This window comes from Microlunatus sagamiharensis, from assembly GCF_900105785.1.
Taxonomy (GTDB): domain Bacteria; phylum Actinomycetota; class Actinomycetes; order Propionibacteriales; family Propionibacteriaceae; genus Microlunatus; species Microlunatus sagamiharensis.
On sequence record NZ_LT629799.1, the window covers coordinates 3,315,065 to 3,541,688 of the forward strand.

At 73.5% G+C, this 226,624-nt stretch carries 208 protein-coding genes, 1 tRNA gene, 3 pseudogenes and 2 riboswitches (2 of these 214 cut by a window edge); of the genes and pseudogenes, 95 read left to right on the top strand and 117 right to left on the bottom strand.

The features are described from left to right. From BLU42_RS15300 to purD, 3 genes are all read right to left on the bottom strand, one after another. Positions 1–1,136 carry the 5' portion of an alpha/beta hydrolase family protein gene (locus tag BLU42_RS15300; RefSeq protein WP_091076106.1) on the bottom strand. 25 nt of this gene lie to the left of the window's left edge, so only the first 1,136 of its 1,161 coding nucleotides appear in the window; it begins with the start codon at positions 1,134–1,136; the stop codon falls past the left edge of the window. 109 nt (positions 1,137–1,245) lie between these two features. Next, positions 1,246–2,676, bottom strand: coding sequence for an adenylosuccinate lyase (purB, locus tag BLU42_RS15305; RefSeq protein ID WP_091076109.1), 1,431 nt, complete (start codon positions 2,674–2,676; stop codon positions 1,246–1,248). Beyond that, entirely contained in the window at positions 2,673–3,953 is a 1,281-nt protein-coding gene (gene purD / locus BLU42_RS15310) for a phosphoribosylamine--glycine ligase (RefSeq protein ID WP_091076113.1), read from the bottom strand. The genes purB and purD overlap by 4 nt, the downstream gene beginning before the upstream one ends. Before the next feature lie 82 nt (positions 3,954–4,035). Here purD and BLU42_RS15315 point away from each other — a divergent pair, with 82 nt between their 5' ends. Next, on the top strand, positions 4,036–5,334 hold the full coding sequence (locus tag BLU42_RS15315) for a glycoside hydrolase family 32 protein (RefSeq protein ID WP_091076115.1): 1,299 nt from the start codon (positions 4,036–4,038) through the stop codon (positions 5,332–5,334). 31 nt (positions 5,335–5,365) lie between these two features. Here the strand turns inward: BLU42_RS15315 and BLU42_RS15320 are convergent, their stop codons facing one another. The 8 genes from BLU42_RS15320 to BLU42_RS15355 all read right to left on the bottom strand — a co-directional run bounded on the left by BLU42_RS15320 (position 5,366) and on the right by BLU42_RS15355 (position 12,847). After that, positions 5,366–6,382, bottom strand: coding sequence for a LacI family DNA-binding transcriptional regulator (locus tag BLU42_RS15320; RefSeq protein ID WP_091076118.1), 1,017 nt, complete (start codon positions 6,380–6,382; stop codon positions 5,366–5,368). Between the two features lie 77 nt (positions 6,383–6,459). Beyond that, complete coding sequence (locus tag BLU42_RS15325) at positions 6,460–7,743, bottom strand: adenylosuccinate synthase (protein WP_091076122.1); 1,284 nt, start codon at positions 7,741–7,743, stop codon at positions 6,460–6,462. 145 nt (positions 7,744–7,888) lie between these two features. Next, a complete protein-coding gene (locus tag BLU42_RS15330) occupies positions 7,889–8,341 on the bottom strand; it encodes a DUF3151 domain-containing protein (RefSeq protein WP_091076126.1) in 453 nt (150 codons plus the stop codon). Between the two features lie 32 nt (positions 8,342–8,373). Continuing rightward, positions 8,374–9,399, bottom strand: coding sequence for a magnesium transporter CorA family protein (locus BLU42_RS15335; RefSeq protein WP_091076129.1), 1,026 nt, complete (start codon positions 9,397–9,399; stop codon positions 8,374–8,376). A gap of 202 nt (positions 9,400–9,601) precedes the next feature. Beyond that, positions 9,602–10,627: a class II fructose-bisphosphate aldolase gene (fbaA, locus tag BLU42_RS15340; protein WP_091076133.1), complete on the bottom strand. Its 1,026-nt coding sequence runs from the start codon at positions 10,625–10,627 to the stop codon at positions 9,602–9,604. A 140-nt stretch (positions 10,628–10,767) separates the two neighbouring features. Continuing rightward, entirely contained in the window at positions 10,768–11,337 is a 570-nt protein-coding gene (locus BLU42_RS15345) for a hypothetical protein (protein ID WP_157719999.1), read from the bottom strand. A 35-nt stretch (positions 11,338–11,372) separates the two neighbouring features. After that, entirely contained in the window at positions 11,373–12,137 is a 765-nt protein-coding gene (locus tag BLU42_RS15350; protein WP_091076139.1) for a GntR family transcriptional regulator, read from the bottom strand. A gap of 125 nt (positions 12,138–12,262) precedes the next feature. Next, positions 12,263–12,847 carry a TrmH family RNA methyltransferase gene (locus BLU42_RS15355; RefSeq protein WP_091080687.1) on the bottom strand — a complete coding sequence of 195 codons (585 nt, stop codon included), beginning with the start codon at positions 12,845–12,847 and terminating at the stop codon, positions 12,263–12,265. A gap of 173 nt (positions 12,848–13,020) precedes the next feature. On the opposite strand from BLU42_RS15355, the gene BLU42_RS15360 reads away from it, so the two are divergent. After that, a complete protein-coding gene (locus tag BLU42_RS15360) occupies positions 13,021–13,704 on the top strand; it encodes a DedA family protein (protein WP_091076144.1) in 684 nt (227 codons plus the stop codon). A 123-nt stretch (positions 13,705–13,827) separates the two neighbouring features. On the opposite strand, the gene BLU42_RS15365 is transcribed toward BLU42_RS15360, so the two are convergent. The 5 genes from BLU42_RS15365 to BLU42_RS15385 form a co-directional block, all read right to left on the bottom strand. After that, a complete protein-coding gene (locus tag BLU42_RS15365) occupies positions 13,828–14,790 on the bottom strand; it encodes an aldo/keto reductase (protein WP_331715242.1) in 963 nt (320 codons plus the stop codon). 97 nt (positions 14,791–14,887) lie between these two features. Next, positions 14,888–16,141 carry an NADH:flavin oxidoreductase/NADH oxidase gene (locus BLU42_RS15370; protein WP_091076148.1) on the bottom strand — a complete coding sequence of 418 codons (1,254 nt, stop codon included), beginning with the start codon at positions 16,139–16,141 and terminating at the stop codon, positions 14,888–14,890. Positions 16,142–16,294: 153 nt separating this feature from the next. Next, positions 16,295–17,170, bottom strand: coding sequence for a LemA family protein (locus BLU42_RS15375; protein ID WP_231918187.1), 876 nt, complete (start codon positions 17,168–17,170; stop codon positions 16,295–16,297). A 63-nt stretch (positions 17,171–17,233) separates the two neighbouring features. After that, positions 17,234–17,797 carry an orotate phosphoribosyltransferase gene (gene pyrE, locus BLU42_RS15380; protein WP_091076152.1) on the bottom strand — a complete coding sequence of 188 codons (564 nt, stop codon included), beginning with the start codon at positions 17,795–17,797 and terminating at the stop codon, positions 17,234–17,236. A 138-nt stretch (positions 17,798–17,935) separates the two neighbouring features. Continuing rightward, a complete protein-coding gene (locus BLU42_RS15385) occupies positions 17,936–19,408 on the bottom strand; it encodes an NAD-dependent succinate-semialdehyde dehydrogenase (RefSeq protein ID WP_091076155.1) in 1,473 nt (490 codons plus the stop codon). A gap of 171 nt (positions 19,409–19,579) precedes the next feature. On the opposite strand from BLU42_RS15385, the gene BLU42_RS15390 reads away from it, so the two are divergent. The 3 genes from BLU42_RS15390 to BLU42_RS15395 all read left to right on the top strand — a co-directional run bounded on the left by BLU42_RS15390 (position 19,580) and on the right by BLU42_RS15395 (position 22,965). Next, complete coding sequence (locus tag BLU42_RS15390) at positions 19,580–21,148, top strand: PT domain-containing protein (protein WP_091076159.1); 1,569 nt, start codon at positions 19,580–19,582, stop codon at positions 21,146–21,148. 128 nt (positions 21,149–21,276) lie between these two features. Next, a complete protein-coding gene (locus tag BLU42_RS20660) occupies positions 21,277–21,435 on the top strand; it encodes a hypothetical protein (RefSeq protein ID WP_157720000.1) in 159 nt (52 codons plus the stop codon). Positions 21,436–21,801: 366 nt separating this feature from the next. Continuing rightward, positions 21,802–22,965 carry a pyridoxal phosphate-dependent aminotransferase gene (locus BLU42_RS15395; RefSeq protein ID WP_091076163.1) on the top strand — a complete coding sequence of 388 codons (1,164 nt, stop codon included), beginning with the start codon at positions 21,802–21,804 and terminating at the stop codon, positions 22,963–22,965. Here the strand turns inward: BLU42_RS15395 and BLU42_RS15400 are convergent. After that, a complete protein-coding gene (locus tag BLU42_RS15400; protein ID WP_091076166.1) occupies positions 22,955–23,662 on the bottom strand; it encodes a hypothetical protein in 708 nt (235 codons plus the stop codon). The genes BLU42_RS15395 and BLU42_RS15400 overlap by 11 nt on opposite strands. A 39-nt stretch (positions 23,663–23,701) precedes the next feature. Continuing rightward, positions 23,702–24,553 (bottom strand): spermidine synthase, encoded by an 852-nt coding sequence (locus tag BLU42_RS15405; protein WP_157720001.1) that lies wholly within the window; start codon positions 24,551–24,553, stop codon positions 23,702–23,704. 173 nt (positions 24,554–24,726) lie between these two features. On the opposite strand from BLU42_RS15405, the gene BLU42_RS15410 reads away from it, so the two are divergent. Further along, positions 24,727–25,113: a YchJ family protein gene (locus tag BLU42_RS15410; protein WP_091076169.1), complete on the top strand. Its 387-nt coding sequence runs from the start codon at positions 24,727–24,729 to the stop codon at positions 25,111–25,113. A 130-nt stretch (positions 25,114–25,243) separates the two neighbouring features. Here the strand turns inward: BLU42_RS15410 and clpB are convergent, their stop codons facing one another. After that, a complete protein-coding gene (clpB, locus tag BLU42_RS15415) occupies positions 25,244–27,841 on the bottom strand; it encodes an ATP-dependent chaperone ClpB (protein ID WP_091076173.1) in 2,598 nt (865 codons plus the stop codon). 196 nt (positions 27,842–28,037) lie between these two features. Here clpB and BLU42_RS15420 point away from each other — a divergent pair, with 196 nt between their 5' ends. Further along, positions 28,038–28,259 carry a type II toxin-antitoxin system Phd/YefM family antitoxin gene (locus BLU42_RS15420; RefSeq protein WP_091076176.1) on the top strand — a complete coding sequence of 74 codons (222 nt, stop codon included), beginning with the start codon at positions 28,038–28,040 and terminating at the stop codon, positions 28,257–28,259. Position 28,260: 1 nt separating this feature from the next. Next, entirely contained in the window at positions 28,261–28,656 is a 396-nt protein-coding gene (locus BLU42_RS15425; RefSeq protein WP_091076180.1) for a type II toxin-antitoxin system VapC family toxin, read from the top strand. Between the two features lie 113 nt (positions 28,657–28,769). Here BLU42_RS15425 and BLU42_RS15430 read toward each other — a convergent pair whose 3' ends face one another. The 6 genes and pseudogenes from BLU42_RS15430 to BLU42_RS15450 form a co-directional block, all read right to left on the bottom strand. Further along, complete coding sequence (locus tag BLU42_RS15430; protein WP_091076183.1) at positions 28,770–31,802, bottom strand: alpha-mannosidase; 3,033 nt, start codon at positions 31,800–31,802, stop codon at positions 28,770–28,772. 108 nt (positions 31,803–31,910) lie between these two features. Continuing rightward, positions 31,911–32,825, bottom strand: a complete 915-nt coding sequence (locus BLU42_RS15435; protein ID WP_091076187.1) for a carbohydrate ABC transporter permease — start codon at positions 32,823–32,825, stop codon at positions 31,911–31,913. Beyond that, a complete protein-coding gene (locus BLU42_RS15440) occupies positions 32,822–33,748 on the bottom strand; it encodes a carbohydrate ABC transporter permease (protein ID WP_091076190.1) in 927 nt (308 codons plus the stop codon). Before BLU42_RS15440 ends, BLU42_RS15435 begins: the two co-directional genes overlap by 4 nt. Further along, entirely contained in the window at positions 33,748–33,921 is a 174-nt protein-coding gene (locus BLU42_RS21175) for a hypothetical protein (RefSeq protein ID WP_197680459.1), read from the bottom strand. Before BLU42_RS21175 ends, BLU42_RS15440 begins: the two co-directional genes overlap by 1 nt. A 119-nt stretch (positions 33,922–34,040) precedes the next feature. Beyond that, positions 34,041–35,123: pseudogene (locus BLU42_RS21180) on the bottom strand (extracellular solute-binding protein). Positions 35,124–35,183: 60 nt separating this feature from the next. Further along, positions 35,184–36,416, bottom strand: a complete 1,233-nt coding sequence (locus BLU42_RS15450; RefSeq protein WP_091076194.1) for a glycoside hydrolase family 76 protein — start codon at positions 36,414–36,416, stop codon at positions 35,184–35,186. Between the two features lie 269 nt (positions 36,417–36,685). On the opposite strand from BLU42_RS15450, the gene BLU42_RS15455 reads away from it, so the two are divergent. Then, positions 36,686–37,684 (top strand): LacI family DNA-binding transcriptional regulator, encoded by a 999-nt coding sequence (locus BLU42_RS15455; protein WP_091076198.1) that lies wholly within the window; start codon positions 36,686–36,688, stop codon positions 37,682–37,684. A gap of 11 nt (positions 37,685–37,695) precedes the next feature. Here BLU42_RS15455 and BLU42_RS15460 read toward each other — a convergent pair whose 3' ends face one another. From BLU42_RS15460 to dnaK, 7 genes are all read right to left on the bottom strand, one after another. After that, the gene (locus BLU42_RS15460) at positions 37,696–38,934 is read right to left on the bottom strand and encodes a DUF2786 domain-containing protein (RefSeq protein ID WP_091076202.1); all 1,239 of its coding nucleotides are present in this window, start codon (positions 38,932–38,934) and stop codon (positions 37,696–37,698) included. Positions 38,935–39,048: 114 nt separating this feature from the next. After that, the gene (locus tag BLU42_RS15465; RefSeq protein WP_091076206.1) at positions 39,049–40,068 is read right to left on the bottom strand and encodes an LLM class flavin-dependent oxidoreductase; all 1,020 of its coding nucleotides are present in this window, start codon (positions 40,066–40,068) and stop codon (positions 39,049–39,051) included. 74 nt (positions 40,069–40,142) lie between these two features. Beyond that, on the bottom strand, positions 40,143–41,096 hold the full coding sequence (locus BLU42_RS15470; protein WP_091076209.1) for a DNA polymerase domain-containing protein: 954 nt from the start codon (positions 41,094–41,096) through the stop codon (positions 40,143–40,145). A 220-nt stretch (positions 41,097–41,316) separates the two neighbouring features. Further along, on the bottom strand, positions 41,317–41,760 hold the full coding sequence (locus BLU42_RS15475; protein ID WP_091076212.1) for a heat shock protein transcriptional repressor HspR: 444 nt from the start codon (positions 41,758–41,760) through the stop codon (positions 41,317–41,319). Between the two features lie 71 nt (positions 41,761–41,831). Further along, a complete protein-coding gene (gene dnaJ / locus BLU42_RS15480; protein WP_091076216.1) occupies positions 41,832–43,013 on the bottom strand; it encodes a molecular chaperone DnaJ in 1,182 nt (393 codons plus the stop codon). Between the two features lie 37 nt (positions 43,014–43,050). Further along, positions 43,051–43,755, bottom strand: a complete 705-nt coding sequence (grpE, locus tag BLU42_RS15485; protein WP_091076219.1) for a nucleotide exchange factor GrpE — start codon at positions 43,753–43,755, stop codon at positions 43,051–43,053. Beyond that, the gene (dnaK, locus tag BLU42_RS15490; RefSeq protein ID WP_091076221.1) at positions 43,752–45,632 is read right to left on the bottom strand and encodes a molecular chaperone DnaK; all 1,881 of its coding nucleotides are present in this window, start codon (positions 45,630–45,632) and stop codon (positions 43,752–43,754) included. The genes grpE and dnaK overlap by 4 nt, the downstream gene beginning before the upstream one ends. A 278-nt stretch (positions 45,633–45,910) precedes the next feature. Here dnaK and BLU42_RS15495 point away from each other — a divergent pair, with 278 nt between their 5' ends. Further along, positions 45,911–46,441, top strand: a complete 531-nt coding sequence (locus BLU42_RS15495; protein WP_157720002.1) for a DoxX family membrane protein — start codon at positions 45,911–45,913, stop codon at positions 46,439–46,441. A gap of 16 nt (positions 46,442–46,457) precedes the next feature. Here the strand turns inward: BLU42_RS15495 and BLU42_RS15500 are convergent, their stop codons facing one another. Next, entirely contained in the window at positions 46,458–46,955 is a 498-nt protein-coding gene (locus BLU42_RS15500) for an RNA polymerase sigma factor (RefSeq protein ID WP_231918189.1), read from the bottom strand. A gap of 297 nt (positions 46,956–47,252) precedes the next feature. Here BLU42_RS15500 and BLU42_RS15505 point away from each other — a divergent pair, with 297 nt between their 5' ends. After that, on the top strand, positions 47,253–47,987 hold the full coding sequence (locus tag BLU42_RS15505) for a response regulator transcription factor (protein ID WP_091076227.1): 735 nt from the start codon (positions 47,253–47,255) through the stop codon (positions 47,985–47,987). A gap of 83 nt (positions 47,988–48,070) precedes the next feature. Beyond that, positions 48,071–49,648, top strand: coding sequence for a sensor histidine kinase (locus BLU42_RS15510; protein WP_231918191.1), 1,578 nt, complete (start codon positions 48,071–48,073; stop codon positions 49,646–49,648). A gap of 22 nt (positions 49,649–49,670) precedes the next feature. Here the strand turns inward: BLU42_RS15510 and BLU42_RS15515 are convergent, their stop codons facing one another. Then, complete coding sequence (locus BLU42_RS15515; RefSeq protein ID WP_091076234.1) at positions 49,671–51,578, bottom strand: ABC transporter ATP-binding protein; 1,908 nt, start codon at positions 51,576–51,578, stop codon at positions 49,671–49,673. A gap of 141 nt (positions 51,579–51,719) precedes the next feature. On the opposite strand from BLU42_RS15515, the gene BLU42_RS15520 reads away from it, so the two are divergent. From BLU42_RS15520 to BLU42_RS15545, 6 genes are all read left to right on the top strand, one after another. Further along, positions 51,720–53,804, top strand: coding sequence for a mannosyltransferase YkcB-related protein (locus tag BLU42_RS15520; RefSeq protein WP_091076237.1), 2,085 nt, complete (start codon positions 51,720–51,722; stop codon positions 53,802–53,804). Between the two features lie 40 nt (positions 53,805–53,844). Next, positions 53,845–55,092 carry a glycosyltransferase gene (locus tag BLU42_RS15525; protein ID WP_091076241.1) on the top strand — a complete coding sequence of 416 codons (1,248 nt, stop codon included), beginning with the start codon at positions 53,845–53,847 and terminating at the stop codon, positions 55,090–55,092. An 87-nt stretch (positions 55,093–55,179) separates the two neighbouring features. Then, the gene (locus tag BLU42_RS15530; protein WP_231918192.1) at positions 55,180–55,599 is read left to right on the top strand and encodes a GtrA family protein; all 420 of its coding nucleotides are present in this window, start codon (positions 55,180–55,182) and stop codon (positions 55,597–55,599) included. A gap of 22 nt (positions 55,600–55,621) precedes the next feature. Continuing rightward, positions 55,622–56,569: a non-homologous end-joining DNA ligase gene (gene ligD, locus BLU42_RS15535; RefSeq protein WP_091076247.1), complete on the top strand. Its 948-nt coding sequence runs from the start codon at positions 55,622–55,624 to the stop codon at positions 56,567–56,569. 48 nt (positions 56,570–56,617) lie between these two features. After that, positions 56,618–57,379 carry an SDR family NAD(P)-dependent oxidoreductase gene (locus BLU42_RS15540; RefSeq protein WP_091076251.1) on the top strand — a complete coding sequence of 254 codons (762 nt, stop codon included), beginning with the start codon at positions 56,618–56,620 and terminating at the stop codon, positions 57,377–57,379. 30 nt (positions 57,380–57,409) lie between these two features. Then, a complete protein-coding gene (locus tag BLU42_RS15545) occupies positions 57,410–58,351 on the top strand; it encodes a LysR family transcriptional regulator (protein ID WP_091076254.1) in 942 nt (313 codons plus the stop codon). Positions 58,352–58,613: 262 nt separating this feature from the next. Here BLU42_RS15545 and BLU42_RS15550 read toward each other — a convergent pair whose 3' ends face one another. Further along, positions 58,614–59,201 carry a DUF6197 family protein gene (locus tag BLU42_RS15550; protein WP_091076257.1) on the bottom strand — a complete coding sequence of 196 codons (588 nt, stop codon included), beginning with the start codon at positions 59,199–59,201 and terminating at the stop codon, positions 58,614–58,616. A gap of 129 nt (positions 59,202–59,330) precedes the next feature. Here BLU42_RS15550 and BLU42_RS15555 point away from each other — a divergent pair, with 129 nt between their 5' ends. Continuing rightward, positions 59,331–60,995 (top strand): HAD family acid phosphatase, encoded by a 1,665-nt coding sequence (locus tag BLU42_RS15555; RefSeq protein WP_197680462.1) that lies wholly within the window; start codon positions 59,331–59,333, stop codon positions 60,993–60,995. Positions 60,996–61,054: 59 nt separating this feature from the next. Then, a complete protein-coding gene (locus tag BLU42_RS15560; protein WP_197680463.1) occupies positions 61,055–61,534 on the top strand; it encodes a 2'-5' RNA ligase family protein in 480 nt (159 codons plus the stop codon). Positions 61,535–61,661: 127 nt separating this feature from the next. Here BLU42_RS15560 and BLU42_RS15565 read toward each other — a convergent pair whose 3' ends face one another. Genes BLU42_RS15565 through BLU42_RS15580 form a run of 4 tightly spaced genes read right to left on the bottom strand, consistent with a single transcriptional unit; the run spans position 61,662 to position 65,504 of the window. After that, positions 61,662–62,594, bottom strand: coding sequence for an ABC transporter substrate-binding protein (locus BLU42_RS15565; protein ID WP_197680464.1), 933 nt, complete (start codon positions 62,592–62,594; stop codon positions 61,662–61,664). A gap of 50 nt (positions 62,595–62,644) precedes the next feature. After that, on the bottom strand, positions 62,645–63,322 hold the full coding sequence (locus BLU42_RS15570) for an ABC transporter permease subunit (RefSeq protein ID WP_091076260.1): 678 nt from the start codon (positions 63,320–63,322) through the stop codon (positions 62,645–62,647). Further along, positions 63,319–63,972, bottom strand: coding sequence for an ABC transporter permease (locus BLU42_RS15575; RefSeq protein WP_091076263.1), 654 nt, complete (start codon positions 63,970–63,972; stop codon positions 63,319–63,321). Before BLU42_RS15575 ends, BLU42_RS15570 begins: the two co-directional genes overlap by 4 nt. Continuing rightward, positions 63,969–65,504 carry an ATP-binding cassette domain-containing protein gene (locus BLU42_RS15580; protein ID WP_091076266.1) on the bottom strand — a complete coding sequence of 512 codons (1,536 nt, stop codon included), beginning with the start codon at positions 65,502–65,504 and terminating at the stop codon, positions 63,969–63,971. Before BLU42_RS15580 ends, BLU42_RS15575 begins: the two co-directional genes overlap by 4 nt. A gap of 252 nt (positions 65,505–65,756) precedes the next feature. Here BLU42_RS15580 and BLU42_RS15585 point away from each other — a divergent pair, with 252 nt between their 5' ends. From BLU42_RS15585 to BLU42_RS15610, 6 genes are all read left to right on the top strand, one after another. Continuing rightward, a complete protein-coding gene (locus BLU42_RS15585) occupies positions 65,757–67,973 on the top strand; it encodes a (Fe-S)-binding protein (RefSeq protein ID WP_091076268.1) in 2,217 nt (738 codons plus the stop codon). A gap of 133 nt (positions 67,974–68,106) precedes the next feature. Next, on the top strand, positions 68,107–68,271 hold the full coding sequence (locus BLU42_RS15590; protein WP_091076271.1) for a zinc transporter permease: 165 nt from the start codon (positions 68,107–68,109) through the stop codon (positions 68,269–68,271). A 206-nt stretch (positions 68,272–68,477) separates the two neighbouring features. Continuing rightward, a complete protein-coding gene (locus BLU42_RS15595) occupies positions 68,478–69,398 on the top strand; it encodes a metal ABC transporter solute-binding protein, Zn/Mn family (RefSeq protein WP_091076275.1) in 921 nt (306 codons plus the stop codon). Beyond that, the gene (locus BLU42_RS15600; RefSeq protein WP_197680465.1) at positions 69,395–70,279 is read left to right on the top strand and encodes a metal ABC transporter ATP-binding protein; all 885 of its coding nucleotides are present in this window, start codon (positions 69,395–69,397) and stop codon (positions 70,277–70,279) included. Before BLU42_RS15595 ends, BLU42_RS15600 begins: the two co-directional genes overlap by 4 nt. Further along, on the top strand, positions 70,279–71,160 hold the full coding sequence (locus tag BLU42_RS15605) for a metal ABC transporter permease (RefSeq protein WP_172825805.1): 882 nt from the start codon (positions 70,279–70,281) through the stop codon (positions 71,158–71,160). Before BLU42_RS15600 ends, BLU42_RS15605 begins: the two co-directional genes overlap by 1 nt. Next, the gene (locus BLU42_RS15610; RefSeq protein WP_091076281.1) at positions 71,160–71,555 is read left to right on the top strand and encodes a Fur family transcriptional regulator; all 396 of its coding nucleotides are present in this window, start codon (positions 71,160–71,162) and stop codon (positions 71,553–71,555) included. Before BLU42_RS15605 ends, BLU42_RS15610 begins: the two co-directional genes overlap by 1 nt. Positions 71,556–72,605: 1,050 nt before the next feature. On the opposite strand, the gene BLU42_RS15620 is transcribed toward BLU42_RS15610, so the two are convergent. The 6 genes from BLU42_RS15620 to BLU42_RS15645 form a co-directional block, all read right to left on the bottom strand. After that, entirely contained in the window at positions 72,606–74,360 is a 1,755-nt protein-coding gene (locus BLU42_RS15620) for a hypothetical protein (protein WP_172825806.1), read from the bottom strand. Next, positions 74,311–74,832, bottom strand: coding sequence for a SigE family RNA polymerase sigma factor (locus BLU42_RS15625; protein WP_091080719.1), 522 nt, complete (start codon positions 74,830–74,832; stop codon positions 74,311–74,313). Before BLU42_RS15625 ends, BLU42_RS15620 begins: the two co-directional genes overlap by 50 nt. A 753-nt stretch (positions 74,833–75,585) precedes the next feature. Continuing rightward, positions 75,586–76,593, bottom strand: a complete 1,008-nt coding sequence (locus tag BLU42_RS15630) for a zinc-dependent alcohol dehydrogenase family protein (protein ID WP_091076293.1) — start codon at positions 76,591–76,593, stop codon at positions 75,586–75,588. Between the two features lie 93 nt (positions 76,594–76,686). After that, positions 76,687–77,448 (bottom strand): SDR family oxidoreductase, encoded by a 762-nt coding sequence (locus BLU42_RS15635; protein WP_091076296.1) that lies wholly within the window; start codon positions 77,446–77,448, stop codon positions 76,687–76,689. Between the two features lie 110 nt (positions 77,449–77,558). Continuing rightward, positions 77,559–78,542, bottom strand: coding sequence for an aldo/keto reductase (locus tag BLU42_RS15640; protein ID WP_091076300.1), 984 nt, complete (start codon positions 78,540–78,542; stop codon positions 77,559–77,561). 119 nt (positions 78,543–78,661) lie between these two features. Next, the gene (locus tag BLU42_RS15645) at positions 78,662–79,507 is read right to left on the bottom strand and encodes an SDR family NAD(P)-dependent oxidoreductase (protein WP_091076305.1); all 846 of its coding nucleotides are present in this window, start codon (positions 79,505–79,507) and stop codon (positions 78,662–78,664) included. Positions 79,508–79,636: 129 nt separating this feature from the next. Between BLU42_RS15645 and BLU42_RS15650 the strand changes: the two genes are divergently transcribed. From BLU42_RS15650 to BLU42_RS15665, 4 genes are all read left to right on the top strand, one after another. Then, positions 79,637–80,557, top strand: coding sequence for a helix-turn-helix domain-containing protein (locus BLU42_RS15650; RefSeq protein ID WP_091076308.1), 921 nt, complete (start codon positions 79,637–79,639; stop codon positions 80,555–80,557). A 199-nt stretch (positions 80,558–80,756) separates the two neighbouring features. Then, on the top strand, positions 80,757–81,518 hold the full coding sequence (locus BLU42_RS15655; protein ID WP_091076310.1) for an SDR family NAD(P)-dependent oxidoreductase: 762 nt from the start codon (positions 80,757–80,759) through the stop codon (positions 81,516–81,518). Continuing rightward, on the top strand, positions 81,515–82,510 hold the full coding sequence (locus BLU42_RS15660; protein WP_407940204.1) for a threonine/serine dehydratase: 996 nt from the start codon (positions 81,515–81,517) through the stop codon (positions 82,508–82,510). The genes BLU42_RS15655 and BLU42_RS15660 overlap by 4 nt, the downstream gene beginning before the upstream one ends. A gap of 210 nt (positions 82,511–82,720) precedes the next feature. Further along, entirely contained in the window at positions 82,721–83,077 is a 357-nt protein-coding gene (locus tag BLU42_RS15665) for a Rossmann-fold NAD(P)-binding domain-containing protein (protein ID WP_091076313.1), read from the top strand. A gap of 268 nt (positions 83,078–83,345) precedes the next feature. Here the strand turns inward: BLU42_RS15665 and dcd are convergent, their stop codons facing one another. The 8 genes from dcd to BLU42_RS15705 all read right to left on the bottom strand — a co-directional run bounded on the left by dcd (position 83,346) and on the right by BLU42_RS15705 (position 89,808). Then, positions 83,346–83,921, bottom strand: coding sequence for a dCTP deaminase (dcd, locus tag BLU42_RS15670; RefSeq protein WP_091076317.1), 576 nt, complete (start codon positions 83,919–83,921; stop codon positions 83,346–83,348). 70 nt (positions 83,922–83,991) lie between these two features. Then, entirely contained in the window at positions 83,992–84,537 is a 546-nt protein-coding gene (locus BLU42_RS15675; RefSeq protein ID WP_157720005.1) for a MarR family winged helix-turn-helix transcriptional regulator, read from the bottom strand. A gap of 16 nt (positions 84,538–84,553) precedes the next feature. Continuing rightward, complete coding sequence (locus BLU42_RS15680) at positions 84,554–85,363, bottom strand: LamG domain-containing protein (protein ID WP_157720006.1); 810 nt, start codon at positions 85,361–85,363, stop codon at positions 84,554–84,556. A 38-nt stretch (positions 85,364–85,401) separates the two neighbouring features. After that, positions 85,402–86,337 carry a S24/S26 family peptidase gene (locus BLU42_RS15685; protein ID WP_157720007.1) on the bottom strand — a complete coding sequence of 312 codons (936 nt, stop codon included), beginning with the start codon at positions 86,335–86,337 and terminating at the stop codon, positions 85,402–85,404. Between the two features lie 91 nt (positions 86,338–86,428). Beyond that, complete coding sequence (locus tag BLU42_RS15690) at positions 86,429–87,100, bottom strand: hypothetical protein (RefSeq protein WP_091076331.1); 672 nt, start codon at positions 87,098–87,100, stop codon at positions 86,429–86,431. An 85-nt stretch (positions 87,101–87,185) separates the two neighbouring features. Continuing rightward, positions 87,186–87,386, bottom strand: a complete 201-nt coding sequence (locus BLU42_RS15695; protein WP_157720008.1) for a hypothetical protein — start codon at positions 87,384–87,386, stop codon at positions 87,186–87,188. A gap of 115 nt (positions 87,387–87,501) precedes the next feature. After that, complete coding sequence (locus BLU42_RS15700; RefSeq protein WP_091076337.1) at positions 87,502–88,542, bottom strand: RDD family protein; 1,041 nt, start codon at positions 88,540–88,542, stop codon at positions 87,502–87,504. Positions 88,543–88,632: 90 nt separating this feature from the next. After that, entirely contained in the window at positions 88,633–89,808 is a 1,176-nt protein-coding gene (locus BLU42_RS15705) for an FHA domain-containing protein (protein ID WP_091076341.1), read from the bottom strand. A gap of 79 nt (positions 89,809–89,887) precedes the next feature. On the opposite strand from BLU42_RS15705, the gene BLU42_RS21190 reads away from it, so the two are divergent. Together BLU42_RS21190 and BLU42_RS21195 are read left to right on the top strand one after the other, a co-directional pair. Then, the gene (locus BLU42_RS21190) at positions 89,888–90,316 is read left to right on the top strand and encodes a class I SAM-dependent methyltransferase (RefSeq protein ID WP_197680466.1); all 429 of its coding nucleotides are present in this window, start codon (positions 89,888–89,890) and stop codon (positions 90,314–90,316) included. A gap of 39 nt (positions 90,317–90,355) precedes the next feature. Then, positions 90,356–90,658 carry a hypothetical protein gene (locus BLU42_RS21195; protein ID WP_197680467.1) on the top strand — a complete coding sequence of 101 codons (303 nt, stop codon included), beginning with the start codon at positions 90,356–90,358 and terminating at the stop codon, positions 90,656–90,658. A 42-nt stretch (positions 90,659–90,700) separates the two neighbouring features. Here the strand turns inward: BLU42_RS21195 and BLU42_RS15715 are convergent, their stop codons facing one another. Beyond that, positions 90,701–91,576 (bottom strand): siderophore-interacting protein, encoded by an 876-nt coding sequence (locus BLU42_RS15715; RefSeq protein WP_091076343.1) that lies wholly within the window; start codon positions 91,574–91,576, stop codon positions 90,701–90,703. A 149-nt stretch (positions 91,577–91,725) separates the two neighbouring features. Between BLU42_RS15715 and BLU42_RS15720 the strand changes: the two genes are divergently transcribed. Continuing rightward, positions 91,726–92,757, top strand: a complete 1,032-nt coding sequence (locus BLU42_RS15720) for a class I SAM-dependent methyltransferase (protein ID WP_091076347.1) — start codon at positions 91,726–91,728, stop codon at positions 92,755–92,757. A gap of 152 nt (positions 92,758–92,909) precedes the next feature. On the opposite strand, the gene BLU42_RS15725 is transcribed toward BLU42_RS15720, so the two are convergent. From BLU42_RS15725 to BLU42_RS15740, 4 genes are all read right to left on the bottom strand, one after another. Continuing rightward, positions 92,910–95,096, bottom strand: a complete 2,187-nt coding sequence (locus BLU42_RS15725) for a YhgE/Pip domain-containing protein (protein ID WP_197680468.1) — start codon at positions 95,094–95,096, stop codon at positions 92,910–92,912. Continuing rightward, positions 95,096–95,776, bottom strand: coding sequence for an ATP-binding cassette domain-containing protein (locus BLU42_RS15730; RefSeq protein WP_157720009.1), 681 nt, complete (start codon positions 95,774–95,776; stop codon positions 95,096–95,098). The genes BLU42_RS15725 and BLU42_RS15730 overlap by 1 nt, the downstream gene beginning before the upstream one ends. Beyond that, positions 95,773–96,387: a TetR/AcrR family transcriptional regulator gene (locus BLU42_RS15735; protein WP_091076353.1), complete on the bottom strand. Its 615-nt coding sequence runs from the start codon at positions 96,385–96,387 to the stop codon at positions 95,773–95,775. The genes BLU42_RS15730 and BLU42_RS15735 overlap by 4 nt, the downstream gene beginning before the upstream one ends. Positions 96,388–96,591: 204 nt before the next feature. Continuing rightward, entirely contained in the window at positions 96,592–97,074 is a 483-nt protein-coding gene (locus BLU42_RS15740) for a pyridoxamine 5'-phosphate oxidase family protein (protein WP_091076357.1), read from the bottom strand. A 142-nt stretch (positions 97,075–97,216) separates the two neighbouring features. Between BLU42_RS15740 and BLU42_RS15745 the strand changes: the two genes are divergently transcribed. Next, positions 97,217–98,230: a Rossmann-fold NAD(P)-binding domain-containing protein gene (locus BLU42_RS15745; RefSeq protein WP_091076360.1), complete on the top strand. Its 1,014-nt coding sequence runs from the start codon at positions 97,217–97,219 to the stop codon at positions 98,228–98,230. A 16-nt stretch (positions 98,231–98,246) separates the two neighbouring features. Here BLU42_RS15745 and BLU42_RS15750 read toward each other — a convergent pair whose 3' ends face one another. Genes BLU42_RS15750 through BLU42_RS15760 form a run of 3 tightly spaced genes read right to left on the bottom strand, consistent with a single transcriptional unit; the run spans position 98,247 to position 101,174 of the window. Further along, a complete protein-coding gene (locus tag BLU42_RS15750) occupies positions 98,247–98,495 on the bottom strand; it encodes a hypothetical protein (protein WP_091076363.1) in 249 nt (82 codons plus the stop codon). Between the two features lie 25 nt (positions 98,496–98,520). After that, on the bottom strand, positions 98,521–99,756 hold the full coding sequence (locus tag BLU42_RS15755; protein ID WP_091076367.1) for a (Fe-S)-binding protein: 1,236 nt from the start codon (positions 99,754–99,756) through the stop codon (positions 98,521–98,523). After that, on the bottom strand, positions 99,753–101,174 hold the full coding sequence (locus BLU42_RS15760) for an FAD-binding oxidoreductase (protein WP_197680469.1): 1,422 nt from the start codon (positions 101,172–101,174) through the stop codon (positions 99,753–99,755). Before BLU42_RS15760 ends, BLU42_RS15755 begins: the two co-directional genes overlap by 4 nt. A gap of 134 nt (positions 101,175–101,308) precedes the next feature. On the opposite strand from BLU42_RS15760, the gene BLU42_RS15765 reads away from it, so the two are divergent. Both BLU42_RS15765 and BLU42_RS15770 read left to right on the top strand, forming a co-directional pair. Then, the gene (locus BLU42_RS15765) at positions 101,309–101,635 is read left to right on the top strand and encodes a putative quinol monooxygenase (RefSeq protein ID WP_091076371.1); all 327 of its coding nucleotides are present in this window, start codon (positions 101,309–101,311) and stop codon (positions 101,633–101,635) included. A gap of 56 nt (positions 101,636–101,691) precedes the next feature. After that, entirely contained in the window at positions 101,692–102,168 is a 477-nt protein-coding gene (locus tag BLU42_RS15770) for a hypothetical protein (protein WP_091076374.1), read from the top strand. A gap of 20 nt (positions 102,169–102,188) precedes the next feature. Here the strand turns inward: BLU42_RS15770 and BLU42_RS15775 are convergent, their stop codons facing one another. Next, on the bottom strand, positions 102,189–102,392 hold the full coding sequence (locus BLU42_RS15775) for a hypothetical protein (RefSeq protein ID WP_091076378.1): 204 nt from the start codon (positions 102,390–102,392) through the stop codon (positions 102,189–102,191). Between the two features lie 187 nt (positions 102,393–102,579). Continuing rightward, positions 102,580–102,653 (bottom strand) — tRNA-Gly (locus BLU42_RS15780). Between the two features lie 166 nt (positions 102,654–102,819). Between BLU42_RS15780 and BLU42_RS15785 the strand changes: the two genes are divergently transcribed. From BLU42_RS15785 to BLU42_RS15795, 3 genes are read left to right on the top strand one after another with little or no spacing between them, the layout of a single operon-like run. Then, entirely contained in the window at positions 102,820–103,599 is a 780-nt protein-coding gene (locus BLU42_RS15785) for a DUF1707 SHOCT-like domain-containing protein (protein ID WP_157720010.1), read from the top strand. Positions 103,600–103,654: 55 nt separating this feature from the next. Next, on the top strand, positions 103,655–104,146 hold the full coding sequence (locus BLU42_RS15790) for a PH domain-containing protein (protein WP_091076384.1): 492 nt from the start codon (positions 103,655–103,657) through the stop codon (positions 104,144–104,146). Beyond that, positions 104,143–106,563, top strand: coding sequence for a PH domain-containing protein (locus BLU42_RS15795; RefSeq protein ID WP_091076387.1), 2,421 nt, complete (start codon positions 104,143–104,145; stop codon positions 106,561–106,563). The genes BLU42_RS15790 and BLU42_RS15795 overlap by 4 nt, the downstream gene beginning before the upstream one ends. Positions 106,564–106,721: 158 nt before the next feature. Here BLU42_RS15795 and BLU42_RS15800 read toward each other — a convergent pair whose 3' ends face one another. Next, entirely contained in the window at positions 106,722–107,297 is a 576-nt protein-coding gene (locus BLU42_RS15800; RefSeq protein ID WP_091076391.1) for a TetR family transcriptional regulator, read from the bottom strand. A 92-nt stretch (positions 107,298–107,389) separates the two neighbouring features. Between BLU42_RS15800 and BLU42_RS15805 the strand changes: the two genes are divergently transcribed. Together BLU42_RS15805 and ppgK are read left to right on the top strand one after the other, a co-directional pair. Continuing rightward, positions 107,390–108,358: an SDR family NAD(P)-dependent oxidoreductase gene (locus BLU42_RS15805; protein WP_091076395.1), complete on the top strand. Its 969-nt coding sequence runs from the start codon at positions 107,390–107,392 to the stop codon at positions 108,356–108,358. 43 nt (positions 108,359–108,401) lie between these two features. Continuing rightward, positions 108,402–109,223 carry a polyphosphate--glucose phosphotransferase gene (gene ppgK, locus BLU42_RS15810; RefSeq protein WP_091076400.1) on the top strand — a complete coding sequence of 274 codons (822 nt, stop codon included), beginning with the start codon at positions 108,402–108,404 and terminating at the stop codon, positions 109,221–109,223. A gap of 85 nt (positions 109,224–109,308) precedes the next feature. On the opposite strand, the gene BLU42_RS15815 is transcribed toward ppgK, so the two are convergent. The 3 genes from BLU42_RS15815 to argS form a co-directional block, all read right to left on the bottom strand. Beyond that, positions 109,309–109,821 (bottom strand): DinB family protein, encoded by a 513-nt coding sequence (locus tag BLU42_RS15815; RefSeq protein ID WP_091076404.1) that lies wholly within the window; start codon positions 109,819–109,821, stop codon positions 109,309–109,311. Positions 109,822–109,888: 67 nt separating this feature from the next. Then, entirely contained in the window at positions 109,889–110,662 is a 774-nt protein-coding gene (locus tag BLU42_RS15820) for a YaaA family protein (RefSeq protein WP_091076407.1), read from the bottom strand. Positions 110,663–110,668: 6 nt separating this feature from the next. Beyond that, on the bottom strand, positions 110,669–112,309 hold the full coding sequence (gene argS, locus BLU42_RS15825) for an arginine--tRNA ligase (RefSeq protein WP_091080734.1): 1,641 nt from the start codon (positions 112,307–112,309) through the stop codon (positions 110,669–110,671). Between the two features lie 91 nt (positions 112,310–112,400). Here argS and BLU42_RS15830 point away from each other — a divergent pair, with 91 nt between their 5' ends. Next, entirely contained in the window at positions 112,401–114,305 is a 1,905-nt protein-coding gene (locus tag BLU42_RS15830; protein WP_091076411.1) for a glycogen debranching N-terminal domain-containing protein, read from the top strand. Between the two features lie 43 nt (positions 114,306–114,348). Beyond that, a riboswitch (guanidine-III (ykkC-III) riboswitch) is annotated at positions 114,349–114,418 on the top strand. Positions 114,419–114,428: 10 nt separating this feature from the next. Continuing rightward, positions 114,429–114,758 carry a DMT family transporter gene (locus BLU42_RS15835; RefSeq protein ID WP_091076414.1) on the top strand — a complete coding sequence of 110 codons (330 nt, stop codon included), beginning with the start codon at positions 114,429–114,431 and terminating at the stop codon, positions 114,756–114,758. A 177-nt stretch (positions 114,759–114,935) separates the two neighbouring features. Here the strand turns inward: BLU42_RS15835 and BLU42_RS15840 are convergent, their stop codons facing one another. From BLU42_RS15840 to BLU42_RS15850, 3 genes are read right to left on the bottom strand one after another with little or no spacing between them, the layout of a single operon-like run. Then, the gene (locus BLU42_RS15840) at positions 114,936–115,724 is read right to left on the bottom strand and encodes a DNA-formamidopyrimidine glycosylase family protein (protein ID WP_091076418.1); all 789 of its coding nucleotides are present in this window, start codon (positions 115,722–115,724) and stop codon (positions 114,936–114,938) included. 39 nt (positions 115,725–115,763) lie between these two features. Continuing rightward, the gene (locus BLU42_RS15845; RefSeq protein WP_091076423.1) at positions 115,764–116,225 is read right to left on the bottom strand and encodes a DUF6194 family protein; all 462 of its coding nucleotides are present in this window, start codon (positions 116,223–116,225) and stop codon (positions 115,764–115,766) included. Continuing rightward, the gene (locus BLU42_RS15850; RefSeq protein WP_091076427.1) at positions 116,222–117,130 is read right to left on the bottom strand and encodes a DNA-3-methyladenine glycosylase family protein; all 909 of its coding nucleotides are present in this window, start codon (positions 117,128–117,130) and stop codon (positions 116,222–116,224) included. The genes BLU42_RS15845 and BLU42_RS15850 overlap by 4 nt, the downstream gene beginning before the upstream one ends. Before the next feature lie 173 nt (positions 117,131–117,303). On the opposite strand from BLU42_RS15850, the gene BLU42_RS15855 reads away from it, so the two are divergent. From BLU42_RS15855 to BLU42_RS15875, 5 genes are all read left to right on the top strand, one after another. Further along, the gene (locus tag BLU42_RS15855; protein ID WP_407940272.1) at positions 117,304–117,945 is read left to right on the top strand and encodes a SanA/YdcF family protein; all 642 of its coding nucleotides are present in this window, start codon (positions 117,304–117,306) and stop codon (positions 117,943–117,945) included. Between the two features lie 95 nt (positions 117,946–118,040). Beyond that, positions 118,041–118,616, top strand: a complete 576-nt coding sequence (locus BLU42_RS15860; RefSeq protein WP_091076433.1) for a hypothetical protein — start codon at positions 118,041–118,043, stop codon at positions 118,614–118,616. A 75-nt stretch (positions 118,617–118,691) separates the two neighbouring features. Continuing rightward, positions 118,692–119,741 (top strand): NAD(P)-dependent alcohol dehydrogenase, encoded by a 1,050-nt coding sequence (locus tag BLU42_RS15865; RefSeq protein ID WP_091076436.1) that lies wholly within the window; start codon positions 118,692–118,694, stop codon positions 119,739–119,741. A 49-nt stretch (positions 119,742–119,790) separates the two neighbouring features. Beyond that, on the top strand, positions 119,791–120,624 hold the full coding sequence (locus BLU42_RS15870; RefSeq protein ID WP_091076440.1) for a PhzF family phenazine biosynthesis protein: 834 nt from the start codon (positions 119,791–119,793) through the stop codon (positions 120,622–120,624). A gap of 252 nt (positions 120,625–120,876) precedes the next feature. After that, entirely contained in the window at positions 120,877–121,878 is a 1,002-nt protein-coding gene (locus BLU42_RS15875; protein ID WP_091076446.1) for an iron-siderophore ABC transporter substrate-binding protein, read from the top strand. A gap of 21 nt (positions 121,879–121,899) precedes the next feature. On the opposite strand, the gene BLU42_RS15880 is transcribed toward BLU42_RS15875, so the two are convergent. Beyond that, the gene (locus BLU42_RS15880) at positions 121,900–122,391 is read right to left on the bottom strand and encodes a nucleoside deaminase (RefSeq protein ID WP_091076449.1); all 492 of its coding nucleotides are present in this window, start codon (positions 122,389–122,391) and stop codon (positions 121,900–121,902) included. Positions 122,392–122,433: 42 nt separating this feature from the next. Beyond that, positions 122,434–124,110 (bottom strand): glucose-6-phosphate isomerase, encoded by a 1,677-nt coding sequence (gene pgi / locus BLU42_RS15885; protein ID WP_091076452.1) that lies wholly within the window; start codon positions 124,108–124,110, stop codon positions 122,434–122,436. Positions 124,111–124,313: 203 nt separating this feature from the next. On the opposite strand from pgi, the gene BLU42_RS15890 reads away from it, so the two are divergent. Continuing rightward, positions 124,314–125,336, top strand: a complete 1,023-nt coding sequence (locus BLU42_RS15890; RefSeq protein ID WP_091076455.1) for a peptidoglycan-binding domain-containing protein — start codon at positions 124,314–124,316, stop codon at positions 125,334–125,336. A 38-nt stretch (positions 125,337–125,374) separates the two neighbouring features. Further along, entirely contained in the window at positions 125,375–126,892 is a 1,518-nt protein-coding gene (locus BLU42_RS15895) for a deoxyguanosinetriphosphate triphosphohydrolase family protein (protein ID WP_091076458.1), read from the top strand. 117 nt (positions 126,893–127,009) lie between these two features. Here BLU42_RS15895 and BLU42_RS20665 read toward each other — a convergent pair whose 3' ends face one another. Then, positions 127,010–127,147 carry a hypothetical protein gene (locus tag BLU42_RS20665; RefSeq protein WP_157720011.1) on the bottom strand — a complete coding sequence of 46 codons (138 nt, stop codon included), beginning with the start codon at positions 127,145–127,147 and terminating at the stop codon, positions 127,010–127,012. Between BLU42_RS20665 and BLU42_RS20670 the strand changes: the two genes are divergently transcribed. Further along, on the top strand, positions 127,134–127,289 hold the full coding sequence (locus tag BLU42_RS20670; protein ID WP_157720012.1) for a hypothetical protein: 156 nt from the start codon (positions 127,134–127,136) through the stop codon (positions 127,287–127,289). The two genes, BLU42_RS20665 and BLU42_RS20670, sit on opposite strands and share 14 nt — an antisense overlap. Positions 127,290–128,322: 1,033 nt before the next feature. Here the strand turns inward: BLU42_RS20670 and BLU42_RS15900 are convergent. Both BLU42_RS15900 and BLU42_RS15905 read right to left on the bottom strand, forming a co-directional pair. Then, a complete protein-coding gene (locus BLU42_RS15900) occupies positions 128,323–128,781 on the bottom strand; it encodes a hypothetical protein (protein WP_091076461.1) in 459 nt (152 codons plus the stop codon). 144 nt (positions 128,782–128,925) lie between these two features. Further along, positions 128,926–129,885 carry an SH3 domain-containing protein gene (locus tag BLU42_RS15905; RefSeq protein ID WP_157720013.1) on the bottom strand — a complete coding sequence of 320 codons (960 nt, stop codon included), beginning with the start codon at positions 129,883–129,885 and terminating at the stop codon, positions 128,926–128,928. A gap of 169 nt (positions 129,886–130,054) precedes the next feature. Between BLU42_RS15905 and BLU42_RS15910 the strand changes: the two genes are divergently transcribed. After that, positions 130,055–131,425, top strand: a complete 1,371-nt coding sequence (locus tag BLU42_RS15910; protein ID WP_091076468.1) for a mercuric reductase — start codon at positions 130,055–130,057, stop codon at positions 131,423–131,425. A gap of 117 nt (positions 131,426–131,542) precedes the next feature. Here BLU42_RS15910 and BLU42_RS15915 read toward each other — a convergent pair whose 3' ends face one another. Beyond that, positions 131,543–132,145: a DNA-3-methyladenine glycosylase gene (locus tag BLU42_RS15915; RefSeq protein ID WP_091076471.1), complete on the bottom strand. Its 603-nt coding sequence runs from the start codon at positions 132,143–132,145 to the stop codon at positions 131,543–131,545. A gap of 71 nt (positions 132,146–132,216) precedes the next feature. Between BLU42_RS15915 and BLU42_RS15920 the strand changes: the two genes are divergently transcribed. Next, positions 132,217–132,891 (top strand): response regulator transcription factor, encoded by a 675-nt coding sequence (locus BLU42_RS15920; RefSeq protein WP_091076473.1) that lies wholly within the window; start codon positions 132,217–132,219, stop codon positions 132,889–132,891. Continuing rightward, entirely contained in the window at positions 132,888–134,270 is a 1,383-nt protein-coding gene (locus BLU42_RS15925) for a sensor histidine kinase (RefSeq protein WP_197680472.1), read from the top strand. The genes BLU42_RS15920 and BLU42_RS15925 overlap by 4 nt, the downstream gene beginning before the upstream one ends. Here BLU42_RS15925 and BLU42_RS15930 read toward each other — a convergent pair. After that, a complete protein-coding gene (locus BLU42_RS15930) occupies positions 134,237–135,481 on the bottom strand; it encodes a hypothetical protein (protein ID WP_091076476.1) in 1,245 nt (414 codons plus the stop codon). The two genes, BLU42_RS15925 and BLU42_RS15930, sit on opposite strands and share 34 nt — an antisense overlap. A gap of 111 nt (positions 135,482–135,592) precedes the next feature. Here BLU42_RS15930 and BLU42_RS15935 point away from each other — a divergent pair, with 111 nt between their 5' ends. Continuing rightward, positions 135,593–135,823 (top strand): hypothetical protein, encoded by a 231-nt coding sequence (locus tag BLU42_RS15935; protein ID WP_091076480.1) that lies wholly within the window; start codon positions 135,593–135,595, stop codon positions 135,821–135,823. Between the two features lie 85 nt (positions 135,824–135,908). On the opposite strand, the gene BLU42_RS15940 is transcribed toward BLU42_RS15935, so the two are convergent. Beyond that, positions 135,909–137,336 (bottom strand): phospholipase D-like domain-containing protein, encoded by a 1,428-nt coding sequence (locus BLU42_RS15940; RefSeq protein WP_172825807.1) that lies wholly within the window; start codon positions 137,334–137,336, stop codon positions 135,909–135,911. Positions 137,337–137,574: 238 nt separating this feature from the next. On the opposite strand from BLU42_RS15940, the gene BLU42_RS20905 reads away from it, so the two are divergent. Further along, positions 137,575–138,390: a copper resistance protein CopC gene (locus BLU42_RS20905; RefSeq protein ID WP_172825808.1), complete on the top strand. Its 816-nt coding sequence runs from the start codon at positions 137,575–137,577 to the stop codon at positions 138,388–138,390. Between the two features lie 84 nt (positions 138,391–138,474). Here BLU42_RS20905 and BLU42_RS15950 read toward each other — a convergent pair whose 3' ends face one another. After that, positions 138,475–140,199: a glycosyltransferase gene (locus BLU42_RS15950; RefSeq protein ID WP_157720015.1), complete on the bottom strand. Its 1,725-nt coding sequence runs from the start codon at positions 140,197–140,199 to the stop codon at positions 138,475–138,477. A gap of 166 nt (positions 140,200–140,365) precedes the next feature. Between BLU42_RS15950 and BLU42_RS15955 the strand changes: the two genes are divergently transcribed. The 4 genes and pseudogenes from BLU42_RS15955 to BLU42_RS21485 all read left to right on the top strand — a co-directional run bounded on the left by BLU42_RS15955 (position 140,366) and on the right by BLU42_RS21485 (position 144,780). Beyond that, positions 140,366–141,706: a Gfo/Idh/MocA family oxidoreductase gene (locus BLU42_RS15955; RefSeq protein ID WP_091076491.1), complete on the top strand. Its 1,341-nt coding sequence runs from the start codon at positions 140,366–140,368 to the stop codon at positions 141,704–141,706. Beyond that, positions 141,703–144,279 carry a CDP-glycerol glycerophosphotransferase family protein gene (locus BLU42_RS15960; RefSeq protein ID WP_091076495.1) on the top strand — a complete coding sequence of 859 codons (2,577 nt, stop codon included), beginning with the start codon at positions 141,703–141,705 and terminating at the stop codon, positions 144,277–144,279. The genes BLU42_RS15955 and BLU42_RS15960 overlap by 4 nt, the downstream gene beginning before the upstream one ends. 194 nt (positions 144,280–144,473) lie before the next feature. After that, a pseudogene (locus tag BLU42_RS21730) lies at positions 144,474–144,581 on the top strand (GIY-YIG nuclease family protein); the annotation flags it as partial. Between the two features lie 55 nt (positions 144,582–144,636). Beyond that, positions 144,637–144,780: a GIY-YIG nuclease family protein gene (locus BLU42_RS21485; protein WP_231918195.1), complete on the top strand. Its 144-nt coding sequence runs from the start codon at positions 144,637–144,639 to the stop codon at positions 144,778–144,780. A gap of 92 nt (positions 144,781–144,872) precedes the next feature. Here BLU42_RS21485 and BLU42_RS15970 read toward each other — a convergent pair whose 3' ends face one another. Continuing rightward, the gene (locus BLU42_RS15970; RefSeq protein WP_091076499.1) at positions 144,873–146,252 is read right to left on the bottom strand and encodes an endonuclease/exonuclease/phosphatase family protein; all 1,380 of its coding nucleotides are present in this window, start codon (positions 146,250–146,252) and stop codon (positions 144,873–144,875) included. Positions 146,253–146,509: 257 nt separating this feature from the next. Here BLU42_RS15970 and BLU42_RS15975 point away from each other — a divergent pair, with 257 nt between their 5' ends. Then, the gene (locus BLU42_RS15975) at positions 146,510–148,366 is read left to right on the top strand and encodes a fibronectin type III domain-containing protein (protein ID WP_157720016.1); all 1,857 of its coding nucleotides are present in this window, start codon (positions 146,510–146,512) and stop codon (positions 148,364–148,366) included. Between the two features lie 96 nt (positions 148,367–148,462). Here BLU42_RS15975 and BLU42_RS15980 read toward each other — a convergent pair whose 3' ends face one another. After that, entirely contained in the window at positions 148,463–150,364 is a 1,902-nt protein-coding gene (locus tag BLU42_RS15980) for a glycosyltransferase (RefSeq protein ID WP_157720017.1), read from the bottom strand. Between the two features lie 119 nt (positions 150,365–150,483). On the opposite strand from BLU42_RS15980, the gene BLU42_RS15985 reads away from it, so the two are divergent. Both BLU42_RS15985 and BLU42_RS15990 read left to right on the top strand, forming a co-directional pair. Then, complete coding sequence (locus BLU42_RS15985; protein ID WP_091076508.1) at positions 150,484–151,767, top strand: MFS transporter; 1,284 nt, start codon at positions 150,484–150,486, stop codon at positions 151,765–151,767. A 93-nt stretch (positions 151,768–151,860) separates the two neighbouring features. Next, complete coding sequence (locus tag BLU42_RS15990; protein ID WP_091076512.1) at positions 151,861–153,570, top strand: ABC1 kinase family protein; 1,710 nt, start codon at positions 151,861–151,863, stop codon at positions 153,568–153,570. Positions 153,571–153,722: 152 nt separating this feature from the next. Here BLU42_RS15990 and rocD read toward each other — a convergent pair whose 3' ends face one another. Both rocD and ddaH read right to left on the bottom strand, forming a co-directional pair. Next, positions 153,723–154,985, bottom strand: coding sequence for an ornithine--oxo-acid transaminase (gene rocD / locus BLU42_RS15995; protein ID WP_091076515.1), 1,263 nt, complete (start codon positions 154,983–154,985; stop codon positions 153,723–153,725). Beyond that, positions 154,982–155,902, bottom strand: coding sequence for a dimethylargininase (gene ddaH / locus BLU42_RS16000; RefSeq protein ID WP_197680473.1), 921 nt, complete (start codon positions 155,900–155,902; stop codon positions 154,982–154,984). Before ddaH ends, rocD begins: the two co-directional genes overlap by 4 nt. A 67-nt stretch (positions 155,903–155,969) precedes the next feature. On the opposite strand from ddaH, the gene BLU42_RS16005 reads away from it, so the two are divergent. The 5 genes from BLU42_RS16005 to BLU42_RS16025 are packed head-to-tail and all read left to right on the top strand — an operon-like array spanning position 155,970 to position 159,907. Then, entirely contained in the window at positions 155,970–156,395 is a 426-nt protein-coding gene (locus BLU42_RS16005; protein WP_197680474.1) for an Lrp/AsnC family transcriptional regulator, read from the top strand. After that, the gene (locus BLU42_RS16010; RefSeq protein ID WP_091076519.1) at positions 156,392–157,261 is read left to right on the top strand and encodes a putative protein N(5)-glutamine methyltransferase; all 870 of its coding nucleotides are present in this window, start codon (positions 156,392–156,394) and stop codon (positions 157,259–157,261) included. Before BLU42_RS16005 ends, BLU42_RS16010 begins: the two co-directional genes overlap by 4 nt. A 9-nt stretch (positions 157,262–157,270) precedes the next feature. After that, complete coding sequence (panB, locus tag BLU42_RS16015) at positions 157,271–158,122, top strand: 3-methyl-2-oxobutanoate hydroxymethyltransferase (protein WP_091076524.1); 852 nt, start codon at positions 157,271–157,273, stop codon at positions 158,120–158,122. Continuing rightward, on the top strand, positions 158,119–159,006 hold the full coding sequence (gene panC / locus BLU42_RS16020; protein WP_091076528.1) for a pantoate--beta-alanine ligase: 888 nt from the start codon (positions 158,119–158,121) through the stop codon (positions 159,004–159,006). Before panB ends, panC begins: the two co-directional genes overlap by 4 nt. A gap of 25 nt (positions 159,007–159,031) precedes the next feature. Continuing rightward, the gene (locus tag BLU42_RS16025) at positions 159,032–159,907 is read left to right on the top strand and encodes a hypothetical protein (protein WP_091076531.1); all 876 of its coding nucleotides are present in this window, start codon (positions 159,032–159,034) and stop codon (positions 159,905–159,907) included. 15 nt (positions 159,908–159,922) lie between these two features. Here BLU42_RS16025 and BLU42_RS16030 read toward each other — a convergent pair whose 3' ends face one another. Continuing rightward, positions 159,923–160,957 (bottom strand): GNAT family N-acetyltransferase, encoded by a 1,035-nt coding sequence (locus tag BLU42_RS16030; protein ID WP_197680475.1) that lies wholly within the window; start codon positions 160,955–160,957, stop codon positions 159,923–159,925. A gap of 41 nt (positions 160,958–160,998) precedes the next feature. Here BLU42_RS16030 and BLU42_RS16035 point away from each other — a divergent pair, with 41 nt between their 5' ends. The 3 genes from BLU42_RS16035 to BLU42_RS16045 are packed head-to-tail and all read left to right on the top strand — an operon-like array spanning position 160,999 to position 163,665. Further along, complete coding sequence (locus BLU42_RS16035; protein WP_091076533.1) at positions 160,999–161,925, top strand: diacylglycerol/lipid kinase family protein; 927 nt, start codon at positions 160,999–161,001, stop codon at positions 161,923–161,925. A 58-nt stretch (positions 161,926–161,983) separates the two neighbouring features. Further along, positions 161,984–162,898: an NAD(P)H-binding protein gene (locus BLU42_RS16040; protein ID WP_197680476.1), complete on the top strand. Its 915-nt coding sequence runs from the start codon at positions 161,984–161,986 to the stop codon at positions 162,896–162,898. An 8-nt stretch (positions 162,899–162,906) separates the two neighbouring features. After that, on the top strand, positions 162,907–163,665 hold the full coding sequence (locus BLU42_RS16045) for a CPBP family intramembrane glutamic endopeptidase (RefSeq protein ID WP_091076536.1): 759 nt from the start codon (positions 162,907–162,909) through the stop codon (positions 163,663–163,665). Between the two features lie 15 nt (positions 163,666–163,680). Here BLU42_RS16045 and BLU42_RS16050 read toward each other — a convergent pair whose 3' ends face one another. Genes BLU42_RS16050 through BLU42_RS16060 form a run of 3 tightly spaced genes read right to left on the bottom strand, consistent with a single transcriptional unit; the run spans position 163,681 to position 166,428 of the window. After that, positions 163,681–163,887, bottom strand: a complete 207-nt coding sequence (locus tag BLU42_RS16050) for a DUF6458 family protein (protein WP_091076541.1) — start codon at positions 163,885–163,887, stop codon at positions 163,681–163,683. Positions 163,888–163,922: 35 nt separating this feature from the next. Beyond that, positions 163,923–164,858 carry a non-homologous end joining protein Ku gene (gene ku, locus BLU42_RS16055; RefSeq protein WP_091076545.1) on the bottom strand — a complete coding sequence of 312 codons (936 nt, stop codon included), beginning with the start codon at positions 164,856–164,858 and terminating at the stop codon, positions 163,923–163,925. Between the two features lie 19 nt (positions 164,859–164,877). Further along, positions 164,878–166,428: a M20/M25/M40 family metallo-hydrolase gene (locus BLU42_RS16060; RefSeq protein WP_091076548.1), complete on the bottom strand. Its 1,551-nt coding sequence runs from the start codon at positions 166,426–166,428 to the stop codon at positions 164,878–164,880. A gap of 165 nt (positions 166,429–166,593) precedes the next feature. On the opposite strand from BLU42_RS16060, the gene BLU42_RS16065 reads away from it, so the two are divergent. Then, positions 166,594–169,182 (top strand): ATP-dependent DNA ligase, encoded by a 2,589-nt coding sequence (locus BLU42_RS16065; protein ID WP_091076552.1) that lies wholly within the window; start codon positions 166,594–166,596, stop codon positions 169,180–169,182. A 45-nt stretch (positions 169,183–169,227) separates the two neighbouring features. Here the strand turns inward: BLU42_RS16065 and BLU42_RS16070 are convergent, their stop codons facing one another. Beyond that, the gene (locus tag BLU42_RS16070) at positions 169,228–170,307 is read right to left on the bottom strand and encodes a DNA glycosylase AlkZ-like family protein (RefSeq protein WP_231918197.1); all 1,080 of its coding nucleotides are present in this window, start codon (positions 170,305–170,307) and stop codon (positions 169,228–169,230) included. 73 nt (positions 170,308–170,380) lie between these two features. On the opposite strand from BLU42_RS16070, the gene BLU42_RS16075 reads away from it, so the two are divergent. Continuing rightward, a complete protein-coding gene (locus BLU42_RS16075; RefSeq protein WP_197680477.1) occupies positions 170,381–171,274 on the top strand; it encodes an LLM class flavin-dependent oxidoreductase in 894 nt (297 codons plus the stop codon). A 13-nt stretch (positions 171,275–171,287) separates the two neighbouring features. On the opposite strand, the gene BLU42_RS16080 is transcribed toward BLU42_RS16075, so the two are convergent. Continuing rightward, entirely contained in the window at positions 171,288–172,496 is a 1,209-nt protein-coding gene (locus BLU42_RS16080; protein ID WP_091076560.1) for a cytochrome P450, read from the bottom strand. 87 nt (positions 172,497–172,583) lie between these two features. Between BLU42_RS16080 and BLU42_RS16085 the strand changes: the two genes are divergently transcribed. After that, complete coding sequence (locus tag BLU42_RS16085; protein WP_172825809.1) at positions 172,584–173,348, top strand: ABC transporter ATP-binding protein; 765 nt, start codon at positions 172,584–172,586, stop codon at positions 173,346–173,348. After that, positions 173,324–174,919, top strand: coding sequence for a hypothetical protein (locus tag BLU42_RS16090; RefSeq protein WP_091076567.1), 1,596 nt, complete (start codon positions 173,324–173,326; stop codon positions 174,917–174,919). Before BLU42_RS16085 ends, BLU42_RS16090 begins: the two co-directional genes overlap by 25 nt. A gap of 192 nt (positions 174,920–175,111) precedes the next feature. On the opposite strand, the gene treS is transcribed toward BLU42_RS16090, so the two are convergent. The 4 genes from treS to BLU42_RS20680 form a co-directional block, all read right to left on the bottom strand. Then, positions 175,112–177,409, bottom strand: a complete 2,298-nt coding sequence (gene treS, locus BLU42_RS16095; protein WP_091076570.1) for a maltose alpha-D-glucosyltransferase — start codon at positions 177,407–177,409, stop codon at positions 175,112–175,114. A 241-nt stretch (positions 177,410–177,650) separates the two neighbouring features. Next, complete coding sequence (locus BLU42_RS16100; protein WP_091076575.1) at positions 177,651–178,448, bottom strand: VOC family protein; 798 nt, start codon at positions 178,446–178,448, stop codon at positions 177,651–177,653. A gap of 316 nt (positions 178,449–178,764) precedes the next feature. Continuing rightward, the gene (locus BLU42_RS20675) at positions 178,765–179,511 is read right to left on the bottom strand and encodes a class I SAM-dependent methyltransferase (protein ID WP_157720018.1); all 747 of its coding nucleotides are present in this window, start codon (positions 179,509–179,511) and stop codon (positions 178,765–178,767) included. Further along, a complete protein-coding gene (locus BLU42_RS20680; RefSeq protein WP_157720019.1) occupies positions 179,508–180,077 on the bottom strand; it encodes a mycothiol transferase in 570 nt (189 codons plus the stop codon). The genes BLU42_RS20675 and BLU42_RS20680 overlap by 4 nt, the downstream gene beginning before the upstream one ends. 66 nt (positions 180,078–180,143) lie before the next feature. Between BLU42_RS20680 and BLU42_RS16110 the strand changes: the two genes are divergently transcribed. Beyond that, positions 180,144–180,818, top strand: coding sequence for a pentapeptide repeat-containing protein (locus BLU42_RS16110; protein WP_157720020.1), 675 nt, complete (start codon positions 180,144–180,146; stop codon positions 180,816–180,818). Between the two features lie 33 nt (positions 180,819–180,851). On the opposite strand, the gene BLU42_RS16115 is transcribed toward BLU42_RS16110, so the two are convergent. Together BLU42_RS16115 and BLU42_RS16120 are read right to left on the bottom strand one after the other, a co-directional pair. Next, positions 180,852–181,142: a DUF3784 domain-containing protein gene (locus BLU42_RS16115; protein WP_091076585.1), complete on the bottom strand. Its 291-nt coding sequence runs from the start codon at positions 181,140–181,142 to the stop codon at positions 180,852–180,854. A 14-nt stretch (positions 181,143–181,156) separates the two neighbouring features. Continuing rightward, entirely contained in the window at positions 181,157–182,833 is a 1,677-nt protein-coding gene (locus BLU42_RS16120; RefSeq protein ID WP_091076587.1) for a sodium:solute symporter family protein, read from the bottom strand. A 188-nt stretch (positions 182,834–183,021) separates the two neighbouring features. Between BLU42_RS16120 and BLU42_RS16125 the strand changes: the two genes are divergently transcribed. Then, the gene (locus BLU42_RS16125) at positions 183,022–184,875 is read left to right on the top strand and encodes an acyl-CoA dehydrogenase (protein ID WP_091076590.1); all 1,854 of its coding nucleotides are present in this window, start codon (positions 183,022–183,024) and stop codon (positions 184,873–184,875) included. On the opposite strand, the gene BLU42_RS16130 is transcribed toward BLU42_RS16125, so the two are convergent. Then, positions 184,872–185,822: a DUF559 domain-containing protein gene (locus BLU42_RS16130; protein ID WP_157720021.1), complete on the bottom strand. Its 951-nt coding sequence runs from the start codon at positions 185,820–185,822 to the stop codon at positions 184,872–184,874. The two genes, BLU42_RS16125 and BLU42_RS16130, sit on opposite strands and share 4 nt — an antisense overlap. Before the next feature lie 89 nt (positions 185,823–185,911). Then, on the bottom strand, positions 185,912–186,778 hold the full coding sequence (locus BLU42_RS16135) for a helix-turn-helix transcriptional regulator (protein WP_331715277.1): 867 nt from the start codon (positions 186,776–186,778) through the stop codon (positions 185,912–185,914). 18 nt (positions 186,779–186,796) lie between these two features. Here BLU42_RS16135 and BLU42_RS16140 point away from each other — a divergent pair, with 18 nt between their 5' ends. After that, on the top strand, positions 186,797–187,165 hold the full coding sequence (locus BLU42_RS16140) for a VOC family protein (protein ID WP_091076597.1): 369 nt from the start codon (positions 186,797–186,799) through the stop codon (positions 187,163–187,165). A 255-nt stretch (positions 187,166–187,420) separates the two neighbouring features. Here BLU42_RS16140 and BLU42_RS16145 read toward each other — a convergent pair whose 3' ends face one another. The 3 genes from BLU42_RS16145 to pdhA form a co-directional block, all read right to left on the bottom strand. After that, on the bottom strand, positions 187,421–188,950 hold the full coding sequence (locus BLU42_RS16145) for a dihydrolipoamide acetyltransferase family protein (RefSeq protein WP_091076600.1): 1,530 nt from the start codon (positions 188,948–188,950) through the stop codon (positions 187,421–187,423). Between the two features lie 19 nt (positions 188,951–188,969). Next, positions 188,970–189,935, bottom strand: coding sequence for an alpha-ketoacid dehydrogenase subunit beta (locus BLU42_RS16150; RefSeq protein WP_091080760.1), 966 nt, complete (start codon positions 189,933–189,935; stop codon positions 188,970–188,972). A 77-nt stretch (positions 189,936–190,012) separates the two neighbouring features. Continuing rightward, entirely contained in the window at positions 190,013–191,137 is a 1,125-nt protein-coding gene (gene pdhA, locus BLU42_RS16155) for a pyruvate dehydrogenase (acetyl-transferring) E1 component subunit alpha (protein ID WP_091076603.1), read from the bottom strand. A gap of 234 nt (positions 191,138–191,371) precedes the next feature. Between pdhA and BLU42_RS16160 the strand changes: the two genes are divergently transcribed. Next, entirely contained in the window at positions 191,372–192,166 is a 795-nt protein-coding gene (locus BLU42_RS16160) for an alpha/beta fold hydrolase (RefSeq protein WP_091076606.1), read from the top strand. 254 nt (positions 192,167–192,420) lie between these two features. Here BLU42_RS16160 and BLU42_RS16165 read toward each other — a convergent pair whose 3' ends face one another. From BLU42_RS16165 to BLU42_RS16190, 6 genes are all read right to left on the bottom strand, one after another. Then, on the bottom strand, positions 192,421–193,470 hold the full coding sequence (locus BLU42_RS16165; protein ID WP_091076609.1) for a sugar ABC transporter substrate-binding protein: 1,050 nt from the start codon (positions 193,468–193,470) through the stop codon (positions 192,421–192,423). Between the two features lie 25 nt (positions 193,471–193,495). Further along, positions 193,496–194,446 carry an ABC transporter permease gene (locus tag BLU42_RS16170; protein WP_231918198.1) on the bottom strand — a complete coding sequence of 317 codons (951 nt, stop codon included), beginning with the start codon at positions 194,444–194,446 and terminating at the stop codon, positions 193,496–193,498. A 155-nt stretch (positions 194,447–194,601) separates the two neighbouring features. Beyond that, on the bottom strand, positions 194,602–196,149 hold the full coding sequence (locus BLU42_RS16175) for a sugar ABC transporter ATP-binding protein (protein ID WP_231918200.1): 1,548 nt from the start codon (positions 196,147–196,149) through the stop codon (positions 194,602–194,604). A gap of 161 nt (positions 196,150–196,310) precedes the next feature. Then, positions 196,311–197,348 (bottom strand): zinc-dependent alcohol dehydrogenase family protein, encoded by a 1,038-nt coding sequence (locus BLU42_RS16180; RefSeq protein WP_091076616.1) that lies wholly within the window; start codon positions 197,346–197,348, stop codon positions 196,311–196,313. After that, positions 197,345–198,079 (bottom strand): SDR family oxidoreductase, encoded by a 735-nt coding sequence (locus BLU42_RS16185; protein WP_091076619.1) that lies wholly within the window; start codon positions 198,077–198,079, stop codon positions 197,345–197,347. Before BLU42_RS16185 ends, BLU42_RS16180 begins: the two co-directional genes overlap by 4 nt. Further along, positions 198,076–198,888, bottom strand: a complete 813-nt coding sequence (locus BLU42_RS16190) for a GntR family transcriptional regulator (RefSeq protein WP_197680479.1) — start codon at positions 198,886–198,888, stop codon at positions 198,076–198,078. Before BLU42_RS16190 ends, BLU42_RS16185 begins: the two co-directional genes overlap by 4 nt. 212 nt (positions 198,889–199,100) lie before the next feature. Between BLU42_RS16190 and BLU42_RS16195 the strand changes: the two genes are divergently transcribed. The 5 genes from BLU42_RS16195 to xylB are packed head-to-tail and all read left to right on the top strand — an operon-like array spanning position 199,101 to position 204,132. Further along, positions 199,101–200,036, top strand: coding sequence for an NAD(P)-dependent oxidoreductase (locus BLU42_RS16195; protein WP_197680480.1), 936 nt, complete (start codon positions 199,101–199,103; stop codon positions 200,034–200,036). Continuing rightward, the gene (locus tag BLU42_RS16200) at positions 200,033–200,695 is read left to right on the top strand and encodes a bifunctional 4-hydroxy-2-oxoglutarate aldolase/2-dehydro-3-deoxy-phosphogluconate aldolase (RefSeq protein WP_091076628.1); all 663 of its coding nucleotides are present in this window, start codon (positions 200,033–200,035) and stop codon (positions 200,693–200,695) included. The genes BLU42_RS16195 and BLU42_RS16200 overlap by 4 nt, the downstream gene beginning before the upstream one ends. After that, positions 200,692–201,612, top strand: a complete 921-nt coding sequence (locus BLU42_RS16205; RefSeq protein ID WP_197680481.1) for a shikimate dehydrogenase family protein — start codon at positions 200,692–200,694, stop codon at positions 201,610–201,612. Before BLU42_RS16200 ends, BLU42_RS16205 begins: the two co-directional genes overlap by 4 nt. Before the next feature lie 58 nt (positions 201,613–201,670). After that, positions 201,671–202,633 carry a phosphotriesterase family protein gene (locus BLU42_RS16210; protein ID WP_197680482.1) on the top strand — a complete coding sequence of 321 codons (963 nt, stop codon included), beginning with the start codon at positions 201,671–201,673 and terminating at the stop codon, positions 202,631–202,633. Continuing rightward, positions 202,633–204,132: a xylulokinase gene (gene xylB / locus BLU42_RS16215; RefSeq protein ID WP_091076631.1), complete on the top strand. Its 1,500-nt coding sequence runs from the start codon at positions 202,633–202,635 to the stop codon at positions 204,130–204,132. Before BLU42_RS16210 ends, xylB begins: the two co-directional genes overlap by 1 nt. Positions 204,133–204,256: 124 nt before the next feature. Here xylB and BLU42_RS16220 read toward each other — a convergent pair whose 3' ends face one another. After that, complete coding sequence (locus BLU42_RS16220; protein WP_091076635.1) at positions 204,257–204,808, bottom strand: CGNR zinc finger domain-containing protein; 552 nt, start codon at positions 204,806–204,808, stop codon at positions 204,257–204,259. Positions 204,809–204,907: 99 nt separating this feature from the next. Between BLU42_RS16220 and BLU42_RS16225 the strand changes: the two genes are divergently transcribed. The 3 genes from BLU42_RS16225 to cobF are packed head-to-tail and all read left to right on the top strand — an operon-like array spanning position 204,908 to position 208,211. After that, positions 204,908–205,927: an EamA family transporter gene (locus BLU42_RS16225; protein WP_231918202.1), complete on the top strand. Its 1,020-nt coding sequence runs from the start codon at positions 204,908–204,910 to the stop codon at positions 205,925–205,927. A gap of 17 nt (positions 205,928–205,944) precedes the next feature. After that, on the top strand, positions 205,945–207,429 hold the full coding sequence (locus BLU42_RS16230) for a cobyric acid synthase (protein ID WP_091076642.1): 1,485 nt from the start codon (positions 205,945–205,947) through the stop codon (positions 207,427–207,429). Then, positions 207,426–208,211: a precorrin-6A synthase (deacetylating) gene (gene cobF, locus BLU42_RS16235; protein ID WP_091076645.1), complete on the top strand. Its 786-nt coding sequence runs from the start codon at positions 207,426–207,428 to the stop codon at positions 208,209–208,211. The genes BLU42_RS16230 and cobF overlap by 4 nt, the downstream gene beginning before the upstream one ends. 2 nt (positions 208,212–208,213) lie before the next feature. On the opposite strand, the gene BLU42_RS16240 is transcribed toward cobF, so the two are convergent. From BLU42_RS16240 to BLU42_RS16265, 6 genes are all read right to left on the bottom strand, one after another. Further along, a complete protein-coding gene (locus tag BLU42_RS16240) occupies positions 208,214–208,786 on the bottom strand; it encodes a dienelactone hydrolase family protein (protein WP_091076648.1) in 573 nt (190 codons plus the stop codon). A gap of 9 nt (positions 208,787–208,795) precedes the next feature. Further along, a complete protein-coding gene (locus BLU42_RS16245; RefSeq protein WP_197680483.1) occupies positions 208,796–209,185 on the bottom strand; it encodes a TA system VapC family ribonuclease toxin in 390 nt (129 codons plus the stop codon). A gap of 7 nt (positions 209,186–209,192) precedes the next feature. After that, complete coding sequence (locus BLU42_RS16250; protein WP_157720022.1) at positions 209,193–209,450, bottom strand: ribbon-helix-helix domain-containing protein; 258 nt, start codon at positions 209,448–209,450, stop codon at positions 209,193–209,195. 35 nt (positions 209,451–209,485) lie between these two features. Continuing rightward, positions 209,486–209,878: a pyridoxamine 5'-phosphate oxidase family protein gene (locus BLU42_RS16255; RefSeq protein ID WP_091076659.1), complete on the bottom strand. Its 393-nt coding sequence runs from the start codon at positions 209,876–209,878 to the stop codon at positions 209,486–209,488. 94 nt (positions 209,879–209,972) lie between these two features. Then, entirely contained in the window at positions 209,973–213,662 is a 3,690-nt protein-coding gene (gene cobN / locus BLU42_RS16260; RefSeq protein ID WP_091076662.1) for a cobaltochelatase subunit CobN, read from the bottom strand. A 60-nt stretch (positions 213,663–213,722) separates the two neighbouring features. Next, a riboswitch (cobalamin riboswitch) is annotated at positions 213,723–213,797 on the bottom strand. A gap of 143 nt (positions 213,798–213,940) precedes the next feature. Beyond that, on the bottom strand, positions 213,941–215,431 hold the full coding sequence (locus tag BLU42_RS16265; protein WP_091076665.1) for an FG-GAP-like repeat-containing protein: 1,491 nt from the start codon (positions 215,429–215,431) through the stop codon (positions 213,941–213,943). Between the two features lie 149 nt (positions 215,432–215,580). On the opposite strand from BLU42_RS16265, the gene BLU42_RS16270 reads away from it, so the two are divergent. The 3 genes from BLU42_RS16270 (at position 215,581) to BLU42_RS16280 (ending at position 219,400) form a co-directional block, all read left to right on the top strand. After that, complete coding sequence (locus tag BLU42_RS16270; RefSeq protein WP_197680484.1) at positions 215,581–217,086, top strand: flavin-containing monooxygenase; 1,506 nt, start codon at positions 215,581–215,583, stop codon at positions 217,084–217,086. After that, complete coding sequence (locus tag BLU42_RS16275) at positions 217,083–217,931, top strand: SDR family NAD(P)-dependent oxidoreductase (protein WP_091076669.1); 849 nt, start codon at positions 217,083–217,085, stop codon at positions 217,929–217,931. The genes BLU42_RS16270 and BLU42_RS16275 overlap by 4 nt, the downstream gene beginning before the upstream one ends. Before the next feature lie 335 nt (positions 217,932–218,266). Further along, on the top strand, positions 218,267–219,400 hold the full coding sequence (locus tag BLU42_RS16280; RefSeq protein WP_091076673.1) for a glutathione-independent formaldehyde dehydrogenase: 1,134 nt from the start codon (positions 218,267–218,269) through the stop codon (positions 219,398–219,400). Positions 219,401–219,487: 87 nt separating this feature from the next. Here BLU42_RS16280 and BLU42_RS16285 read toward each other — a convergent pair whose 3' ends face one another. After that, positions 219,488–220,354 (bottom strand): NAD-dependent epimerase/dehydratase family protein, encoded by an 867-nt coding sequence (locus BLU42_RS16285; protein WP_091076677.1) that lies wholly within the window; start codon positions 220,352–220,354, stop codon positions 219,488–219,490. A gap of 9 nt (positions 220,355–220,363) precedes the next feature. Then, a complete protein-coding gene (locus BLU42_RS16290; RefSeq protein WP_091076681.1) occupies positions 220,364–220,741 on the bottom strand; it encodes an HNH endonuclease in 378 nt (125 codons plus the stop codon). Between the two features lie 183 nt (positions 220,742–220,924). Between BLU42_RS16290 and BLU42_RS16295 the strand changes: the two genes are divergently transcribed. Both BLU42_RS16295 and BLU42_RS21670 read left to right on the top strand, forming a co-directional pair. Next, entirely contained in the window at positions 220,925–221,623 is a 699-nt protein-coding gene (locus tag BLU42_RS16295) for a GAF and ANTAR domain-containing protein (protein WP_172825811.1), read from the top strand. Positions 221,624–221,656: 33 nt separating this feature from the next. Next, positions 221,657–221,974: pseudogene (locus BLU42_RS21670) on the top strand (hypothetical protein). Positions 221,975–222,098: 124 nt separating this feature from the next. On the opposite strand, the gene BLU42_RS16305 reads toward BLU42_RS21670, so the two are convergent. Beyond that, entirely contained in the window at positions 222,099–222,467 is a 369-nt protein-coding gene (locus tag BLU42_RS16305) for a DoxX family protein (protein WP_091076689.1), read from the bottom strand. A gap of 51 nt (positions 222,468–222,518) precedes the next feature. On the opposite strand from BLU42_RS16305, the gene BLU42_RS16310 reads away from it, so the two are divergent. The 3 genes from BLU42_RS16310 to BLU42_RS16320 are packed head-to-tail and all read left to right on the top strand — an operon-like array spanning position 222,519 to position 225,806. Beyond that, entirely contained in the window at positions 222,519–223,622 is a 1,104-nt protein-coding gene (locus BLU42_RS16310) for a hypothetical protein (protein ID WP_091076692.1), read from the top strand. Further along, positions 223,615–224,307: a precorrin-8X methylmutase gene (locus BLU42_RS16315; protein ID WP_331715244.1), complete on the top strand. Its 693-nt coding sequence runs from the start codon at positions 223,615–223,617 to the stop codon at positions 224,305–224,307. Before BLU42_RS16310 ends, BLU42_RS16315 begins: the two co-directional genes overlap by 8 nt. Then, positions 224,304–225,806, top strand: a complete 1,503-nt coding sequence (locus tag BLU42_RS16320; protein ID WP_091076696.1) for a precorrin-2 C(20)-methyltransferase — start codon at positions 224,304–224,306, stop codon at positions 225,804–225,806. Before BLU42_RS16315 ends, BLU42_RS16320 begins: the two co-directional genes overlap by 4 nt. Before the next feature lie 43 nt (positions 225,807–225,849). Here BLU42_RS16320 and BLU42_RS16325 read toward each other — a convergent pair whose 3' ends face one another. Beyond that, a protein-coding gene (locus tag BLU42_RS16325) for a pentapeptide repeat-containing protein (RefSeq protein ID WP_091076700.1) crosses the window boundary here: on the bottom strand, positions 225,850–226,624 show its 3' portion. The gene runs 95 nt beyond the window's last position; the window shows 775 of its 870 coding nt (coding positions 96–870); its start codon lies beyond the right edge, outside the window; it ends in the stop codon at positions 225,850–225,852.

Consider the following 226,624-nt stretch of genomic DNA (forward strand, 5'->3'; position numbering starts at 1 on the left):
CTCCGCCCCCGTCGGGGCAGGACCGCCACGGCGAGCGCGACGAGCACCGCCAGCCCGAGCGCCACGCGCGGGTCGGCGGGCCACCCCGGCCGCGGCAGCGTCGGCGGCCCGCCCAGCGTGGCGGGCTGCACGCCCCGCACCCGGTCGTCGCGCGGGTAGCCCTGGCGGACCCAGTCCGACACCCGCTCCGCCCAGCCCGTGCCGACCCCGACCCGGTGACCCGCACCGGCCACCACCTCGACGCGGCCGCGGGCACCGACCGCACCCTCGTAGCGCCGGGCGGCGACCGCCACCGGCACCGTGGCGTCGTCGGCGCCCCACACCGCGTACGAGGGCTGCGTCCCCGCCGCGAGCTGCGGCACGACGTCGGTGCCCAGCCACCGCGCGACCGGACGTCCGAGCACGAGCCCGGCCGCGGCGGCCTCGCGGACGACCGCGGGGAGCCCGGCCAGGCGCCGGTCCACGACGTACGCGGCCTGCTCGAGCGGGGTGACCACGGGGGCCGACACGAGCACGGTGAAGGCCACGCCTCCGGGGTCGCGGGCCGCCGCGAGCGCGGTGACCCCGGTGCCCTCGCTGACGCCGAGCAGGCCGACCCGGCCGGGGTCGACCCCGCGCTGCCGGCCCAGCGTCGTGACCGCGCCGAGCGCGTCGTCGGCCAGCCGGTCGTAGCTCCGTCGCAGCGGGCCGTAGCCGGAGGTCCGCTTGTCGTAGGTGAGCACGGCCAGCCCGCCGCGGGCGAGCGCCTCGGCCTCGGCGGCCAGGTCGTCGCGCGTGGTGGCACCCGACCCGTCCACGAGCACGACGCCCGGGACGGTGCCCTCGGCCCCGCGCGGTCGCACGACCCGGGCAGGCAGCCCGGCGTCGGTGACCAGGTCGACCCGGTCGACGAAGGCGTACGGCAGGTGCTGGACCCAGATCGGCACCACCGGCAGCTCGGCCACCTCGAGCGGGGCCGCCTCCTCGGGTGCACCCCAGCCGGTCGCCGTCGACACCGACAGGGCCGCGAGCAGGACGGCCGTGACCAGGCCGGCGAGGAGCCCCCGCACGACCCGTCGCGTGAGCCCGGAGCGGCGCCGGCCGCGCGGGCCGGCCTCGAGCCGTTCGGGCGGCGGCGTGGGACCCGCCGTGCTCACCCCCGGAACCTACCGCCCCGAGCCGGGCACGGGCGTCGTCGGGCCTGATCGTGCGGGTCGGGCGACGGGAGGCGCCCGTGTACGACCGGCCGACCAGGTCGGGACCCGGCTAGAGCACCGGCCCAGGTGTGTAGGCGGCGGCGGTCGGGTGCGTGCCCGCGACCTGCTCGATGCGCTGCACGATGGTCGCGACCTGAGCACGCGCGGTGCCGGTGAGCTCGATCGGGTCCGCCAGGGCGTCCTCCAGCGCCGACCGGCTCATGCCCAGGCGCTCGTCGGCGGCGAGGCGGTCGACGAGGTCGTTGCCACCGCCCTCCTCGCGCATCCGCAGGGCGACGCCGACGGCCTGCTCCTTGATCGCCTCGTGCGCGGCCTCGCGTCCGGTGCCGTGCCGGACCGCGGCCATGAGGACCTTCGTCGTGGCCAGGAACGGCAGGTAGCGGCGCAGCTCGGCCTCGATGACCGCGGGGAACGCGCCGAAGTCGTCGAGCACGGTCAGGAACGTCTCGAACAGCCCGTCGACGGCGAAGAACGCGTCCGGCAGGGCGATGCGGCGCACCACCGAGTCGGAGACGTCGCCCTCGTTCCACTGGTCGCCGGCGAGCTCGCCGAGCATCGAGACGTAGCCGCGGACGACGACGGCGAGGCCGTTGACGCGCTCGCAGGAGCGCGTGTTCATCTTGTGCGGCATCGCGCTGGAGCCGACCTGCCCGGGCTGGAAGCCCTCGGTCACGAGCTCGAGGCCGGCCATCAGCCGGATCGAGGTGGCGAGGTTCGACGGGGCGGCGGCGACCTGGGCGAGCGCGGTGACGACCTCGTAGTCGAGGGAGCGCGGGTAGACCTGCCCGGTGCTCACGAGCACCTGCGCGAAGCCGAGGTGCCCGGCGACCCGCTCCTCCAGCTGCGCCAGCCGGTCGGCGTCGCCGTCGACGAGGTCGAGCATGTCCTGCGCCGTCCCGACCGGGCCCTTGACGCCGCGCAGCGGGTAGCGCCCGAGCAGCTCCTCGACCCGCGCGTACGCGACGAGCAGCTCGTTGGCCACCGTCGCGAAGCGCTTGCCGAGCGTCGTCACCTGCGCGGCCACGTTGTGCGAGCGGCCGGCCATCGGCAGGTCGGCGAACTGCGCCGCCCGCTCCCCCAGCCGGACCAGCGCGGAGACGACCCGGTCGCGGACGATCTCGAGGGCGGAGCGGATCTGGAGCTGCTCGACGTTCTCGGTGAGGTCGCGCGAGGTCATGCCCTTGTGGACCTGCTCGTGACCGGCGAGGGCGTTGAACTCCTCGATGCGCGCCTTGACGTCGTGCCGGGTCACCCGCTCGCGGGCGGCGATCGAGGCGAGGTCGACGTCGTCGACCACCCGCTCGTACGCGGCGATGACGGCGTCCGGGTCCTCGCCGCCGAAGTCGACCCCGAGGTCGCGCTGCGCCGTGAGGACGGCGATCCAGAGGCGGCGCTCGGCGACGACCTTGTTCTCCGGGGACCAGACCGCGCGCATCTCGGGCGAGGCGTAGCGGTTGGCGAGGACGTTGGGCACGCTCATGCGGTCGATGCTCCCTGAGCCTGTCGAAGGGCCGCCTGCTGGGCGATGTCGTGGCGGAAGAACGAACCCTGCAGCCCGATGCGCTCGAGCCCGGCGTACGCGACGGCGCGGGCGGCGGCGAGGTCGCTCCCGGTGCCGACCACGGTGAGGACGCGGCCCCCGCTGCTGACCACGGTCCCGTCGCCGCCGTCGGCGGTCCCGGCCTGCACGACACTCGCGCCGGTCCCGGCGACGGCGTCCAGCCCGGTGACCGTGCCGCCGAGCGACGGTGTGCCCGGGTAGCCCCCGGCCGCCAGCACGACCCCGACGGCCGCGTCGTCGGACCACTCCAGCTCGGGCTCCTCGCCCAGGGTGCCGGTCGCGGCGGCGTGCAGCAGCCGGCCCAGCGGGGTGCGCAGGCGGGCGAGCAGCGGCTGCGTCTCCGGGTCCCCGAACCGCGCGTTGAACTCCACGACCTGCAGCCCGCGCGAGGTGAGCGCGAGGCCCGCGTAGAGCAGCCCGCTGAAGGGCACACCGCGGGCGGCCATCTCGCGCACCGTCGGCTCGAGCACGCGGCGCGTCACCTCCTCGACCAGGTCGGGCGGCGCCCAGGGCAGCGGCGTGTACGCCCCCATGCCCCCGGTGTTCGGACCGGTGTCGCCGTCGCCGACCCGCTTGAAGTCCTGGGCGGGCTGCATCGCCCGCACGCTCCGCCCGTCGGTGACCGCGAACAGGCTGACCTCGGGCCCGTCGAGGTAGGCCTCGACGACGACGCGCTCGCAGCCGGCCGCGTGCGCCAGGGCGGCCTCGCGGTCGGAGGTCACGACGACGCCCTTGCCGGCGGCGAGCCCGTCGTCCTTGACCACGTACGGCGCCCCGAACTCCTCCAGCGCGGCCGCGACCTCATCGGCGGTGCGGCACAGGCGCGAGGCCGCGGTCGGCACCCCGGCGACCTCCATGACGTCCTTGGCGAAGGCCTTGCTGCCCTCGAGCTGGGCCGCGGCGGCCGACGGGCCGAAGCAGGCGATCCCCACCGCGCGGACGGCGTCGGCCACCCCGACCACCAGCGGCGCCTCCGGACCGACGACGACCAGGTCGGCTCCTAGGCGCTGCGCGAGCGCGCTGACCGCGGCGCCGTCCAGCGGGTTCACGGGGTGGTTCGTCGCGACCTCGGCCGTGCCCGGGTTGCCCGGCGCGACGTGCACCTGCGCCACCCCCGGGTCGCGCGCGAGCGCGAGGGCGAGCGCGTGCTCCCGTCCGCCGGAACCGAGGACGAGCACGCTGAGCGGGTCGGGCACGTCGCGAGATCCTACCCAGCGGCGACCTCCGGACCCTCGACCGAGCGCAGCCCCGGGCACGAGGACGACCTAGGGTGCGACCGTGCTCGAGCCGGACCCCGGACCGTCGTTCCCCCGCCTGCACGTCCGGCCGCGCCGGGGCTGGCTGAACGACCCGAACGGGCTCTGCCGGGTCGACGGGACCTACCACGTCTTCTTCCAGCACAACCCGTACGAGCCCGTCCACGGCCACGTGCACTGGGGCCACGTGAGCTCCGACGACCTGCTGCGCTGGACCGAGCACCCGCTCGCTCTCGTCCCGCAGCCCGGGACGCCCGACGCGGCCGGCTGCTGGAGCGGCTGCGTCACCGTCGACGACGGCGTGCCGACCGCGGTCTTCACCGCGGTCCCCGACCACGCCTGGAACGCCGGCGCGCTGCTCGCCCGCGGTGACGCCACCCTGACGAGGTGGACGCCCGGCCGGTCCTTCGTGGCGGGACCGCCCTTCCTCGAGGGCGTGGAGGAGGTGCGGGACCCCTTCGTCTTCCACGTCGACGGGCACCGCTACGTCGTGCAGGGCGCGGGGTCGCGCCACGGCCGCCCCAGCCTGCTGCTCTGGGCCGCCGACGACCTGGAGGCGTGGACCGACCTCGGGTCGCTGCTCACCGACGACGACCCGGTCGCCGCCGTCGTCGCCGAGGCGAACCTCTGGGAGTGCCCGAACCTCGTCCGGCTCCCGGTGGCCGGTGCGGACGAGGGAGAGGAGCACGAGCGCTGGGTGCTGCTGGTCTCGCTGTGGCGCTGGGTCGACGAGGCGCACGAGCTGGCCGGCGTCCGCTACCTCGTGGGCGACCTCCAGCCCGACGGCCCCGGGCTGCGGTTCGTCGCGGCCTCGGGCGGGGTGGTCGACCACGGCGCCGCCTTCTACGCCCCGCAGGTGCTCCCCGACGGCGATCGCACCCTGCTGTGGGGCTGGTCCTGGGAGGTCGGGCGCAGCGAGGACCAGGTCCGCGACGCCGGCTGGGCCGGCGTCCTGACCTTCCCGCGCGAGCTCGTCCTCGACGCCGCCGGCACCCTGGTCGCGCGTCCGGCGCGGGAGCTCGCGGAGCTGCGCCGTGACCCGCTCGCCCTGTCCGGGGCCCCGCTCGGGGTGGCGGCGTTCGAGCTGCGCTGCACCGCGGCGGCGCGGCTGCGGCTCGTCGACGACGGGCGGGAGGTGTTCGGCCTCGACGTGGGCGGGTCGTCGGACGCACCGACGACGGTCCTGGTGGACGGCAGCCTCGTCGAGGTCTTCCGCGCCGGCGGCACCCGCACCGAGCGCGCCTACCCGACGGCGACGAGCGGGTGGTTCGTCGACGCCGACCCGGCGGCGCTCGAGGGCTGGGTGCTGGGTCTCGGCTGAGCGGGGCGGCGGTCCGACCGACGGGCCCGGCTCAGCCGGTCGGCATCGCGCGGAGCCGGGGCGGCCCGACGGACTCCCCGGCGTGCACAGGGCAGACGAAGGTGAGCCGTCGTACGTCGGGGTGGCCGAGGCGCAGCTGCTCGACCAGCAGGTCGAGGGCGTGGGTGGCGATGACCTCGTCGGGCCGCTCGACGCGCGTGACCGCCGGCACCAGCTGGCTGGCCAGGTCCTCCCCGTCGTCCAGGCTGACCAGGGAGAGGTCGTCCGGGACGCGGAGCCCGAGGTCGGCGGCTGCGAGCAGCGCACCGAGGGCCAGGCGCTCGTGGGTGCACACCAGCGCGGTGGGCGGCAGGTCGGAGGACAGCAGCCGCCGCGCGCCGTCGTAGCCGTCCTCCACGCTGTGCCCGGCCTCCACGACGACCGGCGGGGCGAGACCCGCATCCGCCGTCGCCCGGGTCACGCCCTGCACCCGGCGCTCCGAGGCCAGGCCCTCGCGCCCGGCCAGCACGCCGAGCACCCGGTGGCCCGCGTCGAGCAGCAGGTGCGCCGCGCTGAGGCCCGCCCCGACCTCGTCGGGCACCAGCGAGGACGCCGCGAGCGCGTCGTCGAAGCAGTTGACCAGCACCGTCGGCACGGCCGTGACGGCCTCGGGCGCGGGGTAGGCCGTGAGCTCGGGCGCGACGACGACGAAGCCGTCCACGCGGCGGTCGACGAGCGCGTCGACCTGGGTGGGCCGCTGCACCGCGTCGACCATCATCAGCAGGTAGCCCGCCCGGCTCGCGGCCGTGTAGACCGCGCCGAGCAGGGCCAGCGGCATGTGCCGCCGGTCGGGCCAGGTCAGCACGCCGATCGTGCCCGTGCGCTTGCTCCGCAGGCTCAGCGCGACCGCGTTGGGGGTGTAGCGGAGCTGCTCGGCGGCCTCCCGCACGGCCTCCTGCTTGGCCCGGGAGATGTTGCCGTCGGCCCGGCCGTTGAGCACCAGCGAGACCGCGCTGCGCGAGACGCCGGCGAGGTCGGCGACGTCCTGCGCGGTGGCTCGGCGGGTCATGGCGTCAGAGTAGGGAATATCTTCCTTCGATGCCCGTACGAATGGCCGACGCCGCCCATCGCGATCCGACCGCCGGGCTACAGGAGGTCGCGGACGACGATCGACTGCTCGCGGTCCGGCCCGACCCCGATGCCCGAGATCGGTGCCCCGCAGAGCTCCTCGAGCCGGTTCACGTAGGCCTGGGTGTTCTTCGGCAGGTCGGAGAACGAGCGGCAGCCGCTGATGTCCTCGGTCCAGCCGTCGAGCTCCTCGTAGACCGGGACCGCGCGCGCGAACTCCGACTGCGCCAGCGGCATCGAGTCGTAGCGCTTGCCGTCGACCTCGTAGCCGACGCAGACCGGGATGCGCTCCCAGCCGGTGAGGATGTCGAGCTTGGTCAGGAAGATGTCGGTGAAGGCGTTGGCCCGCGCGGCCGTGCGGACCACGATGGCGTCGAACCAGCCGCAGCGCCGCGGGCGCCCCGTCGTCGTGCCGAACTCGGCGCCGGCCTGGCGCAGCCGCTCGCCGTCGTCGTCGAGCAGCTCGGTCGGCATCGGGCCCTCGCCGACGCGCGTGGTGTACGCCTTCGCGATGCCGATGACACGGTCGATCCGGGTCGGGCCGACCCCCGCGCCGACGCAGGCACCGGCGGCGACCGGGTTGGACGACGTCACGTAGGGGTAGGTGCCGTGGTCCACGTCGAGGTGGTGGGCCTGGGCGCCCTCGAAGAGCACGACCTTGTCCTCGTCCAGGGCGTCGTTCAGCACCTTGGAGACGTCGACCATGTGCGGCCCGACGCGCTCGGCGTAGGAGAGCAGGTGCTCGGTGATCTCCGCCGGCTCGATCGCGCGGCGGTTGTAGACCTTGGCCAGCAGGTGGTTCTTCTGCTCCAACGACGCCTCGACCTTGGCGGCCAGCAGCTCGGGGTCGAAGAGGTCCTGCACGCGCAGGCCGATGCGGTTGACCTTGTCCGCGTACGCGGGACCGACCCCGCGGCCGGTGGTGCCGATGCGGCGCTTGCCCAGGAACCGCTCGGTGACCTTGTCGATCACCTGGTGGTAGGGCGCGATGATGTGCGCGTTGGCCGAGATGAGGAAGTTCGAGGCCTCCACGCCACGGGCCTCGAGCCCGTCGACCTCCTCGAAGAGGACGTCGAGGTCGACGACCACGCCGTTCCCGATGACCGGCACGCAGTTCGGGTTGAGGATCCCCGACGGGAGCAGGTGGAGCGCGTAGCGCTCGCCGCCCACGACGATGGTGTGGCCGGCGTTGTTGCCGCCGGAGTAGCGGACGCAGAAGTCGACCCGGTCACCCAGCTCGTCGGTCGCCTTGCCCTTGCCCTCGTCGCCCCACTGGGAGCCCACCACAACGATGCCCGGCATGTGATCGCCGCCCTTTCACCTGACGCGCCCCGCGCGCCAAAGAGTGAAGTCCCTCAGGCGAATGCCTGGGGGACTCTTGCCACCAGAGGCTAGCGGATCGGGACCTCGTGCGGCCATCCCGAGCCCACGCCCGGCCGCCCGGGCGTCAGCCCTGGCGGGCGAGGACCTCGTACGCGGTCGCCGAGGAGTCACGGAGGAACTGCGCGCAGCGCTCCTCCTCCGCGGTCTCGCCGAAGCGCCCGGCCGCGACCGACAGGGCCCACAGCGCGCGCAGGAAGCCGCGGTTGGCCTCGTGCTCCCACGGCACCGGGCCCGCCCCGCGCCAGCCCGAGCGCCGCAGGGCGTCGAGCCCGCGGTGGTAGCCGGTCCGGGCGTACGCGTACGCCTGCACGTCCGCGCTGTCGGAGCCCTCGGCGAGCGCGCGCTCGGCGAGCAGCGCCCAGGCCAGCGACGACTCCGGGTGGGTCCGCACCGTCTCCACGACCTGCTCGGGGCTCGGGCTCTCCCCCAGCTCCGCCGCGGCCGGGTCGGTCGCCAGCCGGGTCTCGGGCGTGCCGGGGCCGTGGGCCATCAGGTTCTCGCGGGTGCGGTCGCTCATGGGCGCGAGGCTAGCCGCCCCGCGACGCTCCCTCAGACCCAGCGCTTGAGCCGGAACACCACGAAGAGGGCGACGGCCGTCAGGACCATCAGCGCCAGGTAGACCCAGAAGCCAGCCCCCGTGCCGTTCAGCGGGACGAGCACGTTCATGCCGACGAAGCCGCTGATCAGGGTGGGCACGGCGATGATCGCCGCCCAGCCGGAGAGCTTCTTCATCGTCTCGTTGCCCTGCGCGTCGGAGAGCGAGAGGCTCGTCGAGACGACCGACTGCAGCGTCTCGCGCAGGCCGTCGACGGCGTTCGCGACCCGGGTGTGGTGCTCGTCGATCATGGCCCAGCGGCGCCGGGACTGCGACGCACCGGTGCCCTTCTTGCCGGCCGGCACCGGCGGGCTGGCCGTGACGTCGGTCAGCACCGTGCGCATCGGGTCGGTGACGCGGCGCAGCTGCGACAGCGCCGAGCGGAGGTGGAAGGCTCGCAGCTGGCCCGCCTTGGTCAGCGGCTCGAGCGCCGTCAGCTGCTCGCCGAGCGCGTCGGTGGCCTCCTCCAGCCAGGTCGCCACGTCGTCGTACGAGCGCACGACCGCGGCCATCAGCTCGCGCAGCGCGGCGTCGGTCCCGCCGGCCGTGAGGTTCTCGGCGTGGGCGGTGAACAGCTCGGCCGGCCTGAAGTCCGGCGTCGGGTCGACCAGGCAGATCAGCAGCCGGTCGGTGGCGACGACGGCCAGCGGGTGCGAGCGCAGCTCGACGGCCTGCGGGTCGAGGGCCACGGTGTTGGTGGTGATGATCCGCGCCGAGCCGAGCTCCTCGAACTTGGCGCGGCCGTCGCGGGCCAGCAGGTCCTTCACGACCAGGGAGTCCAGGCCCATCGCCTCGGCGGCCCCGCGGAGCTCGCGCTCGGCGTACGGCTCGCTCTTGGGCAGCACCCACCACGCGAAGGCGTCGGAGTGCATCTCGAGGACGTCGCCGAGGTCCTCGCCCTGCAGGTCCTCCGCGATCACGCCCCGCGGCGTCCACACCCGGGACAGCGGCGCTGGCCCCTGTCGGACGGCGATGGACATGGAACCCAGCCTAGAGACCGAGCCGCACGCGACCACCGAGGCGCTCCGCCCGAGGGGCACACGGCCGACGCGCCGCTGCCTGGACGACCGGACGAGGACGCGGCGCCGGCCCGCGGCAGACGCCCGACCCGCCGCGTCCTCGGGAGGGAGGAAGGCAGCGGGTCGGAGCGTCGGCCGCGTCCGAGCGGAGCGAGGACAGGAGCTACGCGCTGAGGGACGTGCCCTTGCTACGCAGGTGCTCGCAGGCCTCGACGATGCGCTTGGCCATGCCGGACTCGGCGGCCTTGCCCCAGGCGCGCGGGTCGTACGCCTTCTTGCTGCCGACCTCGCCGTCGACCTTGAGGACGCCGTCGTAGTTGGTGAACATGTGGGCGGCGACCGGGCGGCTGAACGCGTACTGCGTGTCCGTGTCGATGTTCATCTTGATCACGCCGTAGTCGACCGCGGCCTGGATCTCCTCGAGCGTGGAGCCAGAGCCGCCGTGGAAGACGAGGTCGAAGGGGTCGGCCTTGCCGATCTTGTCGCCGACCTCCTTCTGGATGTCGCGCAGGACCTCGGGGCGCAGCTTGACCGCGCCGGGCTTGTAGACGCCGTGCACGTTGCCGAAGGTGAGGGCCGTCAGGTAGCGGCCCTTCTCGCCGGCGCCGAGGACCTCGACGGTGCGGAGGCCGTCGCCCGGGGTCGTGTAGAGCTTCTCGTTGATCTCGTGGCTGACGCCGTCCTCCTCGCCGCCGACGACGCCCACCTCGATCTCGAGGATCACGTTGGCCGCGGCGCACTTGGCGAGCAGCTCCTCGGCGATGGAGAGGTTCTCCTCGAGCTCGACCGCGGAGCCGTCCCACATGTGCGACTGGAAGAGCGGCAGGCCGCCGTTCTTGACGCGCTCGGTGGAGATGTCGAGCAGCGGGCGGACGAAGGAGTCGAGGTTGTTCTTGGGGCAGTGGTCGGTGTGGAGCGCGACGGTGACCGGGTAGCCCTTGGCGACCTCGTGCGCGTACTCGGCGAGCGCGACCGAACCGGTGACCTTGTTCTTCACGGTCGGGCCGGACGCGTACTCCGCGCCGCCGGTGGAGATCTGGATGATGCCGTCGGAGCCGGCCTCGGTGAAGCCCTGCAGCGCGGCGTTCAGCGTCTGCGAGGAGCTGACGTTGATCGCGGGGTAGGCGAACTTGCCGGCCTTGGCCGCGTCCAGCATCTGCGCGTAGACCTCGGGAGTGGCGATGGGCATGGGTGCCCCTTTCGTGTCGACGGGGTGGTGCTCCGGGCGGTGCCACCACGTCTCTCGGCGGCGGCGACCATCAGGTCCAGTCTCTCAGCCGCGCCGAGGTGCCGCCGACAGGGCGTTCCCCCGCGGTCGTCGACGCGCGCTCAGTTGTCGAGGCGGCTGAGGTCGACGCCGCGTCGGCCGGCCGAGTACGCCCGGGCGGTGCCGTCGAGGGTCGCCGGCGCGACGACGACCTGGTCGAGCGGCACGAGCCCGGTCTGAGCGTCGGTCGTCCGCAGCCGAAGCCGGTCGGCGCGGCCGAGCCCGCCCGGGACGACCTCGAGGGTCTCGACGTCCGGCCAGCGGGCGAAGGCCGTGCCGACGACGACGCCCGGCCGGCCCATCCGGACGGCGATCCCGTCGGGCGCGGTGCGCAGGTCCTTGCGAGCCCGCAGGAAGCCGACCAGCGCGACGGCCGTCCAGACGAGCGCGAGCGTGACGCCGACCGCCGGGAAGAACCAGTACGGACCGCCCTGGGTCGAGATCGTGTCCCACTGCCAGGCGTAGATCGCGGCCAGGACCACCAGGCTGATGCCGAGGCTGACCAGCCGCACCACCAGGCCGCGCCGCCGCCGGCGGACGGTCTCGGCCAGCGCGGTGGGGTCGTACGGGAGCACCAGCTCGGCGATCGGTCCCCAGGTGCCGGGTCCGGGCAGCACGTCGGTCGGGCTCACGCCCTCCATGGTGCCCGACCGCGGTCGCGACGGGCTCACTCGCGTGCCCCGCGGGGGGTGATGGCCATGTGGATCCGGTAGCGGTCGGCGCGGTAGGCCGACGTCGCCAGCTCGACGACGCGGTCGCCGGCGTAGGTCACGCGCTCCTGCACGAGCAGCGGCGCGCGCTTGGCGATGCCCAGGACGCGGGCCTGGTGGGCGTCGGCCGCCTCGGCGCGCACGGTCTGCTCGCCGCTGGTGACCACGACCCCGTAGACGGAGGCGAAGACGTCGTAGAGCGAGCCGAGCTCGCGGTCGAGCAGACCGGGGAACAGCGCGGAGGGGTAGTTGCCGACCTCGTACGCCATCGGCGTCCCGTCGGCGGTCCGCAGCCGCTCGACCCGGACCACCGCGCGGCCGGGCCGGATGCGCAGGGCGTACGCGACCTCGTCGTCGGCGGCCTCCTCGCGGGCGGACAGGACCACCGTGGCCGGGATGAGGCCGCGGTCGCGCATCTCGCGGGAGAAGGAGGTGAGGTGCAGCCGGGAGTCGACCTGCGGGCCGGTCACGTACGTGCCCTTGCCGTGCACCCGCTCGAGGACGCCGCCCTCGACCAGGTCGGCGATGGCCTGCCGGACCGTCACGCGGCTGACCGCCAGGCGGGTGACCAGCGCCCGCTCCGAGGGGATCGCGTCACCGGGTGCGAGCTCGGTGTCGATGAGCTGCTCGAGGATGCCGCGGACCTGGGCCCGCTTCGTCGGGGCGACCGACGCCGGTCGGCCGAAGTCGACCAGCCCGACCGACCTGCGCTCCTGCGCCACCGCGCGACCTCCTCGTCACAGCGCCCGGGCACCACAACTGGTCCGGACCAGTACGGACCAGTATGCGTCCGCCCGGGGGTCGTCGCACAGGTTCTGCACGGGTTCCGTCCGGCGCGGCCCGGCCTTCAGGAGCCCCAGCGCCGCGACCAGTGGTACATCGCGATCGCGGCCGCCGCGCCGGCGTTCAGCGAGCGGGTCGAGCCGTGCTGGGTGATGGCGACGAGCCGCTCGCAGGCCGCCACCATCTCCTCGGTCAGGCCGGGTCCCTCGGAGCCGAAGACCAGGCAGCAGGAGCGCGGCAGCTCGACCGGCTCCAGCGGGACGGCGCCCGGCAGGTTGTCGACCCCGACCAGGCTCACGCCCGCCGCCGTGGTCGCCGCGACGAGCGAGGCGACGTCAGCGTGGTGCTCGACGTGGAGGTAGCGGTCGGTGACCATCGCGCCGCGCCGGTTCCAACGCCGCCGGCCGACGATGTGCACGGCGCTGACGTTGAAGGCGTTGGCGGTGCGCACGATCGAGCCGATGTTGAAGTCGTGCTCCCAGTTCTGGATCGCCACGTGCAACGGCGCCCGGTGCTCGTCGAGGTCGGCGACGATCGCGTCGAGGCGCCAGTAGCGGTAGCGGTCCAGCACGTTGCGCCGGTCGCCCGTCGCGAGGAGCTCCGGGTCGAGGCGCGGGTCGTCCGGCCACGGTCCCGCGTACGGGCCCACGCCGGGGCCGACGGTCGGGTCGGCGGGAGGTTCAGCGGCGGCCCCGTCCCCCGCGTCCTTCCCCGGGCCGGACGGGTCGTCGTCGAGGGGTCCTCCTGAGCCTGTCGAGGGGCGCCGCACAGCCAGCGACGGTAGCGTCTCCTCGCGTGAGTGCCGACCTGTTGCCGGGCCTGATGCCCCTGCTGCTCCCGTCCTGGATGGACCCCGAGCAGCTCGTGCGGGCCTTCGGGCCGTACGCGCTCTGGGGCGTCGCCTTCGTGATCTTCGCCGAGTGCGGCCTGTTCGCGATCCTGCCCGGCGACTCGCTGCTCTTCACCGTCGGCATCTTCACCGCGACCGGCGTGGTCGACCACAGCATGGTCTTCGTCTGCGCCGTGCTCACGTTCGCGGCCGTGCTCGGCAACGTCACCGGCTACTGGCTCGGACGGCTGATCGGCCCGCCGCTGTTCAAGCCGCGCAGCGGTCTGGTCGGCCGGATCCTGAATCCCAAGTACGTCGTGCGGACCCACGCCTTCTTCGACCGCTACGGCTCCCGCGCGCTGGTCCTGGCGCGGTTCGTCCCGATCGTGCGGACCTTCGTGACCCTGGTCGCCGGCGTGAGCCGCATGGACTTCCGCAAGTTCATCGGCTACACCGCGATCGGCGGCGTCCTGTGGGCCTGCGGCGTGACGATCCTGGGCTACTTCCTCGGTAACGTCAGCGTGATCAAGAACAACATCGACGCGGTGCTCGTGCTGATCGTGCTCGTGTCAGTGATCCCGATGGGGATCGAGTACCTCCTGCACCGCCGCCGCATCAACCGCGGCGTCGAGGAGGTCGTCGCCCCGGGTCCGGCGAGCCAGCAGCCGGTCGACTGACGGCTCCCGTGGCGTCGGTCCACCACGTCGAGGTGGTGGACCGGACCGTGACCGAGGCGGATCTGCCGCGGTCACGGCCGGTCACCTGAGGTCGCGACGGACGCGATCGCGGGGTTCGCAGTCTCAGCCGGTGATGCGGACGAGCTCGCCGAGGTCGGCCGCGCTCGGCTGCCAGGCCCCCGCCGCCACGTTGCCGCGCACCTGCTCGACCGAGGTCGCCCCGGCGATCACCGAACCCACCGTCGGCATCGCGGCGAGCCCGCCGATGGCGACCTGGAGCATGGTCAGGCCGCGCTCCTCGGCGAACGAGCCGAGCGCCTCGATGGTGTCGAAGTCGGCGTTCGCCAGCTGGTCCTGACCCGCCAGCCGGCTGCCCTCGGGCGCGTCGGCGCCGCGCTTGTACTTGCCGGTCAGCAGCCCCGAGGCCAGCGGGAAGTACGGCAGCAGCCCCTTGCCCGTGTGCTCCAGCGCCGGGACCAGCTCGTCCTCGATGCCGCGCGACAGCCACGAGTACTCCGACTGGTCGGAGACGAAGGGCTCCAGGCCGCCCGTCCGCGCGGTCCAGTCGGCGTCGAGGACCTGCCAGCCGGCGAAGTTCGAGGAGCCGAGGTAGCGGACCTTGCCCTCGTGGACGAGGTCGGTCAGCACCTCGAGGGTCTCCTCGATCGGCGTGCTCGGGTCGGGCCGGTGCATCTGGTAGAGGTCGATCCAGTCGGTCTGCAGCCGGCGGAGGCTGGACTCGACGGCGAGGCGGACGTAGCGGCGCGAACCGCGCACGCCCCAGTCGGGCCCGTTGGTGCCCTGCATGTCCATGCCGAACTTGGTCGCGAGGACGACCTGGTCGCGCTTGCCCTTCAGGGCCTCGCCGAGCAGCGTCTCCGAGCGGCCCGGGCCGCCCGACCCGCCGTAGATGTCGGCGGTGTCGAAGAGGGTGATGCCGGCGTCGATCGCCGCGTCGACGACGGTGGGGACGTCGGAGTCGGCCATGCGGCCGCCGAAGTTGTTGCACCCGATGCCCACCGTCGAGACGGTGAGGCCCGAGGCCCCGAGCTGTCGGTAGGTCATGTCCTGCTGGTTGTCGGTCACGAAGCGACGCTATGCGCACCCCTGAACCCGGCCGCTCGCCGGGTGCGCAGGGGTGCGCACCCGGCGGCTCGTGGGGCGGAGCCCAGCCGTCCGGTCCTCAGGCCGCGTCGTGCAGCGGCACGCCGTCCAGCGTGGCCTCACCGGGCTCGACGTCGACGTCGAGAGCGACCTTGAGGCCCTGAGTCGGCATCACGGTGGCGGCCGGTGCGCCCGCGGTCTCCTCGCTGACGGCCGGGAAGCCGATGGACTCCTGGTCGGCCCGGAAGTTGCGCAGCCACCAGCCCCAGTCCTCGGGAACGAGGCCGAAGGGGTTGTCGTAGCCGAGCTCGCGCGCGGCCCAGACGGGCCAGTGCGGGTTGGACAGGGCCGGTCGGCCCAGCAGCACGAGGTCGATCAGCCCATCCTTGATCGCCGCGTCCGCGTTCTGCGGCTTGCCGAGGTTCCAGCTCGCGGCGACCGGGATGTCGACCTCGGTCCGGACCCGGTTGGCCCGCTGCACGAAGGCCGACGGGGTGTTGAAGATGTTCTCGCGCATGTCGTCGGTGTTGCCGCCGACGGACAGGTCGGCCAGGTCGAGCCCGTGCTCCTTCATCCACCCGATCGCCACGACCGAGTCGTCGAACTGCGTGCCGTCGGGGTTCAGGTCGTCCGAACCCAGCCGCATCGTCAGCGGGACCCGCTCGGGGATCACCGCCCGGACGGCGTCGAGCGCCTCCAGGTGGAAGCGCGTCCGGTTCTCCAACGAGCCGCCGTAGGCGTCCGTGCGGTGGTTCGCGATCGGGGAGAAGAACGACGCCCCGAGGTAGCCGTGCGCGTAGTGCATCTCGATCCACTCGAAGCCGACCTCGACCGCCCACCGCGCCGACCGGGCGTACTCCTCGTAGAGGCCGTGGATCTCCGCCACCGTCAGCTCCTCCGGGGCGTGGGCGAAGTCGCCGCCGTACGCGATCGCCGACGGCGCCTTGGTCTGCCAGCCCTTGGGGTGGTCCGGCGGCAGCATGTGGCCGCCCTCCCACGGGGTCACCAGGCTCCCCTTGCGGCCGGTGTGGCCGAGCTGGATCGCGGGCACGCCGCCCATCGAGGTGATGATCCGGCAGACGCGCTCGAGGCCCTCGAGCTGCGACTCGTCGTAGATGCCGGCGCAGCTGACGGTGGTGCGGCCGTCGGGCGTGATGGCGATCTGCTCGGGGAAGACCAGGCCGAAGCCTCCCGCCGCACGAGCGCCGAGGTAGGACACGTGGTAGTCGTCCATGCGCCCCTCGACGGAGCGGTACATCGTCATCGGCGACATGCCGATGCGGTTGCGCAGCGTGACGCCCTTGATCGTCAGGGGCGAGAACAGGTGCGGCATCGCGGACCTCCGAGGTCGTGCTCCACCAGTGTCGGGAGCGCCTAGGAGCACCCCATCAACGGTCGTGCACGACCGGGTGTCCGCGGGGTCAAGCCTCGGTAACGGATCGCTCACACCGCCCGGGGCGGTGTGAGAGCAACGACCCCCGCAGGCTCAGCGGGTCTGCGGCGGCTGGTAGCCGCCCTGGCCCTGCTGGTCCTGCCGAGGCGGGGGCGCGTACTGGCTCGGCGGCTGGTGGCCCGGCTGACCCTCCTGCGCCGGCGGGGCGTACGAGGGTGGCGTGTAGCCCGACGAGGACTGCGGGTCGGGCAGCTGGTCGTCCTGGCGCTGCTGCGGGGGCAGCGCCGGCTGGCCCTGCCGGCCCGGGTCGACCTGGCCCTGCGCCGGCGGCTGCTGGAACGACCCGGGCTGGTCGCCGCGGTAGGCGATCTCGCCGAAGCTGATGCTCGGGGCCTGGCGCACGGCCGGGTCGTTGACCTCGAAGTACGTGGCCTTCTCGAAGTGCGCGAGGCCCGCGATGATGTTGCTCGGCACCGACTCGACGCGGGTGTTGTACGCCGCGACGTTGGCGTTGTAGTAGCGCCGGCCGTTCGCGATCCGGTCCTCGGTCTCGGTCAGCTGGCGCTGCAGCTCGAGGAAGTTCTGGTTGCTCTTGAGGTCGGGGTAGGCCTCGACGCTGACGATGAGGTTGCGCACGGCGCCCGACAGCTGCTCCTCGACCTGGGAGCGCTGCGGGCTCGGCAGGCCGCTCGGGCTCGACTGCGAGTCCGACTGCGCGATCGAGGCCGCCTGGTTGCGGAGCCGGGTCACGTCCTCGAGCGTGTTGCGCTCGTGGGCCGCGTACGCCCGGACGGTCTCGACGAGGTTCGGCAGCAGCTCGTAGCGCCGGTTCAGCTCGACGTCGACCTGGCGCCAGGACTCCTGGATCGTGTTGCGGCCCTTGACGAAGCCGTTGTACATCGAGAAGCCCACGAGGGCGAGGATCACGACGAGGACGAGCAGGATGATCACGACGATGATCGCGGACACGGTGCCTCCGTCAGGGTTCGGTCGGGTCAGGCTAGCGGGCCGGGGGGCCGGCAGGACCCGGGCTCAGGAGAGCCCGAGGTCGGCCGACGAGACGGCCCAGCGGTAGTCCAGCCCCTCGGCGAGCACCTTCTCCCGCGCGCCGGTGTCGCGGTCGACGACGACCGCGACGCCGACGACCTCCGCACCCTCGGCGCGCAGGGCCTCGACCGCGGTCAGGGCGGAGGAGCCGGTGGTCGAGGTGTCCTCGACCACGAGCACCCGGCGCCCCTCGACGGGCGAGCCCTCGATGCGCCGCTGGAGGCCGTGCGCCTTCTCGCTCTTGCGCACGACGAAGGCGTCGAGCACCGAGGACTCCGCGGCCGCGGCGTGCAGCATCGAGGTGGCGACCGGGTCGGCGCCGAGGGTCAGGCCGCCGACCGCGTCGAAGGACCAGTCGGAGACGAGCGCCCGCATCACGCGGCCGATGACCGGCGAGGTCCGCCCGTCGAGCGTCACCCGACGCATGTCGACGTAGTAGTCGGCCTCCCGCCCCGAGGACAGGGTCACCCGGCCGTGCACGACCGCCAGCTCGGCGATGCGGCGGATCAGGTAGACGAGGTCGTCGGGGTTCGGTCGCGGCGCGTTCACGAGGCCCGACCCTAGCGAGACCGACCCCTGGCGCCCTCTCCGGTCACTCCTCCCACCGGCCACCGCCGAGGCCCGCGCACCGGCGCCGGGGCGCCGTCGGCACGTTCCCGGCACGATGCCGGTGTCAGGACGCTGCGGTCAGGCCCAGGGGTCGGGGATGAGCGTGTAGCGGGTCTCGAGGTACTCCCCGATCCCCTCGCGGCCGCCCTCGCGGCCGAGACCGGACTGCTTGACGCCGCCGAAGGGCGCCGCGGCGTTGGAGACGACGCCGGTGTTGATCCCGACCATGCCCGTCTCCAGCGCGTCGACCAGGCGCATGGCCCGGGCGAGGTCCTGGGTGTACGCGTAGCCGACCAGCCCGTACTCGGTGTCGTTGGCGAGGGCGACGCCCTCCTCCTCGTCGGCGAACGTCGCCACGGCGAGGACCGGACCGAAGATCTCCTCGGCGAGGATGCGGCTGCCCGGGCGGACGCCGGCGACCACGGTGGGTTCGTAGAAGGTGCCGGGCCCGTCGACGGCGTGCCCGCCGACCACGACCTCGGCCCCGCGGCCGACCGCGTCGGACACGAGCGAGCCCGCCTTCTCGCGCGCCTTCTCGTTGATCAGCGGTCCGACCTGGACGCCCTCCTCGGTGCCGCGGCCGACCCGCATGGCCGCCACCCGCTCGCTCACCTTGGCCGTGAACTCCTCGGCCACCTCGGCGGCGACGATGAAGCGGTTGGCCGCCGTGCACGCCTCACCGATGTTCCGGAACTTGGCGAGCATCGCCCCCTCGACGGCGAGGTCGACGTCGGCGTCGGCGAAGACCACGAACGGCGCGTTGCCGCCGAGCTCCATGGAGGTGCGGAGCACGCCCTCGGCGGACTGGGCCAGCAGCCGGCGGCCCACCGGGGTCGAGCCGGTGAAGCTGAGCTTGCGCAGCCGCGGGTCGGCGATGACCGTGCCCGAGACGGACGCGGCGTCGGTGGTGGTGACGACGTTCAGGACGCCCGGCGGCAGGCCCGCCTCCGCCAGGACGCTGGTGAGGAGCAGGGTCGTGAGCGGCGTCAGGTCCGCCGGCTTGATCACGGCCGTGCAGCCGGCGGCCAGCGCGGGGCCGACCTTGCGGGTCGCCATGGCGAGCGGGAAGTTCCACGGGGTGATCAGGTGGCACGGCCCCACGGGGTGCCGGGACACGATCATCCGGCCCGTCCCCTCCGGGTTGGGCCCGAAGCGGCCCTCGATGCGGACGGCCTCCTCGGAGAACCACCGCAGGAACTCGTTGCCGTACGTGACCTCGCCCTTGGCCTCGGCCAGCGGCTTGCCCATCTCCAGGGTCATCAGCAGGGCGAAGTCGTCGGTCCGCGCCCGCACCGCGTCGAAGGTGCGCCGCAGGATGTCGGAGCGCTGCCGCGCCGGCGTCCGTGCCCAGGACGCCGCAGCCTCGACGGCCGCGTCCATCGCCGCGGCGGCGTCGTCGGCGTTGCCGTCGGCCACCTCGGCCAGCGCCTCCCCCGTCGCGGGGTCGTCCACCGAGAAGGACCGGCCGGTGGCGGAGGGCCGCCACTCGCCGCCGATGAACAGGCCCGAGGGCACGTCCTCGAGCAGGGATCGTTCGGCCTGCGCCGTCATGAGACTCCTCGGGTCCACGAGCATCTTCGTCGAACGATCCCGACGATAGGACGATCTTGCCGGAACCCTCGCTCTGGGAGCCACTTTGATGGCACACTGCCATTCGCGTGAATCTCATCAGAACTGGGCCGCCCCGGTCCGGAGCGTTGGTTGACTGATCGGATCGAAGACGTGCGGCTCGGCGACGCGGAGCGGCAGCTCTCCGCCACGGGCGGAGCCGCTGCGGGTGCCGTGCTGCGCTGGTGGTTCGTCCGGGCCACGCTGCTGGTCGGCCTGGTGGTCGTCGCGCTCGTCCTGGTCGGCCGTCCGGCCCAGGCCGACACGGTCTCGGACGACAGCACCTCGAGCGCGTCCTCCTCCTCGGATTCCTCCGGCGCGAGCAGCTCGGCGGACGACGACGACGCCTCGGCCGGCGCTTCGAGCTCGTCCTCGTCGAGCGCCGAGGAGAGCGCACCGCCCCGCAAGAGCACGACGTCCACCGTCACCAAGACCCGCTCGGGCCACACCCGGCTCGTACGCCACCGCGCGGTCGCGAAGCACACGGTCGTCAGGGCCGCCACGTCGACCAGGTCGGTGAAGACCGAGCGCGCCAAGACGGTCGAGAGCGCGAAGAAGGCCAAGAGCGCGAAGACCGTCAAGAGGGCGGAGGCGGCCGCCTCGGACACGGCGAGCACGTCGAGCACGTCGAGCACGCAGGCCGACCCCTCGACCTCCTCGACGTCCACGTCCGCCCCGGCCGAGCAGGACAGCCCGTCGAGCGACGAGGGCTCCGCGGCGCCCACCTCGGACCCGGCCACCGACCGGCCGACGCCCGGGGCGAGCGCCACGCCGAGCGGCGAGCCGACGGCGCAGCCCAGCGCGGACGCGACCCCGGAGCCGACCGCTCCCAGCGACGAGCCCACCAGCCAGCCCAGCGCCGAGCCCAGCACGCAGCCCACCGCCGAGCCGACGGGGCAGCCGACCGTCCAGCCGACGACGCAGCCCACGGCCGAGCCGACCGCTCAGCCGGCGGAGCAGCCCACCGCTCAGCCGACGGACCAGCCCACGGCCGAGCCGACGGACCAGCCGACCGCGCAGCCGACGCAGGACCCCACAGCACCTGCCACCTCGGACCCGACGCCGACGCCCACCCAGGACCCGACGACGCAGCCGGTCCCCGACCCGACGATCCCCGTCACCGACCCGACCGTCCCCGTGGTCACGACCCCGGTCGCCACCACCCCGGTCGAGCCCGTCGTGACGCCGGTCGTCGACGACCCGACGCTGGGGCTGCCCGGGGAGACCGCCGAGCCCGCCCCGGCGACCACCGACGACGACGCGCCGGCCTTTCCGCCGGTCCCGCTCCTGCCGCTGCAGCTCGGCAGCGCCGCCGTCGCGGGTGACCCGACGGCGGTGCAGAGCGGGTGGGACGCGTCGGACGGGCGTGCACGCGCCGGCGACGACACCACGAGCTCACCGACCAGCGAACCGGCGGTCGCCGATCCCCAGGCTGAACCACGCGTCCTCGACACGGTGTCCGCCCCGACCGGGGCGTCCCCGACCGGACCCATGCACAGCTCCAACGCCGCCGCCGGCGCGTCGGGCTCCGTGACCTCCGGAGGCGCGAGCGCCTCCGTCCTCGGGCTCCTCGAGTCCATCTTCGGCCTCGGTGCCGACCGCGGCGGCGACCTCGGGTCGCTCGCCAACGCGCAGGACTACGCCTGGCGGCTGTGCCGCCAGCCCGGCTTCGCGCCCGACTGACCTCTCTCTTCCACCGGTGCTGCCCGGCCTCCTGGCCCGGTAGCGACGCGGCCTAGCCGCGTCACCCGGACGTCCCGCCCTCTCTGCGCGGTCGACGACCGGTCCCACCGCTTCGGGAGAGACCCCTGATGAACGCACGACTCCTCCGGGTCGCCGTCTCGGCGGCCGTCCTGGCCCTCGTCGCCGTCCTGCTCGTGACGACCGCCGACCTGGTCCACCTGCTGCACGCCTCGCTGCTGCTCGCCCTCGGCGTCGGCGCGCTCCTCCGCCGCCCGCGCTCGGGCTGACCCCCGGTCCCCGGGACCAGCCGAGCGCGGGGTGGCTGGCTCCCGGACGTCGTCCGACCGACCAGCTGAGCGCGGGGCCGCTGGTCGCACCGGACACCACCCCTGGCGGGACCAGCCACCACACCCGGTGGCTGGTCCCCCACCAAGCCCGTCCGACCGACCAGCTGAGCGCGGGGCCGCTGGTCGCACCGGACACCACCCCTGGCGGGACCAGCCACCACACCCGGTGGCTGGTCCCCCACGAGACCTCGTCGGGGTCGACCAGCTGAGCGCGGGGCCGCTGGTCGCCCGACGGGCAGGTCCAGGAGGACCGGCCGCAGCGGGACGGCCGGTCCTCCTCGGCGTCCCGGCGGCTAGGGTCGGTCCATGGCCTCGCCGTGGAGAGCGCAGCGGCTCACCTCGTCCACCACCACGATCTTCGCCGAGATGTCGGCGCTCGCCGTGGCGACCGGTTCGGTCAACCTGGGCCAGGGCTTCCCCGACAGCGACGGACCGGGCTTCATGCTCGAGGCCGCACGCCAGGCGATCACCGACGGCGTGAACCAGTACCCGCCCGGTCGCGGCATCGCCCCGCTCCGGCAGGCGGTCGCGGCGCACACCCTCCGCCACCACGGACTCGACTACGACCCCGACACCGAGGTCCTGATCACGACGGGCGCGACCGAGGCGCTGGCGGCCACCATCCAGGCGTACGTCGACCCGGGCGACGAGGTCGTCGCCCTCGAGCCCTTCTACGACTCGTACGCGGCCTCGATCGACCTGGCCGGCGGGGTGCGCGTCGGGGTCGGTCTCTTCGGGCCGGACTTCCGCCTCGACCACGCCGAGCTCGCCGCCGCCTTCACACCGCGGACCAAGCTGGTGCTCGTCAACTCCCCGCACAACCCCACGGGGGTCGTGCTCGGCGACGAGGACCTCGCCGCCATCGCCCGCCTGGCCGTGGAGCACGACGTGCTCGTGGTCACCGACGAGGTCTACGAGCACCTGGTCTTCGAGGGCTCCGTGCACCGCTCGCTGGCGTCCTACCCCGGCATGCGCGAGCGCACGATCCGCATCTCCTCCTCGGGCAAGACCTTCTCCGCGACCGGGTGGAAGATCGGCTGGGCGATGGGCCCCGCCGCGCTGATCGACGAGGTCACCGCGGTGAAGCAGTTCCTCACCTACGTCTCGGGCGCCCCGTTCCAGCCCGCCGTCGCCCGGGCGCTGGACGAGGGCGACGCGTGGATCGCGGACTCCGTGCGGGACCTGCAGGGCCGGCGCGACCAGCTCGCGGAGGGCCTGGCCTCCGTCGGGCTCGAGCCCGCGGTGCCGCAGGGCACCTACTTCATGACCACCGACGTCCGGCCGCTCGGCTACGACGACGGGGTCGCCTTCTGCCGCGAGCTCCCGCACCGGGCCGGCGTCGTGGCCATCCCGCACCAGGTCTTCTACGACCGCGCCGAGGCCGGCCGGCCCTACGTGCGGTGGGCCTTCTGCAAGCGGGCCGAGGTCATCGACGAGGCGGTCCGGCGACTCGGCGCGCTCAGCCGCTGAGCGTGAAGCCCTCCGGCGCGCGGCGCGGCCGCCCGGCGTACCAGCGCCCGACCGAGGGCACCCAGAGCACGGCGACGGCGACGACCACGTAGACCGCGACGACGAACCACATCAGCAGCGACTCGCGCAGCCACCAGGCGGCCCAGGCCAGCGCCGCGGCACCGGCGACGGTGTGCGCGACCCGCGCCCAGGGGCGGCGGGCGAGCAGGCAGAAGCCGGTCACCGTCGACGCCAGCGGGAAGCCGTAGAGCGGGACCCACAGCCCGTCGCCCATCCGCAGCACGGCCTCGTCGAGCAGGTGGAAGACGACGCCGTCGTCACCGCTCGGGCCCAGCGCCCGGGTGCCGGCCGCGGCGACCAGGAGGAACAGGCTGAGACCGCACACCCACAGCAGGGACGCCGTGACCGCGAGGGTCGCCGAGAGGCCGATGGTCGCCGGGCGCTGGTCCTGCTCCCCGGGCTGGAGCGGCGGACGCGGCGCCGACGCGCCCGGCGGCGGGAGCCTCCGGAGCAGCTCGTCGCTGACGGGCGCTCCCGTCCACGGCGGCGCTGCCGTCCAGCCGGGTACGGGCAGCGACGGCAGCGGCGCCGGGCGCGGCGGGCCGGCCTGCCAGGGCCCGTCGTAGGAGACCGGGTCCGCGGGTGGCGGGACCGGGGAGGCTCCCCGCGCCCACGGGGAGGTCTCGCCGGTCGTCACCCGACCAGCCTAGGGCGCGCACCGACCTCGCGGGCGTCCTCAGCCGAGCCCGAAGAGCTCCGTCGGGGGCGGCGGCGAGGCTTCCGCGTCGTCGTCGGTGAAGGGACGGGCGTTGCCCACGAGCTGGTCGAGCCGGGCCCCGTGCACGACCCGGTAGGGGAAGGGCGGCCGGCCGGCCCGGTCCGCGAGCCCGGCCCACGCGTCCGCGTCGAGCGGGCGGTCGCTGGCCACGAGCACCAGGTTGCCGAAGCGTCGCCCCTTGAGCGTGCTCGGCTCCGTGCACAGCCCCACCGACCCGAGCTCGGCCCGGAGCCCGGCGAGGACCCGCCGGGTGAAGCGGAGGGTCCCGCTGTCGGTGACGTTCATGGCGAGGACGCCGTCGGGGCGCAGCACCCGGTGCAGCTCGGCGAGGGCGCCCTGGGTCGTCAGCTCCGGCGGCACCCGTGCTCCGGCGAAGGCGTCGAGCACGACCAGGTCGGCGATCCCGTCGCGCAGCTCGGGCAGGCCGCTGCGCCCGTCGACCGCGCGGACCTTGATCCCGCTGGACCTCGGCAGCGGCAGCCGGGAGCGGACGAACTCGGTCAGCTCGGCGTCGGGCTCCAGCACGGTCTGCGTGGACCCGGGCCGCGTCGCCGCGAGGTAGCGCGGCAGCGTCAGGCCCGCCCCGCCGATGTGGACCGCCCGGAGGGTGACGCCGGGCGCGTAGAGCGACTCCACCAGGTCGGCCACGCGCTGCACGTAGTCGAACTCGAGGTGCCGCGGGTCGTCGAGGTCGACGTACGACTGGTCCGTGCGCCCGACCCGCAGGAGGTAGGCCGAGCGCCGCCCGACGTCGGGGACCAGCACCACCGGCGACTCCCCGCCGCGCAGGACCAGCTCCTCGCTCCTCACCCGTCCCCCTTACCCGGACCTCGTGCAGGACACGGCCCGGACGCAGGATAGGTGCGGCGCGCAGGGCGGCGGTGGACGGACCGGCGCCGGGCGCCAGGGCTGGTGGTGACGGCCGACCGCGAGCTCCGCAGGGTGCCGGTCGGGCCGGGCGGGCCGTGCGGTGGGATGGAGCCGTGACCGGCGACGAACCCTGCCCCTGCGCCAGCAGGCTCGCGTACGCGGCCTGCTGCGAACCGCTCCACGACGGCCGGGACGCGGCCCCGACCGCCGAGCGGCTGATGCGGTCGCGCTTCGCCGCGTACGCGACCGGGCGGGAGGACTACGTCTTCCGGACCTGGCACCCGCGGACCCGCCCGGCCGACGTGGAGCCGGCGCCGGGGCTGGTCTGGACGGGTCTGACCGTGGTCGAGGTCCAGGCCGGGACCGCTGACGACACCGAGGGCACGGTCGAGTTCAAGGCCGCGTACGAGGCGGCCGACGGGCCGGGCGTGATGCACGAGCGCAGCCGGTTCGTCCGACGCGGGTCGCGCTGGGTCTACCTCGACGGCGACGCCCTCTGAGCCGAGCCCGCTCGGCGGAGACGCTCCCTGAGCTTGTCGAAGGGCCCCGGAGGGGTCGGCGTCTCCACGCTCGTGTGCAGAGGAGCCGACCTCTTCGAGGCCCTTCGACAAGCTCAGGGAGCGTTCTCCCCTAGACCGCGACCGGCGTCTCGCTCACGACGCGCAGGGCGTCGCCCTCGGGGTCGAGGTCGAAGGTGACCGTGTCGCCCTCGAGGACCTCGCCACCGAGCACGCGGCGCGCCAGCTGGTCCTCGATGGTCGTCTGCACGAGCCGGCGCAGCGGCCGGGCGCCGTACGTCGGGTCGAAGCCGGTGAGCGCCAGCCAGTCGCGCGCGGCCTGCGTCGCGACGACGGAGATCCGGCGTTCGGCGAGCCGCTCGTTGAGCCGGGCCAGGTTGATCTCGACGATCCGGGCCAGCTCGGTTGTGTCGAGCGCGTCGAACAGCACGACCTCGTCGAGCCGGTTGAGGAACTCCGGCTTGAACGCCTGCCGCACAACGCCCATCACCGCGTCGCGCTTGATCTTGTCGTCGAGCTTGGGGTCGGCCAGGTACTGCGAGCCGAGGTTCGACGTCAGGATCATGATCACGTTACGGAAGTCGACCGTGCGGCCCTGGCCGTCGGTCAGCCGGCCGTCGTCGAGCACCTGCAGCAGGATGTCGAAGACCTCGGGGTGGGCCTTCTCCACCTCGTCGAGCAGCACGACCGCGTACGGGCGCCGCCGCACGGCCTCGGTGAGCTGGCCGCCCTCGTCGTAGCCGACGTAGCCGGGAGGCGCACCGACCAGGCGCGAGACCGAGTGCTTCTCGGAGTACTCGCTCATGTCGATGCGGATCATGGCGTGCTCGTCGTCGAAGAGGAACGCGGCGAGCGACTTGGCCAGCTCGGTCTTGCCGACGCCGGTCGGGCCGAGGAACAGGAACGACCCGGTCGGCCGGTTGGGGTCGGAGATCCCGGCCCGCGAGCGGCGCACGGCGTCGGAGACGGCCTTGACCGCGGGACGCTGGCCGATCAGGCGCTCGCCGAGCCGGTCCTCCATGTGGAGGAGCTTCTCGGTCTCGCCCTCGAGCAGCCGCCCGGTGGGGATGCCGGTCCAGTTGGCCACCACCTCGGCGATGTCCTGGGCGCTGACCTCCTCGCTGACCATCGGCGTCGTGTTGCGCTCGGCCTCGTCGGCGCGGGACAGCCGCTCCTGCAGCGCGGGGATCTCGCCGTAGCTGATCTCGCTCGCCCGCACGAGGTCGCCCTCGCGCAGCGCGCGGTCCGCGGCGACGCGCAGCTCGTCGATCTGCGAGCGGAGCTCGCCGACCTCGTTGAGGCCCTTCTTCTCCGCCTCCCAGCGCGCCTCGAGCCCGCGCAGCTCCTCGCTCGCGTCGGCGAGCTCGGCCTCGAGCCGCTCCAGCCGCGCGACCGAACCCGCGTCGGTCTCCTTCTCCAGCGCCAGGCGCTGCATGGTCATCCGGTCGACGGAGCGGCGGAGCTGGTCGATCTCCTCGGGCGAGGAGTCGATCTCCATGCGCAGCCGGGACGCGGCCTCGTCGACGAGGTCGATCGCCTTGTCGGGCAGCTGGCGCGAGGTGATGTAGCGGTTGGACAGGCTGGCGGCGGCCACGAGGGCGGCGTCGGTGATGGCGACCTTGTGGTGCGCCTCGTAGCGCTCGCGCAGGCCGCGCAGGATCGCGACGGTGTCCTCGACGCTCGGCTCGCCGACGTAGACCTGCTGGAAGCGGCGCTCCAGCGCCGGGTCCTTCTCGATCCGCTCGCGGTACTCGTCGAGCGTCGTCGCGCCGATCATCCGCAGCTCGCCGCGGGCCAGCATCGGCTTGAGCATGTTGCCGGCGTCCATCGAGGAGTCGCCGGACGCGCCCGCACCGACGACGGTGTGCAGCTCGTCGATGAAGGTGATGACCTGGCCCTCGGCGTCGCGGATCTCGGTGAGGACGGCCTTGAGCCGCTCCTCGAACTCGCCGCGGTACTTCGCGCCGGCCACCATCGCGCTCAGGTCGAGCGAGACGAGGCGACGGCCCTTGAGGGAGTCGGGGACGTCGCCGGCGACGAGGCGCTGGGCGAGGCCCTCGACGACGGCGGTCTTGCCGACGCCGGGCTCGCCGATGAGGACGGGGTTGTTCTTGGTGCGCCGGGCCAGGACTTGGACGACGCGGCGGATCTCGGTGTCGCGGCCGATGACCGGGTCGAGCTTGCCGGCCCGGGCGGTCGCGGTGAGGTCGACGCCGTACTGGTCGAGCGCGGACTCGGTGCCCTCGGCCTCGGCGCTGGTGACGCGCTTGCTGCCGCGCATCTCGTTGAACTTCGTCGTCAGGTCGGCGGCGGTGACCTTGAGGTCGCGCAGCACGGACTGGGCGTCGGAGGCGACGGCGGCGAGGGCGATGAGCAGGTGCTCGGTGGCGACGTAGGAGTCGCCGAGCTGCTCGGCGCGGGTCTCCGCGTCGGCGAGCACGCGGGCGAAGGCGCCGGAGAGCTGGGGCTGCGAGACCGACGAGCCGGTCGCCGACGACAGCTTGCTGATGGCGCCCTGGGCGGCGGCGTCGACGACAGCGGGGTCCGCGCCCACCGCGGTGATCAGCGGGGCGACGGTGTTGCCGGGGACGAGCAGCAGGGCGTGCAGGAGGTGGCTGGGCTCGACGTACGGGTTGCCCCCGGTCAGCGCCAGCCGGAGCGCGGACGAGACGGCGTCGCGGCTCTTGGTGGTGAGCTTGTTGGTGTCCATGGGTGGAGCGGTTACCTCCGGGTTGAGTGGCCTCTGCTCAACTATGCGCCGCGCACGAGTCCGTACGCAACTGAGAGTTGAGCGACGTAGACTCAACCCTGGTTCGACGGGTGCTATTCCTGGTTCCGCCCTGGCCGTCTTCAGGTTCCGGCGCTTCAACTACCCTGGTCTGGTCAGCCTGACCAAGGAGGAGCCGATGACCCAGGTCAACGTCCAGGAGGCCAAGACCCGCTTGAGCGACCTCCTCCTCCGCAGCGAGCGCGGCGAGGACATCGTGATCGCCCGTGCCGGACGTCCCGTCGCCCGCCTGGTGCCGGTCGAGGAGGCACCACCGCGACGCTTCGGGGTGATGCGGCTCGATGTGCCGGAGGACTTCGACGAGCCGCTCGAGGAGAGCGAGCTGGCCTCGTGGGAGTGAGATGAGCGAGCGGTACCTCCTCGACACGCACGTCCTGCTCTGGCTGCTCGGTGCACCTGACCGGGTCCGCGACGACATCCGTGCAGAGCTGGCGGACCGGACGAACGACCTGGTCGTGTCCGCGGCCACGGCGATCGAGATCAGCACCAAGGTCCGGCTCGGCAAGCTCGACGCCCCGACGCTGCCGGCCACCTTGACCCGGCGCATCGGTGACCTCGGTGCGACACCGCTGCCGATCACTATCGAGCACGGCCTCCTCGCCGGCACCTTGCGCTGGGAGCACCGCGACCCCTTCGACCGCCTCCTGGTCGCCCAGGCCACGCTCGAGGAGCTCGTCCTGGTCACGGTCGACCGCGCCATTCTCGGGCTCCCCGCCCTCCGCACGCTCAGCTGGTGACCCCTCACCCCGCTCGCCACCTCGGCTGACCGCTGACTCCCGCCGGCCGCGAGGCGCTCCGGCCAGTCGGAGCGGCGGTCCGTAGCGCCGGGCCCGGCGGTGCGGCCGCGCGGTCAGCGGGCCACGCGCAGCGTGACCAGCTGGAACGGCCGCAGCTCGAGCTCGGCGACCCGGCTCTCGACCGAGCGCAGGGCCGAGGCGTCGACCGTGCGCTCGATCAGGTCGGTCTCGATGATCCCCGTGACGTCGAACCCCGCCGTCAGCCGCGTGCGTACGCGTGTCCCGTACGCCTCGTAGAGCCGGACGACGACGTCGCCGCTGCCGTCCTCGGCGAGCTTGACCGCCTCGACCACGACGGCGGGGTCGTCGACCACGAGGAGCGGCTCGACCGAACCCTCACCCACGCCCTCGACCGCTCGCAGCGGCAGGTTGCGGCGGTAGCCCTCGGCCACGGCCTGCGGGATACCGGCGCCGACGGCGAGCGAGACGTTCATCGTGTGCTCGCCCTGGTCGGCCTCCGGGTCGGGGAAGAGCGGCGCGCGGAGCAGCGACAGGCGGACGTTCGTGGTCGAGCCCCGCACGCCGGCGCCGACCCGCGTGATGTCGTGGCCGTAGGTCGAGTCGTTCGAGACCGCGACCCCGTAGCCGGGCTCGCCGACGTGCACCCAGCGGTGCGCGACGGTCTCGAAGCGCGCGGTGTCCCACGAGGTGTTCGCGTGGGTCGGGCGGTGCAGGTGGCCGAACTGGATCTCCGACGTCGCCCGGTCGGCGTGCACGTCGAGCGGGAAGGCGAGCTTGAGCAGCTTCTGGCGCTCGTGCCAGTCGACGGTGAAGCCGAGGTCCACCCGTGCCGCGTCCGCGGGCAGGCTGATCGTCTGCACCAGCGACGACTCCCCGAACCGCCGCTCGACGCGCACCGCGTCACCCACGACCTCGACCGAGGTCGCCTCGACGAGGTCGGTGACGGTCCGCTGGTAGGTGCGGTCGATGTCCCAGGCGTCCCAGCGGTTCGGCACGTCGCGGAACAGCTGCAGCAGCCCGGCCTCGCGCCCCTCGGGCACGAGCTCGCGCCCGGCCCGGAGGTCGACGACCGAGGTGAGCAGCCCGTCGGCGCTCACGCGCACGCGGACCAGGTCGTTCTCGAGCACGAACCCGGCCCCGTCGCCGTCGGCGTGCGGGGTGACGCCCCGCCGCTCGGGGGCCCCGATCGCGACACCCAGCGCCGGCACGCCGTCGACCGCGTACGGGCCGGCGTTCGCGGCGACGAACCCGCCCCCCTCGCCCAGCAGCGCGCGCAGCGAGTCCCGCACGACCCGCTCCGCCGTCTCCGCGACCCGGGCGTACCCGGCCTCGGCGTCGGCGTAGACCCAGGAGATCGACGTGCCCGGGAGGATGTCGTGGAACTGCTGCAGGCAGACCGTCTCCCAGGCCCTCCGCAGGTCCTCGTACGGGTAGTTGGTCCCGTGGCGCACCGCGGCGGTCGTCGCCCACAGCTCGGCCTCGCGCAGCAGGTGCTCGCTGCGCCGGTTGCCGCGCTTGGTGCGCGCCTGGCTCGTGTAGGTGCCGCGGTGGAACTCGAGGTAGAGCTCGCCCGACCACACCGGCGCCTCGGGCAGCTCGGCCTGCGCGTCGGTGAAGAACTGGACCGGGCCGGTCAGCCGGACCGCCGGCGAGCCCTCGAGCGAGGCGGTGCGCCGGGCGGCGGCGACCATCTCCCGGGTGGGTCCGCCCCCACCGTCGCCGTGGCCGAAGGGCACCAGCGAGCGGTTCGCGACGGCCTTCTCGGTGAAGTTCCGCTCGGCCCGGGCGAGGTCCTTGGCCGACAGGTCGGAGTTGTAGGTGTCGACCGGCGGGAAGTGGGTGAAGACCTGCGTGCCGTCGATGCCCTCCCAGCGGAAGGTCGAGTGCGGCATCAGGTTGGAGTCGTTCCAGCTGATCTTCTGCGTCAGGAACCACCTCGCCCCGGCGGCGGCCATGATCTGCGGCAGTGCGCCGGAGTAGCCGAACGAGTCGGGCAGCCACACCTCCTGGGTGTCGACGCCGAGCTCCCGGGCGAAGAAGCCCTTGCCGAGCACGAACTGCCGGGCCAGCGCCTCGCCGCCGGGCATGTTCGTGTCGGACTCGACCCACATGCCGCCGACGGGCACGAAGCGCCCGGCCTGCACGTGGCCGCGGACCCGCTCGAACAGGCCCGGGTAGAACTCCTTGAGCCACGCGTACTGCTGGGCCGACGAGGCGGCGAAGACGAACTGCTCCTCGCGCTCGATGAGGTCGCAGACGTTGGCGAAGGTGCGCGCGACCTTGCGCACGGTCTCCCGCACCGGCCACAGCCAGGCCGAGTCGATGTGGGCGTGACCGACCGCGTACGCCTGGTGCGCGCTGGCGCTCGCCGGCCGCTCGAGCACCGGGCGCAGCACGTCGCGGCCCGCCTGGGCGGTCCCGGCCACGTCCTGCGGGTCGACGGCGTCGACGACGCGGTCGAGGGCCTCGCGGACCTCGGCGCGGCGCTGGGTGTTGGCCGGCAGCTCGAGCAGCAGCCCCGACAGCGCGAAGAGGTCCTGGTCGAGCTCCCAGACGGCCACGTCGCGCAGCGCGAGCTCGAGGCGCCGCAGCCGGTAGAGCGGGTCGCGCCCGGCGGTCTCGAGGTTGCCGAGGTGCGTCGGGTTGAACTGCATGTGCTCCAGCACGTGCGGGTTGGACGCCGCCTCGACGAGCACCTCGACCGCGCTCCCCTGCCGGGCCGGTGACGACGCCGGCAGCGGGACGGCCTGGTTCATCGGCTCGACGGCCTTGATCACCGTGCCGTCGGCCGTCCAGACGAGGCCCTCGGCCTGGAATCCCGGCTCGGTGTCGCTGAAGCCGAGGTCGACGACGACCTCGACCGCCGTCCCCTCGCGGGAGTCCCAGCCCTCGGGGACCGTCCCGGTCGCGCGGAACCAGGTCGTCGCCCACGGCGGCCCGTACGCGGTCCCCACCTCGAAGGGCATGAACTCCTGCCGCGCAGCCTCGTCGAAGGGCACCGGCTCGCCGGGCGCCTGCCACGCCGTCACCTCGAGCGGCACGCGCTCGCGGTAGAGCGCGGGCACGACCCGCTCGTGGCGGAACCTCGCCAGCCGCTCCTCGACGGGGTCGGTCAGGTCGGGCATGGGTTCGCTCCTCGGGTAGGCGTGCGGACAGGGTCCGGGGTGGGGTGGACGGGTGACCAGCAGTCTGGTCGGCCACCGTCCGGGTCGGGCAGGCGGGAGGTCGGCCGGTCAGCCCTTGAGCCCGCCGGCGAAGCTGAAGCCGCCGCCGAGGGCCTTCGAGAGCACGCCGTACAGGGCGATGATCGGGACCGTGTACAAGATCGAGAACGCGGCCAGCTGGCCGTACGCGACGGCGCCGTAGGAGCTGAAGAAGGTGTAGATGCTCACCGAGGCCGGCTGCTTCTCCGGGCTCTGCAGCAGCACGAACGGGATGAAGAAGTCACCCCACTGCTGCACGAAGACGAAGATCGACACCACGGCCAGGCCGGGCGCCATGAGCGGCAGCACGATCGAGCGCAACGAGGAGAACCACCCGGCGCCGTCGGTCCAGGCCGCCTCCTCCAGCGACACCGGGACGCCGTCCATGAAGTTCTTCATCATCCAGATGGCGAAGGGCAACGACGTCGCGCTCATGAAGAGCACCGTGGCGACCCGGGAGTCGGTGAGGGTGAAGGTCGCGAAGAGCACGTACACCGGCACCATGACGGCCGTGATCGGGAGACCCGTCGAGAAGACGATCGTGTAGAGGAACGTCTTGCGGAACCGCATCGAGTAGCGCGAGAGCGGGTACGCCGCGAGCGCCGAGCAGAGCACGGTGAGCACGGCGGTGCCGGCCGACAGCAGGAACGAGTTCAGCAACGGCGTCCACAGCGTCTCCGGCGTCATGACGGCGATGAAGTTCGACAGCGTCCAGGTGCCGCCGAGCTCCACGGTCAGGGCCGAGTCAGCGTGCAGCGAGCCGAAGAGCAGCCACAGCATCGGGCCGAGGAAGGCCAGCACGACGAGCAGCAGCGCGAGGTGAGCGAGGATCCATGCGGGCAGCCGCCGCGGCGAGGTGATGCCGAGGGCACGGGCACGGCGCTCCACGACCGCGTTGCCCGGTCCTGTCGAAGGGCCCGGACGAGCACCGACCACCGCGGTCATCGCTCGTCCACCGAGACGAACTTGAGGTAGATCATCGAGAAGATCGCCCCCACGGCCAGCAGCACCAGGGCCATCGCGGTGCCGTAGCCGAGGTCGTAGAACTGGAACGCCTGCTCGTACATGTAGATCGGCGTCGTCGAGCTCGCGTCGCCCGGTCCGCCGGCGGTGAGGACGTAGATCAACGTGAACACCGCCAGGGTCTGGAGCGTGATCAGCATGAGGTTGGTCAGGATGGAGCGCCGGATCAGCGGGAGGGTGATCGACCACAGCCGCCGCCAGCCGCTCCCGCCGTCGACCGAGGCGGCCTCCTCGAGCTCGGGCGGGATGTCCGAGAGCGCCGCGGAGTAGACCATCATCGAGAAGGCCGTGCCCCGCCAGACGTTGGTGAGGATCACGCCGAACATCGGGAGCGTGTAGAGCCAGTTCTGGCTGAAGCCCGCCCAGCCGAACCAGGAGTTCAGCGAACCGTCCGGGTTGAGGAAGGCGTACCAGCAGAAGGCCGCGACGATCTCCGGCATCACCCAGGCGCCGACGACCACGAGGGAGACCACGGTCTGCGTCACGCGGTGCCGGTGGCGCAGCAGGAGGGCGATCAGCAGGCCGAGGGTGTTCTGGCCGATGACGGCCGAGCCCACCACGAACACGACCGTGAGCACGATGGAGTGCCAGAACGTGGGGTCGGCGACCATGCGGGAGAAGTTCGCAAGGCCGATGAACTGCGCGTCGGCGGCGCCGGCGCCGGACAGCGACTGGTTGGTGAAGGCGGTGTAGACGCTCCACACGACGGGTCCGGCGAAGAAGAGCAGCAGCAGGACGACGGCCGGCAGGAGGGGCAGCAGCTTGGCCGCCGTGCCCGGTCCTCGGTGGCGCCGCCCGGCGGGCGCCAGCGAGGCGCCCGGCGGGACGGTGAGGGTGGCCGCCATCAGGCGGTGGTGGCGGCGTCCGCGCCGACGACCGCCGTGACCGTCTTCTGGTACTGCGCGAGCGCCTGGTCGACCGGCGCCTGGCCGGTCATGACGGTCTCCATGGTCTGCTGGATCGCGTCCGAGACCCGCGGGTACTTCGAGTAGGCCGGGCGGAAGTGGGTGTACTGCACGAGGTCGGTGAAGGTCTTCGCGAACGGGTCCGACTCGAGGTAGGCCGGGTCGGAGGAGACGTCCTTGCGCTCGGCGATCTGGCTGGCCGAGGTGTCGTACGCGAGCGTGTTCTCCTTGTTCAGCGCGGTGCTGATGAAGTCCCAGGCCGCCTGCGGGTTCTTCGACTTGGCCCGACCGAGAGCAGCCAGCCGCCCGACATGCTGGTCGCGCCCGGCGCCTCGCCGTTCTGCGTCGGCATGGCCGCGACGCCGAGGGTCTTGCTGTAGTCCGCCCACGGCTTGGCGCCGTCCTTCTTCCACGTGCTCGTCTGCCAGGAGCCGTCGAGCGCGATCGCGACCTTGCCGCCCGGGATCAGCTCGGTGCTGAGCTTGGTGCCCCACTGCGGGTCGAGCGCGTCCTGCGGCTTGGGCGCCAGACCCTCGTCGAAGACGGTCTTGAGGAAGGTGAAGGAGGCCGTCAGCCCCGGCGAGGAGGTGACCCACTTCTTCGACGCGTCGTCGTAGAGCGTGCTCTGCGTGCCGTAGAGCAGCATCTCCAGGCCCTGCATCGTCGAGCCCTCGCCAGCGCCCTTTCCCGAGTAGATGTTGAAGGGCAGGACGTCCGGTTCCTTGGCCTTGATCGTCCGCGCCGCGGCGAGGATGTCGTCCCAGGTCTTCGGCTGCCAGTCGGTCGGTAGGCCCGCACCAGCGAAGAGGTCCTTGTTGTAGTAGAGCGCGCGGGTGTCGGTGCCCATCGGGATGCCGTAGATCTTGCCGTCCGCGCCCTTGCCCGCGCCCTGCGCCGACTCGGTGAACTGGCTTCAGTCGGACCACTTCGAGGTGTAGTCGTCGAGCGGGGCGAGGTAGCCGGCGTCGATGTCGGAGTTGACGAGGAAGGTGTCCTCGTAGAGGACGTCCGGCGCGGTCGACGGCGTCCGGTTCATGAGGTTGAGCTTGGTGTAGTAGTCGTTCTCGTCGGCCTGGATCGGGTTGAGCTTCACGGTGACGCCCGGGTGCGCGGCCTCGTACTCGGCCTTGACCTTGGTCATGTGGGAGTCCATCTGGGTGAACGCCCCGAACTTCTGGTACGCGACGGTGATCGTCTTCGGCGCGTCGCCGCCGGACCCGCCCGAGGCGGACGAGCCGGCGGACGAGCAGGCGGGCAGGGCGCCGAGGGCGACGGCGAGCGTGGCGGCGACGAGGGTGGTGCGACGGGAGATCATGTGCTGCTCCTGGCGGGGTTCGGCGGTGAACGGGGTCTGCGGGCTCGTGACGCGGACGCGTCAGTAGAGGAGGCGGTAGCGGCTGCGGGGCCAGGCGAGGACGGCGTAGACCTGGGTCATCGCGGCCTGCTGGATCATCTGAGTGGTCCCGGGCGCCGTCTCCTGATCGAAGAGGAACAAGCCGGTCGCGTCGTCGCGCTGGTGGCGCCAGACGTGGTCCGCCCAGGCCTCCATGGCCTTGCGGTACGTGCTCCGCCCCCTGGCCGCGTCGAGCAGCAGCAGGTTCTTGAAGTAGATCGAGTTGAAGAACGGGGGCTGCTTCTCCAGCGGGTGGTCGCTGCTGTCGAACCAGCGGGCCGCGGCGTCGGCGATCCGCTCGGCCTCGTCGAGGTGGCGCCGCTTGCCGGTCTGCGCGTGGAGCAGGACGTTCACGCCGACGGGGACGCCCTGGTTGTAGGACCAGACGGTGTCCTCGACCTCCCCCGTGAGGCTGAGGTGGTCGTCGTAGAGACCCGAGTCGCGCTGCAGGTGCTCGTTCGTCCAGCGGTACGCCCGCAGCGCCCAGTCGCGGTAGCGCCCCTTGCCGGTGATCCGGTGCAGGCGCAGCCCGAGCTCGGCGGCGGGCATGTTCGAGACCGTGTTGCGGTCCTGGCTCCACGCCGCCTGGGCCCAGAAGAACCCGCCCGGCGCGGCGTGGCTGTCGTCGTCGTCCCAGGCGGAGACGACGAGGTCGAAGATGCGCTCGGCGTCCCGCAGCGCCGCGCCGTCGCGGTCGGCGCCCATCAGGTGCTGCTGGACGTCCTTCAGCCCCACCCACTCGTTGTCGTCGTAGAAGATGTCGCCCGCCTGCGCGCCGTAGGGCGGCGGCGGGTAGGACCCGTAGCCCGGCAGGCCCGTCGTCCCCTTCTCGACCCGGTAGTGCCGCTGCGCCCGGACGTGGTCGCGCAGCGCCGCGTCGTAGCGGCGACCGACGCCGGCCATCCCGGTGAGGTCGAGCGCCGCGACGTGGGCCTGGGAGAAGGGCCACTCGTAGGAGTACGGATTGTCGTTCGACGCGCTCGGGTGCTGCTCGCGGTAGAGGCCGGAGCCGTCGTCGGTCCGGAAGTACGTCTGGAGGGCCCGCCAGCTCTGCTCGGCGCGGCTCCGGCTCGAACCGTCCGGGCGCGGACCCGAGCGGGTGCTGGGAGCCGCGGACGCCGCTGTCGTGGAGGCGGGCAGCAGCGCGGCAGCGCCGAGGCCGGCGGCCCCGACCACGAAGCCGCGGCGGGAGACGTTCCTGCGGGGGTGCGTCATGGGCTTCCTCTCGCCGTCGAGAAGCCGCCGACGACGGGAGGCGGAGGTCCGCGGGCCCGCCTGCTGTCATCGACGAATGGAAACGTATCCAAAACTACTTTGGAAACGTATCCACGGACGCCCTTCCTCGTCAAGAGGTCGATACGATGCGGCTCGGCAGGCGCTGGCCCACGAGACGGCTCGGCGCTCCGGGCGGCGGACGGAAGGGGCGCGACGTGTCGGTGACCGGTCAGCCTCGGGCGGAATCGGTCGAGCCTCTGGTCCCGACGATGCGCGACGTGGCCGAGCGTGCCGGCGTCGGGCTGGCGACGGTCTCGCGCGTGGTCAACGACGCCGGGTCGGTCCGTCCGGCGACCGCCGAGCGCGTGCGGGCCGCCATCCTCGAGCTCGGCTTCCACCGCGACGAGGTCGCCCGGGCCCTGCGGCCGGGCCAGCACTCGCGCACGGTCGGCCTGCTGCTCGGCGACCTGACCAACCCCTTCTACGCGACCCTTGCCAAGGCGGCTGTGGCGGCGGCAAACGCTCAGCGGTTCGCCGTCGTGCTGAGCACGGTGGACGAGGACCCCGAGGTCGAGCGGCAGGCGATCGCCGAGCTCGTCGGGCGCCGGATCGCCGGGCTGGTCATCGTGCCCGACCAGGGCGACTACCGGTTCCTGCGCGACGCGACGGGACGCCGGCCGCTGCCCGTGGTCTTCGTCGACCGGCCGAGCAACGGCGCCGACGGGGACAGCGTGGTGCTCGACAACGAGGGCGGCGGGCGGATGGCGACCACCCACCTCCTCGCGCACGGCCACCGTCGGGTCGCCGTCCTCGTGGCCCCCTCCTACTGGACGACCGGCCGCCGGCTCCGCGGCTACCGCCGGGCGCTGCGCGACGCCGGCGTCCCGGTCGACGAACGGCTGGTCGTGACGTTGCGCCAGGGCACGCCGGGCGAGGCCGAGGCGGCGACCCGCGCGTTGCTCGCGCTGGAGGACCCGCCGACCGCCCTCTTCTGCACGACCGGGTTCCTGGCGGAGGGCGCGATCCGCGCGATCGGGCCGGCCACGGGCTCGGTGGCGGTCGTGGGCTTCGACGACGTGCCGCTGGCCGACCTGCTGCCGGTCCCGCTCACCATCGTCGCCACGGACGCCGAGCGCCTGGCGGAGACCGCCGTCGAGCTGCTGCTCGCGCGGGTGTCCGACCCCTCGTCACCGCCGGCCAAGGTCGTCCTCCCGGTGCGGCTGCTCCAGCGCGGGAGCGGGGAGGTCCTCGGTCCCCTGGCGGGCTGACACCGGGGACCTCAGGCGGGTATCCCGCCGGCGACGAACGTCGCCCGGTCGGCCGCCGCCCGGCCTGCCTCCCAGCCGCGTACGTCGACCTGCGTCGACCCGCCCTGCCGGACCGCGGGGAACTGCCGGTCGAACTCGGCGTCCACCGCCGCCGCCTCGCGCTGCAGCAGCGGCACGAGGTCGGTGCCGTAGGTGGCCGTCGTCGCCCGGTCGGCCTCGCGCAGCCGCTCGCCCACCCGGGTGGCGTACGCGAGGAGGAACGACCGCCGGAAGGTGGACGACCGCGAGGACGAGCCGTCGCGGTGGCCGCTCTCGGCCATCGCCCGCGTCGCCTGGATCAGCAGCGAGGTGAAGAGCAGCTCGGTCTGGTCGACGTCGGTCGGCGTGCCCACCAGCACGGCGAGGTCGTACTCGGTGACGAGCACGGTCCGGCACCGGTTGGCCCGGGCGACCGCGTGCAGCAGCGTCGCCTTGACGGTCGCGTACGGGGACGGCAGGAGCACGCGGCGTGACGCGACCGGGACCTCGTCGTGCTGGCGGCCGCGGAGCAGCGCCTCGTCGACGGCGTGCCGCGTCATCAGCTCCTGGGCCTTCGCGGTGAAGGTCTCCGCCTCGGCGGGGTGGTCGGTGGCCTCGGCCTTGGCCAGCAGCCCGCGGATGCGGTTCAGGAGCCGGTCGCGGCCGGTCGTCGAGGCCTGCGCGTCGGTGGCCGGCGGAGGACCCGAGGCCGGGCTGCGTCCCCACTGCGACGGGGTCGGCCCGAGCGGGTCCAGCGGGCGGAGCCCCGCCAGCAGCTTGAGCAGCAGGAGGAGGTCGACGAACGTCCGGATCTGCGTGCTGGTGCCGGTTCCGGGGTCCACCGGTCGCCACCGCGTGCCGGGCGAGAAGTCCGCGGGGGCCAGGTCGGCGAGCTGGTCGCGCCAGGACTGCGGGGCCCGAGCCGTCGCCCCGCTCGCGGCCGCCTGCACCGCCACCATCGTGCGGACGTGCACAGCCGTCCGCGGGCTCGTGCTCGCCGCGTGCACCAGGTCGCGCGGCTCCCACCCGGTCTCCCACGCCCCAGCGACCCGGGCGCTCAGCTCGTCGACGAGCAGCTGCTCGACGCGCCTGACGAGCTCCGGGTCACGCCCCCGGACCGCGTCGGCGACGAGGAGCCGCACGTGGTGGACGCTCGAGCGGGCGACGGCCCGGCTCCAGGTCTGCAGGAGCACGTATGCCTCGTCGGTCCGCTCGGCGTCGCTGTTCGGCATGGCGTCAGGATGCCGGAGCCAGCTGACACTTCCTGGCGTCACGAGGCGAGCGGACGCAGAAGACCCGGCCGCGTGGTCGCGGCCGGGTCTCCGACGTGTCGTGCTGCCGAACGGTCAGCGCCAGCCGAGGGCCGGGGCCAGCTCCTTCACGACCGACTCGAGGACGTGCAGGTTGTAGTCCACGCCGAGCTGGTTGGGGATGGTCAGCAGCAGGGTGTCCGCCGCGTCGACCGCCTCGTCCTCCTTGAGGTCCTGGACCAGGTCCTCGATCTCACCGGCGTACGTCTTGCCGAACCGCGCGTTGCCGCCGTCGAGGAAGCCGACCGAGTCCTGGCTGCGGGTCTCGCGACCGAAGTAGGCGCGGTCCATGTCGTTGACGATCGGGAAGACGCTCCGGCTGACCGAGACGCGCGGGGTGCGCTCGTGGCCGGCGGCCTTCCACGCGTCGCGGAAGCGCTGGATCTGCTCGGCCTGCAGCTGGTGGAAGGGCACGCCGGTGTCCTCGGTCAGCAGCGTCGAGCTCATCAGGTTCATGCCCTGCTCACCGGCCCACTCGGCGGTCGCGCGGCTGCCCGCGCCCCACCAGATGCGGTCGCGCAGACCCGGGGCGTGCGGCTCGAGCGGCAGCAGGCCGGGCGGGTTCGCGAACATCGGGCGCGGGTTCGGCTGGGCGAAGCCCTCGCCCTTCAGCACCTCGAGCAGGATCTGGGTGTGCTCGCGGGCCATGTCCGCGGAGTCCGTGCCCTCGCGCGGCACGTGGCCGAAGTAGCGGTAGCCGTCGATGACCTGCTCGGGCGACCCCCGGCTCACACCGAGCTGCAGCCGCGAGTTGCTGATCAGGTCCGCCGAGCTGGCGTCCTCGGCCATGTAGAGCGGGTTCTCGTAGCGCATGTCGATCACGCCGGTGCCCAGCTCGATGGTCTTGGTGCGCGCGCCCATGGCGGCGAGCAGCGGGAACGGCGAGGCGAGCTGGCGCGCGAAGTGGTGCACGCGCACGTACGCCCCGTCGACGCCGATCTCCTCCGCCCCGACGGCGAGGTCGATCGTCTGGTGCAGGACGTCCGAGGCCGACCGCGTCTGCGAGTGCGGCGACGGGTTCCAGTGACCGAAGGACAGGAAGCCGATCTTCTTCATGCACGCTCCAACGTTGGTTGAATGCTAAATCTTCCCACGGCTGGCGACTCCGCGCCAGCACTCGGCCGCCCTCGTCAGGAGCCGGCCTCGCGCTCGGCCCGGCGGCGCCGCTTGCCGGCGTGCATGGCCGCGACGCGGGCGACCGGGATCTCGTACCCCTCGGCGACGAGGTCGTCCGGCAGGCGCTGGGACTCGGGCATCAGGTCGCGCCAGGGGTCTCGCCCGTCCAGGAGCCCCGCGGCGTTGCGCACGGTGAAGTCGGCCGGCGCCACGTCGTCGAGGTCGTCCCAGGCGACGGGGAAGGAGACCGGCAGCCCGGGTCGCGCCCGCGGGCTGTACGCGGCGACGACGGTCGCGCCGCCGGAGCGCGTCGAGTCGAGGAAGACCTTCCCCTCGCGCTCGTCCTTCACGTACGCGGTCGTGGCCAGCGCCGGGTCGGCCCGTTCGGCACGCGCCGCGAGTGCGCGGCTGGCCGCTGCGGCGTCCCAGACCGGTGCCCGGTCGAGCGGCACGAACACGTGCAGCCCCTTGGCGCCGCTGGTCTTGACCACGCCGGTCAGGCCGGCCTCGGCGAGCGTGGCGCGGACGAGGTGCGCCGCGGCGACGACCGCCGCGAAGCCCGACCCCTCGGGCGGGTCGAGGTCCATCACCAGGAAGTCGACGTGCTCGGGGTCGGCGAGCCGCACCAGCGGCACGTGCAGCTCGACGGCGCGCTGGTTGGCGAACCACAGCAGCCCGCGCCGGTCCTCGACGACGGCGTACGCGACCTCGCGCTTGGACGCCTCGGACCAGGTCGTCTCGCGGCGCAGCCAGCCGGGCGCGTACTTCGGCAGGTTCTTCTGCATGAAGGGCTCGGAGCCGGGTCGCACCCGGACGACGGACAGCGGGCGGTCGGCCAGCCCGGGCAGGAGCTGCACGGACACCGCGTCGAGGTGGTCGACGAGGTCGCGCTTGGTGACGCCGGCTCCGTCGAACAGCTCGTCGTCGAGGTGGCTGAACGCCACGCCCTCGCGCTCCTCGCCGGCCATGCCTCAGTATCCGCCAGACCCCCACCGCCAACCCCGGGTGGGAACCTATGCGCGCACAGGTTCCCGTCACTGCGCCCACGCTGCAACCTGGGCTCGGTGTCCGCAACGTATGCGCGCACAGGTTCCCGACGAAGCCGGTGCGAGCGGAAGTGGGAGCCGCAGACCCAGCAGGGGTATGCGGCTCACATCGAGGACGAGACGGCGGGCCGGAACAGCAGGCTCAGCGTGGGCCGATCGCCCGCGGGGCGCGCCAGGGACGGTCGGCGCCCATCTGGACGCCGCCGGCGGGGTCGGCGGTGAAGACCCGGCTGCCGGGCGGGGCGCTGCGAATGAGCTGGAGCAGCTGGGTCAGGTCGCTGACCTTGGCCCGCAGGTCGTCGATCTCGTCCTGCATCGCCAGCACGCGCCGGATGCCCTCGAGGTTGACGCCCTCGTCCTGGCTCAGCCGCTGCACGAGCCGGAGCCGGGCGACGTCGCGGCGCGAGTAGCGCCGGCCGCGCTTGGCCGTGCGGCGCGGCACGACCAGGCCCATCCGGTCGTACGTCCGCAGCGTCTGCGGGTGCATGCCCGCGAGCTGTGCGGCCACGGAGATGACGAACACCGGCGCGTCGTGGTCGATGTGGCTCGGGACGTGGTGGGACTCCGCCCCCGGTCCTGCCGTCATCGCTCCTCCTCCGCGCCGGTGTGTCGTCGGTCAGTTCGTGCGGTCGTGCCGGTCGTTCGTACGGCCGGGCGTCAGCTCGTTCGCGCGAACAGCTTTGCGCGTGGGTTGCCGACGCCGACCGCCTCGCCGTACGAGGTCAGCGCCTCGCGGGCCTGGTCGTTCAGCGTCTGCGGCACGACGACCTCGACGGTGACCAGGAGGTCGCCCCTGCCGCCGTCGCGCTTGCTCACGCCCTTGCCGCGCACCCGGAAGGTCCGCCCGTTGGGCGTGCCCTGCGGGACGCGCAGCGTGACGGGCGCGCCGTCGAGCGTGGGCACCTCGATCTCCGCACCCAGCGCCGCCTCGTTGAACGTCACCGGGGCGGTCAGGGTGAGGTTGTCGCCCTTGCGGCCGAAGACGGCGTGCTGGCTGACGTGGACGACGACGTAGAGGTCGCCGGCCGCGCCGCCGTTCTCGCCGGCCCCGCCCTTGCCCTTGAGCCGGATGCGCTGGCCGTCGGTGACGCCCGCGGGGATCCGGACCTGCATGGTGCGGGTCGATCGCGCACGGCCGGAGCCGTGGCAGACCGGGCACGGGTCCTCGACCACCATGCCGCGACCGCGGCAGTCGCGGCACGGCTCGGTGACGGCGAACACGCCGCCGGAGGCGGAGGTCTGCATCCCGCTGCCCTCGCAGGTCGGGCAGACCTTGGGCACCGTCCCGGCCTTGGCGCCGGTGCCGTGGCAGGCGTCGCAGGCGGCGTCGGAGACCATCTGCATCGGCACCGTGACCCCGTTGATGGAGTCCGTGAAGTCGACGGTCACCTCCCCCTCCACGTCGCTGCCCCGGCGGGGGCCCCGGCTGGCGGAGTAGCGCTGGGTGCGCGCCTGACCGCCGCCCTGGCCCCCGAAGAGCCCGCCGAACAGGTCACCCAGCCCGGCGTCGCCACCGCTCGCGTTGCGGAACAGGTCCTCCATGGAGGGACCGGCACCGCCCGAGCGCTGCCCGCCGGCCCCGGGGAAGCGGAAGCCGCCGCCGCCGAAGAGCCGTCGGGCCTCGTCGTACTCCTTGCGCTTCTCCGTGTGGGAGAGCACGTCGTTCGCCTCGGAGACGTCCTTGAAGCGCTGTTCCGCTGCCGGGTTGCCGGGGTTCTGGTCCGGGTGGTTGTCCCGGGCCAGCTTGCGGTAGGCCTTCTTGATCTCCTCGGGCGTGGCGTCCTTGGAGACGCCCAGGACCTTGTAGAAGTCCTTCTCGATCCAGTCCTTGGTGCTCACTGTCCGCCCTCCCTTCGCTCAGAGATCGTGCTGCTGCTCAGGCCTGCTCGGCGTCGCCGGGCCGGTCGTCCGCCGTGCCGGTCGGCTCGTCGGTAGTCACGTCCTGCGCCGGCGCCGCCGGGGCGGAACCGTCGGGCTCGGCCACCGCGACGCGGGCGGGACGGATCACCCGCTCGCCGACCCGGTAGCCGGGCTGCAGGATCTCGACGCAGGTCGGGCCGGTGACGTCGGGCGACAGCGAGTGCAGCAGCGCCTCGTGGACGTGCGGGTCGAAGGTGTCGCCCTTCTCCCCGAACGCGACGAGACCGTGCTTGGCCGCCACGCCCGAGACGGCGTCGCCGACGGCCTTGAAAGCGCCGGTCAGCTCGCCGTGCTCTCCCGCCGAGCGGATGTCGTCGAGCGCGGGGAGCAGGTCCTTGAGGACCGACTCCACCGCGGTCTTGCGGGACACGTCACGGTCCCGGTCGACCCGGCGCTTGTAGTTGACGTACTCGGCCTGGAGCCGCTGCAGGTCAGCGGTCCTCTCGGCCAGGGCCGTCTCCAGCTCGCTCACGCGGGTGTCTCTCTCTGTCGGCTCTTCGGTGCTCGTGGTCTGCGCCGCCGGGCCCCCGGGGGCGGGAGCCGCGTCCTGCGGCTCCCGCACCTCGTAGGTGTCCGGGTCGATGCGCCGCCGGTCCCGGATGGTCGGTCCGGCCTGCTCGCCCCGGTCCGCGCCCTCGCGGTCGCCCTGGTCAGGGCTCACCGCGACGTCCCGGTGCTGCTGTCGTCGTCGACGATCTCGGCGTCCACGACGTCGTCGTCAGCGGCGCCGGTGGCACCGTCCTGCGATCCGCCGGCCTGGGCGCCGTCGGTGGGCTCACCCTGCTGGGGCTGCGAGGCCTGGGCGGCCGCGTACATGGCCTGCCCGAGCTGCGCGGCCGCGGTGTTGAGCTTGTCGACCGAGGACTTCACCGCGTCGTCGTCCGTGCCCTCGAGCGCGGTCTTGACTTCGACGATGGCCTCCTCGACGGGCTGACGCGTCGAGTCGTCGATCTTGTCGGCGTTCTCGCTGATCAGCTTCTCGGTGCGGAAGACCAGGTTGTCGGCCTCGTTGCGCAGCTCGACGGCCTCGCGACGCTTGCGGTCCTCCTCGGCGTGCGCCTCGGCCTCGTCGACCATGCGGCTGATGTCGTCCTTGCCCAGCGCCGACCCGCCCGTCACCGTCATGGACTGCTCCTTGCCGGTGGCGAGGTCCTTGGCGTGGACGTGCACGATGCCGTTGGCGTCGATGTCGAAGGCCACCTCGACCTGCGGCACGCCGCGCGGGGCCGGCGGCAGGCCGGTCAGCTCGAAGTTGCCGAGGGACTTGTTGTCGCGGGCGAAGTCACGCTCGCCCTGGTAGACCTGGATCATCACCGACGGCTGGTTGTCGTCGGCCGTGGTGAAGACCTCGGACCGCTTGGTCGGGATCGTCGTGTTGCGCTCGATGATCTTGGTCATCACGCCACCCTTGGTCTCGATGCCGAGGCTCAGCGGGGTGACGTCGAGCAGCAGGACGTCCTTGACCTCACCCTTGAGGACACCGGCCTGCAGGCTGGCACCGAGGGCGACGACCTCGTCGGGGTTGACCGACTTGTTCGGGTCCTTGCCACCGGTCAGCTCCTTGACGAGCTCGGCGACGGCGGGCATGCGGGTGGAGCCACCGACCAGGATGACGTGGTCGATCTTGCCGATGCTGATGTTCGCGTCGGAGATCACCGCGTTGAACGGCGTCCGGCAGCGGTCCAGCAGGTCGGCGGTCAGCCGCTGGAACTCGGAGCGCGTGAGCTTCTCCTCCAGGTGCAGCGGGCCGGAGGCGCCGAGGGTGATGTAGGGCAGGTTGATCGAGGTCTCGCTCGCGCTCGACAGCTCGATCTTCGCCTTCTCCGCGGCCTCCTGGAGGCGCTGCTTGGCGATCTTGTCCTGGCTGAGGTCGGTGCCGTTCTTGTTCTTGAACTGCTTGACCAGCCAGTCGACGATCCGGGAGTCCCAGTCGTCGCCGCCGAGGCGGTTGTCGCCCTTGGTGGCCTTGACCTCGAAGACGCCGTCGCCGATCTCCAGCAGCGACACGTCGAAGGTGCCACCACCGAGGTCGAAGACGAGGATGGTCTGGTCGGCGCCGCCCTTGTCGAGGCCGTACGCGAGCGCGGCCGCGGTGGGCTCGTTGATGATGCGGTCCACGGTCAGGCCCGCGATCTCGCCGGCCTCCTTGGTGGCCTGGCGCTCGGCGTCGGAGAAGTACGCCGGGACGGTGATGACCGCGTTGGTGACGGACTCACCGAGGTAGGCCTCGGCGTCGCGCTTCAGCTTCTGCAGCACGAAGGCGCTGATCTGCTGCGGACGGTAGGTCTTGTCGTCGATCTTGGTCGTCCAGTCCGTGCCCATGTGGCGCTTGACCGAACGGATGGTGCGCTCGACGTTGGTGACGGCCTGGCGCTTGGCGACCTCGCCGACCAGGACCTCGCCGCCCTTGGCGAAGGCGACCACCGAGGGCGTGGTGCGCGCGCCCTCGGCGTTGGGGATGACGGTGGGCTCTCCACCCTCGAGCACGGCGACGACGGAGTTGGTCGTCCCGAGGTCGATGCCGACTGCACGAGCCATGGTGTGTGTTCCTCCAGGTGGGAAGTGGTCTTTCGGTGCTGCTGGGACTCGATCCCGGGTCGCCCCGGTGGTCCTTGAGTGCACCTGGCTCAACTATGCCACCGCGGCGTTCATTCCCTCAATCCGGGTTGAGTCCTCGGGGCTCAACCAGGGTGCCACCCCGGCTCGGCGCGTACGCGCCCGCTGCGCCGCCCGACGTGGCCGCGGCGTGGCTGACGGCCCACGACACGCCTGCTGACTAGCGTGAACGCACCACCCCCGGACGCCTGGAGGCCCCCGTGAGTCGCTTCGTCGCCTTCTGCCGCCACGTCGCGCTGCTGGTCGCGCGCCTCGGTCTCGGCGGGATCCTGCTCCTGCACGGGGTGAACCGCTGGCAGGCCGGCATGGCCTCCCAGGCCGAGTACCTCGCCCAGTTCTCGACGCCGTACGCCCTCTACGCCGCGTACGGGGCGACGACCTTCGAGATCGTCGGCGGGCTGTTCCTGCTGCTCGGGGCGCTCACCCCGCTCGTCGGGCTCGGAGTGCTGGTCCAGCAGGTCCTCACCGTCGTGTGGACCAGCTGGTACAAGGGTCCGAACCTGCTGAACAGCGACGGTTCGTACCACGGCGGCTTCGAGTACTCGGTGGCCCTGGGCATGCTCGGGCTGCTCTTCCTCGTCTTCGGCGGCGGCGTGGTCAGCCTCGACCGGGTCTTCGCCCGCAAGAAGCCGACCGAGGCCGAGGAGGAGCCGCAGCCCGCGGACGCGGACCCCGCGACGGCCCCGGCGCCGGCACCGTCCGAGAACACGTTCTTCTCCGCCCGCCCCTGACGTCGGGCACCGGCGCTCAACGCCACCCGCCCGTACGCCGCAGCGCGGCCACCCCGTCGGCCCCGGCCCGGCGCGCGGCCTGCTCCGTCCCGCCCACGAGCGCGGCGACCTCGGCCCAGCTCAGGCCGCCGAGGTGGTGCAGGGCCACGGCCCAGCGCTGACGCTCCGGCAGCGCGGCCACGGCGTCCCTCAGCACCCGGTCCTCGGCCGCCCGCGCGGGGTCCTCGGGTGCAGCGGCGGAGGTGGTGGCGCCCTCGTGCGTCCGCGGGTCGACCAGCGGGCGGCGGTCCCGGGCCCGGACCACGTCGAGCGCCTTGCGGTGCGCGACGGTGACGAGCCAGGCCTGGAGGTTCGTGCCCGGGTCGAGCCCGGGGTAGGCGCGCATCGCGGCCAGGAACGTCTCCTGCCAGGCGTCGTCCGCCTCGGCGTCCCCGCTCAGGACCGCGCGGCAGACGCGGAGCACGACGGCGCCGTGCTCGCGCACCACGCGGTCGAACGGCGGCAGCCCCGGCACGTCGCGACGCTAGCGCCCGTCCCCGACACATGCCCCACCTGAACGCCGACCGGTAGGCTGCCGCGCGGAAACGACCGAAAAAGGCGCCGCAACCTACCGCTCGGCAGACCCGGCCTCCCGTTTCCGCCGAGCGGTAGGTTGCGGCGCTCAGAAGGCCAGATCTGGCGCCGCAACCTACCGCTCGGCGGGGGTGGGAGGACGACGTCGGCACAGCCGGGACACCAGCCGCGCACAGGTCACAGGAAGTTGACAGAATTACCACAGCCCATCGCGACTCCCCGATGTCAACCTGAGGTCATGGCCCGCACCGATACCGCCACCGCGCCCCTGACCCGTCCTGACGGGTCGCCCATCCGCGTGCTCGCGGTCGACGACGAGACGAGCCTGACCGAGCTGCTGTCGATGGCCATGCGCTACGAGGGCTGGCAGGTCACCACGGCCAACTCGGGCAGCACGGCGGTCAAGGCCGCGCGCGAGGTGCGCCCCGACGCGATCGTGCTCGACATGATGCTGCCCGACTTCGACGGCCTCGAGGTCATGCGGCGCATCCGCACCGAGGACCCCGACGTCCCCGTCATCTTCCTGACGGCGAAGGACGCCGTCGAGGACCGCATCGGCGGCCTGACCGCCGGCGGGGACGACTACGTCACCAAGCCCTTCAGCCTCGAGGAGGTCATCGCGCGGCTGCGGGCCCTGCTGCGGCGCAGCGGCGCCGCGTCGGCGCGGAGCGACTCGACGCTCGTCGTCGGTGACCTGAGCCTCGACGAGGACAGCCACGAGGTCAGCCGCGGGGGCAAGGAGATCTCGCTGACCGCGACCGAGTTCGAGCTGCTGCGCTACCTCATGCGCAACCCCCGCCGCGTGCTCTCGAAGGCCCAGATCCTCGACCGGGTCTGGAACTACGACTTCGGCGGCCAGGCCAACGTCGTCGAGCTCTACATCTCCTACCTGCGCAAGAAGATCGACGTGGACCGCCCGCCGATGATCCACACCATGCGCGGCGCGGGCTACGTCCTGCGCCCCGCGAGCTGATGGCCGCACCGGGACCCGAATTCCTCGGACCGGGCGAGCAGCCGCCACCGCCGCAGGATCCGCGCCCCCGGACGCCTCCCGCAGTGGCTGCCGCACCGACTGAGCCGGGGTGGCCTGCTCCCGTCGGTGCACCCGCACAGGCTCCGCTCGACGCCTTCGGTCACGGCACGCTGGGGCGACAGCTGGTCGTACGCGTCACCGTCCTGGTCGCGCTCGTCGCGATCCTGCTGAGCACGGCCACCGCGCTCGCGGCCCGGACCTTGCTCCTGGGGTCGATCGACAGCCAGCTCGACGGGGTCAGCGCGCGCGCCGTGCGGGGCGACCCCGGAGGGCAGCGCGGGCCGCGCGACCAGCTGATCATCCCCGGGCAGCCGCCCGGCTCGCTCGCCGCGGTCGTCGCCGACGACGGCTCGGGCGGACCCGGCCAGATCATCGCCTCCGACGGCCAACTGCTCGCCCTGCCCGACTCCGTGATCCAGACCATGGGCGGCATCCCCGCGCAGGGCAAGCAGACCGTGATCCTGCCTGGGCTGGGTCGCTACCGCCTGCTGGCGGGCGACGCGAAGCTCATCAACCGCTCGACCGGGGTGGTGACACCCGCGCACGCCTACTGGGGCCTGCCGCTGGAGGCTGTCGACCACCAGCTGGCCCAGCTGATCGGGCTCGAGGCCCTGCTCACGGGCTTCGCCATCGCCGGCGCCGTGGTCGCGTCGCGCACCGTCGTACGACGCAGCCTCCGCCCGCTCAACCGCGTGGCGGCGACCGCGCAGCAGGTCTCGCAGCTGCCGCTCGACCGTGGCGAGGTGGCCCTGGCCGTACGCGTGCCGCCGGCCGACGCCGACCCCACCTCGGAGGTCGGGCGCGTCGGGCAGGCGTTCAACCACATGCTCAACAACGTCGAGGACGCCCTGGCCGCCCGCCAGGCGAGCGAGACCAAGGTGCGGCAGTTCGTCGCCGACGCCTCGCACGAGCTGCGCAACCCGCTCGCGGCGATCCGCGGGTACGCGGAGCTGACGCGACGCGAGCGCGACTCGATGTCGGAGAACGCCGCCTTCGCGATGAGCCGGGTCGAGGCCGAGGCCGAGCGGATGTCGTACCTGGTCGAGGACCTGCTCCTGCTGGCCCGGCTCGACTCCGGGCCGGACGTCGACGTCAAGCCCGTCGACCTCAGCGAGGTCGTCATCAACGCCCTCAGCGACGCGCGCGCCGCCGGCCCCGACCACGTCTGGCAGCTCGACCTGCCGGACGAGCCGGTCGTCGCCCTCGGCGACCGCTACCGCCTGCACCAGGTCGTGGCCAACCTGCTGGCCAACGCGCGTACGCACACCCCGGCGGGGACCCAGGTCCGGGCCTCGGTCGCCGTGCGCGGGAGCGACGCGCTCATCACGGTCACCGACAGCGGGCCGGGCATCCCCGAGGACATCCGGTCGCGCGTCTTCGAGCGGTTCACCCGCGCGGAGGTCAGCCGCGTCCGGACCCCCGGAGCAGCGGCGGGGCGCAGCACGGGGCTCGGGCTCGCGATCGTCGCGGCCGTGGTGGAGGCCCACCACGGCACCGTCGGGGTGCAGAGCCAGCCGGGACGCACCGAGTTCACGGTGACGCTGCCGCTGGCCCCCGTCACCACCTCGGACGCCGCCCGTCCGACGGCCGGCGTCGCCTGAGGTCAGCCGGCCCACGCCGCGGTCACCGGAGGCTCTGGAGCTCCTCCTGCTCGAGGTCCGCCTCGGCCTCGCTCGTCGCGAACTGGGTGCGGTAGAGCTCGGCGTAGCGTCCGCCCAGCGCGAGCAGCTCGGCGTGCCGGCCCTGCTCCACGACCCGGCCGTCCTCGAGCACGACGATCGAGTCGGCCGCGCGCACCGTAGAGAGCCGGTGGGCGATGACGAGCGCCGTACGCCCCTCGAGCGCCTCGCCGAGCGCGGCGGTGACGGCGGCCTCCGAGGTGGAGTCCAGCGAGGCGGTGGCCTCGTCGAGGATGACGACGCGCGGGTGGGCGAGCAGGAGGCGCGCGATGGTCAGGCGCTGGCGCTCGCCACCCGAGAGGCGGTAGCCGCGCTCCCCCACCACGGTGTCCAGGCCGCCGGGCAGGCTCGCGATGAGGTCGGCCAGCCGGGCGCGCGTCAGCGCCGACCAGAGCTCGTCCTCGGTGGCGTCGACGTTGGCCAGCATCAGGTTGTTGCGGATCGACTCGTGGAACAGGTGCCCGTCCTGGGTGACCATCCCGAGCGTCGACCGCAACGCGTCAAAGCTCAGGTCCCGCACGTCCACCCCGCCGAGACGCACGGCGCCCTCGTCGACGTCGTACAGGCGGGACAGCAGCGAGGCGATGGTCGACTTGCCGGCGCCGGAGGAGCCGACCAGGGCGATCATCTGCCCCGGCTCGGCGCGGAACGAGACGTCGTGGATGACCTCGACGCCGCCGCGGTTGTCCAGGACGGCGACCTCCTCCAGGGAGGCCAGCGACACCTTGTCGGCGGTCGGGTAGGCGAAGCGGACGTGGTCGAACTCGACCGACACCGGACCGGCCGGCACCGCGACGGGGTGCTCGGCCTCGGTGATCAGCGGCTTGAGGTCGAGGATCTCGAAAACGCGCTCGAAGCTGACGAGGGCGCTCATGACCTCGACCCGCGCGCCGGCGAGCTGGGTCAGCGGGGCGTACAGGCGCGTCAGCAGCAGCGCCATGGTCACGACCGAGCCGGCCTCGAGGGTGCCGCGCAGCGCGTACCAGCCGCCGAGGCCGTAGACGAGGGCCAGCGCGAGCGCGGACACGAGGGTCAGCGCGGTCACGAAGACCATCTGCACCATCGTCGAGCGCACGCCGATGTCGCGCACCCGCCGGGCCCGCTCGCTGAACTCGACCGACTCACGTTCGGGCGAGGAGAAGAGCTTGACCAGCGTCGCGCCGGGCGCGGAGAAGCGCTCGGTCATCTGGGTGCTCATCAGCGAGTTGAGGTTGGCGGCCTCCAGGCGCAGGCGCGCGAGCCGGGCGCCCATCCGCCGGGCGGGGAGCACGAACACGGGCAGCAGCACGAGGGCCAGCACGGTGATCGGCCAGGAGATGGCCAGCATCGTCACGAGCGCGAGGACGACCGCGACGAGGTTCGTGACGACGCCGGAGAGCGTGTCGGAGAAGGCGCGCTGAGCGCCGATGACGTCGTTGTTGAGGCGGCTGACCAGGGCGCCCGTGCGGGTGCGGGTGAAGAAGGCGACCGGCATCGTCTGCACGTGGTCGAAGACCGCTCGGCGCAGGTCGAGGATGAGGGTCTCGCCGATGCGGGCCGACAGCCACCGCACCACCAGGCCCACCCCGGCCTCGGCGAGCGCGATCAGGGCGATGAGGACGGCGAGCCGGACGACCAGTCGGGTCGAGCCGTTCGTGGTGATGGCGTCGACGACGCGACCGGCCAGCAGCGGCGTCGCGATGGCCAGGAACGCGGTCACCACGCTGAGGACGAGGAAGACCGCGAGCACCCGGCGCTGCGGGCGCGCGAACCCCCAGATGCGTCGCACCGTCGTCCAGGAGAACGGTCTGCGCTCCTGCTGCGCCGTCGAGACGCGGTACACGGCCGACCAGGCCACGCCCTCCATGCTCATGCCACTGCCTCCTCCTGCACCCCGGGGAGACCCTAGGTCGCGGGTCTGACAACAACGGCCGCCGCCATGTGCTTCCGGCTCACAGGTGCGCCACGGTCCGACCCGGAACTGCCCACAGGGCGCGCTCCGAGGGTATGGGGCATGACGCTCTCGACCCTGCCCCCGACCACCGCCGGGACGCCCCCGCGCACCGACGACGGGGCTCCCCCGCAGGACCCGGGCACCACGCGCCCGCGCCGCCGCGCCCGCCTCCCACGCCCCTCGACCGGGCGCGCGATCGCCGTCGTCGTGCTGCTGGCGGCGACCGCCGGGCTCTACCTGTGGGACCTCTCGGCGTCGGGCTACGGCAACTCCTTCTACGCCGCGGCCGTCCAGGCGGGTTCGCAGAGCTGGAAGGCCTTCTTCTACGGCTCGCTCGACGCGGGCAACGCGATCACCGTCGACAAGCCGCCGGCGTCGCTGTGGCTGATGGCGCTGTCGGTCCGCGTCTTCGGGCTCAGCTCGTGGAGCGTGCTCGCCCCGCAGGCGCTGCTCGGCGTCGCCACCGTCGGGGTCACGTACGCGTCCGTGCGGCGCACCCTGGAGCGCTGGGGCACCCCCTCGGCGGAGCGGACCGCCGAGGCGCACCGCGCCGGGCTGGTCGCGGGCGCGCTGCTGGCGCTGACCCCCGCCGCCGCGCTGATGTTCCGCTTCGACAACCCGGACGCGCTGCTCGTCTTCCTCATGACCCTCGCCGCGTACGTGACGCTGCGGGCCACCGAGAGGGCCAGCGGCAAGACGCTGGCCTGGGCCGGCGTCCTCATCGGCCTCGCCTTCCTCACCAAGATGCTGCAGGCCTTCCTCGTGCTGCCGGCCCTCGTGCTCGTCTACCTCGTCGCCGCGCCGACGACCGTGCGCAAGCGCCTCCTGCACCTGCTCGGCGCCTTCGCCGCCATGGTCGTCTCGCTCGGCTGGTGGGTCGCGGTCGTCGAGCTGGTGCCGGCCTCCTGGCGCCCGTACGTCGGCGGGTCGACGAACGACTCGGTCCTCGACCTCGTCGTCGGCTACAACGGCCTGGCGCGCATCCTCGGCCGCTCGGCCGGCTCGGGCGCGGCCGGCGTCGGCGGAGGCGGCGGGTTCGGCGGCTCGGCGGGGATCACCCGGCTCTTCGAGCAGGTGTCGGCCGGCATGATCACCTGGCTGCTCCCCGCCGCCCTGCTCCTGGCCGTCGTCGCCGTCGTGGCGATCGGCCGGGCGCCGCGGACCGACGCCCGCCGCGCCGCCCTGGTCCTGTGGACCACCTGGACCCTCGTCACCGGCCTGACCTTCTCGCTGATGGAGGGGACCTACCACGACTACTACGTCGTGGCCCTCGCTCCGGCGATCGCCGCCGGGGTCACGATCGCCGGCGCCGTCCTGTGGGGCCGTCGGCACACCTGGCTCGGTCGCGCCGGCCTCGCCGGCGGCGTGGCGCTGAGCGCGGTCTGGGCGTTCGTCCTGCTGGGCCGCGCCACGGGCGTGTACGAGTCGCTGCGCTGGCCCGTCCTCGTCGTCGGGGTCCTGGCCGCGCTCGGGCTGCTCGTCGCCCACCGCCTGCCCCGCGCGGTCGCCGGGGTCGTCCTCGCCGTGGCCCTCGCGGGCGCCGCGACCGGACCCGCCGCGTACACGCTGAACACCGTCGCCACGCCCCACACGGGCTCGATCGTCACGGCCGGCCCGGTGCGCTCGAGCGAGGGTCCGGGCGGGGTGCGGGGCTTCGACGGCCGCACCGGCGACGGCCGTCGGGCCGACGGGGCCACCCCTCCGCAGGGGCAGGCTCCGACCCAGGGCCAGGCGCCCGGTCAGGCCCAGGGCGGCACCCAGGGCGGCGGCTTCGGCGGCGGCGGCTTCGGCGGCGAGCGCGGCGCAGACACCGCGCTGGTCCAGCTGCTCCAGGCCGACGCCGGCGCCTACCGCTGGGCCGCCGCGACGACGGGCTCGCAGTCCGCCGCGACCTACCAGCTGGCGAGCGGCCAGCCGGTGATGGCGATGGGCGGCTTCACCGGCAGCGACCCGAGCCCCACCCTCGCGCAGTTCCAGGCGTACGTCGCGGCCGGGGACGTGCACTACCTCATCGCCGGCGACCAGATGGGCGGCGGTCGCGACCGCGGCACGGCCTCGGAGATCACCACCTGGGTCGCCGCGCACTACACGGCGAGCACGGTCGGCGGCGTCACGGTCTACGACCTCACCCAGCCCACCTCCTGAACCTGCCCTCCCACCACCCCTCGTGACCAGACGGACTCCCATGACCCACCTGCTCCCCGAAGCCGCGACCGACCGCCGAGCCGCGGCGTCCACCACCCACCTCCGCCCTACCCAGGTGCTCGTCGACGTGGTCGTGCCCGTCCACAACGAGCAGGCCGACCTGCGCCCCTCGGTCGAACGCCTCCACGCCTTCCTCGACGCGGAGCTGCCGTACGGCTTCCGCATCACGATCGCGGACAACGCCAGCACCGACGCGACGTGGGCGGAGGCGCAGGCGCTGGCCGACGAGCTCGAGCACGTCGGCGCCGTGCACCTCGACGCCAAGGGCCGCGGCCGGGCGCTCAAGGCGGTGTGGTCGGCGTCCGACGCGACCGTCCTCGCGTACATGGACGTCGACCTGTCCACCGACCTCCGCGCGCTGCTGCCCCTGGTGGCGCCGCTGATCTCCGGCCACTCCGACCTGGCGATCGGCACCCGGCTCTCACGCTCGAGCCGGGTGGTGCGCGGGCCGAAGCGCGAGATCATCTCCCGCAGCTACAACCTCATCCTGCGGGGCGCGCTGTCGGCGTCGTTCTCCGACGCGCAGTGCGGGTTCAAGGCGATCCGGGCCGACGTGGCCCGCGACCTGCTGCCGCTCGTCGAGGACGTGAACTGGTTCTTCGACACCGAGCTGCTCGTCCTCGCCCAGCGCGCGGGACTGCGGATCCACGAGGTGCCCGTCGACTGGGTCGACGACCCCGACAGCCGGGTGGACATCGTCGCGACGGCCAAGGAGGACCTGCGCGGGGTCGCCCGGCTGCTGCGGGGCTTCGCCGGCGGCCGGATCCCGGTGGCTCGGCTGCGGGCCGAGCTCGGGCGCGACGCCGAGGTCCCCTCGGCGGTCCCGGGAGTGCCGCGCGGGCTGTTCGGCCAGCTGCTCAAGTTCGGCGGGGTCGGGGTCCTGAGCACGTTGGCGTACTTCGTGCTCTACCTCGGGATGCGCGACCTCACCGGTCCGCAGGTGGCCAACCTGGTCGCCCTGCTCGTCACCGCGGTGGCCAACACGGCCGCGAACCGCCGTGTGACGTTCGGCGTCCGCGGGGCGGACGGGGCCCTGCGCCACCACGCGGGCGGGCTGGTCGCCTTCGGCGTCGGGCTCGGGCTGACGAGCGGTTCGCTGTGGGTGCTGCACGCGGTCTCGCCCGACCCGGACCGCGCGCTCGAGGTCGCGATCCTCGTCGTCGCGAACGCGGTCTCGACGCTGGTCCGGTTCCTCGCCCTGAGGCAGCTGATGGCGCATCGACGCTGAGCGGGGCGTCGCCCACGACGGGTGAGTTCCTGCACCGTCACGGTGCAGGAACTCACCCGTTGTCGTCCTGGCGGCCAAGATGGGCTCGTGCGAGCCCGTCCGACTTCCCGACAGCTGGTCCGCTTCGCGGTGATCGGGGCGGCGAGCGCGGCGGCGTACCTGCTGCTCTACCTCCTGCTCCGGAGCTTCACCGGCGCGCAGGTCGCGAACGTCGTCGCCCTGGTCACGACGCAGGTCGCCAACACCGCGGTCAACCGGCGCCTGACCTTCGGGCTGCGCGGGTCCAAGGGCGCGCTCGGGCACCAGCTCGGCGGGCTGGCGGCCTTCGCGTTCGGGCTCGGGCTCTCCGCGGGAGCGCTCTGGCTGCTGCACCGCATGGACCCGGGTGCCGGTCGCGTCGCGGAGGTCGCGGTGCTCGTCGTCGCGCAGGGCATCGCCACCGTCGTCCGGTTCCTCACGCTGCACGCGATGATGGCGCGGCGCGAGCCCGGCGCCGCCCCCGCCTAGACCCCGGCCCTAGGCTCGCTCCGTGGCCACCGAACGCGTGGAGCTCGACGTCGACGGCCGTACGGTCTCGATCAGCAACCCCCAGCGGGTCTACTTCTCCGCCCGCGGGGAGACCAAGCTCGACCTCGCGCACTACTACCTCTCGGTGGGCGATGGGATCGTCAACGCCCTGCGCCACCGGCCGTGCATGCTGCACCGCTTCCCCGACGGGGTCGACGGCGAGAAGGTCCACCAGAAGCGGCTGCCCAAGGGCGCTCCGCCGTGGATCGAGACGGTGCGCGTGCACTTCCCGCGCTACGACCGCGACGCCGACGAGCTCTGCGTCGACCACGTCGCCGACGTCGTGTGGGCGGTGCAGATGTCGACCGTCGAGTTCCACCCCTGGAACTCCCGCCGCAACGACGTCGAGTCGCCCGACGAGTGGCGCATCGACCTCGACCCGATGCCGCTGGCGACGTTCGCCGACGTGCAGCAGACGGCGGGTGTCGTACGGGAGGTGCTGGCCGAGCTGGGCGCGACCGGCTACCCCAAGACCTCCGGCGGCAAGGGGATGCACGTCTACGTGCGGATCACGCCCGACCACGGGTTCGCCGACGTGCGGCGCGCGGCCTGGGCGTTCGCGCGCGAGGTGGAGCGGCGCAGCGCGGGCGGGGTCGACACCACGTGGTGGCGCAAGGACCGCGACCCCGGCGCGATCTTCGTCGACTACAACCAGAACGCCCGCGACCACACGATCGCCAGCGCCTACTCCGTGCGCGGCACCCCGGAGGGCCTGGTGTCCGCCCCGGTCACCTGGGACGAGGTCGCCGACGTCGACCCGCACGACTTCACGATCGCGACGATGCCGGAGCGGTTCGCGAGGCTGGGCGACCTGCACGCCGACATCGACGACCACCCGTACGCGATCGACGAGCTGCTCGAGTGGGCGGAGCGCGACGAGCGCGAGGGCGCGGCGCCCGCCGAGGCCTGAGGCCCGGGTGCGGCCTCCGCCGGACCGGGCACCCGTACGCTTCGCGTCGTGACCGCCCTCACCGACGTCCGCGCCCACCGGCTCCAGGGCCACGTCGTCCTCGTCACCGGCGGTGCGCGCGGGCAGGGCGCCTCGCACGCCCAGCGGCTGGCCCACGAGGGCGCGACGGTCTGGGCCTGCGACGTGCTCGACGCCGACGGCGCCGCGCTGGCCGCCCGCTTCGAGGGTGAGGACCTCGACGTCCGCTACCGCCACCTCGACGTCACCAGCCCCGACGCGTGGGCCGCGGTCGTCGCCGAGATCGAGGCCGCGCACGGCCGGCTCGACGGCCTGGTCAACAACGCCGGGATCATCCACGTCAACCCGCTCGAGGAGGAGACGCTCGAGGCCTGGAACTCGCTGCTCGCCGTCAACGTGACCGGTGCGCTGCTCGGCCTCCAGGCGTGCCTGCCGCTGCTGCGCCGCAGCGGCGGCGCCGCCGTGGTCAACGTGGCGTCGATCTTCGGCGCGGTCGGGGCGCCCGGCTACATCGCCTACTGCGCCAGCAAGGGCGCGCTCGCGTCGCTGACCAAGGTCGCGGCGCTGGAGCTCGCGGGCGACGGGATCCGGGTGAACACCCTCGTCCCCGGCGGGGTCAGCACCCCGATGAACGAGCACGAGAAGGAGGGCGGGGTCGTCCCGGACACGCCCCTGCGCCGTCGCGCGCACGTCTCCGAGCTCTCCGCCGCCGTCGCCTTCCTGCTGTCCTCCGACGCCTCGTTCGTCACCGGGACCGAGCTCGTCGTCGACGGCGGGTTCCTGGCCCGCTGACCGGCCGCGACCAGCCGTACGGGAGGACCCGTGGCCTCCGGCCGCCCGACCCTGCAGCAGCTTGTCTACTTCCTCGCCGCCGTCGAGCACCGCTCGTTCGCGGCCGCGGCGCACGGGCTCCACATCGCCCAGCCGAGCCTGTCGGACCAGGTGCGACGCCTCGAGTCGACGCTCGGCGTCACGCTCTTCACCCGGACGAACCGCCAGCTCCAGCTCACCGACGCCGGCCGCATGCTCGTGCCGTGGGCCGAGAAGGTCCTGCGCGACGTCGAGGACCTCACCGCCGCGGTGCGCGACGTGCGCGAGCTGGCCGGCGGGACCGTCTCCTTCGGGACGTTCAGCAGCGCGCACCTCTACCTGCTGCCCGCGCTGACCGCCGAGTTCGGCCGGCTGCACCCCGACGTCGCGATCCGGGTGCAGGGTCTGAACTCCTCCGAGGTCGCCGACGCCGTACGGAGCGGCGACCTCGAGGCCGGCCTCGTCCAGCTCCCCATCGACGACCGCGGGCTGTGGGTCAGCCGCCCGCTCCTCACCGACACGGTCGTCTACGTCAGCGCCGACCCGGAGCGGACGGCCGCCCCGGTCGACGTCGAGCAGCTGAGCCGGCGCCGGCTGATCCTGTCCGAGGCGCGCTGGACCCAGGACGACCCGCTGCGGCGCAGCCTCACCGAGCGCGCCCAGAGGGCGGGGGTGACGCTGCACGCCTCGGTCGAGGTCGAGTTCCAGACCGCGGCGGTCGAGCTGGCCGCGTACGGGGTCGGGGACTCGCTCGTGTCGTTCCTGGTCACGGGTTGGTCCGGCTTCCCCGCCGCGCTGCACTGGGCGCACCTCGATCCCGTCTTCGAGGAGCACTTCGCGTTCGTCACGCGCCCGGGCGGTTCGCTGAGCCCGGCGACGCGCGCCTTCATGGACCTCGCCGAGCAGCACATCCGGGCGCTGCAGGACCGGGCGGATGTGGGGCGTTCGGCCTGAGCTCCGCTCGGCGCTGAGGACGCCAACCCGTTCCGGGCCCTTCGACAAGCTCAGGGAGCGTCAGCGGCCCGGGCCCCTCGACCGGCTCAGTAAGTGTCAGCGACCCACGTACCGAAGACGCTCCGTGAGCCTGTCGAACGGCCTCGAAGAGGTTGGCGTCGAGCCTGAGGAACGCCGACCCGTTCCGGCCCTTCGACAGCTCAGGGAGCGTTCCCGGCCCCGGCGGGGGGATCAGGGATCGTCCCCGGGCCCCGGACGGGCTTCAGGAAGCGTTGCAGGCGCCGACCAGGGTGCGGCTCACGGCGCGGTCGAGAAGGTCGAGGACGTCGTCGCGCCTCGTGGTGGGGTCGTCGTTCCAGGCGGTGAGGACCTGCAGCTTGCCGTGGCGGCGGGCGAGGGTGTCGACGCGCCCGGGCGGGGAGGAGAAGTGGCCCATCCGCTCGTGCAGCGCCTCGTAGAGCTCGTCGACCGCGCCCCACACGTCGTCGTGGGTCGTGGCCCGGTCGGGGTCCTCGGCCCGGCGGAGCAGGGCGCCGACGAGGCAGGCGCCCGAGACCGGGCTGGTCGGGCGGACCAGGTCGAAGGCCTCGGCCGGCGAGGCGTTGCGCACGGCACCACCGTCGGCCGCCACGCTGAACCACGCCCGCTGCGTCCAGCCGTGCTCGACGAGGTCGGCGCGTCCCTGCTCGAGGGCGGCGCGAACGCGGTCCAGCCGACGCTGCCACGCGACCCGCGGGTCGTCCTGGGGCTCGGCGTACGTGGGCGGTGCGGCCACGGGGAGCGCCGCACGCACCCGCGACCACGCCGCGCGCAAGGCCTCGGCCGGTCGCACCCGCTGGCTCGTCGTCACCCTCGTGAGCATGCGCCTGGGCGAGGCGGACCACAAGACCCCCGGGGAGGTCGGGAGCGCTGCAGTGGCGCGAGGTCCATAGCCCGGCGTACGGTCTGCTGCGGCTCACCCCACGACCCGGAGGTTCTCGTGCCCCGTCCTCGTCCCTCGGTGCTCGTCGCCGGCCTCGCCACCGCCCTGCTCGGGGCGCTCGTCGCTCCGCCGGCCGGCGCCCAGCCCGTCGCCCCTTCCACGTCGAGCACCACGGTCGACGTGGCCGCGCGCTCGAGCGCCGCGAAGGCGACCCTCGCGCCGCGCACGCACTTCACGATGAAGCCGGACGGCTCGAGCGGTCGCACCCAGGGCGGCGAGGGCATCCCGAACGTCGACTCGGTCAAGAAGACGATCGCCACCTACTACGGCGACCCGGGCACGGGCATCGCGAGCAAGACCACCTCGCCCTACATCTCCGAGATGCGCTCCATCGTGCGAGCCCAGGACGCGTCGCTGCAGAAGCGCTACGACCAGGCCAAGCGGCGGCACGAGAAGCCCGCGCTCGTGTTCGACACCGACGACACGACGCTCTTCACCTACGACATGGAGGTGAGTGCCATGCACTTCACCTTCGACCCGGCGATCCAGCAGCAGTGGATCGACGACCAGCGCTTCGCGGCGACCCCGGCGATGGTCGACTACGTCAACCGCGCGGCCAAGATCGGCTACCGGATCATCGGCCTGACCGGCCGCTCGGCGAGCCAGGAGGAGCTCACCCTGGCCAACCTCCGCAAGGTCGGCTACACCGCCTTCACCGCCGACGACTTCTACACCAAGTGGCAGGGCACCAAGCCCTCGTACATCCGCTGCGTCGACGTGAAGGCGTGCACCACGGTCGAGTACAAGGCCGGCACCCGCCGCTACCTCGAGCGCAAGAAGGGCCTCACGATCGTCGCCAACTACGGCGACCAGTGGAGCGACCTGCAGGGCGGCTACGCCGACCACACGGTCAAGCTGCCCAACCCGACCTACTACCTGCCGTCGGCGAACCTGCCCGGCGTCAAGGAGAAGAAGCTCGCCCCCCGCACGCACTTCACGATGGCGCCCGACGGCTCGAGCGGCCAGTACGTCGGCGGCGAGGGCATCCCGAACGTCGACTCGGTCAAGAAGACGATCGCCGTCTACTACGGCGACCCCGGCATCGGCATCGCCAGCAAGACCCGCTCGCCCTACATCAGCGAGCTGACGAAGATCGCCGACCAGCAGCGCCGCGCGCTCAAGGCGCGCTACCGGGCGGCCGTGGCGCGCGGTGAGAAGCCCGCCCTCGTCTTCGACTCCGACGACACGACGCTGTTCACCTACGACATGGAGGTGCACGACATGCACTTCACGTTCGACCCGGTGCTGCAGGACGAGTGGGTGCAGGACCAGCGCTTCCCGGCCACGCCGGCGATGGTGTCGTACGTGAAGGCGGCGCAGAAGGCGGGCTTCACGATCTTCGGGCTGACCGGGCGCAACGACGGCCAGAAGGCCGCGACGATCGCCAACCTGGCCAAGGTGGGCTACCCCGCCGACGCGTTCGTCGCCGACCGCTTCTTCACCAAGCCGAAGAGCGGCCAGCCCTACCCCGCGTGGGTGAGCGGCTGCGTCGGCGGCTCCACGTGCACGACGATCGAGTACAAGTCGAAGACGCGGGCCCACATCGAGGACGACCTCGGCTACACGGTCGTCGCGACCTTCGGCGACCAGTACTCCGACCTGCTCGGCGGGTACGCCGACCGCGCGGTCAAGCTGCCCAACCCGACCTACTACCTCCCCTGACCGGTCACGGGCACGCAGGCGGCGGGCGGGGCGGCGAGCGAGCGGCCGCCCCGCTCGTCGTGACGCTCGCCCTGCCCGACGACCTGCAGGGCGAGCTCGACGCGCTGCGTCGGGAGTGGTTCCCGGCGGGACGGACGGTGATCGGGGCGCACCTGACGCTCTTCCACGCCGTGCCCGGGGAGCACGAGGGCGAGGTCCGCTCCTACCTCGCCGAGGCGGCGGGTGAGGGTCCCGTGCCGCTGCGCGTCGACCGGGTGATGAGCCTGGGCCGCGGCGCGGCGTACGGGGTGGCCAGCCCTGCGCTCGCCCGCCTGCACGGGCGTCTCCAGGAGGCCTGGTCCCCGTGGCTCACGCGCCAGGACCAGCAGCGGCTGCGGGCGCACGTCACGCTGCAGAACAAGGTCGACCCCGCGGTCGCCCGCCGCACGGTCGAGGCGCTGGAGGCGGAGTTCCGGCCGGTCGACGTCGACGCGGTCGGGCTCGACCTGTGGCGCTACGAGGGCGGGCCCTGGGCGCACCTCCAGCGATTCGCCTTCTGAGGGCTGAGCTGCTCGATCCCAGAGCACGCTGACCCGCTGCGGGCGCTTCGACAGGCTCCGGGAGCGTGACACGCACAACGCCCCCGGAGCCGAGAGGCACCGGGGGCGTTGCGACGAGCGCCTCAGGTCAGGCGAGGCCCTTGCTCTTGAGCCAGGAGGCTGCCACCTGGTTCGGGTCCATCTTGTCGACGTCCACCTGCTTGTTGAGCGCGGTCAGGTCGTCCGTCGTGAGCGCGGCCTGCACCGGGTCGAGCGCGGCCTTCACCTGGGCGTTGTCGGCGACAGCGCCCTGCATCAGGGGCACGACGTTCTGCGGCAGGATCATCGACTGCGGGTCGGCGAGGGCGACGTAGCCGTTGTCGGCGATGACGCTCTCCGTGGTGAAGAACTCGCCGAGCTGGATCTTGCCGTCGTTGAGGTCCTTGGCACGCACCGCGCTCGACTCGTACGGCTTGAACTGCTTGAGCGTGGCGCCGTAGACGCCCTTCAGCCCGGGCACGCCGTAGGCCCGCGTCTCGAGGGTCGACGGTCCACCGAGGACCATGTCCTGGGAGAAGTTCTTGAGGTCGGCGAGCGACGTGAGGTTGTTCTGCGCGGAGAACTCCTTGGTGACCACGTAGACGTCCTGGTCCGCGGCCGCCGAGATCTCACCGATCTTGAGGCCGGACGGGAGGGCGCTCGGGAGCGCGTCCGCCAGCTCCTCCTGGGTCGTCGCGGTCGCGTTCTGGTCGACGTAGAGCAGCAGGTTGCCGGTGTACTCGGGCACGATCTGGATCGAGGAGTCCTGCAGGGCCTTGAGGTAGACCTCGCGGGAGCCGATGTTCGGCTTGGTGCTCGCCTGCAGGCCCTTGGCCGTGAGCGCCTGGGCGTAGATCTCGCCGAGGACCTGCGACTCGGTGAAGTCCGCGGACCCGACGACGATCGGGGTGTTGGTGCCGCCGGCGGAGGCGGACGGGGGTGCCGAGCTGGCGAGCGGGTCGGCGCTGCCGCCGCCGCAGGCGGCCAGGACGAGCGTCGTGATGGTGAGGCCGAGAGCGGCCAGCGAGCGCTTGATGGTCATGGACGGTTCTCCGTGATCGGGGCGGGGACGCTCCCCGCCGTCGGGCCAGATTAGGCGGGTGCAGCAGAGGGGGTGGCGGGTGCGCGCCGCACGCGGCGGGACAGCAGCCGCCCGAGGCTTCCGATCAGCAGGTCGAGCACGATCGCCAGCGCGGCGATCAGGACCGCCCCCGCGAACATCTGGGAGTAGTCGCGGTTGAGCTGCCCGCTGATCAGCAGCCGCCCGAGACCGCCACCGGCGGCGTACGCGGCGACGGTCGCGGTCGCCACCACCTGGAGCGTGGCGCTGCGGAGCCCGGACACGACCAGCGGGAGAGCCAGCGGCCACTCGATGCGGGCGACGACCTGTCCTCCCGTCATGCCCAGCGCCCTCGCGGCGTACACGGCGTCGGCGTCGGCTCCCGCGACGCCGGCGGCCGTCGCGGTCAGCACGGCCGGCAGCGCGAGCACCGCGAGGACGAGGACGACCTTGCCCGAGCCGGTGCCTAGCAGCAGCACGACGAGCACGAGGAAGCCGATCGACGGGATGGCGCGGGCCGCGTTGCTCAGGCCGATGACGAGGAAGCCGCCCCTCCCGGTGTGCCCGATGAGGACGCCGAGCGGGATGGCGATGACCGCGCCGATGGCGACGGCCGCGACCGTGTACAGGAGGTGCTGCAGGAGCAGCTGCCCGATGCCGCCGGAGCCGCCCCAGCGGCTCGCGTCGAGGAGGAAGGAGAAGTAGCTCACGCGACCCGCCTCCTCGCCCAGGGCAGGGCCCCTCGCTGGATCAGCAGGATGATCGCGTCGACGACGAGCGCCAGCAGGAGCGTCAGGACGAGCCCCACGATCACCGGCGTGTAGAAGTAGCGCGCGAGGCCGATGCTGAAGAGCTGTCCGAGCGCACCGCCGCCGACGACGACGGCCACGCTGACCAGCGCGATGTTCGAGACGCTCACCACCCGCAGCCCGGCGAACACGACCGGCATGGCCAGCGGCAGCTCCACGCGCACCAGCCGCTGGAACCACCCGAAGCCGACCGCCTCGGCCGACTGCTTCACCGCCGACGGGACCGAGCGCAGCCCGTCGACCACGCTGCGCACCAGGAGCGCGACGGAGTAGATCGCGAGGGCCACGGCGATGTTCACCGGGTCGAGGATGCCCGTCCCGAGCACGAGCGGCAGCGCGACGAACAGGGCGAGCGAGGGGATGGAGTAGACGACCCCGAGCACGGCCAGGATGACGTTGGCCGCCCGGCCGGTCCGGTAGACGAGGAAGCCCAGGGGGATCGAGACGACCAGCGCGGCGAGGACGGGCAGGACGGACAGCACCGCGTGCTGCGCCGTCAGGCTGCCGATCATGCTCAGGTTGCGGGTGATCCAGCTCCAGTCGAGGTTCATCCGCGCGGGCCCTCCTCGTGCGGGAGGGAGCGCGGGGTCCGGTACAGCCCGGACTGGCGGGGCTGCTCCTCCGGCCCACCCGGCTCGTCGGTGACGGCCTCGCGGACCGCCGTCGGCTGGTCGTCCTCGGTCGGCCGCGCCTCGGCGGGCTGCTCCTCGGCGGGCTGCCTCTCGGGCCTCGTCTCCCCCGCCTCGTCCGTCCCGGCGTCGCGCGCGACGGTTCCGGGCTCGCCGAGACCGGCCGCGGTCGCCCCACCCGGGGCGAGCTGCTGCTCGGTCGAAGGCACCTCGGTCGTCGCCCCGGCCGTGTCGACCTGGTCGGGCTCGCCGGCCGCCTCGTCGCGCTCGGGCTGGTCCGCTACCGGGTCACCGCTGTCGTCGAGCTGGGCGTACGCCGTCGTGACGGCCGTCTGCGCCTCGGCTGACTGCTGCTCACGGGCCTCGGCGGCCTCGACCGTGATCGACTCGGGGCTGCCGCTGCGGCGGTCGCGGACCTGGTCGAGGATCTCGTCCGCGGTCACGACGCCGGCGTAGCGGCCGGTGTCGGGCTCGACGGCCACCGCGATCGCGTACGGCGAGGTGAGCGCGGAGTCGAGCGCGGCCCGGAGCGTGTCGGCCTCGCGCACGAACGTGCCGCCGATCGGGTGCACGAGGCCGGCCCGCTCCTCGTCGACCCAGCCGACGGGTCGGGCGTCGCCGTCGAGCACGAGCGTCGGGCCCTGGTGACCGCTCGACGCGGCCTCGCGGACCACCGCGACCTCGCCCAGCCGCAGGCCGTCGGCGGGCAGGAACGACAGCGAGCGGTAGCCGCGGTCGCGCCCGACGAACCCTTCGACGAAGGCGTCGGCCGGCTCGTCGAGCAGCTGCTGCGGCGGGCCGACCTGGGCCAGCCGGCCGCCGACGCGCAGGATCGCCACCTGGTCGCCGAGCTTGATCGCCTCGTCGATGTCGTGCGTGATCAGGACGATCGTCTTGCTGATCTGTCGCTGCAGCGACAGGAAGAACTCGTGGAGCTCGGTGCGCACGACCGGGTCGACCGCGGAGAAGGGCTCGTCCATGAGCATGACCAGCGGGTCGGCGGCCAGCGCCCGGGCGACGCCCACGCGCTGCTGCTGGCCGCCGGAGAGCTGCGCGGGGTAGCGCTCGGCCATGCCCCGGTCGAGGCCGACGTTGGCCAGCAGCTCCATCGAGCGCTTGCGGGTCTTGGTGCGGTCCCAGCCGAGCAGGCCGGGGACGGTCCCGATGTTCTCGACGATGGTGCGGTGCGGGAAGAGCCCGCCGCTCTGGATCACGTAGCCCATCTGGCGGCGCAGCGTCGTCTTGCGCTGGCTCTTGAGCGGCTTGCCGTCCCACACGATGCGGCCGCTGGACGGCTCGAGCATGCGGTTGATCATGCGGAGCGTGGTGGTCTTGCCGCAACCCGAGGGGCCGACGATCACGGTGATCTGGTCCGACGGGATGCTCAGGCTCAGGTCCTGGACGGCGTGCGTGCCCCCCGAGAACGTCTTGCTCACGGACTCGAACTCGATCACGCGTACCCCACCGAAGATCTCGAATGAACCTCACCCGGACATGTCGCCCACGACACTAACGGGGGCTGCCGACAATTCCACCTGCGTTCCCCGGCGCGCCCCGGTACCGCTCCCCCGCTCCCTGGGGGCCTGATGCCGAGTGTGACGGCGCGCCGGTCTCGAGCAGGGCTTCCCACCCGAGGTCCTCGGGGTGTCGTCACACTCGGCGCCGACACGGACCCGGCACAAGTTACTCACGAGTAACATGCAGCCATGTCTGACGTGGCGGTCATGGCGGCGCGGGTGCTGGCGCTGGCGATCTCGGTGGTCGGGGTGGCGCTCTTCGTCCGGGCGGTGCGGACGATCGTGCGCACGGTGTCGCTCGGCGGACCAGCGAACCGCAGCGACTCCCCCGCCCGGCGCTGGCGCACGATGGTCGTCGAGACCATCGGCCACACCCGCATGCTCCAGCGCCCGTGGGTCGGCGCGGCGCACTGGCTGGTGTTCGTCGCCTTCGGCGCCCTCTTCTTCACCCTCGTCACCGCGTACGGGCAGCTGTTCGACCCGCGCTTCGTGCTGCCGGTCATCGGGCACTGGAAGGCGTACGAGTGGGCCGCCGAGCTCATCGCCTGGGCCGGCCTCGTCGCGATCGGCTACCTCATCTACGTCCGCGCGTCGCAGCGCGGCCGGGGCCGGGCCTCGCGCTTCTTCGGCTCGCACGGCGGCAAGGGCCTCTACGTCGAGCTGACGATCCTCGGCATCGTCGTCTGCGTCCTGCTGCTGCGCGCGCTCGAGTCGCAGCTGCTGGCCGAGACGACGCGCTGGGACTTCCCGCTGACGTGGTTCCTGCTCCCGTCCGGCATCGCGACCGGCGCCGCCGAGACGGCGGTCGTCCTGATCGCGGCGGCCAAGATCGTCATCTCCATGGCCTGGTTCGTCGTGCTCGGGCTCGACACGACCATGGGCGTCGCCTGGCACCGGTTCACGGTCTGGCCGAACATCTGGTTCAAGCGCAACGCCGACGGCGCCCCCGCGCTCGGGGCCCTCCCTCCCGTCCGGGCCGGTGGCGAGCCGGTCGACTTCAGCGACCTCGACGCGCTCGACGAGGACGCGAGCCTGGGCACCGCGAAGATCGAGGACTTCACCTGGAAGGGCCTGCTCGACCTCACCTCGTGCACCGAGTGCGGCCGCTGCCAGGACGCCTGCCCGGCGTGGGCGACCGACAAGCCGCTCTCCCCCAAGCTCTTCGTCATGGGCCTGCGCGACCACGCGTACGCGAAGGCGCCCTTCCTGCTGACCCCCGAGGACGAGCGCGACGCGCTGCCCGAGGCGCTCCGCCTCGAGGCGTCCCGCCCGCTGGTCGGCCCCACCGGGTACGCCGAGCCGGATCCGATCTCCGTGCAGGACGGGGTCGTCGCGGTCATCGACCCCGACGTCCTGTGGTCGTGCACGAGCTGCGGCGCGTGCGTGCAGGCCTGCCCGGTCGACATCGAGCACGTCGACCACATCGTCGACCTGCGCCGCAACCAGGTCCTGATGGAGTCGGAATTCCCGAGCCAGCTGAACGGCATGTTCAAGGGCCTGGAATCCAAGGGCAACCCGTGGAACGCGAGCCCCCGCACGCGGATGGACTGGGCCAAGGACCTGCCCTTCCACGTGCCGCTCGTCGGCGGCCCGCACGACGAGGACGTCGAGGACCTGAGCCAGGTCGACTACCTCTTCTGGGTCGGCTGCGCCGGCGCGTACGACGACCGCGCGAAGAAGACGACCCGCGCCGTGGCCGAGCTGCTGCAGACCGCGGGCGTCTCGTACGCGGTCCTGGGCAAGGGAGAGACCTGCACCGGCGACCCGGCCCGACGCGCGGGCAACGAGCTCGTCTTCCAGCAGCTGGCCGCGGAGAACACCGAGACGCTGCGCGAGGCGAAGGCCACCAAGGTCGTCGCCACCTGCGCGCACTGCCTCAACTCGCTCAAGAACGAGTACCCCCAGCTCGGCCTGACGATGGAGGTCGTGCACCACACCCAGCTGCTGAACCGCCTCGTCCGCGAGGGCCGGCTCACCCCGGTCGCGCCGGCCGACGACGCCGAGCAGCGAACCATCACCTACCACGACCCCTGCTACCTCGGCCGGCACAACCAGGTGTACGAGCCCCCGCGCGAGCTGCTCGGCGCGCTGCCGGGCACGACGGTCGCCGAGATGCCCCGCAGCGGCAAGGACTCCTTCTGCTGCGGCGCCGGCGGCGCGCGGATGTGGATGGAGGAGGACCTCGGCACCCGGATCAACGCCAACCGCACCGAGGAGGCCGTCGCCACCCTCGCCGCCGCCGGAGCGACCGACGCGGCGCCGGGGGCGATCGCGACCGGCTGCCCCTTCTGCCGCACGATGCTCACCGACGGGACGGACGCACTGGCGAACGGCTCGGGCAAGCCGGCACCCGAGGTGATCGACGTCGCGCAGCTGCTGCTCGAGTCGGTCCGCAGGGGGCGCTGACCAGGGCGGACGCCGCTGTCGGACCTGGTTGTCGAAGCGGTTGTCAGCATCGTGTTGCGTCAGCCCGGGACGCGTCCTTGACTGGTCCTGCCGACCCTCCGACGGGGTCGCCACGACCCACGAGGAGACCGAGATGACCGAGCAGACCACCGAGCACGAGACCCACGTCGAGGACCACTCCTCCCACACCCACGGCGACGGCTGCGGCCACGAGTCCGTCCAGCACGAGGACCACGTCGACTACGTCCACGACGGGCACCGCCACTCCGCGCACGACGACCACTACGACGAGCACTGAGCCCCGGCTCCGAGCGTCCTGCGCCGCCTCGCCCACCAGGGCGGGGCGGCGCTGCCGTGTCCGGACCCTCGTCCCGGCAGTCCCGGGCCCGCTAGCTCTGGCTCTCCGCACCGCACCCGGGACCGACGTACGCTTTTGACAATCGTTTTCAGTCTCATTAGCGTCGGACGCGTCGTCCTCGTCCCGCCGGAAGGTCACCCGCCACCATGCGCCGCCTGCTCGTCCCCGCCCTGCCCGCCGCCGCCCTGCTCCTCGGGCTCACGGCCTGCTCGGGCTCAGCCGGCTCCGCCGCACCGGCGTCATCCGGCGCCGCAGGCACCGTCAGCGTCGTCGCCTCCACCAACGTCTACGGCGACATCGTCAAGACGATCGGCGGCGACGCCGTCGAGGTCACCTCGATCATCGACGACCCCAGCCAGGACCCGCACGAGTACACGGCCAACGCCCGTACGCAGCTCGCCCTCAGCAAGGCCCAGCTCGTCGTCGAGAACGGCGGCGGCTACGACGACTTCGTCGCCACGATGCTCTCGGCGACCACTGCGAAGCCGCGCGTGCTGAACGTCGCCGACGTCTCCGGCTACGACCAGGAGCCCGCCGAGGGCGAGTTCAACGAGCACCTCTGGTACGACTTCCCGACGATGGTCAAGCTCACCGACCAGGTGCAGCAGGACCTGTCGGCGATCGCGCCTGACCGGGCCGAGACGTTCAGGACCAACGCAGCCGCCTTCACCACCAAGCTCGAGGGCCTGGAGAAGAGCGAGGAGACCCTCGCCGCCGAGCACCGCGGCACCGGCGTCGCCATCACCGAGCCCGTCCCGCTCTACCTGCTCGACGCGTCGGGCCTGGTCAACCGGACCCCCGAGGAGTTCAGCGAGGCGATCGAGGAGGGCAGCGACGTGCCGCCGGCCGTCCTGCAGGAGACCGAGGCCCTCTTCAGCGGCAAGAAGGTCGGGCTGCTCGCGTACAACGAGCAGACCACCGGTCCGCAGACCGAGGCCGTGCTCGCTGCCGCCAAGTCCGCCGGTGTGCCCGTCGTGGGGATGACCGAGACGCTGCCCGCCGGCCTCGACTACGTCGGCTGGATGCAGCGCAACCTCGACGCGGTGGGCGGCGCGCTGCAGGGATGAGCGCCGCGGCAGGGATGATGGGCCCCGTGACGGCGGAGGCGGCAGGGCGTACGCCCGCAGAGCTCGCCCCGCCGGTCCTCGCCATCCGCGACGCCGCGCTCGGCTACGGCGACCGGCTGCTCTGGTCGGGCCTGACGCTCGACGTGCGGCCCGGGCAGTTCGTCGCGATCCTCGGCCCGAACGGCTCGGGCAAGACGAGCCTGCTGCGCGCCGTCCTCGGCACGCAGGCCCTCACCAGCGGCTCCATCGAGATCCTCGGCGAGCCCGTGCGGCGGGGCCACCGCTCGGTCGGCTACGTCCCGCAGCAGCACCTCGCCGACCGCGGCACCCCGCTGCGGGCGCGCGACTTCCTGGCCCTGGGCATCGACGGCACCCGCTTCGGGCTGCCGCTGCCCAGCAGGGACCGGCGCCGACGCGTCGACGCCATGCTCGACACGGTGGACGCCCGCGCGTTCGGGCGTACGCGGATCGGTTCGCTGTCGGGCGGTGAGCAGCAACGGCTCCGGATCGGGCAGGCGCTGATCGGCGACTCGAGGCTGCTGCTCTGCGACGAGCCGCTGATCTCGCTCGACCTGCACCAGCAGCGCGCGGTCAGCGACCTGATCGACGCCAGTCGCCGCGACCACGACCGCGCCGTCCTGATGATCACCCACGACGTGAACCCGGTGCTCGACATGGTCGACACCGTCGTCTACCTGGCCAACGGGCAGGCGCTGGTGGGCTCGGTCGACGACGTGTTCACCTCCGAGGTGCTGAGCGACCTCTACGGGACACCGGTGGAGGTCATCCGCGCGCGCGGCCGGATCATCGTGGTCGGGCTGCCCGACCACGCGCACGAGGGCCACGAGCACGCCCCTCACCACGACGGGGCGGACCACTGATGCACCTCGACCTCTTCTCACAGCTCTTCAACTTCGAGGGCTACGGCGAGCTGCTGGCGCTCGTGCGGAACTCGGTGGTCGCCGGCGCGGTGCTCGGGCTCACCGGCGGGCTGATCGGCGTCTTCGTCATGGCCCGCGACCTGGCCTTCGCCGTGCACGCGATCAGCGAGCTGTCCTTCGCCGGCGCGGCCGCGGGGCTGCTGTTCGGCATCGGGGTCGTCGAGGGCTCGCTGGCGGGTTCGCTGGCCGCGGCGCTGCTGATCGGGATCCTGGGCAGCCGGGCGCGCAACCGGAACTCGATCATCGCCGTCCTGATGCCCTTCGGCCTCGGCCTCGGGATCCTCTGCCTCTCCCTCTACTCCGGGCGCGCGGCGAACAAGTTCGGGCTGCTCACCGGCCAGATCGTCGCCGTCGACAACCCGCGGCTGACCGCGCTGCTGGTCATCTGCGGGATCGTCGTCGTCGGGCTGCTGCTGGTGTGGCGCCCGCTGATGTTCGTCAGCATCGACGCGCAGGTCGCCGAGGCCCGCGGGGTGCCCGCGGTCGCCCTGTCGATCGTGTTCATGGTGCTGCTGGGCATGTCCGTGGCGGTCTCGGTGCAGATCGTGGGTTCGCTGCTGGTGCTGTCGGTGCTGGTCACCCCCGCCGCCGCGGCCCTGCGCGTCTCCGCCTCGCCGGTCCTGGTGCCGGTGCTGTCCACGGTCTTCGCCGTGGTGTCGATGGTCGGCGGGATCCTGCTCGCGCTCGGCAGCTCGATCCCGATCAGCCCGTACGTGACGACCCTGTCCTTCCTGATCTACGTGGTGTGCCGCGTCGTCGGCGGCGTGCGCGACCGCCGGTTGCCCCGGGCGCCCAGAATGGCCACGGAGGTGGTGTCCTGATGCCTCGTACGCCGCAGCGCACCACGCGCCAGCGCACGGCGGTCGGTGAGCTGCTGCAGCGGACGTCGGAGTTCCGCACGGCCGCGCAGATCCACGACGACCTGCGCCACGCCGGCGAGGACATCGGCCTGACGACGGTCTACCGCACGCTGCAGCTGATGGTCGACGCCGAGCAGCTCGACGCGATCCGCACCGACGACGGCGAGACCGCCTACCGCCGCTGCTCGACCGGGCACCACCACCACCTCGTCTGCCGCGACTGCGGCCGCACTGTCGAGGTCGAGGGCCCCGCGATCGAGGCCTGGACCGACCAGGTCGCCGCGGAGCACGGCTTCACGGAGGTGGAGCACCAGCTGGAGATCTTCGGCGTGTGCGGGGAGTGCAAGGTCGGCTGACGGTCCTGCCCGCTTCGACGAGCAGGAGGGGCCACCCAGCGCCCAGCGGCACGCCGTAGCCGACGTGGCGCGGCCAGAGCGATGGACGGTCTGGCAGGTGAGCCGCTTCCCCGAGGTCGACGAGATCAGTGGCCGCGTCGACCTCGTTGTGGCTCGTTCCCTCCAGCTTCCGGTCGACAGCAGCTGAACGCAGCGTGCGAGACGCCGCCCGCTCTCGGCGGCTGCCCGCTCGAGGGTTGCCTGCATGCGCTCCTCGACGATCCCGCGCGCGTGCTCCAAGAAATCATGGAGGCCTTGTCTGCTGGCAAGAGGCTCCGTCGTCGATGCGTCACTGAGCGGGTTGTCTTGCTGCGGATCCAGCCACGCGACAGGATCGTTTCCATGAGGGCTGGGTCGGGTCTGTGGAGCGTCGCGGCGGCGGTCTTTCTGGCCACAGGTGGTTGCCTGACCGTGGTCGGCTACCAGAGCCGATCCTTCGGCTGGTCGCCTACGCCCCTCTCTCCGAACAGACGTACGAGTCGACGACGGGCCTGCTCGTGGTCGGCCACGAAGAGGCGGTCGGGCTGGTCGTGCTGACGGCCGGTCTGGTCCTCTCCGCACTGTGTGTCGGCGTCAGGATCGGCCGACGCGCAGGAGAGCCCGGTTCGGCGGCGGCTGACGCGAAGCTGATCGCACTCCTTGCAGCGCAGCGGCTCTCGGGGCGCAGCGCATCTCTCCGGGACCTCGAGGTCGACGTCGCCGAAGCCGAGCCAGGAAGTCGGCGAGTCGCTGCAGAAGGCGCCAAGCGTGGTCCTCATCGGTGGTCTTGACGAACACGTAGGCGGTGGTGCGGTCCCACGCGACCTTCGTCGTCGCGCTCGGCGCGGCCGTGGCGTCGAGGGTTGGTCACCTCGCTGATGAAGTGGCTCGCCACTCGTGTCGTCACGCCGGGTGACACTGCGCGGATGCGCGGGCTCGAGCCGTCCCCTGTCGCCCGAGGGCGGGATCGAGACCAGGCTCGCTCTGCGTCGCGCGGGCGACCCCGAGTCGCCGAAGAGGTGCTGGGCCAGGTCAGACGATCTCGAAGCCGGCGGTGGCGGTCTGGGCCGGGGCGGCGCCGCGTCTGGCCGCGTCGACCCTGATCTTGTAGGTACCGGGCGGCAGGACCAGCGAGAATCCGTAGCTGTGGTCCGCGGCGACCGGGGCGGTGCCCTGGTAGAGCGTCTCCTCGGTGATCGTGTCGATGACGTACCAGGTCACGTCGTCGCGACGCTGGTCCAGGGCTCCGACGACCTGGAGCGGGCCCGGCGCCGGCACGGCGTCCGGCAGGGTCAACCCGTCGGTCAGTCGCTCGTCCAGGGGTCGGAACGGGATGGGTTCGGTGGAGTCGAGGGCGTCGAAGAGCAGGAAGCTCTTCCCGCGCAGCGTCACCTGGACAGGGACTGGTCGGCCGACGTACGCCGAGACCGTGTGCACGAGGCTCTGGGCCCAGAACGCGGCCTTCGCCGCGTCGGGATCGGTCGGACGGATCTTGTCGTCGCCGGCGTAGTCGACCAGGACCGCGCCGTCCTGCTCGGCGACGCTGGAGAGCGTCAAGGACCCGAAGGGCCAGGAGGCGTCGTTGCTGGAGGGCTCTCGCCCGACCGCGGCCACGGCCTCGAGGAGGGTCGTCTTCGGTCGCGGTTCGGCCAGCAGCGTGTCCTTGGGTCCGGGGAAGTACACCAGGGTGGTCGCGACCGGTGTGGTCGGCGGATCTGTGACGGGACTGCGGGCGCCTGACGGGGCGCTGCCGGTGACGGTGAAGCTGCGCTGTTCCTGGACCTGACCCGACCGGCTTCGAAGGGTCAGGGTGTAGTCGCCGGGGTCGAGCTCCGGTGCGCTGCTGAGGACGGTGCGGCCCCCGCCGGCGGCGTCCGCCTTGAGGCTCGCGACCGTCCGGCCGTCTCGACCCGTCACGACGAGCTGGTCTCCTACGGCGCCCGGCATCGCGGCGATGCCGACCGGTGACGTGACTCGTTCCGAAGGGCCGGGGAAGAAGATCGAGCCGGTGTACGCGATCTCGACCCGCGGGTCGAAGAGCGGTTGCGTCGTGTCGACCGAGCCGTACAGGGTGGTCGGGCTGCCGTTCAGGGTGATGACGACGGGCCCGAAGGAGTCGAACGCCTCGTCGGCGGTGCGCACCCAGGACTCGACCCACAGCCGTGCCTGTGCGTCGGCTCCGGGACCTCTGGGACGCGTCTGGTCGTCGACGGATGCCATGTCGAGGTGCACCGTCCCGTCGAGGTAGGTGAGGCTCTTGACCCGGTTGGCGCCGTTCCTGGGGAAGGACACTGCTCCGGGCACCGTCGGGGCCTGCTCGAAGAGCGACTCGACGGCCTGCACCGGGTCGTACGGGGCGCTCGCGCGGGCCGCGTCGACGAGCAGTCCGTCGGTGCCCGGCCGGTAGATCGTCCACGCGACCCTCGGCTGGCTCGGGCGGTACCTGCCGGAAGGGGCGGTGCTGACCGGCGACGGGAACGCGCTGACGGTGTCGGCCGGGACCGCCGCCCGCTGGGGGCCGCCGAGCGTCAGGAGCACGAGCGCCACGACGACCAGGGCGACGGAGACGCCGGCCAGGGCCACCGGCCAACCGGTCTTCCACCGTGTCCGGACCGGCCGGAGGCGCTCGGCCACGAGCCGCTCCTGCAAGCGGTCCCAGGCGCCCGGTGACGGCTGGACCTGCTCGGCCTCGGCGTCCATCGCCTTCTGCAGCGCCGAGATCAGTCGTGGATCTTGATCAAGCCTCATCGGGAACTCCCAGGACGTGCCGCAGGGCGTGGACGCCACGGGCGCCATGGCTCTTCACGGCTCCCCTGCTGATCTGGAGCGCCGCGGCGGTCTCTGCCTCGCTCAGCTGCGCGTAGTAGCGGAGGACGAGCACCTCACGCTGCCGCTGTGACAGCTCGGCCAGCCCGTCCAACACCCGGCGACGCTCGAGGCTGAGGAGCGCCTGGTCCTCGGCGCTGTCGGCGTCCTCCCACCGCTTCGCGGGGGCCGAGCGCACGACGTTCTGGTGCCTGAGTGCCGAGCGGCAGCGGTTCACCACCGACACGTGCAGGTAGCCGGCCGCGTCCTCCGGCCGCTTCAGCCGCGCCCAGCGGGAGTGCAGGTCGACGAAGGCGTCCTGGACGAGCTCCTCGGCAACCCCCACGTCGCGCACGAGCAGCCACGCGACCCGGACCAGCCGCACGTGATGGGCGGCGAAGAGCGATGCGAGCGTGGTCGTCGGCGGGGGTTCGCCCGGCCTCGTCGCGTCCACCGATCTCAGCGCCTCCACACCACCTCCACGCGCGAGTGCCCCTCATGGTTGTCAGCCGACGACAGACTGATCCTCGCCTCCTCGGCACCCACGACGACGACCTGCCTCACGTCCTCAGAAGCCGAACGTCCTCAGAAGCGGAACAGCCACCGGCGCAGCCGGCCTTCTGGCCGGCTCTGACCGCTTGGACGTCGCCGTCCGCCCGGCTCCGCCGGGAGAGGTGACACCCTCGACCTCTCGGTCTCGGTCAGCGACCTACCCAACGGCATCCACACCAGCGTCAGCCACGGCATCGGCACGGGACCGTCTCCCCGTGCACGGTGATCGACACCCGCGAGTCGATCGCCGTGGGCGGCCCCAAGCCGCAAGACGTCAAGCTTGCGGGCGCGTTCGTCGCCTGCAACCGACCGTCCTGGGAGCAAGAGATGCTTCTCATCCCGACCCGCAGGCCGCCTGGGTCCGGTGAACGGACGACGTAGGAGAGCTTCGCGACAACGGCACCCGACTAGCAAGACCTCGCGCAGTGACCGTACGAAGACCGGCCAACGGGCACCCGTTCGAGCATGTTCGGCGTCTCACACCTCGCGCTCAACCACCGTCATACGAGAACGGACAAGAGGTCTTAGAGATCGGTTTTGCGTCGGTATCGTTCTCGATCCAGGACGTCGCCACCACGCGCGAGGTCGGAGGTGCTGGGTTCGTACTCTCACGGTCAGGGGCATGGCGTGGCCTCTTAGGACGAACCGGAGTGGATCAGGTGGTGTCGGTCTGCGGCATCGTGATGACGACCTTGCCGACCTGGGCGTTGCTCTCGAGGTAGGTGTAGGCGTCGGCGATGGCGCTGAGGGCGAAGGTGCGGTCAACGGTGGGCCGTAGCGCGCCGGTGGTGATGCCGTGGTTGATGAAGGCGACGGCACGGGCCAGGCGGGTGTCGTCGCCGACGACCTCGACCACGTCGTAGCCGCGCAGGGTGAGCCGGTGCTGCAGCAACGCCAGGACGGGCAGGGTGGTCGGGCTGTCGCTGAGGGCACCGTAGATGACGATGGTGGCGTATTCCGCGGCTGCTTCCGCGACCTCGCTGAGCAGTGGCCCGCCGACAGGGTCGAAGACGACGTCCACCCCGGCGCCGCCGGTGATGTCCGCCAGCCGGCCGCGCAGGTCCTCCTCGCCGGTGGCGATGACGGCGCTGGCGCCGGCGGCGAGGAGCTCGTCGCGCTTGTCCGAGGTGCGCGACAGCGCGATCGGGGTGGCGCCGATCATCGCGGCGATCTGGAGGGCGGCAAGCCCGACGCTGCTCGACGCGGCCGAGACGACGACGACGTCGCCGGCGCGCAGGCCGGCGATGTCGACGAGCCCGCCGTAGGCGGTGGCGTACGCCATCCACAGCGCGGCGGCCTCTTCCCACGACAGCCGGTCGGGGTGCTTGACCACCGCGCGGGCCGGGGCGAGGACCAGCTCGCCGTGCAGCGGGTAGTCGGGCACCGCGAACGCAGGGACGACGCTGACCCGGTCCCCGACGGCGAGCCCGGCGACGTCGGGGCCAACGGCGTCGACGGTCCCGGCCGCCTCCAGGCCGGTGGCCTGGGGGAAACGGGGTTCGAAGAAGTGGGTACCGGTGCGGAACATGACGTCCGCGCGGTTCAGGGCCAGAGCACGGGTGCGGATGCGGACCTCACCCGGCCCCGGCTCGGGGGTGTCGACCTCGTCGACGGAGAGGACGTCAGGTCCTCCGAGGGCACGGAAACGAACGGCGAGGGGCATGGCTCTCCTGGGACTGAATTTGCTGCGTTGACGGCAGCGTCCTTCGTGCGGATGCGGGTTCGGGTGTTGGAGGGGTGCCGGGGCGGGCAGGGATTAGGCCTGAGCGGTGGGCATGACCCACAGCTCGCCGATGGCGGCGTGGGCGGGCCGGGTGACCATGTAGGCGACGCCGTCGGCGATGTCGTGGGGGTCGAGCATGGTGAACCCGCCGAAGTTCTTCTCGATGTCGGCGAGGATCTCGGCGTTGTTGTGCGAGTCGAGCTCGGTGTCGACCTTGCCGGGCTCGAGGACGCCGACGCGGACGTGGTCGGGCGCGAGCTCTTGGCGTAGCGCTTCGCTGAAGCCGTTCACCCCGAACTTGGTCATGCTGTAGACCCCGGAGGTGGGGAAGGTCGTGCGCCCGGCCAGGGAGGAGATGTTGACGATGTCGGCGACCTGGCGTGGCCCGTCCTTGGCCGCGTCGAGCAGGTGCGGCACCGCGGCGTGCGTGGTGTAGAGCAGGCCCTTCTGGTTGATCGCGATCATCTGGTCCCACTCGTCGACGTCGACGTCGCAGACGCGTCCGAGGAGCATCAGTCCGGCGTTGTTGACGAGGATGTCGAGGCGGCCGAAGTGCTCGACGGCTGTCGACACGGCCTGCTCGGCCTGGTCACGCTCGGAGACGTCTGCGCTGATCGCGAGCGCGGTGCCGCCGGCGTCGGTGATCTCGGCGACCAGCGTGTCGAGGCGGTCTAGGCGGCGGGCCACGACCGCGACCGAGGAGCCGAGGCGGGCGAGCTCGAGGGCTGTGGCGCGGCCGATGCCGCTGCTGGCGCCGGTGACGAGGGCCGCCGTCGCGGTCAGCGGGGACGTCATGGTGGTGCTCCTTGTTCTGACGGCGGGCATGAGCCGCAGTGCTCGGTTGGGTGCGTGGCTGCTGGTTCGTACGTGGACGGGGCCGTGGCTGGTGCGGCGCTCGGGCGGGTTCAGAAGTAGGTCGGTTCGCGCAGCGTGTAGTGCTGCTCGAGGGCGGTGACCTCGTCGTCGGTGAGGGTCAGGTCGAGTGCGGCGACGGCGTCGGTGAGGTGGTGCGGCTTGGTGGCGCCGACGATCGGGGCGTCGACGACCGGGTTGCGCAGCACCCAGGCCAGGGCGACGGTGGCCATGGCCACGCCCCGCTCGGTGGCGATGCGTTCGACGGCGTCGATGGTGGCCTTGTCGGTGTCGAGCCATAGCGGTCGGCCCTGGAAGTCGGCTCGGGGGTTGGTCTGGCTGCGGGTGCTGCCGCTGCTTCCCCAGGGGCGAGCGACCACGCCGGCGGCGAGCGGGCTCCAGGGCAGGCTCCCGACGCCCTGGTCGGCGAGGAGGCCGAACATCTCGAGCTCTTCGCCGCGCTGGACGAGGTTGTACTGGTCCTGCATGGAGACGAACGTGGTCCAACCGTGCGTCTGAGCGGCGTGCTGCATCTTCGCGAACTGCCAGGCGAACATCGACGAGGCGCCGATGTAGCGGGCCTTGCCGGCGCGGACGACGTCGTGCAGGGCCTCCATCGTCTCCTCGACCGGGGTGCGGGGGTCGAAGCGGTGGACCTGGTAGAGGTCGACGTAGTCGGTGCCGAGGCGGCGCAGCGACGCGTCGATCTGTTCCATCACGGCCTTGCGGGACGTGCCGAAGCCGCCCGGGCCGTCGTGCATGTGCTCGGCGACCTTGGTGGCGAGCACGATGTCGTCGCGGCGGGCGACCTGCTTCAGGGCGCGGCCGACGATCTCCTCCGAGGAGCCGGCGCTGTAGACGTTCGCGGTGTCCCAGAAGGTGATGCCGAGGTCGACGGCCTGCGCGAAGTACGGCACGGCCTGCTCGTAGGGCAGCGCCCAGCTCCAGAACGGGGTGTTCCCGTCTCCGAAGCCCATGGTGCCGAGGGCGATGCGGCTGATCTTGAGGCCCGAGGTGCCGAGCTGGGTGTACTGCATGAGCGAGAGTCCTTCTGTCGTGGTCGTGGTCCGAGCTGGGCCGTTCGTTCGAGCTACGCCGCCGTCCCGGGGGGTTGCGACGGGTTGCCGCCGCGGCCCGGTGGTTGCTGTCGACGCTGTCAGGCGTCGTCGTGGTCGAGGGAGGACGACAGGTCGCGGTAGGCGTCGGCCTGGGCGAGGAGGTCGTTCGCCTTCTGCTCGGCGGTCTGCACGGCGTCGGCGCCGGCGAGCCAGCGCAGCGGCGGCTCGTCCTGCGCTGCGAGGCCGATCAGGGCGGCGGCGAGCTTGGCGGGGTCGCCGCCCTGCTTGCCGTTCATCTCCCGCCAGCCGGCGATGGTGTCCTTCGTCCGCGGGGCGTAGTCGTCGATCGACAGCTCGGGCCAGTTCGTCGAGGAGCCCTCGACCAGCAGCTCGGTGCGGAAGAAGCCGGGTTCGACGATCGTGGTCTGGATGCCGTAGGGAGCGAGGTCGAAGCGGAGCGACTCCATCCACCCCTCGAGGGCGAACTTCGACGCGCAGTAGGCGGCGACGAACTCCTGCCCGACCAGCCCTGCGGTCGAGCTGAAGGTGATGACATGGCCGCTGCGCTGGGCACGCATCACCGGCAGGACCGCCCGGGTCACGTTCAGCGGGCCGAAGAAGTTCGTCTCGATCTGCTGGCGGAACTGGGCCGGGCTGATCTCCTCGAAGAAGCCGGCGTAGAAGTTGCCGGCGTTGTTCACCAGGACGTCGATACGGCCGAACCGGTCGGTCGCCGCAACAACGGCGGCCTGCGCGGCCTGCTCGTCGGTGATGTCGAGCGAGACCGCGAGAAGATCGGGGTGCTCACCGAGGACGTCGGTGACCTTCTGCGCGTCGCGTGCGGTGGCCACGACCGCATGGCCCGCCTTGAGGGCCGCCTTGGCGATGTCGACGCCCATGCCGCGCGCTGCGCCGGTGATGAACCAGACCTTCGTGTCACTCATGTGTGTGCCTTCTCCCGAGGTGTGCTTGACGTTCAGTCAAGGCCCCGGGCGGGCGGGGAGGGAGTCCCTGGCTATCCAGTGACTGCCAGGGACCCCCTAAGTCCCGACGTGGCGCGTACGTTCACCCTCATGGACAGCCGCAGCGAGATGCGTGAGTTCCTGGTCTCCCGGCGAGCCCGGCTCACACCCGAGGAGGTCGGCCTGCCCGACTTCGGCGGTCGTCGCCGGGTCCCGGGTCTGCGCCGTGAAGAGGTCGCGCTGGTCGCCGGGATCAGCGTCGAGTACTACACCCGACTTGAACGGGGTAGCTCGACCGGGATGAGCGAGTCCGTGATCGACGCGGTCAGCCGCGCCTTGCAGCTCGACGAGGCCGAGCACACCCACCTGTGGAACCTCGCCCGGGCGTCGTGCACCGCGTCGAAGCAACGCACCTCCAGCCGGACCCAACCGGTCACCGCGGGACTGCAGCAGCTCCTCGACGCGATGCAGGACGTGCCCGCCATCGTGCAGAACGGTCGCCTCGACGTGATCGCCAGCAACCGCCTCGGGGCGGCGTTCTACTCCGAGTTGTACGCCTCGGGGGACCGACCCCCCAACTTCGGGCGCTTCGTCTTCCTCGAGCCCCGAGCCCAGGTGTTCTACCGCGACTGGCAGGACGCAGCCGTGCAGACCGTCGCGATCCTGCGCGGCGCCGCCGGCCGGACACCCCACGACCGCTCGCTCAGCAACCTCGTCGGAGAGCTCGCCACCCGCAGCGACACGTTCCGCACCCTGTGGGCCTCCCAGGTGGTGCGCGAGCACCGGTCCGGCGACAAACGCGTCCACCACCCCGTCGTCGGCGACCTCGACCTGACCTTCGAGGGGATGGAACCAGCCACCGGGAAGGGCTTGCTCCTCACCGCCTACAGCGCCAAGCCCGGCACCCCCTCCCACGACGGCCTCCGCCTCCTCGCGAACTGGGCCGCGACCAACGACGCCGCCGCCAAGGACGCCGCCGCGGTCAAGGACGCTGCCGCGAGCTCCTCGCTCGACCAACCCACGTCCGGCTGAACCTCGAGGTCGGCTGCTTCACAGGTCGACTACCCCTACGTCGACCGCCCCAAGGTCGACCGCCCCAAGGTCGACCGCCCCAAGGTCGACCGCTGCGTCGTCGACACCCGCCTTAGCACCTCCGAAGTCGTCGTCCGCCGTCCCTGCCCGCCCGACTTCTGACCCTGCCCCCTAACCACCCGGAAAGCGACGTGAACAAATGGCTCGACTCGAAGGCTCCGTGACGATCGTGACCGGCGCCGGTCGCGGCGTCGGCCGAGCGACAGCGCAGCGACTGGCGGCCGACGGCGCCCGGCTCGGACTCACCGACGTCGACGCCGCCGCGCTGGAGGAGACCACGGCGCTGGTCCGCGAGGCGGGCGGCGCAGCCGTCGCCACCGCCGGCGACATCGTGGACCCCGCAACTATCGACGACCTCACCGGCCAGGTCGTCGCCGCGTACGGCCGGGTCGACGGGCTGGTCAACAACGCCGGCATCGTGATCGCGAAACCGATCCTCGAGTACACCGTCGCCGACTTCGACCGGCTGATGCACGTCAACGTCCTCGCCCACCTCGTCACCGCGCAACGCGTCGTCCCCGAGATGGTGAAGACCGGTAGCGGGTCAGTCGTGAACGTCGCCTCGATCGGCGCCCTCGCCGCCATCCCGCTCGTCGGGGTCTACTGCGCCTCCAAGGCCGCCGTGCTCGGCTTCACCCGCTCCCTCGCCCTCGAGCACGCCCCCGCCATCCGAGTCAACGCCGTCTGCCCCGGCGGGATCGAGACCGAGATGGCCGAAGAGCACATCCGCAGCTTCGCCACCCGCGAGGAGGCCATCACCACCCTCGCCGGACGACAGATGCTGAAGCGCTACGCCCGACCCGAGGAGATCGCCAACGCCATCGCCTTCCTCGTCAGCGACGACTCCTCCTTCATCACCGGAGCAGCCATCCCCGTCGAAGCCGGCTGGACCGCCTGGTGAGCGCACCCGACGACGCAGCACCCACGTTGAGGCCCGCTCCCGCTAAGCGGACCGGCCCGAGAATCAAGCGGTCCGACGTCGAGGACGCACGTCGCCGGATCGCGGGCCACATCCGCACCACCCCCGTCATGAAGCTCGACCAGCAGCTCGTCGAGCACGGCTACGTCAAGCTCGAGATGTTCCAGCACACCGGCACCTTCAAGGCCCGAGGAGCGTTCAACCGCATCCTCCGCGCCCACGAGGACGGCCAGCTCGACCCAGCCGTCGGGATCGTCGTCGCCTCCGGCGGTAACGCCGGCCTCGCCAACGCCTACGCCGCCGCGAAGCTCGGCGTCCCGGCCACCGTCTACGTCCCCGAGACCGCACCCCCCGTCAAAGTGGCGCGACTCCAGCGCTACGGCGCCCGCGTCGTCCAAACCGGAACCGACTACGCCACCGCCTACGACGCCGCCCAGCAAGAGACCGCCCGCACCGGCGCGCTCTACTGCCACGCCTACGACCAGCCCGACATCGCCGCCGGCGCCGGAACCCTCGCCCTCGAGCTCGGTGATCAGATCGACGGACCCATCGACACCGTCGTCGTCGCCGTCGGCGGTGGCGGGCTCATGGCCGGGGTCGCCACCGCCCTCGACGGCACCGCCCGCGTCGTCGGCGTCGAACCCGAAGGCGCCGCCGCACTGCGCGCCGCACTCGACAACAACACCCCGACCGACGTCACCATCTCCAGCGTCGCCGGCGACTCACTCGGAGCCCGCCGCCTTGGCGACATCGCCTTCGAGACCACCACCCGCACCCCGATCCGCAGCATCGTCGTCACCGACGATGCGATCACCGCAGCCCGCAGCCTGCTATGGGACCAGTACCGCCTCGTCGTCGAACACGGCGCCGCCACCGCCCTCGCCGCCCTCACCTCCGGCGCCTATCAACCCCACCCCGACGAGAACGTCGTCATCGTCCTGTGCGGCGCCAACACCAATCTCAACGACCTCTAGATGTTGCGGTTCATGAGGTTGGTGACGCTGGGGTCATAGAAGAGGCAGGCCCTGGCGGAGGATGAGCAGCCGATCACGGGCTGGCAGAGCCGTTCGATGCTCCCGGCAGTCGGCGTGTCGTTACCCGCACACGTTGGAGCACGGCAGGTCGCTGCGGCTTGACTTTAAGCGCTTCAGGTTCTTCATGATGATGGAGACTTAGCGTTCGGAGTGGTCGATGTCCGTGACGTCGTCGACGCTCACCTGCGGGCACTGGTTACCCCCGCAGCGGTCGGGCAGCGGTTCATCGCCGTCGGGCAGGCGCCGGTCAGCATGGTCGAGATCGCGCAGATACTGCGAGCCGGCCTCGGTGCTGCCGGCGCGCGGGTACCCCGACGCCGACTGCCGTCGTGGCTGGTCCGTGCTCTCGCGCTGTTTCGGCCCGGGCTGCGCGCGATGGTGCCCGAGCTGGGAAAACGCAAACAGATCAGCAACTCGAAGGCTCGCATCCTCCTCGGCTGGGAACCACGTCCGCTGCAGGCAACCGTCCTCGACACAGCCCGGAGTCTGCTGATTATCACCGGCTGAGCAGGCCTTCCCGGATAACGTGAGCCGTCGGTCGCTGGGGGGCCGACCGTCGTCACAAGCCGTCCGTTCAGCGGCACATGAAGGGACTCGATCTCGGTTGACGGAGCGAGGCTGAAGCCCTTCTCGTATGACCCGCCCGCGAAGATGCTCGCTCGACGGGGTTGCTACGAAGACCCACAACCTGCTGCATCTAGGTCCTAGCGGGATCCACGTGTCCCGGAGCCCGTCCGTCCCTCAGCAGCGGAGCAGGAGCAGGAGCGAACTCGGCTCAGACGTCCCCGCGCACGAAACCCAGGTGCGAACGGCTCGGGGTCGGGCCGCGCTGGCCCTGGTAGCGCGAGGAGTAGATGGCGGAGCCGTACGGGTGCTCGGCGGGCGAGGTGAGGTTGAAGAAGCAGAGCTGGCCGATCTTCATGCCCGGCCAGAGCTTGATCGGCAGCGTCGCGACGTTGGACAGCTCGAGCGTCACGTGGCCGGAGAAGCCGGGGTCGATGAAGCCGGCGGTCGCGTGCGTCAGCAGCCCCAGGCGGCCGAGCGAGGACTTGCCCTCCACCCGCGCCGCGACGTCGTCGGGCAGCGTCACGACCTCGAAGATCGACCCGAGCGCGAACTCGCCAGGGTGCAGGATGAACGGCTCGTCGCCCTCGACCTCGACCGCTCGGGTGAGGTCCGGCTGCTCCTCGGCTGGGTCGATGTGGGGGTAGCGGTGGTTCTCGAAGACGCGGAAGTAGCGGTCGAGCCGCACATCGATGCTCGAGGGCTGCACCAGCCCCGGGTCGTACGGGTCGAGCGCGATGCGACCGGCCTCGACCTGGGCGCGGATGTCGCGGTCGGAGAGCAGCATGGGCGCGACCCTATCCGTCCGCCCCGGGCGGGCCGCCGGCACGCAGTGAGGTCGTGGCCGCCGCCGACGTTCACCGGTCTCCGGGCGGGGGCCCCTCCTGCGGGTCCTGCAGCTGGCTGGTGAGGACGTGGAGCTCGTCGCGCAGCCGCTCGATCCTGACCGCGTCGAAGCGGCTGTGCTCCACGACCTGGGCCTGGGCCCGGGCCGCCTGCTGCTCGAGGGCGCGCCCCGCGTCGGTGAGCGTCAGGCGGCGCAGGCGTCCGTCCTGGGGGTCGGGCTTGCGCTCGAGGAGCCGTTCGCGGCTCAGGCGGTCCAGGATGGGGCTCAGGCCGTGGACGGGGAGGTCGAGCCGGGCGGCGAGCTCGGTCACGGTCAGGTCGTCGCGTTCCCAGAGCGCCATCAGGACGATGTACTGGGGGTAGGTCAGGCCGAGGGCCCCCAGCAGCGGCCGGTAGGTGCGGATGACCGCGTTGGAGGCGCTGTAGAGCGCGAAGCAGAGCTGCTCGTCGAGCCGCAGCGGGTCGAGCCCGGCCGTGCCCCCGTCGTCGCCGACCTGCTCGCTGCTCGCCCGCACGAGGAGTCGGGGCTCGGAGCCAGGAGCAGGTGCAGGCGTCACGGCAGGAGCCTTCCTCTCAGATCCCGGCACTGTAGTGGGCGGCGATCGTGCTCGCGCTGAGGACGCTGGTGTAGTACGCGGCGTAGCCGAGCTGGCCGTTGAAGTAGTAGGGCGTCGCGCTCCCGGGCCACCCGCTGAGATTGCCGTAGCCGATCCGCCAGTAACCGGTGTTGTTCTCCGCGGTGTACGCGGTGGTGATCGGCGTCCCCACGCTCTGCCCGTCGACGTAGAGCGTCAGCCCGGCCGTGCTGGAGAAGGTGGCGGCCGCGTGGTGCCAGGCGCCGTTGTTGTAGCTCGCCGTGGAGGTGACGGTGCGGGTGCCGCCGGAGTAGATGCCGAAGGTGACCTGCCCGGTGCTGTTGAGGTAGAGGTGGCGGTCGTAGCTGCCACCGGCACCCGTGGCGGAGTTGTTGAGCCCGATCAGGTAGCCGCCGGCGGTGCTGGTGCGGAACCAGATCTCGAGGGTGAAGACCTGCGGGCTGGACTGGGCCGTGGGCGACACGAGCAGGGTGTTGGTGCCGTTGAACGTGGTGCTGCCGTCCCGGTCGCGGGCGCACGCGTTCGCGCCGGAGTGGACGGGCGTGCCGGTGTAGGTGGCGGTGCGCCGGTTCCCGGAGGTGTCGACGGCGGTCGTGCCGACGGGGTTGTCCGACAGCGGGTAGAGGAAGTACGGGGTGGGGGTGCCGGTGGCGTAGGTCCAGGCACAGCTGTCGCCGGTCGCGACGCCGGCGGTGTCGGTGCTGTTGGTGACCTTGGCGGTGAAGGCCGACCACGTGCCCGGGACGAGCAGCATCACGGCGCTGACCACGACCGTGGCCACGGACACCAGCACCCTCGACGGGCCGGGCCGGGAGGACGGTCGGTTCACGACCGCCCGTCCGCCGGCGCGGGCTCGGCGAGGCCGACGACGAGGACCCACAGCATCGGCAGCAGGCAGACGGCTCCCACCGCGACGAGCCACCAGCCGGTGAGGTGGGCCGTGCCGTCGACCACGAGCGGGTGCCCCGGGCCGGGCGGCGCGACGACGACGGAGCCGACCTGCCCGGAGAGGAGGTCGACGTGCTGGCCGGGGGCCCCGTGGACCCGGGTCGGCAGCATCCCGGCCGAGGAGATCGTGGCGCGCAGCGTGGTGCCGTCGCTGTCCGTGGTGGTCGCCACCAGCACGGGGTGCACGAAGGGGCGCAGCAGCGCAGCCACCGCGGCGAACAGCAGGCAGGTTCCGATCACCCGGGCGCTGGAACGCCAGCGCAGGGGCACCCACAGCCCCGTGGCCAGGCGCAGGACCATCGAGCCGAGCAGCACGATCGGCAGCGTCCGTGCCAGCCAGCCCAGCCCCTGGCCGTGCCAGACGACCTTCCCCACGAGGAGCTCCTGGGTCACGGGCCACGGGTCGACCGCACCGTTCTCGTCACCCTGGACCCGCACGGCCCCACCGGGCTCGACGCCGACGACGCGGTGGGTGTACATCGAGCGCAGGTTCGGCGGGCGGTAGGTCACGATGTCGCCCACCCCGAGCGTCTCGACGGGGCGCGGCCTGGTGAGGATCAGGCTGCCGACCGGGACCGCCGTCCCCATCGAGCCGGTCTCGACGACCGCCCACCGACCCCCCGAGGCCCGCCACGCGGTGGGGACCGCGAAGAGGACGGCGAGCCCGACGACGAGCAGCACCACGAGCAGGGGGGATGGCGCCGACCCCTCCACCGGCCCTCCGCCCGCCGCGGCGAGCAGGGACCTGCCCCGCCCGCCCCGGGTGCGGGTGGCGGTCGGGGCGGGGCGGTGGGCCGAGGGCCACGTGGTCATCTGCGGTGCTCTTTCGTCACGATCGGCTCGACGCCGACCACGCGGTGGGGACCTGCTGAGCGCTCAGCAGGTCACCGGGGCGGGGCCTCGCTCAGGCGGTGAAGGTCCAGACCAGCGGCTGGGAGGCCGCGAGGCCCTGGTAGGTGTTGCCGGCCGACGACGCCAGGGTCACGTCGAACTTGTACGTGATCGTGGTCCCGGCCGCGACCGGCGCGGCCAGGGTGAGCGCGCCCCCGGTGGCCAGGCTGGCGAGGGTCGAGCTGGCGGGGCTGACCGTGGTGGTGGTGCCGCCCGCGGTCTGGGAGATCACGACGCCGAGCTTGGAGCACAGGTCGGTGGCGCTGCCGGTGACGTTGCCGGACTGGGTGCAGGTGCCCGGCGCCAGGGTGAAGCCGGCGACCGACGCCGTGCCGGTGTTCTTGATCGTGATGGTCGTGCTGACGGTCTGGCCCGGGACCATCGTCGTCGAGCCGCCGTACTTGTTGATCGTGGAGCAGGTGGCGGTGTTGCTGGTGACGTTGTTGCCCGTGCCGTCGGTGCTGAGGCACGTGACGGTGCCGGCCGCGTTCTGCTCCTGCATGATCACCGTGCCCGCGGCGGCGGTGTTGATCGAGTTGGTGATCGAGGCGGTGAACGCGGCCAGGCTCGACGTCATCGTCAGAGCCATGATCGCCACGCCCGCGAGGCCGGTGACGAGAGCGAGCAGCGAGAGCCGGCGGCGACCGCCCGCGTTCGAGGAGGAGGGAGAGGTGAGCGAAGACATCGTGCTGGCTCCTGGCCACGAGAATCTGACCACGACCGCTGGGCCCCCGACGGCCGCTGGCAGGACTCTATGACAACGAGATCAGTCACGCGTGCTGAATCTGAAGATCAGCCGACTTTTCTTCACTCGTGAGCATCGCCGCGGCGTGCTGCGGACGGGCGTCGCCCATAGCGGGGGCGAGCGACCGGCTCGTCTCCAGGGCGGGCGAGCCCGTGCTCGGTGGCCGGAGGACCTCGGCCTCGACGGCCTCGAGCGCCTCGGCGACCGAGAACCCGGTGAGGGTCACGGCGTCGAGCAGCGTCTGCCGCCCACCGGGGAAAGCCGAGCAGAGCACCGCTGCGTCACACCAAGCTCGCCCGCGAGCCGGTCACCATCACCGTCTCGCACCCCACGGCCGCGGCTCAGCGGGCGTCGCGCCGGATCCGCACCCAGTGGTCGCCGACCGAGACGATGGTCCCCTCGCTCACCGAGACGGCGTGGAAGGCCCCGGCCGGGACGGCCTCCCGGCCGGGCTCGGTGATCACCGAACCGTTGGTCGAGCCGCGGTCGACCACGAACAGCCCGGCGTCGTCGACGCCGAGGGCCAGGTGCGTCTTGGAGACGGTGCGCGACTCGTCCGGGAGCTTGACGAGCTCCGCGTCGGTCTCGCCCTCCTCGGGCTGCGGGTTGCGGCCGATCAGCACGAGCCCGCGCACCGGGATCTCGCGGCCGTCGTCGAGCTCGGCCACCCAGCCGTCGAGGATCGTCCGCCGACCGCCCGTCGGGGCGTCGGCCGGCCTCGAGGACCGCTCCTGCTCCTGGTCCGCCGGGGCGGCGGCGAGCGGCGCGAGCTCGGGCCCGACGGCGGGGTCGCCGGCGACCGGGGACGCGACCGGAGCGGGGCCGGCCGCGCGGCCGTCCCGCCCGTTGGCGGCGGGCAGCGGTGCCGACGCGGCCTCGGGCTGCGCCGGGCGGGCGGAGGGCTTCGCCGCCGTACGCCGCGGCGCGAGCGGCCGCTCGACGATGACGACGCCGGAGGCGGCACGGTCGTGCCAGCCCTGGTGGCGCGGGCTCAGGAAGATCGACACGACCAGCAGCAGCAGGCCCACACCGGTCGCGCCGAGCACGGTGAAGACGAGCCAGCGCACGAGGACCCGGCCCCAGCCCAGCGGGCGGCCGTCGAAGAAGCCGACGAGCTGGAGCTTGAGCAGCCGCATCCCCGGCGTCGCGGCACGGGACACCAGCTGCTGCCAGCAGAGGACGCCCCAGGCGAGCGCGAGCAGGGCGGCGACCACGACCAGGACGGGGCCGTTCTCACGGCCGAGGCCGGCCAGCACGCCGGCGAGGGCCGGCACGACCGAGTCGATGACGTACGCGAGGAGCCGCTGGCCGAGCGGCCCGACCTTGACGCCGGGCGGCAGCCCGGTGTCCCTCGCCGGTGCCGGTGGTCGTGCGGTCTGCATGGAGCTCCCTCCGGGCGGGCCGGTCCGGCTCCGCGCAGGTGTCAGCCGCACCGACGACCGGTGCGGCTCCGTGGGGGGTCGGCCCCCAGGTTACTGGGGAAAGTCGATCTTGACGGACACGCCCTCCGCGAGCTCGAGCGAGGAGCCCAGCTCAGCCGTCACGCTCTCCCCGCCCGCGAGGGTCCGCGTCGAGCCGTCGGGCCCCACCAGGAGGGTGCCGTTGGTCGAGTTGAGGTCGACGACCTCGACGTCCCAGCCGGAGGCGAAGACCTCGAGGTGCGTGCGGCTGATGTCGTGGCTCGGGCTGTTCACGGTGAGCAGGACCGGGTCGGCGACGCGGGCGCGGTCCCGGGCCGGGGCGCGGCCGACGAGGACGGAGCCCACGACCTCGGCGGTCTCGCCGTTGCTGGCCCTCAGCACCGCGAGCGTCGGGACGGGCACGCTCCGGGCCGCCTGGGTGGCGACGAGCGCCGTGCAGACGCGGCAGCGGCCCGAGCCGGGCGGGTTCGGGTGGCCCCACGGGCAGAAGACGGCGCTGACCGTCGGCTCGGGCGAGGCCGCCGGGGCCGGCGGCTCGAGCGGGAGCTCGGGCACGGCCACCCACCGGGTGTCGGCGTTCTCGTGCGCGGTCCGTGCGGTCGGCTCGGCCTGGCCGGTGACCAGCTCGTCGTCGTGCAGCGCGGCGAGCTCGTCGGCGCTCAGCGCCTGCGTCTCAGGCCCGGCGTCGAGGGCGTCCGGCTCCGGCGCGTCGTCGTCCGCCCCGTCCTCGGACGAGTCGGCGCCCTGCGGGGAGCTCGGGGACGCCCCGTCGCTGGCGTCGAGGAAGACGCCGGAGACGCCGACCGCGCCGACGACCAGCGGCAGCGGGTAGGCGCCGTCGGGACGCTCGGCGGGGAGCTCGACCCGGACCTGGCGCAGGTCGCCCAGGCCGGCCTCGACCCAGGTCTGCACGCCCTCGCCGGTCGCGACGACGTCGCCGCTCTCCGCGTCGACGACCGACACCGAGCCGCGGACCAGCGAACGCATCCCGTCGGGCCCCCAGAAGAAGGCGGCGAAGCTCGGCATCGTGTCGATGCGGTACCAGGCCAGACGGGCGGCGAGGTCACCGATCGAGTCGGCGGCGACGACCTCGTCCCACAGCGTCTCGACGAGGTCCGACCAGCTCGCGTCGGCCGGCTCCAGCACCACGGCCGCCGCCGGGCCGCACAGGAGGAGCCAGGAACCAGGCGTGTAGGTGGCGCGCCAACGCCCCAGCTGCCCGTCCATCCGACCTCCTCGCCCGTGGGCCCCCGCGGAGCTCCGACCGCTCGGCATCGTATCCGCGCCGGTCGTACGCTTCGCGGACATGAGGGAACGCGGCCTGGTGTTCGGCACCGAGGCGGAGGCGTACGAGCAGCACCGGCTCGGCTACCCGGAGACGGTCGCCGACCTGGTCCTGGCGTACGCGGCGCCGCCCGTGGTTCGGGCCCTGGAGGTCGGCGCGGGCACGGGCAAGGCGACGACGCTCTTCGCCCAGCGCGGCGTCGCGGTCACGGCCTGCGAGCCCGACCCGGACATGGCCGGCGTGCTCCGCCGGACGACGGAGGGCCTTCCGGTGACCGTGGTCGTGTCGACGTTCGAGGCCCTGCGCGCCGACGAGCACCGGCGCGTCGACCTGCTCTTCTCCGCCTCGGCCTGGCACTGGACGGACCCGGCCGTGCGCTGGGACCGGACGGCCGAGCTGCTGCGTCCCGGCGGGACCGTGGCGCTCTTCGGCAGCGGGCGGGCCGGGTGACGGCTGGTCGACCCCGCGCTCCAGGAGGCGGTCGCCGACGTGCGCCGCGCGCTGGTCCCCGACGAGACGCGGGCGACCGAGGGCCGCGGGGCGTCGGGGACCTGGTGGCCGGGCTCCGAGCTCGAGCTGGACGACCGCTTCACCGACGTCGAGGAGCACGACCTCGCCCGGGTGGTGCGGCGCACGCGCGCCGAGCACCTCACGGTGCTGGGGACGTTGTCGGCCTACCTGCAGCTACCGGCCGCCGAGCGTCGGGCGCTGCTGGAACGGATCGGTGCACGGCTGCCCGACGAGGTCGAGGTGGACGCGGCCGTGCGGCTGCACCTGGCCCGACGCCGCTGAGGCGGCCGGGCCCGGGTCGGAGCGCGTCGAGGCGCCCGAGGGTCAGGCGGTCTTGGCGAGCGGGACCGGCGTCACGTTGGCGTCGGCGAACTCGCGCTTGGTCGCCTGCCAGAGGTCCTCGGTGGCGCCGGGACGCCAGTAGCCCGACATCGACGTGGCCGAGCGCTGGAGCGCCTGCTCCTGGCACAGGAAGCGGCGCAGGTCGCGGACCATGTAGGCGTTGCCGTGCACGAAGATGCTCAGCGAACCCTCCGGCAGCCGCGAGGCGCGGACGGCCTCGGCGAGCGCCTCGCCGTGCGGGCGGTCGCCCCGGACCACCCAGGTGACCACGCTGCCGGCCGGGCCGGGCAACGGCTGGTAGCAGTCGTCGCACTCGATCTCGACGAAGACGTGGGCGCGGGCTCGCGGGTCGAGCCGCTCGAGGCTGGCCGCGATGGCGGGCAGCGCCGCCTCGTCGCCGATCAGCAGGTGCGCGTCGGCCTCGGGGTCCGGCGCGAAGGCGCCGCCCGGGCCGTAGAAGCCGATCTCGGCCCCCGCCTGCACGCGCCGCGCCCAGGGCCCGGCGAGGCCCTCGTCGCCGTGGACGACGAAGTCGATGGCCATGACGTTGGCCGCGGCGTCGTAGCTGCGGACGGTGTACGTCCGCGTGACCGGCCAGTGGTCCGGGTGGTGCTCGGTACGGGCGGCCTCGGGGTCGAAGGGCCAGTCGTACGGGGCACCCGCCGGGGCGAAGAGCAGCTTGACGTAGTGGTCGGTGAAGGGCAGGTCACGCATGCAGACCAGGTCGGGCCCGGTGAAGAAGACCCGGACCATCGACGGGCTCAGCCACTCCGACGCGGTGACGGTCGCGCGGCGCACGACCCGCTTGCGCTGCGGGCGCGGGGCCTCCGCTGCCGGGGACGTCACGGTAGTGGACATTCTGTAAGGCTAACCTAACTTCTCGGCGGCTGCACCATGACGTGACGCACACGCTCGGAGCGACGGGCAGACCCCGCGGACGAGGGCGGGGCGCGGGACCTGGACGTCCCGCACCCGTACCCGTCCTTCGGACCGACGACACTGGTCGGATGTCCCCCGACGGAGTCGACCGCCTGCTGCTCGCCGAGGCCGAGGCGTACGCCGGCCGCCCCACCGCCGTGCTCGACGACGTGAGCGGGGCGCTCGTGGGCGGGCTGGGCGGGTCGAGCGAGGTCCGCGCCTGGTGCTCGGACTCCCTCGTCGACGAGCGCACGGCCGCCGCGGAGACCTCGCTCGAGCCGGGCGGCTGGCTGGACCCGACGGTGCTCGCCGGCGCGCGGCTCGTCGTGACCCGCCTGCCGAAGAGCCTCGCGGCGCTCGACGAGCTGGCCGGCGCGGTCGCGGCGCACGCCGAGCCGGACGTCGTCCTGCTCGCCGGCGGGCTCGTCCGGCACCTGAACCGCAGCATGAACGAGGTGCTCGCCGACCACTTCGGCGAGGTGCGCGCCTCGCTGGGCCGCCACAAGGCACGGGCGCTGGTCGCCTCCGGACCGCGGGCTGGCGCGGGGAGGCCCTGGCCGCGCGAGGAGCACGACGACGCGGAGGACCTGACCGTCGCCGCGTACGGGGGCGTGTTCGCCGGGACGGGGGTCGACGTGGGCACCCGGGTGCTGCTCGGCGTCCTGGACCGGCTGCCCGCGGGCGCGACCGAGGTCGTGGACCTGGGGAGCGGGAACGGTTCGCTGACCGCGGCGGTCGCCCGGGCGCTGCCGCGGGCCCGCGTACGAGGGTTCGACGTGTCGGCGGCCGCGGTGCGCTCGACGCTCGCCACGGCGGCGGCCAACGGGCTCGGCGACCGGGTCGAGGCCGTCCGGGGCGACGGGCTGGAGGGCGTGGCGGCGGGTTCGCTGGACCTCGTGGTCTGCAACCCGCCCTTCCACCGCGGCACGGCGCTGGACCGCACGACGACGCCCGGGCTGTTCGCCGACGTCGGCCGCGCGCTGCGCCCGGGCGGCGAGCTGTGGACGGTCTGGAACAGCCACCTGCCCTACCTGCCGATGCTGCGCGCCCGGGTGGGGTCGACCTCGGTGGTGACCCAGACGCCGAGGTTCACCGTGACGCGGTCCCGCCGTCCGGCCTGATCCCGCAGGTCCCCGCCCCAGGCCCCGGCCCCGGCGTCGGCCCCTCCCCGGCGTTGACCACTGGTCACCTGTCGTCGGGACACGCCGTGGTCGACGCCCACAGGTGACCAGTGGTCTGCGAGACCGGGGTACGCAGGGCCCGAGGCCGGCGCCTAGGGGGCGACCAGCGGCGGGTGGAGGTCCTTGACCGCGAACTGCTGGCGCCGGGCCACCGTGAGCACGGTGAGGGTCAGCGCGCCGGCAGCCAGGGCCGCGAGGATGCCGACGTCGCGCAGCAGGTGGGCGGCCAGGCCGCCCGAGACCACGACCCGGAAGGCGTCGATGAGGTAGGTCATCGGCAGGAACGGGTGGATGGCCTTGAAGAAGCCGGGCAGGATCGGCGACGGGTAGGTGCCGCCGGCCGCCGCGAGCTGGAGGATCAGCGTCACGAGCAGCAGGCTCGCCCCGACCGTGCCGAGCGCGGTGCGCAGCAGGTGGGCCACCGCGGAGAAGGCGACCGCGCCCAGCGTGACCACCCCGATGGCGAGCCCGGGGTGCAACGGGTCGAGCCCGAGGGTCGCCCAGACGACGCCGAGCATCAGCCAGCCGGCGACGACGGCCACGGCCCCGACGGGCGCCCAGCCCGCGAGCCCGAGGCGTACGGCGCTCGCCCGCCCGGCCAGCGCGCGGCCCGAGATGGGTCGGACGACGAGGAAGGCCGAGATGCCGAACACCCACAGCGCGATCGAGAAGAAGAGCGGCGCGAGCCCGCGGCCGTAGACGCCGGCCGCGTTGTCGACGGTCATGGTGACGTCGGCCGGGGACGAGAGCACCTGCACGGCGCGGTCCTGCTCGTCGGCGGTGGGCGTGGGGATGCGGTCGGTCCCCTTCTGCAGCTGGGTCGCGAGCGTCTTCGAGCCGGAGTCGAGCTTGCCGAGGCCGCTGTGCAGGTCGGACGCGCCGCCGGACAGGTCGGCGAGCCCCGACGCCAGCGAACCTGCACCGTCACGCAGCTGCACCGCCCCGGTGGCCGCGGTGCCGATACCGGAGTCGAGGCGGCGGGCGCCCGACTCGGCGTCGCCGAGCCCGCTGTTGAGCGTCTTCGCCCCGGAGGCGACGCTCTGCGCGCCGTCGTTGAGCCGGTCCAGGTCGCGGCTCGCCTTGCGCGCGTCGGCGGCGAGGTCGCCGGCCGACTGCACGACCTGGTTCGCGCGGTGCACCCGGGCGGCGCCGTCCTTGACCTGGCCGGCGATCTCGTCGGACCGGCCGGACGCGTCGGCGACGCGCTGCCGCGCGCGCTGGAAGGCAGGGTCGTCGGCCAGCTCCGGGTTGTCCTCCTGCAGGCTGTCCAGCGCGGTGTCGACGGCCGCGAGGTCGCTGCTGATGGAGCCCGTACGCCCGGCCGCGGTCTGGGCGAGGTCGTCGAGGGCGTTCGCGGTGGCCTTGGTCTCCCGCTCGACCTTCGGCAGGTCGCGGGCGGCGGTCTTGAGCACGGGCTGCACGCGGTCGTTCAGCTGCTGGGTGCCGTCGGCGACCTGGGCGGAGCCGTCGGCCAGCCGGCCGGCGCCGGTGTGCAGCCGGTCGATCCCGGTGACCAGGTCTCCGGAACCCTTCTGCGCGGTCCCCAGGCCCGTGGCCAGCTGCGTCGCGCCGGCGTGCAGGTCGTCGGCCCCGGACGCCGCCGTCCTCGCGCCGTCGGCGACCTTCGCCGAGCCGTCGTCGGCCGAGACGATGCCGTCGTGGAGCTTGTCCGCACCGTCGGTGGCGTCCTGCAGCCCGCTCCTGATCTTGGCGAGGTTCGCGAAGACGGCGTCGAAGTAGCTGGCGCTCGCCGACTCGTCGACCGAGCGGGCGATGGCGTTCTGCGCGCTGTTGGTGATGCTGCCGATGACGAAGCCGTTGGCGTCGTTGCGGCGCAGCATGATCCCGGCCCGCTGCGGGTCGTCGCCCTGGCCGCTCACGAGGTCGCGGGAGAAGTCGGCGGGCACCGTGATCGCCAGGTAGTAGTCGCCCTCGCGCAGGCCGCGGTCGGCCTCGGCGGCGTCGACGTCGACGTAGTCGAAGTTGTGCTGGGTGTGCAGGTTCTCGACGAAGTCGTCACCCGCGTGGATGGCCGTCCTGCCGTACGTGGTCCCGGTGTCGGCGTTGACCACGGCGACGGGCAGGCGGTCGAGCCTGCCGTAGGGGTCCCAGTTCGCGGCGAGGTAGATGGCGCCGTAGAGCAGCGGCACGAGCAGCACGAACACCAGCGCCAGCCTGGGCAGGCGGCCCTTGAACCGCAGCAGCTCGAAGCGGCCGAGCAGCGGTAGGCGGGGCACCCGGGTGACGGGCTGCGTGACGGTGTCGGACGGTGTAGCCATCAGGAGACCTTCTGGGGCGGAGCGAGGCGGACGAGCAGGGCGTCGGGGTGGGCCGAGCGTGGTTCGGTCGTCGTGGCGAGGACGGCGGGACCGGTGGCGGCGAGCCGGACGAGCCCGTCGAGCAGGCGCCGCTGGTCGGTGAGGTCGAGGTCGGCGTCGAGGTCGTCGAGCACGACGAGCTCGGCCGGGCGCACGAGGGCGAGCGCGACGCAGAGGCCGGCCACCTCGTACGCGGGCAGCTGCTCGACGAGCGCGCCGCGGTCGAGCCGGACGTCGAGGAGCTCCTCGGCGGCGGCGAAGGCCCGGTCGGCGGCGGCCGGACGGACGCCGTCCAGAAGAGCACGTTCGGCGACGGACTGCGCCACGCTGAGCCGCGCCTCCGGCACCACGAACGTCGACGCCCGGGCCACCGCGCTCGCGCGGCGCAGGTTCTTCAGGTCGCGGCCGGACCGGACGGGGCGGCCCTGGCGGCGCAGGCTCCCGGTGGTGCCGCGCATCCGTCCGCACAGCGCGAGCAGCAGGCTCGAGCGCCCGGTGCCGGAGGTGCCGACGAGCAGCGTCGCCCGGGCGGGGAGGACGGCCAGGGAGACGTCGGTGAACACCGGGCCCTCCGGCCCGACCAGGCTCAGACCCTCGGCCTCGACGACGGGCACGGGCGCCTGCTCGGGAGCGGCGCTCACGCGAGGATCCCGTCGAGGACGTGGGCGAAGAGGGCCTCGGCGAGCGGGCGCGGCATCGCCTCGGGCGCGGCGACCCCCTCGACGGAGAGACCCTGCACGCAGGTCAGCAGGAGGGCCGCGGCGACCTCGAGGTCGAGCCCCTCGCGCAGCGGGACCTGCTCGGCGGCGGAGCGGAGGGCCTCGACGAGCTGCGCGCGCTGCGCGAGCCGGAGCTCGGCGTACACGGCGGCGAGCTCGGGCTGCTGCGTCGCGACCGTCCGGAACTCGGCGAGCAGCACCGGCCACCGCTCGCCGCGCAGGACGCTGTCGGCGAGCGCGTGGGCCATCGCCCGCGTACGCGGCTCGCCGGGCGTCGAGGCGGCCGCGCCCAGCGTCTCGGCCACGGCCCCGACGACGGTCTCGGCGAAGTACTGCTGCACCGCGGCCACGAAGAGCTCGGGCTTGCCGCCGAAGTTGGAGTAGACCGCGCCCTTGGTGAAGCCCGCCCGGGCGGCGACCTGCGCGACCGAGGTGCCGGCGTACCCGCGCTCGACGAACTCCTCCCCCGCCGCGGCGAGGATCTGGTCGCGGACGTCGGCCCGCAGCGGCCGGACACGCGTGCTCGTGGTCATGGCGACTCCCTTCGATACCTAGGGTATCGAGCAGGAGCCGGTTTCAGTACCCCGGGTATCGAGTGATCTCGGGCACGTCGTTCCCGGCTCCCAGGGAGCCCCCTCCCCCGAACCGCCGAGCGGTAGGTTGCGGCGCGCTTTCGGGGTGAGAAGGCGCGGCAACCTACCGCTCGGCGGAGGAAGGGCTGGGTCAGCCGAGCAGCGTCAGAGGTCGAGCTTCTTGACCTCGGCGCCGTCGAACGGCTCGCCGGTCGCCTTGGACTTCACGAAGCTGAAGATCGTCGCGACGCGGCCACCGGGGGTGTCCCAGTACTCCGCGGAGTCGCTCTCGACGTGCAGCAGCGCGACGTCCTCGCTCTCGGGGCCCTGGGGGAGCCAGGCCTCGACGCCGGCGTTCCAGAGCTGCTTCTTCTTGGCCACGTCGTCGACCAGGCGGGCGACGCCGCTGATCGACACCCACGTGTCGGCCGAGCTGAGCGCGACGCCGACGTGCGGGTTCGCCGCGACGTTGCGCACGATGTTGGAGTCGCGCTCGGTGAAGAAGTAGAGCGAACCGTCGGCCTCGACCTCCTGCTGGGCCATCGGGCGGGCGGCGAAGGCGCCGTCCTCCTCGACGGTCGTGAGCATGGCGATCTTGATGTCCTTGGTCAGCTCGACCAGCTTGGCGATCTCGTCCTGGGTGGCCATGGCGGCGTCCTCTCGGTGCGGGGCAGGGATGGGTGCTGGGGGTCGCACGTCGGGGGCCGCGCTCTCCCCACGAACGCTACCCATCGGGGGTGGGCGCCCCGGCGGGCCGTCCGCCGGAGGGCTCACGGCCTACCCTCGCGGCATGCGACTCCTCGTCCTGGGCGGCGGCGGTTTCCTCGGCTTCCACGTGGTCACGGCGGCCCTGGCCGCGGGGCACGACGTGACGGTCTTCAGCCGGTCGGGCCGGGCGCCGGTCGACGGGGTGGACGTGGTGACCGGTGACCGGCAGGGCGGTGAGGACGGGCTGGCCGGGCTGCGCGGGCGCGAGTGGGACGGCGTCTTCGACACCTTCAACGACACCGACGACGGCGCGCCGGCCATCGCGGCGACGACCGCCCTGCTCGCCGGCTCGGTCGGCACCTACGGCTACGTGTCCGGGATGAGCGTCTACGCGCCCACCGGGCCCGACGTGCCCGACGAGACCGCGCCCGTACGCACGGCGGGGCTGGAGACCGACCGGCTGCAGGAACGTTCGCTGGCCAAGCTCGCGGGCGAGGCGGCCGTGCGGGAGCGGTTCGGGGAGCGCGCGTTCTTCCCGCGCGTCGGGATCATGGTCGGCCCGCGCTCGACGCGTTACACCTACTGGCTTGTGCGGATCGCCGGCGCGCTCGACGGCACCCTGGGCCGTACGGTCCTGCTGCCCGGCGACCTCGACCGCGCGGTGCAGTACTCCGACGCCCGCAGCATCGCGGCCTGGTCGGTCCGCATGCTCGCCGAGGGCCGCGGCGGCACGTACAACGCCGTCGGCCCGGGCCGTCCGGACACCCTGCGCGAGGTGCTCGACGCGTGCGCGGTCGCGGCGGGTGCCGGTTCGCTGGCGGACCTCGACACGGTCGTCGCGCCCGAGGACCTCATGCGGCGCAAGCTCCTCGGCGTCGACGAGGAGGAGCGCCCGCTCTGGTTCCCCGAGGACCAGATCCCCCAGCTGGCCATCGACTCGTCGAAGGCGCTGGCGGCCGGGCTGGAGTTCTCCTCGCCGCTGGCCCTGGCCGCCGGCACGCTGGCCTGGGCGCGGGAGGCCGACGAGGCGGCGCTGACCGACGGGACCTTCGCCCGCCTCGAGCCGGACCTGGTCGACCTCGTAGGCCGGTCCTGAGCGCCGGCAGGCGGGCTCAGCCCTCGCGGACGATGAACAGGCGGTAGATGCGGGCGTCCAGCGACGTCGGGGACGGCGGCGTGACGTCGGTGGCCACGCGGGCGTCGTAGTAGTCGACGCAGGACGAGACGATCCGGTAGCCCTGCCGGTTCAGGTAGTCGAAGACCGCCGGCCAGCCGACCAGCGGGTCCTGGTCGGGCACCTTGGCCGTCCAGACGTTGCGGTCCAGGTCGAACCCGACGATCAGCATCCCGTTGTGCAGCACCCGCCCATCTTCACCCGGGCCGGTCTCAGGCCAGGCCGGCCCCTGCTGCTCCGGGGTCGTCGGGCGCCGGGCGGTCGTTCAGGTGCGCCGCGAGCGGTGCGGGTTCGTCCTCGGGACCCGTCGTGCGCCGGCGCCAGGACCGGCGCCGCGGGGCCGGGCCGCCCCGGGCCATCACGAGCAGCTCGGCGAGCGACAGCACCCGCGTACGAGAGCGGCGGCGTCGCAGGCCGGTCACGAGCTGGCGCTGGCAGCCCGGGTTGACCGTGACGAGGTAGTCGAGGTCCAGCGCCTCGATCGCGTCGAGCTTGGGCGCGAGCACGCGGCGGCTGTCGCGCGGGCGGAGCAGCGAGTACGACCCGGCCGAGCCGCAGCACGAGGCGGCGCCGGGCACCTCGACGTAGTCGGCCACCGCGGCGACGAGCGCGCGGGGCTCCTCCCAGACCCCGAGCCCGTTGCGCAGGTGGCAGGAGTCCTGCAACCCGACGCGGGCCCGCCGCCCGTCGACGAGGACCTCGCCGTCAGGCCCGTCCTGCGGGTGGGCGGCGACGTACGCCGACAGCTCCTGCACGCGGTCGCCGAGCACGTGGGCGAGGTGCCCGGCGCAGCCGCCGGCAGTCGTGACGATCGTGCCCGGCAGCCGCTCGCCAAGGGCCTCGGCGAGCGCGACGCCGGTGGCGCTGTCGCCGTTGTGGGCGTGCAGCGCGCCGCAGCAGCCCTGGTCGGACGGGCAGGCGAGCTCGGGCCGCAGCTCCAGCGCCGCCCGGCTCACCCGCGGGAAGAGGCCGCGCTCGAAGCAGCCGAGCATCAGGCTCGCCGGCTCCTCGTCCGTCCGCTCGTCCGGCTCGGGAGCACGGCCGTGCGGCACCAGCCGCCCGGCCGTCTCGATGAGCCGCGGGTGCTCGACGGCCTCCATCAGCGCGGCGACGACCGGCGGCTTGTGCACCCCGCGCCACTGGTGGTCGCGCCAGTGCTCGAGCAGCTGGCCGTACTGGACGCCGGCCGGGCAGACCGGCTCGCAGGCGCGGCAGCCGAGGCAGAAGGACGCCTCGTGCTGCAGCGTCGCGTCGTCGGGGTCGAGCTCGCCGGTCTCGAGCATCCGCATGAGCCCGATCCGGCCGCGTGGGGAGGACTTCTCCTCCTTGGTGATCGCGTACGTCGGGCAGGCCGGCAGGCAGAAGCCGCACGAGATGCAGCGGTCGAGCAGCTCGGCGGGGAAGATGCCGCGGCCCTCCGGCTCGGCCGACCCGCCCTCGTCGCTCACGAGCCGAGCTTGCCGGGGTTGAGGATCCCGGCCGGGTCGAAGGCGGTCTTGATGCGCCGCAGCAGGGCGAGCTGGTCGTCGCCGAGCCGGGCGCGGAGGTAGGGCAGCTTGGCGGCGCCGACGCCGTGCTCGCCGGTGATGGTCCCGTCGAGCTCGATCGCCGCGGCGAAGATCTCGGCGAAGGCCGCGTGCGTCCGCTCCACGGCGGCCTCGTCGTGGACGTCGAGCACGGCCGTCGGGTGCAGGTTCCCGTCGCCGGCGTGCCCGAAGGTCCCGATGGTCAGGTCGTGGCGCCGGGCCACGTCGGTGATCCGGTCGACCATCTCCGGCAGCCGTGGCCGCGGAACCGTCACGTCCTCGAGGACGAGCAGCGAGTCGACGCGCGAGAGGGCGGGGAGCGTGCAGCGGCGCGCACTGAGCAGCGCTTCGGACTCGGCGACCTCGCGGGCCAGCGTCACGTCGAGCGCGCAGTGCTCGGTGCACAGGTCACCCATCCGTCCGAGGTCCCGCGCGACGGCGTCGGCCTCCCCGTCGTCGCCGAAGAGCAGCAGCGCGCCCGCGTCGGTCCTCAGGCCGAGGTGCGCGAAGTCCTCGACCGCGGCGATGCAGGTCGCGTCGAGGAACTCCAGCGTCGCGGGCACGATGCCGGCCCGGAGGATCGCGGTGACCGCCCGGCTGGCGGCGGCGAGGTCGTCGAAGTACGCGACCCCGGTGCTGGCGGTCGCCGGCATCGGCAGCAGGGCGAGGGTCACCTCGGTGATGACGCCGAGCGTGCCCTCCGAGCCGGTGAGCAGCCGCGTGAGGTCGTAGCCGGCCACGTCCTTCCACAGCCGCCCGCCGGTCCGGATCACCTCGCCGGTGGGCAGCACGACCTCCAGCCCGAGCACGTAGTTGCGCGTGACGCCGTACTTGAGGCCCCGCAGCCCGCCGGCGCAGGTGGCGACGTTGCCGCCGACGGTCGAGACGGTCCGGCTGCCGGGGTCCGGCGCGAAGAGCAGGCCCTGATCCCCCGCCGCGGCCGCGACCTCGGCGGTGCTGGCGCCGGCCTGGGCGACCACGAGCAGCTCGTCTCGGCTCACCTCGAGCACCCGGTCGAGCCGGGTCAGGACGAGGACGACGCCGCCGCGCAGCGGGACCGTGCCCGCGGAGAGGTTCGAGCCGGCGCCCCGGGGCACGACGGGCACGCCCGCGGCCGACGCGACCCGCAGCACCGCGGCGACCTCGGCGGTGCTCCCGGGGAAGACGACGACGTCCGGCCGCCCGGAGAAGAGCGGCGTCGCGTCGTGGCCGAACGGCGCCACGTCGCCCGCGGTCCAGCGCACGTGGTCACGCCCGACGACGTCGGCGAGGTCGGCGACCAGGCCGCGCGCCGGTCCGCCGGGCCGGACGGCGTCGAGCAGCTGCCTGGCCTTCGGCACGCGACACCTCCCGCTCGGACCCGACCGCGCCGACGAGGTCACCGGCGACGACGACAGCGTACGAACCCCGGCCCGGGCGTCCGCACGCCGACGCGGCAGAGTGTCCGGCGTCCGCACCCTGTGAAGGAGCACCCGTGATCTTCATCGTCGTCAAGTGGCCCGTCCGTCCCGAGTACGCCGACGACTGGCGCTCGGTCGTGGACGACTTCACCGAGGGCACGCGCGGTGAACCCGGCAACGTCTTCTTCGACTGGTCGCGCAGCGCCGACGACCCCAACGAGTGGGTGCTCGTCGAGGGGTTCCGCGACGGCGACGCCGGCGGCGAGCACGTGAGGAGCGACCACTTCAAGGCCGCGGTCGACAAGCTCCCGGACTACGTGAGCGCGACGCCCAAGATCATCAGCGAGGACATCGCCGCGACCGGCTGGAACGAGATGGCCGAGATCCAGCCGCGCCGCTGACGGGGCGGACGGCCCGCCGCCTGGCGGCGCCCGGCCCGGACGGGCAGAGTGGCGCCGTGCAGGCGCGGCCGCGGGTCCTCTTCGTCGGCGACGACGCGAGCTCGCCCGAGATCGCGGCAAGCCTGCTGCGGAGCCTGGTCGGCGAGCAGGTCGAGATCCGCACCGCCGCCGCGCAGCGCCCGGAGCGGGGCGGGCGCGGCGACGACATCCTCGTGCAGATGGGCCTCAACCCGGCGAGCGAGGAGCGCCTGAGCGCGCACGCGCTCACCGAGGCCGACCACGTCGTCGTCCTGGGCCGCCACCTGGACGTGGCGCGGGTGGCCGGGCGGACGTACGAGGTGTGGGACGTCGAGAACGACGACCTGGCCTCCCGCGTACGCCGACTCGCGGTCGCCCTGCTCGGCGGGGCCGACGACGTACTGCCCCGCTGGTCGCGTGGCCGGGACCTCCTGCAGCGAGCCGGGCGCCTGCTGCGTGCGGTCGCCGCCCGGCTGCGTCGGCCACGTCGTCGCGAGGGACGCCCGGGAGCCTGACCGGCGCCGGCCGGACGGGCTCAGCGCCGCCGGTCGCGCTCGGGCTGCCTGCGCTCCTTGCGGCGGCCGAGGTCCTCGACGTGCCCGAGGCCGCGGGTCAGGCGCGTCTCCCCGGTCTTCTTCTCGATGCGGCGACGGATCGTGCGGACCAGCACGGTGGCGAGCGGCACGGCGACGGCGACGACCAGCCACTGGCGCAGCCGGGACGTGAAGAACACCCACATGGTCGGGCTCCTGGGCATGGGGACGGCGACCTGGTCGGCGGCGTCGAGGAGACCCGGACCTTACCGTTCCCCAGCACGGGCGGGGATCCCCGCCACCGGGTGGTGCTCACTCAGTAGACGCATGCAACGGACGCAGGTCGGACGAGGGTCGCTCGACGGGCACGGGAATGCGCTCGCGTCGAGGTGGTGGAGCGGACGACGGGAATCGAACCCGCATATTCAGCTTGGGAAGCTGATGTTCTGCCATTGAACTACGTCCGCAGGCCGCCCCCGGCCGAGCGGGGTGCCCGTCTGAGGCGGCAGCGCAGGAGTCTACCGGAACCTGGCCGCGGTCTCGTCCGACCGCCGCCGGGGTGGTCCCCGAGGCGACCCTGAAGCCGCTCCTCGACCCTCGCCAACGCACCGGGAGCAGTCCTAGCGTGAGCCCGTGAGCACCTGGACCCCGATGACCGGCCCGACCACCGCGGCGGGCCGTGCGCAGGACCACCCTCCGACCCACGCAGCGTCGGACGCGCCCCTCCCCGAACCCACCGGTGTCGGACCTGCGGCGAGCGGTTCGCTGCGGGCCTCCGACGCCGACCGGGACCAGGTCGCCGCCCTGCTCTCGGCCGCGTACGCCGAGGGCCGGCTCACCCACGAGGAGCACGACGAGCGCCTCGAGCGGGTCGTGGTCGCACGGACGTTCGACGACCTGATCCCCCTCACCGCCGACCTCGTGCCGCTCGACGCACCGTCGGCCAGCGTCGCCTCGACGCCGTCGACCTTCGTCGTGGGGACCGGGAGCAACACCGAGGTCGACCGCATGATCGCCGTCTTCGGCGGCGTGGAGCGCAAGGGCCGCTGGCGCGTGCGGGCCCGCAGCCAGGTCACGGCGGTCTTCGGCGGCGTCGACCTCGACCTGCGCGAGGCCGACTTCGACGCCCCCGTCGTCGAGCTCAACGTGCAGGCCTGCTTCGGCGGGATCGACCTCAAGGTCCCGGCCGGCATCACCGTCCGCAGCGAGACCGTGAACATCCTCGGCGGGACCGAGGTCAAGAACCTCGGGGAGCCCGTCGAGGGCGCGCCCACCCTGGTGATCAAGGGCATCGTGCTCTTCGGCGGCGTCGAGGTGAAGGGTCCGCGCCCGAAGCGCTGGGGGCGCGGCGTGACGCGGGCGGACGGGGTGGCCAAGCACCGCGGCTGGGGTGGCGGCTGCGGCGGCCGCTGAGCCCCCGCCGGTGACGGCACCTCCGCCGACCCCCGATGCGTACGCTGAGGGGACCATGGACGACCTGTTCGCCCCTCCTGCGTACGCCTGGCAGCGGCTCTCGCCGCGCTACGTCTCGCTGCGCCGGCTCACCACCCTGATCTTCGCCCCGGTGCTGCTGAGCATCCCGGCGCTGATCGCCGGGCTCGCGCTCGACCTGTGGTGGCTGGCGGCCATCTTCTGGGGCCTCGCCGCGGTGATCGTCGTGGTCCGCTGGGTCCTGATCGGGCGCACCTACCGCGCCTGGGGCTACGTCGAGCGCGACGACGACCTCTACATCACCAGCGGGGTGCTGTTCCGCTCGCTGGTCGCCGTCCCGTACGGGCGCATGCAGCTCGTCGAGGTCGCCTCGGGCCCGCTCGAGCGGTCCTTCCGGCTGGCCACGGTCACGCTCAAGACGGCCAGCGCCGAGACCGACGCGAGCATCCCGGGGCTGGACCCCGAGGAGGCCGCGCGGCTGCGGGACCGCCTGACCGAGCTGGGCGAGGCCCAGGCCTCCGGGCTGTGAGCCAGCCGCCCGTCCCCACCACCGCGGTGCCCGGAGGGGACGACCGAGCACCCGAGGACGCCGCCCCGGTGGTGCCCGACGCCCCGGTGGTCAAGCAGACGGAGCGGCCGCACCCCTTGACCCCGTTCATCCGCGGGTGGCTCGTGCTGGTCGCCGTCGTGGTGGGCTTCGGGCCGCGGTTGGTGGACCCCGACGAGCGCGAGGGGCTCGCGTCGCTGGGCCTGGTCTGGATCCTCGTCGGCGTCCTGGTGATCTGCCTCCTGGCCGCGGCCGCCGGCTTCGTCTCCTGGCGCTTCACCCGCTTCGTCATCGACGACGAGGAGCTGCGCATCGAGACCGGTGTGCTGTTCAAGACCTCGCGCAAGGTCGCCTTCGAGCGGATCCAGTCGGTCGACATCATCCAGCCGTTCGCCGCCCGCCTCTTCGGGCTCGGCGAGCTGCGCATCGAGGCCGGGGCCGGCGACAGCGGGCTGCGGCTGCGCTACCTGTCGCGGACCAAGGCCGCGCGGCTGCGCGACTACCTGCTCGCCCGGGCGCACGGCTCCACGGCCCGCCTGGCCGACTCCGACGACACCCTCGCCCCCGACGTGCTCTTCGACGCGGGCGTGGCCGACCGCACGCTGGTGACGGTGACGCCGCAGGCGCTGGTCGGCAGCTTCCTCACCTCGACCGAGTTCCTGGTCCCGCTGCTCGTCACGGTCGGCTTCGCCGTCGTGGCGGCGACCACCGGCATCGGCGTCGTGGCCCTCGGCGGCATCGTCCCGATGGTCCTCGGCGTCTTCTCGCTGGTCAGCCGGCGGGTGATCGCCATGTTCCACTTCACGCTGGCCGAGTCCTCGCGCGGCCTGCGGGTCACCCGCGGCCTGACGAACCTCACCAGCCAGTCCGTGCCGGTCGACCGGATCCAGGGCGTACGGCTCTGCCAGCCGGTGCTCTGGAAGCCCTTCGGCTGGTGGCGCGTCGACGTCGACATCGTCGGCTACGGCAGCCGCGACAGCGAGAACAACGGCGGGGAGGCGACCAGCGTCCTGCTCCCGGTCGCGACCCCGGCGCAGGTCCGGGTCGCGATGAGCCGCGTGCTGCCCGGCTTCGCCGTCGAGCAGATCGCCACGCACGGCGTCCCGCGGCGGGCCCGGTGGTTCCGCTGGTTCGACTGGTGGACCCTGCGCTACGGCTGGGACGAGCGCGCGATCGTCACCGAGCACGGCTGGCTCGTCCACGAGCGCCACGTGGTGCCCCACGCCAAGACCCAGTCCGTCCGCATCGAGCAGGGACCCCTGCAGCGCCGGCTCCGGCTGGCCGACGTCCACGTCGACACCCCCAAGGGCCCGGTGCACTCCGTCGCCCGCCAGCTCGACGAGGCGACCGCACGCAAGCTCGCCTGGACCCAGCTCGACCGTGCGCGCGCCGCGCGAGCCGCGGCCCGGGTCACGGCCGACCCCGCGGCCGAGGTCCGGCCCGAGTCCGAGGACGAGCGACGGAGCGCCGACGCCGTGCTCGCCGAGCTCGGCACCGGGCGCGACCGGCTGCTCGGCGAGGGCGGCGAGAGCCAGGTCTTCGCCCTCGACGACGACCGGGTGCTGCGGCTCTACCGCGGCGTCCACGGCGAGGACCAGCCGCTCTCCCCGGTCGTCGACCAGCTCCGCGGGCTCTACGGCTTCTGGGAGCGCACCCGGGCGCCGGGCGACCGCGCGCTGCAGCTGCCGCTCGTCCTCGACGCGGGCACCTCCCACGGGCGGACCTGGACGATCGACCGCCGCTTCGGCGGAGGTTCGCTGGCGGCCTGGCTGCCCACGGCCGACCTGGCCGGGCGCCGGGCGGCGCTGTCGAGCCTGCTCGACGCGGCCGAGGCCATGGCCGGGCTGCCGCTGCCGGTCGCCGGCTTCGCCCGGCTGGTCGGCGAGGGTGCCCCGCAGACCTACCCGTCGCTGGTCGAGCTGCTCCAGTCGATGCTCGCCGGGCCGACCACCCGCAGCCACGCGCACCTGACCCGCGACGTCCCCGACGTCGCAGGGGTGTGGGACCGCATGGTCCGCGACCTCGCGCGGCGGACCGTCACCCCGACGCTCGTGCACGGCGACTTCTGCGCGCCGAACGTCTACGTCTCCCCGCCCTCGCCGGGGTCGCCGGGCGAGGCACCGCGGGTCACGGGCGTGGGCGACTTCAGCCCGCACACGCTCCAGGCCGACCCGCTGATGGACCTCACCGGGGCCGTCGCCTTCCTCGAGCTCGAGACGTACGAGGGCGCCGTCGCCGACAGCGAGTGGCTGCTCGGCCAGGCCGTGCAGCGGTACGGCCCGGAGGTCGCGCGCTGGATCGGGGTCTACCGGCGCTACTTCGCCTTCTACTTCTCCGACACCGCCGACGTCGAGCCCCGCACGTACGCGTGGTGCCTCCGCCAGCTCGACGGGGCCTGAGGGAGACGGTCCCTTTCCGGGCGCCCTCTGCCGGCCCCTCCCCCGGGTGACCACTGGTCACTTGTCGTCGTCCGTACGGCCGTCGACCGACCACAGCTGACCACTGGTCCGCACCCCGCGGCAGGCACCCGGCGGCAGGACCTCAGCGGAGAGAGTGTTCAGCGGCAGAAGGCCGCCCGTACGGCGTCGGCCAGCGCGGTCCGCCGGCGGGCGTGCTCGGCCTCGGGGTCGTCGGCGGTGGCGGTGAAGGTCAGCGAGGACTGGGCCCAGGAGCTGGCCATGCCGACGACAAGGCTGTAGACGTCCAGCGGGTTGATCGTGTCGACGACCACCCCCTGCGCCTGGGCCATCTCGATGCGGGCCACCACCTGCACGTCGACGCCGCCGGCCCGGGCGTAGAGGTCGCCGGTCGGCGTGCGCTCCAGCCGGGCCCAGGTCGCGAGCCGGACCAGCACGGGGTCCTGCACGTAGTAGTCGTAGACGCCCGCCGCGTACTCCGGCAGTCGCTCGGGGTCGAACCAGCCGTTGGTCACGTGGGTCTGCACGTAGCGGTCGAAGACCAGGTCGAACAGGGTCTCCTTGTTGCCGAAGTAGTGGTAGAGCTGCGCCTTGTTCGTCCGGGCCGCCGCGGCGATGCGGTCCACCCGTCCGCCGGCGAGGCCGTGCTCGGCGAACTCCGCCGTCGCGGCTGCCATGATCCGGGCCCGGGTGGCGTCGGCGTCGCGGGGCGGCATGGTCCGAGGTTACTTCCAACCAGTCAGTTGATTCACCTCCTCGGCCGGTCTACGCTCCTAACCATCTAGTTGGTTAGCAGAAGAGGATCGACATGACGATGGACAGCATCAGGGGTCTCACGAAGACCTCCACCGCCGACGACGTGCTCGCCTGCATCGACCTGACCGGCCGGCGCGCCGTCGTCACCGGGGCCGCGAGCGGCATCGGCGTGGAGACCGCCCGCTCGCTCGCCCGGGCCGGCGCCGAGGTGACGATCGCGGTCCGGAACACGGCCAGGGGCCGCGAGGTGGCGGCCGACGTGGAGGCGACGACGGGCCACGCGGTGCACGTCGCCGAGCTCCACCTCGACGACCTGGCCTCGGTGCACGCCTTCGTCGGGGCCTGGTCGGGGCCGCTGCACGTCCTGGTGAACAACGCCGGGATCATGGACACCCCGCTCGCGTACACGGCAGCCGGCTGGGAATCGCAGCTCGCGACGAACCATCTCGGCCACTTCGCCCTCGCCACCGGCCTGCACGACGCCCTGGTCGCCGCCGGGACGGCCCGGGTCGTGTCGGTCGCCTCGAGCGGACACGCCAGCTCGCCGTTCCACTTCGAGGACCCGTTCTTCCTGCGCCGGGACTACACGCCCAACCTCGGCTACGGGCAGTCGAAGACCGCCAACGTGCTCTTCGCGGTCGAGGCCCAGCGCCGCTGGGGCGGGGAGGGCATCACCACCAACGCGCTGATGCCCGGCGGCATCTGGACCGGGCTGCAGAAGCACTGGGACCCCGAGGTCCTCGCCGACCTCAAGCGCACGGCCGGTGACGTGGTGAAGACGACCGAGCAGGGTGCCTCCACCTCGGTGCTGCTGGCCACCGCCCCGGAGCTGGAGGGCTACGGCGGGCGCTACTTCGAGGACAACCGCGAGGCCCGCGTGGTCGAGGAGATCTACGACGTCGTCTACGGCGTCCTTCCGCACGCGCTCGACCCGGAGGCCGCGGCCCGGCTCTGGGACGTCTCGACCGCGCTGGTCGACGCCGAGCTCGTCCGGCTGGGCCTGGGGCCGACCACGGCCTGAGGTCCCCTCGGCGTACGGGGAGGTCCTCGCTAGGGTGCGGAGCATGAGCGAGCAGCAGGCGAGCACCTCCCCGGTCCTGGGCATCGACATCGGCGGCAGCGGCATCAAGGGCGCGCCCGTCGACCTGGCGACGGGCGAGTTCGCGGACAAGCGGCTGCGGATCGACACCCCGGCCGAGTCCACCCCGGAGAAGGTCGCCGACGTCGTCGCGCAGATCGTCGACCACTTCTCCGGCCAGATCGCCCCGGACGGGCCGATCGGCGTGACGATCCCCGCGGTCGTGACCCACGGGATCACCCGCTCGGCCGCGAACATCGACAAGTCCTGGATCGACTGCGAGGCGGAGAAGGTCTTCGAGGACCGCCTCGGCCGCGACATCGTGCTCGTCAACGACGCGGACGCGGCCGGCGTCGCCGAGGTCAAGTACGGCGCGGCCGCCAACCACCCGGGCCTGGTGCTGCTCACCACCCTCGGCACGGGCATCGGGACCGCGATCCTCTACCGCGGCATTCTCGTGCCCAACTCCGAGCTCGGCCACCTGGAGATCGACGGCCACGACGCCGAGAAGCGCGCCGCCTCCAGCGTCAAGGACAAGGAGGGGCTCACGTACGAGAAGTGGGCCAAGCGCCTCCAGCGCTACTACGAGCGCGTCGAGGCGCTGCTCTGGCCCGACCTGATCGTCGTGGGCGGTGGTGTCAGCAAGGACTCCGACAAGTTCCTGCCGCTGATCAAGATCAACGCCGAGATGGTCCCGGCCAAGCTGCGCAACACCGCCGGCATCGTCGGCGCCGCCTGGCTCGCCGCCAACAAGGAGACCCAGCCGGGCCTCGTCCGCCACCCCACGACCGAGCAGCGGGTCGAGTAGGCCTCGCCCGCTTCGCGGACCTCCCCGTCTGCGCGCCACTCCTTCGCGTTCGGAGGCCTGACCAGCGACTGTGCCGGGGGTGGGCTCAGACCTCGCCGGTGACCCCGCCGCCGAGCTCGGCGACGATGTCGAGGTGCCCCAGGTGGCGGGCGTACTCCTGCATGACGTGCAGCACGACGCGCTCGAGCGTCGCTGGCTCGGCGCCGCCCCAGCGCGGGCTCGGGCGGCCGACCTCGCCGAGGTCGTAGCGCCGCAGGACGGCGTCGGTCACCGCGGCCTGCTGGCGCCAGGCCGCGAGGACCTCGGCCACGCCCAGGTCGGTGGGGACGAACCAGCGGCCGTCCACCTCGTCGCCGTCCGGGTCCACCACGTCCTGGCCCTCGAAGCCCCACACGAACCAGCGCCGCTCCATGAACGTGAGGTGCCGCACCAGCTCGAGCGGCGTCCAGCCCGAGGGCACCCGGCTGCGGCGGGCCTCCTCCTCGCTCATCGCCTCGACCCGTCGGCCGACGCCGTCGCGGAAGTAGGCGAGGTAGCGCAGGAACACCTCGGTGCGCGAGCCGGCGGGCTCGGTGGCGGAGGGGAAGGGGACGCTCACGGGCGCGAGCCTGCCACCACCCGCGCCCTGGCTCCGTGGGGGGACGACCCCCGCTGAGGACCACTCGCTAGCGCTCGCGGTCCTCGACGTCCAGGAACCAGCCGCCCCGGCCGTCCGGCACGAGCGCGCACGGCCGGTGCTCGGCGACGACCGCCGCGACGTGCTGCGGGGTGCGCGCGAGGCGGTCGGCCTCGCAGAGCCAGCGGGCGACGAGCCCACGGGTGTGCTTGGCCGCGTGCGACACGACCGTCCGACGACCGGCGACCTCGGTGAAGACCCGCACCGCGACGTACGCGCCGGCGGCGGGCCCGGTCGGGCGCCAGACGGAGGCGTACGAGGACGAGCGCCCGTCGACCACGACCCCGTCGCCGGCCAGCCCGGTCATGACCGGGGCGAGGACCGAGCGCCACCGCGCCGCGACCGTGCCGACGCCGGGGAGCGTGGCCGTCATCGGCAGCCGGTACGGCGCGATCGGGTCGGTGGGCGCGACCGGTCCCCACAGCGCGCTCTGCACGCGGATGGTCCGGTTGGCCCGGCGCAGCGCCCCGGTGCCGAGCGAGGCGTGGTCGAGGGCGGCGTACAGGACGCCGGTGTAGACCTCGATCGCCCGGCGGGCGGGCGTGGTGCGCAGGGCGACGTTCCGGGCGACCTCGTCGGCGAGCCCGGGGCTCAGCCCGAGACGTCCGGCGGCACCGGGCTCCGCGCTCACCGCCGCGAGGGCGTCGAGCAGCTCCTCGCGCACCGGCGTGAGCTCGGGGAACGGCAGCGCGGCCAGGTCGACCGGGCGGCCGCGCCGGGCCGGCGCTGCCTTGCCCTCGGAGGGCGGCAGGAGGATCAGCACGCCGCCCTACATCCGGTCGAGGGCCTCGATGCCGAGCAGGTCGAGCCCGGCGGCGAGGACGCTCTTCGCCGCACGGCACAGCGTGAGGCGGGAGTCGCGGACGGCACCCTCGGAGCGCAGCACCGGGCAGCGCTCGTAGAAGACCGACAGCGTGCCGGCGAGGTCGTAGAGGTAGGTGCAGAGCCGGTGCGGCTGCAGCGTCGCGGCCACGTCGGCCACGACCTCGCCGTAGCCGGACAGCGCGAGCGCCAGCGCCTGCTCCTCGGGGGCGTCGAGGACGCTGACCTCGGCCTGCGCGGGCAGCACGCCCTCGGCCGCCGCCCGGGCGAGCACCTGGCTCATGCGCGCGTGGGCGTACTGCAGGTAGGGCCCGGTGTTGCCGGTCGTCTGCACCATGCGGTCGACGTCGAAGACGTAGTCCTTGTTGAGCCCGTTCGACAGGTCGGCGTACTTGATCGCCGCGAGCGCGATCGGCGGCGCCGCGATCTCCTCGGCCATGTCGAGCAGGGTCGAGAGGTGCATGGCCTTGCCGTCGCGCGTCTTGTACGGCTTGCCGTCCGAGCCGAGCACCATGCCGTAGCCGACGTGCTGCGCCTCGACGCCGTCGGGCAGCCAGCCGGCCATCCGGCTGACGGCGAAGACCTGCGCGAAGTGGTCGCCCTGGCGCACGTCGACGACGTAGACCAGCCGGTCGGCGTGCAGGTCGCGGACGCGGTGCCGCAGGGCGGCGAGGTCGGTCGCGTCGTAGCCGAAGCCGCCGTCGCGCTTGCGGATGATCATGGGCGCGTTGAAGCCGGGCACGAAGACGCAGAGCGCGCCCTGGTCCATGATCGCGACCCCGCTGGCCTTGAGCTCGGCGGCGACCGAGGCCAGCTCGGCGTTGTAGATCGACTCGCCGGCCAGGTGGGAGTCGTCGATGCGCAGCCCGAGCCGGGCGTACATGACGTTGTGCCCGGCGAGCGAGACGTCGACGAGCTCGCGCCAGATGCGCAGCGTCTCCTCGTCGCCGGACTGCAGCGCGACCACCCGCAGCCGCGAGCGGTCGGCGAAGTCGGGGTCGGCCTTGAAGTGCGACGCCGCGCGCTTGTAGAGGGCCTCGACCTCGTCGAGCGTCAGCGTGGAGGCGTCGACCCGCTCGACGAGGATCTGCTCGACCAGCTGGCCGAACTGCGTGCCCCAGTCGCCGAGGTGGTTCTGGGGCAGCACCTCGTGACCGACGGCGGTCAGCACGCGGTTGAAGCAGTCGCCGATGATCGAGGTCCGCAGGTGCCCGACGTGCATCTGCTTGGCCACGTTGGGCGACGGGTAGTCGATCACGACGCGCTGCGGCTGCGCGGTCTGCTCGACCCCGAGCCGGGGGTCGGCGAGCTGGTCGCCGACGTACGCGGCGAGGACCTCCGAGCGGAGGCGGAAGTTCAGGAAGCCGGGCCCGGCGATCTCGACCGGCTCGCAGAGGTCGTCGACCTCGAGGCGCTCGAGCACCTCGGCCGCCACCTGGCGCGGCGGCTTGCCCTCGGTCTTGGCCAGGCGCAGCGCGACGTTCGACTGGAAGTGACCGAACTCGGGTCGCGTCGCCGCCCTCAGCTCCGGGTCGACACCGGCGGCGGCCCGGACACGGGCACCCAGCTGCGAGGGGAGGGAAGACACGATCGGCAATTCTTCCACCCCGGGCGCACGGCTCCGACCACGTTCCTGCTCCGGCCTCCTGCCGGGAGAGCCCACCCGGCAGCATGGTCCCGTGCCGCAGCCGCTCGAGCCCTTCCTGCACGACCTCGTCGGCCAGGTCGCCGCGCCCACCCAGGCCTGGTCGCGCCGCGACGGACAGGTCGTGCCGAGCGCCGACGGGGCGGCCGACGTCGCCGGGCTGGTCCACGCCGACGTCGTGCTGCTGAGCGGCATCGAGGCGAGCGTCGACGGCGACCCCGGCGTCCCGGTCGCGCGCCGCTCGCGGCCCGACGGGCGCGAGGTCTTCACGTCCCTGCTGCGCCGGCTCGACGCCGAGCACGCCGACACGGGCGACCCGCGCGTCCGGCTCGACCGCACGCGCGGCGTCGTCCCGGGGCGCATGGAGGAGGAGCTCGTCGTCGCCTCGACGCTCGACGTCGACCTGCGCGTCCGGGTCGAGGTGGCCCTGCAGCCGTCGGGGACGCCGATGGGGGCGGTGCGGCAGAGCCGTCCGGTCGTCCCGGTCGAGGTCGGGTGGACCGACGGCGCGGTCACCTGGAGCGCCGACGGCATCGAGGTCACCGTGGCCGCGCCCGACGCCGAGGTCGTCCGGGACGGGTCGCGCGTCCTCCTGCGCTGGGACGTGGACCTGCCCGCCCGCAGCGCGGCGACGGTGGGCTGGTCGGCCGCGCTCGCCGAGCCCGAGCCGTTCGTCGTCGCCGCGCCGCCGCAGGCGTACGAGGAGGTGGCCCTCACCGGTGCCGACCTGGACCCCCGGCTCGCCCCGTGGCTGGCCCGCTCCGTCGCCGACCTCGCGAGCCTCCGCCTGGCCCTGCCGGGCGAGCCCGGCGACGTCTTCTACGCGGCGGGGGCGCCCTGGTACTTCACGCTCTTCGGCCGCGACAGCCTCTGGGCCGCCCGACTCACCCTGCCGCTCGGGCTCGACATCGCCCGCGGGACGCTGCGGGCCCTGGCCCGCCTGCAGGGCCGCGACGAGGACCCGCGGACGGGCGAGCAGCCCGGCAAGATCCCCCACGAGCTGCGCCGCGACGACCTCCAGCTCGGCGGCTTCACGCTGCCGCCGCTCTACTACGGCACCGTCGACGCGACCCCGCTGTGGATCTGCCTCCTCCACGACGCGTGGCGCGCCGGCCTGCCCGACGACGACGTCGCCGGGCTGCTGCCCGGCCTCGAGGCCGCGCTCGGCTGGTTGACCGCGCAGACCGGTGCGCCCGGCGCGGACGGGTTCCTGCGCTACGTCAGCGCCGGCAGCCAGGGCCTGGCCAACCAGGGCTGGAAGGACAGCGACGACGCCGTCCGCTTCTCCGACGGGGCCTGGGCCGCGGGTGCCATCGCGCTGTGCGAGGTGCAGGGGTACGCGTACGAGGCGGCGATCTCCGGCGCGGCGCTGCTCGAGGCGTTCGACCGGCCCGGTGGTGAGGCGCTGCGGACGTGGGCCGCGGATCTGTCGGAACGGTTCCGGGCGCGGTTCTGGTGCGACCCGACCGGTGAGGGTGACGAGGCCTACCCCGCCCTCGCCCTCGACGGGCAGGGCCGCCGCGTCGACGCGCTGACCAGCAACATCGGCCACCTGGTCGGCACCGGCCTGCTGAACCTCGACGAGGAGTGGCGCGTCGCCCGCCACGTGACGTCGCCCGCGCTCGACTCCGGGCTCGGGCTGCGGACCATGGCCGCGACCGACGTCCCGTACGCGCCGCTGAGCTACCACTGCGGGTCGGTCTGGCCGCACGACACGGCGATCGTGGTCGACGGGCTCGTCCGCGCCGGGCTCGGCGAGGCCGCCGAACCCCTCGTGCAGGGCCTGCTCGCCGCCGCCGAGGCCTTCGACCAGCGCCTGCCCGAGCTCTGGAGCGGCGAGGGCGCGCCGGTCCCCTACCCCGCGGCCTGCCGACCGCAGGCCTGGAGCGCCGCCGCGGCGGTCGTCGTCGCCCGGCGGGCCGGGGTGTTCGGGGGCTGACCCTCACGGGCTTGGCCGGCCGCAGGAGGCGTGCGATCCTGGAGGTGAGGCCCGGTCACCGCGGCCTCCCGGACGAGGGGTGCTGTACCCGGCAGACGACAAGACGGCCCGTGGAGGCTCGTCATGTCCCCGTCCACCCTCGCGTGGGTCGTCCTCGTCGTGTCCGGCGTGCTCGAGGCCGTCTGGGCGACCGCGCTCGGCAAGTCGGAGGGGTTCCACCGTCTCGGGCCGAGCATCGTCTTCGTCGTCGGCCTGCTCGCCAGCATGAGCGGCCTCGCCTTCGCGATGCGCGACCTGCCCGTCGGCACCGCGTACGCGGTCTGGGTCGGCATCGGCGCGGTGCTGACCGTCCTCTACGCGGTCGCCACTGGCACCGAGCCCGTGTCGATCGCCAAGATCGTCTTCCTGCTCATGATCGTCGGCGGTGTGGTGGGCCTGAAGCTGGCGCACTGAGCAGGGCCGCCCCCCGCTCGGACCCCATGCAGGCCCTCGCACCGTTCGTCGCTCCTCGCACCGGGCAAACCCGGTGCGAGGAGCGGGAAGAGGTGCGAGGGACGGCAAGGGGTCCGAGGGGTACGGCGCGGAGTGGGCTCGCGCGAACCGTGTCAGAGCGGAGCGAGGGCAGAAGACTCAGCTCCGCAACGGCTGGCAGTGCGGGCACCAGTAGCTGCGCCGCTCGACGCCGGCCGGGCCGAACTCCTCGGTCTCGATGCGCGTCCCGCAGCGCCGGCAGTCCTGCCCGGGTCGCTCGAAGACCCAGTGCGAGCCGAGGCGGCGGTCGCCGGTCGTGGACTGGTCGTGGTGGTTCTTGTTGGCCTCGAGCAGCATCTTGGCCCGGGCGACGACGCGAGCCAGGTCGGGCACGGCCCGGACCGGCGTGCGCGGGTGCAGCCCCTGGAGGAAGAGCGTCTCGGCGCGGTAGAGCGTGCCGATGCCGGCGAGGTTGCGCTGGTCGAGCAGGGCCTCGCCGATCGTCCGGTCGGGGTCGGCCCGGATGCGGCGCAGGGCCTCGTCGGCGTCCCAGTCGGCACCGAGCAGGTCGGGCCCGATGTGGCCGACGACGGTGTCCTCCGCCTCGGTGCGCACCATCTCGGTCACGGGCAGGCGGTAGCCGACGGCCGCCGCCTCGCTGTTGACCATGAGCACCCGGATCTGCCAGGCCGGCCCGCCGGTCCACCTCCGCCCGGTCGGGTAGACCCGCCAGCCGCCGTCCATCCGCAGGTGGGTGTGCAGCGTCCAGCCGTTGGCGAACCGCGTCAGCTGGTGCTTGCCGCGGGAGGCCACCTCGTTGACCACCACTCCGGTGAAGTCGGTGGTGGCCAGCTGCGGCACCCGTAGCTCGCAGCGGGTGAGCGCGCGACCGGCCAGCGCGGCGTTCAGCTGGCGGCAGGCCAGCCAGACCGTGTCTCCCTCGGGCATCCCGCCAGTCTCCCGCCCGACGCCAACTCCCTCGGGGCGTCAGCCCGACGACGGTTCGGCCCGCTCGCGCCGCTCCCGCCGGGCGCGGGCCCGGGCGTGCGCGGCGGACAGCAGCGCCCGCAGCGCGTCGCCGGAACCGTCACCCGGGTCGACCACGCAGAGCCAGCCCTGCGCCGCGTACGTCGGGTGGGGCATCACGACGTCGGTCACGGTGGACGGGAGCTCCGCCGCTGCACCCGACCACCGGGCGAACTCCTCCTCGCTGGCGCCGACGTCGACCCGGAACGCCCCGGGCCGGTCGAGGCCCGAGGCCGGCTCCCCCGGGTAGTCCTTGGTCACCACGGTGGCGAAGGGCTGCCCGGGCGGCACGACCCCGTCCGGCGCCTCGTAGAAGAACAGGTCGCCCCAGGCCACCTCCGGCGTCCCGTCGCCGGGTCCGGGCGCGAGGGTGAGGACGCCGCCGAGCCCCTCGACGTACGCACGGACGTCGTCGGGCGTCACCGGGGCACCCGCCCCGACAGCGCGCGGAGCATGACCGCGACCCAGGTCCGGTACGGCCGCCAGCCCTCGCCGACGGCCTCCATCTCGGCCGGGGTCGGCGCGTGGTCGAACCCGTACAGCTCCTGCACGAGGTCCCGGGCGTGCGACTCCCCCGTCACCATCACGTCGGCGTGCCCGCAGGCCCGCACGACGACGAGCGAGCTGTAGAAGGGCCCGATCCCGGGAAGCCGCTGGAGGCGCGCCTGCGCCTCGTCGGGCGGGAGCGCCCGCAGCACCTCGACGTCGAGCTCGCCGCGCTGCGCCGCCTCGGCCACGGCGTGGAGCCGCGGCACCCGGTCGGTGGGCAGCCCGGGCAGCGACTCGAGCCGGAGCAGCGCGCTGGGCGTCGGGATGACCTCGACCGCCTCCCCGGCGAGCTCGACGGCCGACCCGAGCTCCTGGGCCAGCCGGCGGCGGAGCCCGATCGCCTGGGCCCGCGGTCGCCGGGCGCTGACGACCGACCAGACGGCCGCCTCGTACGGCGAGTAGAAGAGGGCGGGGCGGAAGCCCGGCGCAGCCGCGTGGACGGGCGCGAGGACCGGGTCGGCCCGGCAGAGCGCGTCGAACGCCGCACCGTCGTGGTCCACCGACACGACGCGGGCGACCTGGCGAGCCGCCGCCTCCACCTCGGCGGGGCCCAGCGGCCGGTCGTCCGCCGGCCGCACGACGAGGTCGAGGCGGCCTCCGGCCTGCCGGACCTCGACGCCGACCTGGCGCTCGAGGTCGGTGTCGAGGCAGAAGCCGAGCCGCATCACCCCGTCGAAGGACGCCTCGTCGCGGTGCCCGAACCCCATGGTCGCGACCTCGGCCAGGTCGTAGGGCCCGTTGAGCCGCACCGAGGTGCTGCTTGCCACCGACGTGCTCATGCCCGGATCATGCCGACCGCCACCGACAGTTCCTGCGGCGGTCGCCGAGGACCGGTGCTCAGCGGGCGCGGCATCGCGGAGCACAGCTGAGCCGAGCCGAGCCGCACCGCCCCTACCCTGGACGGATGGCCGAGCCGACGACCACGACGCAGGCACGCTGGCTCCGGCGCGGGATGGCCGCCGCCCTCGGCCTCGGCCTGCTGGCGGGCGCGGCGGTGCTGGGGTCCGTGGCCTGGGTCCGGGCCACCGCGGCCGGGCACACGTACGGCGACGACGACCTGGGTGCGGTCCCGCCGGCGCCCGTCGCCCTCGTGCTCGGCGCGCAGGTCTACCCGAGCGGGCGGCCCTCGCCGTTCCTCGCCGGCCGTCTCGACCGCGCCAAGGAGCTCTACGACGCCGGCCTCGTCCGCGTGATCCTCGTGTCGGGCGACAACATGGCCCGCGAGTACAACGAGCCCGACGCGATGCGCTCCTACCTCCTCGCGGCGGGCGTCCCCGCCGACAAGGTCGTCGCCGACTACGCCGGCTTCGACACCTACGACTCCTGCGCCCGGGCGCAGCGGATCTTCGGCGTCGACCGGCTCCTCGTGGTCACGCAGGGCTACCACCTGCCGCGGGCCGTGGCCACCTGCCGGGCCCTGGGCCTCGACGCGGACGGCGTCGCGGACACGAGCGTCAGCGGTTCGGAGGCCTGGCGTCGGGGTGCACTGCGCGACCAGCTCGCGACGGTCAAGACCGTCTTCGACGTCGTCAGCCGTCGCGACCCCGTCCTCGGGGCGCGCGAGACCTCGGTCGACCGCGCGCTGCAGGACTGACGCCCCGTCCACCACCTGTCGTTCGCCCTGGCCGAACGACCCTTCCGCATGCGCTGGAAGCGGTGTAATCATGTAAGCAGAGCGAAGGAGCAATCATGTGGAACGGGTTCGACGGGCACGGCGAGGACGAGGGCGGGCGGCACCGCGGACGGGGCGCACGGCCGGGTGGCTGGCAGAACGGTGACCTGCCGCCGGCCGACGACGTGGGGTCGTGGTTCGAGGGGCGGCTGCCGGACGGGTGGTTCCGGGAGGTCGAGGTCCTGGCCGACCGCGAGGAGATCACCGTCGTCGGCACCCTGGCCGACGAGACGACCGGCGACGCCGCGACGCAGGGACGCATCAGCCGCTTCCGCGAGGAGACCCGCGAGACCCGCATGACCATCGCCGACGAGGCGCAGGCCCGCTACGGGCGCAAGGTCTCGTGGGGCGTACGGCTCGGGGAGACCTCGGTGCTCTTCACCAACGTCTCGGTGCCGGTGATGACCCGCCTGCGCCAGCCGGAGCGGCGCGTCCTCGACACCCTCGTCGACGCGGGCGTCGCCCGGTCGCGCTCCGAGGCCCTGTCCTGGGCGGTCAAGCTCGTCGGCGAGCACACCGAGAGCTGGCTCGCCGACCTGCGCACCGCCATGCAGGAGGTCGACAAGCTGCGCTCGCAGGGCCCCGGCCTCTAGGAAGCACCCACCGCGGGGTCCGAGAAGGTCGCGCGCGACGGAACAGGACGCCGGACCGCGGGGTTGTCGCAGAGGATGACTACCACCGTGACCGCCCTGTCCGTCCCCGAGGCCGGCGCCTCGTTCGAGACCGTCGAGCTCGAGCGCCGCGACCTCCGATCCGACGACGTCCGCATCGACATCGCGTACGCCGGCATCTGCCACTCCGACATCCACACCGTGCGCGGCGAGTGGGGTGAGCGCCCCTTCCCGATCACGCCGGGCCACGAGATCATCGGCACGGTCGCGGAGGTCGGCTCCGCGGTCTCCCGCGTCAAGATCGGCGACACCGTCGGCGTCGGCTGCTTCGTCGACTCCTGCGGGGAGTGCGCTGCGTGCAAGGACGGCGAGGAGCAGTTCTGCGAGCGCGGCGTCGTGCAGACGTACGCGACCCCGGACTACCACGGCGAGGTCACCCAGGGCGGCTACAGCCAGGGCGTCGTCGTCCGCGACCACTTCGTCCTGACGATCCCTGACGGCGTGGACCTCGCCGCCACCACCCCGCTGCTCTGCGCGGGCATCACCACCTACTCCCCGCTCAAGGCGCACGGCGTCGGCCCGGGCTCCAAGGTCGCCGTCGTCGGCATGGGCGGCCTCGGCCACGTGGCCGTCAAGATCGCCAAGGCGCTCGGCGCCGAGGTCACCGTGCTGAGCCGCACGACCTCCAAGGAGGAGGACGGCCGCAGCTTCGGGGCCGACGACTACCGCGCGACCAAGGACGGCAATGCCTTCGAGGAGCTCGCGAGCTCGTTCGACTTCATCCTCAACACGGTCGGCGCCGACCTCGACGTCGACGCCTACCTCGGCCTCCTCGGCCGCGGCGGGACCCTGGTGAACGTGGGTGCCCCGAGCGCTCCGCAGAAGTTCGGGATCTTCTCCCTGCTCACCAACCGCCGCAACTACGCGGGCTCGATGGTGGGCGGCATCCCCGAGACCCAGGAGATGCTCGACTTCTGCGCCGAGCACGGCATCACCGCGACGATCGAGCTGATCGACGCCGGCGACGTGGACGCCTACTACGACAAGGTCGTGGACGGCGACGTGCGCTACCGCGCGGTCATCGACGCGAAGACCCTGCGCGCCTGAGAGACCGGCTCGCGACGACCCTCCCACCTCGTGGTGGGAGGGTCGTCGCATGTCACGACGCTTCACGCAGGTCGACGTCTTCACCCACGAGCTCGGCTACGGCAACCCGGTGGCCGTGGTGCACGACGCCGAGGGTCTCGACGACGCCGCGCTGCAGCGGTTCGCGGCGTGGACGAACCTCTCCGAGACGACCTTCCTGCTCCCGCCGACCCAGCGGGGCGCCGACTACCGCGTCCGGATCTTCACCCCGGCGCGCGAGCTGCCCTTCGCCGGGCACCCGACCCTCGGCTCCGCCCGCGCCTGGCTCGAGGCCGGCGGGCTGCCCGCCGAGGACGGCGTGGTCGTCCAGGAGTGCGGGGCCGGGCTGGTCCGCGTACGCCGTGACGGCGCCCGGCTGGCGTTCGCGGCACCGCCGCTGCTCCGCGGAGGGCCCGTCGACCCGGGCGACCTGCACGAGATCGTCGCCGCGCTCGGCGTCGACCCCGCCGCCGTCGTCGACGCCCAGTGGGGCGACAACGGGCCCGGCTGGGTGATGGTCCTCCTCGACCGCGCCGAGACCGTGCTCGCCCTCGCCCCCGACGCCCGCGGGATGCGGCGGTTCCCCGACATCGGCGTCGCCGGGCCGCACCCCGACGGCGGCGAGGTCGCGTACGAGGTGCGCGCCTTCTTCCTGCCCGGCCCCACCGAGGACCCGGTCACCGGGAGCCTCAACGCCGCCCTCGGCGGCTGGCTGACCGGCAGCGGACGCGCACCGTCGCGCTACGTCGCGGCGCAGGGCACGGCGATGGGCCGGCGGGGACGGGTCCACGTCGAGGCCGACGGGACGGACCTCTGGGTCGGCGGGCACACGGTGGTCGGGGTTCAGGGGACGGTCGAGCTCTGAGGGCGCTCCCTGAGCTTGTCGAAGGGCCCGGAACGGGTCGGCGTCCCGCCTCAGCCCGATGAAGGACGCCGACCTCTCCGAGGCCCTTCGACAGGCTCAGGGAGCGTGTCCACGTCCCGCGCCAGGCTCGGCAAAGCGTCGCCGAGGCCCTTCGGCGAGCACGGCTTGGATGCTCCGGTCGCCGTGGACAGGCCCCCACCACCAGGGGAAGGCGAGGTTAGGCTCACCTAACCCAACGAGAGAGGCCTCCCGATGCCCCGCCGTACCCGCCGGGCCCTGCCCGGCGTCGCCCTCGCCGTCGCCCTCCTGCTCAGCGCCTGCGGGGGAGGTTCCTCCGAGACGCCGGCCGCCTCCGAGGCACCCGCCTCGAGCGCCGCGGCCCTCACGATCACGCACAAGTTCGGCACCACGACCGTGCCCGCGAACCCCACCCGAGTCCTCACCGTCGGCTTCAACGAGCAGGACTTCGCGATCGCCCTCGGTGTCGAGCCGGTCGGGGTGCGCGAGTTCCTGGGCTACGACGCCCCGCAGCGGCCCTGGCTGCCCGAGGACCTGCGCGGCAAGGCGCTCCCGACCGTGGGCTCCCAGGAGATCGCCTTCGAGCAGGTCGCCGCCCTGGCACCCGACCTGATCCTCGGCATCAACTCGTACATGGACCAGGCGACCTACGACAAGCTCAGCGCCCTGGCGCCGACGATCGCGCAGAGCGACGCGTACGCCGACGGCGGCACGCCCTGGGACGAGCAGACCCGCCAGACCGGCGCCGCCCTCGGCAAGGCAGCCGAGGCCGAGCGGCTCGTCACCGACGTCAAGGACCGCTTCGCGGCCGTCCGCTCGGCCAACCCGTCCTTCGCCGGCAAGAGCGCGTCCTTCCTGCTCGGCGGCGACCAGGCCGGCGTCTACTCCCTCAGCCAGTCCGACTACCGCACCGGCTGGCTCACCGAGCTCGGCTTCACCGTGCCCGAGAAGGACGCCACCGTCAGCCTCGAGCGGCTCGACGCCGTCGACGCCGACGTGGTCATGGCCGAGGGTCTCCCCGACAGCGTGACCGGCAGCAAGCTCTGGGGCGCGGTGGACGCGGTGAGCGAGAACCGCTTCGTCGACTTCGGTCAGTTCGACCAGGACTTCGCCGCCGCGCTGGGCTTCAACTCCCCGCTCAGCCTGCCGTTCGTCCTGACCGAGGCCGAGCCGCGGCTCGCGGCGGCGACCGACGGCGACGCTGCCACGGCGCCGCAGCCCTTCCCCGCTTCCTGAACCCGGACCGCCGGACGGGGTTCAGCCCTGGTCGACGGCCCCACGGAAGCGACGGTGCAGACCGTGGACCTGCTCCGCCAGCTCCTCGTCGGGGCCGTCGACCGGGACGCCGGGAGCGACGTCGGTGATCGAGAGCGCCGCCACGGGCGAGGCCCCGCCGCCGAGCTCGGCGACCCACGTGGCGGTCTGCTGCCCCGACGAGGCGTACACGATCCGGCCGAGCCCCACCCAGGCGTGCGCCGCGGAGCACATCGGGCAGTGCTCGCCCGAGGTGTAGACCGTGGCGCCCGCCCGTGCCGCCGCGTCGAGGTGGTCTCCGGCCCACTGCGCCAGCGTCAGCTCGGGGTGGTGGATGGCGTTGCGGGTGACGGCCTCGTTGCGGTGGGCCTGCAGCACCGTGCCGTCGGCGGCGACGAGCACGGACCCGAACGGTTCGTCACCGGCGTCGACCGCCTGCCGGGCCAGGTCGACCGCGTGCCGCAGGTGCACCCGGTCCTGCTCGTCGATCGCCACGACCCTCCCTCGAACCGGCGCCGCCCCAGACCCGGGCCCGCCCTACGAGGACCGGTGCGCGCGGTAGTAGCGGATCAGCGACTGGGTCGACGGGTCCTGCTTCGCGAGGGCCTCCTCGTCGCCCCCGACGGCGGGGGTGACCTGCAGCGCGAGCTGCTTGCCGAGCTCGACGCCCCACTGGTCGAAGCTGTCGATGCCCCAGACGACACCCTGGGTGAAGGTGATGTGCTCGTAGAGCGCGATCAGCTGGCCCACCACGGACGGCGTCAGGGCGGGCGCCATGATCGAGCTCGTCGGACGGTTGCCGCTGAAGACGCGCGCCGGCACGATCGCCTCATCCGTGCCCTCCGCGCGCACCTCCTCGGCCGTCTTGCCGAACGCCAGGGCGCGGGTCTGCGCGAAGAAGTTCGCCAGGAAGAGCTCGTGCACGTCGTGCTCGCCGTCGCGCAGCGGCCGGGCCGGCGTCGCCACCGCGATGAAGTCGGCCGGGATCACCCGCGTGCCCTGGTGGATCAGCTGGTAGAAGGCGTGCTGGCCGTTGGTGCCCGGCTCGCCCCAGAAGACCTCGCCGGTGTCGGTCGTCACCGGGCTGCCGTCCCAGCGGACGCTCTTGCCGTTCGACTCCATCGTCAGCTGCTGCAGGTACGCCGCGAAGCGGTGCAGGTACTGCGCGTACGGGAGCACGGCGTGGCTCTGGCTGTCGAAGAAGCCGTCGTACCAGACGTTCAGCAGGCCCATCAGCATCGGCACGTTGCGCGCCGGGGCGGTGTCGCGGAAGTGCACGTCGACGGTGTGGAAGCCCTCGAGGAAGGCCGCGAAGTTCTCCTTGCCGACCGCCACGCAGACGCTGGTGCCGATCGCGGAGTCGACCGAGTAGCGCCCGCCGACCCAGTCCCAGAAGCCGAACGCGTTCTCCGGGTCGATGCCGAAGGCCGCGACCTTGTCGAGCGCGGTGGAGACCGCGACGAAGTGCTTGGACACGGCCTCGCGGGCCGCGTCGTCACCCTCCGCGACCGCGCCCGAGGAGCGCAGCCCGTCGAGCAGCCAGGTGCGGGCCAGCCGGGCGTTGGTCAGCGTCTCCAGCGTGGTGAAGGTCTTGCTCGCGACGATGAAGAGCGTGGTCTCCGGGTCGAGGTCGGCGGTCGCCTCGTACACGTCGGTCGGGTCGATGTTCGACACGAAGCGGCAGGTGAGCCCGGGCTGGACGTACGGCTTGAGGGCCTCGTAGACCATCACCGGGCCGAGGTCGGAGCCGCCGATGCCGATGTTGACGACCGTCTCGATGCGCTTGCCGGTGACGCCGACCCACTCGCCGCTGCGGACGAGGTCGGAGAAGGCGTAGATCTTGTCGAGGACCTCGTGCACGTCCTTGACCACGTCGGTGCCGTCGACGACGAGCGACTCGCTGCGCGGCATCCGCAGGGCGACGTGCAGCACGGAGCGGTTCTCGGTGACGTTGATGCGGTCCCCGGCGAACATCTGGTCGCGGCGCTGCGGCACCCCGGTCTGCTCGGCGAGCTCGACCAGCGCGGCGAGGATCTCGTCGTCCACGAGGTTCTTGGAAAGGTCCACGTAGAGGTCGCCGACCTCGCGGCTGTAGCGCTCGGCACGCTCCGGGTCCTGCGCGAACGCTGCGCGGAGGTCGGGCTCGTAGGAGCTGCGCAGCTCCTTCAGCCGGCCCCAGGCCGCGGTGGTGGTCGCATCGACCGGATCGCTCATGTCGTCCCCTCGCCTCCGGGCCCCTGGTGGCGGCCCCTGCGGCAGCCTAGTGAGGGCCGGGCCCGCCCTGGGGAGCACCCTGTCCGGACAGGCTGTCTGCTCCGTTCGCCGGACGCGGTGCGGCTCCGTCGCCTACGCTCGTCCCACCCGGGGACCCACACCTGGCCGCGCGCGCCGCGGCCTCGAGCCGATGGAGCGACGCCGTGGTCTCCACCCCCGCCGCCGACCGCACGACCCTTCCCGAGCAGGGCGCGACCGCCCGCCGCACGACCGCGACGGCCCTCCTGGCCGGGATGCTCGCCCTGGTCCTCGGGCTGAGCGTGCTGGCCGGCGCCCCGCCGGAGCCCGCCTCCGCCGCCTCCCCGCCGCCGGCGGCCGCGGTGACGCCGGCCGGGATCGAGGACCTCGCGGCGTACGTGCCCGCCAACTCCTGCTCCGTGGTCACGCGTCCGGGCACCAAGAAGCTCGGCACGCTGCTGGTGAAGACCTATCCCGGCACGTCCTTCGGCGGGGCGCGCAGCTGCGGCGCGAGCCCGGACAGCGAGCACCACGACGGGCGCGCCGTCGACTGGATGAACAGCGTCCGCAACGCCACGCAGAAGAAGCAGGCGCAAGCCGTCATCGACTGGCTCTTCGCGGCCGACGCGCAGGGCCGCCCGTACGCGAACGCCCGCCGCCTCGGCGTCATGTACGTCATCTGGGACAACAAGATCTGGGGCGCCTACCGACCGTCGGACGGCTGGCGGGAGTACAACGGCTGCAAGGCCAAGAGCAAGCAGAAGAAGTCGCTCGACGCCGCCTGCCACCGCAACCACATGCACATCTCGCTGAGCTGGGCCGGCGCGACGGGGCGCACCTCCTACTGGACCGGCGAGGTGGCCGCCCCCGACTACGGCCGCTGCCGCCCGGCCGACATGAGCTGGGCGTACGCCTACGACAAGCCCAACCCGACACCCTGCCCGCGCGGCGCCAAGGTCAAGGCACCCGCGAAGGCCTCGGCGACCCTGAAGACCCTGGTGACCTACTCGGGACGCAGCATCAAGACCGGCGACAAGTTCGCCGCGGTCAAGGCCGTGCAGAAGTCGGTCGGGGCCAGGCAGACCGGCACCTGGTCGAGCGCGTCGGTGACCAAGCTCAAGGCCTTCCAGCGCAAGCACGACCTCGACGACACCGGCAAGCTGAACTACGCCACCTGGCGCGCGCTGATCGAGTCGCAGCAGCCCTGACCGCCGACGCGTTCAGCCCGACGCCCTACGGTTTCCCCATGGACCCTCGGCTCGCCCGGGCCCGCCCGGAGGCGGAACGGCCGTACGCGCCCGGGGAGTCGGAGTTCCGGACCGACCTCGAGCGCATCCGCTTCGCGCAGTCCTTCTCCCGGCTCGCCGAGGTCACGCAGGTCGTGACGGCCGGCGCCCTGAACGGCGTCGTGCACAACCGGCTGACCCACACCATCAAGGTCACCGCGGTCGCCCGGGCGATCGCCGTCCGCCTGCTGCGCGGCGAGGACCGTGAGCTGCTGCGCGACCTCGGCGGCCTCGACCACGTCGTCGTCCAGGCGGCCGCGAACGCCCACGACCTCGGCCACCCGCCCTTCGGGCACCTCGGCGAGCGGGCGCTCGACCGGCTGGCCCGCGAACGGTTCGGGCTGAGCGACGGCTTCGAGGGCAACGCGCAGACGTTCCGGATCCTCACCGAGCTCGAGGTGCACGGCCCCGGCGACGAGGGCCTGAACCTCACCGCCGCCGTCCGTGCCGCCGTCCTCAAGTACCCGTGGGCGCGCAACCACTGGCCCGCGCCGCACCCGACGGGCTGGCCGGTGCCGCCACGCGGCGCGGGCCACGGCCGCGGCGGCACCGGTGCGGCGAAGTTCTCCACCTACGTGGTCGACCTGCCCGAGATGCTCGACGCGCTCGCCGCCTTCCCCGACCTCCCGCCGGGGCGCCAGACGCTCGAGTGCTCGGTCATGGACCTGGCCGACGACATCGCGTACTCCCTCCACGACGTCGAGGACTTCCACCGCTCCGGGGTGCTGCAGTTCTCCCCCGTGTCGAGCGAGTTCCGCTCCTGGGAGGCCGACGTCGCGACGATGGCCGGGCTCGACGAGCGGCGTCTGGCGGAGATGGGGCGCACGCCGGGGGCCGGGCTCGAGCGGCTTCGACGCCGCCTGCGCAGCCGTGACGCGTGGATGTTCGACGAGGCGACGTTCGCGTCGGCGGTGGCCACGGTCGGCGACGAGTTCGTCGACGGGGTGCTCGCGGTGCCGTACGACGGGTCGATGCAGAGCGACCGGGCGGTCTCCGGCTTCACCTCGCGCTGGATCGACCACCTGGTCACCTCGGTGACGCCGGACCCGGAGCCGTCCGTCCGCTCGGGCTACGTGCGCATGTCCTCGCAGGCGTGGCACGAGGTGCAGGTGCTCAAGTTCGTGAACTCCTACTTCATCCTCGAGCGGCCCGACCTGGCGATGCTGCAGCGGGGCCAGGAGAAGACGATCGAGCAGCTCGTCACCGGCTTCGACGAGTGGCTGTCGGACCCGACGGACGCCTTCCGCGCCCCGCGGCGCCTGGTCGACCTGGTCAACGCCGCGGCGTACGGCTACGAGCGCGTCGTGAAGGAGCACCCCGACCACCTCGACGCCCGGACCACCGACGCCGACCTGGCCCGGATGGCCCGCGGGCGGGGCATCGCCGACTTCGTCAGCGGCCTCACCGACGCGCAGGCCGTCGCGTTCGCGGCGAGGCTCGCCGGTGGCAGCGGCGTGCTCTGGACGAGCGCGCTGTAGCTCTGTCCTCGCTCCGCTCGGATCGGCGATCGTCGCGTTCGACTGGTGCCTGAACGCCAGGAAGGGCCCTCCTCCGGGTGGAGGAGAGCCCCTGGGGGTCGGGCGTCGAGCCTGGGCTCAGCGACCGGCGTTGGCGAGGAACACGAGCTCGGAGCGCATGTCCGAGCCGGACGCCGAGCGGAGGGCGCGGTTGAGCTCGCGCTCCTGGCGGGTGGTCTCGCGGTGGCGGCGGATGGCCTGGGTGAAGCGGGTCATGTCCTGCGTCCTTCCTGTGAACTTCGATGCGGTGGTGTTCGAACCGGAGGTGTTAGCTGTGAAAGCCTTCGATATCGAACTGTACCGGATCAACGCCTTCGGCGCGCAGTTATTCCATGTCGAAGTGATGGGCGTCTCGTGAACACACGGGGGCGGCCGATGGCCCGGGCGAGCAGGAGCGGAACGGGAAGTGCCGCCACGACCACTGATGGTCGTGACGGCACCGATACCCCGTCGTGCCGCCCCCGCTGCAGCACCTGAGCCGGAACGAGCGGGCGTCCCCCGACGAGACGCGCTGTTCGGGCAGGGACAAGTCTGCCGCACCACAATCGTGTGAGGGTGCATTTCTCTCAGGTTCCGTTCAGGCGTGTCGCCTCCCGAACCACGGCGAGGGCCCATGCGGCGACCCCCCGGTGCCGTCATGGACCCTCGCTCCGCAGGCCGTTCCCCAACGGCCTGCGGTCCCCGTGCGGCTCCCGGCCTCTCGGCCGGTCACCCTCGGCGCGCATCCCCGTGCGTCCGCCGAGCCCCCTGTGCGCCGGCGGCCGTCCCCTGCCGCTGCCGACGCTTCCCCGTGGCGGTCGATCCCCACCGACCGCCGCCGGACTCCCCCCTGTCCGGAACCTCGTCCCCCGGCCGGCCCCTCCCCCGACGGGAGTGCCGACCGCGGGTGTGGTGCTGGGCGCCTCCCCCTGGGGCAGCCCGTCGCCCGCCTCCTCCCCCGACGGGGAGGCGGCACGTCTTCTACGGCGTCGGCCCGCCCTGGTGGTCGGCGGACGCTGCGCGTGGTGGTCGTCGGCCGCCGGCGGCGGATCCCCGGTCGGTGCCGTGGGGCCGGCGTGCGCCGCGTACGGACGGGCTCGGCTCGGACATCGGGGGCCTCCTGCTGCTGTCGATCGTCGATGAGCCGGCCCCCGCCTGCTCCGCAGCCCCTGCGGGCTGGTGAGGAAGAGACTGCCGTGGTCACCTCGTCGCCGGCTCAGGCCGGGAGCGGGCGTTCGCTCAGGAGCGGCAAAAGATTGAAGCGTGAAGGATCGAGGCTCAAGAACGGCTCAGGAGAGCGTTGATCGCCTGCGCGGGACGCCGCCGACGTGGTGCGACCGAGGCCTGATGGGCCGGCGAGGTCGGCCCGGCGGGCTGCGCCGCAATGGGGTCGGGCGAAAGAGGGAGGAGCGTCAGGCGGCTTGGCCGAAGCCCCGGTCGGTGACCGTGACCCCCGCCCGCTCGAGCTCGGCCTCGACGCGGAACCGCTCGATGTCGCGCTCCATGCCCGACGTGTCCTCGGCCAGCTCGTGCTCGATCTCGAGCATGGAGCAGGCCTGGATGAGGATCTGGTCGTACGCGAGCCGGTTGCCGAGCTGCTGCGCGGCGGAGCGGTGCTCGTCGGCGCGCAGGACCTCGCGGAGGCGCCGCAGGTCGGCGGCGAGCCGCTCGAGGGGGACGCCGTGCATGCGGCGCAGGGCGCGGAGGGTCCGGCGCCGCTCGGCGGCCATGATCTGGCGCTGCCGGAAGTGCGAGATGCTCTCGTCCCAGCGTCCGGCGAGCAGGTCCCACAGCAGGACGCACCCGATCGGGACGAGCACCATGATGGCGACGGCCAGGGCGCCGAGCACCACCTGGTACGTGTCCGTCATGGGCAAACCCTAAGTCCGGCGGGAGGGCGCGACAAGCGAGCCCGGGCAAGGGCCGACGGTCTCCCGTTGGCGCCTCAGATGATTCGGAGCGACGAGCCCGGACGGATGCCCCCGACGTCTCCCGACCGGGTCCCGGAGCGCCGATCAGGCGGCGCGGTGGCCGTAGACCGAGACGTGCACGTGGTCGTAGTGGTTGGCCGTGGCCGACCCGCGGTCCGACATCGAGCGCCAGCCCTCGCTGCCGCGCTGGACGGTCCAGATCTTCTGCGAGTAGATGACCTCGCTGACCCCGAGCTCACGCGCGTGGGCCCTGACCCAGCGGGCGAGCTCCCAGCCGGCCTTGGAGTCGGAGATCATGCAGTCGACCGCCTGGCCCGAGCCGTGGAACCCGCCGCCCCCGCGTCGCCCGCCGAAGGAGCTGACCTGGGGGAAGTTCGCGCAGACCGAGCGGTGCACCAGGACGGCGTCCGGGGTCAGGCCGCTCTCCATCGCCGAGCCCTTGCCGCAGGCCGCGTCGGTGACCCCGCCCGATAACGCCTCGGGCTTCGGCTTCGGCTTCGTCGTGGACAGGTAGTCGGCGGTGACCCAGCGGCCCTCGCCCTTGAACACGACGAGGCGGTAGCCGTCGCGGAGGGTCTTCGTGACCGACAGCTTCGTCGCCGGGGCCACGACGGTGACGACCTTCGAGCGCTTGCTCGGGTCCGTCCGGATGTTCAGGTCGTCGGTCGCCCACATCGAGCCGGAGGCCTTGGCGTCCGCGGCCAGGTCGTCCGCGCTGGGCGCCTTCGGCTTGGCCTTGACCGGCTTCGCGCTCGCCCCGGCGGCCTTGCTCGGCGTCGCGGTGGGGGTGGGCGTCGGGGTGGCGACCGGCGTCGGGCTCGGGGTGCGGACGACGTCGCGGCTCACGGGCTGCTCGCGGAGCGCGGCGACGTCGGGGACGCTGCTCGCCGGGGCGGGGACGGCCGTCTGCGCGTCCGAGCCGGGGAGCGCGAAGGCGACGACACCGCTGGTGCCGAGACCGACCAGGGCGAGCGGGACAGCAACGCGGGCCACCCGGACGGTGGCCGACGGACGCATGGCCCGGCGTGGTCGGGGTCGTGGCACGAGGTGATTCCTCCGGGTGTCGTAACCGAATCGTGACCTGAAGCGACGGAGTCTAGGCACCACGACGCCCCCTTGCCCAATCCGTGACCGGGCCGACCCCGCCACCGCACCACCCCGGCTTCGGCGGCACGGCCTAGCGTGGTGCCTCATCGAGGACAGGAGAGGGACCGTGACGCGGTACGACGCAGTGGTGATCGGGGCCGGCCAGGCGGGGCCGAGCGTGGCCTTCGCGTACGCCGCGCAGGGGCGCCGGGTGGCAGTGGTGGAGATGGCGAAGCCGGGCGGGACGTGCCTGAACCACGGCTGCCGGCCGACCAAGGCGCTCCGCGCCAGCGCCGTCGTCGCGCACTCCGCACGCCGCGCGGCCGACTTCGGGGTCCACGTCGGGGAGGTCCGCGTCGACTTCGGCCAGGCGATCGGCCGGGTCCACACGCTCATCGACGGCATGCGCTCCGGGCTGCAGGAGTCCTTCGACTCGACCGAGAACCTCGACTACGTCCACGGCCGGGCCCGGCTGGTGGGTGACCCTGACGGCCGCGAGCACACGGTGCTGGTGACGCTCGACGACGGCTCGGAGACCGAGCTCACGACGGGCGAGGTCTACCTGAACGTCGGCAACCGCGCCGCGATCCCCCCGATCGACGGGCTCGAGGAGGTCCCCTACCTCACCGAGGTCGAGCTGCTGGCCCTGAGCGAGCTGCCCAGCCACCTCGTCATCGTCGGCGGCGGCTACATCGGGCTCGAGTTCGGCCAGATGTTCCGGCGCTTCGGCTCGGAGGTCACGATCGTCGCCGGCGGCGGCATCGCCTCCCGCGAGGACGCCGACGTGCAGCAGATCCTGACCGACCTCTTCACCGACGAGGGGATCCGCATCGTCGCCGGCCGTCCGAGCCGGGTCAGCGGCAGCACCGAGGGCGTCTCGCTCGAGGTGCCCGACGTCGGCACGGTCACGGGCAGCCACCTGCTGCTCGCCACCGGACGCCGCTCGAACAGCGACCAGCTGGGCCCGGACTCGGGCCTCGAGACCGACGACCACGGCTTCGTGCTGACCGACGACCGCTACGCGACGAACCTGCCCGGCGTGTGGGCCCTCGGCGACGTGAACGGGCGCGGGGCGTTCACCCACACCTCGTACCAGGACGGCGACATCTACCTGCACCCGCCGCGTACGGTCGCGGGCCGCGTGACCACGTACGCGATGTTCACCGACCCGCCGCTCGGCCGCGTCGGCATGGGGCTGCAGGAGGCCCGCGACTCCGGACGCCGCGTCCTCAAGGGCGAGGTGCCGATGTCGTCGGTGAGCCGCGCCAAGCTCGAGAGCGAGACCACCGGCGTGATGCGGGTGCTCGTCGACGCCGACACCGAGGAGATCCTCGGCGCGACCATCCTGGGTCTGCAGGCCGACGACGTCGTCCAGGTGGTCGGCGTGGCGATGCAGGCCGGCGTCCGCTACCCGGTCCTGCGCGACGCCCTGCCGATCCACCCGACGGTGTCGGAGTTCTTCCCGACGATCCTCGGGGCCCTCGAGCCCCTCGACTGAGGCCTCGTCCCCCGAGCAGCCACCGCACAGACCCGCCGAGCGGTAGGTTGCCGCGCCTTTCTCGGCTGATCCGGCGCGGCAACCTACCGCTCGGCGGGGACGAGGGGAGGCGACGCGTCAGGAGGACGTCGGGCCCGCGGCCGGGGCGCGGGGGCTGCGCTTGTACGCCGACACGTGGCGGTCGCCGGCGACCCAGAAGCGCCAGGGGACGTCCGCGGCCCGCGAGACGCCGACCCGGGGCCCGCTGGCGACCTCGGGCGCCGGCCCCTGGCGCGGCTCGAGCCGCACCGGGCCGCCGGCGAAGAGGTCGGCGCCGCGGTGCTCGGGGGCCAGCCCGAGCGCCTGGGTGAGCCGTCCGGGTCCCCGCGCGAGGTCGCGGTCGGGGCAGCCGTGGCGGCGCTCGCGCGCGAGCCCGACGCCGTCGACGACGCGCCCGGCGCGCATCAGGCACCCCGAGGCGGTCCCGTCCGGGCCGCAGACGACGTTCGCCGCCCAGTGCATGCCGTAGGAGAAGTACAGGTAGAGGTGGCCCGGCGGACCGAACATCACGTCGTTGCGCGGCGTCGGCCCGCGGAAGGCGTGCGAGGCGGGGTCCGCGAGGCCCGCGTACGCCTCCACCTCGACCAGCTCGACGGCCACCTCGCCGTGGCGCAGGACCGCGCCGAGCAGGAGCGGGGCGACCTCCTCGACGGGTCCGGCGAGCACGTCGGGCGTCAGCACCCCTCGAGCCTAAGGAGGACCGCCGGCGGGTGCGGCGGGCGCGGGCGGCCTGCCCTGGGCAGGATGGCGGCGTGGACGCCGCCCGGATCCTGCTCGTCGAGGACAGCGAGGCCATCCGCGTCCCGGTGCAGACGGCGCTGCGGGCGCAGGGCTTCGCGGTCGAGTCGAGCCCGGACGGCGGCGACCTCGAGTCCCGGCTCGCCACCTTCGCCCCCGACCTCGTCGTGCTCGACGTGATGCTGCCGGGGCGCGACGGCTTCACGCTGCTGCCGGTCGTCCGCCGCGCGAGCCGGGCCGCCGTCGTCATGCTCACCGCCCGCGACACGCTGGCCGACCGGGTCGCCGGGCTCGCCGCGGGGGCGGACGACTACGTGGTCAAGCCGTTCGCCATGGCCGAGCTCGTGGCCCGGGTCCACGCCGTCCTGCGCCGGTCGCGGCCGGGCGGGGCGGTGACGGCGGTCGCCGACCTGACCCTGGACGAGGACGTGTCCGTGGTCCGCCGGGGCGAGCGGACCGTCGACCTGACCGGCACCGAGCGGCGGCTGCTCGGCTACCTCGCCTCCCACCGCGAGCGGGTGGTGAGCAAGACCCAGATCCTGACCGCGGTCTGGGGCTACGAGGGCTTCGACGAGAACGTCGTCGAGGTGCACGTGTCGTCGCTGCGCCGCAAGCTCGAGGCCGGCGGCGAGCCGCGGCTGGTCCACACGGTGCGGGGCCGCGGCTACCGGCTCGGGGTGGAGCCGTGAGCGACGCGGGACCGCAGCCCGCGACCGCCGCGCCTCCGCCACGGCGCCCGCTCTCCACGGTGTCGATCCGCGTCCGCGTGATCGCCGCGGTCATGGCGGTGCTGGCCCTGGTCCTCGCGGCCTCGTCCGTGGCCGTCAACGCCACGTTCGTGTCGCAGTCCGAGCGCAGCCTCGACACGCTGCTCAGCGGCCGTGCCCAGCTGGCCCGCCAGCTCGCCCGCAACGGGGCCCGGCCCCAGCAGGTCGTCAACCGCGTCGGCGTCGACGGCGTCCTCGCCTCGCTCGAGCTGCGCGACGGGACCGTGCTCGGCTCCCCCGTGCCCACCGGCGACAGCGTCCGGACGGTCACGACGACCCTGTCGGGCTCCGGCCGCGTCAACGGCGCGCGGCTCACCCTCGCCGTGAACAGCTCGCTGGTCTCGGGCTCGCGCGACGCGCTGCGGCGCACCCTGCTCCTCAGCGGGCTCGCCGCCCTCGGCCTGAGCGCGCTGCTCGTCGCGCTCGCCGTACGCCTCGCCCTGCGTCCGCTCGACTCGATGGCCGGCCTCGCCCAGCAGGTGGCCGGCGGCGCCCGGGGCTCGCGGCTCGCCCCCACGCGCACCGGCACGGAGATCGGCCGGACGGCCCACGCCTTCGACGCGATGCTCGACGAGCTCGAGGGCGCCGAGACCCGCGCGCGCCGGGCCGAGGAGCAGACGCGCGCCTTCCTCGCCGACGCGGCGCACGAGCTCCGGACCCCGCTCACCGGCATCCAGGCGGCGGCCGAGACGCTGCTGCACCACCGAGACGCGATGGACCCCGACGAGCAGGAGCGGGTGGAGGCGCTGCTGGTCGGCGAGGCCCGTCGGGCGGGGCGCCTCGTCGGCGACCTGCTCGCCGTCGCCCGGCTCGAGGCCGGCGCACCCACCGCGCAGGCCCCGGTCGCGCTCGGCGCGCTGGTGGAGGCGGAGGTGGACCGCGCGAGCCTGCTGCGCGAGGGCACCACGCTGACCTCCGCGGGCGCCACCACGGGCGACCCTGCCGTGGTGACCGGTGACGAGGAGGCCCTGCGGGGCGTGCTGCGGAACCTGCTCGAGAACGCCTGCCGGGCCGCCGGGAGCACCGGGCACGTGCACGTCGAGCTGCGCCGCGAGGACGGGCGGGTGGCCGTCGACGTCGTCGACGACGGCCCCGGGGTGCCGCCGGCGGACCGCGAGCGCATCTTCGACCGGCTGGTCCGCCTCGACGCCGCCCGCAGCGTCGACTCGGGCGGCTCGGGCCTCGGCCTGGCCATCGCCCGGGGCACCGCGCGCGCCCATGGCGGCGACCTGGTCTGCCTGCCCGTCGACCCGCCGGCGCGCGGCGCTCACTTCCGGTTGACGCTGCCCCTCGCCCGCTGACGCCGGCCCGCAGGTCGCAGCCGCTGCAGCCGCCGCCGGAGCCGGCGCGCGAGCTCGCGGACCACGGCCGCCGTCGGCTGCTCCTCGAGCGTCGGGCGCCGTACGGGTGGTGCGGCCGGGCGCGGCTCCGGCGCGGCCCCGGAGAAGTCCCGCCCCCTCCCGAGCCCGGTCGACAGCATCGCCAGCAGCGCCTCGGCGGCGGCGTCGACCGGCACCGCCTTCGGCGCCCGGACCTTGTCGACCGAGCGCACCGGGCTGGCGAGGTGCGTGAGGTCGCCGACGACCCGGACGCCGGCGGCCCGGACCCGGTCGGCCTGCTGCTCGGCGAGGGCGGCCGCCCGCTGCACCGCCCAGGTCGGCGGCACGATGCGCTGGTCGCCAGAGGCCCCGCGCGCGAGCATCGCCTCCACGGCCCCGTCGCGGACGAACCGCTCGTAGTCGCGCCAGCCGACGTCCCCGCGGTCGCGCACCACCCGGTTGACCCGGCGCAGCAGCTCGGCCTCGGCCGCCGTCAGCGAGCGGTTGGCGTCGTGGCCCGCGAGCTCGTCCGCCGTCAGCACGTCCGTCGGCAGACCCAGCAGGCGCTCGAACGCCCGAGGCACCAGGGAGCGGTCCGCGGGGTCGAGGACCACGACGACGACGCGGTCCCGGCCGAGCACACGCACCCACGTGTCGACGACGTCCCCGACCGCGAGCCGCCGGGCGAAGCTCGGCGTCGTCGTCGGGTTCGGCTCGTCGCCGATCGTGCGCCTCAGCCAGGTCTCGAAGGAGATCCAGACCCCGGACTTGAGGTACTGCTGCCAGGCCGACGCCAGCTGGGCGGGCAGGGACCGCAGCGTCAGCACGACCGTCGCCTCGCGGTCGAGCTCGGCGACCAGCGACCGCAGGGTCTCCTCCGGCTCGTCGCTGAGGTTCTCGTTGCTCAGCCACACCCGCTGCCCCTCCGCGGAGCGCACCTCGTCGCGCAGCTCCCGCCACCGCGCGACCTTCGGCGTGGACGGCCCGGGCCCGTCCCAGCCGACGGGTCGCGCGGAGTAGGCGAACAGCGCCTTGCGGTGGTTGCTCCCCGTCCCGGGGTAGCGCACCCCGTGCCCGGCGAGCAGGTCGCGGCGGGCGGCGCTGACCCGCTGCAGGGCGGTGGTGCCCGTCTTGGGCATCCCCGCGTGCACCAGCAGGGATCCCGGCGGCACCGGGTCGAGGTCGTCGCTCATCGGGCGGCCCTCCTCGAGGGGGTCGTCGTCCGCGCGGCGTGGTCGCCCGCGCGCTCGGCCCCGGTCCGGAGCCCCCTCCCGTACGGCGGACGGCACCGGCAGACTGGGAGGATGAGCGACCCTACGACGCCCGACGGCGAGACCCGGACCGACCCCCAGACGCCCGCGGGTGCCGCTGACGACGGTGGCGCGGCCCTCGAGCGCGCGGAGGAGGCGATCGACGACGCCCGCGACGCAGGCGCGAGCGTCGCCGCCAACGACGACATCACCGCGCGCGACGCGGACAAGGCCGGGGAGTACAGCGAGACCCCGGACGGCCAGAGCGGCGCGCCGCTGACCTGAGGTCCGCCGCCCCACGACGACGAAGGCCCTGACCCGCTCGGCGGGTCAGGGCCTTCGTGCTCAAACGTCAGGCAGGTGCGGCGGGTCAGCCGCAGGACTCGGTGTCCTTCGACAGCTCGTACCAGCCGTTCATGTACTGGCTGTAGACCCGGCGCATCGACTCGAGGTACTGCGCGGAGGCCGCGCGCGTGTCGAGGGTGATCACGTGCTCCTCGCTGTAGCGCAGCCCGGCGACCGACATGTTCTGCGTGCCGACCAGGACACGGCCCAGGTTGCTGTGCTTCGGGCCGATCAGGATCTCCTTGGTGTGCATGGCGACCGACGTGCACGTCACGGGGATCTTGGCCTTCTTGAGGGTCTTGACCACCTTGGGCGAGATCGTCGTGCTGCCACCCTGCTTGGTGAGCAGCATCGAGATGTCGCAGCCGCGCGAGCGCAGCCGGCTGAGCGCGTTCACCATCTGCTCGGCCTTGGCGTCGGTCAGCTTGAACATCGCGATGCGGATGTTGTTGTCCACGGCGCAGTCGACGTCGTCGAACTGCTGCACGTAGAAGTCACGGGCGTCCTGCGTCGCCGGGGTGAACGAGACCGTGGTGCCGCGGCCGGGGTCGGTGTAGTGCCGGTAGATCGGGTCGACCCAGATGCCGCGCTGCTTGGTGAGCGTCATCGACTTCGGGAAGCCCGAGGCGCTCGGGCAGTTCTTCGTCGCGCAGTACTGCATCGCGTCGAAGCGGGTGTCGAACATGTCGAAGAGCTTGTGGTCGTCGTACAGGAGCGTCATCTCCTGGTGGTAGTTCCGCAGCTGCGAGCGGGCGAAGTTGCCCGACATCGAGAGGATGACCGGGTGCGGGCCGTCCGCGGAGTTGGACCACGTGGTGTCGGAGATCGTCAGGAACTTCTCGTGGTTGATCGCGTACGGCCAGACCTTGTCCTTGTTGACGTTGAAGCAGCCGTTGTCGCAGTAGTAGACGGACGCGATGTCCTGCAGGCGCTGGGCGATCTTGTCCTTCTCGCCCTTCGGGTTGATCGAGCCGCCGTCGAGGACGAGCCCGACCGTCACGTTGCGGTTCTTCTTGACCCACTCGAGGGCGTTGAAGATCAGCTCGGGGTCGGTCTCGGGGCGGGTGCCCAGCGCGGTGCCGGTGCCGGGCGCCTGCATCGTCCCGAGGGCGCGGATGAAGAACATCCCGATCTTGATCTCGGAGTCCTTCTTGGCCCCGCAGATGATCTGCGACAGCTTCTTGGAGTAGTCCCAGGGCGTGTTGTCCTGCGGGTCCCAGAAGCCCCGCTTCTCCATGTCGTCGATGTTGTACCAGGCCTCGTACGGCGCCGGCGTCGCGATGGTGGGGCACGAGTCGCCGCTGGGCAGCGCGATGTCCCCGGACTTGTCACGGGTGAGGGTGAGGGCGCTGGCGGGGCCGACGAGGAGGCCCACGGTCACCGCGAGGGCGCTCACCAGGGCCACGAGGCGGGCGCGCGCCCTGCCTCGGGGGCCGACCGACCTCGACGTCATGAACGACACCCTGCAACCCTTCGACAGCCCGACACAGGTCCCCCGCGGAGCACCGGGCACGGGCGACGGCGAGCCGGCGCCGACCGGCGATGACCCACGGTCGCACCGTGCGTGGGAGCACGGCCGACGACGCTCCGAACCATACAATGAAATCCGCCCGGTGCCGGTCGTTCACGGCCACCTGCAGGGAGCCCCGTCGGGGCCGCAGCGACCGGGTCAACCCCTCTGGAGGAGCGCTGTGGGACATCCCCGGGTCGAGGTCGTCGACCGGTCGCGGTCCCCCCTGCGCCCGTTCGGCCTGCCCCTCGCCGTTCTGGCGGTGCTGCTGCTCGGCGCCGTGCTGGCGGCCCGCCCGGCGCCCGCCCACGCGGTCGAGCCGGTCGCCGCGGAGCCGTACGCCCGCCAGGAGCTCTCCGACCCGCCCGGCGCGGTGACCCTCGCCTTCGGGCGCCAGGTCGACCCGAGCGCGGCCAAGGTCATCGTCTCCGGGCCGGACGGCAGGAACGTCACGAGCGGGCCGCTGATCGTCGAGGGCACGAACGTCACGAGCCGGCTGCGCGACGGCCTGCCCCGCGGGACGTACACGGTGCACTACCGCATCGACGGCTCCGGCGGGGAGCCCGAGGGCGGGGCCTACCAGTTCAGCTACGGCAGCGGCCGCTTCACCGACCTGCCCGACCGGTCGTGGTCCGGCGACGACGAGGAGCCCGCGGTGCTGCGCGGCACCGACCCGAACGGTTCCGAGGCGCCGGAGGCCCCGACGACGACCCGCGCCACCCCCGGCATCGAGGTCACGTCCGAGGGCGCGACGACCGACCCCGAGCCGCCCGCGACCGAGCCCGCGTCGACCGTCGAGGCCCCGCCCGGCGAGACGACCGAGGCGGGCAGCGGCCCGGCCACCGCGGCCACCGCGGACTCGGCCACCCCGCAGGGCGACGAGGGCGGCAGCAGCGGCACCCCGTGGATCGTCGGCGGGGTCCTGCTCCTGGTCGCCCTCGCCGGGGCCGGCCTCGGGGTGTGGCGCAGCCGCAAGGGGTCCGGCGACCACGCCTGACCCCCGGCCCACCGCGGCTCGCACGCCCTGACCTCCGGCCGATCCGCGACGGGCCGGGACGGCCCGCGACGGGATCGCGCGGGCTCAGCCGGCGTCGACGCCGCGCTCGTCGTCGCCCCAGCCCTCGGCGTCCAGGCGGTGGAAGAGCTCCGACCACCGGGCCACGAAGGTCTCCTCGCTGAACTCCGTGCGCAGCTGGGCGGCGTCCTCGCTCAGCCGGCGCCGCAGGGGCTCGTCGGTGAGGATCTCCACCACCCGCCGCGCCATCTGCTGCTGCATGGCCGAGCCGACCAGGAAGCCGTTGACGCCGTCGGCGACGATGTCGGACGGGCCGTACTTGACGTCGTAGCTGACGACCGGGCAGCCGTGGCTCAGGCTCTCGAGCAGCACCAGGCCGAAGCCCTCGAAGCGGCTCGTCAGCAGCGAGCAGGACGCCCGCTCGTAGACCTCGGCCGGGTTCTTGGTGTAGCCGGCGAGCCGCACGTTGCCGCGCAGCCCCAGCTCGTCGATCAGCGCCTGGAGCGCCGCCTCCTCCGGGCCCTGCCCGTAGATCTCCAGGCGCGCGTCCGGCAGGGCCTTGACCACGTGGGCGAAGGCCGCGATCGCGTGCGGGACCCGCTTCTGCGGGTCGAGGCGCGCCAGCATCACGACCAGGCGGGGGTCGCGCTGCTCGAAGGGCACCTGGGGCACGGGGGCGACCGGGTGCGGGATGACGGCGAAGTGGTCCTGCTCGCCGTAGACGGCCTCCGCGTCGGCGCGCTGGGCGTTGGTCAGGAACACCACCGCCCCGTGGGCGTCGTGGCGGTCCAGCATCGGCTTGTACGAGGGCCGGACCGCGGTCAGGTCGTCGAAGGGCGGCGCGATGTGCGGGTTGTGGAGGACGTAGACGTGCTTCACGTTCGGCCGCACGTAGGTGAGGGTCTCCCCGTCGGAGCGCCGCGACTCCACGGAGAGGAAGGCGTGGTCGTCGCCGATCAGCCGGTCGAGGTAGGACTGGATGAGCGCGACGTTGCTTCCGAGGACCTCGTACGGAGCCCCCCGCTCGTCGAGCATGGTGATGCGCTCCACGATGCCGAACGGCGACGCCGGGTCGACCTTCAGCCACTTGTTCATGTACGGCGTGCCGTCGGCCCGGTAGTAGATCTCCTGGCGCGGCTTGTTGAGGTGCAGGTCCATGTAGGTCGTGCGCCGGACGACGCCGTTGTCGTCGAACTCGTCGCGCCGGGTGCGCCCGCGGTTCTCGTTGAACCAGTCCCGCACGATCAGGCGGCCCTCGTGGTCGAAGCGCTTGTAGAGCCGGTAGACGCCGTTCTCGAAGTAGCGGTAGACCTCCTGGTCGGGGTCGCGGACGAGGTCCATGCCCGGCTCGGCGACCTCGTGGCGGACCGGCTCGGCGACGGCCGTCGACTGCTGGTCGAAGTAGTCGTGCAGGTTCACGATCTCGACACCGTCGACCAGCAGGCCGCGCCGGCGCAGGTCGGCCGCGATGTCGCCGACCTCGGAGGAGTAGTTGAGCGTGACGATGATCGAGTCGACCCCGCCCAGCTCCTTGAGCAGCCGGCACTTGCGCAGGATCGAGGCGGTCCGGCCGCCGAAGTTGCGCGGGATCGCCCCGGTCACGAAGACGTACTTGGCCGGCGGCAGCGGGCGCAGGTCGGGCAGCGGGTCGAAGCGCGGCGGCACGTCCGGCGCCTTCGCCGGGACGGCCTTCACGGCGGCGGGCGCCGGCCTCGGGGTCGACGCGGTGGACGCCGCGTCCCAGACGCGGCGCGCACGCCGGATGGTCTCTCTCGCCCGCGACCTCAGCACCGCCGCAGCGTAGCGGGACCGGACCGCCACGAGCCCGACCAGCGGCGCGGGCAGCCGCGATCCGAGCGGGCCGACCACTAGACTCCCAGCCGTCCGGGCACGCTCTCCCCCTCCTCCCGACGCCCTGACCACCGACGGAGAGCCGCGGCCCGGCGGGAGGAGCTCGATGTCCACGCGCGTCATCACCTACGGGACCTACGACCTCTTCCACGAGGGGCACGTGCGGCTCCTGGAGCGGGCGAAGGCCCTCGGCGACTACCTGATCGTGGCGGTCACCACCGACAACTACGACAGCACCCGCGGCAAGCTGAACGTGCGCCAGTCCCTGATGGAGCGCATCCACAACGTGCAGCAGAGCGGCCTCGCCGACCAGGTGATCATCGAGGAGTACGAAGGCCAGAAGATCAACGACATCCAGCGCTACGGGGTCGACATCTTCGCCATCGGCTCGGACTGGCTGGGCAAGTTCGACTACCTGAACGACTACTGCAAGGTCGTCTACCTCGACCGCACCAAGGGCGTCTCGTCGACCCAGCTGCGCGACGAGGGCGGCATCCTGCGGATCGGCGTGCTCGGGTCGGGCCGCATCGCGAACCGGATGGTCGACGAGGTGCGCTTCGTCTCCGGCGTCAGCGTGGAGGGCGTGTGGAGCCGCCAGCAGAGCAGCGCTCAGGCCTTCGCCGACGCCCACGAGCTGCGCTTCGCGGCCGCCTCGATCGAGGACCTGCTCGCAGAGGTCGACGCCGTCTACCTCGCCACGCCGCACGGCACGCACGTCGAGCTGGCCCGCCAGGCGATGGCCGCCGGCAAGCACGTGCTCTGCGAGAAGCCGCTCGCGCTCACCCGGGCCGACGCCGAGGAGCTGTACGCGCTCGCCGAGCAGCACCAGGTGGTGCTGCTGGAGGCCATCAAGACCGCCTTCTCCCCCGGTTTCCAGCGCATGGTGGCCGTGGCGCGCAGCGGCTCGATCGGCCAGGTCCGCTCCGTCGACGCGACCTTCACCAAGCTGGTGAGCTCGGGCCGCGAGCTGGCGGCGCCCGACGGCGGCGCGATCTCGGAGCTGGCCAGCTACCCCCTGCTCGCGCTGGTCAAGCTGCTCGGCACCGGCTACACGCGCGTGGTCAGCTCCTCGCTGCAGCCCGAGGGCGCCGAGGTCGACACGTTCTCGCGCATCGACCTCACCTACCCGCACGCGATCGCCTCGGCCCGCGTCGGCATCGGCGTGAAGGCCGAGGGCGACCTGGTCGTCGCGGGGACGCGCGGCTACATCTACGTCCCCGCCCCGTGGTGGAAGACCGAGTACTTCGAGGCGCGCTTCGAGGACCCGGGCGACGACAAGAAGTACTACTTCAAGTTCGACGGCGACGGGCTGCGCTACGAGGTCGCCGAGTTCGCCTCGCTGATCCGCAACGAGACGCCGGAGTCCTTCAAGCTGCGCTCCTCGGAGTCGATCGCCATCGCCGCGATCATCGAGGCCGCCCGGACCGACGCCACGCTGCTGCGATGAGCCCCGTACGCCTCGACCCGGCCACGGTGCGGCGCCTCGCCCGCGAGCGGGTCCGCGCGGCGCTGGTGGAGCTGGCGCACTCCGAGGACCCGCGGGTCGCCGCCGGCTACCGCCGGGCCCGGCAGGCCGCACGCACCCTCGGCTCGCAGGTGACCGGCCGCCAGCTCGGCTGGGTGGCGCACCTGCGCGCCGTCGCGTGGACGGGGCCGACCACGCTGGAGCTGCGCGGCTGGGCGTACGAGCGCGGGTACGGCCACCCTGACGCCCCGCCCGCGACGACCGTGTGGCTCGAGCGCGGCGGGCGCCGCATCGAGGCCGAGGTCGTCATGCGCCACGACGCGGAGGTCAACGCGGCGGCGCCGCAGGCCAGCGAGCACGACTACGCCAACACCGCCTTCACCGCGACGTTCGACGTGTCGGCCCTCCTCGACGACGCCGCGGGCGACGACGACGGCGGTCGCGAGCCGTGGGTGGTCCACGTCCGCGTGGTGGGGGCCGGCCGCGACCGGACCGGGACCTTCCTCACGCGCTACCGCTTCGGCGCCGCACGGCACCTCCTCGCCTCGACGTCCGGGACCCCGGGGAGCACCGTCCAGCTCGTCCCGCGCTGGGCCGGGCAGCGGGGCCTGGTGGTCCGCCGGCAGCGCCCGGCCGTGCTCGCCCGCTCGGTCGAGATCGACGGGCACGACGTCTCGCTGCTGGTCTCGACCGACGGCCGCGCGCTCGCCGGCGCGGTCGTCCGCAGCGCCGGCCAGGAGTCGGACCTGACCTGCGCGGCCGAGGGCCACGACGAGGCCGGGCGGCCAATGTTCCGGATCACGGGAGCCGTGCCCCGCACCATGCCGGTCACCGACGAGGGCGAGTCCTTCTCCGTCGAGCGCGCGCTCCGGGTCAGCACCGCCGACGGCGAGACCCTGCGGGTCGCCACCGCCCTCGACGGCACGGCCCCCGAGCCCGTCCCGGGCTCCACGCTCCTGGCCTCCGCCGACGCCGACGGCGGGCTCGTGCTCCTCGACGGCCCCGGTCGGGTGCTGGTCGACGACGTCACCGTCGTCGCCCACCCGCCCTCGCTCGAGCTGCGGGGGCGCCATGTGCTCGGCGAGCGCGCCGCGGCCGACGAGACGCTGACCATGGTCCTGGCCGGCGCCCGGCAGGTGCTGCCGGTCGAGGCCACCTTCGTCACCGGCCCGGACGGCACCGGCACCTGGACCGCGCACGCCCCGCTGCTCGCCTCCGTCTGGGGCCGCCGGCCGCTGCCGCCGCGCATCGGCAGCTACGTCCTGCGCGCCCGGACCTCGGGCGGCACCGTCGTGCCCGTGTCCGGAGTCCCCGAGGTCGTGCGTCGTACGCCCGAGCTGCACCACCTCCCGGGCTTCCGCCTGCGGCTGCTGTCCGGCGGCGGGCGCTCCGTGCGCCTCGCGGTGTCGGCGCCGCGCCGCGACGACGAAGCCGGCTCGTTCCACCAGCGCCGCCTCGAGCGGCTCTACAAGGGCCGCCGGTGGAGCCCGCGCAACGCGGTCTACTTCGAGAGCTTCTACGGCCGGGGCGCGACCTGCAACCCGTACGCGATCGACCGCGAGATCGCCGCGCGCTACCCCCAGCTCACCCGCTTCTGGGGCGTGGTCGACGCGTCGACCCCGGTCCCCGACGGGGCGATCACGGTCGTGCGCGGCACGAGCGAGTGGTGGCACGCGCGGGCGACCTCGCGCTACGTCGTGGCCAACGACTGGCTGCGGCGCACCTTCTCCCCCCAGCCCTTCCAGGTGGTCCTGCAGACCTGGCACGGCTCGATGCTCAAGCGGATCGGGCTCGACCGCTCGGGCCAGCCCCAGTCCAAGATCGACACGATCCGCCTCGAGCAGTCCAAGTGGGACGTCCTGCTCTCGCAGAACCACCACAGCAGCGTGATCCTCTCCTCGGCGTACGACTGGCACCGCACGCTCTTCGAGGAGGGCTACCCACGCAACGACCCGCTCACCCCGGGCAGCCCGTACGCCGGCGACGGCGCCGCGATCCGCGAGCAGCTGGGCATCCGGCCCGACCAGACAGCCGTCCTGTACGCCCCCACCTGGCGCGAGAACATGACCTCGATGGTCACCTTCCTCGACCTGGAACGGCTCAGCACCGAGCTGGGCGAGGGCTACGTGATCCTGCTGCGCGGCCATTCGCGCACGGTCAAGTTCGGCGCGAGTCTCAGCGAGGTCCCCGGCGTCATCGACGTGACGACCTACCCCGAGGTCACCGACCTCTTCCTCGCCGCGGACGCGATGATCACCGACTACTCCTCGGTGATGTTCGACTACTCCGTCACCCGCCGGCCGATGATCTTCTTCGTCCCGGACATGGACGACTACCGCGACTCGCTGCGCGGGGTCTACTTCGACCTGTCCGAGGTGGCTCCCGGCCCCGTCCTGTCGACGCAGGACGAGGTCACGCGGGCGGTCCGTGAGCTCGACCGGGCCGGCGAGCGTTACGCCGACCTCTACGACGCCTGGGTCGAGCGGTTCAACCACCTCGACGACGGCCACTCCGCCGAGCGCGTGGTCCGCCGCCTCCTCGCGATCCGCAAGTAGCTTCCCCGAATCTGCCGAAGGGCCGGCGGACGCCCCTGAGCCTTCGAAAGGGCCCCGGCGGACGCTCCCTGAGCTTGTCGAAGGGCCCCGAAGGGGTCGACGTCCGTCCACAGGTCTCGTCGAACAGGAGGAGCTGTCCACAGGCTCCACACCTCGACCGGCACGACCCGGATGCGGAGCACGACACTCCCGACGTGCCCTGGGTCTACCTCCTCCGCTGCGCGGACGGCTCCTACTACGTCGGCAGCGCCCGCAGCCTCGAGCAGCGTCTCACCGAGCACGCCGCGGGGAGCGTGAAGGGGTTCACGGCCAAGGCACCGGCCGGTCGAGCTCGTCTGGGCGCTCGAGGCCGAGCGCATGGACGACGCGGCCGAGCTCGAGCGGCAGATCAAGGGGTGGCGGCGGGCCGAACGCCTCGCGCTGGTCGAGGGCCGGCTCGCCGACCTGCCCGGGCTGTCACGTCCCGGCTCGCACGCGGGGCCGCACACATGCGCAAGTTGAACGACGCCAACCCCTGCGGGGCCCTTCGACAAGCTCAGGGAGCGTCCCCAGGGGAGCCCTCGTGGGTTCCGGGCGCTTCGGCGGGGCCGCCCTCAGGGGAGGACGACCGTCGCCCGCTGGAGGTTGTGGTCGGAGGCCTGCTTGCCGACGTAGTCGTGGGCGGCGTTCAGGTGGGCGACGTTCTCCCACTCGAGCACGCGCACCTTCTTCGACGTGAAGATGTAGTCGATGTAGGTGCCGTTGGGCCGCCGGCCGAAGTAGTCGGGGCTGGGCTCGCGCTGGAAGTCGTTGTAGCTGCTCAACGGGGTGTTGATCCGCCGCTCGACCGTGGCGCCCGGGGTGTCGGTGGTGGAGCCGGAGGCGTTGCCGAGCGGGTCGACGTAGCCGTAGCCGTTCACGACGACCTTCGCGACCGGGTTCTCGCGCTGGCCGGAGGGGTTGAGCGTGTTCTTGTGGGCGTTCATGTCGCCGGTGATGAAGGTCGGGAGGTGGTCGGGGTTGCGCTTGGCGACCTCCTTGACCAGCGCCGTCGCCTCGTCGACGTGGAGCTTCCAGTCCTTGTTCGGCTCGAGGTGCGCGGTGGCGAAGAAGAACTTCTTGCCCGTGCTGGCCTGGCGGAAGATCGCCCAGGCCATGTAGCGGTCGTCCTCGGGGCTCGGCAGCAGCTTGGAGCCCTGGGACACCAGCGTGACGCGGCTGGAGTCGAAGAGGATGCGGGTGCCCTTCGACGCGCCCTGGTCCTTGGCGGAGCACCGGGTCGGCGTCTTGGCGTTCACGCAGTTGTTCCGGTTGGTGTTGGTCAGCTTCCAGGAGCCGCCGAGCCGGTTGCGCAGGTCCTCGAACTGGCTCAGGTCCTGACCCTTGCCGCCCTTGGCGGCGGGGAGCCAGGCCTGGCTGGCCTCCTGGACGCCGAGGACGTCCAGCCGCTGCGACTTCACGTCGCTCACGACGTCGCCACGCCGGTCCCACCAGGACCGCTCGTTGGGGTTGTCGCCCTGGCAGTTGAAGCACTTGACGTTGAAGGTGCCGAGCCGCAGCTGGTCCGACCCGCCGGCCGGAGCCGCCGGCGCGGCGCTCGTCGAGGTCTTGACGGCCGCCGAGTAGGGGCTGAGGTTGACGCCCTTCGTCGTGATCACCCGGACCTTGACGTAGTAGGTCGTGCCCGCCGTCAGCCCCGTGATCGTGCCCGAGGTGCCGCTGAAGCGCTTGTACGACGCCCCCGACATGCTCGAGGACCGGGAGTACTGCACCCGGTACTTCGGTGCGCCGCTGACGGACTTCCAGCTGACCTTCAGCGTGGTCGGGCCGGTCGCGGAGGCCGCGAGGCCCGTCGGGGACTTGGTCGCGGCGTCGGCGGGGACGACCGACGCGCCGACCGTCCCGAGGCCGAGCAGCACCGCGACCACGAGCGGGGTGGCTCGACGCCCGCACCCGGCGAGGGCGCGGACGAGAACGTTGTGAAGCTGAGACATCGTGCTGGGCTCCTCGAATTGACATCCATCCGTCAAGCCCCCCGGTGCCGGGAACTTTAACCATGCGTTCAGGCCCAAGGCCAATTCTTGTCAAGATGCGCCCCGGCTTTCAGCAACTTCTCGGCCGAATTGTTATGCGTCCCGGACCGTCGAAATCTCGCCGTTACCTCAGGCCGCCTCGGCGAAGCGCCCGGCAGGAGCCGCCGGCGTTGTTAGACTCCGCGCGGACGAATGGTCGAGGATTGAGGTCAAGAACTGTGACGAGCGCCGAAGCACGCGCCGGCAAGACCACCGGTGGGCACGGCGCGAGCGCCGGGTCGCGGGTGCGTACGAGCCTCGGCGCGCTGGTCGCCGTCGCCCTGGTCGGGACGGGGCTCACCACGAGCGTCGCCGACGCGGACGTGACGAAGCCCAAGGTCACGACCGACAAGGGTTCCGCGACCGCGCTGAAGGTCGACTGGAGCGACGTCGACGACGCCGCCTCCTACCGCGTGCAGTACTCGACGTCCAAGAGCTTCGGCAGCGGCACGACGACGCTGCCGGCCAAGGGCGACGCAGCCATCACCGACAGCGACACCACGATCCAGGGCCTGTCGACGGGCAAGCAGTACTACGTGCGCGTCGCGGACGTCTCCGACGCGGGCAAGGTCGGCACCTACAGCGCCGCCACCGCCGCCACCCCGACGTACGCCTACGCCGCCCCGGGCGACCTCTTCCGCACCAAGGTCGACCGCGACAGCATGACGGTGTCGTGGAAGGCGATCTCGGGCGCGCCCGGCTACACGGTCCGGGTCTACTCCAAGGGCAACCCGACCAAGTACTTCACGACCACCTCGTCCTCGGTCGACCTGACCGGCCTGGAGTCGGGCACGACCTACTTCATCCGCGCCTACGTCGTGCAGCCCGCGGCCGGCACGGAGCCCGAGAAGCGGCTGAGCGAGGACTCGCTCGAGATCACCCAGGCGACGAGCACCTACAAGCTGGCCACGCCGGACGGCTTCGCGATGACCACCCAGGGCTCCACGTCGGTGGGGCTGTCCTGGAAGGCGGTCGCTGGTGCGCCGGAGGGCTCGGGCTACAAGGTGTCCTACGCGCTCGACCGCGACCAGAAGAACAAGCAGAAGACGTCGGGCTTCTTCACCGGGACCTCGGGCAAGCTGTCCGGCCTCAGCGCCGACACCACCTACTACGGGTTCGTCTACCTCGTCGACGCCGACGGGAAGCGGATCAGCGCGTCGAGCGACTTCATCACGATCAAGTCGATCGTCCCGCGCGGCACGATCAGCGGCAAGGTCGACGGCGTCACGGGCAGCGACCTGACCGCCGCGGCGTACACGACCGCGGGCAACGTCGCCGAGGCCGTGACGGTCGGCTCCGACAACCGCTACACCCTCGACGTGCGCCCGGGCACCTACAAGGTGCAGCTGATGTACACCGGCGGCGGCGACTACGCCTCGGTGTGGGCCCGCTCGGGCAACGACGGCGCGTGGACCTACGGCACGGCCTCCACCATCGAGGTCGCCCTCGGCAAGACCACCACCGCGCCGGACGTGGAGATCCACAAGGGCAACAAGGTCTCGGGCACGACGGTCGACACGAGCGGCAGGCCCGTGCCGAACGTCGACCTCACGGCCATCTCGGGAAGCACGGACGAGCGCGAGGTCATCGGCCTCACCCGCAGCGACAGCCAGGACGGGACCTTCGCGCTCAAGGGCCTGAACAACGGCACCTACTGGGTCCGTGCCGCCTACTCCGGCGACGGCTTCGCGACCGAGAGCGTGAAGCTGACCGTCAGCAAGGACCTCGGCGTCAAGGTCGTCCTCGACTCCCTGCCCTTCCGCAAGCGCTACGGCGCCTCGCTCAAGGGCACCACCAAGGTCGGCAAGACGATGTCGGTCACCGCCACCCCCTGGCTCGCCGGCACCTACCCGACGACCACCGCGACCATGAGCTACCAGTGGAAGCGCAACGGCGCGGCCATCAAGGGCGCGACCGGGCGCACCTACAAGCTCACCAGCGCCGACCGCGGCAAGAAGATCAGCGTCACCGTCACGGCCAAGCGCTACGGCTACACCACCGGGACGGTGAACACCTCGAGCAAGAAGATCTCCTGACCCCGGGTCGTCAGACCCGGGCCACGAGCCCAGAGACCCCGTCGGCCGCGAGGCCGGCGGGGTCTTCTCGCTCCCGGGCGCCGCGGCGGGCGGGGTCTACTTCTTGCGGAGCGACACGTTGCCGTGCGCGGTCGCGTACAGCTGGCTCGTGCCGGCGGTGACCGCCGCCTCGCCGTTCAGCCGGACGCGGCGCACCGACGAGCCCGCGGTCACCTCGACGTAGACGTCCGCGAGGCGCTCGCCGACCGCCGCCGCGAGCGGGTCGAACCGGCCGCGGAGCGCCAGCCGCACGCCGTCGGGCCGGGCCTCGACGACCTCGGCGTCCAGCTCGCGGCGCCAGGGCCGCCCGGCGTCGCGGCCGACCAGCAGCCAGCGGGCGGTCGGCGGGGCGGGCGGCTCCGCCGCCGTCCAGGCCTCGGCGTCCCAGGTCACCTCGGCCTCGGCCTCGAGCGCGAACCGACCGGTCTCGGAGGTCACCGTGAAGCTCGGCACGCGCACGGAGACCAGGCTGAGCCGCTTCGTCCGCGCCTCGACCGCCGTGCGCTGGACCTCGACCCAGCGTCGGTAGACCTCCGCGTCGCTGAAGGCGGCGAGCCGCTCCCGGGCGTTCGCGCGCAGCTCCCGGACGCGCTTGGGCGGCAGCCCGAGGAACCGCGTGATCGTGTCGGCGAGCGCCGCGACGTCGCCGGCGGGCACGAGGAAGCCGGTCTCGCCGTCGACCAGCAGCTCGTCGGGGCCGTAGCGGATGTCGTACGCGATGGGGACGCAGCCGGCGGCCATGCTCTCCAGCAGCACCAGCGACTGGCCCTCGGTGGTGGAGGTCATCAGCGAGAACGACGCGGCGGCGAAGTGCCGCGCCGCCCCGGGCGTGTAGCCGTGCAGGACGACGGACCCGGCGCTGCCGGTCTCGGCCACGGCCTGCTCGATCGACGCCTGGCTCCCGGCGTCCTTGCCGTAGACGTCGAGCCCGAAGTCGGCGGCCCGGCCCCCGGCCCTGCGGACGAGCGACACGGCCTGCACGGCGTGCTCGATCCGCTTCAACGGCTTGAGCGTCGCCACGACGATCCCCCGCTCGGGGCGGTCGGGCCCGGACCGGAACCGCGGCAGCCTCGAGAGCACGGTGCGCGGCCGGTCCGGCTCGACGTCGGGCTCGACGGGCGGCCCGGCGTTGGGCACGGAGTGCAGGTTCGGGGCGTCGCCGAACCGCTCGGCCACGTCCTGGCGCTGCTTGCGGGTGAGGAAGACGACGGCGTCGAAGCCGTCCAGGTGCGGCACGATCCGGCGGTGGGCGACGTAGAGGTCGCCCTTGTAGGGGTTCGTCGAGTCGGCGAGGTGCGACTCGTGGAAGACGTGAATCGTCGTGGCCCGCGGGTTCAGGTAGCGCGACAGGAAGCGCGCGGTGCTCTTGCTCTCGTTGGTGATGACCGCCGGACCGTCGCCGACGAGGTGGTCGAGCCACAGGGCGTACACGTCCCAGGTGCTGCCGGCGAGCACGGTCGGGCGGCCGTCCGCGTCGAAGAACTGCTGGTAGCGCCGCTTGCCCTCGTCCAGCTCGACCGGGAAGTCGCGGGCGAGCAGGCTGCCGTCGGCGCGGTACATCTCGGAGTGGACGAGCTCGCGGGTCTCGTCGTAGGTGCGCAGGCACCAGCGGGTGCCCTCCTCCTCGACGGTGGACACGCCGGCGTCGGGCGAGGGTTCGGTGGCCGGCATCGTCCTCAGCCGGTCGACGAGCGTGCCCTCGGCGTCCCAGGCACGCAGGTCGCTGAACAGCGTCCGCACGGTCACACCCTCCGGCAGCGACCCTCGACCCGTGAGCCGGTCGGTGATCTCGGCGCTGTCCTGCAGGGCGCTGAAGGTGAGCAGGTCGACCGGCCGGCCGCTGCGCTGCACCTGCTCGCCGACCCGCCGCAGGGTCGCGGTCGTCTGGCCCGCGTACTGCTCGGGGACCCACCACGTGGTCACGAGCTGACGGGCGGGCGGGAGCTCCTCGGGTGCCACGGCCCCACTCTCCCACCGGTCCCCGGCGAGCCCGCGGACCTCGCGCCGGACCGGGCGGGGTCTCGCCCCCGCGTCGGCCCCGCCGTGGGAGCGTGACCGCCGGGTACGTTAGCCCGGCTATGGCCTTGCTGCTCGACCTGACCCCGCTGCGTAGCGCCCCCGCCTACCGTCGCCTCTGGCTCGGGCTCAGCGTGTCCAACCTCGGCACCCAGTTCACCGTCACCGCGGTCGGTCTGCAGGTGTACGCGATCACCGGCTCGACGCTATCGGTCGGTGTGCTCGGCGTCTGCGCGCTGGTGCCGCTGGTGCTGCTCGGGCTGTACGGCGGCGCGCTGGTCGACCAGTACGACCGTCGGCGCGTGGCGATCATCGCCTCCGTCGGGCTCTGGGTCGTCTCCGGCCTGCTCGCCCTGCAGGCGTGGCTCCACCTGGACTCGGTCGGGCTGCTCTACGCCCTCGTGGCGCTGCAGTCGGCCGGCTTCGCGGTCAACAACCCCGCGCGCTCGGCGATCATCCCCCGCCTCGTCGAACCCGACCTGCTGCCCGCCGCGAACGTGCTGCAGACCGTCTCCTGGAACGTCGCCTTCGTCGTCGGGCCGCTGCTCGGCGCGTTCATGGTCGCGGGCGGGGACTTCGGGCTCGCCTACACGGTCGACGTCGTCCTCTTCACCGCGGCGCTGTGGGCGCTGCTGAAGCTGCCGGACCTCCCGCCCGCCGAGACCGCGACCGGCGAGCCGGGCCGCCGCGGGCTCGCCTCGGTGCTCGAGGGCCTGCGCTACCTCGCCACCCGCCCCAACGTCCGGATGACCTTCGTCGTCGACCTCACCGCCATGATCCTGGCCATGCCGCGGGTGCTGCTGCCCGCGGTCGGGGTCCTGTGGCTGGGCGGCGGCGCCGCGACGACCGGCGGCCTGAGCGCCGCGTTCGCCGTCGGCGCCGTGCTGGCCGGGCTGCTGTCCGGCGGCCTGGTCCGCGTACGCCACCAGGGCCGGGTGATCGCCAGCTCCATCGTCGTCTTCGGGCTCGCCGTGGCCGGCTTCGGCGCGGTCCTGCTCGGCGTCGGGCGGACGTCGCCGGGCGGGGTGCTCGTGCCCGCGCTGCTGGCGTCCTTCGTGCTGCTCGCGGTGGCCGGCGGCGCGGACGCGGTCAGCGCGGTGTTCCGGCAGACGATCCTCCAGGCCGCGACGCCCGACGAGATGCGCGGACGGCTGCAGGGCGTGTTCATCGTGGTCGTGGCCGGCGGGCCGCGCCTGGGCGACCTGGTCCTGGGCAGCGGGGCCGAACGGTTCGGCGAGGGCCTCGCCGCCCTGGCCGGCGGCCTGCTGTGCGCCGTCGTGCTCGTCGCCGTGGTCGCGGTCCAGCGGCGCTTCTGGGACTACGACGCGCGCGACCCCCAGCCCTGACCCGCGGGCGCGCGCGACCCGGGTCCGGTGGCGCGCGTTGTTAGGGTCGGTGCACAGCGGGCCGGGACGCGGCGTACGCAGGGAGCGGGGCCAGTGAGCGACGTCGGCGGGGTGCTGATCCACCAGCGCCGGCGCGTGGTCGAGATCGTCGACGTCTTCGCCCGGTACGGCTTCACCCAGCTCGCCTCGGCCTTCGGCGCGACCATCGGCGACCAGCCCACCTCCCTGCTGATGCGGTTGACCGGGCTCCACCTGGCCGACCCCGAGCTCGTCGCGCTCACCACCGGCGAGCGGCTGCGGGCGGCGCTCGTCGAGCTCGGCACCACCTGGGTCAAGCTCGGCCAGATGCTCAGCCTGCGCGCCGACATCGTCGGCTCCGACATCGCGGCGGCCCTGCGCGGGCTGCAGAGCGCCGTGCCCGCCGACGCCCCCGGGCTCGCGGCCCGCACCGTCGAGGCCGAGCTCGGCCAGCCGGTGCACCAGGTGTTCGCGACCTTCGAGACCGACCCGCTCGCCTCGGGCTCCGTCGCCCAGGTTCACGCCGCGACGCTGCACGACGGCACCGAGGTCGTGGTCAAGGTCCTCCACCACGACGCGGACCGCAAGGTCACCGGCGACCTGGAGCTGATGAGCGCGCTCGCGCGCTCCGTGGAGGCCCTGGACGTCGGCATGGCCCGCTACAACCCGGTCGCCGTGGTGGCCGAGTTCGCGGCGCTGATGAGCGCGGCGGTCGACTTCACCCACGAGCTGCACCACCTGCAGCAGATCGGTGCCAGCCTCGCGACCGAGGTCGACGTCGTCGTCCCCACGGCGTACCCCGAGCTCTCCGGCGCTAAGGTCCTGACGATGTCGCGCGTGCGCGGCGGCGCGGTCGACACCCGCGAGCACCTCGAGGCGTCCGGCTGGACGGTCGAGCGCTTCGTGCAGCGGACCAGCGACCTGTTCCTGGCGATGATCTTCCGCGACGGCATGTTCCACGCCGACCCGCACCCCGGCAACTTCCTGCTGCCCGACGCCGGGCACCTCGCCATCCTCGACTTCGGCGACGTCGGCTACCTGACCGCGCGGCGCCGGCTCGACTTCCAGGCGCTGCTGCTGGCCATCTCCGAGCGCGACGCCGACGACTTCACCCGCGCGCTGGTCGCGGTGACCCGGGCGTCGGTCGAGGTCGACGAGGAGGCCCTCCAGTCCGCCGTCGAGGCGTGGATGCAGCGCTGGCTCCGCGCCGGGGTCAGCGAGCAGGACCTGGGGCCGGCGCTGGAGCACCTGCTCGGGCTGTTCCGGGACAACCACCTCACCTTCCCCTCCGACCTGCTGATGCCGCTCCGCGTGCTGATGCGGCTCCAGGGCCTGGGGCTCGAGCTGGGCAGCACCGTCCCGCTCGACGACATGCTGCGGCCCTACCTCACGCAGATGATGGCGGACCGCTTCAAGCCGGCCGCGCTGCTCAAGGAGGGGCGCCGGACGCTGCGCAGCTGGCAGCGCCTGCTCGGCCCGCTGCCCGACGAGCTCGCCGACCTCGCCGTGCGCGTCCGCAAGGACGGCGCGACGCTCGACATCAAGGTGCACGACCCCGACGAGGTCGCCGACAACCTCATCGACGGGCTGATCGCCGCCGCCTCGATCATCGGCGCCTCCGAGCTGCTGGCCAAGCGCACGCCGCCGACGATCAAGGAGGCGTCCATCCCGGGCGTCGCCGTCTTCGCCCTCGCGGGGCTGACATGGGTCCGCCTGCAGAACCGCCGCGCCTCCCACAAGAAGCTGACCAGCCGCGTGGCCGGCTTCATCAGCCGGCGCTTCTGACCCTCCGCCCGGCGTCGCCGTCAGCGTCGTCGCCCTGACGACCCGACCAGACCCCGCACCGCCGAGCGGTAAGTTGCCGCGCCTTCTGGGAGGGAAAAGGCGCGGCAACCTACCTCTCGGCGGAGGTGAAGGGGTCCGGCGGAGGGGCAGCCTCAGCGCGTACGGGCGGAGAGCTCGGCCAGGGCGTCGGCGAGGGCGTCGAGCCCGGCGTCGAGCTGCTCCTCGGTGATGACGATCGGCGGGGCGAGCCGGATCGTCGAGCCGTGGGTGTCCTTGGCCAGCACCCGGCGGCGGGCCAGGGCCTCGCAGACCTCGCGGCCGGTGCCGAGCGCCGGGTCGATGTCGACCCCGGCCCACAGCCCGCGCACCCGGACGCCGACGACGCCGTGGCCGAGCAGGCCCTCGAGCCGGACGCGCATGCGCTCGCCCAGGCGGGTGGCGCGCTCCTGCAGCTCGCCCGTGGACAGCATCTCGACCACCTCGCGCCCGACGGCGCAGGCCAGCGGGTTGCCGCCGAACGTGCTCCCGTGGGTCCCCGGCTCGAGGACCCCGAGCACGTCGGCGTCGGCGACGACCGCCGACACGGGCACGATGCCGCCGCCCAGGGCCTTGCCCAGCAGGTACACGTCCGCCACGACGCCTTCGTGCTCGCAGGCGAGGGTGCGCCCCGTGCGCCCGAGGCCGGACTGGATCTCGTCGGCGATGAAGAGGACACGCTGCTCGCGGGTCACCGCGCGCACCCCGGCCAGGTAGCCCGGCGGCGGGATCCGCACGCCGGCCTCGCCCTGGATCGGCTCGAGCAGCACCGCGACCGTGTCCGGCGTGATCGCGGCGCGCAGGGCGTCGAGGTCGCCGTACGGGACGGTGACGAAGCCCGGCGTGAAGGGGCCGTAGTCGTCCCGGGCCTCCGGGTCGTCGGAGAAGCTGACGATCGTCGTCGTCCGGCCGTGGAAGTTGCCCCCGGCGACGATGATCTCGGCGCGGCCGGCGGGCACGCCCTTCACCCGGTAGCCCCACTTGCGGGCGACCTTGATGCCCGACTCGACGGCCTCGGCGCCCGTGTTCATCGGCAGCACGACCTCTTTGCCGACCAGCGCGGCGAGCGCGGTGGCGAAGGGCGCGAGCTGGTCGTGGTGGAAGGCGCGCGAGGTCAGGGTGACGCGCTCGAGCTGGGCGCGGGCGGCGGCGAGCAGCCGCGGGTGGCCGTGGCCGAAGTTGGTCGCGGAGTAGGCGGCGAGGAAGTCGAGGTGCTCGTCGCCGTCGACGTCGGTCAGCACCGCACCCTCGCCGCAGGCGACCACGACCTCGAGCGGGTGGTAGTTGTGCGCGACGTGCTCGGCCTCGGCGTCGAGCAGGGTGGCGACGGCGCGCGAGCGCCCTCCGACGAGCTCGGGGGTGTCCAGGACGGCGGTCATCGCGGTTCTCCTTCTCCGGCGGCGGGGCCGGCGGTGCGAGGGGCGGGCAGGGAGCGGATCTCCTGGGTGCAGCACTTGACGCTGCCCCCGCCGAGCAGCAGCTCGGAGGTGTCGAGCTCGACGCAGGCGTAGCCGCGCGCCTCGAGCTCGGTGCGCAGGTGGACCGCGCCGGTCGGCATGAAGACGTGGCGGCCGTCGCCGACCAGGTTGAGCCCGAAGGCGTACGCGTCCGCGTCGTCGGCGATCACGGCGTCCGGGAAGCGCTGCGCCAGCACCCGCTGCGAGGCGGCGCTGAAGGCGGGCGGGTGGTAGGCGACCTGGTCGGTGTCCTCGTCGAGGACGGCCAGCGCCACGTCCAGGTGGTAGAAGCGCGGGTCGACCAGCTCGAGGCCCACCACCTCGCGGCCGGTGAGGGCGGCCAGCTCCGCGTGCGCGTCGGGCGAGGTCCGATAGCCGTGGCCGGCGAGGACGACCGACGACAGCACGGCGAAGTCGCCCTCGGCCTCGTTGACCGCGACCGGCTCGGCGAGGCGGGCCCCGGCCAGCCCGCCGTAGAGCACCCCGAACCGCTGGTGCCAGGCCCGGTGCGCGTCGGCCTCGGCCGCGCGCTGCGGGGTCGCGAACCGCGCCAGCAGGGTCCGCCCGTCGACGACGGTGGCACCGTTCGCCGCGAACACCATGTCCGGCAGCCCGGGCACGGGCTCGAGGCGGTCGACGCGGTGGCCCGCGCGCTCGTACGCCGCGACGACCGCCGACCACTGGGCGTACGCGCGGTCGCGGTCGACCGGGACCGCGGGGTCCATCCACGGGTTGATGGCGTAGCTGACGTCGAAGTGGGTGGGCGGGCACATCAGGAAGTGCCGCGGCCGCACCCGGCGCTGGGAGCGCCCGGTCGTGGCCGCCACGGTCGTCGTCATACCGTCCATGGTATTTCTCGATCACCACAACAGGCGTAGCATGATCGACGAACTTCAGGGGGTTTAGTTGCGCATCGACGACATCGACCGCAAGATCCTTGCGGCCCTCGGCGAGAACGGTCGGGAGAGCTACTCCTCGCTCGGCGCCCGCGTGGGCCTGAGCGTGGCGGCGACCAAGCGCCGGGTCGACCGGCTGCGCGCCGACGGCGCCATCCAGCGCTTCACCGCCGAGATCGCGCCCGCCGCGCTGGGCTGGACGATCGAGGCCTTCGTCGAGCTCTACTGCGAGGGGCGCGTCCCGCCGGCCCGGATGGCCGAGATGGTCAGGACCATCCCCGAGGTCGTCCAGGCCTGGACCGTGACCGGCGAGTCCGACGGGATGCTGATGGTCCGCGCGGAGGACCCCGCGCACTTCGAGCGGGTGCTCGGCACCATCCGCGCCGAGCCGGGCGTCAGCCGGACCCGCTCCGCGATCGTCCTCTCCCACCTGTGAGCGCCCGCTCGACCGAGCCGCCCCGGCCGGAGGGGCCCGACCTCGAGACGCTCGTGCGCCGGCTGCGGGCGGCGGGCTGCGTCTTCGCCGAGGAGGAGGCCGCCCTCGTCCTCGAGCAGGCCGGCGGCTCGGCCGACCCGGCCGCCGAGGTCGAGCGGATGGCCGCCGAGCGGGAAGGTGGCCTGCCGCTGGAGCAGGTGCTCGGCTGGGCGGCGCTGGCCGGGGTCCGGGTCGCCGTCGAGCCCGGCGTCTTCGTGCCGCGGCGGCGTACGGAGCTCATGGTCGCCACCGCGGCCGGGCTCGCGTCGGCCCTCCCCGCCGACCGTGAGGTGGTGCTCCTCGACCTCTGCTGCGGCTCCGGCGCGGTCGCCGCGGCGCTCGTCCACGCGCTCGGGGGCCGGCGTACGCAGGTCGTCGCCGCCGACCTCGACCCGGCGGCCGTGCACTGCGCCCGCCGGAACCTCCCCGTTGCCACCGTGCTGCGCAGCGACCTCTTCGACGACCTGCCCGCCGACCTGCGGGGCCGCGTCGACGTCCTCACCGCCAACGTCCCCTACGTCCCGAGCGCGGCGCTGGCCCTGATGCCGCGCGAGGCCCGCGAGCACGAGCCGCGCCTCGCCCTCGACGGCGGGGACGACGGGCTGGCCGTGCTCCGCCGCGTCGCGCAGGCCGCGCCCGCCTGGCTCGCGCCGGGCGGGAGCGTGCTCGTGGAGACGAGCGAGGAGCAGCTCGAGGCCGCGCTGGCGACGTTCCGCGAGGCCGGGCTGGACGCCGCCGCCCGCCGCGACGACGACCTCGGCGCGACCGTCGTGCTCGGCACCCGCCGACCCTCGACGGCCGCGACCGCTCAGCAGGCCCGACGGTAGGCTCGCCGGGTGGACCAGCCCGGGAAGACCCCTGCCCCCAGCGGGACGCGTCGCATCCGGCTGGGCGACTTCGCGCGCGCCAAGCGCGAGGGCCGGCGCTGGGCGATGCTCACCAGCTACGACCAGTACACGGCCTCGATCTTCGACGACGCCGGCGTCTGGGCCCTCCTGGTCGGCGACTCGGCGGCCAACAACGTCTTCGGCCACGAGACCACGCTCCCGCTGACCGTCGAGGAACTGCTGCCGCTCGCCCGCGCGGTCTCGCGCTCCTCCCGCCGCGCGTTCGTGGTCTCCGACCTGCCCTTCGGCACCTACGAGGAGGGCCCGGCCCAGGCCCTGCGCACCGCCGTCCGCTTCATGAAGGAGGGCGGCGCCCACGGGGTCAAGCTCGAGGGCGGCGTCCGCGTGGCCGAGCAGGTCCGGGCGATCACCGACGCCGGCATCCCCGTGATGGGCCACATCGGCTTCACCCCGCAGAGCGAGCACCAGCTCGGCGGCTACCGCGTGCAGGGTCGCGGCGAGGCCGCCGACCGGCTGCTCGCGGACGCGCACGCCGTCCAGGACGCGGGCGCCTTCGCCGTCGTCCTCGAGATGGTGCCGGGTGACCTGGCCACCCGGGTGACCGCCGAGCTCTCCATCCCCACCGTCGGCATCGGGGCCGGCCCCGGCTGCGACGCCCAGGTGCTCGTGTGGCAGGACGCGATGGGCCTGCGCACGGCCGGCACCGCGCGGTTCGTGAAGCAGTACGCCCAGATGGCCCAGGTCCTCGAGCAGGCCGCCGCGACCTACGTCGACGAGGTCGCCAGCGGCGCTTTCCCGGCCGCCCAGCACACCTTCGCCGACAGCCCCGTGCAGGCATGAGGGTCGCGCGCAGCATCGGGGAGCTGACCGGCCTCCGCGCCGAGGTGCCCGCGGGGCACCGGGTCGGCTTCGTGCCCACCATGGGAGCGCTCCACGCCGGCCACGCCTCGCTGGTCGAGCAGGCCCGGGCGCTGACCGAGACCGTCGTCGTCAGCATCTTCGTCAACCCGTTGCAGTTCGGTCCGAACGAGGACTACGCCCGCTACCCCCGCCCGCTGGAGACCGACCTCGAGCGCTGCGCCGACCTGGGCGTCGACCTGGTCTTCGTGCCCTCGGTCAACGACCTCTACCCCTCGGGGCGCCAGGTGAGCGTGAGCGCCGGGACGATGGGCACTGTGCTCGAGGGCGCCGCCCGTCCCGGCCACTTCGACGGCGTGCTGACCGTCGTGCTCAAGCTGCTCAACCTCGTACGCCCGCAGGTCGCCCTCTTCGGCCGCAAGGACGCCCAGCAGCTGGCCTGCGTCCAGCGGATGGTCGTCGACCTCAACCTCGACGTGCGCGTCCTCGGCGGCGAGACCGTGCGCGAGCCGGACGGCCTGGCGCTGTCCAGCCGCAACGTGTTCCTCAGCCCGACCGAGCGGGCGCTGGCGATCGACCTGGCCACGGCCCTCGAGCGGGCGGCGGCACAGGACACGCTGACCACGGCGCTCGGCGCCGCCCACGCGGTGCTCGACCGCGCGGGCCTCGACCCCGACTTCGACCTCGACTACCTCGCCGCGGTCAACCCGGAGACGTTCGCCGAGGTGGCCTCCGACGCGGGCGGCGAGGTGCTGCTCGTGGCGGCGGCCGTGGTCGGCGGCACGCGCCTGATCGACAACGCGACGCTGCACCTGCGCGAGCCGGTCGACCCGCCCGCGGTCCCCCGCCTGCCCTCGCCGCGCTGAGCGGACCGGGACCCCTCCTCCGGCGATGACGGACCTCGAGGCCGCGGCGCGCGAGCTGTACGCGCTGGCGCCCGAGGAGTTCGTCGCCGCGCGCACCCGGCTGGTGCGCGAGGCCCGCGCCACGAAGGACCGGGCGCTGGCCACCGAGATCGGTGCCCTGCGCAAGCCCACCCGGACCGCGTGGCTGGTGAACGCCCTCGCGCGTGACGACCCGGACGCCGTCGACGCGCTGATCGGGCTCGGCGACGAGCTGCGGACGGCGCAGGAGGCGCGCGACGGCGCCGCCCTGCGGGCGCTCTCGGCGCGACGGCGTACGGCGATCGACGCGCTGGTGCGCCGGGCGGCGGCGCTGGGCGAGGAGGCGGGGCAGCCGCCGACGGAGGCCACGACCAACGAGGTGGCCCAGACCCTGCAGGCCGCGCTCGGCGACCCGGGCGTCGCCACGCAGGTGCGCGAGGGCCGGCTGGCCGGGGCGGCGGTCTACGGAGGGTTCGGAGGGCCGTCGGAGGACGCGGCGGGTACGTCGGACGGCGGCGACCTCGCGGCCCTGCTCGCGGCGTCGATGCCGGGCGCTAAGGGCGGCGGCAAGGGCGGCGCGGAGCAGGAGCGGGACGACGCCGAGGAGCAGGCCCGGCGCGAGGCCGAGGAGCGGCGGGCCGCGCTGGAGCAGGCCCGCGACGAGGCCCGTACGGCGCTCGACGACGCCCAGGACGCGGCCGACCGGGCTACCGAGGCCGCCGACGCCGCGGCCGAGGAGCTGGACCGGCTGCGCGACGCGCTCTCCCGCGCCGAGGACGCCGAGCGCGAGGCCCGCGCGGCCGCCCGGGCCGCCCGCGACGAGGTCCGCGCCCGCCGGGCGGAGGCCGACGAGGCCGAGCGGGCCCTGCGCGACGCGGAGTAGGACGGCAGGCCCCGCTCAAGGGGCGTCGCCGGGCGGCCCCTGCAACTCGAGCACGTACGCGACGTGGGCCCGGAGGCGGTGGCCCTCGGCGAAGCGGGGGTTGTCGAACGCGCTGTGGAAGGAGAGCCCCAGGCGGCGCATGACGGCGGTCGAGCGGACGTTCGCGGGGACGGTCATCGACCAGACACGCTCCTCGCCCCGCTCGCGCGCCAGGCGCAGGCCCTCGCGCGCGGCCTCGGTCGCGTACCCGTGCCCCCACGCCTCGCGCACCAGGCGCCAGCCGATCTCCCACTCCCCGGCGCCCGGCGTCCCGGGCGGCATCGGGTTGAGCCCCGCCCAGCCGAGGAACCTGCCGTCAGCGCGCCGCTCGAGCGCCCACAGCCCGTGGCCGCGCTCGGACCACACGGCCACGAGCCGGTCGAGCAGCAGGTCGCTGCCCGCGCGGTCCAGCACGGCGGGCAGGTGCTCCATGACGGCGGGGTCGGCGTTCATGGCGGCGAAGGCCGGCCGGTCGGCGTCGGCCCAGGGCCGCAGCCGGAGCCGTGGCGTGAGGACCTCGTCGGGCCCTGCGCTCGCGGGCGCGGTGAAGACCACGACGAACCGCTCGAAGACCAGCTCCGGGTCCTCGCCGAGGGACGTCCCCGTGGCCTCGGACACGCGTCGGAAGAAGGCGCGGTGCGCCGCGACCCACCAGTCGCGCGTGCGGTCGCCCTCGCCCTCGTCGCGGGCGAAGGCGTCGTCGACGCTGCTGAGCGGACCCACGCGGACCTCGGTCGTGCGCAGCACCGCGACCGGCGTGCCGTCGCCGCGCACCACCACCGCGTGGTCGCCGACGGAGGGCGGCGGCGGGTGCTCGTCGTGCTCCGCGAGCGCGCCGGCGGTCGCCCGCTTGGTGCCGGCGAGCACGAGGTCGGCGAGCTCGTCGGCCATCGCCGCGGAGTCGCCGAAGGCGAAGACGTCGGCCGGCTCACCGGGCACCCCGGTCGCGCTGCGGAAGCTCTCCCAGAACGCCGCGACGGCGGCCCGGTCGGGTTCGGCGGCGGCGTCCACGAACCCACCGTAGGGGGGACCGGTACCCCTAGGCTTTGCGCATGACGTTGCGGTGCGCGGTGGTGGCCAACCCCACGAAGCTGAGCGACGCCGACGCCGCGCAGGTGCGCGAGCGGCTCACCTCGGCGGGCTACGACGAACCCCTCTGGCTCGAGACGAGCAAGGACGACCCGGGACGGGCGATGACCCGGCAGGCCGTCGACGCCGGCGTCGACCTGGTGCTGGCCGCCGGGGGTGACGGGACCATCCGCGTGGTGGCCGCGGAGCTGGCCGGGACGCAGGTCGCGATGGCGATCATCCCCGCGGGCACGGGCAACCTCCTCGCCCGCAACCTGGGCGTCCCGCTGGACGTCCAGGGCGCGCTCGACATCGCCCTGGGCATCGACGAGCGGCGCATCGACACCGTCGTGCTGCGCGTGGACGGCGGCGAGCCGGACCGCTTCGCCGTGATGGCCGGCACCGGGCTCGACGCGATGATCATGGACGGCGTCGACGAGCGGGTGAAGAAGTTCATCGGGCCCGGCGCGTACTTCATCTCCGCGGGCAAGGCGCTCGGCCGCCTGCCCGTGCCGGTCCAGGTCACCGTGGACGGCCGCAAGCACAAGCGCAACGCGATCATCTGCCTCATCGGCAGCTGCGGGACCCTCACCGGCGACCTGCGCCTGATCCCCGACGCGCAGCCCGACGACGGCCTGATCCACCTCTACGTCGCCTACCCGACGCGGTTCACGCACTGGCTCAAGGCCTTCGCGCGCCTGGTCACGCGGCGACCGCGCAAGGACGACCACGTGCACGTCTGGGCCGGCCGCAAGATCGAGATCCGGCTGCAGGACAAGGACGCGTACGAGCTGGACGGCGACGTGGAGGGCGAGGGTTCGCTGCTGCAGGCCGAGGTCGACCCCGGGTCGCTGCGCATCCGCGCCTCGGCCGCGCATCAGTTCGACCGGGGCACCGCGAAGTCCTCCTGACGGGCGCGGCCACGGACGACCTAGGCTCGCTGCCCTGCGGCACGGAGAGGAGCAGGACATGGCGCTGACCGTGACGGTGACGGGGGCCTCCGGGTTCGTCGGCTCGCACCTGTGCCGGGCGCTCGAGGAGGCCGGGCACACGGTCCGCGCGATGACGCGCCACCCCGAGACCTACGACGGCGCCGGGGAGCCGGTGCACGGCGACGTCTCCGACCGCGACAGCCTGCGCGGCGCCCTCGAGGGGGCCGACGCCGCCTACTACCTCGTCCACTCCCTCGACCGCGAGGACTTCGAGGACGCCGACGCCGAGGCGGCGCGCGACTTCAGCGCGGCGGCCGCGGCGGCCGGCGTGCGGCGGATCGTCTACCTCGGCGGGCTCGGCCGGGAGGACACCGACCTGTCCGCGCACCTGCGCTCGCGCCGCGAGGTGGAGCACCTGCTCGGCGGCGACGGGGTCCCGGTGACCGTGCTGCGCGCCGCGATCGTCGTCGGCCACGGCGGCATCTCCTGGGAGATCACCCGCCAGCTCGTCGACCACCTGCCGGCGATGGTCGTGCCGCACTGGACGACGACCCGGACGCAGCCGATCGCCCTCGTCGACGCGGTCGCCTACCTCGTCGGGGTGCTCGAGCCCGCGGAGGCCGAGGGCCGGGTGTTCGAGATCGGCGGCCCGGACGTCCTGACCTACGCGCAGATGATGCAGCGGGCATCGAAGGTGATCAAGAACCGGCCGCTGCCCATGCTCGCCGTCCCGCTGCTCACGCCGCGGCTCTCGTCGCGCTGGCTGTCCTTCGTCACCGACGTCGACCTCGAGACGGCGCGCAACCTGATCGACTCGATGAGCAACGAGGTCGTGGTCACCGACGACACGATCAAGCGGGTCGTGCCGCGCCGGCTGCTCGGCTACGACGACGCCGTGCGCGCCGCCATGGCCGAGCGCGAACGGGCCCTCTCCGGCTCGACGAGGGACTGACCCCCCGGATGACGCGCAGGAGCACCGCGGCGCGCGACGCCCGCGCCGAGAGCCGCCGTGCCCGGCTGGCCGCGCGGGCCGTCGGCGTCGTGCGGCCCGTCCTCATCGACAAGGTCGAGCGCGACCACCGCCAGAGCGACGCGCAGTTCCTGCGGCGGCGCTTCGTGGTCGCGGGCACCCTCGTGGTCGGGGCCACGCTGCTCGGCCTGTCCTTCTCGACCGAGCCCGGGGACCCGTCCTTCTACCCCCTGACCGTCGGCCTCGCGGCCACCTGGGTCGTCGGCAGCCTCCTGTCCGGACCCCTGCACCTCGGCCACATCGTGCTCGGCAGCCGCGTGCGTCGCCCGGTCGTGACACCAGTCGCCGTCGGCCTGCTGCTCGCCGGGACCTTCGTGGCCGGCGGCCTGGTCATCCGCGAGATCCCGGTCCTGGCCGGCTTCACCAACGACGTCCTCGGCTACGCCAAGGCGGGCAGCCTGTGGCTCGTCGCCGTCATCACCCTGGTCAACGGGGTCGCCGAGGAGCTGTTCTTCCGCGGCGCGCTCTTCGCCGCCATCGGCGTGCGCCACCCGGTCGTGATCTCGACCGTGCTCTACGCGCTCGCGACCATCGCCGGCGGCAACCCGGTCCTCGTCTTCGCCGCCGCGATCCTCGGCCTCGTCACCGGTCTCCAGCGCCGCGCGGGCGGCGGCGTCCTCGCCCCGGTCCTGACCCACGTCACCTGGTCGATGACCATGCTCTTCGTGCTGCCGCTGATCTTCCGCTGACCGGCGAGGACGCCCCTACTGACCGCGGTAGCGCGTCTCCTGGACGTTCTTGGTCCGGCTGCGCTGGGCGTTGCTGATGATCACGAGCACGACGGTGAGCACGCCGGCGATGATCAGGATCGTGCCGAGCACGTCGTCGTCGACGTAGGGGATGTTGCCCGTCCACGCGAACTCGATGACCGCCCCGAGGACGATCAGCAGGACGCCGGTTCCGATTCCCATCGTCCCAATCTAGGTGCGGACGCTGTGGGCGCCGCTCACGCGGACTTCTTCTCGGCCTTCTTGGCGGGCGCCTTCTTCTTGGGCGCGGCCTTCTTGGCCGCCGCCTTCTTCTCGGGCGCCTTCTTCCTCGGCGGGGCCTTCGCGGGCTCCTTCGCCTCGTCGTCGCCGGACGCCGCCGCCCGCTTGGCCCGGTTGGCCTCGACGCTGCGCCGGAGGGCCTCGACGAGGTCGATCACGTCGGCCGGGTCGTCGCCGTCGCCCTTCTCGCCGAATGTCTTGGCCGTGTCGAGCGCGTCGCCCTGCTCGAGCTTGGCGGCGACGAGGGTGCGCAGCTGCTCCTGGTAGTCGTCGGTGAACGACGCCGGGTCGAAGTCGCCCGACATGTTCTCCACCAGCGAGGCCGCCATCTTCTTCTCGTTGTCGGCGACCTTCGGCGGCTTCTTGACCGCGTCGAAGTCGGCCTCGCGCACCTCGTCGTCCCAGAGCAGCGACTGGAGCATCATCACGTCGCCGTACGCGCGCAGCGCCCCGAGCCGGGTCTTCTGCCGCAGCGAGAACTGCACCACCGCCGTCCGCTCGGTCTCGCGCAGGGTGTCGAGCAGGAGCGCGTACGCCTTGGCCGCGTTCGCGTCCGGCTCGAGGAAGTAGCTGCGGTCGAAGCGGACCGGGTCGATCTGCTCGCTCGGCACGAACTCGACGACCTCGATCTCGCGGCTCCGCTCGACGGGCAGCGCCTTAAGGTCGTCGCCGGTGAGGACGACGGTGGTGCCGCCCTCCTCGTACGCCTTGTCGATGTCGGCGTAGTCGACCGTCTTCCCGCACACCTCGCACTTGCGCTCGTAGCGGATGCGCCCGCCGTCGGCGTCGTGCACCTGGTGCAGGCTCACGTCGTGGTCCTGCGTGGCGCTGTAGAGCCGGACCGGGACGTTCACCAGGCCGAACGTGATCGCCCCGATCCAGATCGCTCTCATGCGCCCTCCACCACTCCGCTCAGCGCACCGCGTGCGCACCCTTGTAGGGCAGCTCGACCGCGGCCTTCGCCACCCGCTTGCCCGGCGCCGCCACACGGCTCCCGTCGGGGTAGATACCCGACTTCGACGTCGCCAGCACGAAGGTGGCGTGCGCGGCCGCGTCGCCCAGCTCGAAGAGCGCCTGCGCGTTGACGTTCGAGACGTCGTCGCAGGCCTGGTGGTAGCAGGGGTCGTACGCCTCGCCGGCGGTGCCGCCGTAGGTCGCCGCCTCCGCCTCGGTCTTCTCGCCCTCGGCCCCGCTGAACAGGCCGCCGGCCGGGATGCCGGCCGCGATGAAGGGCCCGTAGTCGGAGCGGCCGTCGAAGGCGGTCGGCTCGGTCTCGAGGCCCTGCGAGGCGAAGTAGTCGTCGAAGATCTTCTCGATGCCCGCCGAGCCGGCCGGACCGGCCTGCGGGGTCTCCGAGCCGTCACCGTCGTAGACGAAGCGCACGTAGTTGGGCGAGCCCAGCATGTCGAAGTTCAGGTTGGCGTAGATCTTCGAGATCTGCTCCGGCGAGAGCGAGGCGACGTACGCCTCCGAGCCGAGCAGGCCGGCCTCCTCGGCGCCCCAGAAGGCGAAGCGCACCTGGCGCTGGAGCTTGCCCTTCTTGGTGTAGCCGAGCTTCTTCATCTGCTCGGCGATCTCGAGGATCGTCGAGGTGCCGCTGCCGTTGTCGTTGATGCCCGGGCCCTCGAGGACCGAGTCGAGGTGCGCCCCGACCACGACCGTGGTGCCGGTCCTGCCCTTGGGGGTGTCGGCGAGGACGTTCTTGGTCGTGGCGATCTCGCTCCGGGTCGAGGTCGTGACGCGGACGCTCACGGCCCCGTCGTCGACCTGCCCGGCGAGCGCGGCGCCGGTGGCGTAGCTGACGCCGACGACGGGGATCGTCACCGGCGTCCCCAGCGTCACGCCGGTGAGGAGCTCGTCGCGCCCGGGCTGGCCCTCGTTGAAGAGGACCACGGCGTCGTAGCCGGCGGCCTGCGCGTTCTCCACCTTGACGGCGAAGTTGCACGTCCCCCGCTGCACGAGCGCCACGGCCGGACCGCTCGGCGCCGCCGGGAAGTCGCCCGGCTCGCAGCCGGAGGCGCTCGACGGCTCGGCCGCCGGCGGGATGACCGTCCCCCCGGCCACGACCAGGGTGCCGGTCACGTCGCCGCTGCCGGAGTACTCGACGGTCGCGGACTCGTAGGCGCCCGCGGTCGGGCTGACCTCGCTGAGCGAGGACGGCGCCAGCTCCTCGTACGTCGGGAACTCGAAGGTCTGCGTCTTGACCTTGAAGCCCGCCTGCTTGAGCTTCTTGGTCACGTACTTCACCGAGGCCTCGTAGCCGGCGGTGCCGGAGGCCCGGTTGCCGTCGTTCTTGGTGGCGATCGCGTACAGGGCGCGCTCGTGCTCGAGGATGCCGTTGACCGTCACCGCCTGGCGGAGCTTGCCGGAGTCGACGGTGTTCAAGGCGGCGGCGGGGGTCACCGGCGCGACGAGCGCGGCGACGCCGAGGGCGGCCAGGGTGGCGAGCAGGGGCTTCTTCACGAGCGGCTCCGGTCTGCTGGGCGGGGTGTGCGACGCATCCTGGCAGGGCGGACGACGCTTGGGAAGAGGGTGATCTTGGTCGTGCACGACCAAGATCAAGAGCCTATCTAAGCAAGATCGGGCGGTCGCCCCATGCCGCGGCGCCGCCCGGCGTTAGGGTCGCGCATGGCCAGAGCGGCGCCCGGCAGGTCCGCGGGCCAGAGCGTGACCGTCGACGGCCGCACGCTCAAGCTCACCAACCTCGACAAGGTCCTCTACCCCTCGACGGGCACGACCAAGGGCGACGTCCTGGCCTACTACGCCGAGGTCGGGCCCACGATGCTGCCGCACCTGTGGCAGCGCCCGGCGACGCGCAAGCGCTGGCCGGACGGGGTGGAGGGCACCACGGTGTTCTTCGCCAAGGATCTTGCCGCCGGAACCCCGGACTGGGTGCGCCGCTACGGGATCGACCACCGCGACCACACGAACGACTACCCCGTGGTCGACGACGTCGCCACGCTCACCTGGATCGCCCAGCTCGCGGGCCTGGAGATCCACGTGCCCCAGTGGCGCTTCGCCGAGGACGGCACGCCGCTGAACCCCGACCGGCTGGTCCTCGACCTCGACCCCGGACCGGGGGTCAGCATCGCCGAGGTCGCCGAGGTCGCCCGCGCGGCCCGCGCGGTCCTGCGCGACATCGGCCACGACCCGGTGCCCGTCACCAGCGGCAGCAAGGGCATCCACCTGTACGCGCCCCTGGACGGCGACCAGACGCCCGAGCAGGCCTCGGCGCTGGCCCGCGAGCTGGCCCGGGCGCTCGAGGCCGACGCCCCGGACCGGGTGATCAGCAGCATGAGGCGCAGCGAGCGCGACGGGAAGGTCTTCGTCGACTGGAGCCAGAACAACGGCGCCAAGACCACGGTCTCGCCGTACTCGCTGCGCGGCCGCGCCGAGCCGACCGTGGCGGCGCCGCGCACCTGGGAGGAGCTCGACGACCCCGGGCTCGCCCAGCTCTCGTACGCCGACGTCCTCGCCCGCGTCGCCGAGCAGGGCGACCTGCTGGCCGCGCTCGCGCCGGCCGGTGCTCCCCGGCCGGCGGGCCGGGACCGCCTCAGCGCCTACCGCAGCATGCGCGACGCGGCGAGGACGCCCGAGCCGGTGCCGGCGACGCCGCCGCGACCCACGGCCGGGCCCGGCGACCCGATCTTCGTCATCCAGGAGCACCACGCCCGCGCGCTGCACTGGGACTTCCGCCTGGAGCACGACGGCGTGCTCGTGAGCTGGGCCGTGCCCAAGTCGCCCCCGAGCGACCCGAGGAGCAACCGGCTGGCCGTCATGACCGAGGACCACCCGATGGAGTACGCGACCTTCGAGGGCGGGATCCCGCGTGGCGAGTACGGCGGCGGTCAGGTGAGCATCTGGGACTCGGGCACCTTCACGCTGCACAAGTGGCGCGACGGCAAGGAGGTCATCGCCACCCTCCAGGGCCGCCCGGACGGCGGCCTCGGCGGCGGGCGGCGCTCGTTCGCCCTCATCCACACCGGCCGCGGCGGGGGCAAGCAGGAGCGCAACTGGCTGATGCACCTGATGGAGGCCGAGCCCGACTACCTCGAGCCTGCCGGCCCCCTTCGACAGGCTCAGGACACCGCTTCGACAGGCTCAGGGGACGTGGTCGAGCTTCCTGAACCCGCCGGACCGGGCCGAGGAACGCTCCCTGAGCCTGTCGAAGGGCCTCGACGAGGTCGGCCTTCCTCCCCGCAACCCGGTGAGCCGATCAGCTCGATCGAACCCGCCGAGGACTTCCCCGACGAGATCGCGCCGATGCTCGCCACGCTGGACAGCGGCGAGCACTTCGGGCCCGAGGAGGGCTGGGCGTTCGAGATGAAGTGGGACGGGGTCCGGGCGGTCGCCTACCTCGCCGGAGGCCGCGTACGCCTGCTCAGCCGCAAGGGCCGTGACGAGTCGTCGACCTACCCCGACGTGGCCGAGCCGCTGTCCCGGCTCGACGTGCGCAGCGCCGTGCTCGACGGCGAGGTCGTCGTGACCGACGCGTCCGGGCGGCCCGACTTCGGGCTGCTGCAGAACCGCATCAACCTCACCCGGGGCACCGACATCGAGCGCGCGGCGCAGCGGTGGCCGGCGCAGCTGATGGTGTTCGACGTCCTCGAGCTCGACGGCGAGTCCCTCCTCCAGCGCCCGTACGCCGAGCGCCGCGAGCTCCTCGAGGGCCTCGGCCTGGACGCCCTCGGCGACCGGGTCCACGTCCCGCCCGTCTTCGAGGGCGACCTCGAGGCCGCGCGCGCGATCAGCCGGCAGCTGCGGCTCGAGGGCGTGGTGGCCAAGCGCACCGACTCCGTCTACGCACCCGGGCGCCGCGGCCGGACGTGGCTCAAGATCAAGAACTTCCTGACCCAGGAGGTCGTGATCGGCGGCTGGCGACCCGGCCAGGGCGGTCGGAGCAGCACGTTCGGGTCCCTGCTGATGGGGATCCCCGGGACCGACGGCCTGCAGTACGTGGGACGGGTCGGGTCCGGCTTCGACGCCAGGAGCCTCGACGACCTGCAGCGCCGCCTCGAGGAGCGCGCCCAGGCGACGCCCTCGCTCGTGGGCGTGCCCCGGGAAGACACCCGGGACGCGCACTGGGTGGTGCCCGACCTCGTCGGCGAGGTCACCTACGCCGAGCTGACCGGCCCCGGTCGCATGCGGCACCCGGTCTGGCGCGGGCTGCGGCCCGAGAAGGACGCGGCCGAGGTGGTCTGGGAGCGCCCGTCCTGACTGCGGGGACGATCCGGCACCTCAGGGGTGCCGAACCATCCCCGTTCAGGTCCAGGTGATGCCGGTCAGACTCACGCCGCGGTGCGCGGCGAGGCGCTCGGCCTGCTCGCCGACGCGCTCCCGGTCGGAGGCCGCCACGCGGTCCCACGCCTCGACGCCGACCGCCAGCCTCCTGCCCGACGCCTTGGGACGCCAGACGCCCACGACCTCGGTGCCGACCAGCACGGCACCCGGGCGGCCGAGGGTCGGCCACAGCGCCTTGTGCCGCGACTTCTCCGGGACCACCACCTCCCGGTCGCGCGCCTGCAACCACAGGTCGAAGGGGCCGAGCAGCCGGACCAGCCCCTCGGTCCCGGCCGGGTCGGGCAACGGCGGCGGGACCTCGGGCCAGTGCGCCGCGACCACACCCGGCGGCACGTCCAGGAACGTCGCCGTGGCCGCGGGCGTCGTCGGACCGCACAGGCGGGCGTACGCGTCGACCACGCGCAGGTGCGCGGGCGCCCTCTCCGGGTCGCCCAGCGCGGGAGGCCGGCGCCAGCCCGGGATCCGCCGCAGCACCGGCGGCGACGTGCCCGGCTCCAGCTCGAGCCCGGCCGGGAGCGAGGCCAGCCGGAACGTCTGCTCGTACGCGTGCGTCGCCTGGCAGGGCACGCACCAGCGCAGGTAGGGCTCGGGGAGCCGTGCGGCGAGCGCTCCGGAGAGCTCGCCCTTGACCGTCGGCCGCGTCACCACCGCGCGCATCGTCGTGGCCACGACCCCCATGGCCTCGCGCATCCCGATGCCCGCCGCAGTGAGAGGACGGCTCGCGTCGAGGGTGCGCCGGCGGGCGTCCGCGTCGTCGTACGGGCTGGTCGCGTCGAGCACGCCGCGCAGGTCGGCCCGGCGGTAGACGTGGGGTGCGCCGCGCAGCGTCCACACCAGCGCGAGGTCGTCGGCCGCGGCCAGCGCAGCGGGGCCGTCGAGCGGCACCCCACGGTTGACGAGCGCCCAGCCGGCACCGTCGCGCCCCGTGTCCTGGACGCCCAGGTCGAGCACCGCCGCGTCGGTCAGCGACCGTCCGGGGTCGGGCGCACGGTCCAGCTGCTGCGCGGCGAGCCGCCGCGCGAGGGCCTCGTGACGCTCCACGACGAACCTCCCCCGTCGTTCCGACCGACGCACCCTAGCGAGGCCGAGCCCGGCGGGGTAGCAGGATGACTGCGTGACCCCAGTCCCCGCCATCGGCCTCTGCTTCACCCCCGACATGGCGCCGGAGACGCTCGTGCACCTCGCGCAGGGCGTCGAGGCCGCCGGCCTGGACGAGCTGTGGGTGTGGGAGGACTGCTTCAAGCAGAGCGGGATCGCCTCGGCCGCGGTCGCGCTGGCCAGCACCACCCGGATCCGCGTGGGCATCGGCCTGATGCCGACCCCGTTGCGCAACGTCGCGCTGACCGCGATGGAGGTCGCCACGCTCGCCCGGCTCTTCCCCGGGCGGCTGCTGCCCGGCGTCGGGCACGGCGTGCAGGACTGGATGGCCCAGGTCGGCGCCCGCGCGAGGTCGCCGCTGCGGCTGCTCGACGAGTACGCGACCGCGCTGCGGGCGCTGCTCGCGGGCGAGTCGGTCACGACGGACGGGGAGTACGTCCACCTCGACGGCGTCCGCCTCGACTGGCCGCCCGAGACCGTGCCGCCGCTGCTCGTCGGCGGGACCGGCCCGAAGTCGGTCGCGCTGGCCGCCCGGGTCGGCGACGGCTACCTCGGCCCGTGCGCCTGGACCGACGCGCGGGTCGCCGACGTCAGCGCCCAGGTGACCGCCGTGCGCGGGATCGGCCACCCCTTCGTCTACAGCGAGATCGCCGCCATCGGCGAGCGCGCCCAGGAGCGCCTCGACGCCGACCTGCCGCGCTGGGGCGGCGAGCCGGGCCAGGGCATCGGCACCGCCGGTGACGCCGGCACCCTCCTGGAGCGCGTCCGTCGCCTCGCCGGCCTCGGCGTGACGAACCTCGTCGTCCAGCCGACCGGCGACGAGCCCGACCTCGACGGCCTCGTCACGCTCGTGGGCGAGGTCCGTGCGACCCTGCACGCCGAGGAGGCCGTGGGGGACGCCGCCCCCTGAGCCCGCCGGCGGGTCAGGCCCTGTCGGCCCCGACGGAGGGCCGTACGCGGACCTCGGACCAGCCCCGCAGGACGAAGGTGGGCCTCCGGGTCGCGGACACGAGGTCGAGGGCGGGCCAGCGGCGCAGGAGCGCGCCGAGGGAGACCTGCAGCTCGAGGCGGGCGAGCGGGGCGCCGAGGCAGAAGTGCACGCCGGCGCCGAACGACAGGTGCGGCGCCGTCCTCCTCGGGTCGAAGACGTCGGGACGCTCGAAGCGCGCCGGGTCCCGGTTGGCCGCACCGAGCAGCGCGGCGACGCGCTCGCCGGGCTCCAGGTCGACCCCGGCCACGGTGCAGGGCCGGCCCACCGTCCGCTCGAAGAGCTGCAGCGGCGCGTCGTGGCGGAGCATCTCCTCGACCAGCGGTTCGACCGGGGCGGCGGGCGAGGAGGCCGCGAGCCAGGAGACCAGCCCGTTGCCCAGCCCGTTGACGCTCGCCTCGTGGCCGGCGTTGAGCAGCAGGACGACCGTCGCCACGAGCTCGGCCTCGCTCAGCCGGTCGCCCGCGTCGCGGACCGCGACCAGGTCGCTGACGAGGTCGTCGGCCGGCCGCACGGAACGTTCCCGGGCCAGCTCGACGACGTAGGCCGCGAACGCGTCCGCCGCGGCCCGCGCGGCCGCCTCGGCCTCCGGCGTCGGGTCGAGCTCGTACATCGCCACGATCGCCTGCGACCACGGCCGCAGCAGGTGCCGGTCGGCGGCGGGCCAGCCGAGCAGCTCGGCGACGACCAGCACGGGCAGCGGCTCCGCGTAGCCCGCGACCACATCCACCGAACCCTCGTCCGCCAGCCGCGCGGCGCACGCGTCGAGCAGCCCGTCGGCGAGCTCGGCGACCCGCGGCCGGAGCCGCTCGACGTGCCCGCGAGCGAAGGCGCTCGCGACCAGCCGGCGCAGCCGGGGATGGGTCGGCGCCTCGACCTCGAGCAGCGCGTGCTCGTGGAGCGCGTTGAAGGTGTCCCACTCCCCCGCCGGCCGGCCCGGCCGCGGGACGCGGAGCGTGTAGGTCCGGCCGAGGTCGCGGCTGCGCAGCACCTCGGTCGCGTCGGCGTACGAGGCGGCGAGCCGGACCCCGAGGCGGTCGTCGTACGGCAGCGGGCCGAGGTCGCGCACCGCGGCGAGCGCCGGGTACGGGTCGTCCCGGAAGCCCGGGTCGGCGAGGTCCAGCAGCCCGTCCGCCTGCACCACGCCGGCTCCTCCCGCACGTCCCGCTCGGGCGGCCGCCCGACGCGGGTTGACCGTACGCCGGCGCGCCCCGGGTGTTTGACTGACGCCATGCCGACGGCGATGCAGCTGAGGGGCCTGACCAAGAGCTTCGGGGCCAAGCGCGCGGTCGACGGGCTCGACCTCGCCGTGCCGTCCGGCTGCCTGTACGGCCTCGTCGGGCCGAACGGCGCGGGCAAGACCACCACGCTCTCGATGGCCACCGGGCTGCTGCGGCCCGACGCCGGCACGGCGCACGTCCTCGACCGCGACGTCTGGGCCGACCCCGTCGCGGCGAAGGCCCTGATGGGGGTGCTGCCCGACGGGGTGCGCCTCTTCGACCGGCTGAGCGGGCGCGAGCTGCTCACCTACGTCGGCCGGCTGCGCCGGGTCCCGCCCGCCGACATCGCGTCCCGGTCGGGTGAGCTGCTCGAGGCGCTCGGCCTCGCCGGGGACGCCGACACCCTGGTCGCGGACTACTCCGCCGGCATGACCAAGAAGATCGGCCTGGCCTGCGCGCTCGTCCACGCGCCCCGGCTGCTCGTCCTCGACGAACCCTTCGAGGCCGTCGACCCGGTGTCCGGCGAGGGCATCCGGGCCATCCTGCGCCGCTACAGCCGCGACGGCGGCACGGTGGTGATGTCGAGCCACGTGATGGAGCTCGTCGAGAGCCTGTGCGACGAGCTGGCCGTGGTGGCGACCGGGCGGGTGCTCGCCTCCGGCCCGCTGGACGCGGTGCGCGGCGGGCTCACCCTGCAGCAGCGGTTCCTGGAGCTGGTCGGCTTCCACGCCGGCGGCGAGGAAGGACTCGCGTGGTTGCGCTCCTCGTCGGCCTGAAGCTCACCCTGCTCCGCAACAGCCTGCGCCGCAGCACCTGGCGCACCGTCGGGCTCGTGCTCGCCGCCGTCTACGCGCTCGGCGTCGTGGCCGCCGTGTACGCGGGCCTGGTCGCCCTGCGCTGGACCTCGACCGCGACCACCGGCCAGGTCACGGTGCCGGTCTACGCCGGCCTCACGCTCGGCTGGCTGATGCTGTCGCTGCTCGTCTTCGGCGTGGACGAGACGGTCGACCCCGCCCGCTTCGCGCTGCTGCCCGTACGGGCGCGCGACCTGGTGCCCGGTCTGCTCGCCGCCGCGCTGGTCGGGGTGCCCGGCGTCGCCACGGCCCTGGTCGCGCTCGGGCTGGTCGTCACCTGGGCCCGGACGCCGGTCCTCGCCGTGGCGGCCCTGGTCGCGGCCGTGCTCGGCACCCTCACCTGCGTGCTGCTCTCCCGGACCGCGACGTCGGCCTTCGCCGCCTTCCTGTCGTCGCGCCGCTTCCGCGACGTCGCCGCGGTCCTGCTCGCGCTGGTCGGGGCCTTCGTGGGCGTCGGGGCCAACCTCCTCGGCCGGGCCGCCTCGGCCCAGGACCCCGCCGCGCTGCCCGGCCTGCTGGCCGGGGTGGCGGCGGTGGCCGCGTGGAGCCCGTTCGGCTGGGCCTGGGCGGTGCCGGCCGACGTCGCGCGCGGCGCCTGGGGGTCCGCCGCCGCGCACCTCGTCCTGGCGGCGGCCCTCGTCCTCGGCCTCGGGGCCGCCTGGACCCGGGTCCTGGGACGGCGCCTGGTGGAGCCCACGCTGGGCGGCACCGGAGGCGGCCGGGTCGTCGCCGCGGGCCGCATCGAGCGGCTCTTCCCGGCCGACGCGGCCGGAGCCGTCGCCGTCCGGTGCCTGCGCTACTGGCGCCGCGACCCCCGCCACGTCACCCTGCTCGCCAGCTACCTCATCGCCCCGGTCGTGCTCGTGGTGACGCTCGGGGCCGGCTCGGCCGACGTCACGACGTTCACCGTCTTCGCCCCGTGCGTGCTCGCGTTCGTCGTCGGGACGGGCCTGGCCCAGGACCTCTGCTTCGACGGCAGCGCGGTCTGGACGCACCTCAGCGCCGGCGTCGCGGGCGTCGACGACCGCCGCGGCCGCGTGCTGGCCACGCTCGCCCTCTTCGGGCCGCTGATGGTGGTCGTGCACCTGCTCACCGCCCTGCTCTCCGGCGGCTGGGCCTTCGTGCCCGCCGCCGTCGGGCTCAGCGCGGCCCTCGCGCTCGGCGGCCTGGGGGTCGGGGCGTGGGTCGGGGCGGTCTGGCAGTGGCCGACCCCGTCGCCGGGGGACAGCCCGTTCCAGCGGGGGAGCTCGGGCGGGCTGCCGGCGCTCGCGTCGGCCGGGGCGGTCCTGCTCGGCACCACCCTCGCGGGCCTGCCGCCGCTCGCGCTGCTCCTCGGCGGCCTCTTCTGGCGGCCGTGGCTGGGCTGGGTCGCGCTGCCGGTCGGGGTGCTCGTCGGGGTGGTCGTGCTGCGCGTCGGGATCGTGCGCGGCGGGCGGCTGCTCGACCGGAAGTGGCCCGAGGTGCTCTCGGCGGTCTCCGAGCGCGCCGCGTGACCCTGCCGTCCAGGCCGGGCGGCGACTGGCCTAGGTCGTGTTGATCAAGTCCCGGCAGGTGCTGACGGGGCATCCGCGCCCGGTCCGGCAAGCCGGAGGAGCGAGAGCGCAGCGGGCTGCGCCGAGCGAGGCCGGCGCAGCCGGTCGGGATGCGGGGCCCCGTCAGCGCCCGTCGGACTTGATCAACGCGGCCTAGTCGCGGACGCTCGGCCGCTCGCCGCGCTCGTGGGAGACGAGGTGCTCGCCCGGGCAGAGCACGAGCAGCGACTTGAACTCGTGCGGGCCGAGGCGGACGCCGAAGCTGTAGAGGTCGTCGACGGTCCCGACCTCCTCGTCGGTGAACATGTCGACCAGGACGCTGCCCGGCACGAGCTGCTCGGAGCGCACCCCGCCGGACACCTCCTCGCCGCTGAAGTTGAGCACCGTGATCTGCTCGGCGTCGCTCAGCCGGTGCACCATCACGAGCATCGCCTTGTTCGACACCGGCGGCACGTCGAGCTGCACGCCGGTGGCGATGCCGTAGCGCTTGCGCACGTCCAGGACGTGCGCGAGCCGCCGGGCGAAGGAGTCCTCGTCCTGGAGCTGGGCCGGCAGCGGCCCGTAGAGCGCGACGCCCTTCGGCATCTGCATGAGCGACTCGGTCGCGTCGGGCCGGTAGTCCATGAGGTCGTACGCGGAGCGGTGGATCCAGCGTGTGTCCCCGTCGCCGAGCAGCCGCGCGACCTGGCGGCGGTCCAGGGTCAGGGCCCCAACGAGGTCCCAGCCCGAGAGCGCGAAGACGCCCGGCTGCAGGGCGTTGAAGGCCGCGAGCAGCAGGTGCGCGCGGCGGATCTGCTCCGTCTGGTCCTCGTCGAGGTCGTCGATAGAGGTGAAGCCGAGCGACGCGGCGATGATCGTCGCCGTCGTCGAGGCGATGCCGTTCTGCGTGAACGTGGCGTTGTACGGGCCCGCGTCCCCGGTCAGGTGCGCGAGCAGGTCGTTCCTGATCTTGACCGCGAGGTCGCGGCCCTTGATCGGCACGCGCTGGTAGACGAAGTCGTCGTCGGAGTGCAGCGTCGCGAAGTGCACGAGCTCGTAGGTCATCTCGTCGTGGTTCTGCAGCGCGTGCACGAGCGAGGCGGGCTCGACACCCATGTCCTTGGCCAGGTTGAGCGTCAGCCGCACGAAGGCGGTGTCGCCCGTGGCCATGGCGTGGTGGTAGGCGGGACGGTTGACGAAGTCGTACGACAGGTCGGCACCGCGCTCGGCGGTGTTCTTGATGTCGTCGATCGTGAGGTTCAGCTCCTGGAAGGTGAACCCGCCGACCTTGCGGACCATGCTGGCGATCAGCTGGTTGGCCGCCTCCGACAGCGGGTGGCCCTCCGACCAGGCCGGGGAGTCCTCGGTGCTCTTCTCCACGCCGAGGAAGCCGTTGGCGTCGAGGCGGAGCGCGCCGCTGCCGAGGTCGCCCAGGGAGTGCAGCGCGTCGCCGATGACCAGGCGCATGCCGGCGAAGCTGGGGTCGAGCCAGTTGATCGAGGGCTGGCCCTCCTTGAAGTAGTGCAGGTAGACCCAGCGGTGCTCGACGCCGTCCGGCCCGAGCACGGGCGGGGTGACGCTCCAGTTGGTGTCCTTGACGCCGGGCTCGTAGAAGATGACGCGCTGGAGCCGGCCGATGATGTAGCCCTGCTTGGCCAGCAGCGCCTCCGCCTCGTCGTCGAGGTTGACCGAGTCGCGGCCCTTGGGGACCTTGGGCAGCAGGTGCCAGTCCTTCTCCTCGATCTCCACCATGTGGTAGATCCCGGGGAAGTCGCCGACCTTCATCTCCGCGAGGCGGAAGTCCGCGCCCTTGCCGGTGTGGCCGGGCACGATGTCGTCGATGATCATGCCGAGGTGGCTCGCCGCCACCTCCGTCATCGCCCGGAACTCGTCCTCGGTGCCGAAGGCGTCGTCGATCTGGGTGCTGATCCGGTCGAAGTGGCCGTCGACGCTCGGCGTCGACTCCCAGCCGAGGATGCCGCCGGCCCGCTTGACCGGACCGGTGTGGACGCCGTCGATGCCGATCGCCTCGAAGGCCGCCCACAGGTCGTCGTCGCCGAGCGTGCCGAGGAAGGACGTGCCCGGCTTGGTGATCATCGAGATCGGGTACGCCGTGAACCACACCGACGCCTTCTCGATCGCCGCGCGCGGGTCGGGGTTGGCGTACGGGTTCTGCCACATGCTCCCCTGCCCGGAGAACTGCTTGGCGAACTCGTACGCGTCGCCGAGCATCGACTGCTCGCGCAGCCAGTCGACGTAGTCGGGGTTGTCGCCCTTGGGCCGCCCGGAGCGCTCCTTGGGGCGGCGCGGGAAGAGCCCGCGCAGCCGGCCGCGGGGGCGCAGCCGCTGGGGGCGCGCCGGGTAGCGCTGCTCGTCGAAGCTGATCTCCGGCTCGCGCGACTCCTCGGCGTCGGTGCCCGGCGGGGTCGGCTCGACCTCGGTCACGTCGTCGGGGCGCGAGTCGTCGGTCATCGTTCTCCTGGGGCGTGCGCGGTTCCGGCGAGGACGGGGCGTGGGGGCGGTTGTTGCGCGACCAAAGTAGTTGACTCCGCCAGGTCGTGTCTCTCGACGTCCGGCAGGTGCTGACGTGGCCTCCGCGCCCGGTCCGGCAAGCCGGAGGAGCGAGAGCGCAGCGGGCTGCGCCGAGCGAGGCCGGCGCCGCCGGTCGGGATGCGGGGCCGCGTCAGCACCCGTCGGAGGCGGGAGACGCGGCCTACAGGCCGGGGGGCGGGTTCAGCAGGCTGGACGAGTGCAGCTTGAAGGGTGCGCCGGTCGGGTCCAGGAGGTCCGCGATGCGCCCGAAGGGGGTGTCCGTGGCCCCCATCAGCACCGTCGCGCCGTGCTCCTCGGCGACCCGCTGGGCGGCGTCGACGTCGTCCACGCCGAGGTAGACGGCCCAGTGGCTCGGCACCGCGTCCGGCAGGATCCGGGCGGAGTCCATCAGCCCGGCGACCTCCGTCTGGTCGACCTTCGCGGTGAGGTAGCGGAAGTCGTCCTCGTCGCTCGTGACCTCGAGGTCCCAGCCGAAGACGTGCTCGTAGAACTCACGGCTGGCCCCGAAGCCCTTGCTGTGGACCTCGGCCCAGACGACCGAGCCCGGTTCCGCGTGGCGCCCGAACCCGGTGTGCCGGCCCGCCTGCCAGACGCCGACGACGGCGCCCGCGGGATCGACCAGCACGGCCATCGTGCCGAGGTCGCCGACCCGCAGCGGCGGCGCGAGCACCGTCGCGCCCGCCTCGACCGCCCGGGCGACGGTCGCCTCCGCATCGGCCGTGGCCAGGTAGGTGCTCCAGGTGTCCGGGGTGCCGGAGTCGCCGCTGTTGCGCATCAGGCCGGCGACGTTGGCCCCGTCGGACGTAGCCAGGGTGTAGCCGCCGTACGCCTCGCCCTGGTCGGCGAACTCCCAGCCGAGCACCGCGGCGTAGAAGGCCTGGCTCCGCTCGGGGTCGGAGGTGAACAGGTCCACCCAGCAGGGGGCGCCTGGCGGGAAGGGGGTGCTCCGGGTCGTCACGGCCTCACCCTAGCGACGGGGCTCCTCGCTGCGGGGCCCTCGACGGGCTGGGCCGGGCGAGGGCGGGACCGGGGACGACAGGAGGGTGGCGACGGGACCGTCGCCACCCTCCTCGGGCTGCGTCCGGCGAGGCGTGGCCCCGCTCGACGGCAGCGTCGTTGCCGCACCCCCTGGTCCGGGACCACTCCCCACAAGCGGTCTCCCCGGGCGCTGCTGTGGCCCCCCGACCGGCAACGAGCACACCCTCTCCCGCGGCCGGGCCGGCGTCAAGAGCCTCTCAGCGTCTTTCTCAGCCTTCGGCTCCGGGCAGCACGACCTAGGGCCGGCGCCCCACGAAGAACTCCCGCGGCAGGCGGTCCTCGCTGGTCACCTCCGCGACCGAGCGGGCCTCGAAGCCGGCCTCGCCGAGCACCCGCAGCCACGTCTCCCGCGCGAAGAGCCCGAGCGTGTGGGTGTCGTGCGCGACCTGGACCGAGCCGTCGGGCGCGCGCAGCAGGAAGGCGTACTCGGTCACCGTCGTCGTGTCGGCCGGGTCGGGGTCGGTCGACCAGGAGAGGTAGCGCACCCCGCGCCCGTCCGCGGCGTCGCGTCCGCCGTGCTCGGTCGAGGGCTCGAAGTTCTCCGCGATGTCGTCGGGCACGAGCACGGCGACGCCGCCCGGGCGGCAGTGCGCGTACGCGGTCGCGACGGCCGCCCGCAGGTCGTCCTCGGTGGTCATGTACTCGATCGCGTCGTGGACGAACACCGCGTCGAACTCCCGACCGAGCCGCAGCGTGCGCATGTCGCCCTGCAGGTGCTCGCAGTCGGGGTTGAGCGCGCGCGAGACGTCGAGCATCTGCTCGGACAGGTCGACCAGCGTCATCGCGAACCGCTGCTGGAGGTGGTGGGCGTTGTTGCCGCCGCCGCTGCCCAGCTCGAGGACGGTGCGCGTGGGCGGCTGCGCCCCGGCCAGCAGCTCCGCGGCGAAGGCGGCCTCCTCCGCGTACTCGTCCGGCGCCGAGATCAGCGGCCACCACGGGGCGAGGTCGCCGTAGAAGGCGGGCGCGCCGCCCGGCTCGCTCACGCGACGCCCGCGCGCTCGGCGAGGCCCTTCACGTACGCCGCCTGGCCCACGTGCTGGAGCGTGTCGCTGACGACGCTGACCAGCCGGACGGCCGCGGTCACGGGCGGGTCCCAGTCCTCGTCGACGACCCGGGCGAGCTCGGCCTCGCCGCCCTCGGAGCCGATCCGGTCGAGGTAGCGCAGCGTGAGCGCGTGCACGTCGGCGTGGTAGCCGGCGAGCAGCTCGGCGTCCACCGCCACCTGCCCCGCCTCGTCGGGGCTCTGGCCGTAGCCGATGACCCACGGGCCGAAGGGCAGGTCGAAGCGGTCGCGCCACGCCGGCCACACCTGGTCGACGCCGGCGAGCCCGGCCACGTGGTCGTCCTGGACCCGGGTCAGGTGCCACAGCAGCCAGGCGATCGAGTTGGCCTCGGGGTCCGCGCGCCAGGTGGCGACCGCGGGCGTGAGGCCGTGCGCCAGGCCCTCCACGAGCCCGTGGACCCGCTCGAAGGAGTCGACCAGCAGGTCGTGGAGGGGACCCGTCCCCGCGGCGGGCGCGTCGGGACCGGAGGTGCCGGAGTCGGTCATGGTCCGACCCTAGTGAGGCCGACGGGCGCGGGCCCGTCGGGCCCGGGGCGTCCGTACGGTGGGCGGGTGCCCACCGGTCCCCGTCCTCCCGCCGCCCCGCCCGTGCTCCCGGTCGGGCTGCGGCCCTGGCCGGACGGCGACGAGGACGACCCGCTCGCCCTGCTGCTCGAGGACGGTCTCGACGGCCGGCTGCTGGAGGACGCCGACCTGGGCGAGGCCGACCTGGTCGCGGGCTCGGTCGTGGCGAGCCTGCTGCGCGGCTGCCGCCTCGACGGGGCGGACCTCAGCCGCGCCCACCTCGTGGACTCGCTGCTCGAGGCCTGCGACGCCGCCGCGCTCAAGGCGCCGCGGTCGACCTGGCGCGGCTGCGAGGTCCGGGCCTCGCGCCTGGGGGCGGTCGAGGCGTACGACACGTCCTGGCGCGCGGTGCGCCTCGAGGGCTGCAAGGTCGACTACCTCAACGCCCGGTCGGCGGTGTGGCGCGACGTCGAGCTGATCGACTGCCGGATCGGCGAGCTCGACCTGGGCGGCGCGGAGGTCCGCGGCCTCCGGCTGGACGGGTGCACGGTCGGCGCGCTCGGCGTCCGGGGGGCCCGGCTGAGCGATGTCGACCTGCGGGGCGCCCGGATCGACGCGGTCGAGGGTCTCGACGGGCTGGGCGGCACCTGGATCACCGCGGCCCAGCTCGACGGCCTGGCCCCCGCCCTCGCCGAGCAGCTGGGGATCCAGGTGCTCGGCTGAGGGCTGGGCTGGGGCTGGTGCGCGGCCGGGCGGCTAGTGCGCGGCCGGCCGGCGCGGGGCGTCGGTCGGGTTGGGGTCCGGGCGGTTCGGGTTGACCCTGGCCCACACCAGGAAGAGCACGCCGAGGACTAGCATCCCGAGGCCCAGCCACAGGTTCATGTTGATGTCGGCGGCCTTGGCCAGCTCCGCCGGCGTGGTGAAGAACCCGGCGATCGTGAGCATCACGCCGTACAGCACGAACAGCGCACCGATCATGATCCGGATGTCGAAGAGCTTGGACGCGGCCGACGCCGTCGTCTTCTCGGTCTGGTTCTGCTCGCTCATCTGCTTCCTCCTCCTCAGGCGAAGACGATGGAAAGGACGACGACGATGCCCAGCGCCGTGAAGCCCAGGAGCTTCGGCGACTCCCACCAGCGTCGCACGTAGCCCTCGTGCGGGTCACCGGCGTCGGGGTCGGGCACGCCCCAGACGAGGCCGCGCAGCTCGACCAGCGGCTTGGACTTGGTGGTCAGCGTGACGATCACGGTGACCACGGCGTCGAGGACGAAGGCGGAGATGGCCGCGTAGAAGTTGATCATCTGCGCGTTGGCGGTCTGGGTCATGTCGCCGCCGGGGTACATGTGCGACCAGTTCGGACCGATGAGGAACTGGTAGATCGCCGCGCCGGCGGTGCCGGCCACCAGGCCCCACAGACCGGCCTTCGGCGTCGTCCGCTTCCAGAACATCGCGATGATGAAGGTGGCGAAGAGCGGCGCGTTGAAGAAGCCGAACAACGTCTGGATGTAGACCTGGATGTTGTTGTAGCCGGCCGCGATGAACGCCGTGCCCACACCGATGAGGATGCCGACCACGGTGACGATGCGGCCGATGTTCAGGTAGTAGTGGTCCGGGAAGTTCTTCTTGATGTAGCTCTGCCAGATGTCGTACGTGAAGACCGTGTTGAACGAGCTCACGTTGGCGGCCATGCCGGCCATGAAGGCGGCGAGCAGGCCGGCGAGCGCCACACCCAGGGCGCCGTTGGGCAGGTAGTGCCCCATCAGCGCCGGGATCGCGTAGTTGTAGTCGGTCTCGCCCTGTGCGTTCTTGAGCATGTCCGGGACCACGGTGATGGCGATGAGGCCCGGGATGATCGTGAGCGCCGGGATGAAGATCTTGGGGTACGCGCCGATGAGCGGGGTGCGCTCGGCGGCCGAGAGGTTCTTGGCCGAGAGCGCGCGCTGGATCTCGGCGAAGTTCGTCGTCCAGTAGCCGAAGGACAGCACGAAGCCCAGGCCCATGACGATGCCGATCCAGTCACCGAGCGGGTTGGTCCAGTTCCAGCCGGTGCCGCTCCACGTGGAGAAGAAACCCTCCTGGCCGGGCTGGGAGACGACCTTCTCCTTGAGCCCGCTCCAGCCGCCGACGTCCTTGAGGCCGATGATCACCAGCGGGATGAGGCCCGCGATGATGACGAAGAACTGCAGCACCTCGTTGTAGATGGCGCCCGACAGGCCGCCGAGGGTGATGTAGGCGAGCACGAAGCCGGCCGAGACGAGGATGGCGAGCCAGGTCGGCCAGCCGAGGAGCGCCTCGATGATGATCGACATGGCGTAGAGGTTCACGCCGGCGTTGAGGACCGCGGCGGCGGCGAAGCTCAGGCCGTTGAAGAGGTGCGCGCCGGTGCCGAAGCGTCTCTTGAGGTACTCGGGGACGCTCCGCACCCGGCTGCCGTAGTAGAAGGGCATCATCACGAGGCCCAGGAAGATCATCGCCGGTACGGCGCCGATCCAGTAGAAGTGCACCGTCGACAACCCGTACTGGGCCCCGTTGGCCGCCATGCCGAGGATCTCGATGGCGCCGAGGTTGGCCGAGATGAAGGCCAGGCCCGTCACCCAGGCCGGCAGCGACCGGCCCGACAGCAGGAAGTCCTCGCTGGTGGCCACGGCCCGGCGCGCGAGCACGCCGATCGCGATCACCAGGACGAAGTAGATCGCCAGGATCGAGTAGTCGAAGATGTTCGTGTCGAGACGACCCATGACGCTCCTTCGCAGCGGGAACTCGCGAACTCGGGGTCACGTTAGACCCGTTCCACGGACGCGTGCGGCCGGGTGCCCCTGGGACACGCGGGACGACTGAGGTGGCCCCTCCCGGGCTCTGGCGTCCGGCGTACGATCGACTAAGTTACTCACCAGTAACTTGTGCCGGCACCCGAGGAGCCTCGCCCATGAGCCACTACCGGTCGAACCTGCGCGACACCGTGTTCACCCTCTTCGAGGTGCTCGGGCGCGAGGAGGTGCTGGGCACCGGGCCGTGGGAGGACCTCGACCGCGAGTCGGTCGAGGCGATCCTCGACGAGCTCGACCACCTCGCGAGGACGAAGCTGTCGGACTCGTTCGCCTCCTCCGACCGGCAGCCGCCCGTCTTCGACCCGGACACGCACACGGTCACGGTCCCGGAGGCGTTCAAGCGCTCCTACCGCGCCCTGCTCGACTCGGGCGCCTGGCAGCTCGAGCTGCCCGCGGACCTGGGCGGCCAGCCGAGCCCGCCGTCGCTGCAGTGGGCCGCCAACGAGCTGCTGCTCGGGGCCAACCCGGCGGCCTTCCTCTACGCCGCCGGCCCGAAGATGGCGCAGGTCCTGTGGCGCGAGGGCACCGAGCGCGACCGGAAGCTCGCCCAGCTCATGGTCGAGCGCGAGTGGGCCGCGACGATGGTGCTGACCGAGCCGGAGGCGGGTTCCGACGTCGGGGCCGGCCGGACGAAGGCCTACCCGCAGGCCGACGGCACCTGGCACGTCGAGGGCGTCAAGCGGTTCATCACCTCCGCCGAGCACGACCTGACCGAGAACATCGTCCACCTGGTGCTCGCGCGGCCCGTGGGCGTCGAGGGCAAGGGCGGCCCGGGGACGAAGGGGCTGTCGCTGTTCCTGGTGCCCAAGTTCCACGTCGACCTGGAGACCGGCGAGCTCGGCGAGCGCAACGGCGCCGTGACCACCGGCCTCGAGCACAAGATGGGCATCAAGGCCTCGGCGACGGGCGAGGTGACGTTCGGTGCGCAGGGCACGCCCGCCGTCGGCTGGCTGCTCGGCGACGTGCACGACGGCATCGCCCAGATGTTCCACATCATCGAGTACGCCCGGATGATGGTCGGGACCAAGGCGATCGCCACCCTCTCAAGCGGCTACCTGAACGCGCTCGCGTACGCGAAGGAGCGGGTCCAGGGACCCGACCTGACGCGGGCGGCGGACAAGACCGCGCCGCGCACGACGATCGTGAACCACCCCGACGTGCGCCGTTCGCTGATGACGCAGAAGGCCGGTGTCGAGGGCATGCGGGCGCTGGTGCTCTTCACCGCGAGCGTGCAGGACCGGGTCGCGCTCGCCGCGTCCGAGGGCCGGGTCGACGACGAGGCCGTACGCCTCAACGACCTGCTGCTGCCGGTGGTCAAGGGTTACGGTTCCGAGAGGTCGTGGGTGCTGCTCGGCACCGAGTCGCTGCAGACGTTCGGCGGCTCGGGCTACGTCGAGGACCACCCGCTCGAGCAGTACGTCCGCGACGCCAAGATCGACACCCTCTACGAGGGCACGACGGCGATCCAGGGCCAGGACCTCTTCTTCCGCAAGATCGTCCGCGACCGCGGGCGGGCGCTCGGGGACCTGTCGGCGCAGGTGCAGGGCTGGATCGACGGCGGCGGCGGCAACGGCCGGCTCAAGGAGGAGCGCGAGCTGCTCCAGACCGCGCTCACCGACACCGCCGGGATCGTCGAGGCGATGATCGGCAACGCGATGGGCTCGCAGGTGCCCGGGCAGGAGCGCGACATCTACCTCGTGGGGCTCAACACCACGCGGCTGCTGATGGCGCTCGGTGACGTGGTCTGCGGCTGGCTCCTGCTGCGCGGCGCCGAGGTCGCGCTCGCCCGCCTCGGCGAGGACCAGCCGGCAGGCGAGCAGGCCTTCTACGAGGGCAAGGTCGCCGCGGCTCGGTGGTTCGCCCGCACGGTCCTCCCCCGCCTCACCGCGGAGCGCGTGGCCGCCGAGCAGACCGACCTCTCCGTGATGGACCTCCCCGAGGCCGCCTTCTAGCCGCCTTCTGCTGACATCGACTCACTCGATGCTCGGCGGAGCAGCCGCTGAGCGTGGCGGCGAGCTCCGGGAGGCATCGAGTGAGTCGATGTCAGCAAGAGCGCGTCCCTGATCGTCTGCACGACGTGGTCAGGACGGTCCCGCAGCATCGCCCAGGTGAAGCGCAGCACCGTCCACCCCTCGAGGACCAGCGCGTTCTGGCGCCAGCGGTCGTTCTCGAAGACGTCGACGTCGTCCTCGTGCAGCCGACCGTCGATCTCCACCACGAGCATCGCGTCGGCGAACGCGACGTCGAGGTAGTAGCGGCGTCCACCTGCCCGGACCGGGAGGTTGGCCTTCCACCCTGAGATGCCCGCCTCCCGGAGCAGCCGGTGGCAGAGGCGCTCGGCCGCCGACCACGGTTCGTCGCGCGAGTCGAGCAGGTGGCGGAGCCGCTGCCGGTTGCCCCGCCGTCCCGCCGTCAGGTCGAGCGCCTCTGCGAGCCCGGTCAGCGTTGCCGCCCTCGTCCGGAGCACGTCGTCGATAGCATCCGCGTCCTCGAGAGCGAGGTCCAGCGCCGTGAGGGCCGGGGCCGTCAACCTCAGGCCCTTGCGCTCCCACACCAGCTCGTCCGGGACCCGGCGTCGCACCAGCCGGAACCCGGGTCGCTCGAGCTGCCGGGTGGTGGCCGCCTCCACCACGTCCACCCGGGCCGTCGGCCGGAAGGTGAGACGGGCCGCCGCCGCACCGGTGAGCACCGCGTCCGGGCACCACCGACGCAGCGCCAGCACCCGGACCCGGAAGTCGTCGACCTGGTCCGCCGCGGCGTAGACGCCCGGGAGAACGGGTGCCAGCTCTCCGGCCCGGACCAACGCGTCGATCGAGGTCCGCAGGGCGGCGTCCTCCCTGCGGCAGACGACGCCGTCGCGCCGCAGCGCGAGCCGCACCTCGTCCTGGAGCCTCGACACCGGACCAGGAGGCCAGACGGCCACGCGTCGCGGAAGGCGCGTGGCGGCACCGACAACACGCGGTGCCGGGCGGACGACACCTGCCTGGGTCAGCGCCGGTCGCGGTACTGGGCCGGGGTCACGCCGACGAGGGCGCGGAAGTCGCGGGTGAAGTGGGCCTGGTCGTACCAGCCGTGCTCGGCGGCGAGGTCGGCCAGCGAACCCTCCCAGCCCGCGTCGAGCGCGCTCACCACGTCGTGCATGCGGTGCCGCGCGAGGACCCACTTGGGCCCGAGCCCGACGTAGCGCGCGAACAGGCGCTGCAGCCGGCGGTCGGAGAGGCCGTGGCGCTCGGCGACCTGGGCGACGCGGACCAGCGAACGGTCGGCGAGCAGCTCGGCCAGGACCGCGAGCACGAGGTCGCGGTCGGGGTCAGGTCGCGCCGCCGCGGCCAGCGAGCGCAGCGCCGCCTCCACCCGCGCCCGGTCCTGATCGAGCGGGGCGCCTGTGTCGTGCAGCGTGCCCAGGACCTCGACGACGGGCGCGGGCAGCAGGTCGGCAGCCGCCACCGTGCGCTCGACGAGGCTGCTCGCGTCGAACCCGGCGAGGGCCGGCAGGCCGCCCGGCCGGAACCGCACGCCCCACACCCAGCCCTGCCCGACCGTCTCGACGTCGAACCGCCGCGCCACGGGGCCGGTGACCAGCACCGGCTCGGGCGGGGCGCCAGGACGGCGTACGCCGCGCTCGACGGTGAGGTTGACCGTCGGGTGCGGGAGCACCTGGCTGCTGTACCGGACGCCCTCGGGGAGCGACCACCGCAGCACCCAGTGGTTCTCGACCCAGGGCGCGAGGTCGGGCGCCGGGGCGAGGCGGACGAGGTCGACGTGCCGGGCGAACTCCTCGGGCCGCAGGATGCCGCCGGTGCCGACCGTCGCGCCCGGGCGGCGTCGCGTTCGTCCTAGCCGGCACGGCTCGATCCTAGGGACGCTGGGCCCATGACGACCGAGCTGAAGATGACGACCCTGGACTGCGCCGACCCCCGGGCGGAGGCGGCCTTCTGGGCTGAGCTGCTGGGTTGGTCGGTGCTCGCGGCCGAGGACGAGTACGCGATGCTCGCGCCGGCGGGCGGCGGACCGGCCCTCGGCTTCGGGCGGGTCGAGGGCTACGAGGCGCCGGCCTGGCCGAACCCGCACGGCACGAAGCAGTTCCACCTCGACCTGGCCTGCGACGACCTCGCCGCGGAGGAGCAGCGCGCTCTGGCCCTCGGCGCCGCGCTCGCCGAACCCCAGCCCGGCGACACCTGGCGGGTCCTGCTCGACCCGGCCGGGCACCCCTTCTGCCTGACCGACGCCGCCCGTTGGTGACCCGGGCCAGACTGGATCCCCACCCGTACGCCGACGGGTAGGTTGCCGCGCCCGAAGGCCCTCGAAAGGCGCCGCAACCTACCGCTCGGCGTTCGTACCGCCGACCGCTACCGCTCGGCGTTCGTACCCCCGACCGCTACCGCTCGGCGCACGTACCGCCGACCGGTAGGTTGCGGCGCTCTGCGAGCCGAGAAACGCGCGGCAACCTACCGCTCGGCGGGACGAGCGCGGGCGAGCGCGGGTAGGGAGAAGGGGTCAGAAGAGCAGGCCCAGGCCCGGGTCCGTGAGGATCTGGGCGACGGTCGACAGGAACACCGACCCCTGCTCCCCGTCGACCAGGCGGTGGTCGAAGGACACGGCCAGGGTCGTGACCCAGCGCGGCTCGATGCGCTCGTCGCGCCCGCTGCCGACGACCCACGGCCGCCGGGCGATCTGGCCGACGCAGAGGATGCCGGCCTCGCCCGGGTTGACGATCGGCGTGCCCGCGTCGACGCCGAACGTGCCGACGTTGGTGATCGTGAACGTCCCGCCGGCCATGTCGGCCGGCGTGGTCCGGCCCTCGCGCGCGGTGCTGACCGTGGCGTTGATCGCCTGCGCCATCTCGAGCAGGGTCATCGCGTCGGCGCCCTTGAGGTTGGGCACCACCAGGCCCCGCGGCGTCGCCGCGGCGATGCCGAGGTTGACGTAGTGGAGCGTGGCGATCTCCTGCGCGGCCTCGTCCCAGTACGCGTTCAGCTGCGGCACGCGGCTCAGGGCCACGCACACGGCCTTGGCGATCACGAGCAGCGGGGAGATCTTCACCCCGCGGAACTCGCGCCGGTCACGCAGCCGCTCGACGAGCTCCATCGTCGCGGTGACGTCGCAGGTGACCCACTCGGTGACGTGCGGCGCGGTGAACGCCGAGCGGACCATGGCCTCGGCGGTCGCCTTGCGCACGCCCTTGATCGGGACGCGCGTCTCGCGGCTCGAGTCCGGGTCGGGCGTCCGCGACGGCGCGGGCGGGACCACGGCCCGACCGGGTGCCGGGGCTGCCGCGACGGCCGGCGCGGGAGCGGCAGCAGCCGGCTGGCTCGCGCGGTCGACGTCCTCGCGGGTGATGACGCCCCCGGGGCCGCTGCCGGTCAGCGTCGTCAGGTCGACGCCCCGGTCGCGGGCGAGCTTGCGGACCGGCGGCTTGGCCAGCACCGCCGGGCCGCCCACCGGGGGCTGCGCCGGCGCGGCGGGGGCCCCGGGCTCGGCGGGCAGCGCGTACGACGACACGGGCGCCTGGACCGGAACCTGCGCGGCCGGGTCGTCGGCGACCGGGCTCGCGGGGGCCGCGGGCTGCGCCGGAGCGCCGCCGGTACGCCGGGGCCGGCGCCGCGCCTCGGTGGACCTCGGGCCGTAGCCGACCAGGTTCGCGACGCGGGCGGGACCCTCGCCGTCGGCGACGCTCGGGACCTTCTCCCCCGGCATCGGCGGCACGAAGTCGTGCTTGCCCGTCGGCTGGTGCTCAGCGGGCTCGGCGGAGTCGGCCGGCTCCGCCGGAACCGGCTCGTCGTCGGCACCGTCCGAGATCGCGATGATCGGCGCGCCGACGTCGACCATCTGGCCCTCGTCGGCGAGCAGCGCGGTCACGGTGCCCGCGTACGGGCTGGGCAGCTCGACCAGCGACTTGGAGGTCTCGATCTCCACGACGATGTCGTTGATCTTGATCTCGTCGCCGACCGCCACCCGCCAGGTGACGATCTCGGCCTCGACCAGGCCCTCGCCGGGATCGGGCAGGCGGAAGTGGTTCGTCGCCATCGCTTCGGAGTCCGTTCGCTCAGTAGGCCAGCGACCGGTCGACCGCGTCGAGCACGCGGTCGAGGTCGGGCAGGTAGTCCTCCTCGGCCCGGCTGGGCGGGTAGGGCACGTCCATGCCCGCCACCCGCAGCACCGGGGCCTCGAGGGAGTAGAAGCACTCCTCGCTGATGCGCGCCGCGACCTCCGCGCCCAGCCCGACGCTCACCGGCGCCTCGTGCACGACGACGGCGTGGCCGGTGCGGCGCACCGACTCCAGGACGGGCCCGAGGTCCAGCGGCGAGAGCGTGCGCAGGTCGATCACCTCGAGCTCGCGGCCCTCGTCGGCCGCGGCGGTGGCGGCCTCGAGGCAGGTCTTGACCATTGGGCCGTACGCGATCAACGTGCCGTCGCGCCCCGGGCGGACCACCCGCGAGGAGTGCAGGCCGAGCGGCTCGGTGGTGGTGTCCACCTCGGCCTTCTCGTAGTAGCGCCGCTTGGGCTCGAAGAAGACCACCGGGTCGTCGGAGGCGACGGCCTGCTGGATCATCCAGTAGGCGTCGACCGGGTTGGAGCAGGCGACGACCTTGAGCCCGACCGTGTGGGCGAAGAGGGCCTCGGGCGACTCGCTGTGGTGCTCGACCGCGCCGATGCCGCCGCCGAAGGGGATGCGGATGACGATCGGCATCGCGACCTGGCCCTTGGAGCGCCAGCGCATCCGCGCCACCTGCGTGACGATCTGGTCGAAGGCCGGGAAGACGAAGCCGTCGAACTGGATCTCGCAGACCGGGCGGTAGCCGCGGATCGCGAGCCCGACGGCGGTCCCGACGATGCCGCTCTCGGCCAGCGGGGTGTCGATGACGCGCGACTCGCCGAAGTCCTTCTGCAGGCCCTCGGTCACGCGGAACACGCCGCCGAGCTTGCCGATGTCCTCGCCGGCGAGCAGGACCTTGGGGTCGTCCTCCATCGCCTTGCGCAGCCCGGCGTTGAGCGCCTTGGCCATGGTCATCGTCCGCACCGGGGCGGGCGTGCCCTCGTCGCGCCCCCGGGAACCGGGACCGCTGCTCGCGCGCACGCTGGTGGTGCTCATCGGGCCTCCTCGAAGCTCGCGGCGTACTCCTCGTGACGGGCGAGCTGCTCGACCAGCTCGGGTGACCTCGTCGCGTACACCCAGTCGAACGTCTCGGCCAGGGTCGGCTCGGGGAGCGCGAGGCACTCCTTCCGCAGCCGCATGGCCAACTCGTCGGACTCGGTGTCGACCGAGGCGAAGAAGTCGGCGTCGGCCGCACCGGTGCGCTCGAGGTAGGCCCGCACGCGGGTGATCGGGTCGCGGTCGCGCCACTGCGCGAGCTCGTGCTCGAGGCGGTACTTCGTGGGGTCGTCCGACGTGGTGTGCGCGCCCATCCGGTAGGTGTACGCCTCGATGAACGTCGGCCCGTTGCCCGAGCGCGCCCGGTCCAGCGCCGCCGTCGTCACCGCGTGCACCGCGAGCGCGTCGTTGCCGTCGACCCGCACGCCGGGCAGGCCGAAGCCCGCCGCGCGGCGGTAGAGCGGTGCGCGCGACTGGCGCTCGATGGGCTCGGAGATGGCCCACTGGTTGTTCTGGCAGAAGAAGACGACCGGCGCGTTGTACGAGGCGGCGAAGACCAGGCCCTCGTTGATGTCGCCCTGGCTCGTCGCGCCGTCGCCGAAGAAGCACACGACCGCGGCGTCGCGCTCGGGGTCACCGCTGCCGACCAGGCCGTCGCGTTCGAGGCCCATGCCGTAACCGGTCGCCTGCAGGCCCTGCGTGCCGATGATGATCGCGTAGAGGTGCACGCCGTGCTGCACGACGTCCCAGGTGCCCGGGTCGGTGCCGCGGAACATCGCCAGCAGCCGGAGCGGGTCGACGCCGCGGCCGATCGTGATGCCGTGCTCGCGGTAGGTCGGGAAGGCGTAGTCCTGGCCGCGCATCGCGTGCACGGCGCCGATCTGCGCACCCTCCTGGCCGAGCAGCGAGGGCCACAGGCCCAGCTCACCCTGGCGCTGCAGCGCGATCGCCTCGGCGTCGACACGGCGCACGCGGACCATGTCGGCGTAGAACTGGCGGACCAGCGCGTCGTCGCCGGCGAAGGCGTAGTCGGGGTGCTCGACCCGCTCGCCCGTGGGTGTCAGCAGCTGCACCGCGGCGTCGGGACCGCTCTCGTCGAGCCCGCTCAGACCGTCGCTCACCGCGCTCCTCTCGTACGCCGGAAGGGTCGCCCCCGGCGGTTCGGGTCAACGTACTCCCGGCCCCCGGGCGGGGGGAAAACAACTTGCGGTGCCTACTTCCTCGTCCTGGCAGGCCTCGTCCGACGATGACCGCGGCGTCCCGATGAGTCCGGGGCGCCGGGACGGTCGACACCCCGACGCGGACGGAGCGCCGCCCCGCCAGGCGCAGCGCGCGCACGAGCAGACGGGGGACCCATGGGCGAGCAGGTGACGACGAGCCGGGGCGACGTGGTCGCGTACGACCGGCTGGGCGAGGGACCGACGGTGGTCCTGGTGGCCGGGGCGGGTTCGCTGCGCGGCGACGCGCGCGTCGTCCGGACGACCGAGCTGCTCGCCGCCGCGGGCGTGACCGCCGTCGTCCCCGACCGGCTGGGCCGCGGCAGTAGCGCGGCGGAGGGCACGCTCGACCTCGACCGCGAGCTCGAGGCGCTGCGCGCGGTCGTGGACGCGAACGGCGGCACCGCGGTGCTCTGCGGCCACTCGTCGGGGTGCTCGATCAGCCTGCACGCGGCCGCCGCCGGGCTGCCCGTGGCCGGGCTCGTGCTCTGGGAGGCCCCGCTCGCCGCCCCGGCCGCCCGGGTCGCGGACTGGGTCGAAGGGCTCGAGCAGCGCATCGACGCGGGTGAGCTCGAGGCCGCGCAGGAGTGGTACATGCGCGACATGCCGCCGGAGTGGCTGGCCGGCGCCAAGGCGTCCCCGGCGTGGCCGGCGATCTACGCGGGGGTCGTCGCCCTGCGCGCCGACGCGCAGTCGCTCGGCTGGGCGACGGAGCAGCTCGAGTCGGGGGGCCTGCGCGACGCCGTCACCGTGCCCGTCCTGGCGACGTACGGGTCGTCCACCCAGGCATCGATGGTCGAGGCGGCCGACCGCGTACGCCGCGTGCTGCCCCGGACCGAGGTCCGCGAGGTGGCGGGGGCCCACCACACGTGGGAGCCCGACGCCTTCGCCCCCGTCCTCGCCACGTTCACCCGGGCCTGCCTGCCCGGCTGAGCGGCCCTTCGACAGGCTCAGGGGTCGTGGTCAGGAAGCCCTTCGACAGGCTCAGGGAGCGTGGTCGCGCACGCGGGTGCGCGGACGAACCCGACCACGATCCCTGAGCTCGTCGAAGGGCGCTCACCCCCTGCGGACCGACGCCCGGTCGACAGGCTTACGGACGGGGTCGGGCGAGCCCAGGAACGCGGACGTGCCCTGGACCAGAGGTCCAGGGCACGCCGGGGGTCGAGCAGCGTCCGGGGGGTCCGGGGTCAGAAGACGCTGTTCGGGTCGTAGTACTCCTTGATGTTCTCGCAGCCGATCCCGACGGCCTTGGTGAACGACTCCGGCGGGTAGTCCGACGGCTTCTTCGCCCCCGTCGCGACGTCGAGGGCGATGCCGAGCGCCTGCTCCGCGGCCAGCGACGGCGAGTTCAGCCCCGTCGAGATGTAGCGCCCGTCGCAGCCGCCCTGGTCGATCAGCGCGAGGGCCTCCTTCTGCCCGTCGGCCGACGCCGCGACGTACACGTTCTTGTACTGCGGCTTCTGGATGACGTTGTACGCGCCCAGCGCCATCGAGTCGTTCAGGCCCAGCACGAGGTCGGTGTCGGGGTTGGCGGCGAGCATGTTCTCCGCCGCGACCTGGCCCTTGTCCTGCTGGTAGTCGCCGGACTGCTCGCTGGCGATCGTGTACTGCAGGCCACCCTCCTTCAGGCCGTCGAGGAAGCCCTGGCGCCGGTTCGGGCCGACGAACTCGTCGGTGGCCGGGCCGGTGAGGATGACCATCTTGATGCTCGACTTGCCCGCGTCCAGGAAGCGCTTGGCGGTGATCTTGCCCGACTCGCGGCCGATGGTCAGGTTGTCCGAGGACACGCTGGTCATGCCGGTGTCGGGGACGCCGGTGTCGATGTAGATCACCGGGATCTTGGAGGCGATCTGGGTCATCATCTGGTACTGGCCCTTGACGCTGGTGGCGTTGACGATCATCACGTTCGCGCCCTGCGCCATCATGGCCTGCATCTGGTTGTACTGGATCGCCGGGTCCTTGTTCGCCGACTGGAACAGCAGCTTGAAGCCCTTGTCCTTGGCGATCTGCTCCGCCTGCACCTGCATCGCCGCGAAGTACGGCGCCTGCAGCTGCTGCTGGGCGAAGCCGATGGTGACCGACTGCGCGTTCGGCTCGACGCCGCCCGCCGGGCCCTGCGCCGGCTGCGACGAGGGGTAGATCTGGCCGCAGGCGCTCACGCCGAGCAGCAGGACCGTGCCCGCGGCGGCCGCGGCCGAGCGGAGCAGGCGCGTCCGGCGCCGGTTGGGTGCTCTCATCGTGCGTCCCTCCGTCCCGTCGTGCTCACTTGCCCGCCGTCGCGCGGCGCTTGCGGCTGAACTGCACCGTCGCCAGCGTCACCGCGACCAGGATCAGGGCGCCGCGGAAGGCGTCCTGGAGGAAGGTCGAGACGTTGAGCAGCGAGAGCAGGTTGGCGATCACGGCGAAGATGATCGTGCCGACCACGGCCCCGAACACCTTGCCGAAGCCCCCGGAGAGGCGGGCGCCACCGATGACGACCGCGGCGATGGCCTCGAGCTCGAGCAGGTTGCCGGCGGTCGAGGTGCCGCTCGCGAAGCGGCCCAGGAACATCCAGCCGCCGAGCCCGACGAGCAGGCCGGCCAGGATGTAGACCGACCACAGGGTGGTGCGGACCGGGATGCCCGAGCTGCGCGCCGCGTCGATGTTGCTGCCGATCGCGTACACGCGGCGGCCCCACACGGTCCGGTAGAGCAGGAAGGCGATCAGCGCCACCATGACCAGCCAGATGATCGCGAGCACCGGGATGCCGATGATCGTCGTCTGGCCGAAGGTCGCGTACGAGGCCGCGGCCTCCGGGTTGATCGGGATGCCGTTGCCGTAGGCGTAGACCAGGCCGCGGGCCAGGGCCAGCATGCCCAGCGTCACGATGAAGGGCTCGAGGCCGCGGAAGGCGACCAGCCAGCCGTTCACGGCGCCGACGATGCCGCCGATGATCACGGCGACGACCAGCCCGAGGAAGACCGACGGCCCGCCGAACAGGCCGGCCGCGATCACCGCGGCCAGGCCGAGGGCCGAGCCCACGCTGATGTCGATGCCGCCGGTGAGCACGACGATCAGCTCGCCGAGCACGACCACGCCGATGATCGACATCTGCAGCAGCAGGTTGGTCAGGTTGGTGCCGCCCCAGAAGATCGAGCCGCGGGTGATCGTGGCGACCAGCAGCAGCGCCACCAGGATGTAGAGGGCGTACTGGCTCTTGAGCCAGTCAACCACCGGGCTGCTCCGCTGAGCCTCCGGCTGGGCCGACGGGGCCGGAGCCGTCGCGGTTGCGGTCATCTGTTCTGACTCCTTCGTCGGGTGCAGCGGGGGTGGTGCGTGGTGCTCGTCGTACGGGGTCGTGCGCAGGACGGGCCGGCCGTCGGCCCCGCTCAGTCCTGGTGGGTGAGGGCGGTGCGGATCAGGTCGTCGGTGTCGGCCTCGGACGGGTCGAACTCGGCGACGACCTTGCCGTTGCGCATCACGAGGATCCGGTGGCAGAGCGAGAGCAGCTCCTCGGCCTCGCTGGAGATCACCAGCACGCCCTTGTCGCGCGCGGCGACGCTGTGGATGATCTCGTAGATGTTGGCCCGGGCGCCGACGTCGATGCCCTTGGTCGGCTCGTCCAGGACGACGAAGTCCGGGTCGGACTCGAGCCACTTGGCGATGACGACCTTCTGCTGGTTGCCGCCGGAGAGCGAGCGCGTGTAGGTCTTGGGCCCGCCCTTGACCTGGAACTCGCTGATCAGCTCGCGGACCCGGCTCTTCTCCTTGGTGGTGTCGATGACGCCGCCCTTGGACCACTTCGGCAGCACGACGAGGCTCATGTTCTCGCCGTTGTCGAAGTCCTTGACGAAGCCCTCGAGCCGGCGGTCCTCGGTCAGGTAGACCACGGACTTGTCGAGCGCCTGACCCGGCGAGTTCAGCTGGACCTCCTCGCCGCGGATCTGGATGGTGCCGCTCGCCGCCCGCTTCTGGCCGGTGACCGTGCGCCCGACCGAGGAGCGGCCGCTGCCGACGAGGCCGTAGAGCCCGACGACCTCGCCGGGGTAGACGTCGAAGGAGACGCCGGCCGCGGTCCCGCCGTGCAGGTCGCGGACCGCCACCAGCGGCTGCTTGCCCTCGGTCTGCACCGGCGCGGGACGCTCGACGGCCCGCAGGGCCTGGCCGATCATCAGCGTGGTGACCTCGTCCGGCGTGGTCTCGGAGGTCTTGAGCACGTCGACGAGCTGGCCGTTGCGCAGCACGGCGATGCGGTCGCTCATCGCGAACACCTCGTTCAGCCGGTGGCTGACGAACATGATGTGCGTCCCGGCCTCACGCTCGCGCTTGACCAGGTCGAGGATGTCGTTGAAGTGCTCCTCCGACGTCGACGCGGTCGTCTCGTCCAGGATCATGATCTGGTGGTTGGTCACCTCGGCCCGGCTGAGGGACAGCATCTGGCGCTGGCCGGGGCCGAGGTCCCGGGCCAGCTGGTTGGTGCGCAGGGCGCCGAGCCCGACCTTGCCCAGCACCTCGCGGGTCTGGTGGGAGTTGGAATCGACCTTGGTCGCCCAGGGGCGGATGTCGCGGCCCTCGCGCAGCTTGTAGAGCCACACGTTCTCGCCGACGGTGAAGTCGTCGATGATCAGCGGCTCCTGGAACATCATCAGGACGCCGGCCTGCTCGGCCTCGGCGGCGTTGCGGACCGGGTGGTCGTAGCCCGCGACCCGGATCTCGCCGTCGGTCGGGGTCTCGACGCCCGCGAGGAGCTTGGCGAACGTCGACTTGCCGGCACCGTTGGCCCCGCAGACCGCCAGCACCTCGCCGGCGTAGCCCTCGAGGTCCACGCCGTCGAGCGCCTTGACGCCCGGGTAGTGCTTCTTGATCCCGCGGGCGGTGAAGGCGACGTCACCGACCTGGGGGCGGGCGCTCTGCCCCCGCTCCACCGTCGTCGTCACCGGGCCACACCGTCGTGGAATCGCGTCACGGTGACCAACCTCCTGCACCACTGGTCTGGTGTCAAGGACATGTACGGACAGGGTTTGGCCACGGTTCGGTGCAACGCGTGTGACGCGTGGGAGCAGCAGACCCGGTCCCGGGACGGGGGCGGACGGGCCGGTCAGGGCACCAGGACGGCCTTGACCACCGCGCTGTCGGCGGTGGCGGCGAGGGCGTCGGCGTACGCGTCGAGGCCGAAGCGGTGGGTGACGATCCCCGCCGGGTCGACCCGACCGGTGCGCAGCAGGCGCAGCGCGCGGTCGAACGAGTGCTGCTGCGCGAACGAGCCCTTGATCGTCAGCTCGCGGCGGAACACGTCGTACGAGCGCACCGGCCAGACGGCGGCCTCGGGCGGGACGCCGTAGACGAAGACGGTGCCGCCGGTCCGCACCAGCGGCAGCGTGGTCTCGAGCACGCCGGGTGCGCCCGTCGCCTCGACCACCACGTCGAACCCGTCGGGCGCGAGGGCCGCCAGCTGCGCCGCCCCGAGCTCCGGCTCGCCGCGCCGCAGGCGCACGGCCTCGTCGGCGCCGCGGGCCCGGGCCAGCGCCAGCTTGGCCTCGCTCGGGGCCGCGACGGTGAGCCGACCGGCCCCGCCGCGGGCCAGCAGCGACGTCAGCACGAGCCCGGTCGGGCCGGCGCCGAGCACCAGCACGTCGGCGCCGGGCTGCAGCGCCAGCACGTCGAGGCCGTGGACGACGCAGGCGACCGGCTCGGCCAGGACCGCGACCTCGGGGTCGAGGTCGTCGACGAGGAAGCAGCGGTCCGCGTCGGTCAGCACCAGCTCGGCGAAGCCGCCGGGCGCGTTCACGCCCTGCGCCACGAGGTGGTGGCAGAAGGCCGGGCGGGCGCGCCGGCACTCGGCGCAGCGCCCGCACGAGGCCGTGTTGTCGACGACGACGCGGTGGCCGAGCAGGTCCTCGGCGCCGGTGCCCGCCTCGACCACCTCGCCCACGAGCTCATGACCCGGCGTCAGCGGGTAGGTCGGCCCGAACTCGCCGTCGTGCAGGTGCAGGTCGGTGCCGCAGACGCCGGCGACCAGGACCCGGAGGACGACCTCGCCCGGTCCGGGGTCGGGCACCTCGACGTCACGGACGCTGAACCGGCGCGGCTCGTCGTAGACGACCGCGCGGGCCCTGCGGGTCGACGGGCCGGTCACGGGATCGCGTACCCGCCGTCCATGAGCAGCTCGGTGCCCACGCAGAAGGCGGCCTCGTCGCTGAGCAGGTAGCCGACGCCGCCGGCGATCTCCTCGGGCGTGGCGAAGCGCCCGGCCGGGGTCTGCTCCTTCCACAGCGGGTGCAGGTCGGTGCGGTTGGTCAGCAGCGGCGTGTCGACGTAGCCGGGCGAGAGCGCGTTGACCCGGACGCCGCGACCGACCCACTCGTACGCGAGCGACTTGACCATGGCGACCACGCCGGCCTTGGAGGCGTTGTACGCGACCTGGCGCTGCGGGACGTTCACGACGTGCTGCCCCGACATCGAGGCGATGGCGACGATGCGGCCGGAGCCCTGCTCGAGCATGACCCGGCCGAAGTCGCGGCAGGTCAGGAAGACCCCGGTGAGGTTGACCCCGATCGTCAGCGACCAGCGCTCGAGGCTCATGTCCTCCGCGCCCGTGTCGCCCTCGGCCACCCCGGCGCCCGCGACCAGCGCGTCGACCCGTCCGGCCCGCTCGACCACGGTGGTCACGGCGGCCCGCACCGACTCCTCGGAGGTGACGTCGACCTCGACCACCTCGCCCACCGGGTCGCCGACCGAGGGCGTCGCGCCCGGCCGGTCCAGGCTGAAGACCCGCGCCCCCCGCTCGGCGAACCAGGTGGCCGCGGCCAGGCCGATGCCCCCCGCCGCTCCGGTCACCACGACGACCGCCTGCTCGGGCCAGGTCATGAGCCCACCTCCTCCAACGTCACGACCACGGCCGGTGCCGGGTCCTGGGGCTTGTCGTGGTGCAGCGACACCGCGCGCTCGAGGTCGACCTCGAAGCGGGTGCGGTCGCCGCGGTGCAGCGCCACGAAGGACTCGACCGGGCGTTCGCCGGCCCAGGTCGTGCTGCGCAGCCGCAGCAGCGGGTCGCCGGGGCGCAGCGCCAGCAGGCGCGCGGTCTCCTCCGACGCCGGCACGGCCTCCACGCTGCGGCGCCCGTGCGTGAGCCGTACGCCGTAGCGGCTCTCGAGGACGCCGTACAGCGACTGCTCGGTGAAGTCCTCGTGCTCCAGCTCGGGCGCGACGTCGGTGGGGAGGTGCGTCGTCGTCAGCACCCAGGGCTCGCCGCCGACGTGGCGGAGCCGTTCGAGGACCAGCACCGGGGCGCCGACCTCGAGCTCGAGCGCCGCGGCGACGACGTCGTCGGCGGGCACGACCTCCTGGCGACGGACGGTGCTGCTGACGCCCACGCCGCGCGCGCTCATCTCCTCGTGCAGCCCGGTCAGGCGGGCGACGAGGTGCTCGGTCGTCCGGGGCCGGGCGACGTAGGTCCCACGGCCCTTGACCCGGACCACGACGCCCTCCGTCTCCAGCTCGGCGAGGGCCTGGCGCACCACGCTCCGCGAGACGCCGAGCGCGCGGCAGAGCTCGTTGTCGCCCGGGACGCGCGCGCCCGGTGCGAGGTCCTCGGCGCGGACCTGGGCGAGGAGGATCTGCTTGACCTGGTGGTACAGCGGCAACGCCGACCCGCGGTCGAGCTCCTTCGCCGTCACACGGGTGACAGTAACCGGGCCGGACCTTGTCCGTACAGGGTCCCCGTCGGTAGGCCCGGTCATGGCCGGGTCTCGACCGGGACCGGACCGTGGTGGCTCGAGCGTCGATCGTGCCGGACTCGTGCATCGCGTTGACGAACTTGTCCGGACAGGTCTACGTTCGCCGGGTGCCCGTCCCCCTCCCCCCTGGTGGGACGGGCACGCCTGTCCTCGTGACCAGCCGCTCCTTCTCCAGCGGCGACCTCGACCTGCGCGCCGAGCTCGAGGCGGCCGGGTGCGCGGTGCGGAGCGGTCCCCCCGACCACGACCTCGCGCAGCTCGCTCCCCTCCTCGCCGACACCGTCTGCTGGGTCGCGGGCACCGGCCCGGTCACCGCGGCCCACCTCGACGCCGCTCCGCACCTGCGCCTCGTCGCCCGGTACGGGGTCGGGGTCGACGCCGTCGACCTCGCGGCCGCGGCCGGGCGCGACGTCCTCGTCACGAACACCCCGGGCGCCAACACCGAGGCGGTCGCCGACCTCGCCCTGGCCCTGACCCTCGCGGCCCTGCGCGATGTCGTGCCCGGCGACCGCGGGGTCCGCGCGGGCACCCCGAAGGTCACCCGCGGCCGCGAGCTCGGCAGCCTGACCGTCGGGGTCGTCGGCTTCGGCCGGATCGGCCGCGGGGTCGCGCGGCGGCTCTCCGGCTTCGGCTCGCGCGTGCTGGCGTACGACCCGTACGTCGCCCCCGGCAGCGTGCCCGAGGTCGAGCTCCTCGACCTGCCCGACCTCGTCGCGCAGTGCGACGTCCTCACGCTGCACGCCCCCGGCGAGGAGGTGCTCGTGGACGAGGCGCTCCTCGGACGGTTCCGTCCCGGCGCGGTCCTCGTAAACACCGCGCGGGCGGCGCTCGTCGACGAACCCGCCGTGGCGGCGGCCCTGCGCGAGGGCCGGCTGGCCCGCTACGCCGCCGACGTCCTCGCCGCCGACGGCCCCGACGCCCCGCTGCTCGCCGACGACCTGGTCGCGCTCACCACCTTCACCGCCCACGCCGGCGCCCACACCGTCGGCGCCGTGGACGGCATGGGCCGGGGCGCGGTCGACGCCGTCCTCGACGTCCTCGCCGGCCGCACGCCCGCCCACCTCGTCAGCCCGAAGGGGTCCTCATGACCGCACGACCGCCCGAGCGCGACGGGCTCGCCGCCCTCCGGGAGACCGTGGTCGTCGCCGTGCTGCGCGCCCCGTCCGCCGCGGCCGCGGTGTCCACCGTCGACGCCCTGGTCGCCGGCGGCGTCACGGGCATCGAGATCACCTACAGCACGCCGAACGTCCCGACCGTCCTGCGCGAGGTCCGCGACCGGCACCCGGACGTGCTGCTCGGCGCGGGCACCGTGCGCACGCCCGCCCACGCCGAGGAGGCCGCGGGTGCGGGCGCCGAGTTCCTGGTGAGCCCGGGGACGCTGCCCGAGGTGAGCCGCGCGATGCTCGGCACCGGGGCGACGGTGCTGTCCGGGGCGCTGACGCCCACCGAGGTCATGACCGCGGTGGACCTCGGCGTGCACGTGGTCAAGCTCTTCCCCTCCTCCCTGGGCGGGCCGGCGTACCTCAAGGCCCTGCGAGGGCCGTTCCCGGACGTGGCCTTCTGCCCGACCGGTGGCGTCAACCCCGGCAACCTCGGCGACTGGCTGGCGGCCGGAGCCGTCGCCGTGGGGGCGGGCGGGGAGCTGACCCCGGCCGAGGCGCTGGCCTCCGGCGACTGGGCGGCCGTGACCGCGGCGGCGCGCGAGTTCCGCGCGGCGGCCGACGCCGTACGGGGGTCGGGCTCGTGAGCGCCCGGATGGGGTTCGTCGGCGTGAGCACCGGCGGTTCGTCGATCCTGACGGTCTTCCCGCGCTGGGCCGAGGTGCTCGGGCTCCCGGCCCGCACCCTGGTCGGCCACGACGTGCCGCTCGACGCGCCGCCCGAGGTCTACCGCGACCTCGTCTCCGCGATCGCCGCGGACGACGACGAGACCGGCGCGCTGGTCACGACGCACAAGGTCGCCGTGCACGACGCGTGCGCGGACCTCTTCGACGAGCTCGACGACCTGTCGCAGACCTTCGGCGAGGTCTCCTGCATCAGCAAGCGCGACGGGCGGCTGCTGGGCAGCGCCAAGGACCCGCTGACCGCGCGGCTGGCGCTGGAGGAGTTCCTGCCGTCCGACCACTTCGCCACCACGGGGGCGTCCGCGCTCGTCCTCGGCAGCGGCGGTGCCGGCACGGCGCTCAGCCAGCAGCTCGGTGTCCGCGGCGACCGGCCCGGGCAGGTCGTGTGCACGGCGCTGGAGCAGGGCCCGCTCGACCACGCCCGTTCCGTGCACGAGCGCTCCGGGGTGCCAGACGGCCTGGTCCGCTACGTCCGGACGGCGGGCCCCGAGGACGTGACCGCCCTGGTCGAGGCCCTGCCCGCCGGCAGCCTCGTCGTCAACGCGACCGGGATGGGCAAGGACCGCCCGGGCTCGCCGGTCCCGGACGGCGTCGAACTCCCCCGCGACGGCTACGTGTGGGACTTCAACTACCGCGGCAGCCTCGAGCTGCTCGCCCAGGCGCGGGCCCAGCAGGCGGAGCGCGGCCTGCACGTCGAGGACGGCTGGCGCTACTTCGTGCACGGCTGGAGCCAGGCCGTGGCCGAGGTGTTCGCCGTGCCGATGCCGCCCGAGACCGTCGACGAGCTGGGGCGGGTCGCCGCCAGCACCCGAGCTCCGTGAGCGCCAGCGAGCGGAGCTCAGCGGGGGGTGCGGGGGGTCGTCCCCCCGCACCGGCACGGTGATCCCTCGGGGGCAGGTCCGGACGGTCCTCGGCGACGTCGAGGCCGAGTCCCTCGGCGCGACGAACTACCACGAGCACCTCTTCCAGGTCAGCCCGCTGCTGCCCGGCGACGAGCTCGACGACGAGGTTGCGAGCCAGGCGGAGGCGGCGTCGCTGCGGGGATCGGGCTTCGACGCGATGGTCGACGCGACGCCGACCGGTCTGGGCCGCAACCCGCTCGCGCTGAGGCGGATCAGCGCGGCGACCTGGCTGGGGGTGGTGGCCACGACGGGCGCCCACCGGGCGGAGCACTACGGCTCGGGCCACTGGCTGCTCGACGCCTCCGAGGAGGCGCTGGCCCAGCGGTTCACGGCCGACGTCCTCGACGGGATCCCCGAGTCCGACGGACCGGAGCCCGGAGCGAGGACGCAGGTCCGGGCGGGGGTAGTCAAGGCGGGCATCGGCTACTGGACGATCAGCCCGTACGCCCGTCGTGTCCTGGCCGCGGTCGCCGCGACGCACCGCGCAACCGGGGCCGCGGTGATGGTCCACCTCGAGCACGGGAGCGCGACGTTCGAGGTGCTCGCGCTGCTGGCCGACCTCGGCGTGCCCGCGAGCGCCGTCTGCCTGGCCCACGTCGACCGCAACCCGGACCCCGGCCTGCACGCCGAGCTGGCCAAGGCCGGGGCGTACCTCGGCTACGACGGCTGGGCCCGGACCCAGCGCTGGCCCGACTCGGTCCTGCTGGACTGCCTGCTCGCCGCCGCGGAGCAGGGCGCGGCCGGGCGGATCCTGCTCGGCGGGGACGTCGCCCGCGCCACCCGCTACCGCGCTTACGGCGGGCTGCCGGGCCTGGCCTACGTCGGGAAGCGCGTGCTGCCACGGTTGGAGCGCGCGGCGCCCACTGGTCTGGTCGACCGTCTGCTGCGCACCAACCCGGCCGGCTGGCTGGCCGGGACCCGATCGAAGGAGCTCGGCTGATGATCATCGCCCACGACCTCGGAACGACCGGTGACAAGGCGACGCTCGTCAGCGCCGACGGCGAGCTGGTCGCCGCCGTCACGTCCTCGTACGCCACCGACTTCGGTCCGGGCGGCAAGGCGGAGCAGGACCCGGAGGCGTGGTGGACCGCCCTCGGGACCGCGACGCGCGAGCTGCTCGAGCGCACCGGGACGCGGGCGAGCGACGTCGAGGCGGTGTCGTTCTCGGGCCAGATGATGGGCGCGGTGCTGCTCGACGGGCACGGCGACCCGGTGCGGCCGGCGACGATCTGGGCCGACACCCGCTCGACCGCGGAGACCGCGACGCTGGTCGAGCGCGTCGGGATGGAGCAGGGCTACGCGATCACCGGCCACCGGCTCAACCCGACCTACTCCACGACCAAGGTCATGTGGGTGCGTGAGCACGAGCCCGAGGCGTTCGCCCGGGCGGTGACCGTCGTCAACGCCAAGGACTTCGTCGGGCACCGGCTGACCGGCGAGCTCGCGACCGACCCGTCGGACGCCTCCAGCACCAACGCGTACGACCAGCGCACCGGCGAGTGGTCGGCGGAGATCCTCGAGGCGGCCGGGCTGCCGGCGTCGCTGTTCCCGCAGGTCCTGCCCTCGACGGCCGTGCTCGGCCGCGTCACGCGCGACGCCGCGCGGGCGACCGGGCTGGCCGAGGGCACGCCGGTCGTGGTCGGCGGCGGCGACGGGCCGATGGGCGCGCTCGGCGCGGGGATCACCGGGCCGGAGTCGGGCACGTACTGCTACCTCGGCTCGTCGTCGTGGGTCTCGCTGGCCTCCGACGCGCCGCTCTACGACCCGGGCATGCGGACGATGACGTTCAACCACGTGCTGCCGGACCGCTTCGTGCCGACGGCGACGATGCAGGCGGGCGGGGCGTCGCTGGAGTGGGTCGTCGACACGCTCGCGCCGCGCGAGGCGGACGTCGACGGGAACCGCTACGCCCGGCTGCTCGGCGGCGCCGACGAGGTCGAGGCGTCCGGCGACGGCCTCTTCTTCCTGCCGCACCTGCTCGGCGAGCGCTCGCCCTACTGGAACCCGGCCGCGCGGGCGGTGTTCGCGGGGCTGGCCCGCCACCACGGCCCGGCACACCTGACCCGGGCGGTGCTCGAGGGCGTGGCCTTCAACCTGTGGACGGGCCTGCGCGCGTTCGAGGAGCTGGGCGTCGAGGTCACCTCCGTCGACGCCATCGGGGGCGCCGCGAACTCCCCCGTCGTCCTCCAGGTCCTCGCCGACGTCTGGGGCGTGCCCGTCGTCCGCCGCAGCCTCACCGACGAGGCCACCGCCGTCGGCGCGGCCGTGGTCGCCGGGGTCGGCGTGGGCATGTTCGACGACTTCGACGCGGCCAAGCGCTTCTCCGCCGAGGTCGCCACCGCGACGCCGGACCCCGAGCGGCACGAGCGCCTCGCGGCGTCGTACGCGCTGTTCATGGAGGCGTACGAGCGCCTGGAGCCCTGGTTCGACAAGCTCTGAGCCCGACGAGCCGCGCGGATCTGCTCAGAACGCGCGCCGAGATGGTCGGGGCGGGCCGGCCGCACGCTCAGGTCGGGCCCACTCCGCGATCTCGGGTGGCGAATTGAGCAAAGACCGCCGCGACTCAGCCCTCAGCCCCGCGCCGCCGGGCGCGGTAGGCGGCGACGTTGGCCCGGTTGCCGCAGTTGCCGGTGTCGCAGTAGCGCTTGGAGGAGTTGCGCGACAGGTCGACGAGGACGGCCTCGCAGTCCTCGGCCGCGCAGGTCTTCAGGCGGGCGAGGTTGTCGGTGCGGATGAGGTCGAGCACACCCATCGCCGCCTCGGCGCCGATGCGGTGCGCGAGCGGTGCGGTCGGCTCGGTCATGTGCAGGTGCCAGTCGAGCTGGTCGTGCTTGGTGAGGTAGGGCGTGGTCGTCGTCTCGGCGAGCATCGCGTTGACCAGTCCGGCCGCCTCCGCCCGGTCGCCCGCCGACCACAGGGCCCGGAGCCGCTCGCGGATCTCGCGCACCGCGTCGACCTCGGCCTGGGTCCGCAGCCGCTCCCCCGACATCGACACGACCTCCAGGAACGCGTCCAGGTCGGCCACCGACTCGAGGGTGTCGACGCCGTCGCGGCGCGTGTTCACCAGGACGGCCGCCGCGGCCAGGCCGTCGGTCGTGTCACTGGTGAAAAGCATCTTGACTCCTGACAAGGGCGGGTTCTAGTGTCACGAGTGTAAAGCCCCTTCGGTCATGACACGATGATCGCGAGGACCAGCACCACCGAGGAGCCTGCCGTGGCCACGACCGAGACCGCCAGCCCCGCCACCACCCCGACGGGCTCCGCGCCGGCGTCGGGCCGCGGCGTCGGGCTCGCGATCGCCCTCTCGTCGGCGGCGTCGTTCGCCCTGTCGGGGTCCTTCGGCCACGCCCTGCTCGACCTCGGCTGGTCGCCGACCGCGCTCGTCGCGGCGCGCGTGGGCGGGGCGTTCCTGGTCCTGGTCGTCCCGTGCCTGCTGCTGCTGCGGCGCACCGGCCTGCCGAACCTGCGCCAGTCCGGCCGCCTCGTCGTCTACGGCGTCGTCGCGGTCGCGGGTGCGCAGCTCTTCTACTTCAGCTCGCTGCAGTACCTCTCGGTCGGCGTCGCGCTGCTCCTGGAGTACCTCGCCCCCGTCGTCCTCATCGGCTGGCGCTGGGCCCACGGCGACCGGCCGACGCGAGCCGTCGTCCTCGGCGCCGCGCTCGCGCTGGTCGGTCTCGCCCTCGTCCTCGACGTGGTCCACGGCATCACCGTCTCGCCGGTCGGGGTCGCGTACGGCCTCGGCGCCATGCTCTGCCTGGCCGGCTACTTCATCCTCGCCGAGGACCAGCCGGGCGGCCAGGCCGTGCCGCCGCTGCTGCTCACCACCGCCGGCACCGGCATCGGCGCCGTTGCGCTGCTCCTCGTCGGCGGGATCGGCGTGCTGCCGCTGAGCGTCGGCTTCGGCTCGACCGTGCTGGCCGGGGTCTCCGTGCCCTGGTGGGTGCCGATGGCGCTGCTGGTCCTCGTGGCCGCGGTCCTCGCCTACCTGACCGGGATCATCGCCGTCCGGCGCCTCGGTGGCGCGGTGGCGTCGTTCGTCGCGCTGACCGAGGTGCTCTTCGCCGTGGTGTTCGCCGCCCTGCTCGTCGGCCAGATCCCGAGCGGCACGCAGGTGCTGGGTGGGGTGCTCGTGCTCGTCGGCATCGTCGTCGTGCAGGGCGGCTCCGCGACCGCGCCGCCGTGGGAGGCCGGGCGGGTCCTGCTGCGGCGGATGCGGGGCGGGCCCCGCTCCTAGCCTCCTAGGATCGAGCGGTGACGTCCGGGCTGCTCGTCGCCGGGACGTCGTCCGACGCCGGCAAGTCGCTGGTCGTCACCGGCCTCTGCCGGGCGCTGGTCCGCCGCGGGCTCGACGTCGCGCCGTACAAGGCGCAGAACATGAGCAACAACTCCGGCGTGTGCGCCGACGGCGCCGAGATCGGCCGGGCCCAGCTCCTCCAGGCCACGGCCGCCCGCGTCGAACCCACCTCAGCCATGAACCCCGTCCTCCTCAAGCCCGGCACCGACCGCCGCGCGCACGTCGTCGTGCGCGGTCGCCCGGGCGGCGTGCTCGAGGCGGGCCAGTACGCGACCGGGCGCCGGCACCTCGCCGAGGCGGCCTGGGCGGCGTACGAGGAGCTGGCCGCGGAGCACGACCTGGTCGTCTGCGAGGGCGCCGGGTCGCCCGCGGAGATCAACCTGCGCTCCGGCGACTACGTGAACCTCGGCCTGGCCCGACGCTTCGACCTGCCGGTCGTCGTGGTCGGCGACATCGACCGCGGCGGCGTCCTCGCGTCGTTGTACGGGACGGTCGCCCTCCTCGAGCCCGAGGACCGCGCGCTCGTGCACGCGTTCGTGATCAACAAGTTCCGCGGCGACCCCGACGTGCTGACGCCGGGGCTCGAGGAGATCACCCGCCGTACGGGCGTGCCCTTCGCCGGCGTGCTGCCCTGGCTCGACGGCGTCTGGCTCGACGCCGAGGACACGCTCGAGGTGGGCGCCTGGCGGCGCTCGTCGTCGGCCGGGCCCGGCCTGCTGCGGGTGGCGGTCGTGCGCTTCCCGCGCGTCTCCAACGCCACGGACGTGGAGGCGCTCGCCGCCGAACCGGGCGTCGAGGTCCGCGTCACCACCGACCCCGCCGTCGTCGCGGGCGCCGACCTGGCCGTGCTGCCCGGCACCCGGGCCACGTTCTCCGACCTCGCCTGGCTGCGCCGGACCGGCCTCGCCGACGCGGTCCTCGCCCGCGCCCGCCGCGAGGCCCCGGTGCTGGGGATCTGCGGCGGCTACCAGATGCTCGGCCAGCAGGTCGAGGACCCCGACGCGGTCGAGTCGGCCGAGGCCGGCACGGTCGACGGGCTGGGGCTGCTGCCGGTCACGACGCGCTTCCACCCCGACAAGTCGCTGGGCCGCCCGGCCGGCACGTGGCGCGGGCACGAGGTGCGGGCGTACGAGATCCACCACGGCCGCGCCGAGCCTGCCGCGGGCGGCGTCGACGCCGAACCCTTCCTCGACGGCCGGCGCACCGGGTCGACCTGGGGCACCGTGTGGCACGGGGCGCTGGAGAACGACGGGTTCCGGAGGGCGTGGCTCGCCGAGGTCGCCGCGGCGGCCGGCTCCTCGTGGACCGCCGCGGCGGACGCGCCGGCCTTCGGAGCGCGGCGCGAGACCATGATCGACACCCTCGCCGACGCGGTCGAGGAGCACCTCGACCTCGACCTGCTGCTTGCGCGCACGCGGGTCGGCGCGGGGGCCCGCGCATGAGCGTCCGGGTGCTGGTCGTCGGCATCGGCAGCGGCGACCCCGCCCACCTGACGGGCGAGGCGGTCGCCGCCCTGAACGCCGTCGACGTCTTCCTCGTCGCCGACAAGCGCGAGGCGACCCGCGACCTCGTGACCCTGCGCGCCGAGCTCTGCGCGGCGGTGATCACGCACGGGCGCTACCGGTTCGTCGAGGTGCCCGACCCCGAGCGCGGGCCGGACGCCCAGCGCGGGTCGGCGGCGTACGCGGAGGCGGTCCGCGCCTGGCACGCCGAGCGCGCCCGCCGGCACGCGGGGACGATCACGGACGAGGTCGGGAGCGAGGGGACGGTCGGGTTCCTCGTCTGGGGCGACCCGTCGCTCTACGACTCGACGCTGCGCGTGGTGGGCACGATCGCCGGGCAGCTGGAGGCGTCCGGCGTCGAGGTCGACCTCACCGTCGTGCCCGGCCTCAGCAGCGTCACCCTGCTCGCCGCCCGGCACCGGATCGCGCTCAACCGCGTCGGGCAGCCGGTGCACATCACGACCGGGCGCCGGCTCGTCGAGGAGTACGACCCCGCGCTCGGCGACGTCGTCGTCATGCTCGACGGCGACCTGGCCTGCACCGGGCTCGTCGACGCGCACCCGGACCTCGAGATCTTCTGGGGCGCGCAGCTCGGGCTCGCCGACGAGGCGCTCGTCGCCGGTCGGCTGGTCGAGGTGCTGCCGGAGATCCGCGCCCGCCGGGACGCCCTGCGCCAGGCGCGCGGCTGGGTCATGGACACCTACCTGCTGCGTCCCGCCTGACGTCAGACGCGCCCGAGCAGCGCGGTCACCCGCTCGACCAGCAGGTCGGTCGCCGCCGGGTCGTGGTCGGCGTACCCCGCCTCGGTGAACAGGTGCGTCGCGCCCGGGTAGCGGAAGAGCTCCGCGTCCGGCACGACCTCGACGATGCTCCGCGCCGCCGCGAGGTCGCCCTCGTCCATGAGCGGGTCGTCCTCCTTGAGGTGCACCTGGACGGGCACGCCCCGAGGCCACGGTGCGTCGAAGTCGCTCGGCGCCCCCGCCGCGCTGATGAGGACCGCGGCCCGGGCGCCGAGCCGGGTCTGGGTCAGGAGCTGCGCCGGCAGCGCGCCGAGCGAGATCCCGGCGTAGACCAGCTCGCGGGGCAGGTCCTCGGCGACGACCCGGCCCCGCTCGACCAGGGTGTCGAAGCCGACCTCGTCGACGTACGCGCGGGCCGTCCCGCGGTCGGTGAAGGTCCGCCCCTCGAACAGGTCGGGCAGGTGCACGGTGTGCCCGGCCTCGCGGAACCGCTCGGCGAGCGCCTCCATGCCCGCCGTCCGCCCGAGGACGTGGTGGAACAGCAGGACCTCAGCCATGGGTCTCCTTCACGGGGTCTGCCATCGGAGGCCCGGGAACCGGGCGAAGTGGCGGTCGAACGTCACCCAGGTCGCCCCGGCCTCGATCGCCGTCGCGGCGTGAGCCGCGTCGGACACCAGGGGCCCGCGCGCCGACGACTGGACGCACAGCTCCCGGAAGACCGACCACCAGCTGCGTCCGGGCCTGACGACCTGCGTGACCGCTCGGAGCCTCTCGAGCTCGCCGAGGATCTGGACCGCAGGCGTGGGCGTCCGGAAGATCCGCGGGTTCGTCACGACGCGGACGACGGCGGCCAGGACGCTCTCGGTCACGCCGACGGGCTCGACACCCGCGACCGCTGACTGGAGCCACGAGCGGGCGACGTCGTGGTGCTCGTGGTCCGACCGGAGGGCCGCCACCAGGACGTTAACGTCGGGAATCAACATCCGTGCCCTCCTCCTCGAGCTCGAGGAGTGCGGCGTTGCTGGTCAGGTCCACTCCGGGCATGACCCCGTCCCCCCGGAACGGCCTGACCACGAACGGCGGCTTGTCGCCCGCCTCGTGCCGGGCGAGCGCGTCACGCAGCGCCTGCTCCAGGAACGACGTGACCGTCCGTCCCTCGTCGGCCGCCCGCCGGCGCACCTCGCCGTAGAGCTCGTCGGGGAGGTTGACCGTCGTCCGCACGCACATCAGCATACGGCGGCGTATGCCGATATGGCTCAGCCGTGCCCGAGGATCCGCTCGACGTCGATGACGAGGACGACCCGCTCGGGGTTGACCCGCGGCTGGCGGTAGCGCCGGGCGTACCGCTCGACGGCGTCGGCGACGGCCGCCTCGTCCCGCTCGACGTGGACCGGCCCCTGCAGCGTGAGCCAGCGACGCCCGTCGACCTGGCAGACGGCGGCGACGGCGCCCGGTCTCGCTGCGAGCCTCGCCTTCACCGAGGTGCCGCCAGTGATCACCCGGGCCAGCCGGGTCTCCGGCTCGTAGGTGAACCCGACCGGGACGACGTGCGGCGTCCCGTCGGCGCGGACGTTGGTCAGCGTGGCGAGGTGGCGCTCGGTGAGGAAGGCCAGCGTCTCCGCGTCGAGCGCGGCGAGGTCGAGGCTCATGACGGGATCTCGACACTCGATCGGCTGGGCAGGTTCGACGCACGCTCAGCGCGCGGGACCAGCGCGATCGAGTGTCGAGATGCCGTCGGCCGGCTCACGAGACCCGGTCCTCGAGGTCGCCCTCGACGTCGAGGTAGACCTGCTGGAGCTGGTCCATCAGCTCGGGGTCGGGCGCCGACCACAGGCCGCGGTCGGCGGCCTCGCTCAGCTTCTCCACCATCGCGTGCAGCGCCCAGGGGTTGGCGTGGCGCAGGAAGTCCTGGTTCTCCTTGTCGAGGACGTAGGTCTCGGCCAGGGTCGAGTACATCCAGTCCGGTACCACGCCCGCCGTCGCGTCGAACCCGAAGAGGTAGTCCACCGTCGCCGCCAGCTCGAACGCGCCCTTGTAGCCGTGCTTGCGCATGCCGGCGATCCAGCGCGGGTTGACGACCCGCGACCGGAAGACGCGCGCGGTCTCCTCGGTGAGCGTGCGCGTGCGGATCGCGTCCGGCGTCGTGCTGTCGCCGACGTACGCCTTGGGGTCCTCCCCGGTCAGCGCGCGCACGGTCGCGACCATGCCGCCGTGGTACTGGAAGTAGTCGTCGGAGTCGGCGATGTCGTGCTCGCGGGTGTCGATGTTCTTGGCCGCGACCGCGATGCGCCGGTAGGTCGACTCCATGTCCTCGCGCGCGGGCGCGCCGTCGAGGTCGCGCCCGTACGCGAACCCGCCCCAGGCCGTGTAGACCTCGGCCAGGTCGGAGTCGTCGCGCCAGTTGCCGGACTCGATGACCTGGAGGATCCCGGCGCCGTACGAGCCGGGCTTCGACCCGAAGATCCGCGTGGTCGCGCGGCGCTCGTCGCCGTGAGCGGCGCGGTCGGCGTCGGCATGGCGGCGGACGTAGTTCCGCTCGTGCGGCTCGTCGAGGCCGGCGACCAGGCGTACGGCGTCGTCGAGCATCGCGACGACGTGCGGGAAGGCGTCCCGGAAGAAGCCCGAGATCCGCACGGTCACGTCGATCCGCGGACGGCCGAGCTCGTCGAGCGGCAGCGGCTCGAGCCCGACCACGCGCCGCGACTGCTCGTCCCAGGTCGGCAGCACCCCGAGGAGCGCGAGCACCTCCGCCACGTCGTCGCCGGAGGTCCGCATCGCCGACGTGCCCCAGACCGACAAGCCGACCGAGGCTGGGTACTCGCCGGTCTCCTCCAGGTAGCGCGCCAGCAGCGAGTCGGCCATCGCCTGGCCGGTCGTCCAGGCCAGCCGCGACGGGACGGCCTTGGGGTCGACGGAGTAGAAGTTCCGCCCGGTGGGGAGCGTGTTGACCAGGCCGCGCAGCGGCGAGCCCGACGGTCCGGCGGGGACGTAGCCACCGGCGAGGGCGTGCAGCGTGTTCGTCAGCTCGTCGGAGGTGCGGGCCAGGCGCGGCACGACCTCGCGGCAGGCGAAGGTCAGCGACGCCGCCACTCCCTCGTTGGCTGCGCCGAGCACCGACTCCACGACCCCGGGCACCCGCGACTCGTCCCAGCCGGCGTCCGCGACCGCCTGGACCAGGGCGCGCGCCTGCTCCTCCGCGGCGTCGGCCTCGGCCGTCGTCGACTCGTTCTCCTTGAGCCCGAGCGCGACGCGCAGGCCGGGGACGCCGTTGACCTGGCCGCCGAACACCTGGTTGGCCCGCAGCACGGCCAGCACGAGGTTGACGAGGTTCTCGCCCTCGGGCGCCTGGCCGAGCACGTGCAGCCCGTCGCGGATCTGGACGTCCTTGATCTCGCAGAGCCAGCCGTCGACGTGCATGACGAAGTCGTCGAACACCTCGTCGTCCGGCCGGTCCGACAGCCCGAGGTCGTGGTCCATCTGCGCGGCCTGGACGAGCGTCCAGATCTCGCCGCGCAGCGCCGGCGCCTTGGCCGGGTCCATCGCCGAGACGGTCCCGTACTCGTCCAGCAGCTGCTCGAGCCGGGCGATGTCGCCGTACGCCTCCGCGCGCGCCATCGGCGGCACGAGGTGGTCGATGACGGTGGCGTGCGCGCGGCGCTTGGCCTGGGTGCCCTCGCCCGGGTCGTTGACCAGGAACGGGTAGATCAGCGGCATCGAGCCGAGCGCCGCGTCCGTGCCGCACGAGGCGGACAGGCCGAGGTTCTTGCCCGGCAGCCACTCGAGGTTGCCGTGCTTGCCGACGTGCACCACGGCGTGCGCGCCGAACTCGCGCTCGATCCAGCGGTAGACGGCGAGGTAGTGGTGCGTCGGCGCGAGGTCGGGGTCGTGGTAGATCGCGATCGGGTTCTCGCCGAAGCCACGCGGCGGCTGCACGAGGATGACGACGTTCCCGGCCTGGAGCGTCGCGGCCACGATCTCGCCGTCGGCGTCCTGGCTGCGGTCGACGAACAGCTCGCCCGGCGCCTCGCCCCAGGTCTGCGTGACGTGCTCGACGAGGTCGTCCGGCAGGTCCGCGAGCCACCGCTTGTACGCCGCCGCGGGGATGCGGACGCGCTGACCGGCGACCTGGTCGCTGGTCAGCCACTCCGGGTCCTGCCCGCCCGCGTCGATGAGGGCGTGGATGAGGGCGTTGCCCGCCGTCGTGTCCGGCTCCTCGTCCTCCACCTCGGGCAGCGGGGCGGTGCCGGGGATCTCGCCGGGCTCGCCGAGGTCGTAGCCCTCCTCGCGCAGCGCGCGGAGCAGCCGGATGACCGACACGGGTGTGTCGAGGCCGACGGCGTTGCCGATGCGCGAGTGCTTGGTCGGGTAGGCCGACAGCACGATCGCGATCTTGCGCTCGCTCGGCGGCACGTGCCGCAGGCGGGCGTGGTTCACGGCGAGCGAGGCGACCCGCGCGCAGCGCTCGGGGTCGGGCACGTAGTGCGGCAGCCCGTCGGCATCGACCTCCTTGAAGGAGAACGGCACCGTGATGATGCGCCCGTCGAACTCGGGCACCGCGACCTGCGTCGCCACGTCGAGCGGCGAGAGGCCCTCGTCGGCGTCGGCCCAGTCCTGGCGGCTCGTGGTCAGGCACAGGCCTTGCAGGATCGGGACGTCGAGCCCGGCGAGCTTGCGCACGTCCCAGCCCTCGTCCTCGCCCCCGGCCGAGGCGTTCGCCGGGCGGGTGCCTCCAGCGGCCAGGACGGTGGTGATCAGCGCGTCGTACGTCCCGAGGTGCTCGATGAGGTCGTCCGGCGCGTCCCGCAGCGAGGCCGCGAAGACGGGCACCCCGACGCCGCCCGCGGCGTCGATCGCATCAGCGAGGGCGGAGACGTACGCGGTGTTCCCGGCCGTGAACTGCGCCCGGTAGAAGAGGATCGCGACGCGCGGGCGTACGGGGAGAACGCCAACCCCTTCAGGGCCCTTCGACAGGCTCAGGGAGCGTTCTTCGGAGCTCGGCAGCGGCCGCGGCAGCGCGCCCCACTGGGGCTGCTCGACCGGGGGCTCGAAGCCCTCGCCCGTCAGCAGCACGGTGTCGGAGAGGAAGGCGTGGAGCTGGCGGAGGTTCTCCGGGCCGCCCTGGGCGAGGTAGCGGTGGGCCTCGGCGCAGGTGCCGATCGGGACCGTCGACTGCTCCATCAGCGCCGCGTCGGGAGCCTGCTCGCCGCCGAGGACGACCATCGGCTTCCCGAACGCGCGGATCCGCGCGAACCCCTCGCACAGGTCGCGGGGCGAGCCGAGGACGCGGGCGACGACCAGGTCGGCGGACTCGAACGCCGCAGCCATCGTCTGGTGCGCCGGGCGCCCCGGGTTGGCGACCACGTAGTCGGCGCCGCTCGCGCGGGCCGTCAGCAGGTCGGTGTCGGAGGTGGACAGCAGGGCGATCCGGGGCACGAATCTTCTCCTCACCGAGGGTCCGCGCCCTCGGAGGTAGGGACAGGTCGCGACGCCGGGCAGTTCCTGACTCACCTCGTCCGGGGACGCGGGCTCACAGTGGCGGGACCGCGCCGGAGTCTCACCGGCTTCCTGGGTCCGAGGTCGTGGCGCGAGCCTAACCGCCCGCGGGTCGGCCGGCGCCCGACGGCGGTTCCGCCGCCTGCTCGGACCGGTCTGGACGCGGAGAGGCCCGGGCCGCACTCGCAGCCCGGGCCTCGTCGTCCTCAGACCACGCGTCAGCCGATCGACGCCCCGTACCGGGCCTGGCCGCGGGCGGCATAGCCGTAGTCGCGCAGCTGGTAGGAGTCGCGGTCGCCCTCGCCGTCGAGACCGGTGCCCGTGGCGTGGAGCGACACGACACGACCGCCGTCGTCGCCCTTGCCGGGGATCCCGACGACGACGTCGGCGCGGCCGTCCAGGTCCCGGTCGACCAGGCCGAGCGCCGCCCCGAAGTCGTCGCCGGTCTCCGACCCGCCGGGCACGCCCGCGGTCTCCTGGTCGAAGGAGCTGTTGCCGCTGGACGCCAGGCCGTTCGCCCCGCCCCTGACCAGGACGACCCGGCCGGCGTCCTCGTCGCCGACAGGCTGACGCGGCGCGCCCACGACCAGGTCGTCGTACGCGTCACCCGTGAGCTCGGCGACCAGCAGCGCGGCGCCGAAGCCGTCCCCGCGGGTCCGGCCCGGCAGTCCGAAGCCGTTCTGGTGCTGGAACGTCACGGCGGCCTTCGTCCCGGTGCCGGTGCCGTTGAGCCTCAGCACCGCGATCCGGTCGTCCACCTCCTCGCCCGCGCTCACGCCCACGACGATCTCGTTGCGGGCGGTCCCGAGCAGGTTGCCGACCGCGAGGGCGCGGATCCCCGCGAGGTCGACGGTGCGCACGATCCGCGTGCAGGCCGACGGTGCGGCGGACCCGCCCGGGCAGAACGACACCGAGCCCGCGGCGGCCGCCCCGTCCCGGTTCTCCCGGCCGGCCGACACGACCACGACGTCGGGCTTGCCGTCCCCGTCCGCGTCCGCCACGGCCAGGGCGGAACCGAACCGGAAGTCCTGGTCCTCGGTCCCCCGTGTCCCGCGGACCGACGTGCGACCGGTGGTCGTGATGCCCTTCTTGCCGCCGAGCAGCACCGTCACCGTCCCGCTCGCGGGGAAGTCCTCGCTGGCGGCGCTGTCCTTGTCGTCGCCCGGCGCGCCCACCACGAGGTCGGCGTACCCGTCCCCGTTGAGGTCGCCGGCGGCGAGCGCCGCACCGAACTGCGCGCCCTTCTTCTCCGTCGGCCGCGAGAAGCGCGTGGAGCCCTTCCCGGTCGGCCCGTCCGGGCTGCCGTACAGGATGGTGACCGATCCCGCGTCCTTCGCGTCCCCGTCCTCGCCCGGTGCGCCGACGGCCAGGTCGGCGTACCCGTCGCGGTTGAAGTCGCCGCTCGCCACCGCAGCGCCGAAGTGGTCGCCGGTCTCCGAGGCGCCGGGCACCTTGGACGTCGACTGGGTCAGGACCGCCCGGTCGGAGGTGACCTGGCTCGACCGCGACATCTCCCAGGCGACCCCGCCGGCCTCGTCCTTGCCGTTCACGTCGAGGTCCGGCGCTCCGGCCACCAGCTCGGGGAACCCGTCGCCGTCGAAGTCGTACGGCTTCGCCGCCGTCGCGGCCGAGGCCGGGCCCGCGCCCAGGGCGAGGGGCAGCACGAGCCCCGCCGCTGCCGCCAGTGAATACTTCCGTGTCCGTCGCATATCGCTCCCCTGTGCCTCGACCGTGAGTGGCGGACATCATCGACGGCACGGGGGTCGTCCGTCCAGGGAGTTCGGGCCCGAGAGCGACGGTGTCCTCCGCAGGGAGGACACCCGCCGCGCGGATTGATGGGGCGGAGCAGGATCGGGCGGTGGACGAACCGGTGGGACGGGGTGTCGAGGCAGACGTCGACGTCGACCTTGACGTCGACGTCGTGGTCGTCGGGGCCGGGCTCTCCGGGGTGGGCGCCGCCTGCCACCTGCGCCGCGAGGCCCCGCAGGAGTCCCTCCTCGTGCTCGAGGCGCGCGAGCGGATGGGCGGGACGTGGGACCTGTTCCGCTACCCCGGCGTGCGCTCGGACTCCGACATGTTCACCCTCGCCTACGACTTCGCCCCCTGGCGCGGGGAGCGGGCGATCGTCGAGGGCGCCGACATCCGGCGCTACGTCGAGGACACGGCCCGCGCGTACGGGATCGACGATCGCACCCGCTTCGGGCACCGCGTGGTCCGGGCGGAGTGGTCGGGCGCGGAGCAGCGGTGGCGGCTGACCGTCGCGCACGCCGGTGACGAGCGCGTCGTGACGTGCCGGTTCCTGTGGGTGTGCACCGGCTACTACCGCTACGACGCCGGCCACCAGCCGGCGCTGGCCGGGGAGGAGGCGTTCGGCGGGACGCTCGTCGACCCGCAGCGCTGGCCCGAGGACCTCGACGTCCGCGACCGTGACGTCGTGGTCCTCGGAAGCGGCGCCACCGCGGTCACCCTCGTGCCCGCGCTGGCCGCGCAGGGGGCCCGCGTCACGATGCTGCAGCGCTCGCCCTCCTACGTCGGCGTCGTCGGGCGCCGCGACCGGTGGGCGCGGCGGTTGTCGGGCCGGGTCCCGCCGGGCGTCGCCGACCGCGTGCTCCGGGCCCGCCACGTGCTCGTCCAGCAGACCGTGACCGGCGTCAGCCGGCGGCGCCCCGACCTCGTGCGGCGCGCGCTGCTGCGGACCGCGGCGCAGCGGCTGCCCGAGGGCTACGACGTCGAGGCCACGTTCGGCGCCCGCTACGACCCGTGGGACCAGCGGCTCACGGTCAGCCCGGGCGGCGAGCTCTTCACCGCCGTCCGCGACGGCCGCGCGGAGGTCGTCACCGGGACCCTCGAGCGGCTCACGCCGGACGGCGTCCTCATGACTTCGGGCCGGGAGGTGCCCGCCGACGTGCTCGTGCGGGCGACGGGGCTCGAGATGCTGGGGTTCGGCGGGATGGAGGTCGTGGTCGACGACGAACCGGTCGTCCTCGGCGAGCGGCTCGCGTACGCCGGCGTCATGCTCGAGGACGTGCCGAACCTCGCCTTCACCGTGGGTTACGCCCGCGCGTCGTGGACCCTGCGCGCCGACCTCGTCGCGCACTGGGTGACCCGCCTGCTGCGCCGGATGCGGCGCGAGGGCCTCGCGGTGGTGACGCCCGACCGGGCGCCCGCGGCGGAGCACGAGGCCCGACGGCCGCTGATCGACCTCAACTCGGGCTACGTGCGGCGGGGCCGCGGCCGGATGCCCGAGCAGGGCGCGGGCCGGCCCTGGCGCTCCCCGGGGAACCACCTCGAGGGCGTGGCCGCGCTGCGCTGGCGCCGCCGCACGCCCGGGCTGCGCACGACGCCGGCCGGGAGCCGGGCGTGAGGCCGTACGCCTTCGCCGGCGGCACGGCGGTCGTCACCGGGGCGGGGAGCGGCATCGGCGAGGCCCTGACGTACGGGCTCGCCGAGCGCGGCAGCCACCTCGTGCTGGTCGACCAGCACGCCGACCGGCTCGACCGGGTGCGGACCGTCGTCCTCGAGCGGCACCCGGAGGTCCGGGTGACCACGGTGGTCGCCGACCTGTCCGACCACGACGCGACGGTCGCCCTCGGCACGCGGCTGGCCGCCGAGCACCCGGGGACGACGCTGCTGGTGAACAACGCCGGCGTGGCCCTGGCCGGCGACCTGGCCGAGCTCGAGCTCGCCGAGCTGGAGTGGCTCCTCGAGGTCAACCTCCGGGCGGTCGTCAGCCTGACCCACGGCCTGCTGCCGGTGCTGCTGGCCAACCCGGGCTCGCACCTCGTCGTGGTCTCGAGCATCTTCGGGATCTTCGCGATGCCCGGCCAGGTGCCGTACGTGACGGCGAAGTTCGGGGTGCGGGGCTTCGCCGAGGCGCTGCGCCACGAGCTCGCGGGCCGGGTCGGCGTGACGGTCGTCCACCCGGGCGGCGTGGCCACGCGGATCGCCACCGACGCACGGGCGGCAGCGCGGATGGACCAGGCGATGTTCGTCAGGGCACGCGAGCGGCTGGGTCCCCTGCTGAGCATCAGCCCCGAGGACGCCGCGGGGGCGATCCTGCGAGGCGTCGCCGCGCGGCGGCCGCGGGTGCTGATCGGGTGGGTGTCGGCGCGGGTGCCGGACCTCCTGGTGAGGGCGCTGCCGGGGTCGTACGCGCGGGTGCTGCGGCTCTTCGCCGGGAGCCGGTTCGACCTGCGTAACCGGCGCTGAGCCTCTCGCCGGTCCTGCCGTCTCGCTCCGGAGGTCTCGCTCCCAGGCCCGCTCGGGGCCGCCCACGGCCGTCGCCCGGGTCAGATCCCCACCCCGAGGGTGGCGACCCGAGCCGGGCGACGGACGGGTGGCGGTGTCGTGGCACCTCTTCCGCCCCTGCTCGTGAGGTGCCGATGACCTCAGCGAACCATCGATCCGGACCGCTGCCGAGCACTTCGTACGGATGTCAGGAGATCTTCAGACGGGCCGGACCTGTCGTGCACGACGGACCCGCCCGCAGGCCGACCGCCGTCGAGGGGTAGACATCGAGGGACACCTCACCCAAGGAGCTGCGCATGCGTGCCCTCGTCTACCACGGCCCGAAGGACGTCTCCGTCGACGACGTCCCCGACGCCACCATCGAGAAGCCGACGGACGTGCTGGTCCGGGTCACCTCGACCAACATCTGCGGCAGCGACCTGCACATGTACGAGGGCCGCACCGACGTCGAGCAGGGCAAGGTCCTCGGCCACGAGAACATGGGCGAGGTCATCGAGATCGGCTCGGCCGTCGACAAGGTCAAGGTCGGCGACCACGTCGTGCTGCCCTTCAACATCGGCTGCGGCTTCTGCAAGAACTGCGAGTCGGGCCGCACCGGCTTCTGCCTGACGGCCAACCCGGGCAACGCCGGCGCCGCCTACGGCTACGCCGACATGGGCCCGTACTCGGGCGGTCAGGCGGAGCTGCTGCGCGTCCCGTGGGCGGACTGGAACGCCCTCGTGCTGCCCGAGGACGCGACCGAGAAGCAGCTCGACTACGTGATGCTCTCCGACATCCTGCCCACCGGCTGGCACGGGACGGTGCTGGCCGGCGTCGTGCCCGGTGACTCGGTCGTCGTCTACGGCGCGGGCCCGGTGGGGCTGATGGCCGCGCTGTCGGCGCGGGTCAAGGGCGCCGACCAGGTCTTCGTCATCGACCGCCAGCCCGACCGCCTGGCGCTCGCCGAGAAGCTCGGCGCGACGCCGGTCGACGACTCCAAGGGCGACGCGGTCGACCAGATCATGGAGGCGACGCGCGGCGAGGGCGCGGACCGCGGGGTCGAAGCCGTCGGCTACCAGGCCCACGGCCCGTCCGGCGAGGAGGAGCCCGGCACGACGATCAACAGCCTCGTCGCCGCCGTGCGCCCGACCGGCGGGATCGGCGTGGTCGGCGTCTTCGTGCCCGAGGACCCGACCGCGAAGGACGAGCTCGCCCAGCAGGGCAGGTTCGCCTTCGACTTCGGGACGTTCTTCTTCAAGGGCCAGTCGATGGGCACCGGCCAGGCCAACGTCAAGCAGTACAACCGCGCGCTGCGCAACCTGATCCACCGCGGGCTGATCAACCCCGGCCAGATCGTGTCGCAGGAGCTGAGCCTCGAGCAGGCCGTCGAGGGCTACAAGAACTTCGACGACCGGCTCGACGGCTGGACGAAGGTCGTCCTGCACCCCTGAGCGGGGCCGGCACCAAGGACGGGGACGATCGGGCACCTCAGCGGTGCTCGATCGTCCCCGTCGTCGTCCGTGCGGGTGCCGCCGGCCTCAGCCGCGGCGCGCGTACGAGCCCGAGCCGAGCTCGCTGACCAGCGTCGGGCCCTGCGGCGACCAGCCGAGCGCGGTCGCCTTCGCGCTGATGCCGAACTGCTGGTCGAGCAGCAGCGCGTCGGCGAAGTCCGCGCCGAGGCGGGCCCGCGTGGCGTCGGCCGGCTCGCCCACGACGTCGGCGCCGCCGGCCTCGCCGAGGTCGATCACGGTCGGGTTCTCGTCGGTCACCGCGAGCACGCGGCCCTGGGCCTGGCCGCTCTCGAGCACCGCGACGTAGAGCGCGGCCACGTCGTCGACGTGCGCGACACCCCAGTGCTGCGTGCCGTCGCCGATGAGCACGACCCTCCCCGAACCGTCCCGCGGCGCGTCGACCAGCAGGTTGGGCAGGCCGCCGCCGTGGCCGTAGACCACGGCGGGCACGACGATCGAGGCGACGAGGTCGGCGTCGAGCACCTGCTGCTCGACGGCCGGGCGCCACGCGGTCAGCGCGGGCGGGTTCAGGGGGCTGTCCTCGTCGAGGCCCTCGCCGCTGCCGTAGATCCACAGGCCGCTGGTGTGCACGTACGGCTTGCTCGTCCCGCCGAACGCCTCGCGCACGGCCGCGACGACGGCGCCGTCGAAGTCGGGGCTGCTCGCGTCGCCCGGCGAGGCGGTGTGGATCGCGGCGTCCACCCCGGCGAGCTGCCCGGTGAGCCACGCGTGGTCGGTGAGGTCGCCGAGGGCGGCGCTCGCCCCCGCGTCGGTGACCCGCTGCGCGGCGCTGTCGCTGCGCACGACGGCGGTCACCCGGTGCCCCGCCGCCACGAGCTGAGCGAGCACCACAGAGCCGATGTAGCCGGTTCCCCCGGTCAGAAGCACGTCCATGCCCCCTGCTTACCCGCTGCGGCGAAGCCGTCGCGCCTGGGTGGCGAGGTTCACGCGCGCCCGACGCTGGCCGCCGCGCCGCGCGATCGCCTCCTCGAGCGCGGCGAGCACCCGGCGCACGCGCTCCTCGTCCGCGGGCCAGCCGCGCTGGAGGCACTCCTGCAGCCACTCGGCCGCACCACGGTGGCCGCGCTCGCCGTTACAGCGGCGGCAGGCGGCGACCTCGTTCTCCAGCCAGGACGGCCCGCCCTTGAGGCGCGGCACGAGGTGGTCGGTGGTCGGGACGACGCGCACGTCGAACGTCCGTCCGCACCACGTGCAGGTCGGCCCGTCGCGCTCCAGGACGACCGCCATCCGCTGGACGCGGTCGAGCTGCGGCTGCTCCATGTCGCCCCCCATGCTCCGCGCCCGACTCAACCGCGCGGCGCCGGCAGTCCTGGTCCGTGCGGGCCTGGGGCAGGGTCCGTACGGTCGGGGGCCGGGGAACCGCGCCGAGGCCCGGACGCGTTCCCCCTCCGAGGCGTCTGCCCCGCGCCCGCCCACACCCCGTACGCACCAGGAGGACCGCACGTGCCCGACCCGCTCGTCCCGCTACTCGCCCGGCTGCCCCGGCAGCTCTCGGCGCTGCCCGACGCCGCGAGCCGGGTCGACCTCGCCGTGGACCTGCTGCACGAGCTCGTGCCCGCCTGCGAGGCCGTCGCGGTGCTGGTCCCCGGACCCGCCGGGCCGGCGACCCGGCCCGGCCCGGCCGACCGCGACGAGGTCGGGAGCCTGGTCGCCCGGCTCGAGCAGGAGGTCGGCGAGGGACCGGCGACCGAGGCGGCCCACGGCACGGTCGTGACCTCGCCCGACCTGGTGGCCGAGGACCGCTGGCCCCGGTGGACGCCCCGCGCCACCGCGGACCTCGGGCTCCGCTCGGTGCTCGCGGTCGCCCTGACCTCGGCGTCCCACCCGCTGGGTTCGCTGGGGCTCTACGCGCGCCGGGTCGACGCCTTCGACGACACCGACCGCGTGCTGGCCGGCAGCCTCGCGGAGCACCTCGGGCGGGCGATCGACGTCGGGCGCGACCCCGTGACCGCGCCGGCGGACCGCTCGGTCGTCGGGCAGGCCGAGGGCATCCTCGCCGACCGGCTCGGGCTGGCCCCCGGGACCGCGCCGGCCTACCTCACCGGCGTCGCCCGGGCCGCGGGGACCAGCGTCGCGGGCGCCGCCCGCGAGGTCGTGGACACCGGGCACGTGCCCGGGCCGGCAGAGGACGCCGCGGGCTGACCGGTGTGGTCGCCGCGGACGTAGGTTCGGGGCGTGCCTCTCACGCCCGCCACCTCCGTCCGCACCGCCCCGCTCGTCGCCCTCGGGCTGCTCGGCGGCTACACCGTCGCCCGCGAGACCGGGATCCGCCCGCTCGGCGGCGTCGTCCTGGCCGCCGCGGGGGCGTAGGCGGGCCGCACCTGGGCCGTCAAGCGCGGCGCCGGCGTGACCGTCGGGCTCTCGGCGCTCTACGTGCTGGGGTTCGGCGCGTCGCACCCGCTGGCCAGGCGCATCGGCGCGTGGCCCTCGGTCCTCGCCGTCACCGCCGTCGCCACGGCCGCGAGCTGGGCCCTGGTCGACCGCGACGCCTGAGGGTTCGCTGCTGGTCCCTTACCACCCCCGCCGGACCGCCGAGAGGTAGGTTGCCGCGCCCTCCATCGGCGTGTCGGGCGCGGCAACCTACCGCTCGGCGAGGTCGAGGGGTGGGGTCGAGGGGTCAGGCCTCGCGCGCGGCGCGGAGGGCCCAGAGCACCAGCGGAACCTGAAGCGGGAGCCTCGCGAGCGTGACCGCCCGGGCCCGCGGGGTGCGCGCCAGGGTGGCCATGTGGACGTTGCCGGGGAACACCGCGACGAACAGCGCCGCCGAGGCCAGGCCGCCGAGGTGCTGCGTCCGGGGCACGGCGACGAGGGCGCCGCAGGTGAGCTCCACCACGCCGGAGCCGAGCGCCCACGCCTTCTTGCTGCCGGGCAGCCAGTCCGGCAGCGCCGCGTCGAAGACGTGCGGCCTGACCAGGTGGATCGTCCCCGCGCTGAGCAGCAGACCCGCCAGGGCACGGGCCGCAAGGGTTCGGCGTACGGGTCTCATCCCCCCATCCTGCGCGCTGGACGGGCGCGCGACGGCTCCTACGATGACCAGATGCCCCCCGAAGCCCCGCGCGACGACCGCTGCCCCGGAGTCCTCCGGCCGCACGAGGCCGCCGACGGGGCGATGGTCCGGATCCGGGTGCCCGGCGGGCAGACGACCGGCACGGCGTTGCGCGAGCTGGGACGCCTGGCGACCGAGTACGGCAGCGGGCTGCTGCAGCTGACCTCGCGCGGCAGCGTCCAGGTCCGCGGGCTGCCGGAGGTGGTCCCCGAACCGTTCGAGGACGCCGTCGCCCGCGCCGGCTTCCTGCCCTCGGCCGCGCACGAGCGCGTCCGCAACATCGTCGCGTCCCCGCTGACCGGGCTGCGCGGCGGCCGGGCCGACCTGCGCCCGCTCGTCGCCCGCCTGGACCGGGCCCTGGTCGCCGAGCCGCGCCTGGCCGACCTGCCCGGCCGCTTCCTCTTCGTGCTGGACGACGGCCGCGGCGACGTGGCCGGGCTGGGGTGCGACCTCGGCTACCGCGCCCTCGACGCGGAGCGCGGCGAGCTGCTGGTCGGCGAGCGCCGCCGCGTACGCCCGGTGCGGCTCGGCGAGGCGACGGAGGCGCTGGTGGACCTGGCGCTGCGGTTCGTCGAGCGCCGCGGCGACGCCTGGCACGTGCGCCAGCTCAGCGAACCCCTCGTCGAGGCCGGCGAGGGCACCGAGACCGACCTCCGCCTGCCCTCGACCCCGCAGCCGGCCGGCGCGACCGGCCCGCACCTCGTCGTGGACGTGCCGCTCGGCCTGCTGTCCCCGCCCCAGGTGGAGGCGGTGCACGCGGTCGCCGACGGCGGCCCGGTCGTGGTCACGCCCTGGCGCAGCCTCGTGCTCCCCGACGCCGCGGCCTCCCGGAGCGCGCTCGAGGCGGTCGGCCTGGTGACCGACCCCGACGACGCCTGGAGCCTGGTCAGCGCCTGCGTCGGCGCGCCCTGGTGCGCCAACGGCCGCTCGGACACCCGCACGCTCGCCGCGCAGCTGGTCCGCGCCGGCGGCCCCGGCGTCCGTACGCACCTCAGCGGCTGCGAGCGCCGCTGCGGCGCGCCCACCGGACCCCACACCGACCTCGTCGCCCCCACGCGGGTCGACCTCGCCGAGCTCGTGCTCGCCCGTGCCTGACGCGCGGACGGAGGACGGGCCCGCGACCGGGGCGCTGCGGCCGCCCACCCGGCGCTACGTCTACGGCTCCGACCCCGGATCGATCTACCGCGACTCCTTCGCGACGATCCGCGAGGAGACCGACCTGTCGAGGTTCAGCGAGGCGGAGTCGGTCGTGGCCGTGCGGATGGTCCACGCGGCCGGCGACACCGGGCTGGTGAGCGACGTCGAGTTCCACCCGCGGCTCGTCGAGGCCGCCCGCGGCGCGCTGCGGGCCGGGGCGCCGGTCCTCACCGACGCGCAGATGATCGCCTCCGGCGTGACGCGGCGGCGCCTGCCCGCCGGCAACGACGTCCGCTGCCTGCTCGGCGATCCCCGCACCACCGAGCTCGCCCGGGCCTGGGGCACGACCCGCTCCGCCGCGGCGGTGTCGCTCTGGGGCGACGCGCTCGAGGGGGCCGTCGTGGCCATCGGCAACGCGCCCACCGCGCTGTTCCACCTGCTCGAGATCGTCGCCGACGGCGGCCCACGTCCCGCGGCCGTGCTCGGCATCCCCGTCGGGTTCATCGGCTCGGCCGAGTCCAAGGAGGCGCTGGCGGCCAACCCGTACGACCTGCCCTTCCTGGTCGTGCACGGGCGCCGTGGCGGTTCCGCGCTCTGCGTCGCCGCGGTCAACGCCCTCGCCACCGAGGACGAGCTCGCGTGACCGGCCGCCTCTGGGGCGTCGGGGTCGGACCCGGCGACCCCGAGCTGATCACGCGGCTCGGGGCCCGGCTGATCGCCGCGGCCGACGTCGTCGCCTACCACTCGGGCACCGCGGGACGCTCGATCGCGCGCAGCATCGCCGGCGACCTCGTGCGCGCCGACGCGGTCGAGGAGCTGCTCGTCTACCCCGTCACCACCGGGACGACGGACCACCCGCTCGGCTACTACGGCGCGGTGAGCGACTTCTACGACGCCTCGGCCGAGCGGCTCGCCGCGCACTTGGACGCCGGGCGCGACGTGGTCGTGCTCGCCGAGGGCGACCCGATGTTCTACAGCTCCTACTCCTACCTCCACGACCGGCTGGCCGACCGCTACCCCTGCGAGGTCGTGCCCGGGGTGACCGCGGTGAGCGCCTCGACCGCCGCGCTGGCCACCGCGGTGTCCAAGCACGAGGACGTCCTCACCGTGCTGCCCGGGACGCTGCCGGTGCCCGAGCTCGCCCGCCGCCTCGCCGGCACCGACGCCGCCGCGATCATGAAGCTCGGCCGCACCTTCGCCGGCGTGCTCGAGGCGCTGCGCCAGGCCGGCCGGCTCGACGACGCGCTGTACGTCGAGCGCGCCAGCACCGAGGCGCAGCGGGTCGTGCCGATCACGGAGGTCGACCCCGCGCAGGTGCCCTACTTCGCGATGGTCCTCGTGCCGGGGCGCGACCGGCGGGCCGACAACGCCGCGCGATCGGCAGGCCTCGCCGCGGCCCCGTCGGCAGTGACGACGGGCGGGCACCTGCTCGTCATCGGTCTCGGCCCCGGACCGGACCGCTGGGTGACGCCCGAGGTCGCCGCCGCGCTGGCCGACGTCGAGCACGTGGTCGGCTACGGCCCGTACGTCGAGCGCGTCCCGCCGCGCCCCGGCCTGACGCTGCACGCGACCGGCAACACCGTCGAGGTCGACCGGGCCCGCGACGCCTTCCGCCTCGCCGCCGACGGGGCCCGGGTGGCGATCGTCTCCGGCGGCGACGCCGGGGTGTTCGGGATGGCGGCGGCCGCGTACGAGGTGGCCGACGAGTTCCCCGACGTGACCGTCGAGGTGCTGCCCGGCCTCACCGCCGCCCAGGCCGTGGCGGCGCGGGCAGGAGCCCCGCTGGGCGCGGACTACGCGGTGCTGTCGCTCTCGGACCGGCTCAAGCCGTGGGAGCTCGTCGAGCGGCGCCTGCGCGCGGCGGCCGAGGCCGACCTCGTGCTCGCGCTCTACAACCCCGCCTCGCGCAGCCGCGACTGGCAGGTCGCCGCCGCCCGCGACCTGCTCCTCGAGGTCCGCGCGCCGGAGACCGTCGTCGTCGTCGGCCGCGACGTCGGCCGGGCCGAGGAGTCCGTCGTCGTCACCACCCTCGGCGACCTCGACCCGGCGGTCGTCGACATGAAGACGCTGCTCGTCATCGGCAGCAGCGCGACCCGCGTCAGCGCCGCCGGCCAGGTCTGGACCCCGCGCAGCACGGCCTGAGCCGGGCGCCGCGGGGGTCAGGCAGGCAGCAGGTGGGCGCCGCTCAGCCGGCGGCCGGCTCGTCCTCCGCGTGGGCGAACGCGCGGCGCAGAGCCGCGGCGCCCTCGGGGTCGTCCCGCTCGCCCAGGTCCAGGCAGAGGTCGCCGTCCTCCGGCGCCGGGGCGGTGGCCCAGTACCTGACGAGGTGCAGGGCCTGCTGGTCGGCCGGCGTCTGAGGCTGGTCCGCGAGCCACGCGAGGGCGCGCCGAGCCGCAGCCGGGTAGTGACGGACCACGAGCAGGTCGTCCTGCTCGGGCAGCACGACGCGGTCCAGCGAGTAGCCCTCGATCTTCGACTCCTCGAAGACCGCGCGGCTGAAGTCGGCGGAGAACATGGACGGCGACACGGGGTGCTGGAGGGCCCGGCCGCTCACCAGGAGCGTGTCGAGGACGCCGGTGAAGACGCAGTCGACGACCTCGCAGTCCTCGATGAGCAGACGCTTCGTCGTCTTCTCGAACGTGCACGCCTCGAGCAGGCAGCCCCGGAAGGTCGCCTCGCGCAGGTTGGCCCGGTCGAAGGCGACGCGCCTCCACACGGTGCGCCGACCGTGCCACTCCCCCGTGCCCAGCGCGCGGGACCGCAGGTCGGCCCGCTTGAAGGAGCAGTCGACGACCTCCGTCCCCCAGAGCTTGAGGCCGGTCAGGCTGGCGCCGTCGAAGCGGCAGTCCCGGACGGAGCCGCCGAAGAAGCGGAGCTCCTCCAGCTGGGCGCCGGACAGGTCCAGCGACTCCCAGGCCACCCCACGCGCGGGGTCGTCCGGGTCACCGATCGTCGCCGGG

Excerpts from the sequence above, each read along its gene's own strand:
- BLU42_RS15395 (WP_091076163.1), top strand. The coding sequence starts at position 21,802 with ATGGCCTCGCCGTGGAGAGCGCAGCGGCTCACCTCGTCCACCACCACG.
- BLU42_RS16085 (WP_172825809.1), top strand. The coding sequence starts at position 172,584 with ATGCCGACGGCGATGCAGCTGAGGGGCCTGACCAAGAGCTTCGGGGCC.
- BLU42_RS16280 (WP_091076673.1), top strand. The coding sequence starts at position 218,267 with ATGCGTGCCCTCGTCTACCACGGCCCGAAGGACGTCTCCGTCGACGAC.
- BLU42_RS15645 (WP_091076305.1), bottom strand. The coding sequence starts at position 79,507 with ATGAGTGACACGAAGGTCTGGTTCATCACCGGCGCAGCGCGCGGCATG.
- BLU42_RS15600 (WP_197680465.1), top strand. The coding sequence starts at position 69,395 with ATGAGCGCCGCGGCAGGGATGATGGGCCCCGTGACGGCGGAGGCGGCA.
- BLU42_RS15635 (WP_091076296.1), bottom strand. The coding sequence starts at position 77,448 with ATGACGTCCCCGCTGACCGCGACGGCGGCCCTCGTCACCGGCGCCAGC.
- BLU42_RS16265 (WP_091076665.1), bottom strand. The coding sequence starts at position 215,431 with ATGCGACGGACACGGAAGTATTCACTGGCGGCAGCGGCGGGGCTCGTG.
- BLU42_RS15705 (WP_091076341.1), bottom strand. The coding sequence starts at position 89,808 with ATGGACGGGCAGCTGGGGCGTTGGCGCGCCACCTACACGCCTGGTTCC.
- BLU42_RS15740 (WP_091076357.1), bottom strand. The coding sequence starts at position 97,074 with ATGGCCACCCAGGACGAGATCGCCAAGCTGGTCGAGCTGACCAAGGAC.
- BLU42_RS15960 (WP_091076495.1), top strand. The coding sequence starts at position 141,703 with ATGAGCCCCGTACGCCTCGACCCGGCCACGGTGCGGCGCCTCGCCCGC.
- BLU42_RS15385 (WP_091076155.1), bottom strand. The coding sequence starts at position 19,408 with ATGACGGCGCAGGCCGAACGATCCCTGCTCGAGGACGTGCCCTCGGGC.
- BLU42_RS16305 (WP_091076689.1), bottom strand. The coding sequence starts at position 222,467 with ATGAGACCCGTACGCCGAACCCTTGCGGCCCGTGCCCTGGCGGGTCTG.
- BLU42_RS16125 (WP_091076590.1), top strand. The coding sequence starts at position 183,022 with ATGAGCCACTACCGGTCGAACCTGCGCGACACCGTGTTCACCCTCTTC.
- BLU42_RS16145 (WP_091076600.1), bottom strand. The coding sequence starts at position 188,950 with ATGGCGACGAACCACTTCCGCCTGCCCGATCCCGGCGAGGGCCTGGTC.
- BLU42_RS16290 (WP_091076681.1), bottom strand. The coding sequence starts at position 220,741 with ATGGAGCAGCCGCAGCTCGACCGCGTCCAGCGGATGGCGGTCGTCCTG.
- BLU42_RS15690 (WP_091076331.1), bottom strand. The coding sequence starts at position 87,100 with ATGTCTTCGCTCACCTCTCCCTCCTCCTCGAACGCGGGCGGTCGCCGC.
- BLU42_RS15605 (WP_172825805.1), top strand. The coding sequence starts at position 70,279 with ATGCACCTCGACCTCTTCTCACAGCTCTTCAACTTCGAGGGCTACGGC.
- BLU42_RS15930 (WP_091076476.1), bottom strand. The coding sequence starts at position 135,481 with ATGAGCGACGACCTCGACCCGGTGCCGCCGGGATCCCTGCTGGTGCAC.
- dcd (WP_091076317.1), bottom strand. The coding sequence starts at position 83,921 with ATGCTGCTCTCCGACCGCGACATCCGCGCCCAGGTCGAGGCCGGTCGC.
- BLU42_RS15420 (WP_091076176.1), top strand. The coding sequence starts at position 28,038 with ATGACCCAGGTCAACGTCCAGGAGGCCAAGACCCGCTTGAGCGACCTC.
- BLU42_RS15640 (WP_091076300.1), bottom strand. The coding sequence starts at position 78,542 with ATGCAGTACACCCAGCTCGGCACCTCGGGCCTCAAGATCAGCCGCATC.
- BLU42_RS15895 (WP_091076458.1), top strand. The coding sequence starts at position 125,375 with ATGGACCCTCGGCTCGCCCGGGCCCGCCCGGAGGCGGAACGGCCGTAC.
- BLU42_RS15805 (WP_091076395.1), top strand. The coding sequence starts at position 107,390 with ATGACGATGGACAGCATCAGGGGTCTCACGAAGACCTCCACCGCCGAC.
- BLU42_RS16285 (WP_091076677.1), bottom strand. The coding sequence starts at position 220,354 with ATGGACGTGCTTCTGACCGGGGGAACCGGCTACATCGGCTCTGTGGTG.
- ku (WP_091076545.1), bottom strand. The coding sequence starts at position 164,858 with ATGAGAGCGATCTGGATCGGGGCGATCACGTTCGGCCTGGTGAACGTC.
- BLU42_RS15565 (WP_197680464.1), bottom strand. The coding sequence starts at position 62,594 with ATGACCATCAAGCGCTCGCTGGCCGCTCTCGGCCTCACCATCACGACG.
- BLU42_RS15840 (WP_091076418.1), bottom strand. The coding sequence starts at position 115,724 with ATGCCCGAGGGAGACACGGTCTGGCTGGCCTGCCGCCAGCTGAACGCC.
- BLU42_RS15685 (WP_157720007.1), bottom strand. The coding sequence starts at position 86,337 with ATGACCACGTGGCCCTCGGCCCACCGCCCCGCCCCGACCGCCACCCGC.
- BLU42_RS15335 (WP_091076129.1), bottom strand. The coding sequence starts at position 9,399 with ATGTCCATCGCCGTCCGACAGGGGCCAGCGCCGCTGTCCCGGGTGTGG.
- BLU42_RS15465 (WP_091076206.1), bottom strand. The coding sequence starts at position 40,068 with ATGAAGAAGATCGGCTTCCTGTCCTTCGGTCACTGGAACCCGTCGCCG.
- BLU42_RS16115 (WP_091076585.1), bottom strand. The coding sequence starts at position 181,142 with ATGAGCGAGCAGAACCAGACCGAGAAGACGACGGCGTCGGCCGCGTCC.
- BLU42_RS16120 (WP_091076587.1), bottom strand. The coding sequence starts at position 182,833 with ATGGGTCGTCTCGACACGAACATCTTCGACTACTCGATCCTGGCGATC.
- dnaK (WP_091076221.1), bottom strand. The coding sequence starts at position 45,632 with ATGGCTCGTGCAGTCGGCATCGACCTCGGGACGACCAACTCCGTCGTC.
- BLU42_RS15865 (WP_091076436.1), top strand. The coding sequence starts at position 118,692 with ATGACTACCACCGTGACCGCCCTGTCCGTCCCCGAGGCCGGCGCCTCG.
- BLU42_RS15525 (WP_091076241.1), top strand. The coding sequence starts at position 53,845 with ATGACCCACCTGCTCCCCGAAGCCGCGACCGACCGCCGAGCCGCGGCG.
- BLU42_RS15870 (WP_091076440.1), top strand. The coding sequence starts at position 119,791 with ATGTCACGACGCTTCACGCAGGTCGACGTCTTCACCCACGAGCTCGGC.
- BLU42_RS15610 (WP_091076281.1), top strand. The coding sequence starts at position 71,160 with ATGCCTCGTACGCCGCAGCGCACCACGCGCCAGCGCACGGCGGTCGGT.
- BLU42_RS15745 (WP_091076360.1), top strand. The coding sequence starts at position 97,217 with ATGCGACTCCTCGTCCTGGGCGGCGGCGGTTTCCTCGGCTTCCACGTG.
- fbaA (WP_091076133.1), bottom strand. The coding sequence starts at position 10,627 with ATGCCCATCGCCACTCCCGAGGTCTACGCGCAGATGCTGGACGCGGCC.
- ppgK (WP_091076400.1), top strand. The coding sequence starts at position 108,402 with ATGAGCGAGCAGCAGGCGAGCACCTCCCCGGTCCTGGGCATCGACATC.
- BLU42_RS15425 (WP_091076180.1), top strand. The coding sequence starts at position 28,261 with ATGAGCGAGCGGTACCTCCTCGACACGCACGTCCTGCTCTGGCTGCTC.
- BLU42_RS15875 (WP_091076446.1), top strand. The coding sequence starts at position 120,877 with ATGCCCCGCCGTACCCGCCGGGCCCTGCCCGGCGTCGCCCTCGCCGTC.
- BLU42_RS16140 (WP_091076597.1), top strand. The coding sequence starts at position 186,797 with ATGACGACCGAGCTGAAGATGACGACCCTGGACTGCGCCGACCCCCGG.
- pgi (WP_091076452.1), bottom strand. The coding sequence starts at position 124,110 with ATGAGCGATCCGGTCGATGCGACCACCACCGCGGCCTGGGGCCGGCTG.
- clpB (WP_091076173.1), bottom strand. The coding sequence starts at position 27,841 with ATGGACACCAACAAGCTCACCACCAAGAGCCGCGACGCCGTCTCGTCC.
- BLU42_RS15850 (WP_091076427.1), bottom strand. The coding sequence starts at position 117,130 with ATGAGCACGTCGGTGGCAAGCAGCACCTCGGTGCGGCTCAACGGGCCC.
- BLU42_RS20660 (WP_157720000.1), top strand. The coding sequence starts at position 21,277 with ATGAACGCACGACTCCTCCGGGTCGCCGTCTCGGCGGCCGTCCTGGCC.
- BLU42_RS15520 (WP_091076237.1), top strand. The coding sequence starts at position 51,720 with ATGACGCTCTCGACCCTGCCCCCGACCACCGCCGGGACGCCCCCGCGC.
- xylB (WP_091076631.1), top strand. The coding sequence starts at position 202,633 with ATGATCATCGCCCACGACCTCGGAACGACCGGTGACAAGGCGACGCTC.
- BLU42_RS15800 (WP_091076391.1), bottom strand. The coding sequence starts at position 107,297 with ATGCCGCCCCGCGACGCCGACGCCACCCGGGCCCGGATCATGGCAGCC.
- BLU42_RS15460 (WP_091076202.1), bottom strand. The coding sequence starts at position 38,934 with ATGCCGAACAGCGACGCCGAGCGGACCGACGAGGCATACGTGCTCCTG.
- panC (WP_091076528.1), top strand. The coding sequence starts at position 158,119 with ATGAGGGTCGCGCGCAGCATCGGGGAGCTGACCGGCCTCCGCGCCGAG.
- BLU42_RS15935 (WP_091076480.1), top strand. The coding sequence starts at position 135,593 with ATGAGCGACCCTACGACGCCCGACGGCGAGACCCGGACCGACCCCCAG.
- BLU42_RS15860 (WP_091076433.1), top strand. The coding sequence starts at position 118,041 with ATGTGGAACGGGTTCGACGGGCACGGCGAGGACGAGGGCGGGCGGCAC.
- BLU42_RS20680 (WP_157720019.1), bottom strand. The coding sequence starts at position 180,077 with ATGACCGACTCCGGCACCTCCGGTCCCGACGCGCCCGCCGCGGGGACG.
- BLU42_RS16040 (WP_197680476.1), top strand. The coding sequence starts at position 161,984 with ATGGCGCTGACCGTGACGGTGACGGGGGCCTCCGGGTTCGTCGGCTCG.
- BLU42_RS20665 (WP_157720011.1), bottom strand. The coding sequence starts at position 127,147 with ATGACCCGCTTCACCCAGGCCATCCGCCGCCACCGCGAGACCACCCGC.
- BLU42_RS16160 (WP_091076606.1), top strand. The coding sequence starts at position 191,372 with ATGGGCGAGCAGGTGACGACGAGCCGGGGCGACGTGGTCGCGTACGAC.
- BLU42_RS15450 (WP_091076194.1), bottom strand. The coding sequence starts at position 36,416 with ATGACGCACCCCCGCAGGAACGTCTCCCGCCGCGGCTTCGTGGTCGGG.
- cobF (WP_091076645.1), top strand. The coding sequence starts at position 207,426 with ATGAGCGTCCGGGTGCTGGTCGTCGGCATCGGCAGCGGCGACCCCGCC.
- BLU42_RS15470 (WP_091076209.1), bottom strand. The coding sequence starts at position 41,096 with ATGGCCGGCGAGGAGCGCGAGGGCGTGGCGTTCAGCCACCTCGACGAC.
- BLU42_RS15595 (WP_091076275.1), top strand. The coding sequence starts at position 68,478 with ATGCGCCGCCTGCTCGTCCCCGCCCTGCCCGCCGCCGCCCTGCTCCTC.
- BLU42_RS15435 (WP_091076187.1), bottom strand. The coding sequence starts at position 32,825 with ATGACCGCGGTGGTCGGTGCTCGTCCGGGCCCTTCGACAGGACCGGGC.
- BLU42_RS16150 (WP_091080760.1), bottom strand. The coding sequence starts at position 189,935 with ATGACCATGGCCAAGGCGCTCAACGCCGGGCTGCGCAAGGCGATGGAG.
- BLU42_RS15900 (WP_091076461.1), bottom strand. The coding sequence starts at position 128,781 with ATGACGGACACGTACCAGGTGGTGCTCGGCGCCCTGGCCGTCGCCATC.
- rocD (WP_091076515.1), bottom strand. The coding sequence starts at position 154,985 with ATGACCGCCGTCCTGGACACCCCCGAGCTCGTCGGAGGGCGCTCGCGC.
- BLU42_RS15855 (WP_407940272.1), top strand. The coding sequence starts at position 117,304 with ATGGCCGCCGCCCTCGGCCTCGGCCTGCTGGCGGGCGCGGCGGTGCTG.
- BLU42_RS16065 (WP_091076552.1), top strand. The coding sequence starts at position 166,594 with ATGGCCAGAGCGGCGCCCGGCAGGTCCGCGGGCCAGAGCGTGACCGTC.
- BLU42_RS16045 (WP_091076536.1), top strand. The coding sequence starts at position 162,907 with ATGACGCGCAGGAGCACCGCGGCGCGCGACGCCCGCGCCGAGAGCCGC.
- BLU42_RS15715 (WP_091076343.1), bottom strand. The coding sequence starts at position 91,576 with ATGTCCACTACCGTGACGTCCCCGGCAGCGGAGGCCCCGCGCCCGCAG.
- treS (WP_091076570.1), bottom strand. The coding sequence starts at position 177,409 with ATGACCGACGACTCGCGCCCCGACGACGTGACCGAGGTCGAGCCGACC.
- BLU42_RS15735 (WP_091076353.1), bottom strand. The coding sequence starts at position 96,387 with ATGACCACGAGCACGCGTGTCCGGCCGCTGCGGGCCGACGTCCGCGAC.
- BLU42_RS15700 (WP_091076337.1), bottom strand. The coding sequence starts at position 88,542 with ATGCAGACCGCACGACCACCGGCACCGGCGAGGGACACCGGGCTGCCG.
- BLU42_RS15440 (WP_091076190.1), bottom strand. The coding sequence starts at position 33,748 with ATGGCGGCCACCCTCACCGTCCCGCCGGGCGCCTCGCTGGCGCCCGCC.
- BLU42_RS16050 (WP_091076541.1), bottom strand. The coding sequence starts at position 163,887 with ATGGGAATCGGAACCGGCGTCCTGCTGATCGTCCTCGGGGCGGTCATC.
- BLU42_RS16310 (WP_091076692.1), top strand. The coding sequence starts at position 222,519 with ATGCCCCCCGAAGCCCCGCGCGACGACCGCTGCCCCGGAGTCCTCCGG.
- BLU42_RS15630 (WP_091076293.1), bottom strand. The coding sequence starts at position 76,593 with ATGCCCCTCGCCGTTCGTTTCCGTGCCCTCGGAGGACCTGACGTCCTC.
- BLU42_RS16165 (WP_091076609.1), bottom strand. The coding sequence starts at position 193,470 with ATGAGAGCACCCAACCGGCGCCGGACGCGCCTGCTCCGCTCGGCCGCG.
- BLU42_RS16185 (WP_091076619.1), bottom strand. The coding sequence starts at position 198,079 with ATGACCTGGCCCGAGCAGGCGGTCGTCGTGGTGACCGGAGCGGCGGGG.
- BLU42_RS15575 (WP_091076263.1), bottom strand. The coding sequence starts at position 63,972 with ATGAACCTCGACTGGAGCTGGATCACCCGCAACCTGAGCATGATCGGC.
- BLU42_RS15455 (WP_091076198.1), top strand. The coding sequence starts at position 36,686 with ATGCGCGACGTGGCCGAGCGTGCCGGCGTCGGGCTGGCGACGGTCTCG.
- BLU42_RS16200 (WP_091076628.1), top strand. The coding sequence starts at position 200,033 with ATGACCGCACGACCGCCCGAGCGCGACGGGCTCGCCGCCCTCCGGGAG.
- BLU42_RS15325 (WP_091076122.1), bottom strand. The coding sequence starts at position 7,743 with ATGCCGGGCATCGTTGTGGTGGGCTCCCAGTGGGGCGACGAGGGCAAG.
- ddaH (WP_197680473.1), bottom strand. The coding sequence starts at position 155,902 with ATGACGACGACCGTGGCGGCCACGACCGGGCGCTCCCAGCGCCGGGTG.
- BLU42_RS15835 (WP_091076414.1), top strand. The coding sequence starts at position 114,429 with ATGTCCCCGTCCACCCTCGCGTGGGTCGTCCTCGTCGTGTCCGGCGTG.
- BLU42_RS15720 (WP_091076347.1), top strand. The coding sequence starts at position 91,726 with ATGTCCCCCGACGGAGTCGACCGCCTGCTGCTCGCCGAGGCCGAGGCG.
- BLU42_RS15650 (WP_091076308.1), top strand. The coding sequence starts at position 79,637 with ATGGACAGCCGCAGCGAGATGCGTGAGTTCCTGGTCTCCCGGCGAGCC.
- BLU42_RS16035 (WP_091076533.1), top strand. The coding sequence starts at position 160,999 with ATGACGTTGCGGTGCGCGGTGGTGGCCAACCCCACGAAGCTGAGCGAC.
- BLU42_RS16220 (WP_091076635.1), bottom strand. The coding sequence starts at position 204,808 with ATGCTTTTCACCAGTGACACGACCGACGGCCTGGCCGCGGCGGCCGTC.
- BLU42_RS15360 (WP_091076144.1), top strand. The coding sequence starts at position 13,021 with ATGCCCCTGCTGCTCCCGTCCTGGATGGACCCCGAGCAGCTCGTGCGG.
- BLU42_RS15955 (WP_091076491.1), top strand. The coding sequence starts at position 140,366 with ATGTCCACGCGCGTCATCACCTACGGGACCTACGACCTCTTCCACGAG.
- BLU42_RS16025 (WP_091076531.1), top strand. The coding sequence starts at position 159,032 with ATGACGGACCTCGAGGCCGCGGCGCGCGAGCTGTACGCGCTGGCGCCC.
- BLU42_RS15940 (WP_172825807.1), bottom strand. The coding sequence starts at position 137,336 with ATGACGTCGAGGTCGGTCGGCCCCCGAGGCAGGGCGCGCGCCCGCCTC.
- BLU42_RS15320 (WP_091076118.1), bottom strand. The coding sequence starts at position 6,382 with ATGACCCGCCGAGCCACCGCGCAGGACGTCGCCGACCTCGCCGGCGTC.
- BLU42_RS15430 (WP_091076183.1), bottom strand. The coding sequence starts at position 31,802 with ATGCCCGACCTGACCGACCCCGTCGAGGAGCGGCTGGCGAGGTTCCGC.
- BLU42_RS16240 (WP_091076648.1), bottom strand. The coding sequence starts at position 208,786 with ATGGCTGAGGTCCTGCTGTTCCACCACGTCCTCGGGCGGACGGCGGGC.
- BLU42_RS15505 (WP_091076227.1), top strand. The coding sequence starts at position 47,253 with ATGGCCCGCACCGATACCGCCACCGCGCCCCTGACCCGTCCTGACGGG.
- BLU42_RS15590 (WP_091076271.1), top strand. The coding sequence starts at position 68,107 with ATGACCGAGCAGACCACCGAGCACGAGACCCACGTCGAGGACCACTCC.
- BLU42_RS15585 (WP_091076268.1), top strand. The coding sequence starts at position 65,757 with ATGTCTGACGTGGCGGTCATGGCGGCGCGGGTGCTGGCGCTGGCGATC.
- BLU42_RS15970 (WP_091076499.1), bottom strand. The coding sequence starts at position 146,252 with ATGTCTCAGCTTCACAACGTTCTCGTCCGCGCCCTCGCCGGGTGCGGG.
- BLU42_RS15515 (WP_091076234.1), bottom strand. The coding sequence starts at position 51,578 with ATGAGCATGGAGGGCGTGGCCTGGTCGGCCGTGTACCGCGTCTCGACG.
- purB (WP_091076109.1), bottom strand. The coding sequence starts at position 2,676 with ATGAGCGTGCCCAACGTCCTCGCCAACCGCTACGCCTCGCCCGAGATG.
- BLU42_RS15370 (WP_091076148.1), bottom strand. The coding sequence starts at position 16,141 with ATGCCGCACCTGTTCTCGCCCCTGACGATCAAGGGCGTCACGCTGCGC.
- BLU42_RS15725 (WP_197680468.1), bottom strand. The coding sequence starts at position 95,096 with ATGGCTACACCGTCCGACACCGTCACGCAGCCCGTCACCCGGGTGCCC.
- BLU42_RS16255 (WP_091076659.1), bottom strand. The coding sequence starts at position 209,878 with ATGAGCCTCGACCTCGCCGCGCTCGACGCGGAGACGCTGGCCTTCCTC.
- BLU42_RS15775 (WP_091076378.1), bottom strand. The coding sequence starts at position 102,392 with ATGTGGGTGTTCTTCACGTCCCGGCTGCGCCAGTGGCTGGTCGTCGCC.
- BLU42_RS15330 (WP_091076126.1), bottom strand. The coding sequence starts at position 8,341 with ATGAGCGACCGCACCCGCGAGAACCTGATGGCCCACGGCCCCGGCACG.
- BLU42_RS15790 (WP_091076384.1), top strand. The coding sequence starts at position 103,655 with ATGGACGACCTGTTCGCCCCTCCTGCGTACGCCTGGCAGCGGCTCTCG.
- BLU42_RS15655 (WP_091076310.1), top strand. The coding sequence starts at position 80,757 with ATGGCTCGACTCGAAGGCTCCGTGACGATCGTGACCGGCGCCGGTCGC.
- BLU42_RS15985 (WP_091076508.1), top strand. The coding sequence starts at position 150,484 with ATGGCCTTGCTGCTCGACCTGACCCCGCTGCGTAGCGCCCCCGCCTAC.
- BLU42_RS21190 (WP_197680466.1), top strand. The coding sequence starts at position 89,888 with ATGAGGGAACGCGGCCTGGTGTTCGGCACCGAGGCGGAGGCGTACGAG.
- BLU42_RS15475 (WP_091076212.1), bottom strand. The coding sequence starts at position 41,760 with ATGACGGCAGGACCGGGGGCGGAGTCCCACCACGTCCCGAGCCACATC.
- BLU42_RS21485 (WP_231918195.1), top strand. The coding sequence starts at position 144,637 with ATGGACGACGCGGCCGAGCTCGAGCGGCAGATCAAGGGGTGGCGGCGG.